Origin of the sequence: Intrasporangium zincisolvens, from assembly GCF_034724055.1 — a bacterium.
Taxonomy (GTDB): Bacteria; Actinomycetota; Actinomycetes; order Actinomycetales; family Dermatophilaceae; genus Monashia; species Monashia zincisolvens.
On sequence record NZ_JAWIIL010000003.1, the window covers coordinates 1 to 227,910 of the forward strand.

General features: G+C 72.5%; 205 protein-coding genes, 6 tRNA genes, 2 pseudogenes and 1 riboswitch (1 of these 214 only partly in view). Of the genes and pseudogenes, 110 read left to right on the top strand and 103 right to left on the bottom strand.

Annotated features, from left to right (window positions below; all coding sequences use genetic code 11):
- Positions 1-99: 99 nt before the first annotated feature.
- Complete coding sequence (locus RY076_RS08535; protein WP_323097214.1) at positions 100-1,098, bottom strand: oxidoreductase; 999 nt, start codon at positions 1,096-1,098, stop codon at positions 100-102.
- A 157-nt stretch (positions 1,099-1,255) separates the two neighbouring features.
- Here RY076_RS08535 and RY076_RS08540 point away from each other — a divergent pair, with 157 nt between their 5' ends.
- Positions 1,256-3,271: a phosphocholine-specific phospholipase C gene (locus tag RY076_RS08540; RefSeq protein ID WP_323097215.1), complete on the top strand. Its 2,016-nt coding sequence runs from the start codon at positions 1,256-1,258 to the stop codon at positions 3,269-3,271.
- A 115-nt stretch (positions 3,272-3,386) separates the two neighbouring features.
- Here the strand turns inward: RY076_RS08540 and RY076_RS08545 are convergent, their stop codons facing one another.
- The gene (locus RY076_RS08545) at positions 3,387-3,980 is read right to left on the bottom strand and encodes a hypothetical protein (RefSeq protein WP_323097216.1); all 594 of its coding nucleotides are present in this window, start codon (positions 3,978-3,980) and stop codon (positions 3,387-3,389) included.
- A gap of 193 nt (positions 3,981-4,173) precedes the next feature.
- On the opposite strand from RY076_RS08545, the gene RY076_RS08550 reads away from it, so the two are divergent.
- Positions 4,174-6,249 carry a M15 family metallopeptidase gene (locus tag RY076_RS08550; protein ID WP_323097217.1) on the top strand — a complete coding sequence of 692 codons (2,076 nt, stop codon included), beginning with the start codon at positions 4,174-4,176 and terminating at the stop codon, positions 6,247-6,249.
- A gap of 27 nt (positions 6,250-6,276) precedes the next feature.
- Here the strand turns inward: RY076_RS08550 and RY076_RS08555 are convergent, their stop codons facing one another.
- A complete protein-coding gene (locus RY076_RS08555) occupies positions 6,277-6,798 on the bottom strand; it encodes a MarR family winged helix-turn-helix transcriptional regulator (RefSeq protein WP_413785754.1) in 522 nt (173 codons plus the stop codon).
- Positions 6,799-6,839: 41 nt separating this feature from the next.
- Here RY076_RS08555 and RY076_RS08560 point away from each other — a divergent pair, with 41 nt between their 5' ends.
- The 8 genes from RY076_RS08560 to RY076_RS08595 all read left to right on the top strand — a co-directional run bounded on the left by RY076_RS08560 (position 6,840) and on the right by RY076_RS08595 (position 15,334).
- Positions 6,840-7,808: an EamA family transporter gene (locus RY076_RS08560; protein ID WP_323097219.1), complete on the top strand. Its 969-nt coding sequence runs from the start codon at positions 6,840-6,842 to the stop codon at positions 7,806-7,808.
- 9 nt (positions 7,809-7,817) lie between these two features.
- Positions 7,818-9,191, top strand: coding sequence for a dihydrolipoyl dehydrogenase family protein (locus RY076_RS08565; protein ID WP_323097220.1), 1,374 nt, complete (start codon positions 7,818-7,820; stop codon positions 9,189-9,191).
- Between the two features lie 151 nt (positions 9,192-9,342).
- On the top strand, positions 9,343-10,200 hold the full coding sequence (locus tag RY076_RS08570; RefSeq protein WP_323097221.1) for an HAD family hydrolase: 858 nt from the start codon (positions 9,343-9,345) through the stop codon (positions 10,198-10,200).
- A 139-nt stretch (positions 10,201-10,339) separates the two neighbouring features.
- Positions 10,340-10,771, top strand: a complete 432-nt coding sequence (locus RY076_RS08575; protein WP_323098233.1) for a YciI family protein — start codon at positions 10,340-10,342, stop codon at positions 10,769-10,771.
- Positions 10,772-10,986: 215 nt separating this feature from the next.
- On the top strand, positions 10,987-12,231 hold the full coding sequence (locus tag RY076_RS08580; RefSeq protein ID WP_323098235.1) for an RNA polymerase sigma factor: 1,245 nt from the start codon (positions 10,987-10,989) through the stop codon (positions 12,229-12,231).
- A 101-nt stretch (positions 12,232-12,332) separates the two neighbouring features.
- Positions 12,333-13,166: a uracil-DNA glycosylase family protein gene (locus RY076_RS08585; RefSeq protein WP_323097223.1), complete on the top strand. Its 834-nt coding sequence runs from the start codon at positions 12,333-12,335 to the stop codon at positions 13,164-13,166.
- A complete protein-coding gene (locus RY076_RS08590) occupies positions 13,151-14,602 on the top strand; it encodes an amidohydrolase family protein (protein ID WP_323097225.1) in 1,452 nt (483 codons plus the stop codon). Before RY076_RS08585 ends, RY076_RS08590 begins: the two co-directional genes overlap by 16 nt.
- A gap of 96 nt (positions 14,603-14,698) precedes the next feature.
- Positions 14,699-15,334 carry a hypothetical protein gene (locus tag RY076_RS08595; protein WP_323097226.1) on the top strand — a complete coding sequence of 212 codons (636 nt, stop codon included), beginning with the start codon at positions 14,699-14,701 and terminating at the stop codon, positions 15,332-15,334.
- 165 nt (positions 15,335-15,499) lie between these two features.
- Here RY076_RS08595 and RY076_RS08600 read toward each other — a convergent pair whose 3' ends face one another.
- The 6 genes from RY076_RS08600 to RY076_RS08625 form a co-directional block, all read right to left on the bottom strand.
- Entirely contained in the window at positions 15,500-16,585 is a 1,086-nt protein-coding gene (locus tag RY076_RS08600; RefSeq protein ID WP_323097228.1) for a TerC family protein, read from the bottom strand.
- 246 nt (positions 16,586-16,831) lie between these two features.
- Positions 16,832-17,545: an NADPH-dependent F420 reductase gene (locus RY076_RS08605; RefSeq protein WP_323097229.1), complete on the bottom strand. Its 714-nt coding sequence runs from the start codon at positions 17,543-17,545 to the stop codon at positions 16,832-16,834.
- 30 nt (positions 17,546-17,575) lie between these two features.
- Entirely contained in the window at positions 17,576-18,916 is a 1,341-nt protein-coding gene (locus RY076_RS08610; RefSeq protein ID WP_323097231.1) for a HAMP domain-containing sensor histidine kinase, read from the bottom strand.
- 47 nt (positions 18,917-18,963) lie between these two features.
- A complete protein-coding gene (locus RY076_RS08615; protein WP_323097232.1) occupies positions 18,964-19,710 on the bottom strand; it encodes a response regulator transcription factor in 747 nt (248 codons plus the stop codon).
- A gap of 56 nt (positions 19,711-19,766) precedes the next feature.
- Positions 19,767-20,309, bottom strand: a complete 543-nt coding sequence (locus RY076_RS08620; protein WP_323097234.1) for a DedA family protein — start codon at positions 20,307-20,309, stop codon at positions 19,767-19,769.
- Between the two features lie 21 nt (positions 20,310-20,330).
- Positions 20,331-20,954: an isochorismatase family protein gene (locus RY076_RS08625; RefSeq protein ID WP_323097235.1), complete on the bottom strand. Its 624-nt coding sequence runs from the start codon at positions 20,952-20,954 to the stop codon at positions 20,331-20,333.
- A 111-nt stretch (positions 20,955-21,065) separates the two neighbouring features.
- On the opposite strand from RY076_RS08625, the gene RY076_RS08630 reads away from it, so the two are divergent.
- The 4 genes from RY076_RS08630 to RY076_RS08645 all read left to right on the top strand — a co-directional run bounded on the left by RY076_RS08630 (position 21,066) and on the right by RY076_RS08645 (position 24,078).
- Positions 21,066-21,890, top strand: coding sequence for an AraC family transcriptional regulator (locus RY076_RS08630; RefSeq protein ID WP_323097236.1), 825 nt, complete (start codon positions 21,066-21,068; stop codon positions 21,888-21,890).
- A gap of 114 nt (positions 21,891-22,004) precedes the next feature.
- Complete coding sequence (locus tag RY076_RS08635; RefSeq protein ID WP_323097238.1) at positions 22,005-22,433, top strand: DUF2000 domain-containing protein; 429 nt, start codon at positions 22,005-22,007, stop codon at positions 22,431-22,433.
- A gap of 30 nt (positions 22,434-22,463) precedes the next feature.
- Positions 22,464-23,321, top strand: coding sequence for an RNA methyltransferase (locus RY076_RS08640; RefSeq protein ID WP_323097239.1), 858 nt, complete (start codon positions 22,464-22,466; stop codon positions 23,319-23,321).
- A gap of 121 nt (positions 23,322-23,442) precedes the next feature.
- Complete coding sequence (locus tag RY076_RS08645; protein WP_323097240.1) at positions 23,443-24,078, top strand: VOC family protein; 636 nt, start codon at positions 23,443-23,445, stop codon at positions 24,076-24,078.
- A gap of 121 nt (positions 24,079-24,199) precedes the next feature.
- On the opposite strand, the gene RY076_RS08650 is transcribed toward RY076_RS08645, so the two are convergent.
- The 4 genes from RY076_RS08650 to RY076_RS08665 form a co-directional block, all read right to left on the bottom strand.
- Entirely contained in the window at positions 24,200-26,659 is a 2,460-nt protein-coding gene (locus RY076_RS08650) for a heavy metal translocating P-type ATPase (RefSeq protein ID WP_323097242.1), read from the bottom strand.
- 57 nt (positions 26,660-26,716) lie between these two features.
- Positions 26,717-26,935 carry a heavy-metal-associated domain-containing protein gene (locus tag RY076_RS08655; protein WP_323097243.1) on the bottom strand — a complete coding sequence of 73 codons (219 nt, stop codon included), beginning with the start codon at positions 26,933-26,935 and terminating at the stop codon, positions 26,717-26,719.
- A 56-nt stretch (positions 26,936-26,991) separates the two neighbouring features.
- Entirely contained in the window at positions 26,992-27,273 is a 282-nt protein-coding gene (locus tag RY076_RS08660; protein WP_076262306.1) for a metal-sensitive transcriptional regulator, read from the bottom strand.
- Between the two features lie 67 nt (positions 27,274-27,340).
- Positions 27,341-27,751, bottom strand: coding sequence for an MmcQ/YjbR family DNA-binding protein (locus RY076_RS08665; protein ID WP_323097244.1), 411 nt, complete (start codon positions 27,749-27,751; stop codon positions 27,341-27,343).
- Positions 27,752-27,907: 156 nt separating this feature from the next.
- On the opposite strand from RY076_RS08665, the gene RY076_RS08670 reads away from it, so the two are divergent.
- The 3 genes from RY076_RS08670 to RY076_RS08680 are packed head-to-tail and all read left to right on the top strand — an operon-like array spanning position 27,908 to position 31,546.
- Positions 27,908-28,126 (top strand): heavy-metal-associated domain-containing protein, encoded by a 219-nt coding sequence (locus tag RY076_RS08670; RefSeq protein WP_323097246.1) that lies wholly within the window; start codon positions 27,908-27,910, stop codon positions 28,124-28,126.
- On the top strand, positions 28,123-29,193 hold the full coding sequence (locus RY076_RS08675; RefSeq protein ID WP_323097247.1) for a hypothetical protein: 1,071 nt from the start codon (positions 28,123-28,125) through the stop codon (positions 29,191-29,193). The genes RY076_RS08670 and RY076_RS08675 overlap by 4 nt, the downstream gene beginning before the upstream one ends.
- Positions 29,177-31,546 carry a heavy metal translocating P-type ATPase gene (locus RY076_RS08680; protein ID WP_323097248.1) on the top strand — a complete coding sequence of 790 codons (2,370 nt, stop codon included), beginning with the start codon at positions 29,177-29,179 and terminating at the stop codon, positions 31,544-31,546. Before RY076_RS08675 ends, RY076_RS08680 begins: the two co-directional genes overlap by 17 nt.
- Before the next feature lie 111 nt (positions 31,547-31,657).
- Here the strand turns inward: RY076_RS08680 and purB are convergent, their stop codons facing one another.
- The 4 genes from purB to RY076_RS08700 all read right to left on the bottom strand — a co-directional run bounded on the left by purB (position 31,658) and on the right by RY076_RS08700 (position 35,402).
- Entirely contained in the window at positions 31,658-33,070 is a 1,413-nt protein-coding gene (purB, locus tag RY076_RS08685) for an adenylosuccinate lyase (RefSeq protein ID WP_323097249.1), read from the bottom strand.
- Between the two features lie 66 nt (positions 33,071-33,136).
- Complete coding sequence (locus RY076_RS08690) at positions 33,137-34,033, bottom strand: VOC family protein (RefSeq protein ID WP_323097250.1); 897 nt, start codon at positions 34,031-34,033, stop codon at positions 33,137-33,139.
- A gap of 52 nt (positions 34,034-34,085) precedes the next feature.
- Complete coding sequence (locus RY076_RS08695) at positions 34,086-34,856, bottom strand: VOC family protein (RefSeq protein WP_323097251.1); 771 nt, start codon at positions 34,854-34,856, stop codon at positions 34,086-34,088.
- A 24-nt stretch (positions 34,857-34,880) separates the two neighbouring features.
- A complete protein-coding gene (locus RY076_RS08700; protein ID WP_323097253.1) occupies positions 34,881-35,402 on the bottom strand; it encodes a low molecular weight protein-tyrosine-phosphatase in 522 nt (173 codons plus the stop codon).
- A gap of 104 nt (positions 35,403-35,506) precedes the next feature.
- Between RY076_RS08700 and RY076_RS08705 the strand changes: the two genes are divergently transcribed.
- Complete coding sequence (locus RY076_RS08705) at positions 35,507-35,917, top strand: nuclear transport factor 2 family protein (RefSeq protein WP_323097254.1); 411 nt, start codon at positions 35,507-35,509, stop codon at positions 35,915-35,917.
- Positions 35,918-36,026: 109 nt separating this feature from the next.
- Positions 36,027-37,304 (top strand): MFS transporter, encoded by a 1,278-nt coding sequence (locus tag RY076_RS08710; RefSeq protein ID WP_323098237.1) that lies wholly within the window; start codon positions 36,027-36,029, stop codon positions 37,302-37,304.
- A 103-nt stretch (positions 37,305-37,407) separates the two neighbouring features.
- Here RY076_RS08710 and RY076_RS08715 read toward each other — a convergent pair whose 3' ends face one another.
- The 8 genes from RY076_RS08715 to RY076_RS08750 all read right to left on the bottom strand — a co-directional run bounded on the left by RY076_RS08715 (position 37,408) and on the right by RY076_RS08750 (position 47,503).
- Positions 37,408-38,775 carry a wax ester/triacylglycerol synthase domain-containing protein gene (locus tag RY076_RS08715; RefSeq protein WP_323097256.1) on the bottom strand — a complete coding sequence of 456 codons (1,368 nt, stop codon included), beginning with the start codon at positions 38,773-38,775 and terminating at the stop codon, positions 37,408-37,410.
- Positions 38,776-39,058: 283 nt separating this feature from the next.
- Entirely contained in the window at positions 39,059-40,081 is a 1,023-nt protein-coding gene (galE, locus tag RY076_RS08720) for a UDP-glucose 4-epimerase GalE (protein ID WP_323097258.1), read from the bottom strand.
- A 77-nt stretch (positions 40,082-40,158) separates the two neighbouring features.
- Entirely contained in the window at positions 40,159-41,055 is an 897-nt protein-coding gene (locus tag RY076_RS08725; RefSeq protein ID WP_323097259.1) for a M56 family metallopeptidase, read from the bottom strand.
- A gap of 3 nt (positions 41,056-41,058) precedes the next feature.
- A complete protein-coding gene (locus tag RY076_RS08730) occupies positions 41,059-41,481 on the bottom strand; it encodes a BlaI/MecI/CopY family transcriptional regulator (RefSeq protein WP_323097260.1) in 423 nt (140 codons plus the stop codon).
- Between the two features lie 12 nt (positions 41,482-41,493).
- Entirely contained in the window at positions 41,494-43,263 is a 1,770-nt protein-coding gene (cydC, locus tag RY076_RS08735) for a thiol reductant ABC exporter subunit CydC (protein WP_323097261.1), read from the bottom strand.
- Positions 43,260-44,918, bottom strand: coding sequence for a thiol reductant ABC exporter subunit CydD (gene cydD, locus RY076_RS08740; RefSeq protein ID WP_323097262.1), 1,659 nt, complete (start codon positions 44,916-44,918; stop codon positions 43,260-43,262). The genes cydC and cydD overlap by 4 nt, the downstream gene beginning before the upstream one ends.
- Positions 44,919-44,931: 13 nt before the next feature.
- Complete coding sequence (gene cydB, locus RY076_RS08745; RefSeq protein ID WP_323097263.1) at positions 44,932-45,981, bottom strand: cytochrome d ubiquinol oxidase subunit II; 1,050 nt, start codon at positions 45,979-45,981, stop codon at positions 44,932-44,934.
- 13 nt (positions 45,982-45,994) lie between these two features.
- Positions 45,995-47,503, bottom strand: a complete 1,509-nt coding sequence (locus RY076_RS08750; protein WP_323097264.1) for a cytochrome ubiquinol oxidase subunit I — start codon at positions 47,501-47,503, stop codon at positions 45,995-45,997.
- A gap of 137 nt (positions 47,504-47,640) precedes the next feature.
- Between RY076_RS08750 and RY076_RS08755 the strand changes: the two genes are divergently transcribed.
- Positions 47,641-48,039, top strand: a complete 399-nt coding sequence (locus RY076_RS08755) for a GntR family transcriptional regulator (RefSeq protein ID WP_323097266.1) — start codon at positions 47,641-47,643, stop codon at positions 48,037-48,039.
- A 58-nt stretch (positions 48,040-48,097) separates the two neighbouring features.
- Here the strand turns inward: RY076_RS08755 and RY076_RS08760 are convergent, their stop codons facing one another.
- The gene (locus tag RY076_RS08760) at positions 48,098-48,256 is read right to left on the bottom strand and encodes a hypothetical protein (protein ID WP_323097268.1); all 159 of its coding nucleotides are present in this window, start codon (positions 48,254-48,256) and stop codon (positions 48,098-48,100) included.
- Between the two features lie 163 nt (positions 48,257-48,419).
- On the opposite strand from RY076_RS08760, the gene RY076_RS08765 reads away from it, so the two are divergent.
- Both RY076_RS08765 and RY076_RS08770 read left to right on the top strand, forming a co-directional pair.
- The gene (locus tag RY076_RS08765; protein ID WP_323097269.1) at positions 48,420-48,971 is read left to right on the top strand and encodes a hypothetical protein; all 552 of its coding nucleotides are present in this window, start codon (positions 48,420-48,422) and stop codon (positions 48,969-48,971) included.
- Between the two features lie 84 nt (positions 48,972-49,055).
- Complete coding sequence (locus RY076_RS08770) at positions 49,056-51,116, top strand: discoidin domain-containing protein (protein WP_323097270.1); 2,061 nt, start codon at positions 49,056-49,058, stop codon at positions 51,114-51,116.
- 63 nt (positions 51,117-51,179) lie between these two features.
- Here RY076_RS08770 and RY076_RS08775 read toward each other — a convergent pair whose 3' ends face one another.
- The 8 genes from RY076_RS08775 to RY076_RS08810 all read right to left on the bottom strand — a co-directional run bounded on the left by RY076_RS08775 (position 51,180) and on the right by RY076_RS08810 (position 58,641).
- Complete coding sequence (locus tag RY076_RS08775; RefSeq protein ID WP_323097272.1) at positions 51,180-51,983, bottom strand: ribonuclease FAU-1 family protein; 804 nt, start codon at positions 51,981-51,983, stop codon at positions 51,180-51,182.
- A 62-nt stretch (positions 51,984-52,045) separates the two neighbouring features.
- Positions 52,046-52,600 (bottom strand): LURP-one-related/scramblase family protein, encoded by a 555-nt coding sequence (locus tag RY076_RS08780; protein ID WP_323097274.1) that lies wholly within the window; start codon positions 52,598-52,600, stop codon positions 52,046-52,048.
- Between the two features lie 111 nt (positions 52,601-52,711).
- Positions 52,712-53,146 carry a nitroreductase/quinone reductase family protein gene (locus tag RY076_RS08785; protein WP_323097275.1) on the bottom strand — a complete coding sequence of 145 codons (435 nt, stop codon included), beginning with the start codon at positions 53,144-53,146 and terminating at the stop codon, positions 52,712-52,714.
- 114 nt (positions 53,147-53,260) lie between these two features.
- Positions 53,261-54,580, bottom strand: coding sequence for a phenylacetate--CoA ligase PaaK (paaK, locus tag RY076_RS08790; RefSeq protein WP_323097277.1), 1,320 nt, complete (start codon positions 54,578-54,580; stop codon positions 53,261-53,263).
- A 183-nt stretch (positions 54,581-54,763) separates the two neighbouring features.
- Positions 54,764-55,654 (bottom strand): amino acid ABC transporter ATP-binding protein, encoded by an 891-nt coding sequence (locus RY076_RS08795; protein ID WP_323097278.1) that lies wholly within the window; start codon positions 55,652-55,654, stop codon positions 54,764-54,766.
- Positions 55,654-56,646 (bottom strand): amino acid ABC transporter permease, encoded by a 993-nt coding sequence (locus RY076_RS08800; RefSeq protein WP_323097279.1) that lies wholly within the window; start codon positions 56,644-56,646, stop codon positions 55,654-55,656. Before RY076_RS08800 ends, RY076_RS08795 begins: the two co-directional genes overlap by 1 nt.
- Before the next feature lie 10 nt (positions 56,647-56,656).
- The gene (locus RY076_RS08805; protein ID WP_323097281.1) at positions 56,657-57,562 is read right to left on the bottom strand and encodes an ABC transporter substrate-binding protein; all 906 of its coding nucleotides are present in this window, start codon (positions 57,560-57,562) and stop codon (positions 56,657-56,659) included.
- Between the two features lie 248 nt (positions 57,563-57,810).
- Positions 57,811-58,641, bottom strand: coding sequence for an RDD family protein (locus tag RY076_RS08810; protein WP_323097282.1), 831 nt, complete (start codon positions 58,639-58,641; stop codon positions 57,811-57,813).
- 101 nt (positions 58,642-58,742) lie between these two features.
- On the opposite strand from RY076_RS08810, the gene RY076_RS08815 reads away from it, so the two are divergent.
- Positions 58,743-59,738 (top strand): stage II sporulation protein M, encoded by a 996-nt coding sequence (locus RY076_RS08815; RefSeq protein ID WP_323097283.1) that lies wholly within the window; start codon positions 58,743-58,745, stop codon positions 59,736-59,738.
- Positions 59,739-59,809: 71 nt separating this feature from the next.
- Here RY076_RS08815 and RY076_RS08820 read toward each other — a convergent pair whose 3' ends face one another.
- From RY076_RS08820 to RY076_RS08855, 8 genes are all read right to left on the bottom strand, one after another.
- Positions 59,810-61,105 carry a DUF58 domain-containing protein gene (locus RY076_RS08820; RefSeq protein ID WP_323097284.1) on the bottom strand — a complete coding sequence of 432 codons (1,296 nt, stop codon included), beginning with the start codon at positions 61,103-61,105 and terminating at the stop codon, positions 59,810-59,812.
- A 13-nt stretch (positions 61,106-61,118) separates the two neighbouring features.
- Positions 61,119-62,258, bottom strand: coding sequence for an AAA family ATPase (locus RY076_RS08825; RefSeq protein ID WP_323097285.1), 1,140 nt, complete (start codon positions 62,256-62,258; stop codon positions 61,119-61,121).
- Positions 62,255-63,655, bottom strand: a complete 1,401-nt coding sequence (locus RY076_RS08830) for a DUF4350 domain-containing protein (RefSeq protein WP_323097286.1) — start codon at positions 63,653-63,655, stop codon at positions 62,255-62,257. The genes RY076_RS08825 and RY076_RS08830 overlap by 4 nt, the downstream gene beginning before the upstream one ends.
- On the bottom strand, positions 63,652-64,323 hold the full coding sequence (locus RY076_RS08835) for a DUF4129 domain-containing protein (protein ID WP_323097287.1): 672 nt from the start codon (positions 64,321-64,323) through the stop codon (positions 63,652-63,654). Before RY076_RS08835 ends, RY076_RS08830 begins: the two co-directional genes overlap by 4 nt.
- The gene (locus tag RY076_RS08840) at positions 64,320-65,798 is read right to left on the bottom strand and encodes a glycerophosphoryl diester phosphodiesterase membrane domain-containing protein (protein ID WP_323097288.1); all 1,479 of its coding nucleotides are present in this window, start codon (positions 65,796-65,798) and stop codon (positions 64,320-64,322) included. The genes RY076_RS08835 and RY076_RS08840 overlap by 4 nt, the downstream gene beginning before the upstream one ends.
- A gap of 184 nt (positions 65,799-65,982) precedes the next feature.
- Positions 65,983-67,089 (bottom strand): ScyD/ScyE family protein, encoded by a 1,107-nt coding sequence (locus RY076_RS08845; protein ID WP_323097289.1) that lies wholly within the window; start codon positions 67,087-67,089, stop codon positions 65,983-65,985.
- A 220-nt stretch (positions 67,090-67,309) separates the two neighbouring features.
- Positions 67,310-67,795 (bottom strand): hydroxyphenylacetyl-CoA thioesterase PaaI, encoded by a 486-nt coding sequence (paaI, locus tag RY076_RS08850; protein WP_323097290.1) that lies wholly within the window; start codon positions 67,793-67,795, stop codon positions 67,310-67,312.
- A complete protein-coding gene (locus RY076_RS08855) occupies positions 67,792-69,024 on the bottom strand; it encodes a 3-hydroxyacyl-CoA dehydrogenase NAD-binding domain-containing protein (protein ID WP_323097291.1) in 1,233 nt (410 codons plus the stop codon). Before RY076_RS08855 ends, paaI begins: the two co-directional genes overlap by 4 nt.
- A 407-nt stretch (positions 69,025-69,431) precedes the next feature.
- On the opposite strand from RY076_RS08855, the gene RY076_RS08860 reads away from it, so the two are divergent.
- Genes RY076_RS08860 through RY076_RS08870 form a run of 3 tightly spaced genes read left to right on the top strand, consistent with a single transcriptional unit; the run spans position 69,432 to position 73,502 of the window.
- Entirely contained in the window at positions 69,432-70,301 is an 870-nt protein-coding gene (locus tag RY076_RS08860) for a C40 family peptidase (RefSeq protein WP_323097293.1), read from the top strand.
- A 10-nt stretch (positions 70,302-70,311) separates the two neighbouring features.
- A complete protein-coding gene (gene paaN, locus RY076_RS08865; protein ID WP_323097294.1) occupies positions 70,312-72,039 on the top strand; it encodes a phenylacetic acid degradation protein PaaN in 1,728 nt (575 codons plus the stop codon).
- A complete protein-coding gene (locus tag RY076_RS08870; RefSeq protein WP_323097296.1) occupies positions 72,036-73,502 on the top strand; it encodes an MFS transporter in 1,467 nt (488 codons plus the stop codon). The genes paaN and RY076_RS08870 overlap by 4 nt, the downstream gene beginning before the upstream one ends.
- A gap of 22 nt (positions 73,503-73,524) precedes the next feature.
- Here the strand turns inward: RY076_RS08870 and RY076_RS08875 are convergent, their stop codons facing one another.
- The 5 genes from RY076_RS08875 to RY076_RS08895 form a co-directional block, all read right to left on the bottom strand.
- A complete protein-coding gene (locus RY076_RS08875; RefSeq protein ID WP_323097298.1) occupies positions 73,525-73,905 on the bottom strand; it encodes a DUF1304 domain-containing protein in 381 nt (126 codons plus the stop codon).
- A gap of 89 nt (positions 73,906-73,994) precedes the next feature.
- The gene (locus RY076_RS08880) at positions 73,995-76,988 is read right to left on the bottom strand and encodes an AAA family ATPase (RefSeq protein ID WP_323097299.1); all 2,994 of its coding nucleotides are present in this window, start codon (positions 76,986-76,988) and stop codon (positions 73,995-73,997) included.
- A gap of 1 nt (position 76,989) precedes the next feature.
- Entirely contained in the window at positions 76,990-78,186 is a 1,197-nt protein-coding gene (locus RY076_RS08885) for an exonuclease SbcCD subunit D (protein WP_323097300.1), read from the bottom strand.
- A 146-nt stretch (positions 78,187-78,332) separates the two neighbouring features.
- The gene (locus RY076_RS08890; RefSeq protein ID WP_323097301.1) at positions 78,333-78,710 is read right to left on the bottom strand and encodes a phage holin family protein; all 378 of its coding nucleotides are present in this window, start codon (positions 78,708-78,710) and stop codon (positions 78,333-78,335) included.
- Between the two features lie 4 nt (positions 78,711-78,714).
- Positions 78,715-79,860, bottom strand: coding sequence for a 6-phosphofructokinase (locus RY076_RS08895; RefSeq protein WP_323097303.1), 1,146 nt, complete (start codon positions 79,858-79,860; stop codon positions 78,715-78,717).
- A 161-nt stretch (positions 79,861-80,021) separates the two neighbouring features.
- On the opposite strand from RY076_RS08895, the gene hisC reads away from it, so the two are divergent.
- The 6 genes and pseudogenes from hisC to RY076_RS08925 all read left to right on the top strand — a co-directional run bounded on the left by hisC (position 80,022) and on the right by RY076_RS08925 (position 85,577).
- Positions 80,022-81,197 (top strand): histidinol-phosphate transaminase, encoded by a 1,176-nt coding sequence (hisC, locus tag RY076_RS08900; RefSeq protein ID WP_323097305.1) that lies wholly within the window; start codon positions 80,022-80,024, stop codon positions 81,195-81,197.
- A gap of 168 nt (positions 81,198-81,365) precedes the next feature.
- Positions 81,366-82,013, top strand: a complete 648-nt coding sequence (locus RY076_RS08905) for a hypothetical protein (RefSeq protein ID WP_323097306.1) — start codon at positions 81,366-81,368, stop codon at positions 82,011-82,013.
- Positions 82,010-82,918, top strand: a complete 909-nt coding sequence (locus tag RY076_RS08910; RefSeq protein ID WP_323097307.1) for a hypothetical protein — start codon at positions 82,010-82,012, stop codon at positions 82,916-82,918. The genes RY076_RS08905 and RY076_RS08910 overlap by 4 nt, the downstream gene beginning before the upstream one ends.
- A complete protein-coding gene (locus RY076_RS08915; protein ID WP_323097308.1) occupies positions 82,915-83,628 on the top strand; it encodes a hypothetical protein in 714 nt (237 codons plus the stop codon). Before RY076_RS08910 ends, RY076_RS08915 begins: the two co-directional genes overlap by 4 nt.
- 62 nt (positions 83,629-83,690) lie before the next feature.
- Positions 83,691-84,050: pseudogene (locus tag RY076_RS08920) on the top strand (glyoxalase superfamily protein); the annotation flags it as partial.
- Positions 84,051-84,167: 117 nt separating this feature from the next.
- Positions 84,168-85,577, top strand: coding sequence for an AAA family ATPase (locus RY076_RS08925; RefSeq protein ID WP_323097309.1), 1,410 nt, complete (start codon positions 84,168-84,170; stop codon positions 85,575-85,577).
- A gap of 45 nt (positions 85,578-85,622) precedes the next feature.
- On the opposite strand, the gene RY076_RS08930 is transcribed toward RY076_RS08925, so the two are convergent.
- Complete coding sequence (locus tag RY076_RS08930) at positions 85,623-86,147, bottom strand: SRPBCC family protein (RefSeq protein ID WP_323097310.1); 525 nt, start codon at positions 86,145-86,147, stop codon at positions 85,623-85,625.
- A 90-nt stretch (positions 86,148-86,237) separates the two neighbouring features.
- Here RY076_RS08930 and RY076_RS08935 point away from each other — a divergent pair, with 90 nt between their 5' ends.
- From RY076_RS08935 to RY076_RS08950, 4 genes are all read left to right on the top strand, one after another.
- Positions 86,238-86,735 (top strand): winged helix-turn-helix transcriptional regulator, encoded by a 498-nt coding sequence (locus RY076_RS08935; protein WP_323097311.1) that lies wholly within the window; start codon positions 86,238-86,240, stop codon positions 86,733-86,735.
- Positions 86,736-86,986: 251 nt separating this feature from the next.
- A complete protein-coding gene (gene pdhA, locus RY076_RS08940; RefSeq protein ID WP_323097312.1) occupies positions 86,987-88,141 on the top strand; it encodes a pyruvate dehydrogenase (acetyl-transferring) E1 component subunit alpha in 1,155 nt (384 codons plus the stop codon).
- Positions 88,141-89,127, top strand: a complete 987-nt coding sequence (locus tag RY076_RS08945; RefSeq protein WP_323097313.1) for an alpha-ketoacid dehydrogenase subunit beta — start codon at positions 88,141-88,143, stop codon at positions 89,125-89,127. Before pdhA ends, RY076_RS08945 begins: the two co-directional genes overlap by 1 nt.
- Positions 89,128-89,146: 19 nt before the next feature.
- Positions 89,147-90,601, top strand: a complete 1,455-nt coding sequence (locus tag RY076_RS08950; RefSeq protein WP_323097315.1) for a dihydrolipoamide acetyltransferase family protein — start codon at positions 89,147-89,149, stop codon at positions 90,599-90,601.
- A gap of 233 nt (positions 90,602-90,834) precedes the next feature.
- Here the strand turns inward: RY076_RS08950 and RY076_RS08955 are convergent, their stop codons facing one another.
- Positions 90,835-92,967: an MDR family MFS transporter gene (locus tag RY076_RS08955; protein WP_323097316.1), complete on the bottom strand. Its 2,133-nt coding sequence runs from the start codon at positions 92,965-92,967 to the stop codon at positions 90,835-90,837.
- Positions 92,968-93,041: 74 nt separating this feature from the next.
- On the opposite strand from RY076_RS08955, the gene RY076_RS08960 reads away from it, so the two are divergent.
- Complete coding sequence (locus RY076_RS08960) at positions 93,042-93,650, top strand: TetR family transcriptional regulator (RefSeq protein ID WP_323097317.1); 609 nt, start codon at positions 93,042-93,044, stop codon at positions 93,648-93,650.
- A gap of 66 nt (positions 93,651-93,716) precedes the next feature.
- Here the strand turns inward: RY076_RS08960 and RY076_RS08965 are convergent, their stop codons facing one another.
- Entirely contained in the window at positions 93,717-96,296 is a 2,580-nt protein-coding gene (locus RY076_RS08965; protein WP_323097318.1) for a hypothetical protein, read from the bottom strand.
- A gap of 88 nt (positions 96,297-96,384) precedes the next feature.
- Positions 96,385-96,747 (bottom strand): TraR/DksA family transcriptional regulator, encoded by a 363-nt coding sequence (locus RY076_RS08970; protein ID WP_323097319.1) that lies wholly within the window; start codon positions 96,745-96,747, stop codon positions 96,385-96,387.
- Between the two features lie 127 nt (positions 96,748-96,874).
- Between RY076_RS08970 and RY076_RS08975 the strand changes: the two genes are divergently transcribed.
- Positions 96,875-98,362: a hypothetical protein gene (locus RY076_RS08975; RefSeq protein ID WP_323097320.1), complete on the top strand. Its 1,488-nt coding sequence runs from the start codon at positions 96,875-96,877 to the stop codon at positions 98,360-98,362.
- Between the two features lie 4 nt (positions 98,363-98,366).
- On the opposite strand, the gene RY076_RS08980 is transcribed toward RY076_RS08975, so the two are convergent.
- The gene (locus RY076_RS08980) at positions 98,367-99,671 is read right to left on the bottom strand and encodes a M48 family metallopeptidase (protein WP_323097321.1); all 1,305 of its coding nucleotides are present in this window, start codon (positions 99,669-99,671) and stop codon (positions 98,367-98,369) included.
- A 117-nt stretch (positions 99,672-99,788) separates the two neighbouring features.
- Here RY076_RS08980 and RY076_RS08985 point away from each other — a divergent pair, with 117 nt between their 5' ends.
- The 5 genes from RY076_RS08985 to RY076_RS09005 all read left to right on the top strand — a co-directional run bounded on the left by RY076_RS08985 (position 99,789) and on the right by RY076_RS09005 (position 105,630).
- Positions 99,789-101,051: an Nramp family divalent metal transporter gene (locus RY076_RS08985; RefSeq protein WP_323097322.1), complete on the top strand. Its 1,263-nt coding sequence runs from the start codon at positions 99,789-99,791 to the stop codon at positions 101,049-101,051.
- A 248-nt stretch (positions 101,052-101,299) separates the two neighbouring features.
- Complete coding sequence (locus RY076_RS08990; protein ID WP_323097323.1) at positions 101,300-102,448, top strand: acyl-CoA dehydrogenase family protein; 1,149 nt, start codon at positions 101,300-101,302, stop codon at positions 102,446-102,448.
- The gene (locus RY076_RS08995) at positions 102,448-103,560 is read left to right on the top strand and encodes an acyl-CoA dehydrogenase family protein (RefSeq protein ID WP_323097324.1); all 1,113 of its coding nucleotides are present in this window, start codon (positions 102,448-102,450) and stop codon (positions 103,558-103,560) included. The genes RY076_RS08990 and RY076_RS08995 overlap by 1 nt, the downstream gene beginning before the upstream one ends.
- A gap of 29 nt (positions 103,561-103,589) precedes the next feature.
- Positions 103,590-104,327: an enoyl-CoA hydratase-related protein gene (locus RY076_RS09000; RefSeq protein ID WP_323097325.1), complete on the top strand. Its 738-nt coding sequence runs from the start codon at positions 103,590-103,592 to the stop codon at positions 104,325-104,327.
- A gap of 103 nt (positions 104,328-104,430) precedes the next feature.
- Positions 104,431-105,630 (top strand): MFS transporter, encoded by a 1,200-nt coding sequence (locus RY076_RS09005; RefSeq protein WP_323097326.1) that lies wholly within the window; start codon positions 104,431-104,433, stop codon positions 105,628-105,630.
- Between the two features lie 157 nt (positions 105,631-105,787).
- Here RY076_RS09005 and RY076_RS09010 read toward each other — a convergent pair whose 3' ends face one another.
- Both RY076_RS09010 and RY076_RS09015 read right to left on the bottom strand, forming a co-directional pair.
- On the bottom strand, positions 105,788-107,521 hold the full coding sequence (locus RY076_RS09010; RefSeq protein ID WP_323097327.1) for an MDR family MFS transporter: 1,734 nt from the start codon (positions 107,519-107,521) through the stop codon (positions 105,788-105,790).
- A gap of 1 nt (position 107,522) precedes the next feature.
- On the bottom strand, positions 107,523-108,071 hold the full coding sequence (locus RY076_RS09015; protein ID WP_323097328.1) for a MarR family winged helix-turn-helix transcriptional regulator: 549 nt from the start codon (positions 108,069-108,071) through the stop codon (positions 107,523-107,525).
- Positions 108,072-108,289: 218 nt separating this feature from the next.
- On the opposite strand from RY076_RS09015, the gene RY076_RS09020 reads away from it, so the two are divergent.
- Positions 108,290-109,105, top strand: a complete 816-nt coding sequence (locus RY076_RS09020; RefSeq protein ID WP_323097329.1) for a GAF and ANTAR domain-containing protein — start codon at positions 108,290-108,292, stop codon at positions 109,103-109,105.
- Positions 109,106-109,316: 211 nt separating this feature from the next.
- On the opposite strand, the gene RY076_RS09025 is transcribed toward RY076_RS09020, so the two are convergent.
- On the bottom strand, positions 109,317-110,105 hold the full coding sequence (locus tag RY076_RS09025; RefSeq protein ID WP_323097330.1) for a sigma-70 family RNA polymerase sigma factor: 789 nt from the start codon (positions 110,103-110,105) through the stop codon (positions 109,317-109,319).
- Positions 110,106-110,444: 339 nt separating this feature from the next.
- Positions 110,445-111,305 carry a maleylpyruvate isomerase family mycothiol-dependent enzyme gene (locus tag RY076_RS09030; RefSeq protein WP_323097331.1) on the bottom strand — a complete coding sequence of 287 codons (861 nt, stop codon included), beginning with the start codon at positions 111,303-111,305 and terminating at the stop codon, positions 110,445-110,447.
- Between the two features lie 26 nt (positions 111,306-111,331).
- Between RY076_RS09030 and RY076_RS09035 the strand changes: the two genes are divergently transcribed.
- Complete coding sequence (locus tag RY076_RS09035; RefSeq protein WP_323097332.1) at positions 111,332-113,404, top strand: cytochrome c oxidase assembly protein; 2,073 nt, start codon at positions 111,332-111,334, stop codon at positions 113,402-113,404.
- A 21-nt stretch (positions 113,405-113,425) separates the two neighbouring features.
- Here the strand turns inward: RY076_RS09035 and RY076_RS09040 are convergent, their stop codons facing one another.
- Positions 113,426-114,232: a MerR family transcriptional regulator gene (locus tag RY076_RS09040; protein ID WP_323097333.1), complete on the bottom strand. Its 807-nt coding sequence runs from the start codon at positions 114,230-114,232 to the stop codon at positions 113,426-113,428.
- Positions 114,233-114,345: 113 nt separating this feature from the next.
- On the opposite strand from RY076_RS09040, the gene RY076_RS09045 reads away from it, so the two are divergent.
- The 9 genes from RY076_RS09045 to RY076_RS09085 all read left to right on the top strand — a co-directional run bounded on the left by RY076_RS09045 (position 114,346) and on the right by RY076_RS09085 (position 122,555).
- Complete coding sequence (locus RY076_RS09045) at positions 114,346-114,546, top strand: DUF6767 domain-containing protein (RefSeq protein ID WP_323097334.1); 201 nt, start codon at positions 114,346-114,348, stop codon at positions 114,544-114,546.
- A gap of 129 nt (positions 114,547-114,675) precedes the next feature.
- Positions 114,676-115,479, top strand: a complete 804-nt coding sequence (locus RY076_RS09050; protein WP_323097335.1) for a carbon-nitrogen family hydrolase — start codon at positions 114,676-114,678, stop codon at positions 115,477-115,479.
- A gap of 55 nt (positions 115,480-115,534) precedes the next feature.
- A complete protein-coding gene (locus RY076_RS09055) occupies positions 115,535-117,406 on the top strand; it encodes an NHL domain-containing thioredoxin family protein (protein ID WP_323097336.1) in 1,872 nt (623 codons plus the stop codon).
- A gap of 114 nt (positions 117,407-117,520) precedes the next feature.
- On the top strand, positions 117,521-118,405 hold the full coding sequence (locus RY076_RS09060; RefSeq protein WP_323097337.1) for a hypothetical protein: 885 nt from the start codon (positions 117,521-117,523) through the stop codon (positions 118,403-118,405).
- A 99-nt stretch (positions 118,406-118,504) separates the two neighbouring features.
- Positions 118,505-118,792, top strand: coding sequence for a DUF6458 family protein (locus tag RY076_RS09065; protein ID WP_323097338.1), 288 nt, complete (start codon positions 118,505-118,507; stop codon positions 118,790-118,792).
- Positions 118,793-118,956: 164 nt separating this feature from the next.
- Positions 118,957-120,396: an acyltransferase family protein gene (locus RY076_RS09070; protein WP_323097339.1), complete on the top strand. Its 1,440-nt coding sequence runs from the start codon at positions 118,957-118,959 to the stop codon at positions 120,394-120,396.
- Between the two features lie 50 nt (positions 120,397-120,446).
- Positions 120,447-120,833 (top strand): VOC family protein, encoded by a 387-nt coding sequence (locus tag RY076_RS09075; protein ID WP_323097340.1) that lies wholly within the window; start codon positions 120,447-120,449, stop codon positions 120,831-120,833.
- Between the two features lie 54 nt (positions 120,834-120,887).
- The gene (locus RY076_RS09080; RefSeq protein ID WP_323097341.1) at positions 120,888-121,742 is read left to right on the top strand and encodes a hypothetical protein; all 855 of its coding nucleotides are present in this window, start codon (positions 120,888-120,890) and stop codon (positions 121,740-121,742) included.
- Positions 121,743-121,931: 189 nt separating this feature from the next.
- A complete protein-coding gene (locus RY076_RS09085) occupies positions 121,932-122,555 on the top strand; it encodes a CGNR zinc finger domain-containing protein (protein WP_323097342.1) in 624 nt (207 codons plus the stop codon).
- Positions 122,556-122,665: 110 nt separating this feature from the next.
- Here RY076_RS09085 and RY076_RS09090 read toward each other — a convergent pair whose 3' ends face one another.
- Both RY076_RS09090 and RY076_RS09095 read right to left on the bottom strand, forming a co-directional pair.
- Entirely contained in the window at positions 122,666-124,528 is a 1,863-nt protein-coding gene (locus RY076_RS09090; RefSeq protein WP_323097343.1) for an acyl-CoA dehydrogenase, read from the bottom strand.
- 199 nt (positions 124,529-124,727) lie between these two features.
- On the bottom strand, positions 124,728-125,468 hold the full coding sequence (locus tag RY076_RS09095) for a TetR/AcrR family transcriptional regulator (protein WP_323097344.1): 741 nt from the start codon (positions 125,466-125,468) through the stop codon (positions 124,728-124,730).
- Between the two features lie 70 nt (positions 125,469-125,538).
- Here RY076_RS09095 and RY076_RS09100 point away from each other — a divergent pair, with 70 nt between their 5' ends.
- Positions 125,539-127,737, top strand: coding sequence for an MMPL family transporter (locus tag RY076_RS09100; RefSeq protein ID WP_323097345.1), 2,199 nt, complete (start codon positions 125,539-125,541; stop codon positions 127,735-127,737).
- A 69-nt stretch (positions 127,738-127,806) separates the two neighbouring features.
- Here the strand turns inward: RY076_RS09100 and RY076_RS09105 are convergent.
- Positions 127,807-127,880 (bottom strand) — tRNA-Gly (locus RY076_RS09105).
- Between the two features lie 87 nt (positions 127,881-127,967).
- Positions 127,968-128,465 (bottom strand): FBP domain-containing protein, encoded by a 498-nt coding sequence (locus RY076_RS09110; RefSeq protein WP_323097346.1) that lies wholly within the window; start codon positions 128,463-128,465, stop codon positions 127,968-127,970.
- 451 nt (positions 128,466-128,916) lie between these two features.
- Positions 128,917-129,053: riboswitch (cyclic di-AMP (ydaO/yuaA leader) on the top strand.
- Between the two features lie 3 nt (positions 129,054-129,056).
- Here RY076_RS09110 and RY076_RS09115 point away from each other — a divergent pair.
- Complete coding sequence (locus RY076_RS09115) at positions 129,057-129,656, top strand: C40 family peptidase (protein WP_323097347.1); 600 nt, start codon at positions 129,057-129,059, stop codon at positions 129,654-129,656.
- Between the two features lie 37 nt (positions 129,657-129,693).
- Here RY076_RS09115 and RY076_RS09120 read toward each other — a convergent pair whose 3' ends face one another.
- The 6 genes from RY076_RS09120 to RY076_RS09145 all read right to left on the bottom strand — a co-directional run bounded on the left by RY076_RS09120 (position 129,694) and on the right by RY076_RS09145 (position 135,956).
- A complete protein-coding gene (locus tag RY076_RS09120; protein ID WP_323097348.1) occupies positions 129,694-131,397 on the bottom strand; it encodes a CapA family protein in 1,704 nt (567 codons plus the stop codon).
- Between the two features lie 175 nt (positions 131,398-131,572).
- Positions 131,573-132,565: a hypothetical protein gene (locus RY076_RS09125; RefSeq protein WP_323097349.1), complete on the bottom strand. Its 993-nt coding sequence runs from the start codon at positions 132,563-132,565 to the stop codon at positions 131,573-131,575.
- Positions 132,562-133,194 (bottom strand): cytochrome b N-terminal domain-containing protein, encoded by a 633-nt coding sequence (locus RY076_RS09130; RefSeq protein ID WP_323097350.1) that lies wholly within the window; start codon positions 133,192-133,194, stop codon positions 132,562-132,564. The genes RY076_RS09125 and RY076_RS09130 overlap by 4 nt, the downstream gene beginning before the upstream one ends.
- Complete coding sequence (locus tag RY076_RS09135) at positions 133,191-133,430, bottom strand: hypothetical protein (RefSeq protein WP_323097351.1); 240 nt, start codon at positions 133,428-133,430, stop codon at positions 133,191-133,193. Before RY076_RS09135 ends, RY076_RS09130 begins: the two co-directional genes overlap by 4 nt.
- Positions 133,431-133,639: 209 nt before the next feature.
- Positions 133,640-134,716 carry a peptidoglycan-binding domain-containing protein gene (locus tag RY076_RS09140; protein ID WP_323097352.1) on the bottom strand — a complete coding sequence of 359 codons (1,077 nt, stop codon included), beginning with the start codon at positions 134,714-134,716 and terminating at the stop codon, positions 133,640-133,642.
- Between the two features lie 616 nt (positions 134,717-135,332).
- On the bottom strand, positions 135,333-135,956 hold the full coding sequence (locus RY076_RS09145) for a hypothetical protein (RefSeq protein ID WP_323097353.1): 624 nt from the start codon (positions 135,954-135,956) through the stop codon (positions 135,333-135,335).
- 475 nt (positions 135,957-136,431) lie between these two features.
- On the opposite strand from RY076_RS09145, the gene RY076_RS09150 reads away from it, so the two are divergent.
- From RY076_RS09150 to RY076_RS09165, 4 genes are all read left to right on the top strand, one after another.
- Complete coding sequence (locus tag RY076_RS09150; RefSeq protein ID WP_323098239.1) at positions 136,432-137,175, top strand: FRG domain-containing protein; 744 nt, start codon at positions 136,432-136,434, stop codon at positions 137,173-137,175.
- Positions 137,172-138,320: a DUF262 domain-containing protein gene (locus RY076_RS09155; RefSeq protein ID WP_323097354.1), complete on the top strand. Its 1,149-nt coding sequence runs from the start codon at positions 137,172-137,174 to the stop codon at positions 138,318-138,320. Before RY076_RS09150 ends, RY076_RS09155 begins: the two co-directional genes overlap by 4 nt.
- A 175-nt stretch (positions 138,321-138,495) precedes the next feature.
- Complete coding sequence (locus tag RY076_RS09160) at positions 138,496-138,702, top strand: HD domain-containing protein (protein WP_323098242.1); 207 nt, start codon at positions 138,496-138,498, stop codon at positions 138,700-138,702.
- A 100-nt stretch (positions 138,703-138,802) separates the two neighbouring features.
- Positions 138,803-139,942: a tyrosine-type recombinase/integrase gene (locus tag RY076_RS09165; RefSeq protein ID WP_323097355.1), complete on the top strand. Its 1,140-nt coding sequence runs from the start codon at positions 138,803-138,805 to the stop codon at positions 139,940-139,942.
- A gap of 89 nt (positions 139,943-140,031) precedes the next feature.
- Here the strand turns inward: RY076_RS09165 and RY076_RS09170 are convergent.
- A tRNA-Gly gene (locus RY076_RS09170) sits at positions 140,032-140,105 on the bottom strand.
- Between the two features lie 109 nt (positions 140,106-140,214).
- On the opposite strand from RY076_RS09170, the gene RY076_RS09175 reads away from it, so the two are divergent.
- Both RY076_RS09175 and RY076_RS09180 read left to right on the top strand, forming a co-directional pair.
- Complete coding sequence (locus RY076_RS09175) at positions 140,215-140,646, top strand: hypothetical protein (RefSeq protein WP_323097356.1); 432 nt, start codon at positions 140,215-140,217, stop codon at positions 140,644-140,646.
- Complete coding sequence (locus RY076_RS09180) at positions 140,646-141,503, top strand: SMP-30/gluconolactonase/LRE family protein (RefSeq protein ID WP_323097357.1); 858 nt, start codon at positions 140,646-140,648, stop codon at positions 141,501-141,503. Before RY076_RS09175 ends, RY076_RS09180 begins: the two co-directional genes overlap by 1 nt.
- A 4-nt stretch (positions 141,504-141,507) precedes the next feature.
- Here the strand turns inward: RY076_RS09180 and RY076_RS09185 are convergent, their stop codons facing one another.
- On the bottom strand, positions 141,508-143,016 hold the full coding sequence (locus RY076_RS09185) for an AAA family ATPase (protein WP_323097358.1): 1,509 nt from the start codon (positions 143,014-143,016) through the stop codon (positions 141,508-141,510).
- An 82-nt stretch (positions 143,017-143,098) separates the two neighbouring features.
- On the opposite strand from RY076_RS09185, the gene dcd reads away from it, so the two are divergent.
- Both dcd and RY076_RS09195 read left to right on the top strand, forming a co-directional pair.
- Positions 143,099-143,677: a dCTP deaminase gene (dcd, locus tag RY076_RS09190; RefSeq protein ID WP_323097359.1), complete on the top strand. Its 579-nt coding sequence runs from the start codon at positions 143,099-143,101 to the stop codon at positions 143,675-143,677.
- Entirely contained in the window at positions 143,674-144,435 is a 762-nt protein-coding gene (locus tag RY076_RS09195; protein ID WP_323097360.1) for an alpha/beta hydrolase, read from the top strand. Before dcd ends, RY076_RS09195 begins: the two co-directional genes overlap by 4 nt.
- Positions 144,436-144,458: 23 nt before the next feature.
- On the opposite strand, the gene RY076_RS09200 is transcribed toward RY076_RS09195, so the two are convergent.
- Positions 144,459-145,907, bottom strand: a complete 1,449-nt coding sequence (locus RY076_RS09200; RefSeq protein WP_323097361.1) for an aromatic amino acid ammonia-lyase — start codon at positions 145,905-145,907, stop codon at positions 144,459-144,461.
- 188 nt (positions 145,908-146,095) lie between these two features.
- On the opposite strand from RY076_RS09200, the gene RY076_RS09205 reads away from it, so the two are divergent.
- The 6 genes from RY076_RS09205 (at position 146,096) to rpmG (ending at position 150,694) form a co-directional block, all read left to right on the top strand.
- Positions 146,096-146,866 carry an IclR family transcriptional regulator gene (locus RY076_RS09205; protein ID WP_323097362.1) on the top strand — a complete coding sequence of 257 codons (771 nt, stop codon included), beginning with the start codon at positions 146,096-146,098 and terminating at the stop codon, positions 146,864-146,866.
- Positions 146,863-148,047 carry an ABC transporter ATP-binding protein gene (locus tag RY076_RS09210; RefSeq protein WP_323097363.1) on the top strand — a complete coding sequence of 395 codons (1,185 nt, stop codon included), beginning with the start codon at positions 146,863-146,865 and terminating at the stop codon, positions 148,045-148,047. The genes RY076_RS09205 and RY076_RS09210 overlap by 4 nt, the downstream gene beginning before the upstream one ends.
- Positions 148,047-148,691 carry an ABC transporter permease gene (locus RY076_RS09215; protein WP_323097364.1) on the top strand — a complete coding sequence of 215 codons (645 nt, stop codon included), beginning with the start codon at positions 148,047-148,049 and terminating at the stop codon, positions 148,689-148,691. The genes RY076_RS09210 and RY076_RS09215 overlap by 1 nt, the downstream gene beginning before the upstream one ends.
- On the top strand, positions 148,688-149,467 hold the full coding sequence (locus RY076_RS09220) for an ABC transporter permease (RefSeq protein WP_323097366.1): 780 nt from the start codon (positions 148,688-148,690) through the stop codon (positions 149,465-149,467). Before RY076_RS09215 ends, RY076_RS09220 begins: the two co-directional genes overlap by 4 nt.
- A gap of 35 nt (positions 149,468-149,502) precedes the next feature.
- A complete protein-coding gene (locus RY076_RS09225; RefSeq protein WP_323097367.1) occupies positions 149,503-150,432 on the top strand; it encodes an ABC transporter substrate-binding protein in 930 nt (309 codons plus the stop codon).
- A 94-nt stretch (positions 150,433-150,526) separates the two neighbouring features.
- Positions 150,527-150,694 carry a 50S ribosomal protein L33 gene (gene rpmG, locus RY076_RS09230; protein WP_323097368.1) on the top strand — a complete coding sequence of 56 codons (168 nt, stop codon included), beginning with the start codon at positions 150,527-150,529 and terminating at the stop codon, positions 150,692-150,694.
- 135 nt (positions 150,695-150,829) lie between these two features.
- Here the strand turns inward: rpmG and RY076_RS09235 are convergent, their stop codons facing one another.
- Positions 150,830-151,483 carry a hypothetical protein gene (locus RY076_RS09235; protein ID WP_323097369.1) on the bottom strand — a complete coding sequence of 218 codons (654 nt, stop codon included), beginning with the start codon at positions 151,481-151,483 and terminating at the stop codon, positions 150,830-150,832.
- Between the two features lie 241 nt (positions 151,484-151,724).
- Between RY076_RS09235 and RY076_RS09240 the strand changes: the two genes are divergently transcribed.
- The 3 genes from RY076_RS09240 to RY076_RS09250 all read left to right on the top strand — a co-directional run bounded on the left by RY076_RS09240 (position 151,725) and on the right by RY076_RS09250 (position 155,196).
- Positions 151,725-152,990, top strand: a complete 1,266-nt coding sequence (locus RY076_RS09240) for a GAF domain-containing protein (protein WP_323097370.1) — start codon at positions 151,725-151,727, stop codon at positions 152,988-152,990.
- Between the two features lie 200 nt (positions 152,991-153,190).
- Complete coding sequence (gene exaC, locus RY076_RS09245) at positions 153,191-154,714, top strand: acetaldehyde dehydrogenase ExaC (RefSeq protein WP_323097371.1); 1,524 nt, start codon at positions 153,191-153,193, stop codon at positions 154,712-154,714.
- A gap of 35 nt (positions 154,715-154,749) precedes the next feature.
- Positions 154,750-155,196 carry a DUF779 domain-containing protein gene (locus RY076_RS09250; protein WP_323097372.1) on the top strand — a complete coding sequence of 149 codons (447 nt, stop codon included), beginning with the start codon at positions 154,750-154,752 and terminating at the stop codon, positions 155,194-155,196.
- Between the two features lie 21 nt (positions 155,197-155,217).
- On the opposite strand, the gene RY076_RS09255 is transcribed toward RY076_RS09250, so the two are convergent.
- Both RY076_RS09255 and RY076_RS09260 read right to left on the bottom strand, forming a co-directional pair.
- Positions 155,218-155,958 (bottom strand): transporter substrate-binding domain-containing protein, encoded by a 741-nt coding sequence (locus RY076_RS09255; protein WP_323097373.1) that lies wholly within the window; start codon positions 155,956-155,958, stop codon positions 155,218-155,220.
- Positions 155,959-156,053: 95 nt separating this feature from the next.
- Positions 156,054-158,117 carry a hypothetical protein gene (locus RY076_RS09260; RefSeq protein WP_323097374.1) on the bottom strand — a complete coding sequence of 688 codons (2,064 nt, stop codon included), beginning with the start codon at positions 158,115-158,117 and terminating at the stop codon, positions 156,054-156,056.
- 314 nt (positions 158,118-158,431) lie between these two features.
- Between RY076_RS09260 and RY076_RS09265 the strand changes: the two genes are divergently transcribed.
- Complete coding sequence (locus RY076_RS09265) at positions 158,432-159,481, top strand: M4 family metallopeptidase (protein ID WP_323097376.1); 1,050 nt, start codon at positions 158,432-158,434, stop codon at positions 159,479-159,481.
- 105 nt (positions 159,482-159,586) lie between these two features.
- Here RY076_RS09265 and RY076_RS09270 read toward each other — a convergent pair whose 3' ends face one another.
- Complete coding sequence (locus RY076_RS09270) at positions 159,587-161,950, bottom strand: (Fe-S)-binding protein (RefSeq protein WP_323097377.1); 2,364 nt, start codon at positions 161,948-161,950, stop codon at positions 159,587-159,589.
- A 280-nt stretch (positions 161,951-162,230) separates the two neighbouring features.
- Between RY076_RS09270 and cysK the strand changes: the two genes are divergently transcribed.
- The 3 genes from cysK to mobA all read left to right on the top strand — a co-directional run bounded on the left by cysK (position 162,231) and on the right by mobA (position 164,612).
- Entirely contained in the window at positions 162,231-163,160 is a 930-nt protein-coding gene (gene cysK / locus RY076_RS09275) for a cysteine synthase A (protein WP_323097378.1), read from the top strand.
- A 205-nt stretch (positions 163,161-163,365) separates the two neighbouring features.
- Positions 163,366-163,965 (top strand): serine O-acetyltransferase, encoded by a 600-nt coding sequence (cysE, locus tag RY076_RS09280; RefSeq protein WP_413785764.1) that lies wholly within the window; start codon positions 163,366-163,368, stop codon positions 163,963-163,965.
- Positions 163,966-164,006: 41 nt separating this feature from the next.
- Positions 164,007-164,612, top strand: a complete 606-nt coding sequence (gene mobA / locus RY076_RS09285) for a molybdenum cofactor guanylyltransferase (RefSeq protein ID WP_323097379.1) — start codon at positions 164,007-164,009, stop codon at positions 164,610-164,612.
- Positions 164,613-164,658: 46 nt separating this feature from the next.
- Here the strand turns inward: mobA and RY076_RS09290 are convergent.
- Positions 164,659-164,744 (bottom strand) — tRNA-Ser (locus RY076_RS09290).
- 545 nt (positions 164,745-165,289) lie between these two features.
- Between RY076_RS09290 and folP the strand changes: the two genes are divergently transcribed.
- Both folP and RY076_RS09300 read left to right on the top strand, forming a co-directional pair.
- Positions 165,290-166,216 carry a dihydropteroate synthase gene (gene folP, locus RY076_RS09295; protein ID WP_413785765.1) on the top strand — a complete coding sequence of 309 codons (927 nt, stop codon included), beginning with the start codon at positions 165,290-165,292 and terminating at the stop codon, positions 166,214-166,216.
- Positions 166,217-166,442: 226 nt separating this feature from the next.
- Entirely contained in the window at positions 166,443-166,646 is a 204-nt protein-coding gene (locus RY076_RS09300) for a cold-shock protein (RefSeq protein ID WP_013491183.1), read from the top strand.
- A gap of 204 nt (positions 166,647-166,850) precedes the next feature.
- Here the strand turns inward: RY076_RS09300 and RY076_RS09305 are convergent, their stop codons facing one another.
- Positions 166,851-168,383 (bottom strand): LCP family protein, encoded by a 1,533-nt coding sequence (locus RY076_RS09305; RefSeq protein WP_323097381.1) that lies wholly within the window; start codon positions 168,381-168,383, stop codon positions 166,851-166,853.
- A gap of 202 nt (positions 168,384-168,585) precedes the next feature.
- On the opposite strand from RY076_RS09305, the gene RY076_RS09310 reads away from it, so the two are divergent.
- A tRNA-Ser gene (locus tag RY076_RS09310) sits at positions 168,586-168,672 on the top strand.
- A gap of 248 nt (positions 168,673-168,920) precedes the next feature.
- On the opposite strand, the gene RY076_RS09315 is transcribed toward RY076_RS09310, so the two are convergent.
- Positions 168,921-169,412, bottom strand: coding sequence for a DUF6328 family protein (locus RY076_RS09315; protein ID WP_323097382.1), 492 nt, complete (start codon positions 169,410-169,412; stop codon positions 168,921-168,923).
- A 157-nt stretch (positions 169,413-169,569) separates the two neighbouring features.
- Positions 169,570-171,516, bottom strand: a complete 1,947-nt coding sequence (locus RY076_RS09320; RefSeq protein ID WP_413785755.1) for a phosphoenolpyruvate carboxykinase (GTP) — start codon at positions 171,514-171,516, stop codon at positions 169,570-169,572.
- Positions 171,517-171,838: 322 nt separating this feature from the next.
- On the opposite strand from RY076_RS09320, the gene RY076_RS09325 reads away from it, so the two are divergent.
- A tRNA-Arg gene (locus RY076_RS09325) sits at positions 171,839-171,911 on the top strand.
- Positions 171,912-171,965: 54 nt separating this feature from the next.
- Here RY076_RS09325 and RY076_RS09330 read toward each other — a convergent pair.
- Positions 171,966-172,511 (bottom strand): hypothetical protein, encoded by a 546-nt coding sequence (locus RY076_RS09330; RefSeq protein ID WP_323097384.1) that lies wholly within the window; start codon positions 172,509-172,511, stop codon positions 171,966-171,968.
- Between the two features lie 156 nt (positions 172,512-172,667).
- On the opposite strand from RY076_RS09330, the gene RY076_RS09335 reads away from it, so the two are divergent.
- The 5 genes from RY076_RS09335 to RY076_RS09355 all read left to right on the top strand — a co-directional run bounded on the left by RY076_RS09335 (position 172,668) and on the right by RY076_RS09355 (position 179,957).
- Complete coding sequence (locus RY076_RS09335) at positions 172,668-174,320, top strand: AMP-binding protein (protein ID WP_323097385.1); 1,653 nt, start codon at positions 172,668-172,670, stop codon at positions 174,318-174,320.
- A gap of 149 nt (positions 174,321-174,469) precedes the next feature.
- Entirely contained in the window at positions 174,470-176,392 is a 1,923-nt protein-coding gene (locus RY076_RS09340; RefSeq protein ID WP_323097386.1) for a sunset domain-containing protein, read from the top strand.
- Between the two features lie 133 nt (positions 176,393-176,525).
- Positions 176,526-178,286, top strand: coding sequence for an arginine--tRNA ligase (argS, locus tag RY076_RS09345; protein ID WP_323097387.1), 1,761 nt, complete (start codon positions 176,526-176,528; stop codon positions 178,284-178,286).
- A 127-nt stretch (positions 178,287-178,413) separates the two neighbouring features.
- Complete coding sequence (locus RY076_RS09350; RefSeq protein ID WP_323097388.1) at positions 178,414-179,175, top strand: DUF4328 domain-containing protein; 762 nt, start codon at positions 178,414-178,416, stop codon at positions 179,173-179,175.
- Between the two features lie 71 nt (positions 179,176-179,246).
- Positions 179,247-179,957, top strand: a complete 711-nt coding sequence (locus RY076_RS09355; RefSeq protein ID WP_323097389.1) for a flavodoxin family protein — start codon at positions 179,247-179,249, stop codon at positions 179,955-179,957.
- A gap of 8 nt (positions 179,958-179,965) precedes the next feature.
- On the opposite strand, the gene xylB is transcribed toward RY076_RS09355, so the two are convergent.
- The 5 genes from xylB to RY076_RS09380 all read right to left on the bottom strand — a co-directional run bounded on the left by xylB (position 179,966) and on the right by RY076_RS09380 (position 186,087).
- Positions 179,966-181,432, bottom strand: coding sequence for a xylulokinase (gene xylB / locus RY076_RS09360; RefSeq protein WP_323097390.1), 1,467 nt, complete (start codon positions 181,430-181,432; stop codon positions 179,966-179,968).
- Complete coding sequence (locus RY076_RS09365) at positions 181,408-182,919, bottom strand: mannitol dehydrogenase family protein (RefSeq protein WP_323097391.1); 1,512 nt, start codon at positions 182,917-182,919, stop codon at positions 181,408-181,410. The genes xylB and RY076_RS09365 overlap by 25 nt, the downstream gene beginning before the upstream one ends.
- Positions 182,916-183,830 (bottom strand): carbohydrate ABC transporter permease, encoded by a 915-nt coding sequence (locus RY076_RS09370; RefSeq protein ID WP_323097392.1) that lies wholly within the window; start codon positions 183,828-183,830, stop codon positions 182,916-182,918. Before RY076_RS09370 ends, RY076_RS09365 begins: the two co-directional genes overlap by 4 nt.
- The gene (locus RY076_RS09375) at positions 183,827-184,708 is read right to left on the bottom strand and encodes a carbohydrate ABC transporter permease (RefSeq protein ID WP_323098246.1); all 882 of its coding nucleotides are present in this window, start codon (positions 184,706-184,708) and stop codon (positions 183,827-183,829) included. The genes RY076_RS09370 and RY076_RS09375 overlap by 4 nt, the downstream gene beginning before the upstream one ends.
- A gap of 62 nt (positions 184,709-184,770) precedes the next feature.
- Positions 184,771-186,087 (bottom strand): ABC transporter substrate-binding protein, encoded by a 1,317-nt coding sequence (locus RY076_RS09380; RefSeq protein WP_413785756.1) that lies wholly within the window; start codon positions 186,085-186,087, stop codon positions 184,771-184,773.
- Positions 186,088-186,295: 208 nt separating this feature from the next.
- On the opposite strand from RY076_RS09380, the gene RY076_RS09385 reads away from it, so the two are divergent.
- From RY076_RS09385 to pntB, 3 genes are all read left to right on the top strand, one after another.
- Positions 186,296-187,249, top strand: a complete 954-nt coding sequence (locus RY076_RS09385) for a sugar-binding transcriptional regulator (protein ID WP_323097393.1) — start codon at positions 186,296-186,298, stop codon at positions 187,247-187,249.
- A gap of 188 nt (positions 187,250-187,437) precedes the next feature.
- Positions 187,438-188,994 carry a Re/Si-specific NAD(P)(+) transhydrogenase subunit alpha gene (locus RY076_RS09390; RefSeq protein ID WP_323097394.1) on the top strand — a complete coding sequence of 519 codons (1,557 nt, stop codon included), beginning with the start codon at positions 187,438-187,440 and terminating at the stop codon, positions 188,992-188,994.
- Positions 188,995-189,000: 6 nt separating this feature from the next.
- Positions 189,001-190,383, top strand: a complete 1,383-nt coding sequence (gene pntB / locus RY076_RS09395; RefSeq protein WP_323097395.1) for a Re/Si-specific NAD(P)(+) transhydrogenase subunit beta — start codon at positions 189,001-189,003, stop codon at positions 190,381-190,383.
- A 285-nt stretch (positions 190,384-190,668) separates the two neighbouring features.
- On the opposite strand, the gene RY076_RS09400 is transcribed toward pntB, so the two are convergent.
- From RY076_RS09400 to RY076_RS09410, 3 genes are all read right to left on the bottom strand, one after another.
- Positions 190,669-192,156 carry an amino acid permease gene (locus RY076_RS09400; protein WP_323097396.1) on the bottom strand — a complete coding sequence of 496 codons (1,488 nt, stop codon included), beginning with the start codon at positions 192,154-192,156 and terminating at the stop codon, positions 190,669-190,671.
- A gap of 191 nt (positions 192,157-192,347) precedes the next feature.
- Positions 192,348-193,178: a PH domain-containing protein gene (locus tag RY076_RS09405; RefSeq protein WP_323097397.1), complete on the bottom strand. Its 831-nt coding sequence runs from the start codon at positions 193,176-193,178 to the stop codon at positions 192,348-192,350.
- A gap of 24 nt (positions 193,179-193,202) precedes the next feature.
- Positions 193,203-193,373 carry a hypothetical protein gene (locus RY076_RS09410; RefSeq protein WP_323097398.1) on the bottom strand — a complete coding sequence of 57 codons (171 nt, stop codon included), beginning with the start codon at positions 193,371-193,373 and terminating at the stop codon, positions 193,203-193,205.
- Between the two features lie 142 nt (positions 193,374-193,515).
- Here RY076_RS09410 and RY076_RS09415 point away from each other — a divergent pair, with 142 nt between their 5' ends.
- On the top strand, positions 193,516-194,502 hold the full coding sequence (locus RY076_RS09415; RefSeq protein ID WP_323097399.1) for a small ribosomal subunit Rsm22 family protein: 987 nt from the start codon (positions 193,516-193,518) through the stop codon (positions 194,500-194,502).
- A gap of 58 nt (positions 194,503-194,560) precedes the next feature.
- Here the strand turns inward: RY076_RS09415 and upp are convergent, their stop codons facing one another.
- Positions 194,561-195,199: a uracil phosphoribosyltransferase gene (gene upp / locus RY076_RS09420; protein ID WP_323097400.1), complete on the bottom strand. Its 639-nt coding sequence runs from the start codon at positions 195,197-195,199 to the stop codon at positions 194,561-194,563.
- 17 nt (positions 195,200-195,216) lie between these two features.
- Between upp and RY076_RS09425 the strand changes: the two genes are divergently transcribed.
- The 4 genes from RY076_RS09425 (at position 195,217) to RY076_RS23645 (ending at position 198,936) form a co-directional block, all read left to right on the top strand.
- Positions 195,217-195,723 carry a nucleoside deaminase gene (locus tag RY076_RS09425; protein WP_323097401.1) on the top strand — a complete coding sequence of 169 codons (507 nt, stop codon included), beginning with the start codon at positions 195,217-195,219 and terminating at the stop codon, positions 195,721-195,723.
- Between the two features lie 11 nt (positions 195,724-195,734).
- Positions 195,735-195,824, top strand: a tRNA-Ser gene (locus tag RY076_RS09430).
- Positions 195,825-196,153: 329 nt separating this feature from the next.
- A complete protein-coding gene (locus tag RY076_RS09435) occupies positions 196,154-197,437 on the top strand; it encodes a COG4705 family protein (RefSeq protein ID WP_323097402.1) in 1,284 nt (427 codons plus the stop codon).
- A 608-nt stretch (positions 197,438-198,045) separates the two neighbouring features.
- Positions 198,046-198,936, top strand: a complete 891-nt coding sequence (locus RY076_RS23645) for a sensor histidine kinase (protein ID WP_413785766.1) — start codon at positions 198,046-198,048, stop codon at positions 198,934-198,936.
- Positions 198,937-198,950: 14 nt separating this feature from the next.
- Here the strand turns inward: RY076_RS23645 and RY076_RS09445 are convergent, their stop codons facing one another.
- Positions 198,951-199,631: a response regulator transcription factor gene (locus RY076_RS09445; protein WP_323097404.1), complete on the bottom strand. Its 681-nt coding sequence runs from the start codon at positions 199,629-199,631 to the stop codon at positions 198,951-198,953.
- 280 nt (positions 199,632-199,911) lie between these two features.
- On the opposite strand from RY076_RS09445, the gene RY076_RS09450 reads away from it, so the two are divergent.
- Both RY076_RS09450 and RY076_RS09455 read left to right on the top strand, forming a co-directional pair.
- Positions 199,912-200,190, top strand: a complete 279-nt coding sequence (locus RY076_RS09450) for a hypothetical protein (RefSeq protein WP_323097405.1) — start codon at positions 199,912-199,914, stop codon at positions 200,188-200,190.
- A gap of 3 nt (positions 200,191-200,193) precedes the next feature.
- Positions 200,194-201,000: a peptidoglycan DD-metalloendopeptidase family protein gene (locus tag RY076_RS09455; RefSeq protein ID WP_323097406.1), complete on the top strand. Its 807-nt coding sequence runs from the start codon at positions 200,194-200,196 to the stop codon at positions 200,998-201,000.
- A 34-nt stretch (positions 201,001-201,034) separates the two neighbouring features.
- On the opposite strand, the gene RY076_RS09460 is transcribed toward RY076_RS09455, so the two are convergent.
- The 3 genes from RY076_RS09460 to RY076_RS09470 all read right to left on the bottom strand — a co-directional run bounded on the left by RY076_RS09460 (position 201,035) and on the right by RY076_RS09470 (position 203,386).
- Positions 201,035-201,493, bottom strand: coding sequence for a methyltransferase family protein (locus RY076_RS09460; protein WP_323097407.1), 459 nt, complete (start codon positions 201,491-201,493; stop codon positions 201,035-201,037).
- 71 nt (positions 201,494-201,564) lie between these two features.
- Entirely contained in the window at positions 201,565-202,659 is a 1,095-nt protein-coding gene (locus RY076_RS09465; protein WP_323098252.1) for a sensor histidine kinase, read from the bottom strand.
- Positions 202,660-202,681: 22 nt separating this feature from the next.
- The gene (locus RY076_RS09470) at positions 202,682-203,386 is read right to left on the bottom strand and encodes a response regulator transcription factor (protein ID WP_323097408.1); all 705 of its coding nucleotides are present in this window, start codon (positions 203,384-203,386) and stop codon (positions 202,682-202,684) included.
- Between the two features lie 86 nt (positions 203,387-203,472).
- Here RY076_RS09470 and RY076_RS09475 point away from each other — a divergent pair, with 86 nt between their 5' ends.
- Together RY076_RS09475 and RY076_RS23650 are read left to right on the top strand one after the other, a co-directional pair.
- Positions 203,473-204,195 carry a M15 family metallopeptidase gene (locus RY076_RS09475; RefSeq protein WP_323097409.1) on the top strand — a complete coding sequence of 241 codons (723 nt, stop codon included), beginning with the start codon at positions 203,473-203,475 and terminating at the stop codon, positions 204,193-204,195.
- Between the two features lie 263 nt (positions 204,196-204,458).
- Positions 204,459-204,743, top strand: a pseudogene (locus tag RY076_RS23650) (VanZ family protein); the annotation flags it as partial.
- An 86-nt stretch (positions 204,744-204,829) separates the two neighbouring features.
- Here RY076_RS23650 and RY076_RS09480 read toward each other — a convergent pair.
- Together RY076_RS09480 and RY076_RS09485 are read right to left on the bottom strand one after the other, a co-directional pair.
- Positions 204,830-205,156 carry a VOC family protein gene (locus tag RY076_RS09480; RefSeq protein ID WP_323097410.1) on the bottom strand — a complete coding sequence of 109 codons (327 nt, stop codon included), beginning with the start codon at positions 205,154-205,156 and terminating at the stop codon, positions 204,830-204,832.
- Between the two features lie 61 nt (positions 205,157-205,217).
- Positions 205,218-205,820 (bottom strand): GNAT family N-acetyltransferase, encoded by a 603-nt coding sequence (locus RY076_RS09485; RefSeq protein ID WP_323097411.1) that lies wholly within the window; start codon positions 205,818-205,820, stop codon positions 205,218-205,220.
- Here RY076_RS09485 and RY076_RS09490 point away from each other — a divergent pair.
- Positions 205,819-206,262 carry a DUF1810 domain-containing protein gene (locus RY076_RS09490; protein WP_323097412.1) on the top strand — a complete coding sequence of 148 codons (444 nt, stop codon included), beginning with the start codon at positions 205,819-205,821 and terminating at the stop codon, positions 206,260-206,262. The genes RY076_RS09485 and RY076_RS09490 overlap by 2 nt on opposite strands.
- 293 nt (positions 206,263-206,555) lie before the next feature.
- Here RY076_RS09490 and RY076_RS09495 read toward each other — a convergent pair whose 3' ends face one another.
- The gene (locus RY076_RS09495) at positions 206,556-208,088 is read right to left on the bottom strand and encodes a CYTH and CHAD domain-containing protein (RefSeq protein ID WP_323097413.1); all 1,533 of its coding nucleotides are present in this window, start codon (positions 208,086-208,088) and stop codon (positions 206,556-206,558) included.
- A gap of 95 nt (positions 208,089-208,183) precedes the next feature.
- Between RY076_RS09495 and RY076_RS09500 the strand changes: the two genes are divergently transcribed.
- Positions 208,184-208,447, top strand: coding sequence for a DUF1905 domain-containing protein (locus tag RY076_RS09500; protein ID WP_323097414.1), 264 nt, complete (start codon positions 208,184-208,186; stop codon positions 208,445-208,447).
- A gap of 28 nt (positions 208,448-208,475) precedes the next feature.
- Here RY076_RS09500 and RY076_RS09505 read toward each other — a convergent pair whose 3' ends face one another.
- Positions 208,476-209,357: a helix-turn-helix transcriptional regulator gene (locus RY076_RS09505; protein WP_323097415.1), complete on the bottom strand. Its 882-nt coding sequence runs from the start codon at positions 209,355-209,357 to the stop codon at positions 208,476-208,478.
- Positions 209,358-209,459: 102 nt separating this feature from the next.
- Between RY076_RS09505 and RY076_RS09510 the strand changes: the two genes are divergently transcribed.
- The 5 genes from RY076_RS09510 (at position 209,460) to RY076_RS09530 (ending at position 215,024) form a co-directional block, all read left to right on the top strand.
- On the top strand, positions 209,460-210,935 hold the full coding sequence (locus tag RY076_RS09510; RefSeq protein WP_323097416.1) for an MFS transporter: 1,476 nt from the start codon (positions 209,460-209,462) through the stop codon (positions 210,933-210,935).
- A gap of 17 nt (positions 210,936-210,952) precedes the next feature.
- Positions 210,953-211,846 carry an aldo/keto reductase gene (locus RY076_RS09515; protein WP_323097417.1) on the top strand — a complete coding sequence of 298 codons (894 nt, stop codon included), beginning with the start codon at positions 210,953-210,955 and terminating at the stop codon, positions 211,844-211,846.
- 45 nt (positions 211,847-211,891) lie between these two features.
- Positions 211,892-212,644: an SDR family oxidoreductase gene (locus RY076_RS09520; protein WP_323097418.1), complete on the top strand. Its 753-nt coding sequence runs from the start codon at positions 211,892-211,894 to the stop codon at positions 212,642-212,644.
- Between the two features lie 28 nt (positions 212,645-212,672).
- Positions 212,673-213,671: an aldo/keto reductase gene (locus tag RY076_RS09525; RefSeq protein ID WP_323097419.1), complete on the top strand. Its 999-nt coding sequence runs from the start codon at positions 212,673-212,675 to the stop codon at positions 213,669-213,671.
- An 81-nt stretch (positions 213,672-213,752) separates the two neighbouring features.
- A complete protein-coding gene (locus RY076_RS09530) occupies positions 213,753-215,024 on the top strand; it encodes an MFS transporter (protein WP_323097420.1) in 1,272 nt (423 codons plus the stop codon).
- Here the strand turns inward: RY076_RS09530 and RY076_RS09535 are convergent.
- Entirely contained in the window at positions 214,994-215,377 is a 384-nt protein-coding gene (locus RY076_RS09535; protein ID WP_323097421.1) for a hypothetical protein, read from the bottom strand. The two genes, RY076_RS09530 and RY076_RS09535, sit on opposite strands and share 31 nt — an antisense overlap.
- A 190-nt stretch (positions 215,378-215,567) precedes the next feature.
- Between RY076_RS09535 and RY076_RS09540 the strand changes: the two genes are divergently transcribed.
- Entirely contained in the window at positions 215,568-216,527 is a 960-nt protein-coding gene (locus RY076_RS09540) for a hypothetical protein (protein ID WP_323097422.1), read from the top strand.
- A gap of 73 nt (positions 216,528-216,600) precedes the next feature.
- On the opposite strand, the gene RY076_RS09545 is transcribed toward RY076_RS09540, so the two are convergent.
- On the bottom strand, positions 216,601-217,578 hold the full coding sequence (locus tag RY076_RS09545) for a glycoside hydrolase family protein (protein ID WP_323097423.1): 978 nt from the start codon (positions 217,576-217,578) through the stop codon (positions 216,601-216,603).
- A gap of 44 nt (positions 217,579-217,622) precedes the next feature.
- Entirely contained in the window at positions 217,623-217,958 is a 336-nt protein-coding gene (locus RY076_RS09550) for a DUF4760 domain-containing protein (protein ID WP_323097424.1), read from the bottom strand.
- Positions 217,959-218,193: 235 nt separating this feature from the next.
- On the opposite strand from RY076_RS09550, the gene RY076_RS09555 reads away from it, so the two are divergent.
- Positions 218,194-219,087 carry a DMT family transporter gene (locus tag RY076_RS09555; RefSeq protein WP_323097425.1) on the top strand — a complete coding sequence of 298 codons (894 nt, stop codon included), beginning with the start codon at positions 218,194-218,196 and terminating at the stop codon, positions 219,085-219,087.
- A gap of 136 nt (positions 219,088-219,223) precedes the next feature.
- Here RY076_RS09555 and serA read toward each other — a convergent pair whose 3' ends face one another.
- Both serA and RY076_RS09565 read right to left on the bottom strand, forming a co-directional pair.
- Positions 219,224-220,435, bottom strand: coding sequence for a phosphoglycerate dehydrogenase (gene serA / locus RY076_RS09560; RefSeq protein WP_323097426.1), 1,212 nt, complete (start codon positions 220,433-220,435; stop codon positions 219,224-219,226).
- 131 nt (positions 220,436-220,566) lie between these two features.
- A complete protein-coding gene (locus tag RY076_RS09565; RefSeq protein WP_323097427.1) occupies positions 220,567-221,325 on the bottom strand; it encodes a GntR family transcriptional regulator in 759 nt (252 codons plus the stop codon).
- Positions 221,326-221,341: 16 nt separating this feature from the next.
- Here RY076_RS09565 and RY076_RS09570 point away from each other — a divergent pair, with 16 nt between their 5' ends.
- A complete protein-coding gene (locus tag RY076_RS09570; RefSeq protein WP_323097428.1) occupies positions 221,342-224,179 on the top strand; it encodes an FAD-binding and (Fe-S)-binding domain-containing protein in 2,838 nt (945 codons plus the stop codon).
- Between the two features lie 45 nt (positions 224,180-224,224).
- Positions 224,225-224,698, top strand: coding sequence for an ANTAR domain-containing protein (locus RY076_RS09575; protein WP_323097429.1), 474 nt, complete (start codon positions 224,225-224,227; stop codon positions 224,696-224,698).
- A gap of 16 nt (positions 224,699-224,714) precedes the next feature.
- Here the strand turns inward: RY076_RS09575 and RY076_RS09580 are convergent, their stop codons facing one another.
- Entirely contained in the window at positions 224,715-226,196 is a 1,482-nt protein-coding gene (locus RY076_RS09580) for an MFS transporter (RefSeq protein WP_323097430.1), read from the bottom strand.
- 140 nt (positions 226,197-226,336) lie between these two features.
- Here RY076_RS09580 and RY076_RS09585 point away from each other — a divergent pair, with 140 nt between their 5' ends.
- Positions 226,337-226,801, top strand: coding sequence for a MarR family winged helix-turn-helix transcriptional regulator (locus tag RY076_RS09585; RefSeq protein ID WP_323097431.1), 465 nt, complete (start codon positions 226,337-226,339; stop codon positions 226,799-226,801).
- A 15-nt stretch (positions 226,802-226,816) separates the two neighbouring features.
- On the opposite strand, the gene RY076_RS09590 is transcribed toward RY076_RS09585, so the two are convergent.
- Positions 226,817-227,910, bottom strand: the end of a protein-coding gene (locus RY076_RS09590; protein WP_323097432.1) for a discoidin domain-containing protein. 2,077 nt of this gene lie beyond the right edge of the window; the window shows 1,094 of its 3,171 coding nt (coding positions 2,078-3,171); its start codon lies off the right edge, out of view; the stop codon is at positions 226,817-226,819.

Sequence of the window (227,910 nt, forward strand, 5' to 3'; positions counted from 1 at the left end):
CCCGGGCAGCAATACCCGGGCCGGGCCTCTTTCGCATACCCGGGCTCTGTACACGTTCACCCGGCCCTTTTGCAGGGCCGGGTGAACGTCTGCCCAGGGCTATTCCTGTGTCGCGAAGGCCGCGACCGAGAGCTCGTCGAGATCCTCGTCGCTCAGGAGGAGGTCACCGACCGCGAGGTTGTCCTCGAGGTGGGCCACCGATGACGTGCCGGGGATGAGCAGGAGGTTCTCGGCCCGAGCGAGCAACCACGCGAGGCCCACCCGCGCTGCCGGCACGCCATACCGGGCAGCAACCGCCTGGACCGCCGGCTGGTCGACGACCTTCGGCAGGTGCGGGAAGGCCGAGCCCAGGGGGAAGTACGGCACGTAGGCGATGCCGGCAGCCGTGCACGCGTCGAGAACCTCGGCGTCCTTCTGGTCGACGAGGCTGAACGGGTTCTGCACGCAGACGATCTCGGTGATCGACCGAGCGGCAGCGAGCTGGGCCGCGGACACCGTCGACAGGCCGATGCCGGCGATCTTGCCCTCGTCGCGCAGGGCGACGAGCTCGGCCAGCTGGTCCTCGAGGGGGACGTCGGAGACCGGAGCGGCCTCGCCCTCGACCCCCTCGGTGTGCTCGTCCATCCGGCGCAGGTTGACGGCCGTCAGGTGGTCGACGCCGAGGGTGGGCAGGTTGTCCTCGATGTCGGCACGCAGCTGCTCGGGCCGCTGTGACGGCAGCCAGGCGCCGGTGTCGTCGCGGACGGCACCCACCTTCGACACGAGGGCGAGGTCGTCGCTGTACGGGTGCAGCGCCTCACGGATCAGCTCGTTGCTGACCCGGGGGCCGTAGAACTGGGCGGTGTCGATGTGGTTCACGCCCAGCTCGACGGCCCGGCGGAGCACCCGCAGGGCCTCGTCGCGGTCGCGGGGCGGGCCGAAGACGCCGGGGCCGGGCAGCTGCATCGCGCCGTAGCCCACGCGCCGGACCTCGCGGTCGGCGAGCCGGTACGTTCCCGCTTGGCCGGTGGGATTGCCGGTGGGATTGCCGGTGGGGTTGCCGGCGGGGTGGCCCACGGGGTCGGTGGATGGTGTGGTCGGTACGGAGGTGTCACTCACCCTTTCGACGCTAGGACTTCGAGCGCGCTCCAAGACAACCCCACCTGACCAACGGCTGACCGAGTCTTCGCGCGGCAGTCACTCCGGCGCCGGGGTGCGTTCGCCTCTGCGCGCGAGGGTGGTGCGACTGATCCACCACCCTCCAGGAGTGCACCCCATGGTCAACCTCGACCGTCGACGCTTCCTCCAGATCGCAGGCGGTGCAGCCGCGGCGGCGATGCTCGACCAGAGCATCGCGCGCGCCGCCTCGATCCCGGCCAACCGGGCGACCGGCTCCATCAAGGACGTCGAGCACGTCGTCGTCCTCATGCAGGAGAACCGGTCCTTCGAGCACTACCTCGGCACGCTGCGCGGCGTCCGCGGCTTCGGCGACCCGCACCCGGTGACGCTGCCGAGCGGCCGGTCGGTGTGGCACCAGTCCGACGGCACCCGCGACATCCTGCCGTTCCACCCGAGCACCGACGACCTCGGCGCCGCGTTCCTCGAGGGGCTGCCGCACAGCTGGACCGACGGCCAGGCCGCCGTCAACAAGGGTCACTACGACGGCTGGGTGCCGGCGAAGGGCACGACGACGATGGCCTACCTCATGCGTCAGGACGCCGCGTTCCACTACGCCCTCGCCGACGCTTTCACGGTGTGCGACGCCTACTACTGCTCCTTCATCGGCAACACCGACCCGAACCGCTACTACCTGTGGAGCGGCTGGACCGGCAACGACGGCAGGGGCGGCGGGCCCGTCCTCTACAACGACGAGCTCGGCTACGACTGGACCACGTACCCCGAACGCCTCGAGAAGGCCGGCGTCACGTGGAAGGTGTACCAGGACGAGGGCACCGGGCTCGACGGACCGGGCTCGTGGGGCTGGACCTCCGACCCGTACATCGGCAACTACGGCGACAACTCCCTGCTCTACTTCAACTCCTATCGCAACGCCGAGCCGGGAAACCCCTTGTACGAGAGAGCCCGTCGGGGCACCAAAGCACGCGACGGCGAGGACTACTTCGCCCAGCTGCGCCGCGACGTCGAGGCCGGCTCGCTCCCGAAGGTCAGCTGGATCGCCGCCCCGGAGGCGTTCAGCGAGCACTCGAACTGGCCGACCAACTACGGCGCCTGGTACATCAGCAAGGTCCTGGACACCCTGACGGCCAACCCGGAGGTGTGGGCCCGCACGGCGCTGTTCATCACCTACGACGAGAACGACGGCTTCTTCGACCACCTCGTGCCGCCCCACCCCAACAGCCGGGTCATCCCGGGCGCGTCCACGGTGCCGACCGACCACGAGTTCTACGACGGCGAGCACGGCCCCGGCGCCTACGGCCTCGGCCCCCGCGTGCCGATGTTCGTCGTGTCGCCGTGGAGCACCGGAGGCTGGGTCACGAGCGAGACCTTCGACCACACCTCGGTGATCCGCTTCCTCGAGCGACGCTTCGGGGTGCAGGAGCCGAACCTGACGCCGTGGCGTCGGGCCGTCTGCGGCGACCTCACCTCGGCGTTCGACTTCTCGCAGAAGGCCGCCGACGTACCGTCGCTGCCCGACACGACGCACTGGAAGCCCTTCGACGACCAGCGCCACCCGTCCTACCGGCCGACGCCGCCGGCGGAGGGCACCATGCCGCAGCAGGAGCGCGGCACGCGTCCGGCCCGGCCGGTCGGCTACGACGTGCGTGACCGTGAGCGCGCCACGTCGGGCGCCGTCACCGTCGAGCTGGAGAACCTCGGCCGCATCGGGGCGCACCTGCAGGCCCGGCTCCTCGAGCCCGTCGGCGCGCCGCACAGCTACACCATCGGGGCGGGCGACGCGCTGACCGCGACCTGGCCGGTCACCGGCGCCTACGACATCGAGGTGCACGGTCCGAACGGGTTCTTCCGGCGCTACGCCGGCGACACCTCCCGGCGGGACGGTGCGGTCCGCGTCGAGCTGGTCCGTGAGGGCCGCTCGCAGCGCCTCACGGTCAAGGCCGACGCACCCCGCGGCACGCGCGTCCTCGTGCAGGACGCCTACGGCCGGGAGCAGGACGCCGGACGCCGCGCTGTCGTCGTCGACACGACCCGCTCGGGCGGGTGGTACGACCTCACCGTCACGGTGCCGGGCACGCCGTGGCTGCGTGCCTTCGCCGGCCACCTCGAGAACGGCAAGCCGTCGGTCAGCGAGCCCGCCCTCGGACGCGCCTGACCCTCACCCGCGGCCCCGTCCCGGCGCCCGACAGGATCGTCGGCTCCACGCGCCGGGACGGGAGTCCAGGGTGAGGACGGGGCTGGGTCGGGCCGCGTCCGTGGGCACCCGTCCGTCAGGTCGTCGACGACGGCGTCGCCTCGCCCGTCGAGCCGCCCGAGCCGTTCGAGCCGCCCGGCTGGCCGTAGCCGTTCATGCCGTTCGGGCCGCCCATCCCCGTGCCGTGGGGTCCGTCGCCGTCCCCGTCGCCACGACTACCGGGACCACCCGAACCGCCCTGACCCATGACCTGGACGTTCGTCACCGCGTAGCTCTTGTCCACCTGCACGATGATGTGCGTCCCGTCCGTGCGCACCATGTGAGCCTCGTAGACGCCGTCCGAGTCCGTCTCGACCCGCTCGATCGTCGCGGTGGGCTCCTTGGCCTTGGCGGCCGCGGTGACCTTGGCGGCGACGTCGCCGGTGAGCAGCTGCTCGTCCGAGCGCATCGGCTTGCTCGGGTCGGTGTTGCCGTTGCCGTATCCGCCCCCGCCGGCGCCGGGCATGCCCTGTCCGCCCTCCCCGCCGACGGCGCCGTAGCCGGCGTTGGTCGCGAAACCGGTTGCGGCGTCCGAGCCACCGCTCGCACTCGCGAGCGAGGCCGCGCCGATCGCGATCCCTGCCGCGGCGACGATCCCGGCGCCGGTGAGGGCCATTCGCTTGCCATTCATGCGTTCTCCTTGCTCTCCACCTGGCGCTCTGCCATTGCCACCACGGTCCGCAGCCGACCTGTGCACCGCCCGTCATCCGCCCCAGCCGGACGTGTGGCTCCCTGTGACCGGCCACGTGAGTGGAAATCGGACAAATCGGGTATGTGCGGCCCAGCCCGGCGCCAGTCCGGCGCCGCGACGCGGAGGTCCGCCCGTGCCCGGTCCGCTCGACCAGCCCACGTCGCCGACGCGCCCAGCGCGTCACGCCCACCGGGCGCAGCGCCTCCGGCGCCCCCGGCGCAGCGTCACGATGCTCGTCGGGGTCGCCCTCGTCGGGTCGATGGCCCTCGCTCCCGACGCCGAGGCGGCGGGGACACCGAGCCCGCCACCGGCATCGGGGACCTCGAGCACCTCGAGCACCTCGAGCACCTCGAGCGCCTCGGACGCGTCGACGGCACAGCCCTCCACGCCGACGCCCGCCGCGACGAGCACCGACGCGTCCACCCCGCCACCGTCGGCGCCCGCAGCCCCGCCCGGCACCGTCACGGTCACCGGCACCCCCCGCGTCGGCGCCACCCTGACCGCCGAGACCGACGGCTGGGACCCCGACCTGACGCTGACCTACCAGTGGACCGTCGACGGCGCCCCGCTGGCCGGCGCCACGGACCCGACGCTCGTCGTGCCGGCGTCGGCGCTCGGCAAGAAGGTCGCGGCGGTCGTCACCTCGCACCGCGACGACACGACCGTCGACGAGGTGACGAGCGACCCCGTCGGGCCGGTCGCGCCGGGCCTCTTCACGGCCGCGCCGACCCCGACGATCTCCGGCACGCTGCGCGTCGGCCGGGTGCTCACCGCGGTGCCCGGCGCCTGGGCGCCGGCGGCGACGTTCACCTACCAGTGGCGGGTCAACGGGGTGGCCGTCAGCGGCGCCACCGGCCGCACGTACACGCCGGTCGCGGCCGACCGGACCAAGCGGATCAGCGTCACCGTCACGGGGTCGAGGGACGGCTTCACGCCGATGTCGCGCACCTCGGCGCCGTCGGCCGTCGTCGACTGGGGGGTGTTCGCCGCCGCCCCCGCACCGGTCGTCACCGGTACGCCGCAGATCGGCTCGGTCGTCGGCTCTCGTGTCGGCGCCTGGTCGCCGGGCCCGACGCTCAGCTACCAGTGGCGCATCGACGGACGGGCCGTCGCGGGCGCCACCAAGGGGTGGTTCTACCTCGACGCCACCCGGCTCGGTCACCGTGTCGACGTCGTCGTCACGGCCAGACGCGCCGGCTTCCTCGCGGCCGTTCGCACGAGCGCCGCGCGGGGGCCGATCACCCGGCCCTTCTCCACCGCGCCGACCCCACGCATCGGCGGCTTCTTCCGGCGGGTCGGCTGGCCGGTCACCGTGACGACCGGCCCGTGGGGGCCCACCGCGAGCGTCGCCGTGCAGTGGCGTCGCAACGGCATCGCGATCCCGGGAGCCACCGGCCGGGCCTACCGCCCCACCACGGCCGACCTCGGCAAGCGCCTCACCGTCACCGTGACGGGCCGGCGGTCCGGCTACACGACGACGGCCCGCACGAGCGCCGCCTCGCCTGCTGTCGGGGCGGCGCCGTACGGCTTCACGAACTCCGGCACGCCCGCCACGCCGGCCGTCGCCGCCTACGCGCCCGCCGCGATCACACTCATGACCGACGCGCAGTGGGCGAAGGTGCGCGCCAACGGCGTCTGGCGCGACGGGTGCCCCGGCTACCGGACGTCGTTCCGACGCGTCGAGGTGCCCTACTGGGGCCTCGACGGCAAGACCCACCGGGGCTGGGTCAACGTCAACGCCGACGTCGCCTCGAGCACGGCCAAGATCTTCAACACCCTGTATGCCAAGAAGTTCCGGATGCACCGCGTCGAGGGGATCGAGATGTTCGGCGGGTGGGAGTGGCTCGGCTCCAAGGGCAACGTGTCGACCGCGCTCAACTGCCGCAAGCCCTCCGAGCAGAACTCGGCCAACTCGTCGTCGCCGCACGCCTGGGGCCGCGCCCTCGACTTCAACCCGGTGCAGAACCCGTACATCAACCCGCGCACCGGCACCTGGGACCCCAACGCCCCGGCGTCGGCCAGCGCGCCGGGCGCGGTCCGCTCCGGCGGCCTCGCGTGGACGGTGCTGCGTTCCGACAACTGGACCTGGTCGGGCACCGACTCGTGGCGCGACTACATGCACTTCGACACCGGCTACCCGTCGCGGCCCAAGGCCGGCTATGTGGTGACGCCGGACGGTGACGTGCTCATGCACGGGGCGCTGGCCTGACGCCGGGCTGACTCCTGGCCTGACGCGTCAGGTGCCGAGCGACGCCCCGAGCCGGCCGAGCAGGTCGGCGAGGGCGCGTCGCTCGGACGCGTCGAGTGCCGACAGCAGGCGCGCCTCGTTCGCCAGGTGCTCGGGCACGGCCCGGTCCATGAGCTCCCGGCCGGCCTCGGTGAGTGCGACGATGCGGCTGCGGCGGTCGCCGGTCGCCACCCGTCGCTCGACGAGGCCGGCCCCCTCGAGTCGGTCGATGCGCTTGCTCACCGCCCCGGACGTCACCATCGTCTGCTCCATCAGCGCGGTCGGCGTCAGCTCGTAGGGCGCGCCGGTGCGGCGGAGGGTGGCGAGCACGTCGAAGTCCCCCTCGCCGAGGCCGAAGCCGTTGTAGACGCGGACGAGCTCGGTGGTCAGGGCGAGGGCGACCCGATGGAGCCTCCCGATGACGAGGATCGGGGAGGCGTCGAGGTCGGGGCGCTCGCGGGCCCACTGGTCGACGACGTGCTGGGCGTGATCCGGCGTCGGTGGCGTCGTGCGTCGGCTCATGGCGCTCATGGGACTGGACTATATCTTCCTCGGAAGGTAATTTACCTTCCATGGAAGGTACCAAGGGTTCGTGGAGCACGGTCGCCCTCACCGCGCTGCCCGCGGCGATCTGGGGCTCGACGTACGCAGTCACCCAGGAGTGGCTGCCGCCCGGTCGTCCGCTCTTCGCGGCCACGGTGCGGGCCCTGCCCGTCGGTCTGCTCATGCTGCTGTGGCTGCGCCGCCTGCCCCGCGGCGACTGGTGGTGGCGCGCGCTCGTCCTCGGCAGCCTCAACATCGGCGTCTTCTACGCCCTGCTCTTCGTCGCGGCCTACCGGCTGCCGAGCGGTCTCGGCGCGACGCTCGTGGCCACCGCGCCCGTCGTCACCATGGTCGTGGCGCGGATCCTGCTGGGGGAGCGGCCGACCCGCGTCGCCGTCGGTGCCGGCCTCGTCGGTCTCGTCGGCGTCGGGCTGCTCGTGCTGCGGGGCGGGCTCGACCGGCCCATCGACGCCGTCGGCCTCGTCGCCGGGGTGCTCGCCGTCGTCTCGGCCTCGACCGGCTTCGTCCTGACCCGGCGCTGGGCACCCCGCGACGACGTCGTCACCGTCACCGCCTGGCAGCTCGTGGCCGGCGGCCTCGTGCTGCTGCCCCTCGCCGCGGTCGTCGAGGGCGCGCCGCCCGCGCTCGACCTCCCGGCCCTCGGTGCCCTCGCCTACCTCGGCCTGCTGGGCAGCGGGCTCGCGTACGTGCTCTGGTTCCGGGGCCTGTCGCTGCTCGGCCCGACCAACGCCTCGATCATCGGCCTCGTCAACCCGGTCGTCGGCGTCCTGCTCGGCGTCCTGCTCCTCGGCGAGGAGTTCGGCGCGGTGCACCTGGCCGGGATGGTGCTCGTCGTCGGCAGCGTCCTCGTCGCGCAGCAGCCGGTCCGCGACGCGCTCGTCCGGGCGACCACCCCGGTCAGGCGGGTGGCCGTGCGAGACGCGACGGCCCGAGCGGGGGTCGACGCGGGGGTCGACGCGGGGGCCTGCCGCGGGTAAGGGTGGGGCATGAGCAGCGGCCTCGACGCAGACCACACCTTCGACGTCATCGTCATCGGGCTGGGTCCCGGTGGTGAGCACGTCGCCGGCACCCTCGCGGAGCGGGGCCTGCGGGTCCTCGGCGTCGACCGGCGCCTCGTCGGCGGCGAGTGCCCCTACTGGGGATGCATCCCGTCGAAGATGATGATCCGCGCGGCCGACGCGCTCGCCGAGGCCCGACGCGTCCCCGGCCTCGCCGGCAGCGTCGGCGACCTCACGCCCGACTGGAGCCTGGTCGCCCGGCGCATCCGCGACGAGGCCACCGACGGCTGGGACGACCGGGTGGCCGTCGACCGGCTCACCGGCAAGGGCGCGACCTTCGTCCGCGGCACCGGCGTCATCACCGGGCCCGGCCGCGTCGACGTCGACGGGACCGCCTACGCGGCGACCACCGGCATCGTCGTCAACACCGGCACCACCCCCGCGATCCCACCGATCGAGGGCCTCGCCGACGTCCCGTACTGGACCAACCACGAGATCATCGAGGCCACCGAGCTGCCCGCCTCGCTCGTCGTCCTCGGCGGGGGTGCCATCGGGTGCGAGCTGAGCCAGGCCGTGTCCCGGTTCGGCACCACCGTCACCGTCGTCGAGGCCGCCGACCGGCTGCTCGCGCTCGAGGAGCCCGAGGCGTCCGCGAAGGTGGCCGAGGTGTTCCGGGCCGAGGGCATCACGGTCCGCACCGGCGTCGGAGCCTCGAGGGTCGAGCAGCGTGACGGCGGCGTCCGGGTCACCCTCGCAGACGGCACCCACGTCGACGGCGACCGCCTCCTCGTCGCCACCGGGCGCCGTACCGACGTCAAGGGCGTCGGGCTGCACCACGTCGGCGTCGCCGAGGACGCCCGTGTCGCCCGCGTCGACGACGAGTGCCGTGTCACCGAGGGCGTCTGGGCCGTCGGCGACATCACCGGCAAGGGAGCCTTCACGCACGTGTCCATGTACCAGGCGGGCGTCGTCATCCGGGACGTGCTCGACGAGGACGGTCCGCCCGCCGAGTACGCCGCGCTGCCGCGGGTCACCTTCACCGACCCCGAGGTCGGCGCCGTCGGCCTCACCGAGGCCGCGGCTCGCGAGGAGCTCGACAACGTCACGGTCGGCGTCACGCCGCTCGGGGAGACGACCCGCGGCTGGATCGCGAAGGCCGACGGTCTCATCAAGGTCGTCGCCGACGCCGACAGCGGCCTGCTCGTCGGCGCCACCGTCGTCGGTCCCGCCGGCGGCGAGGTGCTCGGCGCGCTCGCCGTCGCCGTCCACGGCAAGGTGCCGGTCGAGCGTCTCCGCTCGATGATCTACGCCTACCCGACGCTGCACCGCGGGATCGAGGACGCGCTGGGTCGGCTCGCCTGAGAGGTACCTGGCGTGTCGGTGGCCTCGTGGTGGCCTCGTGGTGGCCTCGTGGTGGCCTCGGGGTGGACGCCACCGGTCGGGTGTGTGGCGGCACGGCGGATGCCGTGGGCGGCCGGCCAGGACCGTCCGGGGCGGGCGCTACGGTGAGGCCATGCTCCAGCGTCTGCTCGCTCTCGACCTCGACGGGACGACCCTCAACCACATGGGCGAGCTGTCGCCCCGCGTCCGTGACGCGATCCGCGCGCTGCCCGAGGAGATCCGCGTCGTCGTGTCCACCGGGCGCTCGATCATCGCGACGACGCCGGTGCTCGAGCAGCTCGGGCTGAGCCGCGGTTACGCCGTCTGCTCGAACGGGGCGGTCACCCTCGAGCTCGACCCCGCCGAGGACCTGGGTTACCGGATCATCGACACCGTCACCTTCGACCCGCGCGCGGTCCTGGAGAAGATGCGCGTGGCCCTGCCCGACGCGCTCATCGCCGTCGAGGAGCTCGGCGTCGGGTTCAAGGTGAGCCGGCACTTCCCCGACGGCGAGCTGATGGGTGCCTCGCGGGAGGTGTCGTGGGAGGAGCTCGTCGAGCACCCCGTCACGCGTGTGACGCTGCGCCAGCCCGAGGCCAGCGCCGAGGAGTTCATGGAGCTGGTCGAGCGGGCCGGCCTGCACGGCGTCTCGTACGCCGTCGGCTGGTCGGCGTGGCTCGACATCAACCCCGAGGGCGTCTCCAAGGCGTCGGCCCTCGAGCTCGTGCGGCGCCACCTCGGCGTCGAGCCCATCCACACCATCGCCTGCGGCGACCAGCGTAACGACCTCGAGATGCTGCACTGGGCCGCGTGGGGCGTCGCCATGGGCAACGCGCCGGACGAGGTCAAGGCCATCGCCGACGAGGTCACCGGGCATGTCGACGAGGACGGCCTCGTGCCGATCGTCGAGGCGGTCGCCGCCGCGGCGCGGGACGGCATCCCGTTCCGCGAGGGCGTCCCGTCGGCGGCCACCGCGCGCCTCGAGCTCTGAGCCGGCCGGCTCCCGGCGGTCTCCCCGTGGCCAGCGGGAAAGGAGTCGGCGGGGCGTGTCGAAGCCGGGCGGCGTCGTTCGACGCAAGGGTGAGAGCAGGGGTCACCTGCACCGACCAGAGGAGTGCATCGTGCGTTTCATGATCATCGTCCCGGCGAACGCCGACTCGGAGCAGGGCCGCCCCGGGACCACGCAGCAGTTCGCCGACATGCGGGCCTACAACGACCAGATGCTGCGGGCCGGCGTCTTCGTCGACGGGCAGGGGCTGCACCCGACGAGCAGGGGCGCCCGGGTCACGTGGGTCGACGGCGACTGGTCGGTGACCGACGGGCCGTTCGCCGAGGCCAAGGAGCTCATCGCCGGGTTCACGATCATCGAGGTGTCCTCACGGGAGGAGGCGCTCGAGTGGCTCAAGAAGTGGCCCGCCTCGTGCGCGCCCGACCCCGGCCAGCACCTCGAGCTGCGCCAGGTCTACGCGCCGGAGGACTTCGGCGAGGAGTTCACCGCCGAGCTGCGCGAGCGCGAGGAGCAGATGCGCGAGGAAGCCGCCCGCAACGCCGCCCGCGGCTGACCCAGCCGGCCCCGCCCGCTGCGTCACTGAACCCTCTGGCGGTTCAGTGACGCAGCGAACGAGACGGGAACGCTGCGTCACTGAACCCTCCTGCGGTTCAGTGACGCAGTCGGACACGGCAGGTGGTCGGTGCGGCGTGCGAGAGTGGCGCCGTGGCTGAGACGACCCAGACCGACCCCGACGAGGTGCGCCGGACGCTCGAGGCGGTGTGGCGCATGGAGGCGGCCAAGGTGACGGCCATCGTCGCCCGCGTCGTCGGCGACATCGGCCTCGCCGAGGACCTCGCCCAGGACGCCTTCGTCCAGGCGCTCGAGCAGTGGCCGCGCGACGGGGTGCCCGACAAGCCCGGCGCGTGGCTGACCCAGACCGCGCGTCGCCGGGCCGTCGACCGCATCCGCCGCGACGTCAACCTCGCACGCAAGCTGCAGCAGGTCGGACACATGGAGGAGCTGAGGGTGGCCGAGCTGGCCGAAGGCGACTTCGACGCCGCGCTCGAGGACATCGACGACGACGTCCTCGGCCTCATCTTCGCTGCCTGCCACCCGGCCCTCACGGCCCAGGCCCGGATCTCGTTGACGCTGAGGATGATCGGCGGCCTGACCACCCGCGAGATCGCCCGCGCGTTCCTCACGACGGAGACGACGATCGGCCAGCGCATCTCGCGGGCCAAGCGGACGCTGAGCCAGGACGGCATCACCGTCGAGGTGCCGTCCGGTGCCGACCTCGCGCCGCGGCTGGCGTCGGTGCTCGAGGTCGTCTACCTCGTCTTCAACGAGGGCTACGCCGCGACGTCCGGCCGCGACTGGGTGCGCGGCGACCTCATGGAGGAGGCGATCCGGCTCGGGCGGGTGCTCTCGGCCCTCGCGCCGCGCGAGGCGGAGGTGCACGGGCTGCTGGCCCTCATGGAGATCCAGGCCTCGCGCACGCGGGCTCGCATCGGCCGCGGCGGCGAACCGGTCCTGCTCCTCGACCAGGACCGCACCACCTGGGACTGGGCGCTGATCCGCCACGCCCTGGCCGCCCTGGACCGGGCCCTCGACCTCGCCGCGTCACCCGCCCTCGACGGTACGCCGCCGCCCGGACCCGGCCCCTACCTGCTCCAGGCCGCCATCGCCGCCTGTCATGCCCGGGCCCGCACGCCGGAGGACACCGACTGGGCGCAGATGGTCGGCCTCTACGAGCAGCTCGCCACCCTGCGTCCCTCGCCGGTCATCGACCTCAACCGCGCGGTCGCGCTGTCCTACGCCTCAGGTCCCGAGGCGGCGCTCGCCGTCGTCGACGGGCTCGTCGCAGAGGGTGCGCTCGCCGACTACCACCTGCTGCCGAGTGTCCGTGGTGACCTGCTGCTGCGCGTCGGCCGCGAGGACGAGGCGCGGGCCGAGTTCGCCCGCGCCGCCGACATGGCCCAGAACGAGGCCGAGCGGACGCTCCTGCAGCGCAGGGCCGTCGGCCAGGCCTGACGCCGCCCGAAACCGGCACCGGCGCCGGTGTATCAGGACTACCGTCGAGAGACCCTGCACAGACAGATCGTCGACCGAGTCCCGACTGTGGGGAGGCGTCCGTGGGGGCCGTCCACCGTTCGTGCACCGGGTACGCGTCCGAGCCGTTTGCGACGCTCGTGGCCGAGTACCCCGGCGACGACGTGTACCCCAGCGGCGACTTCCGCACCGAGTGGGGGCCGATCTTCCATCGCGGCCGCCTCGACGGCAGCGCGCGCGTCCTCGTGCTCGGGCAGGACCCGGCCGCCCACGAGTCGGTGACCCGCCGCATCCTCGTCGGCGTCGCCGGCCAGCGGGTGCAGGGGCTGCTCGGCAAGGTCGGTGTCACGACGAGCTACGCCATGGTCAACGTCTACGTGTACAGCGTCTTCGGCCAGTCTGCGGGCAACCGCCACGCCAAGGACCCGGCCATCGCCGCGTACCGGAACCGCTGGCTCGACGCCCTGCTCGTCGGGACCGACGTCACCGCCGTCATCGCCCTCGGCGACCTCGCGGCCCGCGCCTACCGCACCTGGGCGAAGACTCAGCCCGACGCGTCGGGGCGCCTGCACCTCGCGGCCGTCCGGCACCCGACCTACGCCGACGCCATCGCCCGCGCGACCGGTCGCCCGCTCGCCGAGACGACCGCCGAGCAGCTCGCGAACTGGAACGCCGCGCTTCCCGGGATTGCCGAGCACGTCGAGCCAGACACGGCGACGCCGCTCGTGCCCTACGGCGACGCGTGGGCCACCGGCGACCTCGCCGCGATCCCCGAGCAGGACCTGCCCGCAGGCACGCCCGCATGGTGGCGCGACGTCGACCCGTGGGCCGCCCGCACCGGCGACACCGCCCAGGCCAAGCGCGCCACCCTCACCGTCACCGTCCCGGAAGGAGCCCGCACGTGGCCAGCACTGTGAGCCGGAGCGCCGGTCGGCACGCGACCGGCACGAAGTCCGACCTCGAGCACTGGGAGTCCGGCCCGTCGCGCCCCCGCCGCGGCCGCGACCCGTTCGACACCGCCTACGCACGGGGCATCACCGAGGAGCTGCCCGAACCCGCCGTGCGCAGCCGGGCCCTGCCGCCGGCCCCCTTCGCCCTGCACGGCGCCGTCATCACGCCCGAGGGCGCGTGGTCGAGCGGCTACGTCACGGTCGCGAACGGCGTCGTGGCCCGGGTGTCGAAGCGCAAGCCCACCGACGTGCCGGTCCAGGACACCGACGGCGTCATCCTGCCCGGCCTGCTCGACCTGCACGGGCACCCGGAGTTCAACGTGTTCGCCGCGTGGGAGCCGCCGAAGCTCTACGCCAACCGGTACGCGTGGCGCCGGTCGACGCCCTACCAGCAGCTCGTCCGCGACCCCCAGAACACCCTCCTGACGCAGGTGCCGCCCAGGACGCAGACGCGGTACGCCGAGGTCCGCGCCCTCGTCGGCGGGGTCACCGGCATCCAGGGCGCGTCCGGCGCGAGCACGTCGACGTCCGAGCCGCTCGTGCGCAACCTCGACCAGTGGGCCTTCGGGGCGCACCGCGCCCGCTCGATGGTCGACCTGCCGTCGGGCTCGTTCGGGCTGCCGACCTTCCAGCGCGTCATGGAGCGCATCACCGCCGGCGACGTCACAGCGTTCTACCTGCACCTGGCCGAGGGCAAGCGGGGAGATGCGGTGAGCGCCAAGGAGTTCCAGCACTTCCTCGATCTCGGCGGTGCCACGCCGGCCACGAACGTCATCCACGGCAGCGCCCTGTCGGTCGACGACCTGCGCACCCTCGCGGGCGCCGGCTGCCGGCTCGTGTGGTCGCCGCAGTCGAACCTGCGCCTCTACGGCGAGACGACCCTCGCCGGCGAGGCGCTCACGGCCGGGATGCCGGTCGCGCTCGGGGCCGACTGGCTGCCCTCCGGCTCAACGAGCCTGCTCGCCGAGATGAAGGTCGCCCGGCGCGAGCTGGCCCGGCAGGGCTACCCGGTCGAAGCGGCCGACCTCGTCGCGATGGTGACGTCGGTGGCGGCGCGCGTCGCCAGCCTCGACGAGCACCTCGGCACGGTGGCGGAGGGGCGGCCGGCCGACCTCGTCGTGCTCGAGCGCCACCACCCGGACCCGTACGAGAACGTGTGCCTCGCCGACCCGTCGTGGGTCGAGCTCGTGTGCATCGGCGGCGACGTGACCTACGCCCGCGCCGACTGGTTCGCGACCCTGTCCGGTGCCGCACAGGGCACGACGATCGAGGACCTCACCGCGTGGGGCAAGCCGATGCGGCTCGACACCGGGTTCCAGGGCGGCGCCGACGTGCCGTCGCTGTCCACGGTCCGCGGCCTGCTGACGGGCGCCTACCCCGCGGTCGGGCCGATCTTCGCCTGAGCCCGGTGCGCGACCGGTGAAGGCCGGCGAACGCCCGAACACGACCCGAACACGACCCGGACCGACGCTTCACCTGCGCGCGGCACCGTGGGTGCCATGACGAACCAGACCCGCCGGACGACCGGCACCCTCCGCGCCGTCGCACGCCCCTCGACCGCGGTCGCCGCTGCGGTCCTCCTCGCCGGTGGCCTCGCCCTCGGCGGCTGCTCCAAGGACGTCTCCGCATCGAGCGGCGCACCCGTCGGTGCCGGCGTCGCTGCCCCGGCCGACGTGTCGGGCGGCGACGCGAGCACCGCCGACCTCGTCGACGCAGCCCTCGCGACCCCGGCCGTCGACACCGGCACCGCCGCCGACAACCCGCTCGGCGCCGGGGACCACCGCGGCCTGCGCGCCCGGCTCCTGCGCGCCCTGCACGCCACCTGGGTCACCGAGGGCAAGGCCGGCCCGGTCACCCACCAGGCGATCCGTGGCGAGGTCACCGCGGCGTCCGGCACGTCCGTGACGGTCAAGGCCAAGGACGGCGTCTCGATGACCTTCTCGGTCACCGGCGACACGCGTGTGCGCGCCCGCGCGAACGGCAAGGGCACTGACTCGACGGCGACGGCGATCCGCATCGGGGACAAGGCGTTCGTCGCCGGTGTCGGGGCGACGAACCCGCAGGCGCGCGTCGTCGTCTTCAGGAGCGGGACCGCGACCAAGCCCGCCACGCCCGCTCCGGGCGCGACGAGCTGACGGATCCTCCGCCGGCCGCCGACGGGGCGCCGGCGGGATCGGGGGGAGGCGCGTCACCCGCGGGGGGGGACGCGCCGCCCGCGGGGGGGGCGCGGGGGGTTGGGGGGGGGGGCGCGCCCCCGGGGGGGGGGCCGCCCCCTCCGGCGTGTGCTCCGCAGCGATGCGTCAGGAGGTGACGCTCTCGTCGGCGGACGCGTCGCTCGACGCGTCGGCCGTCGCCCCGGCGCGACGCTTCGCGACGAGGCTCGTCGCCGTGACGACGGCGAGGATGCCGACGATGACGCCGAGCGAGGCCAGTGTCGGGATCTCCGGCACCACCGACCACACGGTGTGCGCCCAGTGCAGCACGAGCTTGACGCCGATGAAGGCGAGGATGAGCGCCAGGCCGTGGCCGAGGTGCACGAGCGAGGACAGCGCGTTCTCGAGGACGAAGTAGAGGGCGCGCAGTCCGAGCAGCGCGAACGCGTTGGTCGCGAAGACGACGTACGGGTCGCCGGTGATGCCGTATACGGCCGGGACCGAGTCGATGGCGAAGACGATGTCGGTGCCGAGGATCGCGATCGCGACGACCGCGAGCGGCGTCAGCATCCGGCGCCCGTCGCGCTTCACCGACAGGTGCGTGCCGTCGTAGTCCTCGGTGACCGGGTGGAAGCGGCGGATCAGCTTGACGCTGCGGAGGTTCGCGACGTCGATGCCGTGGTCGGCGTGGCTCAGCGCGTCGCGACCGACCTTGATCGCGGTGACGAGCAGGATCGCGCCGAAGAGCAGGAAGGTCCACGAGAAGCTGGCGATCATCTGCGCGCCGAGGGCGATGAAGATGCCGCGCAGCACGAGGGCACCGGCGACACCGATGAGCAGCACCCGCTGGCGCAGCTCACGCGGCACGGCGAACGCCGACAGCAGGATGATGAAGACGAAGAGGTTGTCGACCGACAGCGACTTCTCGACGAGGTAGCCGGTGTAGTACTCGATGCCCTGCTGCGAGCCGTACTGCGACCACAGCCAGGCGCCGAAGGCGAGCGGGATCGCGATGTAGAAGGCCGACCAGCCGACGGCCTCGCGCATGCTCGGGTCGTGAGGTCGTCGCGTGATGACGAAGTCGATGGCGAACAGGGCCACGATGCCGAGGATCGTGGCGGTCCACAGGGTCGGCGTCCCGATGGACGCGAGCGACGCCGCGGACTCGGCGGCAGGCGCGGCAGAGGGCGCGAGCGGGGCCGCTGCGGTGAGCGGCGAGAGGGTCGTGAGCACGGTGGTCTCCTCAGAACGGACGCATGATGGTTCGTCTGAGGTCTCCTTCACCGGCTGACGCCGGCTCCCGTCCGGGGCGGGCTGGGCCGCCGTACTGACCGGATCGGGACGTGGGAAGTACTCCCCTCGTGGTCAAGGGTACGGGACGTCGCAGCCTGCCCCAAACGTGAGGTTCGGCCGCGACGTCCCGATGTGCGCGCCGGGCGTGTTCAGCCCGTGTGGTCAGTCCGTGCGGTCAGCCCGTGGTCAGACCTGCTCGCGGTAGCGCACCGACGCGCCGGCCGCGGCGCGGACGCCGTCGGCGTCGATCGGCCTGCCGCCGAGGCTCCAGTCGGCAGGGTCCTTCGTGTAGAGCGTCGCGTACGCGGCGGTGTCGCGCTGGGTGCGCCACCCCTCGGCGAGCGGCCCGAGGTCGAGGGTGTCGTAGCCGATCTCGTCGAAGAGGCGGGTCACGGTGGCCTTGGCGTCCGCGTCGTCGCCGGCGATGGCGAGGGCGCTGCGTTCGGGGCTGCCGGACGGTCGGCCGAGGGTCGCGAGGTGCTCGAAGTAGATGTTGTTGAAGCCCTTGACGACGTGCGACCCCGGCAGGTGGGCCTGGAGCAGCTCGCTCGTCGTCGTCGACTCGTCGTCGAGCTCGGCGACCTGCCCGTCGCGCTGCGGGTAGTAGTTCATGGTGTCGATGACGGTCTTGCCGCGGAGCGCCTCGGCCGGCACGTCGCGGTAGTGCCCGAGCGGGATCGTCACGACGACGACGTCCCCGGCCGCGGCGGCCTCCGCGGCGGTCGCGGCCCGGGCCCGTGGGCCGAGCTGCTCGACGAGGTCCGCGAGCGTCTCCGGCCCGCGGCTGTTGCTCAGGACGACGTCGTGGCCGGCGTCGACGGCGAGCCGCGCGACGGTGCTTCCGATGTGTCCGCTTCCGATGAATCCCCAGGTGGTCATGTCGGCGTCAACCGGAGGCATTCTCCGGTCATTCCCGAGTCGTCCCCGGGGTCAGGCGTGGCCGGGCGGGAGGCGGAGGGTGAAGCGGGCGCCGCCCTCGGGGGCGTGGCCCGCCTCGACGTCGCCGCCGAGGAGCTCGGCGAGGCGCCCGACGATCGCGAGGCCGAGGCCGGTGCCGACGGGGCGCAGGCCGCGGTAGCGCTCGTGCAGCACCGAGGGCTCGAAGGCGACGGCGAGGTCGTCGTCGGTGAGGCCGGGACCGCCGTCGCGCACCTCGACGACGGCCACCGGCGCTCTGCCGGCGACGGCCTCGGTGCGCACCTCGACGACGATCGGGCGGCCCGACGGGGTGACGCGCAGAGCGTTCTCGAGCAGCCCGTCGACGAGCTGGCGCAGCCGGGCCGGGTCGGTGACGACCGGTGCGTTGGCAGTGGCCGGGACGTAGGAGAACGGAACACCGACGGCGGCGCACCGGGCCGACCACACGGCCTCGACCTCACGGCCCAGGACGACGAGGTCGGTCGGTTGCGGGTGGATGCTCGGCGACTGCGCGCGCAAGCGGGCGAGGTCGAGCAGGTCGCCGACGAGCCGCTCGAGGCGCCGCGACTCCCCGAGCACCACCCCGCCGACCCGGGCCGCGTCCTCCGGCGGCACGACGCCGCTCGCGAGCGACTCCGCGTACCCGCTGATCCCGGTGAGCGGCGTCCGCAGGTCGTGCGATACCGACAGGAGGAAGTCGCGCTGCCGGCCCTCGGACCGCGACAGCGACGCCGACAGCGCGTTGAGGGCGCTCGCGACGTCGGCCACCTCGTCCGGGCCCTCGACGGGCACCGCGAGGTCGCGCTGCCCCGCGGCGAGGGCGTGTGCGGCGTCGGCCGTGCGACGCAGTGGTCGGGAGAGCCGGCGAGCCACCGCCGCGCTGACGACGACGGCGACGAGCGCCGCGATCCCGAGCGCGAGCAGCACCCGCCGCACGAACCGGTCGGAGTCGGCCGTCGCGTCGGAGCGCCGTTGGACCAGGACGATGCCGCCGGCGTCGGTCGGGCGGCCCTCGACGAGCACCGTCGTGCCGTCGAGCTCGTCGCGGCCGGACACCTCGCGGCCGGCGAGCAGGGCCTCGCGGCGGGCCGGCGTCAGGGCCTCGCGGGCCAGGCGGCTCGTCGACACGACGGCGCCGGCCCGGTTGACGCTCGCCGACTCGACGCCGAGTGCCCCGAGGGTGCGGACGGCGCGGTTCTGCGCCACCCGGGCCACCTCGCCCGAGTCGGCGCGGACGGCGGCGGCGTCGGCAATGCGGGCCAGGGTGCCGCGCGCCGACTCCTCCGCCGAGGACCGGGTCAGGCCGATGGCAAGGGCACCCGCGAGCACGGCCGTCAGCACCGCGATGCCCACGGCGAGGAGGGTGATCTGCCGCGACAGCGAACGACCCCGCGACGGGCTCACGACGCGGCGCCGGCGTCGGGGGCGTCGTCGACCGGCGGGCGCTCGGCGGCGTACCCGACCGAACGGACCGTACGGATCGGGCTCGCGTCGCCGAGCTTGGCGCGCACCTGCGCGACGTGCACGTCGACGGTGCGCCCGCCCGCCGTCGACGCGTAGCCCCACACGTCGCTGAGCAGCTGCTCACGGGTGAACACGACGCCGGGGCGGCGCAGCAGGTGGGTCAGGAGGTCGAACTCCGTTGCGGTGAGGGCGATCTGGCGTACGTCGACGGTGACCTCGTGGCTCGTCAGGTCGATCCGGAGCGGGCCGTGACGCAGCAGGGGTGAGCCACCGGCCGTGCCCCGGGTGCGCCGCAGTACGCCGCCGACGCGGGCGACGAGCTCGCGCGGCGAGAACGGCTTGGTCACGTAGTCGTCGGCGCCGAGCTCGAGGCCGAGCACGCGGTCCACCTCGTCGTCGCGGGCCGTGACGAACAGGACCGGCGTCCAGTCACCGTCGGCGCGCAGCCGGCGGCACACCTCGATGCCGTCCATCGTCGGCAGCCCGATGTCGAGGACGATCGCCGAAGGGCGCAGCTCGCGCACCGCCGCCAGGGCGCGGGCGCCGTCGGTGACCACCTCGACGCCGTAGCCCACCGCGCGCAGGTTGAGCCGCAACAGGTCGGCGATCGTGGCCTCGTCCTCGACGACGAGCACGAGGCCACGCGTCGGTGCGTCGCTGCTCGGGGGCGGGACGGTGGGCACGCTCGCAGCGTAGGGCGCGCGGGACGCGGCGACGTCACGCCGACGTCAGGATCGTGTCAGGGCGTGTCGGTGACGGGTGCCGCGCCGACTCCGTCGGTAGACGCAGGCTCGCCCGCTAGCGGTCCGACGACGGCCGGCTCCCCGGCCGCGCCCCGCCGACGGCGCACGACGAGCGTCGCCACCACGACCACGACGAACGCGCCGAGCCCGGCGGCGGCCCAGACCGACCCGGCCTCGGCCGCGATCCACGCATCGACGACGGCCAGCCCGACCGTGGCGTAGAGCGTGGCCCAGACGACCGACCCGACGACGGCCGCCGGCACGTACCAGCGCATCGGCATCCGCATGACGCCGGCGGTGAGGTGGACGGCGGTCTGGAACCCGACCGTGAGGTACGACAGCGTCACGGCGACCGGGCCGAGCCGCCGCAGCCACGCCTCTGCGCGCGAGGTCAGCTCGCGGTGCGTCCCGCGGTAGCGCCGCCAGCCGTTGACGGCGCCGCGCCCCACCCAGTACGTGCCGTTCGAGCGGACCATCGCGCTCGCGAACAGCGCGAGGAACGCCTGCCAGAAGGGCAGGGCGGCGATGGCGTCGAGCACGGCACCAACTCTAGGGGCGGACTACCCGGCGGTGCCGGCGGCCTCCTGCGGCGCCTCCTGCGGCGGATCCTGCGCCTGCTGGGACTCTGCCGGCCCGAAGCTGACGGCGGCGGTGTCGACGACGTCGGCCGTGCGCCCACGCACGCTCGACCACGGCCAGTACGCGTTGGTGAACCCGACGACGTCCTCCGGGCCGATGGGGTGGCCCCACTCGCGGAGGTCCTCGGTGGTGTGCGCGTCGCCCACGAGCGTCGCGTCGTATCCCCGGACGACAGCGCCGTGCAGCGTGGCCCGGATGCACGCGTCGGTCTGCGCGCCCGCGACGACGAGCCGGCCGACGCCCCGGGCGGCGAGAACCGACTCCAGATCGGTGTCCTCGAAGGAGTCGCCGAAGGTCTTGTGCACGACGGGCTCGCCGTCGGCGAACGGCAGCTCGGAGACGTACTGCCAGTCGGCGGAGTCGCGCGGCATGTTCTCGTCGGAGTGCTGCACCCACACGACGGGCACCTGCTCTGAGCGGGCGCGCTCGACGAGGGAGGCGATGTTGGCGACGACGCCGTCGCGGTTCCAGGCCTGTCCCACGACGCCGTTCTGGACGTCGACGACGAGCAGGGCGGTGTTGGGTCGGTCCTCGAGCGTGGTCATGGGCCCTCCGTGCGACGGTGCGACGACGATGTCGGTGGCCGGGCGAACCGGTCGGTCCCACGGTAGGTCGGTGCACCGACGGTCGGGGAGTTCGGGGGCTACCGTCATCGCGTGGGGGTCACGCCGGCGCCGGACCAGCGGCCACGCGACCGGGCCGTCGCGTGGCGTCCGGCCGTGCCCGGCGTCGCCGAGGTGTTCCACGCCGACTGGCACGACCACGCCTACCCGGCGCACACCCACGACACGTGGACGCTGCTCGTCGTCGACGACGGCGTCATCGGCTACGACCTCGACCGCCACGACCACACCGCGGTCCGGGCCGGCGTCACCCTGCTGCCGCCGCACGTCGTCCACGACGGCCACGCCGTCACCGACCGCGGCTTCCGCAAGCGCGTCGTCTACCTCGAGCAGGACGTGCTCGGTGCGCACCTCGTCGGCCGCGCCGTCGACCGCCCGCTCGTCGAGGACGCCGCCCTGCGCACGGCGGTCTCGCGACTGGACCGGTCGCTCGTCGACGGCGAGGACCTCGAGGCCGAGAGCCGGCTCGCCCTCGTCGTCGAGCGACTCACCGGCCACCTGACCACCGGTACGCCGACGCCGCCGGACGCGCCCGGCCCGACCCCGCGCATCGTGGCCCGCCGCGCCCGCGAGCTGCTCGACGCCGACCCCGTCGGCACCCCCGGCGTCGGGGCCGTCGCGTCGGCGCTCGGGGTCACGACGCCGCACCTCGTCCGCTCGTTCGCGGCCGCGTTCGGCCTGCCGCCGCACCGCTACCTCATCGGCCGGCGCCTCGACCTCGCGCGGCGGCTCCTGCTCGACGGCGTGCCCGCCGCGTCGGTCGCCGTCGCCACCGGCTTCCACGACCAGGCCCACCTGACGCGTCACTTCCGGGCCTTCCTCGGCACGACGCCGGGGCGCTACCAGCGCCGCCGCTGACCGACGCGTCGGTCGAGGGGCCGACGGGCCGACGGGCCGACGGGCCGACGAATGCGGCCCCGCGCGTCAACGACGTACAAGACCGGACGCGTCCGGTAGGTGCACGCTGGGGCCATGGAAGACCTGCTCACGCCGCCGTTCGCCACGAAGGTCGCGGTCCTCGTCCGCGACGACCTCGAGCCGTGGCAGCGCCTCAACGTCACGGCGTTCCTCGTCAGCGGCGTCACGGCGGCCAACCCCGACCTCGTGGGACAGCCGTACGCCGACGCCGACGGCCAGACCTACCTGCCGCTGCTCGGCATGCCGGTGCTCGTCTTCGAGGGCGCCGCCGAGACCCTCACCACCGCCCACGAGCGCGCGCTTCGACGCGGCACCCGCCTCGCCGTCTACACGCGCGACATGTTCGCGACCGGCCACGACGCCGCCAACCGGGCCGCCGTCGCAGCCGTGCCCACCGCGTCGCTCGACCTCGTCGGGCTCGCCCTGCACGGCCCGAAGAACGGCGTCGACCGCATCCTCAAGGGCGCCCGCCTGCACCACTGACCCGACGTGCGGTGGGATGCTGGGCCAGCCATGCCGAACCCCAGCGCCCACCCCAGTCACGACCTCGTCATCACTTCGCCGTCCAACCCGCGTCTCAAGTCCCTGCTCGGGCTGCGCCGCCGGCGGACCCGCGAGGAGACCGGCCGCACCCTCGTCGAGGGCTACGAGGAGATCGGCCTGGCGCTGTCGGCCGGTGTCCGGCCCGCGTCGGTCTACGTCTGCGAGGAGCTGTTCAGCCCCGCAGGGGTCGCCGGCTCGCAGCACATCGGCCACCAGTCCGAGCTGCTCGACCGGCTGCGCGACGACCGCGTCGAGGTCGTGCGGCTGAGCAGGGCGGCCTTCGAGAAGGTGTCCTACAGGGAGGGACCCGACGGGCTGCTCGCTGTCGTCGGCGCCGTCGCGCGGCCGCTCGCCGACCTGCGCGTCGAGGGCCCCGACCACCTGACGCTGCTGTCCCAGGGCGTCGAGAAGCCCGGCAACCTCGGCGCGATGCTGCGCACCGCCGACGCGGCCGGCGTCGACGCCGTCGTGGCCGCCGACCCCGTCACCGACTGGGGCAACCCCAACGTCGTGCGCGCGAGCAAGGGCACCGTCTTCGCCGTGCCGGTCGCGAGCGCCCCGACTGCCGACGTCGTCGGCTGGCTGCGCGCCAACGACGTGCGGCTCGTCGTCACGACGCCCGAGACCGACCTGCTGCACACCGACGCGGACTACACCGGACGCGTCGCCGTCGCCGTCGGCAGCGAGAAGCACGGGGCGGACGACGCCCTGCTCGAGGCTGCAGACGTGCGCGTCCGGATCCCGATGCACGGCCGGGCCAACAGCCTCAACGTCTCGGTCGCGGCCGCCGTCGTGCTGTACGAAGCCGTCCGCCAGCGCACCCGCTGACGTCCGGTCTGCGTACGCGTGTGACGGCCGTGTGAAACCTGCGTAACGGCTCGTCGGGCCCCTACCTGCCGAAGGAGGGGGTGGTCAAGAGCACCCCTTTGGGTGTGTCACGATGTTCTGTATGCGAGTTGACCACGTCTCTTACGCGGCCGAGGCGGGTGGCCTCAAGGCCACGGCCGAGCGGCTGAGCGCGCTCATCGGCGTCACGCCCGTCGACGGCGGCGTCCACCCCCGGTTCGGCACCCGCAACATCATCTTCCCGCTGGCCAAGGACCACTACCTCGAGGTCGTCGAGGTCCTGGACCACCCGGCGTCCGACAAGGCCCCGTTCGGCCAGGCCGTCCGCGCCGCGTCCGAGGCCGGCGGCGGCTGGCTCGGCTGGGTCGTCGCGGTCGACGACATCGCCGTCGTCGAGAAGCGCCTCGGCCGCGAGTCGGTCCCGGGCAACCGGCACCGCCCCGACGGCACCGAGCTCAAGTGGCGCCAGCTCGGCATCAAGGGCCTCATGGCCGACCCGCAGGTCCCCTACTTCATCGAGTGGGACGACATGACGGTGCACCCGTCCGCGGGCGCCGACACCTCGGTCTCCATCGACAACCTCCAGATCGCCGGCGACCCCAAGCGCGTGCGCGAGTGGCTCGGCCCGGAGGACACCTTCGACAAGGGCGGCATCGACTTCACCTTCGTCGCGCCGCACGGCACGCCGGGGCTGCTCTCGGTCACCTTCGACACCCCGAACGGCAAGGTCACCATCTGACCCGACGCGTTCGGCTCGCATCGCACGAGAGGCCACCATCCGCACGGCGGACGGTGGCCTCTCGTCATGCCCGGGCAGCCGAACGTGGCCTCTCGACGGGGTGCCCTCGGGTGGCGCGCGGTCAGCGGCCGAAGCGGCGCAGGCGCAGGGAGTTGCTGACGACGAGGACCGAGGACAGCGCCATGGCGGCGCCGGCGATCATCGGGTTCAGCAGCCCGAAGGCGGCGAGCGGGATCGCCGCGACGTTGTAGCCGAACGCCCACGCGAGGTTCTGCTTGACGACGCGCAGGGTGGCCCGGGAGAGCCCGATCGCGTCGCCGACGGCCGACAGGTCGGGCCGCACGAGGACGATGTCGGCCGAGTCCATGGCGACGTCGGTGCCGGTGCCCATGGCCAGGCCGAGGTCGGACTGCGCGAGGGCCGCCGCGTCGTTGATGCCGTCGCCGACCATCGCGACGACCTTGCCCTCGCGCTGGAGCGAGGTGACGACGTCGTGCTTGTCGGCGGGCAGCACGTCGGCGCGCACGTGCGAGGGGTCGATGCCGACCTGCTCGGCGACGCTGCGGGCGTTGGCGGCGCTGTCGCCCGTGAGCAGGTACGGGGTGAGGCCGAGCGCGCGGAGCCGGGCGACCGCGGCGGGTGAGGTGTCGCGGACGGTGTCCTCGACGGTGAGGGCGGCCTGCGCGACGCCGTCCCACCCGACGTAGACCGTCGTGCCCGCGTGCCGGGCGGCGTGCTCGACGAGGGCCGGGTCCACCTCCTCGAAGAGCAGCGCCTTGCCGACGGTCACCTCGGTGTCCTTGATGCGGGCCGTGGCGCCCTCGCCGGGGTTCGCGCCGAAGTCGGTGATGCGCGGCAGGTCGAGCTGGGCCAGCCGGGCGCCGGCGACGATCGCCTCGGCGATGGGGTGCTCGCTGCCCTGCTCGACGGCCGCGGCGGCGACGAGCGCGGCCTTCTTCGACAGCCGCCCGCGCACGGCGATGCTGCGCAGCCGCAGCCGGCCCGTCGTGACGGTGCCGGTCTTGTCGAGCACGACGGTGTCGACGCGTCGGGTGGACTCGAGCACCTCGGGGCCCTTGATGAGCGTGCCGAGCTGGGCGCCGCGGCCGGTGCCGACGAGCAGGGCCGTCGGCGTCGCGAGGCCGAGCGCGCACGGGCAGGCGATGATGAGGACCGTCACGGCGACCCCGAGCGAGCGCCCGACGTCGTGGCCGGTGAGCAGCCACCCGACGAGCGTCGCGAGGGCCACGACGAGCACGACCGGGACGAAGACCGCCGACACGCGGTCGGCGAGGTGCTGAACGCGCGCCTTGCCGGTCTGGGCGTCCTCGACGAGCCGCTGGATGCCGGCGAGCATCGTGTCGGCGCCGACGCGTCGGGCCTCCACGACGATGCGCCCGGTGGTGTTGACCGACCCGCCCGTCACCTCGCTGCCCGGGCCGACGTCGACCGGGGTCGACTCGCCGGTGACGAGGCTGGCGTCGACGGCGCTCGACCCGTCGAGCACGACGCCGTCGGTGGCGATCTTCTCGCCCGGCCGCACGATGATCTGGTCGCCGACGGCGAGCTGGTCGACGCGGACGCGGGTCTCGCTCGTCGTGCGGGTCGTCGGGTCGATGCGCAGGACGGACGCGTCACGCGCGCCGACGCGCAGCAGCGTCGTCAGCGCCTGCCGGCCGGAGTCCTTGGCGCGGGCCTCGAGGAAGCGCCCGGTGAGCAGGAACGTCGTGACGACGGCGGCGACCTCGAAGTAGAGGTTCTCTCCGCCGGCGAGGAGGGCGACGACGGAGTAGGACCACGCGGCGAGCACGCCGAGCGAGACGAGGGTGTCCATCGTCGAGGCCAGGTGGCGGGCGTTGACGGCGGCGGCGCGGTGGAACGGCCATGCGCTCCACAGGACGACGGGCGTCGACAGGAGCAGCTGCAGCCAGCGGCTCCATGCCGGCTCGGGTGCCAGCATCGCGAGGAGGAACACCGGCACGGTGAGCAGCGCGGCCCCGAGGAGGCGCGGGCGGATGGCGGCGGTCGCGGGCGCGTGGTCGAGGTGGTCGAGGTGCTCGGCGCCCGATGCGGCGTGGGCCTCGGGCGCGTGGCGCGCCTCCTCCCGGGAGCGCAGCTTCTCGAGCAGGGCGCCGGCGACCGGGCGGGGGATGTCGGGGGAGGAGGAGACGTCGGTCGCACCAGCCGCGCGGGATGGGGCCGACGCGTGGGGCGCGCGGGACGCGTCGGTGCGGGATGCGTCGGTGCGGGATGCGTCGGTGCGGGATGCGTCGGTGCGGGATGCGTCGGTGCGGGATGCGTCGGTGCGGTGAGCGCGCGACGCGTCGGGGCCGATGACGCGGGCGCCGTACCCCGTCTTCTCGACCTCCGCGACGATGTCGGCGACGGTGAGCGGGGCGGCGTAGGTGACGTACGCCTTCTCGGTGGCGAGGTTGACCGTGGCCGACTCGATGCCCTCGAGCCGACCCAGCTTGCGCTCGATGCGCGCCGAGCACGACGCGCACGTCATCCCGCTGATCGCGAGGCGGACCTGGTCGGGTCGCGGCGACCGCGAAGGCGACTGGCGCTCGTCGGTGCTCATCGGCTGCTCATCGGCTGCTCATCGGCTGCTCATCGGCTGGCTGTCTCCCTCACTGCCTCACCGCAGCGTGTACCCCGCCTCGGCGACGGCGGCCTCGACGGCGGCCGGGTCGAGGGGTGCCTCGCTCGTGATCGTGACGGGGGAGTCGGAGCCGGCGTGGAGGTCGACGTCGACGGCGCTGACGCCGGGCACCTCAGACAGCTCCTCGGTGACGCTGGCGACGCAGTGGCCGCACGTCATGCCCGACACGGTGATGGTCGTGACGGTCTGGCTCATCGTGGGTTCGTCTCCTGCTTCAGGGTTTTCAGGTCGTTCGGGTGGTTCGGGCGGGGTCAGCTGCGGACGAGGCGCGCGATGGCGTCGGCGGCCTCGCGGACCTTCTCCTGGGCGGCCTCGTCGGACTCGCGGGCGGCGTCGACGACGCAGTGGCCGACGTGGTCCTCGAGCAGGCCGAGGCTGACGGCCTGCAGCGCCTTGGTCACGGCGCTGACCTGGGTCAGGATGTCGATGCAGTACGTGTCGCTGTCGACCATCTTCTGGATGCCGCGCACCTGCCCCTCGATGCGGCGCAGCCGCTTCAGGTAGTCGTCCTTGCTTCCGGTGTATCCGGGCACGGGGTCACCTCCTCGCTCTCGAGAACATGGTACCCCGGAGGGGTATTTCCGGTCATCGGTCGCCGCGTCACGTCGCTCCGTCGAGGAAGGCGGCGGCGAGACGCTTGGGGGCGCGGCCGAGCCAGGCGTCGGTCAGCACCTCCCGCAGCTCGTCGACGGTGAGCCGGCCGAGGTCGCGCTCGAGCAGCAGGACGGCGTTGTAGCCGTTCCAGTGCGGCGTGGTGAACCACGGGGAGTCGACGTCGGCGACCATCGCCTCCTTGTCCTCGGCCGTGCAGCGGAAGGCGAGGACGTCGGTGTAGGGCTCGCCGGTGTCGGGGTCGAAGGCGTCCTTGCGGGGACCGCGGGCGAAGGCGAACGTCTTGCCGCCCACGGCGTACGCAGGGCGCTCGCCGTCGGAGGGCTCGCGCGTCACCTCGGGCAGGGCGAGGGCGATCGCGTCGATGTCGGCGAGGCGGGCCTTCCGCGGACGTGCCATGCCTCAGCACGGTAGCCCGCGCCGACGGTGCGGTGCAGGAGCCGCGCTGGGGCGGCCGTTGATACATACCCCTAGCGGGTATGGGATCCGATGGGTTATGGTGGCGATGAGATACCCCCCATGGGTATCGAACCATCGGACGAGAGAGGCACTCCCATGACCCGGACCACCACCTACACCGTCGTCGGCATGACCTGCGGCCACTGCGTCTCGTCCGTCTCCGAGGAGGTCGGGGCGATCGTCGGCGTCCAGATGGTCGACGTCGACCTCTCCACCGGCGCGCTCACCGTGACTGCCGACGCCTCCGTCGACGAGCCGGCCGTCCGGGCCGCCGTCGAGGAGGCGGGCTACACACTCGATGCGGTGGCGTCATGAGCGTCGTCGGGCTGTTCGACCGCGTCGGGACGGCCGGCCGCGTCGCCGGGTTCGTCCTGGGGCTCGCGGCAGTCTTCGCGGCGGCGCTCGGGGTCGGTGCGGTCGCCGGTCCGGACGCTCCGGTCGCAGCCGCCTCCGGGCACGACGGCGACGCCCATGCGGCTGACGGCCAAGGCGGGAAGGGCGGGCACGGCGGGCACGACGCGTCGGGTGACGACGGTGCGCCGGCGTCGGGTGCGGCCTCGCTGCCGGGCGGTCTCGCCGTGGCCCGGGACGGCTACGCCCTGCGGCTCACGTCCGCCACCTCCGCGGCGGGGCACGACGTGCCGGTGACGTTCACGATCGCCGGTCCGGGTGGTCGTGCCGTGACCGCCTACGACGTGCAGCACGAGAAGCAGCTGCACCTGATCGCGGTGCGCCGCGACCAGACGGGCTTCCAGCACGTGCACCCCACGCTGGCCGCCGACGGCACGTGGTCGACGCGCCTGGACCTGACCCCGGGCTCGTGGCGGCTCTTCGCCGACTTCAAGGCCACCGGCGGTGGGGCGCTGACCCTCGGGGCCGACCTCGCCGTCGCCGGTTCCTTCATCCCGGCCCCGGCATCCGGCGAGCTCCGCACGGCGCACGTCGACGGCTACACCGTGACGCTCTCCGGCGACCTCGTGGCCGGGCGCGACGCGCGTCTCGCGCTGCGCGTCAGCAAGGACGGGCGCCCCGTCACCGACCTCGACCCCTACCTCGGCGCCTACGGCCACCTCGTCGCCCTGCGCGACGGCGACCTCGCCTACCTCCACGTCCACCCCGACGGAGAGCCCGGCGACGGCCGCACCCCGGCCGGCCCGGACGTCGTCTTCCACGCCGCAGTGCCGAGCGCCGGCGGCTACCACCTCTACCTCGACTTCCGGCACGAGGGCGTCGTGCGCACCGCCGCGTTCGTCGTCACGGCGTCCGACGCGTCCGACGCGTCCGACGCGTCCGATGCCCCCGTCGCGACGTCGCCGCGTCCGTCCATGACCCCCACCATCACCACCACCGACGCAGGAGGCTCCGATGGCCACGGCCACTGACCCGCGCGGCCTGTCCAGCACGCCCGACGTGCTCGGCCTCGCCGACGCGTCCCGCACCGTCGAGCTCGACATCACCGGCATGACGTGCGCGTCGTGCGCGAACCGGATCGAGCGCAAGCTGGGCAAGCTCGCCGGCGTCACCGCCACGGTCAACTACGCCACCGAGAAGGCCCGCGTCACCGTGCCTGTCGGGCTCGGCGGTCTCGGCGACGACGACCTCGTCCGCACCGTCGAGCAGGCGGGCTACGGCGCCGCCGTGCCCGTGCCGCCGGCCGCCGACGCGCCGGTCGACGCGGTGCCGGCGGGTGGCGACCCGCAGGCCGAGCACCTGCGCTCGCTGCGGCAGCGCCTCGTCGGGGCGGTCGTGCTGACGGTGCCGGTCATCGCGCTGTCGATGGTGCCGGCCCTGCAGTTCACGTACTGGCAGTGGCTGACCCTGACGCTTGCCGCCCCCGTCGTCGTCTGGGGTGCATGGCCGTTCCACCGGGCCGCGTGGACCAACCTGCGCCACGGCACCACGACGATGGACACGCTCGTGTCGATGGGCACGCTCTCGGCCTTCGGCTGGTCGCTGTGGGCCTTGTTCCTCGGCGAGGCGGGCGTGCCCGGCATGGTGCACCCGTTCGAGCTGACCGTCGCCCGCACCGACGCGTCGGGCAACCTCTACCTCGAGGTGGCCGCCGGCGTCACGACCTTCCTGCTCGCCGGGCGGTTCGTCGAGGCGCGGTCGAAACGCCGGGCCGGGGCCGCGTTGCGGGCGCTGCTCGAGATGGGCGCCAAGGACGTCGCGGTCCTGCGCGCCGGGCCCGACGGGCGTGAGCTCGAGGAGCGGGTGCCGGTCGGATCCCTCACGGCGGGAACGCGGTTCGTCGTCCGGCCCGGCGAGAAGGTCGCCACCGACGGCGTCGTCGAGGACGGCACGTCGGCCGTCGACGCGTCGATGCTGACGGGTGAGTCGGTGCCGGTCGAGGTCGGCCCCGGCGACGCCGTCGTCGGTGCCACGGTCAACGCCGGCGGGCGGCTCGTCGTGCGGGCCACGCGCGTCGGCTCCGACACGCAGCTCGCGCAGATGGCGCGGCTCGTCGAGGACGCCCAGAACGGCAAGGCGCAGGTGCAGCGGCTCGCCGACCGCGTGTCCGGCATCTTCGTGCCGGTCGTCATCACGCTGGCCGTGGCCACCCTCGGGTTCTGGCTCGGCACGGGAGGTGGCGCGGTCGCGGCGTTCACGGCCGCCGTGGCGGTGCTCATCATCGCCTGCCCGTGCGCCCTCGGGCTCGCGACGCCGACGGCGCTCATGGTCGGCACCGGCCGCGGCGCCCAGCTCGGCATCCTCATCAAGGGCCCGGAGGTGCTCGAGTCCACCCGACGCGTCGACACCGTCGTGCTCGACAAGACAGGCACCGTCACGACCGGCCAGATGCGGCTGCGCGACGTCGTGCCGGCCACGGGCGAGTCGGCCGACGACGTGCTGCGGCTCGCGGGAGCGGTGGAGGACGCGTCGGAGCACCCGATCGCGCGGGCCGTCGCGTCAGGGGCCCGGGAGCGGCTCGGGACCGACGTGCTGCCGCCCGTCACGGGCTTCGCGAGCACGGACGGTCTCGGCGTCCAGGGCGTCGTCGCCGACGCAGCTGGCACCGACGGGCCGCGGGCCGTCGTCGTCGGACGCGCGTCGTTCGTCGCCGACTGGGCCGTCAGCGCGCCGGACGAGCTGACCGACGCGCTGCGCCGGGCCGAGGAGTCGGGCGGCACCGCCGTCGTCGTCGCGTGGGACGGTGCGGCGCGTGGCGTGGTCGTCGTGGCCGACGCGGTGAAACCGACGTCGGCAGAGGCGATCTCGCAGCTGCGCGGTCTCGGCCTGCGGCCCGTGCTGCTCACCGGTGACAACGCCGCGACGGCGAGGGCCGTGGCCGCCGAGGTCGGGATCGCCCCGGACGACGTCGTCGCCGAGGTGCTGCCTGCCGACAAGGTGGCGGTCGTGACCCGTCTGCAGGGCGAGGGACGCGTCGTCGCGATGGTCGGCGACGGCGTCAACGACGCGGCCGCGCTGGCCCGGGCCGACCTCGGCCTGGCGATGGGCACCGGCACCGATGTCGCGATCGAGGCGAGCGACCTCACCCTCGTGCGCGGCGACCTGCGGGTGGCGGCCGACGCGATCCGCCTGTCTCGGCGGACCCTCGCGACGATCCGGGGCAACCTCTTCTGGGCCTTCGCCTACAACGTCGCCGCCCTGCCGCTCGCGGCGGCGGGACTGCTCAACCCGATGCTCGCCGGTGCGGCGATGGCCTTCTCGTCGGTCTTCGTCGTGACGAACAGCCAGCGCCTGCGCACCTTCCGCGGCACCACCACCCCCTGAGCCCTGGGTCGGCCCGCCACCGAAGCCGCAACACACCGAGTAGTCGCCAACCCGTCCGGGATATTCCAACCGGACTTGGCAACTACTCGGTGTGTTGCGGGGTGGGGCGGGTCAGGGGAGGTAGTCGTCGACGAGGCGGCTCGCGAGGGCGGTGTAGGTCTGCGGGGTCAGGGCCACGAAGCGGGCCTCGACGTCGGCGGGCAGGCCGAGGCCGCGGACGAACTCGCGCACCTCGTCACCACCGATGCGACGTCCGCGGGTCAGCTCCTTGAGTCGTTCGTACGGCTCCTCCATGCCCGGAACCCCCTGTGCGCCAAGGGCCCTCATCGCCGACTGGATCGGCTCGCCGAGCACCTCCCAGTTGGCCTCGAGATCGGCGGCCATGCGCTCGGGCACGGCGTCGAGACCGGCCAGTCCTCGCGACACGTTGTCGATGGCGAGCAGGCTGTGCCCGAACGCCGTGCCGATGTTGCGCTGCATCGAGGAGTCGGTGAGGTCGCGCTGCAGGCGGCTCTGCACCAGGGTGCCGCCGAGCACGTCGAGCAGCGCGTTGCTCACCTCGAGGTTGGCCTCGGCGTTCTCGAAGCGGATCGGGTTGACCTTGTGCGGCATCGTCGAGCTGCCGACCGTGCCCTGGCCGCGGACCTGGGCGAAGTAGCCCATCGAGATGTAGGTCCACACATCGGTGCAGAGGTTGTGCAGGATGCGGTTGAAGCGGGCGACGTCGGCGTAGAGCTCGGCCTGCCAGTCGTGGCTCTCGATCTGGGTCGTCAGCGGGTTCCACGTGAGGCCGAGCCCCTCGACGAAGGAGCGCGAGACCGCCGGCCAGTCGACGTCGGGCAGGGCCAGCGCGTGCGCCCCGAACGTGCCCGTGGCGCCGTTGAACTTGCCGAGGTACTCCTGCCCGCCGATGCGGCGCAGCTGGCGGCCGAGGCGGTGAGCGAGGACGGCGAGCTCCTTGCCCATCGTCGTCGGCGTGGCCGGCTGGCCGTGCGTGTGCGCGAGGAGCGGCACGTCCTTGAGCTCGCGCGCCATCGTCGCCACCTGGTCGACGAGCGCCCGCGCCCTGGGCAGCCAGACCTGCTCGACGGCGCCCTTGACCATGAGGGCGTAGGAGAGGTTGTTGATGTCCTCGCTCGTGCAGCCGAAGTGGATCAGCTCGGCGAGGCCCTTGTCGGCCTCGGCCGGGGCGATCTCGGACAGGCGCTTCTTGAGGAAGTACTCGACGGCCTTGACGTCGTGCACCGTCACCCGCTCGATCTCGCCGAGCTCGGCCACCTCGTCGGTGCCGAAGTCGTCGACGACCTGGCGCAGCGCCGCCACCTCGTCGTCGGTCAGCGAGCGGACGCCCGGCACGACGCCCTGACGCGTCTGGTGGATGAGCCACTCGACCTCGACGTGGACGCGCTGACGGTTGAGCGCGGCCTCGGACAGGTGGTCGACGAGCGGTGCGACCGCGCCGCGGTAGCGGCCGTCGAGCGCGCCGAGGGCGATGGGCGGGGTCGCGTCAGCGAGGGAAGCCATGGCCCACATCCTCCCAGAGCCGCGGAGGTGCCCCGTCCGCCGTCTCAGGCGCCCCCGGACGCCGGCTCAGCCGACCGACGCGTCGGCGCCGGACGCGTCGGGCCCGGACGCGTCGGTGGTGGCGGACGCGTCAGTGGTGGCGGACGCGTCAGTGGTGGCGGACGCGTCAGTGGTGGCGGACGCGTCGGGCAGCTGCATGACCGAGAACGTCTCTCCCTGCGCGCCGGCCACGACGGCCATCCGGCCGTACGGGGTGTCGAACGGCGACTGGACGACCGTTCCGCCGAGGCTCGTGACGCGGTCGGCCGCGGCGTCGGCGTCGGGGACGGCGAAGTAGGTCATCCAGTGCGACGGCACGTCGGCTGGCGCCTCGGCCGGGATGGCGCCGATGCCGGCGACGGGTGCGCCGCCGTCGGCGAGCGTGGCCACCGAGTAGCTGAACCCGCCCTCGCCGATCTCCTCGAGGAGGAAGCCGAGCACGTCGGAGTAGAAGGCCTGGCTGGCCGTGTAGTCGCGGCTCATCGACTCGGCCCAGCACAGCGAGCCCGGCTCGCCGACGAGGTCGGTGCCGGTGTGCGACCGCGACTGCCACAGCCCGTAGGCCGCGCCCGCCGGGTCGGCACCGACGGCGATGCGCCCCACGTCGAGCACGTCCATGGGGCCGAGGAAGAAGACGCCCCCGGCGGTGCGGGCGGCCTCCACCGTGGCGTCGACGTCGTCGGCCGCGAGGTACACCGTCCACACGTCGCGCTGACCCGGGTCGCCCGCGTCGCGCTCCATGAGCCCGGCCACGACGTGGCCGTCCTTGCTGGCCATGACGTAGCCGCCGGCCTCGGGCGGGAGGTCCTCGAAGGTCCAGCCGAACAGCGCGCCGTAGAAGTCGCGGGCCCGGGGCAGGTCACCGACCATGACGTCGGCCCAGCAGGGCGTTCCGGGAGCGAACCTCTCCTCGTGGACGGGCACGGTGCTTCCTCCTGCGGTCGGTGGCCGGGTGGCAGGGAGTTCGTACCCGCGTTCAGTCGAGGTCGGGCACGAGGAGCGAGAAGACCTCGCCCTCCGGGCCCGCCAGCACCGCCCCGACGCCGTACGGACCGTCGAACGGGCCCTGCAGCAGCGTCGCACCCAGGTCGAGCGCGCGGGCCATGGACGACACGACGTTGTGGGTCGCGAACGAGGCCACCCAGTGCGGCGGGATCTCGGCCGGCCACTCGCCGTCGATCTCGGACAGGCCGTAGGCCGGGTTGCCGTCGCCGGTGTGGGCCGTGGCCCACCGGGGGCCGCCGGGCTCGGTCTCGTCGGTGAAGTCGTGGCCGAAGACGCCGAGCTGGAAGTGCTGCACGCGGTCGTAGTCGCGGGTCAGCAGCTCGTTCCACGTCAGCGAGCCGGGCTCGTCGAGGACGCCGGACCCGGGCAGGTCGCCGGGCTCCCAGACGCCGAAGTACGCGCCGCCCGGGTCGACGGCCACGAGCGTGCGGGCCAGGGCGCCGATGGACACCGGCCGGCCGAGGACGCGTCCGCCGTGGGCGCGCACGGCCGTCGCCGCGGCGTCGATGTCGCCGACGCGCAGGTAGGTCGTCCACTGGCTCGCCACGGGGGCGTTCGCCGGTTTGCGGCTCAGGCCGGCAACGGGATGGCCGCCGAGCAGCGCCATGGTGTAGCCGCCGGTGGCGGCGTCGCCGCTCAGCCACGTCCAGCCGAAGAGGTCGGCGTAGAACTGCTTGGCGCGGGGCACGTCGGTCGTCAGCAGGTCCAGCCAGCAGGGGGACCCGTAGGGGTAATCGGGCACGGTGGGGCTCAGGTCTCGCTCAGGTCAGGGGAGGGGAGGGGTGCGCTGGACGTCCAGCGCATCCCTGACGTGGTCGAGGATGCCATGACATGCGGCCTCGACCTCGCTGAAGCACCTGGCGAAGTGGTCCTCGCCCCCGTACCAGGGGTCGCTCGTCTCGAGGGTGCCCGCCTCGACGGCGGCCGGGTCGAACTCGCGCACGAGCCGGATCTTGCGGCGGTTGGACGGGGTGCGGGCCAGTCGCTGGAGCGTGCGAACGTGTCCTTCGTCGGAGGCCAGCACGAGGTCGATGTCGTCGAACTCCTCCGGGTCGAACTCCCGGGCGCGGTGGCGCGAGCCGTCGTAGCCGTGCTCGGCGAGCACCGAGACGGTGCGCGGGTCGGCGTGCTCGCCGACGTGCCAGTCGCCGGTGCCGCTCGATGTGACCCGGATGTCGTGCCCGAGGCCGGCGTCGCTGACGAGGGACTGGAGGATCACGTGCCCCATCGGCGACCTGCAGATGTTGCCACTGCACACGAAGGTGACGTGGAGGGGGCGATCAGGCATGGTGCCCATTGAACACCGCAGATCCGCGACCGGTGCCCGAAGTGCGCACATTCGCGAAGTTCGCGTGGAGACAGGCTGTCGGTGGTCGGTGCCACGGTGGTCCCATGACGACGACCCGCCCCGCAGCCCACGCGCCGGAGGACCTCGAGGCCCTTCTCGCCGCCGCCGTCGCGTCCGCCGACCTCGACGCCGTGGCGGCCCTGCACGCGCCTGACGCGGTCGTCAGCCTGCCGCACGGACGTGAGGCCGCAGGGCGCGACGCCGTCCGGTCCGCCTACGCGGCGGCGCTCGACGCCGGGGCCCTCGTCGACACCGCGCTCGGTGCCGCCTCGACCCGGGCCGTCGTGTCCGGGACGCTCGCGATGACGACCTCGACGTGGCCCGACGGCACGGTGCGCACCCAGGTGGCCCGGCGGGAGGCGGACGGCACGTGGGTGTGGACCCGTGACGGCTCGCGGCTGCGCGACGTCGACGCCTGCCTCCCGGTCGCGGGGCACGACGCGTCCGTGGCGTAGCGTCGGGCGGGTGAGGGCCGGACCGGGGGAGAACGACACCGACGAGCAGGGGACGCGCGCACCGGAGACGGGGGCATCTGCCCCGCAGCGTCGCTCGCACTTCGTCGACCTGACGCCATTGCGCGTCAGCCCGGCCTTCGCGCGGCTCTGGGCCGGCAACGCGCTCGCCGGCATCGGCACGTTCGTGACGAACACCGCTGTCGGCCTGCACATCTACGACCTGACGCGCTCGACCTTCATGGTCTCGCTCGTCGCGTGGTTCTCCCTCGTGCCGATGATCGCCGCGGGCCTCTACGGGGGTGCGATCGCCGACCGGTTCGACCGGCGCACCGTGGCGATCACGGCCTCGACGGTGGCCTGGCTCTCGACGGTGACCCTCGCCACCGTCGCCTGGCTGCACCTCGAGCACGTCTGGGTCTTCTACGTCATCACCACGGTCAACGCCGTCGCCGCGACCATCGCCTCGGCCACCCGCCAGGCCATCGTGCCGCGGCTGCTGCCGAAGGAGCTGCTGCCCAAGGCCGCCGCCCTCATGGGCATCTCGGCCGGGGTCATGGTCACGGTCGGGCCCGGCATCGCGGGCGTCCTCGTCGCGCGGGCCGGGTACGCGTGGACCTACACCGTCGACGTCCTCCTCTTCCTCGCCGGGTTCTTCGGCCTGTGGACGCTCCCGCGGATCCGGCCCGAGGGCGACCGGCCCGTCGCCGGCGGGCTGCGTTCCGTCGTCGAGGGGCTCACCCACCTGCGCCGTGCGCCCAACGTGCGCATGAGCTTCCTCGTCGACATCATCGCCATGACGTTCGGCCAGCCGATGGTGCTCTTCCCGGCCGTCGGAGCCGTCGTCATCGGGGGCGGCGCGGTCACCGCGGGCCTGCTGCTCGCGTCGTTCGCCGTCGGCGGCATCGTGTCGAGTCTCGGATCCGGGCGGGTCACCGGTCTGCGCTGGCAGGGACTGGCCATCCGCAACGCCATCGTCGTCTACGGGCTCGGCGTGCTCGGGCTGGGACTGGTGCTCGCCGTCACGACGCTCGGGGGCCACGCCGTCGCCTCGCGCGACTTCGCCGACGTCAACCGCCTCGCCCTCGGCCTGGCGATGCTGTGCCTCGCCGTGTCCGGCGGAGCCGACAACGTCAGTGCGATCTTCCGGCAGTCGATCCTCCAGTCGGCGGTTCCCGACCAGCTCCGCGGCCGCACCCAGGGCGTCTTCACCGTCGTCGTCACCGGTGGCCCGCGGCTCGGCCAGATGTTCGCCGGCACGCTCGCGACCCTGACGGCCACGTGGGTGCCGCCGGTCGTCGGCGGCGTCCTCGTCGTCGTTCTCGTCGTGCTCTCGGTGGCCCGGGTCCGCTCGTTCCGCGAGTACGACGCCCTCGACCCCAGGCCCTGACGGCGCGCGTCGCCTGGGGCGGGTGGGGCCAACTGCTCACTCGACGGCGGGGGCGCGGGGCCGTGCGCGGGGGTCCGGTCGTCGTGAGCGGGCGGCGTGCGGGTCACCCGGTCAGCTCGTCGAGCCGGGCCCCGACGCGGGTGGTCAGGTGCTCGCGGTCGGGCACCGCGGCCGGGTCGGCGACGACCGTGACGCAGAGCCGGCCCGCGTACGACAGCACGTCGAAGGTCACCGTCGTGTTGCCGGGGGTCACGGCCACCGGCACGACCTGTGACACCTCGCAGCCGCCGAGGCGGAGCCGCTCCGTCGGCCCGTGCACGTTGGTCACGAACGTCGTGACGAGGCGCTGGCGGTCGATGAACCACGCGAAGATGCCGAGCTGCGCGAGCCAGCGGAAGGCCAGGCCGAGGGGAGCGGCCGAGGCGGCCCGGGGCCGGTCGAGCTGGGCGGCCGACTGGGCGTGCACGCGTCGGAGGCGGTCACGCGCGTCGGCACCGGACCCCGGCACCCGGAACGGCACGACGCCGCTCGTGTTCCCGAGGTCGCGCGCCGTCGTCGCCCGGCGCGCGGAGTAGGGCACCGACACGACCAGCTCGCCGACGCGTTCGCCGCGCCGGTCGAGCACGTCCACCAGGGCGCCGCCCACCGCGGTCACGACGAGGTCGTTGACCGTGCACCCGAGGTGGTGCGCGGCCGCAGCAACCTCCTCGAGCGAGCGGTCCACGACGCCGATGCGACGCGTCGGGCCGGTCGGGCGGTTGAGCGAGGTGCGCGCGACGAGTCGCGGATGCCCGACGCCCAGGGCACGCAGGCCCGACACGGCGAGGACGACCTGACGCGGCAGCGCGCGGACCGACGCCGCCCGCTGCGCCCAGGCGTCGCGTGCGAGGTCGCGACGCGTCGGAGCCCGAGGCGTCGGCCGGATGACCCGCGAGCTCACGCCGGCGTCCGGTGGGACGGCATCCCGCGTGCTCGGGGCGGCATCTGGCGGTAAGGGATCCGGCGTGGGTGGGTCGGCGAGCGACCGGAGCACCGCGAGCCCGCCGATGCCGTCGGCGACGACGTGGTGGACCACGACGACGAGCGCGCATCGTCCGGAGCCGACCCCGGTCACCCAGTGCGCCGCCCACAGCGGGCGGTCGCGGGGCAGCGGTCGGCAGACGACCTCGGCCGCCAGCCCGAGCAGGCCCTCGAGACCCTCCGCCGCGTGCACGTGCAGGTGCCGGCCGACGTCGAAGCCGGTGTCGTCGACCCAGTACGGGCGTCCGAGTCCGACCGGGGCCCGGTGCAGCCGTTGTCGCAGACGGGGCACCTCGACGACCCGCCGCCCGAGCAGCCGGGCGACATCGGCGGCCTCGGGGCAGGGGCCGTGGGCCGGCGGGTCCACGACGAGCACCGCGGCGATGTGCATCGGGGCCGGGCCGCGGTCGGTGGCGAGCGTCGTCAGGTCGTTCGCGCTCAGCCGGTCCACGTGAACGGCGGCGCGATCACCGCGTCGGTGACGCCCACCCACGCCTTCACGTTAGGCGCGGACTGGCCCGCGGCGTCACGGTTCCGGGCGACGTGGCGGACGAGACACCGTGTGACGCGTGGGACGGAGTGCTCACTCGACGAGAGAGGGCGCGCCGGGAGAGCGCCGGGAGCGCGTCGACGCCGTGTGACGGGTGGGACGGAGTGCTCACTCGACCGGAGAGGGAGGGGCCGGGGAGGTCAGGGGAGAGAGCGGAGAGGGGCCGGCGACGTACGGCGGTGGGTCAGCCGTCGGCGTCGGGGTAGCCCGTGGGGTTGGCCTGCTGCCAGCGCCACGTGTCGACGCACATGTCGTCGACGGTGCGCGTCGCGCGCCAGCCGAGCTCGGCGTGCGCCTTGCTCGGGTCGGCGAAGGACACCGCGACGTCGCCGGCGCGGCGGGCCACGACGCGGTACGGCAGCTCGCGGCCGACGGCACGCTCGAACGCGTGGAGCATGTCCAGCACCGAGGTGCCCTGCCCGGTGCCGAGGTTCCAGACGCCGACCGGCTCGTCCATCGTGCCGAGCTTCGTCAGGGCGGCCAGGTGGCCGGCGGCGAGGTCCTCGACGTGGATGTAGTCGCGCTGGCCGGTGCCGTCGGGAGTCGGGTAGTCGTCGCCGTAGACCTGCAGGTACTCGCGGCGGCCGACCGCGACCTGGGCGATGTAGGGCACGAGGTTGTTCGGGATGCCCTGCGGGTCCTCGCCCATGGTGCCGCTGGCGTGGGCGCCGACCGGGTTGAAGTAGCGCAGCAGTCCGAACCGCATGCTCGGGTGGGCCGCGGCGATGTCGCGCAGGATCTGCTCCTGCATGACCTTGGTCCAGCCGTACGGGTTGGTGGCCGAGGTGGTGCGGTCCTCCGTGGCGGCCTCCTGGTCGAGCCCGTAGACGGTCGCCGAGGAGGAGAAGACGAGCTTGTCGACGCCGTGGCGGCGCATGGCCCGCACGAGCGAGAACGTCGAGCCGAGGTTGTTCTCGTAGTACTCCAGCGGCATCTCGACGCTCTCGCCGACGGCCTTGAGCCCGGCGAAGTGGATGACGGCGTCGATGTGCTCGTGGGCGAAGAGGTGCTCGGTCTTGTCGACGTCGGTGAGGTCGAAGGCGTGGACCGGCAGGTGGGTGTCGGTCAGGGCCTCGAGCCGGTTGACGACCGCGGGCTTGCTGTTGGCGAAGTTGTCGACGATGACGACCTCGTGCCCTGCGGCGATGAGCTGGACCACGGTGTGCGAGCCGATGTAGCCGGCGCCGCCGCTGACGAGTACGCGCATGCCGTCACCCTACCCACCGCGCTCGTGGCGGGTCGGACGCCCGGTCGGCACCGGGCGGGCACCGGATGGGGCCCGGGTCAGACGAGCGCGAACCCGGCGATGGCGAGCCCGTAGAGGGCCAGCGGTGCGGCGACGAGCAGCACCCCGGCCGCGTACATGCCGACGCCGACGACCCCGGCCGGCAGCCCGACGATGCGGTCGGCGTCGAGCAGCTCGATACGCGCCTTGGCCACGTGGGTGCTCTCGCGGATCGCCATGGCGCCCAGAGGTTTCGGCCCATCGGCCATGGCGACGATGGCGCGCCCGGTGGTGACGGGGTCGGTGCGACGCACGGCGGCCCGGTCGGCGAGCACCTCGATGAGCAGGTGCACCTCGTGGAGGGCGGCGTCCGAGCGCAGGAACCGCGGCACCGCCTCGTGGACCACGGTGAAGAACTCCATGACGAGGTCGTGGCGGGCGGCGAGGTGGGCGCGCTCGTGGGCGAGGACGGCGTCGAGCTCGTCGGGGGCCAGACGCGCGAGGGTGCCCTGGGTCAGCACGACCCGACGCCGGACGCCGGGCACGCAGTACGCGGTCGGTGTCGCGTGCTCGAGCACGCGCATGTCGCGGTCGCGGCCCTCGCCGGGGGCGCCGAGCAGGTCGACGAGGTCGCGGTGGCGGCGCCGGGCCGCGCGCAGCTGGCGCCCGACGCGGTCACCGGCCAGCAGGAGGCGCCCGGCGACGACGGCGCTCGTGGCCCCGGCGACCGCGACGACGGGCCACGTGTCGGCGAGCCGGGCCCGGTCACCGAGCAGCGCGGGCAGCGCCGCCGGGGCGGCGAGCAGCGCGGCGAGGACGGCCGCGACGGCCGTGGCCTGCCAGAGCACCAGCGCGGCACGGGGAGCCCGGCGCAGCACCGTGACCCGGGCCAGCAGGCGCGGCACCGGCCACGCGAGCAGCGCCGCGAGCACGACGAGCGCGCCGACGACGACCATCGGTCAGGCGCTTCGGGGGCGCGGCCCGGGACTACGCCGGGCCTCGAGCTCGGCGAGGGCGGCCTTGAGCTCGTCGAGCTCCTCGGGCGTCGACTCGTCGAGGAAGTGCAGCAGCGCGCTGCGGCGTGTCCCGCCGGCGAGCTCGCCGAGCGTGTGGTGCAGCGACTCGGAGGTCAGCTCCTCACGCGTCGAGGCGGGGGTGTACCGCCAGGCCCGGCCGTCGCGCTCGCGGCTGACGAGGTCCTTCTTGGCCATCCGGTCGAGGACGGTCATGAGCGTCGTGTAGGCGAGGCCGCGCCGGACGCCGATCTCGTCGTGCACCTCGCGGACCGTCAGGCCGTCCGGATGCGCCTCCGCGGTGCTCCACAGGTGCTCCATCACGGCGCGCTCGAGCTCGCCGAGGCGGTTGCGGGGAGTGTTCGGCATGGTGCGTCCAATCTACCGGCGTCGCGCGCCGGATCCGTGCCCGCGGCCGTCGTCGCCGGTCGTGGTGCTGGGTGGCATCGTGCCCGATGCCGGGTGGTGCAGGGTGACGACCCGGTCGAACAGGTCGGTCCCCTCGTCACGGTGGGTCACCATGACGAGCGTCTGGGCGCCGTCGGACGCGTGCGTGAGGTCGGCCAGGACGGCGCGGGCGGTCGGCGGGTCGAGGTGGGCGACGGGCTCGTCGAGCAGGACGAGCGGCCGCCGGCTCACGTGCGCCCGGGCGATGCCGAGACGGGCCCGCTCGCCCCCGGACAGGCCACGGCCGGACGCGCCGAGCGGAGTGTCGAGCCCGTCGGGCAGGTCGGCGAGGAGGTCGCCGAGCCCGGCGGCGCGCAGGGCGGCCTCGAGGTCGGCGTCGGACGCGTCGGGGCGGGCGAGGGTGAGGTTGCCGCGGAGCGTCGTGGCGAAGACGTGCGGCTCGTCGTCGACGACGGCGATGCGCGAGCGGGTGTCCTCGAGTGGCCGGGTGAGGGCATCGCGGCCGTCGAGCAGGTAGCGACCGCCGCTGGGGTCGAGGTGGCGGGCGAGGACGGCGAGCAGCGTCGACTTGCCGGTACCGTTCGGGCCGGTGACGACGGTTCGGCTGCCGGGGCGCAGGTCGAGGTCGACCGGGGCGAGGTCGGTGCGGGCCCCTGTCCACGACGCGGTGAGACCTGTGGTCATGACGGCGGCGCCGTGCCGCGGCTCGGCGTCGACCTCCCCGGCTTCGGTGTCGTCCACCGGTGCCCGGTCGACGACGGCGGGGTCGTGGTGGAGGAGCGCGTCGATGCGGTCCTCGCTGCCACGGGCCCGGGCCAGGGCGCGCATCGCGTCGACGAGGGGGGTGATCGCCTCCGACACCGCGACCGGCGTCAGCACGAGGAGGGCCTTGACGGGCGTGGCGACGTCGAGACCCTTGGCGATGGCGGCCGTCACCGCGACGGCCGTCCCGACGGCGACGAGGAAGAGCGCCGCCGCCGTGGACCGCCCGGCGCTGATCCGACGCGTCGTGTGCTCGAGGCTGCGGTGCGCGTCGTCGAGCCAGCCGAGCGCGGTGGGCCAGCCACCGACCGCTCGCAGCTCCCGCGCCTGCGTGGCGACGAGCTCGCTGACCCGCGACACCTCGGCGCGGGCCGCGAGCAGGTCTGGCAGGCAACGGGACTCGAGCGCGAGGGCGACCGCGCAGATGACGGCCACGACGAGCGCGAGCGCGAGCAGCACGAGCCCGACGGGCAGTGCGATGGCCGCGACGACGGCGATGACGATCCCGCCTGCGAGGGCTGTCGAGATGACGGGCACAGTGACGCGCACCTGGGCGTCGACGGCGTCGGTGAGGTCGTCGACGACGCCGGTGAGCACGTCTGCCCGGCGGCGTCGGCCGAGGCGCGCCGGTGTCAGCGGCACGAGGGCGGCGTAGGCGTCGGTGCGTCGCTCGGCGAGCAGCCGCAACGCGGCGTCGTGGCTGACGAGCCGCTCGGCGTACCGGAAGACCGGTCGGGCGATGCCGAAGGTGCGCACGAGGACGATCGCCGTGAGCAGGGTGAGGATGACGGGCCGCTCGGCGGCCCGCACGATGAGCCAGCCGGAGGTCGCCGTTAGGGCCATGCCGGACGCCGTGGCGAGCCCGCCGAGCAGGCCGCCGCGGACGGTGCCGGCCGACGGCCACGCGACGCCGCGTCGCCGGGTCGGGGTCACGGGGTGAGCGCCCGTCGCGGGCTGCGGGGAGGTGGTGGTCCTGGTCATCGCCGAGCCTCCCTCGCGAGATCGGTGGTGGGCGGGGCGGGAGTGGACACGCCGGCCTGGTCGCCCGCGCGCGCCGAGCCGGCCGGACGCGTCAGCACGACGTGCTGGTCGGCCCGCCGCACGAGCTCGTCACGGTGGGTGACCGCGACGACGACGCGTCGCTCGGCCAGCTCGGCGACGACGTCGGCGAGCGACTCGGCGCCCTCGGCGTCGACGTGGGCGGTGGGCTCGTCGAGGAGCAGGACGGTCTCGGGGGCGAGCCACGCCCGGGCCAGGGCGAGCCGCTGGCGCTGGCCGGCCGACAGGCCGAAACCGTCGTCGCCGAGGCCCGCCGACAGCCCGCCGGGGAGGGCGGCCACCGCGCCGTCGACGCCGACGGCACGCAGGGCCTCCCACAGGCGGTCGTCGGTGGCCGGGTGACCGATCGTCAGGGCGTCGCGGACCGAGCCGCCGGGCAGGAACGGCCGCTGGGTCACGTAGTGCGACGCGGGAGCCGACACCACTCCGCGCGTCGGGGTGCGCAGCCCGGCGAGGAGGTCGAGCAGCGTCGACTTGCCGACGCCGGAGGCGCCGGTGACGACGGTGAGCCCGGGGCCGGCGACGAGGTCGAGCCCGTCGAGGACCGGCGCGTGGTCGACCTCGTAGGCGTAGGCCAGCCCGGACGTGCGGATCTCGTCGACGCGTCGGTCGGCGTCGGCCGCGATCGCGAGGTCGCCTGTGGGAGTGGAGAGCTCGCCGAGGATGGCGTCGAGCGCGACCGCGCCGTCGGCGGCGGAGTGGTACTCGGCCCCGACGCGTCGGACCGGCCAGTACGCCTCCGGGGCGAGGAGGATCGCGACGAGCGCCGGACCGAGGGCCATCGAGCCGTGCGACAGGCGCAGGCCGACCGTGACGGCCACGATGGCCACCGAGAGCGTCGCGAGCAGCTCGAGCGCTGCCGACGAGAGGAACGCGATCCGGAGCGTCTCCATCGTCGCGCGACGGTGCCGGTCGCTGACCTCGCGGACCGTCTCGACCTGACGCCGTGCGCGGCCGTAGGAGACGAGCGTCGGCAGGCCGCGGACGACGTCGAGGAAGTGTCCGGCGAGCGAGTCGAGCGCCGCCCACCGGCGCTGCGTCGAGTCGGCGGTGGCGTGGCCGATGAGCGCCGCGAAGAGGGGGAGGAGCGGCAGCGTCAGCACGACGACGAGAGCGCTCGGCCAGTCGACGAGCGCGAGGGTCACGAGCGCGACGGCGGGCACGAACGAGGCCGTGACCAGCGTCGGGAGGAACCGGGACGCGTACGGCTCCACGGCGCTCGTGCCCGCCGTCGCGAGCGCCACCGCTCGCCCCGGCTCCGGCGCCGCGTCGGCGTCGACCCGCCCCCAGTGGCGCAGCAGGGCCGAGCGCAGCGCCGACGACACGGCGACCCCGGCCCAGGCGGACACCCACTCGTTGCCCGCGGCCAGCCCGGCGCGCACGGCGAAGAGCGCACCGAGCCAGGTGATCGGGCCGACGAGCGAGGAGCCGTCGACGACGGCCACGACGACGGCCGACAGGGCGAAGGCCGTGGCGATCGTCGCAGCGCCGCTCGCGACGCCCATGGCGCCGAGGGCGAGCACCGGCCTCCGGGCGGCGGGGACCGCCCGTAGCAGCCGCGGGTCGAAGGGCTTCACGTCGTCGATCCCTTCAGCTTCCGGTGCTGACGAGCTGGGCCTCGTCGGGAATGTGCTTGACGGTCAGGCGCTTCCGGAACACCCAGTAGGTCCAGCCCTGGTAGAGCAGGACGATCGGGGTGAAGACGAGCGCGACGATCGTCATGACCTTGAGCGTGTACTCGGTGCTCGACGCGTTGTCGATCGTCAGGTTGTATGCCGGGTTCGTCGTCGAGGGCATGACGTTCGGGAAGAGCACGAGGAAGTACGTCGCGACCGACATCGCGATCGTCGTCGCCGTGCCGATGAAGGCCCAGCCCTCACGGCCGGCGCGGTTGGCCGCCAGCGCCCCGAGCAGGGCCACCGCAGCCACGACGGTCGTGACCCACGAGGCGAGCTTGCCGTCGGTGAGCCCGAGCCACAGCAGCAGCACGACGGCGAGGACCGCGGCCACCGCGCCGACGCGCTCGGCGATGACGCGGGCCTCGTGGCGGATCTGCCCGTCGGTCTTGAGCGCCACGAAGATCGCGCCGTGCGTGACGAACAGGGCGACGAACACGAGGCCGCCGAGCAGGCTCATCGGGTTGAGCAGGGTGAGGACGTTGCCGGTGAACTCCATGTCGGCGTCGATCGGCACGCCGCGCACGATGTTCGTCAGGGCGACACCCCAGAGGAGGGCGGGCACGAGGGAGCCCCAGAAGATCGCCTGGTCCCAACGGGCCTTCCAGCGGGCGTCGTCGCGCTTGTGGCGGTACTCGAAGCCGAGGTTGCGCACGATGAGCGCGACGAGGATGACGAGCAGCGGCAGGTAGAAGCCGCTGAACAGCGTTGCGTACCAGTGCGGGAAGGCCGCGAAGGTCGCGCCGCCGGCGGTGAGCACCCACACCTCGTTGCCGTCCCAGACGGGGCCGATGGTGTTGAGCAGGACGCGGCGACGCTTCTGTGCGTCGGCCGCGTCGGTGGCGTACCGCTTGCCGCCGAGGACGGGCAGGAGCATGCCGACGCCGAAGTCGAAGCCCTCGAGCACGAGGTAGCCGGTCCAGAGGACGCCGAGGAGGACGAACCAGAAGGTTGCGAGGTCCATGGTCACGCGCCTTTCAGTAGGCGAAGACGAGGGGTGCGTCCTCGTCCCGCTCGCTCGGGTCCTGGGGCTGCTCGAAGGGCTCGGCCCCCTTGCGGACGTAGTGGAGGAAGAGCTTGATCTCGACGACGGCGAGGGCCCCGTAGAGGAGCGTGAAGACGACCATCGAGGTGACGACCTCGCCGACCGAGACGCTCGGGGACACGCCATGCGCAGTGGTCATCAGGCCGAAGACGAGCCACGGCTGGCGGCCGACCTCGGTGAAGATCCAGCCGAAGCTGTTGGCGAAGACCGGGAGCAACGGGGCGGCGACGGCGAGCCAGACGAGCCAGCGCTGCGTCGGCGCGCGGCCCTTGCGGGTCATCCAGAGCACGACGAGGGCGATGAGGGCCGTGGCCATGCCGAGCCCGATCATGAGCCGGAAGGTCCAGTACGTCGTCGGGATGTTCGGCGCGTAGCCGGTGGCCGAGGCGACGAGGGGGTCGCCGCTGGCGCCGTAGGTCTGGGCGTACTGGGCCTTGAGGTCGTTGATGCCCTTGACGGCGCCGTCGAACGACCCGGTGGCCAGGAAGCTGAGCAGGCCCGGGATCTCGATGATGGCGTTGGCGTGCGACCCGTCGAGCGAGCCGACCGACAGCACCGAGAAGGGCGCACCCTCGCCGGCCGGGACCGAGTCGTAGAGGGCCTCGGCGGCGGCCATCTTCATCGGCTGCACCTCGGTCATGATCTTGCCCTGTGCGTCGCCGCTGGCCGCCACGCCGACCGAGGCCACGAGGCAGAACACGGCGGCCAGCCGGGCCGCCCGACGGTACATCGGCGCGTCCGAGCTGCCCACGGCCGCAACGGTGCCCGATGCGTCGGGCGTGGTGCTGCTCGCCGGCTCGGCAGCGCGGCGGGCCTCGCGGCGCATGAGCCACAGGGCGACGCCCATGACGACGCCGGCGCCGGTCATGTAGGCGGCGAGGACGACGTGCGGGAACGTCACGAGCTGCACCTTGTTGGTCAGCACGGCGAAGAAGTCGGTCAGCTCGGCGCGGCCGCTCACCGGGTTGAACCGGTAGCCGACCGGGTGCTGCATGAAGGAGTTGGCAGCGAGGATGAAGTACGCCGAGAGCACGGTGCCGATGTGCACGAGCCACATCGTCGCGGCGTGCATCTTCTCGGGGATGCGGCCCCAGCCGAAGATCCACAGGCCGAGGAAGGTGGACTCGAGGAAGAAGGCGAGGAGGGCCTCGATGGCGAGCGGGGCACCGAAGATGTCGCCGACGAAGCGCGAGTAGTCGCTCCAGTTCATCCCGAACTGGAACTCCTGCACGATGCCCGTGACGAGCCCGAGCGCGAAGTTGATGAGGAAGAGCTTGCCGAAGAACTTCGCGAGCCGCAGCCACTGCTCGTTGCGGGTGCGGACCCACAGCGTGTGGAAGACGGCGACGATGAGGGACATGCCGATGGTGACCGGCACGAAGAGGAAGTGGTAGACGGTGGTGATGGCGAACTGCCATCTGGCCAGGTCTGTGGCATCCATGAAGGCTCCCGACGCGGTGGACTGGCGAACTACATGACGTAGTAGATGCTACGACCTCATGTAGTACTACAGCGCGTGGGGGTCGTGTGCGGGTTGTGAAGCGGGTCACGGCCCCGGCGAGACGGCAGGATGTCCACGTGGACGAGCGAACGGTGACGGTCGGCGGTTCCGGCGGTGGCGGGCTCCTGCGGGTCGACCACGACGCCGCGACCGCTCCCTTCGAGCAGGTGCGCGAGGGGCTGTCCGGGCTCATCACGACCGGCCGGCTGCTGCCCGGCGACCGGCTGCCCACCGTCCGCGGGCTCGCCACCGACCTCGGGGTCGCCGCGAACACCGTGGCCCGCGCGGTCAAGGAGCTCGAGGCCGCCGGGCTCGTCGTCACCGGCCGGCGCGCGGGCACGACGGTCGCGTCCGGGGCGCACGCGAGCGAGGTGGTCCTCGAGGCGCTCGCCGCGCGGTTCGTCGGGGGCGCGCGCGACGCCGGGTTCGGCGAGGTGGACGCGGTCGACGCGGTGCGACGCGCCTTCCGCGCCTGAGGGCTGCGCAGGGTCGCGCCGACGTGTCGGTCGGGTGACGCGTCGGTCGGGTGATGCGTCAGGCCGGGCGGGCGAAGGGGTGCGTGAGACGCGTCGACGCGTGCCGGCGGGTCGAACGGGACTGCGGCTCACGCGTCGCGCGTGCCGGGCGTGGCGGCGCGGCAGGGGTGTGCGTCCAGCTGCCGGCGATGCGGGCGGCCTGCGGAGGAAGGCCCATGGTGGTGCTCCTGTCGTGTCAAGCGATCTCGTGCGGCACAGGCGTTCGGCGTGCCCCACGGGTCAGAGGCCGCGACCGGGGCGCTGATACGCCGGACGGCGATGCCGCGCGGCGGTACGGTGCTCGGGTCGTCTACAGGGGGCGGCAGGTCGGGGAGGGCCCGATGGGCAGCAGGCAGTGGTGGCGCGTCGGCCGTGCCGCATCGACGATCGCGACCGCGCTGGCGCTCGCGGTCGGCGCGTCGGCGTGCACGAGTGGGCCCAGCCTGCGCGCTCCCGCCACCCCGCAGGGGCCTGACTTCACGTCCGTCGCCGAGGCGACTGCCCTGCCCCGACTCGACCCGCCGGCCAGGAAGGCCGGCGAGCTCACCCGGCTCACCGTGCGCGCCGGCGAGCGCGGGAGCTTCACCGGTATGAGCCTGCCCGGTGGGATGACCGTCGCCGACGGGCGCTACCGGCTCACCGGCCGCTGCCTGTCGGACGGGTCCGACGGCGTCCTGGCCGTGTATGTCGTAGGCCCCGGCCGTGGCGGGGCGGACGGAGCGCCGTCCCAGCCCCAGCCCGGCGACCCCGTCGCGACGGCCAGCTTCATGTGCGACCGACCCGTGTCGAGCGTCGACCTCCCACGGCTGCCCGCGGGGTCCTCGGAGGTCATGGTCTCGGCGGGGACGCAGTCGGTCGCGGTCGGCTGGGTGGTGCTCTCGGCCGTGTCCTGAGCCACGGTTGCTCAGCGCGCGACCTCGTCTTACCGCTGGTAACTTCCGGACCACACGGCACCCTCACCCCCCGGGGAGGCTTCGATGGCGAAGCGCTGGAACCGGTCCACCCGTCGGCCCCTGGCCGCGCTCGCGGCCGCGGTCGCCGTCGTCACGGCGGCGGGCCTCGCCCCGGCTGCGGCCTCTGGCGCGTGGTACGAGCCGGTCAACCCGCAGAGTCCCGACTCGCAGGTCGACATCACCGGCCCGCCGCTCTCCGGCACCCAGCCCGACGGCACGGTCCGCGGCTACGTCGACGCGCACACCCACCTCATGTCCGACGTCGGTTTCGGCGGCGACATCGTGTGCGGGGCGACCTACAGCCCCAACGGGATCGGAGACGCCCTCGAGGACTGCGACAACCACTACCCCAACGGGCAGGCCGCCCTCATCGAGAACCTCACGAACAAGGAGGGCAGCAACCCGCTGGCGACGCACGACCCCGTCGGCTGGCCGACCTTCCGCGACTGGCCGAAGTGGAGCAGCCTCACCCACCAGCAGATGTACTACCGGTGGGTCGAGCGGGCCTGGCGCGGCGGCGAGCGGATCATGGTCGCCGACGCCGTCAACAACAACGTCCTGTGCAGCCTGCCCACGCAGGTCAACCGCTACTCGTGCGACGACATGGACACCGTGCGGCGCCAGATCGCCGAGACGAAGAAGCTCGAGGCGTTCGTCGACGACCAGTACGGCGGCCCCGGCAAGGGCTGGTTCCGCATCGCCTACTCGGCCGACGAGGCCCGCCGGTACGTGGCCCAGGGCAAGCTCGCCGTCGTCCTCGGCGTCGAGGTGAGCAACCCGTTCGGCTGCAAGCTCACCCTCGGTGTCCCGGGCTGCACCACGGCGCAGATCGACGCCGGCCTCACCGAGCTGCACGACCTCGGCGTCCGCTCGATGTTCCTGTGCCACAAGTTCGACAACGCCCTCTGCGGCGTCCGGTTCGACGAGGGCACCCAGGGCGTCGTCGTCAACCTCGGCAACTTCCTGAACACGGGACAGTGGTGGCAGACCGAGCCGTGCCGCACCGAGCTGCACGACCACACCATCGCCACCGCCGTCATCCCGAAGGAGCTCGCGCCGTACCTGCCCGGCGGCCTCGTCGCGCCCGTCTACCCGCCGAGCCCGCACTGCAACCCCCGTGGCCTCTCCGCGCTCGGCGAGTACGCCCTCGCCGGGATGATGAAGCGCGGCATGGTCGTCGAGGTCGACCACATGAGCGTCAAGGCGGCCACCCGCACCCTCGACCTGCTCGAGGCGGCGAACTACCCCGGCGTCGTGTCGTCGCACTCGTGGATGGACACCCACCTGACCGAGCGCATCTACCGGCTCGGCGGGTTCATCGCCCAGTACGGCCACGACGCAGGCGAGTTCGTCGACACGATGCACACCGACGAGGCCCTCCGCGCGAAGTACGGCGTCGGCTACGGCTACGGCATGGACATGAACGGCTTCGGCGGGACTCCCGCACCGCGCGCCGGCTCGGGGGTGACCTACCCCTTCACGACGCTCGGGGGCGCGACCGCCGACCGGCAGGTCACCGGCCAGCGCACGTGGGACTACAACCGCGACGGCGTCCCGATGTACGGCCTCATCCCCGACTGGGTCGAGGACATGCGGCGCCTCGGCGGGCAGCAGGTCGTCGACGAGCTGGCCCGCGGCGCCGAGTCGTACCTGCGCACCGCGGCCGGCACCCGGTCGTGGACGCCGCCGGTCGACCTCGCCGCCGGGCGTCCGGCGACCGCCAGCAGCTACCAGTGGGACCTGCTCACCGACTACCGCGCGCCGCGGGCCGTCGACGGGCGGGGCGACACCCGGTGGGCCAGCCGTTGGAGCGACGACCAGTGGTGGCAGGTCGACCTCGGCTCGGCACGTCAGGTGGGGCGCGTCGTCCTCGACTGGGAGTCGGCCTACGCCCGCGCCTACCGCGTCGACGTGTCGGCCGACGGCACGACGTGGCGCACCGTCGCGAGCCGCACGGGCGCGGACGGCGGCCTCGACGCGGTCGTGTTCGCGCCGACGACGGCCCGGTTCGTGCGTGTCGTCGGCCTCCAGCGCGCGACGTCGTACGGGTACTCGCTGTGGCAGGTGGGCGTCCAGGCGACGTAGGCGCGCGGGGAGGGCGCGGGGAGGGTGCGGCGTCGGTGGTCCGCCCCCGACGCGCCGCCGGCGTCAGGCGTCGAGCAGGTCGACCTCCCAGTGCTCGTCGGCGCGCAGGTCGGGTGTCGTCCACGCGGCGTCCGGACGCCACCGCGTCCACGCGTCGTCGAACGGCCAGTCGCCGGCGCGGAACGACGCGCGCCCGTGCTCGGCGTTGAGCCGGATCGCGGCCGTCTCGTCGGCCGAGAGCAGCCCGACCTGCTCGGCCGCCTCGAGCTCGTCGGCGTCCTTGACGTGGACCGTCCCGTCGGGCTCGATCCAGAGGTCGAGCACGTGGTCACCGGTGAACGTGTCGTGCCCCGCGCGGTGGTGCGCCGTCTCGAGGTTGACGTACCACCCGGCGAACTCCCAGGTGTCGTGGGCGGCCGGGTCAGCCGGGTCGAGGCCGTCCGGCACGTCCCAGAACAGCCACACCGACCAGGGCGTCCCGGCCTGGGCCACGCGCAGGATCCCGGCGCCCCGCCACCGCGAACGCGCCTGCACCCGATGCGGAGCACGCACGTAGCGCTCGGCGAGCGCCACGTCCCGCAGGTCCGACCCGTCGGGATACCGCTTCGTCAGCTGCGGCGTGCCGGGCGCGAGCCAGGCGACGAGCCCGCGCGCGTCGTCGCGCACGACGCGCATCGGCGACACCGTCTCGGGCCGGCCCGGCGCCCAGGCGTAGTCGCGGTAGCGCCACATGACGACCTCGCCCGGGTCGAGGAAGGGTGGCGTCCCCAGCGGGTGCGCGCCGCCGGGGATGCGGACGGCGTACGGCGCCGGGACGGGCGCGTCGGTGGGCGGCGGAGCGTCGGGCATCGGCAGGACCTCGGGCATCCAGCCACCCTACGAGGGTCTGCCCGCTGCGTCGGGCACGCAGCGCAGGCCGCGACGGGCCGTCAGCCGACGTCGTGCGTCATGCTGTCGATGACCGCCGTGACGGCCAGAAGCAGCACGACGTCCCTGCCGTCCACGATCTCGACGCCGTAGGTGTCCGCGACCCGGAACCACTTCTTCGACACCTCGGCGACGTCCTCGCCACCCTGGGAGATGCGGTACTCGTGGTCGACGATGTTGCCCTGGACGTCCATGTCGTCGCCGTCCGCGACGTCGACGCTGAACCGCTCGCGCAGCGGGCTGATCATGGCCTTCTTGACCGTCGCCACGGTCCGTCCGGACGGGTCCTCGATGGTCATGGTGTCGCGCACCCGCAGCTTGCGCTCCTGCAGCTTGAGCAGCTCGTTGCCGCCCGCGTCCTCGAAGACGAGCGTGTCGCGGATCCGCATGGCCTTGCCGTTCACCTTGAACGCGCGCCTGCCCTGCTCGTCCTCGATCCAGGAGTCGTCACCGATCGCGACCAGCTTCTGCCGCATCCGGTACGTCGTCCTGCCGACCCCTCGCCGCTCGTCGCGACGTTCCTCACGGCGCTCCCGACGCCGATCTCCCAGTGCCATGACTGCCTCCTCGCCTCGTGCTTCGGACGCCCATCAGGACACCGGGCGAAGGGCGGGGTGTCACCCCTCGATGCGAGTGAGTTGCAGCCGGGTCACGGTGCGGTGCGGTGTTCAGGGTGCCGGCGTCAGCTTCGCGACGGCGATGGTGCGGCCGGCCTTCGTCTCGTAGGCGGCGAAGAACGGGGCCCTCGCCACGACGAGGTCGGTCCAGGCGACGTCGCGCTCGGCGCCGTGCAGCACGTCGACCGTCACCTCGTGGTGCTGACGGCCGACCTGGACCGACGCGTGGGTCGCGGCGCGCAGGTTGCGGATCCACTGGGGCTCCGCCGGCCGCCCGCCCGCCGAGGCCGCGAGGTAGTAGGAGCCGTCCCGCTCGAAGTAGCCGACCGGCGTCGTGTGCTGCGCGCCCGTCCGGCGGCCGGCGACGGTGAGGAGCAGCACCGGGACGCCCCGGACGCGCCCGCCGACCCTGCCGCCGGTGCGGCGGTACATCCAGACCGACGCCGTGTTGCCGGCCTTCCACACACGCTGGCCGATCGATGCCATGGGTCCCTCGCTCGCTCACTGGTGGGGCGTCCGGGCCGACCCGGACCCCGCTCGACCCGAGTCAAGCACCCCGACCTTGCGCTCACCCGAGAAAGCGATGCCGACGTGCCGGTTTCAGGTCTTGGGGCGCTCGTCGACGATCCGCCGGGCCTTGCCGATCGACCGCTCGATGGAGCCGGGGGAGCGCACCTGCACCCGGCACGTCACGCCGACGTGCGTCTTGACCGCGTGCTCGAGCCGGCGCGCGACCTCGCGGGACGCGTCGTCGGACAGGCGTTCGAGCGGCTCGACGAGCACGGTCAGCTCGACCATCCGACCCGGCTGGGTCAGGACGCACTGGAAGTACGGCGACAGCCCCGGCTCGGCGAGCACGTGCTCCTCGATCTGCGTCGGGAAGACGTTGACGCCGCGGATGATCATCATGTCGTCGGTGCGCCCGGTCACCTTCTGGATGCGCCGCATCGACGGGACCGCGGTGCCCGGCAGCAGACGCGTCAGGTCGCGGGTGCGGTAGCGCAGCACCGGCATCGCCTCCTTGGTCAGCGACGTGAAGACGAGCTCACCGAGCTCCCCGTCGGGCAGCACCTCCTCGGTGACCGGGTCGATGACCTCCGGGTAGAAGTGGTCCTCCCAGACGTGCAGGCCGTCCTTGGTCGTCGCCGCCTCCTGCGCGACGCCCGGGCCCATCACCTCGGACAGGCCGTAGATGTCGACGGCGTCCATGCCGGTGCGCCGCTCGATCTCCTGGCGCATCGACTCGGTCCACGGCTCGGCGCCGAAGATGCCGACCTGAAGGCTCGTCGCGGAGGGGTCGAGGCCCTCGCGCTCCATCTCGTCGAGCAGGGACAGGAAGTAGCTCGGCGTCACCATGATGACGCGCGGGCCGAAGTCCTGGATCAGCTGGACCTGGCGCTCGGTCATGCCGCCACTGACGGGAACGACCGTCGCTCCGAGTCGCTCGACGCCGTAGTGCGCGCCGAGGCCGCCGGTGAACAGGCCGTAGCCGTACGCGACGTGGACGATGTCGCCCGGGTGGCCGCCGGCGAGGCGGATCGAGCGGGCCACGAGGTCGGCCCACGTGTCGATGTCGCGACGCGTGTAGCCGACGACGGTGGGTCGGCCGGTCGTGCCGGAGCTGGCGTGGACGCGCACGACCTGCTCGCGCGGCACGGCGAACATCCCGAACGGGTAGTTGGCGCGCAGGTCGGCCTTGGCCGTGAACGGCAGGTGACGGAGGTCGTCGAGACCGCGGACGTCGTCGGGGTGGATCCCCTTGTCCTCGAACGCCTTCCGGTAGTGCGGGACGTTCTCGTACGCGTGCCGCACGGAGGCCCGCAGCCGCTCGAGCTGGAGCCCGCGCAGCTCGTCGACCGACAGCGTCGGGATCTCGTGGTCCGGCAGGGCAGGGCGGCGCTCGGCTGACTCCGTCGTCATGCCGCCCATTCTTACCGTTCGAGGGGCCACGTTTCGTCCCCTCCCAACCGTCGAGAGGCCAAGGGTGGCTGCCCCGGACAGGTCGAGAGGCCACCTCCCGGTCTGGGAAGTGGCCTCTCGACCGGCCGTCGGCCACCAAACGTGGCCTTTCGACGTTTCCGGCGTCGGCTGACGCGTCAGGCGTCAGGCGTCAGGCGTCCGGTCGGGTGGGGTGTCCGGCGCGGCGGCGGCGTCGATCGCGGTGCCGGCGCGGGCCTCCTCGAGCTCCTGCTCCTCCTGGCGCATCCGGCGCAGGAAGGACTTCGTCCGTTCGTGCTGCGGGTTGCTGATGACGTCGGCCGGCTTGCCCTCCTCGACGACGACCCCGCCGTCCATGAAGACCACGTGGTCGGCGACGTCGCGCGCGAAGCCCATCTCGTGGGTCACGACGATCATCGTCATGCCGCCCTCGGCGAGCTCGCGCATGACGCGGAGCACCTCGCCGACCAGCTCGGGGTCGAGGGCCGAGGTCGGCTCGTCGAAGAGCATGAGCTTGGGCTCCATGGCCAGCGCCCGCGCGATGGCGACCCGCTGCTGCTGGCCGCCCGAGAGGGCGCCCGGGTAGGCGTCGGGCTTGTCGCCGAGCCCGACCTGGGCGAGCAACGCGAGCGCACGCTCCCGGGCCTGCTTGCGGCCGACCCGCTTGACCTGCGTCGGCGCCTCCATGATGTTCTCGATCGCCGTCTTGTGCGGGAACAGGTTGAAGCGCTGGAACACCATGCCGATCTCGCGGCGCTGGGCCGCGACCTGCTTGTCGGTGAGGTGGTGCAGCTGGCCGCCGTGATCGCGGTAGCCGACGAGGTCGCCGTCGACCCAGATGCGCCCGCCGTCGATCGACTCGAGCTGGTTGATGCAGCGCAGGAACGTCGTCTTGCCCGAGCCCGAGGGCCCGAGCAGCACGACGACCTCGCCGCGGTGGACGTTGAGGTCGATGCCCTTGAGCACCTCGTTGCCGTGGAAGCTCTTCATGACGTTGAGGGCTCGGACGAGCGGCTGCTCCTCACCCGTGCGCGACCTGCTGGACACGTCGGTCATCAGGCACCTCCCATGCCGGCGGGGCGGGCGTTGCGCTGCTGCTGCGCCTTGCGGGACTGGCCACGGGACTGCCCGAAGCCGCGGCCGAAGTACCGCTCGAGGTAGAACTGGCCGACCATGAGCACGGAGCACACGATGAGGTACCAGGCCGTCGCGGCGACGTAGGACGCCATGATCTCGAGCGTGCGCGTGCCGATGATCCTCGTCTGGTAGAAGAGCTCGGTGATGACGGGGATGGCCGTGAGCAGCGAGGTGTCCTTGACCATGGCGATCGTCTCGTTGCCCGTCGGTGGCACGATGACCCGCATCGCCTGGGGCAGGACGATCCGGCGCATCGTCTGGCCGTTGTTCATGCCGAGCGCGGCTGCGGCCTCTCCCTGGCCCTGGTCGACCGAGATGATGCCGGCGCGGGCGATCTCGGCCATGTAGGCGGCCTCGGACAGTCCGAGACCGACGATGCCGGCGAGCAGCGTGCTCGAGAAGGCGTTGAGGTCGAGGCTGAAGAACGTGAACGAGCTCGACAGGCCGAGAGCCGAGGCGAGCTGCTGGCCGAACGGCACGCCGACGTCGAGGGTGTTGTAGAGGTACGGCACGCCGACGCCGATCATGCTGAGCAGCACGTAGCGCGGGATGGCGCGGAAGAACCACGTGTAGACGAACGAGACGCCGCGCAGCACGGGGTTGCTCGACAGGCGCATCACCGCGAGCACGATGCCGCCGAACACGCCGATGATCATGGCGCCGACCGTGCCGACGATGGTGCCCTTGATGAGCCCCTCGAGCACGGGGTTCTGGTTCATGATCTGCAGCGCGAACGGGAAGTTCCACCGCTCGTTGGTCACGAACGAGCTGATCATCATCGCCACGAGGATGGCGATGACGACGACGGCGACCCACCGCCAGGGATGCCGGACCGGCCGGGCCTGGATCAGGCCCGGCCGTTCGGATGAGGGGTCGCGAGCGACGGTCGCGGTGTCGGTGCTGGCGCTCATCGGCCGCGGCTCACGGGTTGAGCGCGAAGTCGGTGATCCCGCCCGACTCGACACCCCACTGCTTCAGCGCGGCGTCGTAGGTGCCGTCGGCCTTGGCGGCCTTGAGCGCGTCGACGAGGGCCTGGGCGAAGTCGGTCTCGGCCTTGGGCACGACGTAGCCGTAGGGCGCGGAGTCGTAGACCTGGCCGATCTCGGCCAGCTTGTCGCCGGTCTTCTTGATCGCGTAGAGGCCGATCGGGGAGTCGGCGAGCATGGCGTCGACCTTGCCGGAGACGACGTCGGCGGTGACCTCGTCCTGACCGTCGTGCGGGAGGATGTTGATCGCGGGCTTGCCGGCCGCCGTGCACTTCTTGCTGCGGGCGGTGATGTCGTCGAACTGCGTCGTGCCGTTCTGCACGCCGATGTTCTTGCCGCACGCGTCGTCGGGGTTGATGCCCTTCGGGTTGCCCTTCGGTCCGACCCACAGGGTGCCAGCCGTGTAGTAGCTGACCATGTTGACCTTGGCCTTGCGGTCGTTGTTGATCGAGAACGACGAGACGCCGACGTCGTACTTGCCGCTGTCGACGCCGAGGATGATGGCGTCGAACTTCGAGGGCTGGTAGTCGACGGTGACGCCGAACTTCGCTGCGACCGCGGTGAACAGGGCGGGGTCCCACCCGTCGACGGTCTTGCCGTCGGCGGCGAGCATCTCGTTGGGGGCGTAGGTGGGGTCGATGCCGACGACGATCTTGCCCGCGGACTTGATCTTGGCCGGCAGCTTGGCGACGAGCGCAGGGTCGGCCTTGCCGGTCGTGGCGGCCGGAGCCGGGGCGGACGACTCTCCGCCACCCGGCGAGAGCGAGTTGGAGCCGCATGCGGAGAGCGTGAGACCGAGGGCGATTCCGCCGGTGACGGCGATGAGGGACATGCGGCGCATGCTGGTGGGTCCTTCCGGGCGTGCAACGGTCGAGCCGGCGCGACGACGCACTGGCTGGGTCTGGCCGATCCTGCCACCTATCCCGTCAGGTGGACACCAGTTGTACCGAACCGTTAGGTGGCCCACGTCACGCCCTGGCGCGCGCGACGGTACGAGTCGGCGCAGGCCGGGCGAAGACCCCGTTCAGGTCCGGCGAGGCGTCCCGCCCGGGGTGTCGGTGCGGGCCACCGGCGGGGTCAGCGGCGGGGTCAGCGCTCGCGGGGTAGGACTGCGTCGCGCAGCCGCTGGTCGCGGGCGATGCGCGTCAGGTCGCGCCGGTAGCGCTCGGCGGCGACGGCGCGCAGGACGGTCTCGGGGTGGTGGCCCGGCGGAGGTGGGGGCGCGACCGAGGAGAGGACGCGCCCGAGCAGCTGGTGACCGTGAGCGTCGCGGGCGGCCGGCGCGAACGACGCTGCGCGGGGCAGGAACTGGCGCAGCGCGGTGGCGAGACCCGGGTCGAGCGGGGCGATGTCGGCGCGGGCCGCCCATGCCTCGAGCTCGGCCGGCATGCTCGGGGGCGCCGGCAGCCGGAGGCGGCTGCGCTCGGACACGACGTACGTGCCGGCCGCCTGGTCGCCGAGCCGCTTGACGCGTGAGCTCGACAGGGCGGCGATGGCCGCGGCGACGCCGGTGGTCAGGTAGATCTCGGGCCAGCCGACGAGCGCGCGGGTCAGCGTGTGCCGCGAGGACACCGGGCCGCCGTCGTCGCGGACGACCCGCAGGCCCATGACGAGCTTGCCGAGGGTCTTGCCACGGGTCAGTGCCTCGGTGGTGGCGGGGAACCCGACGAGGACGCCGACGAGCACGACGATGACGGCCGTGCGGGCCACGGCCTCGGAGGATCCCTGGGTGAGGCTGATCGCGACGACGATGAGCCCCCAGCACAGGAGGACGTTGACGACGAGGTCGATGAGCCCCGACACGATGCGCGAGCCGATGTTGGCGACCGGCAGCTCGAGGGCCACGCCCTCACCGGTCACCGACTCCTGGGCCGCGTACCCCCGGTAGGGCGCGGGCGCGCTGCGCGCATTGGCCGTCACGGGAGGCAGGGTAACCCCGCGGGCGACCCGCCGGAGGCCGGATGCGCGCGGCTGTGGACCGACTCGGCCCGCGGCCGCGTGCGCGCGGTTAGGGTGACGCCGTGAACGTCGACGCGCTCGTCACCGCGCACCATGAGCAGTGGGCGCGTCTCGACGCGCTGAGCAAGCGGCGTCGCCTCTCGGGTGCCGAGGCGGACGAGCTGCTCGACCTCTACGAGCGCGTGTCGACGCACCTGTCGCAGGTGCGCTCCACCGCGCCCGACCCGGCCCTCGTGCGTCACCTGTCGATGCTCCTGACGCGGGCCCGGCTCTCGCTCGCCGGGCGGCACGCGTCGACGTGGTCGGGCCTGCTCACCTTCTTCCGCAGCACGTTCCCGGCCGGTCTCTACGACCTCCGACGCTGGTGGGTCTCGACGCTCGTGGGCAGCGTCGTCCTCATGGCGCTCGTCACCGCGTGGACCCTGGCCCATCCCGAGCTCTACACCTCGCAGCTGTCGGCGGAGCAGGTCCGCGCCTACGTCGACACCGACTTCGCCGGGTACTACTCGGAGTTCGCGCACCACGAGTTCGCGACGGAGGTGTGGGTCAACAACGCGTGGGTCGCGGCCCAGTGCATCGCGTTCGGCGCCCTCGGCCTGCCGGTGCTCTACCTGCTGTGGCAGAACGTCGTCAACGTCGGCATCGTCGCGGCCCTCATGGTCAGCCACGACCGCGCCTCGCTCTTCTTCGGGTTGATCCTGCCGCACGGGCTGCTCGAGCTGACGGCCGTGTTCGTCGCGGGCGGTGCCGGGCTGCGGCTCTTCTGGTCCTGGGTCGACCCCGGGGCCCTGTCGCGGTCGGCGTCGTTCGCGCGCACCGGGCGCAAGGTCGTCGGCATCGCGCTGGGACTCGTCGTGGTGCTGCTCGTCAGCGGTGTCATCGAGGGCTTCGTCACGCCGTCGGGCCTGCCGACCGCGGCACGGATCGCCATCGGGCTGGTCGCCTGGGGTGCCTTCCTCGTCTACGTCTTCGTCGTCGGCCGGCGGGCCCACCGCGCCGGCGCCACCGGTGACGTCGCCGACCACGTGGCCGGCGACGCCGCGCCGGTCGCGGGCTGAGACGTCCAGAGCACCCGGAGCACTCGGAGCTTGTCGGAGCTTGTCGGAGCACTCAGAGCGTTCAGGGCACGTCAGAGCAGCCCCTCGCTCTTGAGCCGGAGGTAGTGGTCGGCGAGCCGCGGCGGGAGCGCGTCGGCGTCGGCGTCGATGACGTCGACCCCCATCCGCTCCAGGGCCTCGGCGACGCGCCGACGCTGGGCCGTCGTGCGCTCGGCGGCCGCGGCGCCGTACGCCTCCTGGGCGGAGTCGCGTGCGAGTCGCAGGGCGGTGACGGCGGGGTCGGACACGCTCGCCACGACGACGCGGTGGCGCGCCACGAGCGCGGGCAGCACGGGGAACAGGCCCTCCTCGACGGCGGCCGGCTCGAGCGGGGTCAGCAGCACGACGAGCGCGCGGTGGTGTCCTCGGCCGATGAGGACCGACACGAGGGCGGTCCAGTCGGCCTCGACGAGCGAGGCGTCGACCGGCGCCAGCGCCGACACGACGTCGGCGAGCAGGGTGCCGCGGTCGGCCGACCCGCCGACGCGGACCCGGACCACCTGGTCGCCGGCGACGACGTCGACGCGGTCGTGGGCCCGGCTGGCCAGGGCCGTCAGGAGCAGCGCGGCGTCCATCGCTGCGTCGAGGCGCGGCACGTCACCGACCCGCCCGGCGCTCGTGCGCGAGGTGTCGACGACGATGACGACGTGACGGTGCTGCTCGGGCTGCCACGTGCGCACCACGACCGAGCTCCGACGCGCCGTGGCGCGCCAGTCGATCGAGCGGACGTCGTCGCCCTCGACGTAGTCGCGCAGCGAGTCGAACTCGGTGCCCTGGCCGCGGCGGCGCACCGCGGAGCGGCCGTCGATCTCCCGCAGGCGCGCGAGCCGGCTCGGCAGGTGGCGGCGGGACGGGAACGGGTGCAGCACCCGGACGCGGCCGGGCACCACCGTCGAGTGCTGCCGGCCGGCGAGGCCGAGGGGGCCGAGGGCGCGCACGGTGACGCGGTCGGCGACCCGGTCGCCCCGACGCGTCGGGCGCAGGGGCGTGCGGACCCGGACGCGCTCACCGCCGGGCACGTGCAACGGGTGCCGGTCGGGCGACGCGCCGGCGGAGGGCGGCCACGCGTCGCGCAGGACGCCCCGGACGGTGCGGCGCCCGGGGTTGGTGACGAGCAGGTCGGTGGCCACGGTCTCGCCGAGCCGCACCTGCGTCGGGCCGGTGCGCTCCAGGCCGAGGCGGCGCGGCGACGGCGCGAGGGCGACGTCGGCGGCCGCGAGCACCGCCACCGCGAGGACCCACAGGGCCACGGTGCCGGTCGTCGGCCACCACACGAGCAGGACCGCGCCCGCGAGCAGCGCCCACGCCGCGCGCGTCGTCACCACCACCGGTCGGCTCCGGTCACCGGGGGACGGGGACGGACGAGAGCGCGCTGTCGAGGACGGCCGCGATGCTGACGCCCTCGAGCTCGGCCTCCGGGCGGAGGGCCAGGCGGTGCGCGAGGGTGGCGTGCGCGAGGGCCTTGACGTCGTCGGGAGTGACGAACCAGCGGCCGTTGAGCCAGGCCCAGGCACGGCTCGTGGCGAGCAGCGCGGTGGCACCGCGCGGGCTGACGCCGAGCGAGATCGAGGGCGACGTGCGGGTGGCCCGGGCGATGTCGACGATGTACGCAGCGATCTCCGGTGACACCTCGACGCGGCGGACGGCCGCGGCGCCGGCCTCGAGATCGGCCCGGCCCGCCACGGCCCGGATGCCGGCGGTCGACAGGTCGCGCGGGTCGAACCCCGAGGCGTGCCGCTGGAGCACGGCCACCTCGTCCTCGCGCGGCGGCAGCGGCAGCGTCACCTTGAGCAGGAACCGGTCGAGCTGCGCCTCGGGCAGCGGGTAGGTGCCCTCGTACTCGACGGGGTTCTGCGTGGCGGCGACGAGGAACGGCGTCGGCAGCGGTCGCGGGTGGCCCTCGACGCTGACCTGCCGCTCCTCCATCGCCTCGAGCATCGCCGACTGGGTCTTCGGCGGCGTCCGGTTGATCTCGTCGGCGAGGAGCAGGTTGGTGAAGACCGGACCCTCGCGGAAGGTGAAGTCGGACGTGCGCGGGTCGAGCACGAGCGATCCGGTGACGTCGCCGGGCATGAGGTCGGGGGTGAACTGGACCCGTTTGGTGGTGAGGTCGAGCGCGGCGGCGAGCGAGCGGACGAGGAGCGTCTTGGCGACGCCGGGCACGCCCTCGAGGAGCAGGTGGCCGCGGGCGAGGAGCGCGACGATGGCCGCGCTCACCGCGGCGTCCTGCCCGACGACGGCCTTGGCGACCTCGGCCCGGACGGCGTTGAGCGCCTGGCGCGCCGCATCCGAGGCGTCGTCGGAGGCGGCATCGGGCGACGCGTGGTGGGCGCGGGAGGGCACCGGGGCGTCATGCGTCGGGTCGGGCACCGGGGTGACGCCGTTGGTCGGCGTCGTCGGCGTCGTCGGCGTCGTCGGGTCCGGCTGGGCCACCGGGGCGCCGGGTGCCTCGCTGGTCTGGGGTTCGGGCGTCTGGCTCATGCGGTTCGCACGCTCTCCTCGAGGTCGGCCAGTCGCTGCGCGAGCAGCAGCAGGTCGCGGTCGGTGGTCGGGTCGGGCCCGTCGAGCAGGCGCTCGACGTCGGTTCGGGGGGTGCCGGACGCCCGGGCGGTGGCGTCGACGAGGGCGGTGACGGGGGTGGAGCGCGGCAGGCCGAGGCGGTCCGCGAGCCGGGTGTGGCTGCCGACGCGCAGGGCGCGCGCCGCGAGCGGCCGGTCGGCGGCCCGGTGGTAGAGCCGCCCCCGGGCCTCGGTGGTCTCGGCGGCGCGGACGACGACGGGCAGCGGCTCGACGACGAGGCGCCCGAGCCGCCGGCCCCGCGCCAGCGCGAAGGCGACGACGGCCGCCGCGAGCAGCCAGGCCGCCGGCCCGAGCCAGTCGGGCACGCCGCGGCCGGGGTCGGCGACGTGGTCACCGGACGGGTCGACCGCGTCGAGGTCGGAGAGGCCGGGCACGTACCAGAGCAGGTGCGAGGTGGGCCCGAGCGCGCGCAGGGTCATCGCGGCGTGGGCGTCGTCGAGCACCTGCCCGTTGCTCACGGCCCGCTTCGAGCCGAGGACGACCGTCTCGGGGGCCTGGCCCTCACGGGGCAGCACGACGAGGGCCCCGGACTCCCCGGACTCCCCGGAGTCCGACGCGTCCGAGCTCGTGTCCCCCGGGCGGAAGCACAGGGTCGCGCCGGCGCCCGAGCGGACGGCCGCGCCAGATCCACTGGCCGCGCCGGACCCACTGGACGCGCCGGACGTGCTGCCCTCGTCGAGGACGGCGTAGCTGCTCCAGCTCGCGGTGAGCCGGTCGGTGGGGTCGGCGACGTCGGACGTGCAGCCGGCGCTGCGTGCCGCAGCGCCGCGGTCGATGACGGTGAGCGGCAGACCGAGGTCTTCCAGCTCGACGTCGTCGGGCTCGACGACGACGAACCGGCGGGTCTGCTCGACCGCGCGGGTCAGGCGCTCCGCGGCGCCCTGGCCCAGGTAGCTGGCGTCGGTCAGCACGACGGTCCAGTCGGTCCGCGAGTCGGAGGAGTCGAGCGTCCGCTCGAGGTCGTCGATGCTCCGCGCGACCGACACGTCGACGTCGTGCCCGCGCAGCACCTCGGCGACGGCGTGGGCGCCGCCGTGGCCGGTGTCGTCTGGGTCGAGGGGCAGGCCGGAGACGCGCGGCCCGGTGACGACCATGACGAGCAGGCCGATCGCCACGGCGGCGGCCACGAGGAGGGCGAGGACACGGACGACCGTGCGACGCCCGCTGCGCGGCGCTCGCGGCGGCACCGTCGTGTTCCACGCGGGAAGCCCGGGCGTCGAGACCCCGGTCGGCTCCGGCGTCGGGGACTCCGTTGACGCGCTCGACGCGCTCGACGCGTCGCGGGTCGGGGTGCTCACCGGGCACCCCCGGCGCCCACGGCGGCGGCGCTTGCCGCGGCGAGCACGGGACGCGTCGCCCGCAGCCGGGCGTCGAGGTCGAGGACCCCGCGTGCGTCGGCGGCGCCCACCGGGACCCGGCCGTACACGACGCGGTCGAACAGGTCGGCCGCACCCCGGACCTCGCCGGCCTCGCCGGGGAAGACGCCCGAGAGTGCGGCCCCGATCTCGTGGGCGGTGCGGCCCGGCACGTCGTCGAGCAGGGTGCGCTCTGCCGCGGACGCCGCGACGGCCCGGAACGCGTCGGCCGTCGCCGCGGCGGCGTCGCCCCGCGCGAGCGCGGCCTCGGCGCGCGACCGGTAGTCGGCAGCCGTGAGGTGCGGTTCGTCGAGGACTCCGCCGCTCGCGCGGGCGCGCGAGGCCGCGGGGGAGCGCCGCACCGCGACGAGCAGGATCGCGGCGACGACGAGCGCGAGCACGACGAGCACGACGGGCAGCGCCCAGCCGGGTGCCGGGGCCTGGCCGCCGATCCCGGCCAGCTGCTCGTTGAGCCAGTCGAGGAACCGGTCGAGCGGGGTGCGGTCGTCGGCGTAGGCCGGCGAGGAGAGCTCCTCGGCCAGCCAGGCACGCGCCTGCTCGACGGTGGGGTCGAGGGGCGGGCTCTGGGGCAGCAGCGCAGCGGGCGTCACGGGACCTGCGCGTCGCGGCCCTGCTGCGACTGCTGGAGCAGCGCGACGTCGAGGCCCTCGTAGCGGATGCGCTGGTCGACGTAGAGCAGCGAGTCGACCCCCGCGGTGAACGGCGTCGTGAGGACGCTCTGCACGAGGACGGTGCCGGCCTGCACCAGCACGAGCACCCACGCGGTGCTCGTGGGCGAGTCGCTGGTCATGAAGCCGACGAGGAAGCCGAGCGGCGCCGTGATGACCGCGCCGGCGATGGCGGCGACGATACCCGTGAGCAACCGGATGCCGAAGATCCGCCAGAAGCCGCGCTTGCGGGTCAGCGTCCACGAGCGTCGCAGGGCGAGCGTCGGGCCGGCGCCCTCGAGCACGACGATCGTCATGGCGAAGCCCCACCGCACGCTGAAGAAGACGAAGAGGACGACGAACGCGACGAAGACGAGGAACGTCACGAAGGCCGCGGTGCCTCCGCCGCCGTCCCCGCTCCCGATCCAGGTGGCGACGACGATCCCGACGAGGGCGCCGAGGGCGAGGAAGGCGGCCAGGCCGATGAGCAGGACGACGCCGAGAGCCGGCAGGATGCGGCCGCGGGCGGCGCGGACCGTCTCGCCGAGGCCGATGCGCCGGCCCTGGACGCCCTGGCCGATGACGACGGCCATGAACAGCGGCAGCAGCAGCGCGGTGGCGTACATGGCGAGCTGGGGGACCAGGGAGGCGAGGGTGCCGCCGAGGAACGCGGAGGTGCTGCCGGAGGAGTCGGCGTAGCCCCCGAACGCGGGGTCGAACGACGAGTCGAAGCTCGCCGTGCGGGCCGTGACGGTCGAGGCGATCCAGATGCCCAGGAGGGTCAGCGGCACGAGGACGACCGCGGTCGTGACGAGTGCGAGCCCGATCGTGGCCGCCGGGTTGCCCCGGACCGCCGTCATGACGCCGCCCCAGATCTCGCCGAGGTTCAGCGGCCGGAGCGGGATGATGCCGGGCTTCGGGGCCAGCTGCGGCGGGACCCAGCCCGGCGGCTGGACGGGGGCGGGACGTCCCGGGCCGGACGCCTGGGGCAGCGGCGTGCCAGACGGCGGCGGGTAGGCGGGGCCGGGCGGCGGGGTGCCGACGCCACCGGGGGGAGGGTAGGCGCCGCCGGGCGCCGGGTGGCTCGCGTCGGCGGGCGGCACCGGGGCGGGGCCCGCCGTCGGCTGCTGGCCCCACCACGCCGGCGGCGGGTACGCGGAGCCTGAGGTGCCGGGCGCGTCGGACTGTGGGACGGGGCCGGTCGGCGCGGCACCGGCCGGCGGTCCCCAGCCGGCGTCGGACGTCGGGTCGCCGGCCGAACCGTCGGACGCGTCGGACACGTCGCCGAGGGCGTCGGGCACGGCGTCGCCGGAGGTGTCGCGTGACGTGTCCCCCCGCGCAGCGCCGGTCGCGTCACCGGTCGCGTCACCGGGCGGCGTCGACGCCCCCGGAGCGGTCCACCCCTGTTGGTCGCTCACTGTCTCCGAACCTCCCTGTCGGTCCGCGGCAATGTACCCCGCCGGGGCCGCCCGCCGTGGTGGGAGATCCACAATCGTCACGACTCCGTGTCCGGCCCCGCTCGCTGGAGGGCACGGACGGTGGACGACGCACCGGCCCGCGACCCGAGGAGGGTCGCGGGCCGGTCCCCGAAAGGGCAGGGCGTCAGCGCTTGAAGCGCATCACCGATCCGTCCGCGAGGACCTGTCCCGTCTCGAAGTCGACGTTCCCGAGCTGGCCGACGTAGAGATAACCGCCGTGCACCTCGACCGACACCGCGCCGTCGAGGGAGCGCGCGAGGCTGACCTTGCCGCCCGAGATCTTCGAGATCCTGCCGCCGAACAGCTCCGTCACGTAGACGGTTCCGTCGTCGGAGACGGCGAGGTTGGTGGCGCCGAGGAAGCCGCCGGCGACGCGCGTCGCAGCACCGGTGCTCGGGTTGACGCGGTACACGGCACCGCGGGCGCCGAGGCTCGGGTCCTCGGGGCCGCCCGGCAGGACCGACACCCAGAGCATCCCGTGGCTGTCGACCTCGACATCGGTCGGCACGGGCTCGAAGGCGTACGTGACACCGACGAGGCAGTCGAGCGAGCCGGCAGGAGCGCCCATGCCCGCTGCGAGGCCGTCGACCATCGCCTGGGTCAGCGTGACCGGCTGTGCCGGAAGGACGCTCACCGTCGAGACGTGTCCTCGGGCGTCGACGCGCAGGATCGCGTTGGCTCCCGCGTCGGCGACGAGCCAGCCCGAGCCGGACCGCGCCACGGAGTAGGGGTGGCTGTCGATGATCCCGTTGTACGTCGCAGCGCCGCCGGTCAGGCCGCCGAGGATCGCCTCCGCGCACGGGTTGCCACCGGCGACGATCCCGTAGGTCGACGACCCGTCCGGGTTGTGGGCGGCCTCGTAGCCGCTGATGTCTGCCGAGACGTCCGGCCGGCCCTGCGTGCGAACCGTGAGGCCCGTCGAGCTGTGGTCGTTGTTCGACCACGTCCACGCCAGGGACTTGCCATCGGCGGACAGGTCGACGCCGGAGACGTCCATGCCCGGCATGGACACGACCGTGCCCCCGCCGACCTGCGAGACGGAGCCGCTGAACCCGTCGGCGACGTAGACCTTCTGCTGGTTCACGGCCACGTTGAACGGCAGCACGGCCGAGCCCAGGTTCCGCTCCCAGTTGCGGCTTGCTCCGGACGCGGCCGGTGTGCCGGCGAGACCGGCGACGGTCACCGCGCACGCGACGACGGCGGCGGTGCGCAGGCGAGCGTTCATCCCCATGTGAGTCCCCTCGTTCAGTCGTAGGAAGGCGTCCCCCGAGCCCCCGCCGCCTCCCGCGGCGTCCCTCGACGTCGTGCCCCGACCGTAGGGGAGCGGTACTAGTCACCGACACCGATTCACGACGATCCGCCGAAAGTCGTCCGATGCGCCCGACTTTGTCACGAGTCCGCGAAATGCCTTGCGCTGCATGACTTTTCGCGAGATGTCCGGCGTGTCCGGCTCAGCGGGGTCGGGCGACCGACCTGCTCCGACCCCTGAACTCGGCGACGACCGCACCGTCGTCGGCGCGGGTCACCGTGACGTCGGTGAGGCCGCTGCGGCCGTACGCGGTGCGCACCCGCGCGTCGGCGACGAGCACGTCGCCGAGGCGTCCGGGCGTCGTGAAGGTGACGTCGGCGCCGGCCGCGACGGTGAGGGCGCCGCGCGAGTTGCAGGCCAGCGCGAACGCCGAGTCGGCGAGGGTGAAGATGAAGCCGCCGTGGCAGATGTCGTGGCCGTTGACCATGTCCTGGCGCACCGGCATCCGCACCACGGCGTGGTCGCGCTCGAGCAGCACCGCCTCCATGCCGAGCCGTCGGGAGGCCTCGTCGTCGGCCCACATCTGCCGGGCGAACGCGACGCCGTCGGCGGGGTCGTCCACGGAGGGGCCCGACGCGTCAACGGTGCCCGACGCGTCCGGGGCGCCGGACGCCTCGTCGGGCGTCACGCGAGGCTCCCGTCGGTGAGCGCGGGGCTCGGCCGGTACCGGCCGCCGGGGAACGCGGCGTCGAGCTCGGCGACCTGGTCGGCCACCACGTCGAACCCGATCTCGCGGCCCCACGTGATGGGGCCCTTCGGGTAGCGCGTGCCGAGGCGCATCGCGATGTCGACGTCCTCGGCGCTGGCCTCCCCGCGGTGCACGAGGTCGACGGCCTCGTTGACGAGCATCGCGAGCGTCCGGGCCAGGGGGTCGGTCTCGAGCGGGCCGCCGACGAGCCGCTCGGCCAGCTCGATGTCGGGCACGGCGTCGATCGGGTCGCCGTCGGCGTCGTAGGTGTAGACGCCGGCTCCGGTCTTGCGGCCCAGGCGACCCGAGGCCACGAGCTGCCGCTGGAGGTCGGTGGGGGTGTAGCGCTCGTCGTGGCCGGTCTGCTCCCACACCGACGTGCCGACCGCGAGGTTGACGTCCTGGCCGATGAAGTCGGTCAGCTCGAGCGGGCCCATCGGGAAGCCGCCCTCCTCGCGCAGGATCCAGTCGACGGTCGCGGCGTCGGCCACGCCCGCCTGGACGATGCGCTGGGCCTCGCCGTAGAACGGCCGCGCCACGCGGTTGACGATGAAGCCCGGCGTCGAGGCGCACCGCACCGGCGTCTTGCCCCACGCCTCCATGAGCGTCGTGGCGTGCTCGACGTAGGCGCGCGAGGTGGCCGAGCCGTGCACGACCTCGACGAGGCGCATGACCGGCGGCGGGTTGAAGAAGTGCAGGCCGAGGACGCGCTCGGGGTCGGTGACGTCGCGGGCGATGTCGTCGATGTCGATGCTGCTCGTGTTCGTCGCGAGGACCGTCGTCGAGGGCTGGTGCTCGGCGAGCTGGGCGAAGAGGCTGCGCTTGAGCTCGAGGTTCTCCGGCGCGGCCTCGATGACCAGCGCGCACTCGGGCAGGCCCTCGATGCCGTCCTGGGCGACGATGCGCCCCAGCGCCGCGGACGCCGACGCCTGCTGGACGCGGCCCTTCGCGACGAGGCGCTCGAGCGCGGCGCCGATCTTCTTCCGGGCGGACGCGGCGGCGCCCGGCACCACGTCGACGAGGACGGCCTCGTGCCCGGCGACGGCGGCGACCTGCGCGATGCCGGCTCCCATCGCGCCCGCGCCGATCACGGCGACGCGCCCGAAGGGGCTCGTCGGCACGTCGTCGGGGCCGTCGGTCCGGGTGCTCGTGTCGAGGTCGGGGTCCATGGCCCCATCCTGCCCACACCTCGGGAGTGACGGGACCTTGGGCCGTGCGGCCGCCGGTGCAGCAGGGCGAACCTGAAGGTGTGGGACGCCCCCGTCCGAGCCGGGTCTGGCTCGTGGGCACCTTCGCCCTCGTGGTGCTCGCGGGATGCGGAGCGCCGGGCGCCACCACCCCCGCCACGTCCCCGGGCGCTCCGACAGCGGCCACGGCTCCTCCCACGCCACCGGGCGCGTCGGGTCGCGCCTCGACGAGCCCGTCAACCGGCGCATCGCCCACGACCCGACCGACGGCGGCACCGACCACCTCGCGCACGCCCGGCGCGACGGCCCCGCCGCGGCCGACGCCCTCACCCACGTCGTCACCCCTCCCGACGTCGGGGCTGCGGGTCGGTCGCGCCGCATGGGTGTCGGTGTCCGTCGCCACGCTCTGGCGGTCACCAGCGTCGCCCCGGCCCGTCGACCTGCCGGCCCTGCAGGCTCCGGCAGGGATCCGCACCTGGCTGGCGGCGATGAGCCTGTCCGACCGCCGCGGGCTCAGCGGGCGAGCCGACACCCAGGCCCTGCTCGGTGAGCGCGTCGTCGTCACGGCACGCCGCGGCTCCTGGGTGGCCGTCGTGGTGCCCGACCAGCCCTCACCCCTCGACGCCCGCGGCTACCCGGGCTGGGTGCCGGCGGTACAGCTGACCGCGGTCGCTCCGCGCGCGTCGGTGCGGGAGGCGACCGTCACCGCGAGGACCGCATGGCTGCGGGAGGAATCGGCGGCGTCGGGGCGCGTCGTGGAGGTGAGCTTCGGCACCCGCCTGCCGAGCGTCGGGATCGCCGGCGCGTGGGTGCGGGTGGCTCTGCCCGGCGGCCGGGTGCTGCGCGTGCGCGCGGGCGACGTGTCGGTCGTCGCCGCCGGCGCGCCAGCCCTCTCGCCGGCGGGCACCGCACGCGTCACCTCCGCGAGGCAGTTCGTCGGGCTGCCCTATCTCTGGGCCGGCACGTCGGGCTTCGGGTTCGACTGCTCGGGCCTGACGCACCTCGTGCTGCGGGTGCACGGCGTGCGTATCCCGCGGGACGCGGGCCCGCAGTCGCGCTCCGGGCGTCGTGTCGGCCCGGGCGACCTGCGGCCCGGTGACCAGCTCTTCTACGCCGCGTCGGGCACGGTGCACCACGTGACGACGTACGCCGGTGCCGGCCTCGTCGTGCACGCGCCGCGCACCGGAGCCGTGGTCGAGGTCGTGCCTGCCTCGACGCCGTCCCTCGCCGCCGAGTTCACCGTCGCGCGGCGCTACTAGCATCGAGGGCGTGACTGCACCGGCAACGACGCCCGCCACCCACCCGCTGCTCGACCGCCACGCCGGCGTCCTCGACGAGATCCGTCAGGCGCTGGCCGGCCGCACCTACTATTCGCGCTACCCCGAGTCGCCGAGCCCCCGCGTCTACGGGGAGGACGCCGCGAAGGAGGGCCTCGCCGCCCACGAGGCGCACCTCGGCGCGCCGTTCGCGGCGCTGGCGAGCCAGCCGACCGACGGCACGTCCGTCGGCAGCGAGGTGTCGCCGTACGGCCCGGCCCTCGACGTCACCTACCCGGCGCTCGACCTCGACGCCGGCCTCGACGCGGCCCGGGCCGCCATGGCCGCCTGGCGCGACGCCGGCCCGCAGGTCCGCGCGGCCGTGTGCGTCGAGATCGTCGACCGCATCAACGCGCGGTCCTTCGAGATCGCCAATGCCGTCATGCACACCTCGGGCCAGCCGTTCGTCATGTCGTTCCAGGCCGGCGGCCCGCACGCCCAGGACCGCGCCCTCGAGGCGGTCGCGGCCGGGCTCGTCGAGCAGGAGCGCGTGCCGGCCTCGGTCCTGTGGGAGAAGCCGGGCAAGGACCGCGAAGGCAATCCCGCGCCGCTGCGGATGCAGAAGGACTACCGCATCGTGCCGCGCGGCGTGGCCCTCGTCATCGGCTGCAACACCTTCCCGACGTGGAACGCCTACCCGGGCATCTTCGCCTCGCTCGTCACCGGCAACGCCGTCGTCGTCAAGCCGCACCCTCGGGCCGTGCTGCCGCTCGCGATCACCGTGGCCGCTGCGCGCGAGGTGCTGACCGACGCCGGCTTCGACCCCGCGCTCGTGCAGCTCGCGCCCGAGGCCGACGGTCAGGGCCTGGCGAAGGTGCTCGCCGAGCGGCCCGAGGTCGCGATCATCGACTACACCGGCGGCCCGACGTTCGGCGCGTGGCTCGAGGAGCACGGCGCCGCGCTCGGCAAGCTCGTCTACACCGAGAAGGCCGGCCTCAACACCGTCGTCGTCGACTCCACCGACAACCTGCGCGGCACCCTCGGCAACCTCGCCTTCAGCCTGACGCTCTACTCCGGCCAGATGTGCACGGCCCCGCAGAACCTCTACGTGCCCGCCGGCGGCGTCGACACCGACGAGGGCCACCTGTCCTTCGAGGAGTTCGGCGAGAAGCTCGCCGGTGCCGTGTCGCGCCTCACCGGCGACGACGCCAAGGCCGTCGAGCTGCTCGGCGCGACCGTCAACGACCAGGTGCGCACCAACGCCGACTCGCTCGACGACCTCGCCGGTGACGCGGAGGGACGCGTCGTGCTCGAGTCCCGACGCATCGTGCACCCCGCGTGGCCCGACGCCGTCGTGCGCGCGCCCGGGCTCGTCGCCGTCGACGTCGCCCGCGAGGACGTCTACACCCAGGAGTGCTTCGGGCCGGTCGGCTTCCTCATCCGCACCGCCTCCACCGAGCAGTCGCTGGCCCAGCTCGCCGACACCGTCCGTGAGCACGGCGCCATGACCGCCGCGGTGTACTCGACCTCCGAGGACGTGCTCGACCGTGCCCGCGAGGCCGCGGCCGACGGCGGCGTCGCCCTGTCGGAGAACCTCACCGGCCAGGTGTTCGTCAACCAGACCGCCGCGTTCTCCGACTTCCACGGCACCGGCGCCAACCCCGCCGCCAACGCCGCGTACACCGACGCGGCGTTCGTCGCGAACCGGTTCCGCGTCATCACCTCGCGCAGGCACGTGTGACCACTGACGAGGGCGTGCGGCACTCCGACGCGGCGGGTGTGTCGGAGGCGTCGGGCATCGCGGGTGTGCCGGTCGTGCCCGTAGACCGGGCTGCCTTGCAGCGCAAGGTGGTCCGCACGCTCGTGGGGTCGCAGGTGCTCGGCGGCGTGGGCATGGCGTGCGGCATCGCCGTCGGGGCCCTCATCGCCGAGGACCTCAGCGGCACCGAGGCGCTCGCCGGCGTCGGCACCACATCGCAGGTGCTCGGCACGGCGCTGCTCACCATCCCGGTCGCCCGCGCGACGGCCGCGCGGGGTCGACGCGTCGGCCTGCGGCTCGGCCTGTCGGTGGCGTTCGTCGGGGCCGCGCTCGTGCTCGTCGCCGCCGTGCTGCGCTCGTTCCCGCTCTTCGTCGTCGGCATGTTCCTCTTCGGCGGCGGCACGACGGCCAACAACCAGACGCGCTACGCCGCGGCCGACCTCGCCGAGCCGGCGCGTCGCGGCCGCGACCTGTCGATCGTCGTGTGGGCCACGACGATCGGCTCGGTCGCCGGGCCGAACCTCGTCGGCCCGGGCAAGGCCGTCGCGCACGCGCTCGGGCTGCCCGAGCTGGCCGGCGTCTTCACGTTCTCGCTCGTCGGCTTCGTCCTCGCCTGGCTCGTCGTCGACCGCCTCCTGCTGCCCGACCCGCTGCTCACCGCCCGCCGTCTCGACGCCGAGGCCCGCATCGCGGACGCCGAGTCCCGACGCGTGGACGCCGCAGCGTCCGGCGCGACGGGCGCGACCGGCGTCGACGGTGGAGAGGCGGCGGCAGCGGGTGCTGCGGCGACCGCCGACCCGGCGGCGGCGTCGGTGGCCGACGTGCCGAACCACGACGGCTCGATGCGTCGCGGGCTGGCTGTCGTGCGGGCCAACCCCCGCGCCCTGCTCGGCATGCTCGTCATGGCGCTCGGGCACCTCGTCATGGTCAGCGTCATGGTGATGACCCCGATCCACATGAAGCACGGCCACGCCGAGCTCGAGGTGATCGGGTTCGTCATCTCCATCCACATCCTCGGCATGTTCGCCCTGTCGCCGCTCGTCGGGATGGCCGTGGACCGGTGGGGCAGCCAATGGGTCGCGACCGTCGGCGGTGCGGTGCTCATGGTGGCGGCCGTGCTGGCCTCGTGGACCCAGGCCGGTTGGTCGGGCCTGCTCCTCGCCGCGCTCTTCCTGCTCGGCGTCGGCTGGTCGTGCACCCTCGTGTCCGGCTCGACGCTGCTCACCGCCGCGGTCTCGACCGACGAGCGGCCGGCCACCCAGGGCCTGGCCGACGTCGTCATGGGCCTGGCCGGTGCCACCGGGGGTGTGGCGGCGGGCATCGTCGTCGGGTCGCTCGGCTACGGCGCGCTCGCGTCGGGCTCGGCCGTCGTCGGCGTCGTCATCCTCGTGCTCGGAGCCGCGTCGGTCGTGCGCACCGGCGGCCCGGCCCCGGCCTCCGCCTGAGGCGTCCGGGAGAGCCCGGTCGTCAGGCGAGGAGCGTCAGCACGAAGCCGACGAGCGGGATCGTGCCCTGGGTCAGGGCTGCGCGCAGGTAGCCGGGCCCGGTCGTCGTCAGGACGAGGGCGGCGGCGACCATCGAGCCGGTGCAGAAGAGCATGAGGGTCGTGCCGGCCGCGTCGTGGCCCGTTGCGAGGAGCACGATGCCGAGGATCGCGCCGACGCCGAGGAACAGGTTGTAGAAGCCTTGGTTGTAGGCCATCGGGCGGGTCGTGTCGGCGGCGGCCTGGTCGGCGACGCCGAACCGTCGCCACACCTCGGGCCGGGTCCAGCCGACCGACTCCATCCAGAAGATGTAGACGTGCAGCAGGGCGGCCAGGCCCACGACGACGCTCGCGACGACGCTCATGTCCGCAGCGTAGGCCCGCGGGTGCGTCAGGGCCCGGTAGGCGCTCGGGGCCGTCGGCGGCGTCGGGCGCCGGCGACCGTCAGGCGTGCTCAGGCGGTGACGCGCAGGGTCGAGGTGCGGTCGGGCCGGACGAGCACCTCGATGCGGTCGGCGACGCGCGACTTCAGCTCGGTGACGTGACTGATGATGCCGACGGTGCGCCCGCCCTCACGCAGCCCCTCGAGGGTGTGCATGACGTCGTCGAGGACGTCGGGGTCGAGCGTGCCGAACCCCTCGTCGACGAAGAGCGTGCCGAGGTCGACGCCGCCGGACTCGGCCCGCACGACCTCGGCCAGCGCGAGGGCGAGCGCGAGCGACACGTAGAAGGTCTCGCCGCCCGAGAGCGTGCCGACCTCGCGGACCTGGTTGGTGTGCATGTCGTGGACGCGCACGCCGAGGCCCGACTTGGCGTTGCCCTTCTTGGCGTCCGAGTGCTCGAGCGTGTACCGGCCGCCGGAGAACCGCGCGAGCTCGGTGTTGGCCGCCGACAGCACCTCAGTGAACCGGCGGATGAGGACGTACTTGGCGAGGTCGAGGTTGAGCTGGTTGTCGCCGTTGCCCGACACGAGCAGCCCGACACGGACGGCGTCGGCGGTCTCGGCGATGACGGCGGCGTTGCGTTCGAGGGCCGCCGTGATGTGGACGACACGCTGCTTGGTGCGGGTCACCTGGCCGCGGAGGGCACCGTGGTCGCGCGCGGCCTCCTCCATCTCCTTCTTCGCGGTCTTCTCCAGGGCGACCATCGGCTCGAGGTCGTCGAAGAGGGCGCCGAGCTGGACGTCGGCGAGCTCGGGCCCGGACAGCCCAGCCTTGACCCGCGTGCAGGCGGTCTCGAAGTCGGCGATCTCCTTCTCCTGCGCGGCGATCCACTCCATCGGGCGGTCGGCCTCGAGCCACTGCCCGACGTCGGTGAACCCGGCCGCGTGCAGGTCGGCGTCGCGGGCGGCCTCGTCCTCGGCGACGCTCGCCCGTGCGACGTCGCGGGCCCCGAGGGCGTCGACCAGCGCGTCGACCCGCGACGCCTCGCCGCTCAGCGCCTCGCGCCGGGCCGCGACGCTCGGGTGGCCGTCGCGAGCCACCTCCACCTCGGCTGTCTCGGTGTCGACGCGTTCGGCGAGCTGCTCGACGCCGTGCTCGAGCCGTGCGACCTCTGCGGTCAGCGTGGTCGACGCGTCGGCGAGCTCGGTGTGGCGGGCGCGCAGGGCGGTGACGCGCTCGGTGCCCCGGGCGACGTCGTCGCGGGCGGATAGGGAGGCGGTGAGGTCGGCAGCCGCCTGCTCCGCGGCCGCGCGGGCTGCGTCGAGGTCGAGTCCGCCGGCGGCGGCGGCTAGCTCGCGCACCTCCGCCCGAAGACTGCCGAGGGCCTCGGCGCGGTTAGTGGCCGCCTCGCGGAGCCCGGTCACGGCGTCCTCCCGCTCGGCGACCTGCTCGGCAGTGACGGCGTCGGCGGTGGGCCGGGCCGGCGCAGGGTGCTCGACGGAGCCGCACACCGGGCACGCCTCGCCCTCGCGCAACGCGAGCCCGAGCTCGCCGGCGATGTCGTCGATGCGGGCCCGACGCAGGTGCGCGAGGTCGGCCTCGCCCGCGCGCAGCGCCTCGAGGGCGCCGGTGGCTGCGGCCTCGGCAGCCGGCACCCGGGCGAGCGCGGCGGCGTGGGCCGTGGCCGACTCGAGACGGCGGTGCGCCGACTCGGCGGCGTGGGCCCGCACGTCGAGGAGCGACACGAGGTCGCGGGCGGCGGCGAGGGCGGTCTCGTGATGCTCGAGCGTGGCCGGCAGCCCGGCGAGCTCGGCTCCGACGGCGTCGAGCCGGCGGCGAGCGGCGCCGACGGACCGACGCGCCTCGTCGAGCCGGTCGCGGCGGGTCGCGACGGCCCGCTCGAGCTCGAGGGCAGAGGCGAGGCCGCCGATGACCTCGCGCAACGACGCTGCGGCCACCCGCAGCTCGGCCACGGACCCGTCGCGCACCGACGGGTGGACCTTGACGCGCGCCGCACCCAGCAGCGACTCGGCCCGCTTGAGCGCGGCCTCGCTCTGCGCGAGGGTGCGCACCGCCCCGGCCACCGGACGGGCCTGGCGTGCCAGCGACACGGCCCGGCGCAGCTGGTCGAACTCGACCGCCCGGGCCCCGAGGCTCTCGTCCTGCCGCTGGAGCTCGAGGAGGCGCTCGCGGCGCTGCATCCGCAGGCGCGCGTCGCCGACCATCGAGGCCATCTGCTGGTGCGACTCGATGGCCTCACGGCTGCGCTTGGCGGCGTGTCGCTCGCGGGTGACGAGGTCGTCGAGCACTTCGGCGAGCTCGGCGGCCAGCAGGTCGGGCGCCGACCGGCTCGTCTCCAGGAGGGTGTCGCGGGCGTCGTCGTCGAGCCCGGCCGACACGGCGAAGGCGTGGACGGCGTCGCGGATCTCGGCGACGGCACCGGCGCGGCGGGCCTGTGCCGCGCGCCCGGTCTCGACGACCTCGTCCTGCACGCGTCGGAAGAACGCGGTGCCGAAGACCTTCTCGAGCAGCTTCCCCTTGTCCTCGGACCGCGCCCGCAGGAACGTCGCGAACTCGCCCTGCGGCAGGATCACGGTCTGCACGAACTGGTCGCGGGTCAGCCCGACGGCGCGGGTGATCTCGTCGTCGCAGTCGCCGAGGTTGCTCGACAGCAGCTCGCCGCCGAGCAGGTCGTCGGGGGTCTGGACCCGCCACAGCTTGACCGACGGGTTCTGCACCGTCGTGCCCTCGCCGCGGGACTTGGGTCGCTCGAAGCGAGGCGTGCGCTGCACCCGGTAGATGCCGCTCTGCGTCTCGAACACGAGCGTGACGACCGGCACCGTGCGCGGGTCGGCGTGGTGGGAGTGGATGCGTTCGACGTCGGCCGACGCCTGGGCCACCTTGCCGTAGACGGCGAAGGTGACGGCGTCGATGATCGTCGACTTGCCCGAGCCGGTGGGCCCCTCGAGGAGGAAGAGCCCGGCGCGCCCGACGGCGGCGAAGTCGATGGTCTCGGTGCCGGCGTACGGTCCGATCGCCGTCATCGACAGGTGGTGCAGCTGCACGTCACCCCACCTCCTGCGCCTCGGCGAGGTGCTGGGCTTTGACCGCAGCCTCGTAGCCGGCCGCGAAGACGTCGACCTCGCCGCTGCTCGCCTCGGTCTTGGTGACGTAGGCGATGAAGTCGGAGCCGAGCTCGCGCGGGTCGCGCTCGCTGACGACGGTCGTGCTCGCCCTCGCCCGCTGGACGGTGCCGTCGGGCTCGTGGAAGACCTGCAGGGCGTGCGGGAAGCGCGACTTGACGCGGTCCATGAGCGAGTCGGGGCGGACGCGGTCGGTGACGGTGACGCGCACCCACGCCGCTTCGGCAGACGCGTGCGTGGGCGACTCGAGGAGCTCCTCGAGGGTGCCCCGCAGCGTCGCCATCGCCCGCGGCTGCGCGATCTCGACGGGGGCGACGCGGGCCGGGCCCGACGCATCGAGGTCGACGAGGAGCGCCACCTTGGTGTGGTCCTGCTCGGAGAAGGAGTAGCGCAGCGGCGAGCCCGAGTAGCGCACCACCGAGCCCTCGGCCGACTCGGGCGCCTGCGGGCCGTGCAGGTGCCCGAGCGCCGCGTAGTCGATGCCGTGGAACGCGGTCCCGGCGACGCGGTCGACGCCGCCGACCATGATCGAGCGCTCTGAGTCGCTCGGCTCGGCGCCCGCGACGAAGGCGTGCGCGAGGACGACGGAGCGAACGCCGGGCCGGTCGGCGAGGTCGGCGCGGATGCGGTCGCAGGCGGCGCTGACGACGGCCTGGTGCGATCGCGGCAGCGGGTCGCCACCACCGGCCAGGGCCACGCGGGCGTGGTCGGGGTCGAGGTAGGGGATGCCGTAGATCGCCGCGCGCACCCCGTCGCTGCCCTCGAGCAGGACTGGCAGGTCGAGCTGGCCGAGGTCGGTGACCATGCGGATGCTCTCGCGGAACAGGCCCGCGCCGTAGCCGAGCCGGATCGCGGAGTCGTGGTTGCCGGAGGTGACGACGACCGTGGTGACGGCCGACAGGCGCGAGAGGGTCCACTCGAGCAGCTGCACCGACTCGACGGGCGGCACGCCGCGGTCGTAGACGTCGCCGGCCACGAGCACGGCGTCGACCGGGATGCCGTCGGGAGGCGACTCGACGAGCTCGCAGAGGCGCTCCAGGACGGCCGTCTGCGCCTCGTGGAGGTTGACGCCGTGGAGCGTCCGCCCGAGGTGCCAGTCGGAGGTGTGGAGCAACCGCATGCCACGACGGTAGGACCCGCCGCCGACACGGCCGAAGCCGACACCCCGGACGGACGCGCGACACCCCGGATGGATGCGCGACGACACCACCGGACGCCGAGAGCCCGCCCCCGCGTCGGGGACGGGCTCTCGGCGTCGGTGAGGCGTCAGTCGCTCTTGACGAAGCTGAGGATCATCGAGACGAACGTGATGATGAGCGAGCCGAGGATGGCGTCCCAGAAGAAGTGCTCGACGTGGAAGGACAGGTCGAGCTTGCCCGAGATCCACGACGTCAGCTGGAGCATCAGGGCGTTGACGATGAAGACGAACAGCCCGAGCGTCAGGATGATGAACGGCAGCGACAGCAGCTTGGCGATGGGCCGGACGAACGCGTTGATGATGCCGAAGATCAGCGCGACGATGACGACCGTCTTGACGATCTCGCCCGTCGAGCCCTCACCGAACGTGATGCCGGGGATGAGCCACGCGGCGACCCAGAGGGCGACGGCGTTGATGACCGTCTGGAGCGCGAAGTTGATGAGCATGCGCTCAGTGTTCCACGGGCACGTCCGGGATGTGGTGGTCCGTCACGACACCGCCCCGGATGTCGCCGTGCTGGTCCCCCGGCGCGTAGCCGGGCAGCCCCGGGTGCTCGTCGCCGGGGATCCGCGGCTGGAACATCGAGTTGAGCCGCAGCAGCTCGGGCTCGACCATCTTGAGGTGGCTGATGGCCTCGGCCACGGGGACGCGCTCGATGCGGCCCTGCTGGAGGGCGACCATCTGGCCCCATGCGCCCTCCATCGCGGCCTCGACGGCGGCGACGCCGAAGCGGGTGCCGAGCACACGGTCGAAGGCGACGGGCGAGCCGCCGCGCTGGATGTGGCCGAGGGCCGTCATGCGGCTCTCGATGCCGGTGCGGCCCTGGATCTCGCGGGCGAGGATCGAGCCGATGCCGCCGAGGATCTGGTGGCCGTACTTGTCGACCTCGGGCGGCGGGATCTCGATGGTGCCCTCCTTGGGCACCGCGCCCTCGGCGACGACGACGATCGTGGCGAACCGGCCCTTCTTGTGCCGGTGGACGATCCGCTCGCACACCTCGTCGATGTCGAAGGCCTCCTCCGGCGTCAGGATGATCGCCGCGCCGCCGGCCAGGCCCGACCACACGGCGATGTGGCCGACGTGCCGGCCCATCACCTCGACGACGAGGACACGGTGGTGCGACTCGGCGGTCGTGTGGAGCCGGTCGATGGCGTCGGTGCAGATCTGCACGGCGGTCTGGAAGCCGAACGTCATCTCGGTCAGGGAGATGTCGTTGTCGATGGTCTTCGGGACGCCGATGACCGGGAAGCCGTGCTCGTGCAGCCGGTTGACGACGCCCATCGAGCCCTCGCCGCCGATGCCGATGATGGCGTCGAGGCCGTGGCGGTCGTAGGCCTTGCGGACCCGCTTGAGGCCGTCCTCCTGGGCGAAGGGCTGGTCGCGGCTCGTGCCGAGGATCGTGCCGCCGAGGGGCAGGATGCCGCGGCACCGGTCGACGTCGAGGATCTCGTAGTCGTTGTCCATGACGCCGCGCCACGCGTTGCGGAAGCCGATGACGGTGCTGTCGTAGGTGACCTCCGCGGCGCGGGTGGCGCCGCGGATGACGGCGTTGAGGCCGGGACAGTCTCCGCCTCCGGTGAGGATGCCGATGCGCATGAGCTGGACTTTCGCTGTGTGGGCACGATGAAGGATGTCGAGGCGGCTCTGACGCGACGATGTGAGCCTAGCCACACGCGGCCCACCACGTCAGTGGAGCGTCCAGAGGCCGGGCACCACGCTGAGACGGGCGGTGGGGCCCACCCTCTAGAGTGCGCCGTATGAGCGACGCGGTCGACCGTCCCGAGAGCCCCGAGCCCACCGACGCCACGGGCGCCGGCTCCGCCGACGCGTCGGGCCCGGACGCGTCGAGCCCCGACGCGTCGAGCCCGGTGCGTCTGCGCGACGTGCTCTCCCGGATGCCCGACTACAAGCCGGGCAAGCCGGCCAGCGCCCCGGCCGGCGTCACGGCCTACAAGCTGTCCTCGAACGAGAACCCGTACGGCCCGCTGCCCTCGGTGCTCGCCGCGATCGGCGACGCCGCCACCACCGTCAACCGCTACCCCGACATGGCGGTCACGGCCCTGACGCAGCGGCTCGCCTCCGCCCTCGACGTGCCGGCCGAGTGCCTGGCCACCGGCACCGGCTCGGTCGCGGTGCTCGCGCAGGTCGTCAACGCGGCCTGCGACGCCGGCGACGAGGTCGTCTTCGCGTGGCGGTCCTTCGAGGCCTACCCGATCGTGGCCCAGCTGGCCGGCGCCGAGCCGGTCATGGTCGGCCTCGACGCCGATGCCCGGCACCGCCTCGACGCCATGGCCGCGGCGATCACCGACCGCACCCGCGTCGTCCTCGTCTGCACGCCGAACAACCCCACCGGCCCGTGCGTCCACGAGAAGGAGCTCGAGGCGTTCCTCGCGAAGGTGCCGAGCGACGTCATCGTCGTCGTCGACGAGGCGTACGTCGAGTTCGTCCGCGACCCCGACGCCGTCCGCGGCCTGGAGGTGTGGCACCGGCACCCGAACGTCGTCGTCCTGCGCACCTTCTCCAAGGCGTACGGCCTGGCCGGCCTGCGCGTCGGGTACGCCGTCGCCCACCCGCCGGTCGCGGCCGCGATCCGCAAGACGGCCACGCCGTTCGGCGTCAACTCCCTCGCACAGGTGGCGGCGATCGCCTCGCTCGACGCGTTCGACGAGCTGGCCGAGCGCGTCGAGACGATCGTCGCCGAGCGCGACCGCGTCACGCAGGCCCTCGCCGACCAGGGCTGGAACCTGCCGCGCACCGACGCCAACTTCGTGTGGTTCCCGCTCGGCGCCGACGCCACCGCGTTCGCGCGCACGTGCGAGGAGGCCGGGCTCATGGTGCGCCAGTACGGCGACGACGGCGTGCGCGTCACGATCGGCGAGGTCGAGGCCAACAGCCGTCTCGTGGAGGTGGCGCAACGGTTCGGCCCGCGCTGACCCGGCCCGTCATTCGTCGGGCCACCTCTCTCTGCCCCCCGCGTCCGTCGCGCGCCGCGACCCGGTGACGTGGCGGCCCCGCGGGCCGACAATGGGGTGACGTCGCGGTCGACGCCGGGTCGACGCCGGGTCGACGCTCGGGAGTCGCCGCGGCAGGCGGGAGACGGCATGCGACTCGAGCAGGGGCGCTGGCCGGCAGGGCTCGTGGCCCTGGCCGGGGTGGCGCTCGTCGTGCCGTCGCTGGGGAGCCCGACCTGGCAGCAGACCGTGTCCGCCCCCGAACGTGGGGAGATCCTCTCCCGCCAGCAGCAGTTCAGCTGGGGCCGGCAGGTCGTCGAGGGGTTCGCCGGGTCGCTCTTCGGCATCGTCGAGAACCCGGCCGGACGCGTCGTGCTCACCGCCCTCGTGGTCGTCGCCGGGGGGGCGGCGCTGGCCTGGCTCGTGGTGCCCGGGCGCGTCGCGGTGGTCGCCCCGATCGCCGTGGCCCTGCTGCTCGGCCACGTCGCATCCAGCGCCACGCAGCGCCTCGGGCGCTCGCTCGCCGACCGGGCGCCGGCCGCTCCCGGCCTCGAGTACGTCGGGGGCAGCACCGACGCCGGGTCCGCCGAGACGGCGGCAGCGGTCGTCCTCCTCGCGGCGCTCGCGGCCATGCTCGTGACGCTGCTGCGCGGTGCCCGCCGCGACGCGTCGCACCGGACCGCGATGGACGAGGATGCGGTGCTCGAGCCCGTGGGGCGCCACCTCGAGGGCCCGGCGGTCGATCTCGTCGACACCGAACGCCCGACTGCCCCTCGGCCCGGGGGAGGGCCGTCATGAGCGCCGACGACGCCGAGCGCGTCGGCGCGGGTGACGCGCAGGAGCCCGTCCCCGACGCGTCGGGGGACCCGGTCCGCGGGCGTCCGCAGGTCGTGCGCGGGCGTGAGCTCGTCGCGGTGCTCGGCGCTGCCGGTGCGCTGCTCGCGGTGCCGCAGCTGTTCTGGCCGACCCACTCCGTCGGCGTCCGCGGCGAGGGCCCGACCGGCGGCTACGACTTCAGGCAGTCGATCTGGAGCTGGGGCCGGTACGCCGACACGACGACCGTCGACGCGGGCCAGTTCGACGTCTCCAACCCCTTCACCCTGACGCTCTTCGCCGCGTCGATCGTCGTGGGCCTCGCGGCGTGCGCCGCCTACGCCCTGCGGGCCGGCACCGACGGGCGGGTGCTCGGGGCGGCGGGCCTCGGCTGGGCGCTGCTCGGCCTCGGCGCGCCCCTCGCGCAGCGCGTCGGCGACACCGTCACCGGCCTCTACGGCGACAACCCCAACATGGAGGTCGACACCCACGTGACCGGTTGGCTCCAGTGGCTGTCGGTGGCGCTGCTCGTCGGGGCCTTCGGCCTCGTCGTCGCCGGTCCGACCGTGTCGACGGTGCGCGCGGCGTGGCCGGGACTTGTCGCGGGGGTCGTCCGGCTGCGGGAGTCGCGCGAGGTCGACGACGAACCGGACGCGCTCGCCGACGCGTTCGGCGACACGGGCCCGGCGCCGGGCGCCGACGCGTCGTCCGGTGAGCCGGGACCGGCGTCCGGCGGGTCGGGACCGCGCATCGGCATCGCGACGCTGCGCGACCTCCCCGCCGGCGACCGCCCGGGACGTGGGGCACGCGTCGTCGGCTTCAGCGACGACGACGACGGTGACCCCGGGTACGGCACCGGCGGCCTGGGCCGCGGTCCGGACGCGTCGTGACACCGTCGGGAGGGTCGTGGCGCGGCCCGTCGGGCTGGTCGTCGCCGTTGCGTGCGGCGCGACTCGTGCCGGGGCGCGCGCCGGCCGGAGCGCTCGCGGCCGTCGGCCTGCTCCTCGCGGCCACGCCGGCCGTCTGGCCGACCCGCGCGCTCGTCCTCACGACGGCCGAGGTCGGCGAGTTCCACCGCGTCCTGACCACCGAGCAGTGGTCGTGGGGGCGCGAGCTCAGCGTCGCCGAGAACGGGTCCGCCTACGACGCCGCGAGCGGCCCGCCGAACCACGTCGCCCTCGCCGTTCTCTGCGCCGTGCTGACGCTCGCCCTGGCCGGCGTCGTCGCGTGGCTCGTGGTGCCCGGCCGCACCGGCGAGGTCGCCGGTGCCGCGGGGATGGCCGCGGGGCTCGCGACCGTGGCGCAGTCGTGGGCGGCGCGGGTCGGCAGCACCGACGCGTCCGGTGGCCTGCTGCCCGGGCTGACCACGCAGACGCTCCCCGCCGGCCACCTCGAGTCGGTCGCCGGCGTGCTGCTCGGCATCGCGCTCCTCCTGGCGGTGCGCCCGGCGCTCGCCGAGGCCGCCGCTCGGGCCTGGCGCCACGTCCTCGGGGCGGTCGAGCGCGACCGGGCCGCCGAACGACGGCGTGACGTCGAGCGGGATGTCGAGCGGGACGTCGAGCGGGATGGCGCAGCCGACCCGGCCGAGCCGCAGCGCTGACGGCGAGGACTGACTGCGCGGCGTCCGGCCCCGGCGTCGGTGGTCGGCCCTAGCGTGGGTGCATGGACATGAGGCTTGAGCTCGTCATGGTGCCGGTGACCGACGTCGACCGCGCCCGCGACTTCTACGTCGACCACGTCGGTTTCGTGCTCGACCACGACCAGACCGTCAGCGAGGAGGTGCGCTTCGTGCAGCTGACGCCGCCCGGGTCGGCCTGCTCCATCGCCTTCGGCAAGGGCCTCACCGAGATGGTGCCCGGCGCGCTCGACAACCTCCAGGTCGTCATCGCCGACGCCGACGCGGCCCGTGCCGAGCTCCTCGCCCGCGGCGTCGAGGCCTCCGAGGTCGACGACCAGCCGTGGGGCCGGTTCGTCCGCTTCGCCGATCCTGACGGCAACCGTTGGACGCTGCAGCAGCTGCCCGCGTGGGCGCGCGGCGCCGGGGGAGAGGGCACGAACCCCGGAGAGTGGAGCCAGGAGGGCGGCACGGGCACCGGCACCGAGCCCGACGGCGCTGCCGCCGACGCCTGAGGCGCGCGGGTGCTGACGGCCGTCGCGGTCTCGGGCTACCGCTCGCTGCGCGACGTCGTCGTGCCGCTGCACGGGCTCGACGTCGTCACCGGCGCCAACGGCAGCGGCAAGTCGAGCCTCTACCGGGCCCTCCGGCTGCTCGCCGGCTGCGGGCGCGGCGACGTCGTCGGCACGCTCGCCCGTGAGGGTGGGCTGCAGTCGGCGCTCTGGGCCGGGCCGGCGACGCTCGGCGGGGCGCGCCGGGGTCACGCGGTGCAGGGCACGATGCGCAGGGGGCCGATCAGCCTCCAGCTCGGCTTCGCCTCCGACGACTTCGGCTACCTCGTCGACCTCGGGCTGCCCCAGCAGGCGTCGGGCTTCGACGGCTCGAGCGGCTCGAGCGGCTCGACCGGGTCGGCGTTCCTGCGCGATCCGGAGATCAAGCGCGAGGTGGTGTGGGCGGGGCCGGTCATGCGGCCGGGCTCGGTCCTCGTGCGCCGGCGCTGGGGCGTCGTCGAGACCCGCGGCACCGGGGCCGCCGACGACGACTGGGGCTCCGACTGGGGCGACTCGTCCGACGGCGACGAGTGGGAGTCCGACCCGGTGGCGCGCTCGGGTGGTCGTTCGGGCGCCCGCTCCGGTGGCGGCCGCACGTCGGGAACGGGCGGGCGGCCCGCGAGGGGGTGGACCGAGCTGACCCGCTCGCTGCGCCCGTGGGAGAGCATGCTCACCGAGCTCGCCGACCCCGACCGGGCGCCCGAGCTGCTCCGCGTCCGGCGGCTCGTGCGCGGGTGGCGCTTCTACGACGGCTTCCGCGCCGACGCCGACGCCCCGGCCCGCCAGTCGCAGGTCGGCACCCGCACACCGGTGCTCGCCGACGACGGCCGCGACCTCGCCGCCGCCATCCAGACCATCCGCGAGGACGGCCGCGGCGAGCTCGACCGTGCGGTCGCCGACGCCTTCGACGGCGCGATCCTCGACGTCACGGTCGACGCCGGGCGGTTCGACCTGGCGCTGCACCAGCCCGGCATGCTGCGGTCCCTCGGGGTGGCCGAGCTGTCCGACGGCACCCTGCGCTACCTGCTCCTCGTCGCGGCCCTGCTCACCGTCGACCCACCACCGCTGCTCGTGCTCAACGAGCCCGAGACCTCCCTGCACCCCGACCTCGTGCCACCTCTCGCGCGGCTCGTGCGACGCGCGGCCGAGCGCACCCAGGTCATGGTCGTGTCGCACTCGGCCGCGCTGGTGCGCGAGCTGGGAGCCGACCCCGACGGCGGCGGCGAGGACGACGACGCTGACGACGACGAGGACGACGATCGGCCGGCGGGGCTCGGGTCGCCGGCCCGGGTCGTCACCCTGACCAAGGACCTCGGCGAGACCGCCGTCGTCGGCCAGGGCCTGCTGTCGACGCCCCCGTGGGCCTGGGGCACGCGTCGCTGATCCCACCCGTCCGGCCGAATCGGCCGGACGGGACAGGCCCCGGCATCAGGACACGACGGGGACCTCGGCCGTGCCGGCGAGGGCGGCCTCGAGCGACTCCTGGTTGCTGAAGGCGTCGGGCACCCCGGCCCCGGTGAGCACGCGGTCGCGGAGGCTGCCGAGCACGTACTGGCTCCACGCGGTGCGGCAGACGTCGAAGCACTCGTGCCCGGCGTGCAGCCCGACGTGCGTGAAGGTGAGCCGGGTGCGGGCGGGGTCACCGGCGGCGGCGTCGGCCGGTTCCCGCGCGATGTCGAAGCGCACGGTCGTGCCGGTCCACTCCTGCTTGTCCTCGGGGAAGGTGAGGTGGCTGTCGAGGACGAGCCACTCGACGCGCGAGCCGGCGTCGAGGCGCGTCGTGCGGAACTTGCTGAAGTGGATGTCGGGGACGGTGTAGACCCACTCGGCGCCGAGGGTCGTGGTGTCGCCGACGATGCTGCCGGACCACCAGCTGCGCACGTCGGTGACGGCGTCGAAGACCTCCTGCGGGGTCTGCTCGACGGTGAAGCTCATCGTGAGGTCGGTGCCCATGGCTGTGCCCTTTCCGAAGTGACTTGCATGATGCAAGTCACGGTAACGACATCGACTTTCATGATGCAAGCACTTTGCTAGGCTGGTCCCGTGCTCGGCCGGACCTACGACTCCCAGGTGTGCTCCATCGCGCGGGCCCTCGAGCTCGTCGGCGAACGGTGGAGCCTGCTCATCGTCCGCGACGCCCTCTTCGCCGGCGTCACGCGCTTCACCGACTTCCAGCACAACCTCGGCATCGCGACGAACGTGCTGCAGAGCCGCCTCGACGCCTTCGTCGAGGCCGGCGTCATGGAGCGCCGCGAGGTGGCCGGCTCGGCGGCGCAGCGCGAGTACGTCCTGACCGACAAGGGCCGCGACCTCGCCCCGACGCTCGTCGCGCTGACCGAGTGGGGCGACCGGTGGGCGGCGCCCGGCGAGCCGCCGATCCTGTACGAGCACGCCGACTGCGGCGAGGCCGTGTCGGTGGCGACGGCGTGCGCGACGCACGGCCCGGTCCCTGCGGGCGAGGTCGCCGTGGCCATCGGCCCGGGCATGCCGGCCGACTACCTCGCGGCGCGTCGCCCGCGGCGCGACGCGTCGGGCAGCTGACGCGTCGGGCAGCTGACGCGCGTCGGTGCCGGTGCCCGCCGTGGTGTCCGCCGGACGCGCCCGCCGACCACGGACGGCGGCCGGTCGTCCCGCATTGTGAGATTCGCAGGGCCCTCCGGTACGGTTCGAATCGGAGACCCGCATGTGTTCGCCGTCACCCTCGGCGGGCGTGTGTGACACAGCCGTCGGGCGGGTGACCCCCGTACGCGGCCCGATTCGAAGCCGGACCCTGCTCCGGCGAAGGAGCCCCAGTGAGCGACAAGGTTGTCGCCGAGCTGCAGGAGCCGACCCCCGCGGTCGGCGACGGCGGCCCGGACATGATCCAGCTGCTGACCCCGGAGGGTCAGCGTGTGTCCCACCCCGACTACGACAAGTACGTCGCGGACCTGACAGCCGAGGACCTGCGGAGCTTCTACCGCGACCTCGTCCTCATCCGTCGTCTCGACGCGGAGGGCTACGCGCTCCAGCGCCAGGGTGAGCTCGGCCTGTGGCCGAGCCTGCTGGGGCAGGAGGCCGCCCAGGTCGGCTCCGGCCGTGCGCTCAGGCCGCACGACTTCGTCTTCCCCACCTACCGCGAGCACGGCGTCGGCTTCGTGCGCGGCATGGACCCGCAGAGCTCGCTGCAGCTCTTCCGCGGCGTCAGCCAGGGCGGGTGGGACCCCAAGGAGAACAACTTCCACCTCTACACGATCGTCATCGGAGCCCAGGCGCTGCACGCCACCGGCTACGCGATGGGCGTGAAGATGGACGGCAACGTCGGCACCGGCGACCCCGACCGCGACACCGCCGTCATCTGCTACTTCGGCGACGGCGCGTCCTCGCAGGGCGACGTCAACGAGGCGTTCGTCTACGCGGCGTCCTTCGATGCCCCCGTCGTGTTCTTCTGCCAGAACAACCAGTGGGCGATCTCCGAGCCGGTCACGAAGCAGACGCGCATCCCGCTGTTCCAGCGTGCCCGCGGCTTCGGCTTCCCCGGCGTCCGCGTCGACGGCAACGACATCCTCGCGACGTACGCCGTCACGCAGCACTGCCTCGACGAGGCCCGCAACGGCAACGGCCCGCTGCTCATCGAGGCCTTCACCTACCGCATGGGCGCGCACACCACGGCCGACGACCCGACGAAGTACCGCGTGTCGGCCGAGGTCGAGGAGTGGAAGTTCCGCGACCCGATCCTGCGCCTCAAGACCTACCTGGCCCACGAGGGCATGGCCGACGACGAGTTCTTCGCCCGCGTCGACACCGAGGCCGACCAGTTCGCCGCCGAGCTGCGCGAGGGCTGCATCACGATGGAGACGATGGCCGGCAGCACGATGTGGGACCACGTCTACGCCGAGGACCACCCCGTCATGGAGGCGGAGCGTGCCGCCTACCTCGCCTACAAGGCGAGCTTCGAGGAGGCGAACTGATGGCACTCGAGAAGGTCACCCTCGGCAAGAGCATCACCAACGGCCTGCGCAAGGCCATGGAGGCCGACCCCAAGGTCGTGCTCATCGGTGAGGACATCGGCAAGCTCGGTGGCGTCTTCCGCATCACCGAGGGCCTGCAGAAGGACTTCGGCGAGGAGCGCGTCATCGACTCCCCGCTCGCCGAGTCCGGCATCGTCGGCACGGCGATCGGCATGGCGCTGCGCGGCTACCGCCCCGTCTGCGAGATCCAGTTCGACGGCTTCGTCTACCCGGCGTTCGACCAGATCGTCTGCCAGGTCGCCAAGATGCACGCCCGCGCCCTCGGTGCGGTCAAGATCCCCATGGTCATCCGCATCCCGTTCGGCGGCGGCATCGGCAGCCCCGAGCACCACTCGGAGAGCCCCGAGGCCTACTTCGCCCACACGGCCGGCCTGCGCACCGTCGCGTGCAGCAACCCCGAGGACGCCCACTGGATGATCCAGCAGGCCATCGAGTGCGACGACCCGGTCATCTTCTTCGAGCCGAAGCGCCGCTACCACGACCGCGCCGAGTACGACACGGCCGCCGCGTCCGCGCCGCGCAGCCTCTTCGAGGCCAACGTGCTGCGTGAGGGCACCGACGTGACGCTCGTGGGCTATGGCCCGGTCGTCAAGACGATGCTCGAGTCGGCCGCCGCGGCCGAGGCCGAGGGCACGAGCATCGAGGTCATCGACCTGCGCTCGCTCTCGCCGCTGCCCATCGACGCCGTCGTCGCGTCGGTGAAGAAGACGGGCCGTCTCGTCGTCGTCCACGAGGCGAGCACGTTCCTCGGCATGGCGTCGGAGATCTCCGCCCAGGTCACCGAGCAGTGCTTCTACGAGCTCGAGGCGCCGGTCGTGCGCGTCGGCGGTGCGAACATCCCGTATCCGCCGAGCCGGATGGAGGAGGAGTTCCTCCCCGACCTCGACCGCATCCTCGACGGCGTCGACCGCGCTCTCGCGTACTGACCGAAAGAGACTGTCACACATGGCAATCCGTACGTTCAAGCTTCCCGACCCCGGTGAGGGGCTCGTCGAGGCCGAGATCGTCGAGTGGCGGGTCAAGCCCGGCGACACGGTCAAGGTCAACGACATGGTCCTTGAGATCGAGACCGCCAAGTCGCTCGTCGAGCTGCCGATCCCGTGGGCCGGCACCGTCAAGGACCTCCTCGTCGAGGTCGGCCAGACCATCGACGTCGGCACCCCGATCATCACGATCGAGGACGGCACGGCCGAGGAGCCGGCGCCGGTCGCTCCGGCCATCCCCGGCGAGACGGCCGAGCCGGCCGGCGGCGAGGCGATCCTCGTCGGCTACGGCGCGAAGGCCGGCGCCACGGCCCGTCGTCCGCGCAAGGCCGCGGCTGCCCCGGGTGCTCCGGCGCCGGTCGCGCGCACTGCGGCCCCCACCGAGACCGAGCAGGTCGCGGCGGCGGCTCCCGTCGCCGAGCCGACGGTCCCGGCGGCCCGCGTCGAGTCCCCGGCGCCGGCGCCGGCGCCCGCCGCCCCGGTGGCGCGTGAGGGCCGGCCGAAGGCCAAGCCCCCGGTGCGCAAGCTCGCCAAGGACCTCGGCGTCGACCTCTGGTCGGTGGCCGGTTCCGGGCCCGAGGGCGTCATCACCCGCGACGACGTCAACGCGCACGCGTCCGGTGCGGTCAACGGCGCCGTGGCGCAGGAGGTCCCGGCGGCTGCCGGTGCCGCCGCGCCGGCGCTGCCGTTCGGCGCGGGCGAGCGCGAGACGCGCATCCCGATCAAGGGCGTGCGCAAGATGACGGCTCAGGCGATGGTCGGCTCCGCGTTCACGGCGCCGCACGTCACCGAGTGGATCACCATCGACGTCACCAAGACGATGGAGCTGGTCGACCGCCTCAAGGGCCACCGCGAGTTCCGCGACGTCAAGGTGACGCCGCTGCTCGTCCTGGCCAGGGCGCTGACGCTCGCGATCCGGCGCAACCCGGGCATGAACGCCGCGTGGGACGAGGCCGCCCAGGAGATCGTCCAGAAGAACTACGTCAACCTCGGCATCGCGGCCGCCACGCCGCGCGGGCTCATCGTGCCGAACATCAAGGACGCGCACGCGCTGACGATGCTCGAGCTCGCCCGCGCCATCGGCGAGCTGACGGCGACGGCCCGCGAGGGTCGCACGCAGCCGGCCGAGATGTCGGGCGGCACCATCACGATCACCAATGTCGGCGTCTTCGGCGTCGACAGCGGCACGCCGATCATCAACCCCGGCGAGTCGGCGATCGTATGCTTCGGCGCGATCCGCAAGCAGCCGTGGGTCGTCACCGACGCCGACGGCAACGACGAGATCGCGGTGCGCCACGTGACGCAGCTGGCCGTGAGCTTCGACCACCGCCTCATCGACGGTGAGCTCGGCTCGCGGTTCCTGTCCGACCTCGCGGCGATCCTGCAGGACCCGGCCCAGGCCCTCGTCTGGGGCTGACCGACACCACCACGCTCAACCGTCGAGTGGTCACGTCTGGTGGCCTCCCAACCGTCGAGAGGCCACGTCTGGTGGCCTCCTGACCGTCGACAGGCCACGAATGGTGGCCTGTCGACGGTCGAGAGGCCACGAATGGTGGCCGGGCGACGCACGAGAGGCCAGATCTCCGACTGAGATCTGGCCTCTCGACGTGCTGGGGCCAGCCGAACGTGGCCTTTCGACGTTTGACGGAGTCAGCGGGCCGAGGCGGCCTCGTGCTCGACGCGCCGGGCCTGCTGGCGGTCCACGAGGTAGGCGGCCGTCAGGTCGTCGCCGACCCGCTCGAGCATCCGCACGTCGACGGCCTCGTACCGCTCGTCGACGGTCGGCTCGACAGTCGTCATGACCTCGTGGGCGTCACGCTCGGCGATCGCCGTGGCGAGCTCGCGCTTGAGAGCCTCGTCGAGCACGCCGCCCTCGGCCTTGGCCCGCGCCGCGACCTCGACGGCGAACCGCTCGGTGTCGGCCGCGATCGACGGGTCCTCGGTCGTGAGCATCCGCGCCGTCCGGTGCAGCAGCGCCGCCCCCGCGTCTAGGTCGCCCTCACCGATCCGGACCACGGCCCGCGTCAGCAGCGGCCGGTCGCCGCGCAGTGCGGTGTCGGCGAGCAGGGCGAGGCGGAGACCGAGCAGGCGCTCGTGGGTGCGGCTGTTGCCGGCCTCGCGGCCGAGCGGAACCTTGAGCTCGGCGTCGGGCGCCGACTGGGACAGGGTGTCGAGCATCTCGATGCCGGCCTCGTCGGGCGTGTGCACGGTGTCGCGCAGCGGCAGCTCCTTGATGAAGAGGGCGGCCAGCAGTGCCAGGGCGAAGGGGACCAGGCCCCAGACGAACACGCTGTGCAGCGAGTCGGCCAGACCCTGCTGGACGCCGTGCACGATCTGCGGCGGCAGCTTCGACAGGGCCGACGGGTCGAGCACCGAGCCGGCGCTGATCTGCTGGCCCGAGGCCTTCATCTGCTCGACGACCTGCGTCGGCAGGTGCGAGGCGATGTTCGCCGCCAAGCCGCCGGTCATGATCGTGCCGAACACGGCGGTGCCGACGGTCGAGCCGACGTTGCGGAAGAACTGCGTGGACGCCGTGGCGACGCCGAGGTCCTTGCGCTGGGCGGAGTTCTGGATGATGAGCGTGAAGACCTGCAGGGCCATGCCGAGCCCGACGCCGAAGACGATCATCGACAGCGTCAGCTCGACCTGGCTCGAGCCGTAGTGCAGCTGGGTCAGCAGCCAGAAGCCGACGCCCATGATGAGGATGCCGAGGATCGTCTGCAGCTTGTAGCGGCCCGTCTTGGTGATGACGAGCCCGGACACGATCGACAGGCCGATCATGGCCACCGACATCGGCATGAGGATGAGGCCGGAGTTGGTGGCCGAGGCCCCGAGGACGCCCTGCGCGTACACCGGCAGGTAGATCATCGCGCCGAACATCATGACCGAGACCATGAAGGCCGCGATGTTGGACAGCGTGAAGAGCGGGCTGCGGAAGAGGCGCAGCGGCAGGACCGGCTCGACGGCCCTGCGCTCGATGGCGATGAAGGCGCCGAGGGCGATGATGCCGGCGACGTACATGCCGATGATGGCGGGGGAGCCCCAGTCGAGCGTCGTGCCGCCGAGGGAGGTGGGCACGAGCAGGAGGATGAGGGTCAGCGACAGGACGCCGATGCCGGCCTTGTCGACGACGGAATCGCGCGGCGTGTGCTCGAGGTGCAGGAAGCGGCTGATGCCGAAGAAGGCGAAGACGCCGACGGGTAGCGTGATGAAGAAGAGGTAGCGCCAGCCCCAGTGGTCGGTGACGAAGCCGCCGACGAGCGGGCCGAGGATCGAGGCGAGGCCGAAGACGCCGCCCATCAGGCCCTGGTACTTGCCGCGCTGACGCGGCGGGATGATGTCGCCGATGATGGTCTGGGACAGCGGCATCAGGGTGCCCATGCCGGCGCCCTGGATGGCACGGGCGGCGATGAGCCACCAGAAGTTCTGCGCGAACCCGGACAGGATCGAGCCGGCCATGAAGACGACGAGCCCGCCGAGGTAGAAGCCGCGACGACCGTAGAGGTCGCTCATCTTGCCGACGATGGGCACGGTGATGGCACTGACGAGCATCGCCGCGGTCGCGAGCCACGAGTAGTGGTCGATGCCGCCGAGCTCGGCGACGATGCGCGGCATCGCGGGGCCGACGATCGTCTGGCTGATCGACGCGACGAGCATGCCGAGCATGAGCGCGATGAAGATGTTGCGGGTCGAGCGGTCGAGTCCGGGCGCCTTCGTGGCGGTCGTCGTGCCGGTTGGTGCGGTCGCGGTGTCCGTGGCTACCCCCTGGGTCTTCTGTGGCATGAGCGCTACGGTACGCCGATTATGCAGTGACTGCAAAATTGCAGTCCATGCAGTGATCGTGACACCATGAGGCCATGAGCACGAGCACGCTGACCGACGACGGCTGCGGCCTGAGGGAGCGCAAGAAGCGCGAGACCCGCCGCGCCATCAACCTCGCGGCCCTCGAGCTCGTCGAGGAGAAGGGGTTCGCCGCGGTCACCACCGAGGAGATCGCCACGCGCGCCGGCGTCAGCGCTCGCACCTTCTTCAACTACTTCCCCTCCAAGGAGGCCGCCGTCATCGGCACGACGGCCGAGGAGCTCGAGTCCTACGCCGAGCAGCTCGAGGAGGTCACCGACGGCGAGACGCCGCTCGACTCGTTGCGCCGCATCCTCGCCGGCATGCTCGCCCCGGCCTCGGTGGACCGCGAGCTGCGCGCCAAGCGTCGACGCATCCTGCTCGGCGAGCCCTCGCTCGCCCCCGCCCTCGTCGGCAACAACATCCGCATCGAGAACGCCCTCACTGCGGCGCTCGAGCGCCGGCTCGGCCTCACGCCCGGCGAGTCCCTCCAGCCGCGCGTCACGGTGGCGGTCGCCATCGCCGCCGTGCGGGCCTGCATCGAGCACCAGCAGGCCGGGGGAGGCGGCCGTCTCGAGCGCAACATCGACGCCGCCTTCGACCTCATCGGGGCCGGGATCGCCTGAGCACCAGCAGGACCCGACGCCTCCGGTGAAGACGCTTCGGGTGGCGACGCGTCGGGCGGCGGCGCGTCAGGACAGGCCGCTGCGGACCGCGACGGCGGCCGCCTCCGCACGACCGTGCAGCCCCAGCCGCGCGTAGAGCGCGGCGGCGTCGTCGGTCAGCGCGGCGAGCTCGATCCCCGACGCCTCGGAGACCTCCGACAGGGGGTGTCCCGAGCCGAGGTCGGTGAGCAGGCGCACCTCGCTCGCCGAGAGCGGCACCTCGCCGCCCGGGCGGTCCGGCGGTGACGCGGGTGGGCCGGCGGGGGAGCCGGGTTGCTCGCCCACGATGGCCGTGACGTAGGCCAGCACCTCGGTGCGGGCGGTCGCCGCGTCGAGGAGGGAACCCTCGAACGCCTGACGGTCGAACACGTCGGCACCGAGCCGCTCACGCAACGCGGCAACCGACCGCTCGTAGGCCGCCGCCTTGCCCGGCGGGAGCCCCGCCAACAGGACCGGCAGCACCGGCGTGGCGATGCCGTGGAAGCGTGCCGCGGACACGAGGTCGCCCTGCGCCGCGGCCATGCGTGAGGCGACGAGGTAGGAGTAGGCGACCGTCGTCCACGCGGACAGGCGCCACACCAGCTCGAGCCGGGTCTGCGTCCACCGGGCCGACGCCACGATGTCGCCGTCGAGCAGGGCGCGGCTCGCCAGCTGGCCGAGGATGAGCGAGCGTGACGCCGCGTCGCCCGCCTCGGTGGCCACGGTGAGCAGCTCGGGCAGCGTCGGCACCTCAGGGCTCGGTCGGCCCGCCGCGTCGCGCGCCCCCAGGATGCCGATGCCCGGGGGCACTGTGTGCAGGAGGATGCCGGCGGCCACGACCGACTGCCGGTCCCCCGAGGCGCGCCCGCGCCGCAGGGCCGACAGGCCGACCTCGGCCGCGCCGGCTGCGTCTCCGCCCTGGATCAGGAGCGCGGCGCGCCAGGCCTCGAAGCGCGCGACCCACCGCTCGTGGTGCAGGTGCGTGGCCACCTCGAGGCCCTCGACGACGCAGCGGTGGGCGAGGATCGCGTTGCGGTGCAGCGGCGCCGTCCGGGCCACGGCGTCCAGCCCGCGGAGCAGTCGCAGCCGGTCGGGCGTGTGCCGAGCGCGGTCGATCCCGGCCAGCATGTGCGGAAGGGCCTCGTCGACGCGCTCGAGGGCGTCGGCGCCCTCCAGGGCCAGGGTGCCCGACCAGATCTCGGCGTCGGCCAGCAGGCCCTCGTCGACGGGTTGCGTCGCGAGCTCGCCGAGCAGCTCGTCGAGGACGCCGCGCAGGTTGCCGCGCTCGCCGACGGTGCGGCTCAGCAGCCCGAGGTCGACGGCCAGCCGCAGGGCCGTGGCGTGGTCCGGGCCGGCGCGCAGCCAGGTCAGGGCTGCGCTGAGGTCGGCGGACACGGGCTCGAGGAGCGCCAGGGCCTCGGGCTCGCGGGCGTCCGCCGCGATGAGGGCCGCCCGGCGGGCCAGGGCGGAATGGTGGGTGGCGTGACGGTCGAGCACGGCGCCCCCCTCACCCGTCTGGTCGAGCAGCTCGGCCGCGAGCTCGGCGGCGACCGGGTCGAGTGCGAACCGGGCGCGGTGGGCCGGCCTGGCGCCGCCGGAGGCCACGGCGGCCGGGGCCGCCGGCGCGGCCGAGAGGGCCGCGTCGTCACTGGTCACGTAGGAGGCGAGGTGCAGGTCGACGAGGGTGTCGAGGGCATCGACGAGGCGCGCCAGCGGCAGGTCGGACACGGCGCACGCGGCGTCGAGGTCGAAGGGCCCGCGCAGCGTCGACGCGTCGCGCAGCAGCTCCTGGGCGTCCGGCGACAGCGTGGCGTAGGACAGCTCGAGGGCGGTGCGCACCCCGCGCGGCTCGGTGCGCCTCATCGACAGCAGCGAGACGCGGGAGGACCCGCCGCGCAGCAGCCCCGCGACGCCGTCGATGCCGATCGCCCCGGCGCGCGCGGCGGCGAGCTCGAGGGCGAGCGGCAGCCCGCCGACGCCACGGCACACCTCCGCGGCGTCGCGGACGACGTCGTCGGTCGGTTCGAGGTGCGCGTCGACGAGGGCGACGCGGTCGAGCAGGAGCTCGACGGCCGGGTGGCGGCGCAGCGCGTCCGGGTCGTCCCCCTGACGTGGCGGGTCGAAAGCCCGCACCGCGACCTGCTCGGCCCCGGGCCACGAGGCCGGGCGGCGGCCGATGATGACGACGGCGAGGCCGGGGCAGGTGTCGACGAGCCGGTCGGCGTCGTGGACGAGCTGGCGCTCGGCGAGCAGGGCGTGCGGCCCCGCGCCGTCGGGCGGGTCCACGACGACGAGCAGCCGGCGCTCGCCGATCGCGGCCGCGAGCCGGTCCACGTCGTAGGGCTCGAGCACGCCGAGGTGGCTGGCGAGCCCGCGTCGCAGGCCGGGCCCGCCCCGCACGGCCAGCGTGACCGACGCGTCGTAGGCGTCGCGCAGCCGCTCGGCAGCGACCGCGACGAGCGTCGACGTGCCGACGCCGAGTGGGCCGTGGACGACGACGCGGCGCGCGCCCCCCGGGTCGAGCGCCGTGACGAGGGCCTCGACCTCCTGGACCCGGCCGTGGATCCCGTGTCCGGGGTGCACGACGAGGCGCGCGGCATCTCGCCGCGACCGTCCCGGCTCGCTCATCCGACCTCCGCGGACCAGCGTCGCAGAAGCCGGCCCCCGGCGGGGCCGTTTCGCCGAGAGCGAGAGCCCGTCCGGATCGTCGCGCCGTTCAGGCCGGCCGGCGGGCCGCGACGTGCTCGACGCACCGCGTCGCGGTCGGCCGGGCCTCGAGCCGGGCCGCCGGGATCGGCCGGTCGCACACCTCGCAGCGCCCGTACGTGCCCTGCGCCACCCGGGCGAGGGCGGCGTCGATGTCGGCCAGGTGCCCTTGGGCCTGCTCGACGAGGGCGCCGAGCTGGGTGCGTTCGTAGGCGATCGTCGAGCCCTCCGGGTCGTGCTCGTCGTCGGGGTTCGTGCCCTCCGCGCCGTCGACGACGCGGGTGAACTCGCTGCGCAGGTCGGCGAGGCGCTGCTCGGTAGCCTCGCGGTCCCCGGCGAGCAGCTGCTGCGGCGTGGTGGTGAGCTCGTCCACTCCATCATTGTCCGCCGCCGGTCCCGGCCCGTCCGCGCAATGTCGTGACATCGTCACGTCGCCATCGTCACGTCCCCGTCGACAGTCCCGGGCGGACACCTGGCCCGGGCACCGGCAGGATGGCCGCATGAGCGACTCCGACACCCAGCGCGGTGTGGTCTTCCCGTCCGACCCGGCCACCGGCCGGCGCAGCACGACGCTGGTCGGGCGGGCCGTCGTCGCCGATGCCCTTCGGGCGCACGACCCCGTCGGCGCGGCGTCGGCCGAGCGCGAGACGAGCTGGCGCCAGGGGTACCTGCCGCACTTCCGCCGGCTCGTCGAGGCGGGGCTGGTGTCCGACGCCGCGGCCGTCGGGATCGCCCGCGACGGGCTCGCCTCGCTGCACGGGCGGATGCGCTGGGCCGGTGCCGAGGGAGACGTGCCGCTGCCCGATGCGTTCGCCCCTCGTGACGCGGAGGGAGCCGCGCCGCCGCTCGGGTCGGAGACCCTGCGCGGCGAGGGGGAGCCCGAGCGTGCCCTCTCGCTGCCCTACGGCGGGGAGCGCCTCACCGGCGACGCGCTGCGGCGCCGGCTCGACGCGTGGGTGGAGGCGGGCACGGTCGAGCCGTCGTGCGCCGAGGCCGTCGGACGCGTCGTCGACCACCCGGAGTGGCTCGACCTGCGCGACCACACCGTCGTCGTCCTCGGAGCCGCGGCCGAGATGGGCCCGCTGCGATCCCTGCTGCGGTGGGGCGCGAACGTCGCAGCCGTCGACCTCCCGCGGAACGACCTGTGGGACAGGCTGATCGGCGACACGCGTCGACTAGCCGGCTCGCTGACGGTGCCCGTCCGCAGCGGCAGCGGCCCGCTGGCGGCCCGGGCCGGCGGCGATCTCGTGCACGACCTCGCCGCCGTCACCGAGTGGGTCTCCGGGCTCGACGCGTCGGAGCGGCTCGTCATCGGCAACTACGTCTACGCCGACGGCGCCACGAACGTGCGCGTCTCGACCGCCGTCGACGCGCTGACCGAACGCGTCGTCGCGGAGCGTGGGCGCGAGGCCGTCGCTCTCGCCTTCCTCGCCACGCCGACCGACGTGTTCGCGGTCCCGGCGGAGGCCGTCGAGAGGTCGGTGCGCAGCTACGCCGAGCGACGCACCTCGAAGCTTTTCCGCGTGCCGCTGCGCACCGTCAGCGGCGGGCGGCTGCTGCGTCGCAACTACGTGCCGGGCCAGGACCCCGGCATCAACGACAGCGTCGTGCTGCAGCAGGGGCCGAACTACCTCCTGGCCAAACGACTCCAGCGCTGGCGGGCCATGACCCACCGCGCCGACGGCGGGCTCGTGTCGTTCAAGGTGGCACCGCCGACGCGCACCCGGTCGGTCGTCAAGAACCGCGCGCTCGCCGCCGCGTACGCCGGGGCCCACCGGTTCGGCATCGAGGTGTTCGAGCCCGGCACGGCCAACACCCTGATGGCGGCGCTGCTCGTCCACGACCTGCGCACCGGGGCGCCGAGCCACGGCCACCCCTGGCAGGACGAGGCCTACGCCGCGGCGCACGGAGGGCTCTGGACCTCGGCCTACGACCCGCGCAGCGCCCTCGGCATCGCCGCACTCCTCGGCTTCGCCTCCGCCCGCTGACGGTTCAGCCGAGGAACTCGCGGGCGCCGAGGATGGCCCGGTGCGACTCGTCGTACCAGAGGCTCAGCTCTGTGTCGATGCGCGCGAACAGCTCGGCGTCGACCTCGAGGCGACCCGGCACCTCCGGAAGCAACTCGACGAGTGAGGCGCGCATCCCGCTCGGCGGGTGCGTCGCCCAGAGGTCGACGCGTCGCCGGGTCGCCTGACGCACCACCTCTCGACCGTCCGCGAGCAGGGCCTCCCGCCGGTCCGCGAGCGCCAGCCAGTCGGTAGGGCCTCGCGTCACCACGTCGTGCACGAGGCCGTCGGTGAGCTCGCCGAGCACGTTGAGCCGGTCGAGGGCGGCCACGGTCGCGGCCGTACCCGCCACGTCGCGGGCCACGAGGTCGGCGGCGTACTCGGCTCGACGGTGGTCCGGCATGATGACGGCGTCGATGGCCAGCTGGACGGTCGCGAACACGGTGTTGACGAGCGCGAGCAGCAGCCGGACGAGCATGACGCCGAGGCCGGGCTGCGCCGCGCGGTCGAGATCGTCCCCGAGGCGTCGCCACGGGTTCTGGCCGCCCGTCCACGTCACGGCGTTGGCGAAGATCCGTTGGGCGGGCCCGGTGAGCGCGCTGCGCAGCGGGTCGCGGTTGACGAGGTGCCCGAGCTCGTGGGCGAGCAGGGCCTGACGCATCGCCGGGGAGAGCAGCAGCCAGAGTGGCAGGCCGATGACGAGGACGGGTCGCCCCCTCAGCCCGCTCCGGCCGACGGCGAGGTTGAGGGTGTGGGGCGAGACGATGACGAGCTCGGGCGAAGGCGTGCCGACCTCGGCAGCGACCCGGCGCAGGAGCTCGCGCAGGTTGGGTGCGCCTTCGGCGCGGAGCAGCTCACGTCTCGGGACGCGGTCGAACCGAGGTCGGAGGAACATCCCGAGGAGCACCAGTCCCACGGAGACGCCGAACCGGACCGGGATGAGCCACTCCGTGCGCCAGACGAGCACGGCGCCGACGAAGCACGCGAGACTCGCGAGCACGATGAGGGCGGAGATCGCGACGAGGACCAGCTCCGCGCGCGAGCGTCGTGCGGCAGCGGTGGGGTCTGCGACGAGGGCACGTCGTAGCCCGTCGTCGAGCCGGAACGCCGTGGTGTAGCCGAGGCGGCCGAGCCAGCGACTCCCGCGCCACGGAACCGTCACCGGGTCGTACCGATCCAGCCCCCATCGGCAGGCCGGGCACCACGGCGTGTCCGAGTGCTCCAGTGCGACGGTCGTCGTCGCGCACGTGGGGCAGGGCTCGCCGGTCGGCGCCGGAGCGGTCGTCGTCACGCGCGGCAGCGTAGGTGCTCACGAGCTCCTGTGGTGGGTTGACGCGTCGTGTGGTGTCGGTCTCCGGGCCGCCCGGGGAGTTGGCGTGGCGGCGCGGGAGGCCCGATGCTGTCCTTCATGAACGAGCGGGTGGCGCAGGAGTCGCGCCGGGTCGCGGAGCGGACCCCTGGGCCGGGGCTCGGCGGCACGCTGCGCTCGCCCCGCACGCTCGTGCCCGCGCTGCTCGCCGCGATCGCCTACGTCGACCCGGGCAACTTCGGCGTCAACATCACCTCGGGCGCCGAGCACGACTACGGCCTCGTCTGGGTCGTCGTCTTCGCCAGCTGCTCGGCGATGGTCATCCAGTACCTCGCCGCCAAGCTCGGCATGGTCACCGGCAAGAGCCTGGCCGAGCACAGCGCCGAACGGTTCCCCGGCGTCGGGCGGCTGCTGCTCTGGGCCCAGGCCGAGCTCGTCGTCATCATGACCGACCTCGCCGAGATCGTCGGCGGGGCCATCGCGCTGCGGCTGCTCTTCGGGATGCCGCTCGTGGCCGGCGCCGTCTGCGTCACGCTCTTCAGCCTCGTCGTGCTCGCCCTCAAGGTCCGCGGCCGCAGCCACTTCGACTCGGTCGTGCTCGTGCTGCTCGTCGTCATCATCGGCTCGCTCGTGTGGCAGGTGACCGTCGCCGACGTCGACAGCGCCGGCCTGCTGCGCTCGCTCGTGCCCGGGCCGCTCGACGGGTCGGCGGCGCTGCTCGCGGTCGGCATCGTCGGCGCCACCGTCATGCCGCACGCCCTCCACTTCCACTCGGCCGCCTCCCGCGGGCACGACGACGGAGCGCCGGCGCCCTCGCAGGCCGAGCGCCTTCGGTCCGGGCGCCGCACCGTGCACAGCGTCGTCATCGCCATGACGATCGCGGGGGTCGCCAACGTCAGCCTCGTCGTCTTCGCCGCCGCCCTGCCGACCACGGCGGGCGCCAGCATCGAGTCGGCCTACGCCGCGCTCGGTGCGAGCGCCGGAGACATCGCCGCGACGATGCTCGCGGTGGCGCTGCTCGCCTCGGGTCTCGCCTCCACGCTCGTCGGCGTGCAGACCGGTGACGTCGTAATGCAGGGTTTCGGACGCCGCCCCATCTCCCCGTTGCTGCGCCGCCTCCTCGCGGTCGTGCCGGCCCTCGTCATCCTCGGCCTCGGCGTCGAGCCGACCGACGCGCTCGTGTGGAGCCAGGTGATCCTGTCGTTCGCCCTCCCCGGCACCCTCGTGCCACTGCTCCTCTTCACCCGCGACCGACGCCTCATGGGCGTCCTCGTCAACCACCGCGTCACCACCGCCGTGGCCACCCTCATCACGGCCGTCATCGTCGGCCTCTGCGCGTACCTCGTCGTCAGCGGCCTGTGACGCCTGGGGCCCCGTGCTCACTCGATGCGGGGGGAGGGGCCCTCTCTTCGTCGAGTGAGCACTGCGTCACTCCTGCCCCACGCGTCTGGGACCGCGCGGCTGATGCGTCCGCCTCCCCTTTCGCGTCGAGTGAGCACTGCGTCACTCCTGCCCCACGCGTCCCCACGTGCCTCGACCGACCGGGCCCGGCGGGCCCACGAGCGTGTGGGAGAGTGACCCCTGACCCGGCCCGACCGACGGAGGTGAGCATGGCGACCCGACTCGTGCCACCCGGTGTGCGTGAGCTGCCCGCGCTCACCGACCTGCGTCTCGAGGTGCGCGCGTTCCTCGCCGAGCAGGTGCGCGCCGGTGTGTTCGTGCCGCACGTCGACACATGGCTGACGCGCTGGGACCGCGAGTTCACCCGCGAGCTCGGTCGACGCGGCTGGCTCGGCATGGTCGTCCCCACCGAGTACGGCGGCCAGGGCCGCACCTACCTCGAGCGGTTCGTCGTCACCGAGGAGCTGCTCGTCGTCGGCGCGCCCGTCGCGGCCCACTGGATCGCCGAGCGGCAGATCGGCCCGTCGCTGCTGCGCTATGGCACCGAGGAGCAGAAGCAGGCGTTCCTGCCGCGGATCAGCAGCGGCGACGTCGTCTTCGGCATCGGCATGAGCGAGCCCGACTCCGGATCCGACCTCGCCAGCGTCCGCACCCGCGCCGAGAAGGTCGAGGGCGGCTGGCGCGTCACCGGCACGAAGGTGTGGACCTCTGGCGCGCACGAGGCCGACGCGTTCTTCGCCCTGTGCCGCACGGCCCCCCTCGACCCCGAGCACCGGCACGCCGGCCTGAGCCAGGTCATCGTCGACCTGCACGACCCCGACGTCCACATCCGGCCGATCCTGTCGATGGGCGGCGACCACCACTTCAACGAGGTGCACCTCGACGGCGTCTTCATCCCTGACGACCGCGTCCTCGGCGAGGTCGGCGACGGCTGGCGGCAGGTCAGCTCCGAGCTCGCCTACGAGCGCAGTGGACCCGAGCGCATCCTGTCCACCTTCCAGCTGCTCGCGGCTGCAGCCCAGGCAATGGGAGACGGCGGCCTGCCGACCGACGCCGGTCTCGGCCGCCACGTCGCGCGCGTGGCCGGGCTGCACCACCTCTCGTTCTCGGTGTCCACGGCCCTGGATGCGCACGAGCCGGCCGACGTGCCGGCCGCGCTCGTCAAGCTGCTCGGCACGACGACCGAGGGCGACATCGCCGACTTCGTCGACCTGCTGACAGCCACCGGATGGGTCGAGGACGAGGAGCTCTACACGCTCCTGCACGCCGCGATCCTCCAGCGCCCGGGCTTCACGCTGCGCGGCGGGACCAACGAGATCCTGCGCGGCGTCGTCGCCCGAGGGCTGGGGATGCGCTGATGGCCGACACCACCGGGAACGACCGGCGCACAGCAGGATTCGCGCACCTGGCCGCGGCGTCCAGCGCCGACCCCGACGTCGTCGCGATGCTGACGGAGCTCTTCGACGACTACCGCGCGACGCGTCCGGCCCCGGGCGCCACCGTCGACCTCGACCGCGGCCTGTGGGCCCGTCTCGAGGACCTCGGCCTGACGCGCCTGACCGGCGACGAGTCCTCCGGCGGCAGCGGCGCCGGCTGGCTCGAGGCGGCCGCGCTCCTCGGTCTGTCCGCCGCCGCGGGCGCCCCGGTGCCGGTGGCCGAGCACGACGTCCTCGGCGGCTGGCTGCTCGAAGCGGCGCAGCTGCCCAACGACGGCGGCATCCGCACGGTCTGTCGCCCCGACCCCTCCGGCGTCGCCCTCAACGTCACGTGGGCGCGCGACGCGTCGCGGATCGTGGCCCTGTGGGAGGACCGTGACGAGTGGCGGGTCGCCGACGTGCCGCTCGACCGGGTCGGGCTCGAGGAGGGCCGCAACCTCGCAGGCGAGCCGAGCGACACCGTCGAGTTCGACCTGCTCGACCTCGAGGACGGCATCGTCGTGGCCCACGAGATCGGCGAGCAGTTCCACTACCGCGGCGCGCTTGCGCGGTCGGCCCAGGTGGTCGGCGCCATGGAGCGCGTCCTCGACATCGTGCTCGCCCACGTGCGCGACCGCGTCCAGTTCGGCCGCCCGATCGGGCGCTTCCAGGCCGTGCAGCACCTCGTGTCCGACATCGCCGCCGAGACCGCCCTGGCCCGGGCCGCCACCGACGCCGCCGTGGCCCGGGCCGCCGCGTCGGACTGGCAGGACCGCGGCATGCTCTTCGCCGTCGGCGTCGCCAAGTCGTGCGTCGGCCACGGCGCGTCGGTCGTCGTGCGGAATGCCCACCAGGTGCTCGGTGCCATCGGCACCACCCTGGAGCACGAGCTGCACACGCTGACCAAGCCGATGCTCGCGCGGCGCAGCGAGTACGGCTCGGTGCACGAGTGGGACGAGACGCTCACGACGCTTGCGACCTCGGCCGGCCGCGACCGGCTCTGGACCCTCGTCACGACCGGTCGGGCCAAGAGCGCCGACCGAACACACCGTTGAACCGCCCTGGTGCCGAAGGAGATCCGCCGATGACTGAGATCCGCTACGAGGTGTCCGAGGGCGTCGCCCTCATCACCCTCGACGCGCCGGAACGCCGCAACGCGCTGTCGGTCGAGATGTCCGTCGAGCTCGCCGACGCCGCCCGCACGGCCGAGGCCGACGCGTCGGTCGGGGCCGTCGTCATCACCGGTGGCGAGCACTTCTGTGCGGGGGCCGTGCGCAGCGTCCTCGCGGACACCGGCGCCGACCCCGTCGCCGACGACGCCTACCGCAACCTCGAGACCGTCTACGCGGCGTTCACGACCGTCGGCGGCATCGGCGTCCCCACTGTGGCCGCGGTGCGCGGCGCGGCGGTCGGTGCGGGCCTCAACCTCGCGCTCGCCACCGACCTGCGCATCGTGTCGCGCACGGCCCGCCTGCTGCCGGGCTTCGCCCAGATCGGCATCCACCCCGGCGGTGGGCACTTCACGCTGCTCAACCGGGTCGCGGGCCGTGAGGCGGCCGCGGCCCTCGGTCTCTTCGGCGCGGAGGTCGACGGGCAGCGCGCCGTCGACCTCGGCCTGGCCTGGGCGGCCCACGACGACGCCGACGTCGAGCAGGAGGCCGTCGCCATGGCCCGACGCGTCGCCCGCGACCCCGCCCTGGCACGCCGCACGGTGGCCAGCTTCCGGCGCGAGACCGCCCCGGGCGGCCTGCCCTGGGACGTCTCGGTCGAGCTCGAGCGCTCGCCGCAGATGTGGTCATTGCGGCGTCGCCACGGCCGCTGATCCTCGCCCGACCACGCGCCGGCAGCCCACCGGGTTTCGGCACCGCGGTCCGCTTGGTGGCAGGATGGCGAGGTTGCCGTTCGCCCCACCGAGGAGAAGTTCCGTGCTCGCGTCCTACCGACCTCTCTTCGAGGTACCGGGCGCTCGCACCTTCATCACCGGGGGGATGATCGCCCGTACCGCGGGCTCGATGTTCGGTGTCGCCGTCGTGGCGATGGTCGCCGCGCGGACCGGCTCCTACGAGCTGGCCGGTGCCGTCGTCGCGGTCGGCATGGTGGCCCTCGCGCTCTTCGCACCCTTCCTCGGCCGCCTCGTCGACCGGTACGGGCAGCGTCGGATCGCCATCCCGTTCTTCCTCTTCTCCGGGTTCTGGGCGGTCATGACCATCGTGGCCTCGATGAAGGGCTGGCCCTCGTGGGTGCTCTTCATCACCTTCCCGCTGTGCGGCGCCATCCCCAACATGGGCACCATGGCCCGGGCGCGGTGGACGCACATCTTCGCCCACGACCCCCGGTCCCTGCACTCGGCGATGTCGTTCGAGCAGGTCATGGAGGAGCTTACGTTCGTCATCGGGCCGGTCGTCGCGATCTGGCTGGCATCGGCGTGGTTCCCGGAGGCCGGGTTCGTCGTCGCCACCATCGCCTACGGCGTCGGGGTGCTCATCTTCATCTCGGCGCGCTCCACCGAGCCTCCGGTCGTCCCGCACCACCAGCGTCCGGAGGGGCACGCCCACCACAACCCGGGCCTCATCCCGCTCGCCTTCATCATGGTCATGACCGGCGCGATCTTCGGCGTCAACGAGGTCGTCACGCTCGCAGTCGCCCAGGACCACGGCGCCAAGGGCGCGGCCGGCGCCATCCTCGCCCTCTACGCGGTGGGCTCGGGACTGGCCGGCCTCGTCTTCGGGCACGTGTCGCACGGGCGCAACCTCGTCAAGCTGCTCATCCTCGGCACGCTCGGCATGGGGGTGCTCGAGGCGCCGTTGCTCTTCGCGCCGAACCTGTGGGTGCTCGCGGGCCTCATGGTCATCGCCGGCATGGCCACCGCCCCGACCCTCATCACGACGATGAACCTCATCGAGCGGATCGTGCCCAAGGCCCAGCTCAACGAGGGCATGACGATCGTGCTGACCGGCCTCATCATCGGCATCGCCGCGGGGTCGGCCCTCTCCGGAGCGGTCGTCGACCGCGTGGGCGCGCAGCACGGGTACTGGGTCGCGGTCATCGCCGGCGGCTTCGCCTTCGTCATGGCGGTCGGCACGCGCGCCTTCCTCAGCCGTCGCGAGCTGCACAACCTTCGCTGACGCGTCACCCCGCCCGACGCGTCACCCCGCCCGACGCGTCCAGCACTCAACCGTCGAGAGGCCACGATGGGCTGCCCCGGGCACGTCGAAAGGCCACCTCTGGACGAGAGGTGGCCTTTCGAGGGTCACGCGACGGCCACTCGTGGCCTTTCGACGGTCAGTGGCCGGCGGCGGCCACCGGAGCGGACTCGGCGTCGCCCTGCTGGGCACCCTGCTGACCCGGGCCGGGACCGAGGTCGACGTGCGGCAGGAACAGTGAGGCGACGAAGGCGAGCACGAGCACGCCCGAGGCGACGAGGAACACGACCGACATGGCGTCGGAGAAGCCGACGAGGAACGGGTGGGCGAGCCGCGGGTCGAGCTGGTTGATGAACGAGCTGTCCTGCAGGGCCGAGGCGCCCGCACCGCCGCCGCCACCCTTCTGCACGCCGGCGACGAAGGCCGCATTGGCCTGCGGGTCGCCGCCCGTCGGGTTGCGCACCGCCGCGATGAACTCCGGCGACCTGGCCGCGGACTGGAACGCCTCGGCGATCTTCGTGCCGGCCTGCGAGAACAGGATGGACAGGAAGACGGCGGTGCCGAGCGTGCCACCGATCTGCCGGGTGAACGTGGCCGACGACGTCGCCACGCCGATGTCGCGCCGCGGGACGGCGTTCTGCACGGCGAGCGTCAACGGCTGGAAGTTGAAGCCGAGGCCGATGCCGAAGAAGAACATCCCGATCATCGTCTTCCACAGCGGGGTGTCGGCCCCGATGTAGTGGAAGCCGAAGAGCGCCGCGACGAGAATTGCCGAGCCCACGATCGGGAAGATGCGGTAGCGCCCGGTGCGGGAGATGGTCTGGCCGGAGAAGATCGAGCCGAACATGATGCCGCCGGTCATCGGCAGCAGCATGAGGCCCGCCTCGGTCGGCGTCGCGCCCTTGACGATCTGCAGGTAGAGCGGGAGTGCGGCGAGGCCACCGAACATGCCCATGCCGATGAAGACCGAGCTGACCGACGCGGCCGCGATGGTCCGATTGCTGAAGAGCCGCAGCGGGATCAGCGCCTCGTCGCCCATGTTCCGCTCGATGAAGAAGAACGCGACAGCACCGACGAGGCCGATGGCGTAGCAGAGGATCGAGGTGGCCGATCCCCAGCCCCAGCCGCGACCCTGCTCGGCGACGATGAGCAGCGGCACGAGTGCGATCGACAGCGTGGCCGCGCCCCAGTAGTCGATGCGGTGGTCGAGGCGGTGGTGGCGCAGGTGCAGCGTGCGGCTGACCACGACGAGCGCGATGATGGCGATCGGCACGTTGACGAGGAAGACCCAGCGCCAGCCGGTGATGCCGAGGATCGTGGCCTGGCCCGCGAGGAGGCCGCCGACGACGGGGCCGATGACGCTCGAGGTGCCGAAGACGGCGAGGAAGTAGCCCTGGTACCGGGCCCGCTCGCGGGGCGGCACGATGTCGCCGATGATCGCGAGGGCCAGCGAGAAGAGGCCGCCGGCGCCGATGCCCTGGACGGCGCGGAACGCTGCGAGGGCCGGGATCGACCAGGCGAGCGTGCAGAGCATCGAGCCGATCGTGAAGATCGAGATGGCGAAGAGGAAGAGCTTCTTGCGCCCGTAGATGTCGCCGAGCTTGCCGTAGAGCGGCGTCGCGATGGTGGCCGTGATGAGGTACGCGGTGGTCACCCAGGCCTGGCCGGCGAGGTCATTGAGGTCGTCGGCTATGACGCGCATGGCGCTCGCGACGATCGTCTGGTCGAGGGCCGCGAGGAACATCCCCAGCATCAGACCGATGAGGATCGTGATGATCTCCCGGTGTGACAGCGGCGGGTGGTCGGCGGTCCCCGCCGACGTGCTCGCCGGGGTGCTCGCCGCGCGTCCCGGCTCGGCGGTGGTGTCGGACATGTCAGTCCTTCCTGGACATCTGGTCGGTGGCGCCGGCCGCCCTGGGGGCGGCGGCGTAGGGCATCGGCGGCAGGGAGGCGCCCCGCGCGCGGAGGTTGGCGTCGAGCGCGTCGGCGAGCTCGTGCAGATCGGTGACGAACGAGTCCGCCCGGGCGCCGTCCCAGGACTCGAGGAGCCCCTGGAACCACGTGGACCGGGTGGACTGGATGTGGTCGAGCACGGCGTGCCCCTCGTCGGTGAGGGACACGACCAGGGCGCGCCCGTCGTGCGGGTCGGCCGTCTTGACGAGCAGACCGCCGGCGACGAGCGTGCTGACCTGGCGGCTCACGGTCGACACGTCGTTGTGCAGCGTCGTGGCGAGGTCGGAGATCCGCACGGGTTCTGCGGACCCGGCCACGACGAAGAGGGCCGGGTAGGCGGTGGTGTCGACGGCCTCGTGGACGCGTGGCGCGGCGTTGCGGGCCGCGAGGAGCAGCTTCTGCACCCGCAGCAGCGCGACGAAGACCTGGTTCGCCTCGTCCTTGCCGACGGTCACCGCGACCGCCCCCATTTGCTTGTTTGCACCAAGCAAGTATTCGCCGCAGTGATGCCGGTGTCAAACCACTGCCTCGCGGGCGCAGACATGCAGGCCGCTCCGAGGGTCCGGACGGGCGCGTCGTGTGGTTGTCTGTGCGCACACGCCTCGGGGGAGGTGTCAAAATATCTGCGCCGCCTCAGTGTTCGGAAGGGAGCATGCCGCGGCGAAAGTCCGACCCCTCAGGGAGAGCCATGGCAGCCGACGTCCCCGCCGACGTCCCCGTCGACCTACCGACCCCGGATGCGTCCGTCACCGACCTGCCCGAGCCGGACCCTGCCATCGCCGAGGCGACGAGGCAGGACGAATCCGTGCAGGAGGCGTTCCGCCAGCTGTCCGCGCTCATCTACTCGGGCGCCGACGCGGGGTCGATCCACCACGCGCTCGTCGACGCCGCGGTGCGTCTCATCGACGGCTGCGACCGGGCCTCGCTGCTCATGCGCTCCCACGACCGGTACCTCACGGCGGCCTCCACCGACGACATCGCCCGGCGCATCGACCAGATCGAGCTCGAGGTCGGCGAGGGCCCCTGCGTCGACGCCATCCTCGACGAGGCCTACCAGCACGACCCGGACCTCACCGACGCCGTGACGCCGTGGCCCCGCTTCACCGAACGGATCGTCGCCGAGACCCCGGTGCGCTCGGCCGTCGGCTACCGGTTGCTCCTCGAGGGCGACAAGGTCGGCGCGCTCAACCTCTTCTCCGACACCCCGGGCGGCCTCACCGGCGCCTCGGCCGACGTCGGCGCCGTCATCGCGTCCTTCGCGACCGTCGCCCTCATGGCGATCCGGGCGCGCGAGGAGGCCGCGACGCTGCGCCAGGGCCTGCAGAGCAACCGCGAGATCGGCAAGGCCGTCGGCCTGCTCATGGCCGCGCACCACATCAGCGGCGACGACGCGTTCGCGCTGCTTCGCCGCACGTCGCAGGAGCTCAACATGAAGCTCGCGCATGTCGCGACACAGGTCATCCAGGGCCAGGAGTCGCAGTTCCCGGTGCCGCCGCGGGCCTGAGCGGGCGTCGCCCGGAGAGGCGGCGACGCGTCAGGGGGTGACGCGTCGGGCGGCCGCGCGCGTCGGGCCCGGGACACGCATCGGTCGACGCGTCCGCACGAACCGGACGCGTCGACCGTGGTGGACGGGGGTGGGGCAAGGGCCCGCCCCCGTGCGCGGGAAGCCGCGGGACAGCCGAGGTGTCAGGGCACGAACTCCGTGCCCGGGTGCCTCAGGCGCTCGCGACGCCCTCGGCGTCGAGCTGGCGACGCAGGGACTCGAGGATCCGGCGCAGCAGGCGGCTGACCTGCATGGCCGACAGGCCCATCGACTCGGCGATCTCGGCCTGGGTCATGTCGTCGACGAAGCGGCGCTCGATGATCTCCTGGTCGCGGGCGGGCAGTCGCTCGATGGCGGAGCGCACGACGATGGAGTCGTCGAGCGCCGGGTCGGCGCCGGTGTCACCACGGGCGTCGATGAGGTCGAGGACGGGCCGGCCGCCCTCGTTCGTCGTGACGTCGAGCGAGGCCGGGCGCAGGTTCGACGCAGCGACCTGCGCCTCCTTGACCGACTCGACAGGAATGGCGAGCTCCGCGGCGAGCTCGTCGACGTCCGGGTCGTGACCGAGGACCTGCTCGAGGCGCGAGCGGGTGTCGGTGACGAGCTGGCGGCGCTCCTGCAGCTCGCGCGGCGGCCGGACGAGCCAGCCGTAGTCGCGGAAGTACCGGCGCAGCTCGCCGGTGATGGTCGGCGTCGCGTAGGCGCCGAACTCGGTGGGCTTGTCGAGATCGAAGCGCTGCAACGCCTTGAGCAGGGCCAGGAAGGCCACCTGCTCGAGATCCTCGCGGTCCAGCCCCTTGCCCGAGTAACGGTGGGCGAGCGACCGCGCGAGCGGCATGTGCAGTCGTGTGACGACCTCGAGAGCCTCGTTCCGTTCGGACGCGGAGTCCGAGGTGCGGAAGGTGGTGATCAGCTCTCGCGTGCGTGCGTCCTTGCGCGGACCAACCGATGCGTCGGTCATGGCAATCCTCCATGGGATGTCCCCGATGCGGCGCTGGCTTGACCGACTGCCTCGACGTTAAACCCTTGTCCAAGGTTTGGCAAGGTCGGGTCTGGGTCGCTTCGACCGTTCCGCGCGGGGCCCGGATGCCGTTCTTCGTGCTCAAAACGGGCGAATTCGACCGCATGGCAGAGGGATTCGACGGCGGCGCCGCTCGGGTCGGTACGTCCAAGGATTGTCGAGAGTTTGCGCAGGTTCTGCGTCAGTTCCAGCGCTGTTCACGCTTGCGCGTCGGGCCCCTGTCCAAGGTTGGGCGGCACCCGCGGTGGCGCGCCGTCCAGGGTTGGGTGGTCCGGACGTTCAGTGCGTCAGGACGAGCGCCTCGAGGACGCGTCGGGCGATGGCCTCGTCGCCGTGCGTGGTGAAGTGGAGGTCGTCGACCTCGCGTCGGCCGGCGGCGCGCCGGGTCAGGGCGTCGGTCGTCAGCTGGATCGTCGTGACGTCGAGCTGCTCGTCGCCGTCGGGGCGGTCCTGGCCGCTGAAGAGCGCCTCGCCGAACGGGCGCCCGTCCTCGCCCGTGCACACCCGGACCCCGCCCCGCGCCTGGACCGGGCCGGTCACGTCGAGCACCACCGCGTGGCCCGGCTCGACGTCGGCCACCCGCGCCGCGACCCGGGGGAGGGCGTCGAGGATCTCCTGGGTGAAGACCGCGGCCGAGGCGGAGTCGAGGTCGCCGGGGCGGTCGAGGGCGCCCCGGATGTCCTGCTCGTGGCACCAGAGGTCGATGATCCGACGCCGCAGCTGGAGGCCGAAGGTGGCCTCGGGTCCGAAGAAACCGCCGATGACCGTGTCGAGGTCGGTGTCCGCGGACCGCAGCGCCGCCATGCGCTCGGGGTGGAACTCGGCGAGCTCGGCGACGACCTCACGGCCCGAGACGGCCCGGCGGCTCTCGACGTCCTGCTCGGTGAGGCGCCCGAGGTCGTTGCGGATGTGCGGGTAGTCGGGCACGTCGATGCGCGAGCGCCGCACTCCCGCAAAGGACTTCTCCGCTCCGACGACGTGCGAGAACTGGTCCTTCACGGTCCAGCCCGGGCACTCGGTGTCGCGGTCGAAGTCCTCGTCGCGGCAGGCGTACCCGAGGTCGATGATCGACAGGACGGTCTGGTCGAAGGCGTCGAGGAGGCCATCACGGTCGACGGGAGCGGCCGGGTGCATGGGCATGTGTCCACACTACTTACCCTTGGAACATGCCCACCCCTGTACGAGAGCGCTCGTCGACCGCCCCGGTGGACCGGCTCTCGCGCCCGGCGTGGGCCGTCGCCGCGACCGTCGTCGTCGGCCTCGTCGCCTCCGTCCTCGCGGCCCGCTCGACCGGTGCCGCGGCCCCCCTGCCGGGTGGGCTCGTCGACGCCGGCCCGGGCGTGCGCTGGGCGCTCCCGCTCGTCCGCGTCGTCCACGACGTGGCCGCAGCGCTGACCGTCGGGTGCCTCCTGCTCGCCGCGACGATGGTGCCCGGCCGCACCCGGAAGGCCAGCGCCGCGCCGGACGAGCCGCGCCGGGCCGCTGCGCTGCGCGTCGTCGTGCCGGCCGCCTTCGTGTGGGCCGCGGCGGGGGTCACGGGCGCCGTGCTCGGCCTGGCCGACGCTGCGGGCATGCCGCTGTCCGACCCCGCCTTCGGCGGCCTGCTGCCCGAGCTGTGGACGATCGAGACGCTGCGCGTCGGCGTCATCAGCGCCTGGTGCGCCTTCGTCGTCGCGTCCGTGGCGGCCGTCGCCCGGTCGCGGGCCGTCGCGCTGGCGCTGCTCGTCGTCGCGACGGTCGGCGTGCTCGTGCTCGGCCTCGCCGGGCACGCGGGTGGGTCGGCCGACCACGAGACGGCCGTCAACTCCATCGCCACCCACCTGCTCAGCGCGGCCCTGTGGGTGGGGGGCCTGCTCGCGCTCCTCGTCCTGTGGCGCTCGCTCGGTGATGCCGTCGGCGTCGTGGCGCGGCGCTACTCGAGCGTCGCCCTCTGGTGCTTCGTGGCCCTCGGGGTCTCGGGCGTCATGAACGCCTCGGTCCGGCTGGGCTCGCTCGCCGACCTCACGACGCCCTACGGCGTCCTCCTCGTCGTCAAGACCCTCGCGTTCGTGACCCTCGGCCTCGCCGGCGCCTGGCACCGACGCGTCACCCTCGACCGGCTCGACGCCGACGTCGCGTCCCGAGGTGTCGACGCGTCGGCCGGGATGCCGCGCGGCCGGCTCTTCGTGCGCCTCGCGGTGGGGGAGACGCTCGTCATGGGCCTCGCGTTCGGCGTCGCCACCGCGCTGGCCCGCAGCCAGCCGCCGGTGCCCGAGACCGAGCCGAACCCGAGCCTGACGATGGCCCTGACCGGCTACCCGCCGCCGCCGGCGCCCACGGCACTGTCGTGGGTCACCGCGTGGCGCGTCGAGTGGCTCTTCCTCGCCACGGCGCTGATGGCCGTCGGCCTGTACGTCGCCGGCGTCGTCCGGCTGCGCCGGCGCGGCGACGCGTGGCCGGTGCTGCGCGCCGTGTCATGGGTGGTCGGCTGGGCCCTGTTCGCCTACGCCACCAACGGTGCCCTCGGCATCTACGGCCGGGTCGCCTTCTCGTGGCACATGACGCTGCACATGATCGAGGCGATGGTCGTGCCCATCTTCCTCGTGCTCGGGGCGCCGGTGACGCTCGCGCTGCGGACGCTCCGGCCGCGGCGCGACGGCACGCTGGGCCCGCGCGAGCTCGTCCTCGGGCTCGTCCACTCGCCGGTGCTCAAGGTCGTCGGCAACCCGGTCTTCGCAGCGGCGTTCTTCTTCTTCAGCCTCGTCGTCTTCTACTGGACCGGCCTGTTCGAGCTGGCCCTGACCACCCACACCGGCCACCTGCTCATGACGGCCCACTTCGTCCTGGCCGGCTACCTCTTTGCGTGGGTCCTCATCGGCGTCGACCCGGGCCCGAAGCGCTGGAGCCCGGCGTTCCGGCTCATCGTGCTGTTCGCGACGATCGCGGCGCACGCGTTCTTCGGTGTCGCCATGATCACCGGCACGACGCTGCTCGGCGGCGACTTCTTCACCTCGATCGCGCTGCCGTGGGTGCCCGACCCGCTTGCGGACCAGCGATTCGGCGGCGGCGTCGCGTGGGCCATCGGAGAGCTGCCGAGCCTCGTGCTCGCCCTCGTGGTCGCGGCCCAGTGGTTCCGCTCCGACAAGGCGGAGTCGACGCGTCGGGACCGGCGCGCCGACCGCGACGGCGACGCCGAGCTGGTCGCGTACAACGAGCGCCTCGCCGCCCTCTCACGCCGCGACGAGCGCACCCCGCACTGACCCCGGGCGGCCGTCACGCCGTCAGCGCACCGGCTGCTGCAGCTCGGTCACCCAGCGGTCCTGGTCGTCCATCGGCGCCTCGATGTAGACCTCGCGGCACCTGCCGTAGGTGGTCAGCCCGCGAGAGTCCGCCGCCGTGGCGAGCGCCTGCCACGTGTCGCCGATCGTCGCCATCGACCCGCGGTGGATGACGGTCAGGGCCCGGTCGCACCCCGGCAGCTCGGAGACCTCCGCCCCCTCGACCTCGACCGCCTCGCGGCTCGTCGTGTAGCCGACGCCCCACGTCGTCCCCTCGGCGTCCCCGGAGTACCACGCGAACGACGGCAGCCCCGTGGGGACGCCGGCCGCCGTCAGCCCGCGCGTCAGCCGGTCGAAGGCCGGGCCGACCTGCCCGCCCAGCTCGCTCACGTCGGCGACCCGGCCCGTGATCTGCGCCAGCCGCAGGGGCGGCAGTGCCTTCTCCACGAACTCCAGCTCCGACATGGTGCCCTCCTTCTCGATCGTCCGGAGCCGCGCCTCGATCGCGGCCAGACGAGCCCGGTCGGACTCCATCTGGACCTCGATCTGCGCCCGCCGCAGGGTGAGCATGCCGCGCAGCTCCTCCGGCCCCACCTGCGCGTCGAGCACCGGACCCACCTGGGCCAGCGTGAGGCCGAGGTCCTTGAGTGCGACTAGCCGGTTGAGCCGCGGCAGCTGGGCGGCCGCGTACCAGCGGTAGCCGGTCGCCGGGTCGACGTGCTCGGGCTGCAGGAGCCCGAGGGCGTCGTAGTGGTGCAGCATGCGCACCGTGACTCCGGCGAGCCTGGCGAACTCTCCGATGTTCAACATGACACCCATGGTCTAGGCCCTGACACCGTGTGAGGGTCAACTCTGCGGCACTGGAGGCGACGATTTCCCGTTCTACTACTACGTCACGTAGTATGTGTGGCGGAGGAGGAGCGATGGCCCAGCGAATTCCGACCCCCAGGTGCCCCGTCCGGGTCGGCGAACCCTGCACCCTGTGCTTCCCCGGAGCCAGTGGCCCGCAGGACTGCGGTCTCGTCTACCTCGTCCAGAGCGACCCGGAGCTGCGTGACGAGCTCGCGGCACACCGCCGTGCGCACCACCAGCGAGTCCCGGGTCAGCGGCCGGCCACGACCTGAGGCGAACCCCTGCGCCTCGGGCGGGACCACCGGTCGGCGGCGGTCGTGGTGTTCCCCTGCGCCACGGCCGCCGTCTTGCGCGCCGTCCCTCACGGGCGTCGCCCGGCCCCGGCGTGTGAGAGTTGGACCATGAAGGTCGCCCTCATCCAGCTCGCCTACGGCGACGACGAGTCCGTCGCCGACCGTACCGCCCGCGTCACGCGTCTCGTCCGTGAGCAGGAGGGTCACGACTTCGTGGTGCTGCCCGAGCTGTGGCCGGCCGGCGGGTTCGACTACCGCCGCTGGGGCGAGCGTGCCGAGGCGGTCGACGGACCGGTCGCCACGGCCCTCGCCGAGGCCGCCCGCGACGCCGGGGTGACGTTGCATGGCGGGTCGATCGTCGAGCGCGGCGAGCCCGCGGCCGAGGGCGACCACGGCGTCTGGAACACGAGCCTCGTCTTCTCCCCACAGGGCCAGCTCGTCGCGACGTACCGCAAGATCCACCGGTTCGGCTTCGGCGACGGCGAGCCCCGGCTCATGGACGCCGGCGAGGAGGTCGTCGTCGTGGCCGTTCCCGTCGCCGGCGGCGACACCGTGCCGGTGGGCCTGTCCACGTGCTACGACCTGCGCTTCCCCGAGCTGTACCGCCACCTCGTCGACGCCGGTGCGCTCGCCCTCGTCGTGCCGGCCGCCTGGCCCATGCGACGCGTCGAGCACTGGACGCTGCTCGGCCGCGCCCGCGCCGTCGAGGATCAGTGCGTCGTGCTCCAGTGCAACACCGCCGGGACGCACGCGGGGCACGAGATGGGCGGCCACTCGCAGGCGGTCGACGCCACCGGACGCGTCCTCGCCGAGGCTGGCGAGGGCGAGGAGGTGCTCAGCGTCGAGGTCGACGTCGACGCCGTACGGCAGTGGCGCGAGGACTTCCCGGTCCTGGCCGACCGCCGCCTCTGACCCGGCCCGCGGACCGCTCGGAAATGCCCCGGTCGGCGGACGTATTGTCGCTGGGGTGAGCACCGCCCCCACCTCCTCCGCAGCACCCCGGGCCCGCGTCAAGGTCCGGGCACCCGAGCTCGTCGGCCGCGGCTGGCTCAACACCGGCGGCCGCAGCCTCTCGCTCGCCGACCTGCGCGGCCGTGTCGTCGTCCTCGACTTCTGGACCTTCTGCTGCGTCAACTGCCTCCACGTCCTCGACGAGCTGCGGCCCGTCGAGGAGCAGTACCCGGACGCCCTGACGATCGTCGGCGTGCACTCGCCGAAGTTCGAGCACGAGGCCGACCCGGACGCCCTCGCGGCAGCCGTCGAGCGGTACGCCGTGCACCACCCGGTGCTCGACGACCCCGAGCTGACGACGTGGAACGCCTACACGGCCCGCGCGTGGCCGACGCTCGTGGTCATCGACCCCGAGGGCTTCGTCGTCGCCTCGATGTCGGGAGAGGGGCACGGCCCGGGCCTCGCCGCGCTCGTCGGCGAGCTCGTCGAGGAGCACCGGGCCAAGGGCACGCTCCAGCCCGGTGACGACCCGTACGTCGCCCCGCCCGCGCCCGACACCGCGCTGCGCTTCCCCGGCAAGGCGCTCGCCCTGCCCGACGGGTCGTTCGTCGTGTCCGACACCGCGAACCACGCCGTCGTGCACCTCGAGGCCGACCTCGAGACCGAGCGGGCCCGCTGGGGTGGCCCTGGCGTGTTCACCGAGCCGCAGGGTGTCCTGTTAGCCACCCCCGAGGTGGCCGAGCGGCTCGGCGTCGACATCCTCGTCGCCGACTCGGTCGGCCACGCGCTCAAGGGGATTCGCGTGTCCGACGGCTCGGTCACGACGCTCGCAGGCACCGGCGCGCAGCTGCGTGAGCGCAGCGGCGGCGGCCCCGCCCTCGAGCAGGCCCTGTCGACGCCGTGGGACCTCGCCTGGCTCGACGGGCGGGTCGTCATCGCCATGGCGGGCACGCACCAGCTGTGGGCGTGGACGCCGGGCGAGACCGTCGAGAGCGGCGTCGTCGAGGTCGTCGGTGGCACGTCGAACGAAGGGCTCGTCGACGGTCGCGCCCCGGAGGCCTGGTTCGCCCAGCCGTCCGGTCTCGCGACCTCCGTCGACGGCACTCGCGTCTGGGTCGCCGACTCCGAGACCTCAGCGCTGCGTTCGTTGACCCGAGCGGTCGACGGCTCGCTCACCGTCGAGACCCACGTCGGCACCGGCCTGTTCGACTTCGGGCACCGCGACGGCGACGCCGCAGATGCCCTGCTGCAGCACCCGCTCGGCGTCACCGAGCTGCCCGACGGCTCGGTCGCCGTCAGCGACACGTACAACGGCGCGCTCCGGCGCTTCGACCCGGCCACGGGCCAGGTGTCGACGCTCGCCCAGGGCCTCGCCGAGCCGAGCGACGCGGTCGTCGAGACCGACGCCGACACGGGCGAGACGCGTCTGGTCGTCGTGGAGTCGGCCGCGCACCGCCTCGTCCGCGTCCCGCTGCCGGCCGAGGCCCAGCGCGTCGACGGCCCGGCCCACCGCACCCAGCGGCCGCCGACGGCACTGCCGGCCGGTGAGGTGCGCCTCGAGGTGACCTTCGTGCCGCCCGCCGGGCAGAAGCTCGACCACCGGTGGGGCGATCCCACGCGTCTCGACGTGTCGGCGACGCCCGACGCGCTGCTCGTAGAGGGGGCCGGCCGCGCCCAGGGCCTGACCCGCACGCTCGTGCTCCGCGACGGCATCGGATCGGGCACCCTGCACGTGTCGGTCCAGGCCGCCGCGTGCGACGGTGACCCGGTCACCGGCGAGGTGCCCGAGCACGCCGCCTGCCACCTCTTCCAGCAGGACTGGGGCATTCCGGTGGTGCTCGACCCTGAGGCACCTGCAAGACTGCAGCTGGACCTCCGGGGGGCGTAGCCGGGCCGAGCAGGCGCGGCCGACGGGGTCGACCGCGGGCCGAGTCCATGGCGCGGTCACGACACACCTTCTACCCGGCGACCGGTGAGTTGCCCTATGACACAAGGCGGTTCCGTGCCCACATCCTCCTCCGGCGGCTTCTTCCGCTCGCTCGTCGCGACGCTGCTCGGGCTGCTCGCCGTCGTCCTGCTGCCCGTCGGCCTCGTCGCCTTCTGGGCCTCGACGACGCTGACCGACACCGACGCCTTCGCCCAGGAGCTCGGCCCGGTCGTCACCCAGCCGAAGGTGCAGGACGCCCTCGCCGACTCGGTGACGACCGGCGTCCTCGGTGCCATCGACCTGCGTCCGGCCGCGGAGACCGCCCTCGAGCCGATCATCCGTACCGAGGCGACGAAGATCGTCGCGAGCCAGGCCGTCGAACGCGCGTGGACGGCGTCGGTGCGCAGCGCCCACGAGCAGTTCGTCTCCGCCATGCAGGGGCGGGGCAACACGACGGTGGGCTCCGACGGGCGTGTCTCGCTCGTGCTGCAGGTGCCGCTGCCCGGCGTCACCGAGGCCCTGCAGCAGGCCGGTGTCCCGAACATCGCGGCGGCGCTCAAGCCGACCGTGCGCGTCCCGCTCGTCGACGCGTCGCAGATGTCGACGGTCCAGCGCGTCTACCGCGCCACCTCGGCGTGGGGCATGTGGGGGCCGGTCGCCGTCGCAGTGCTCGGCCTGCTCGCCGTCCTCGTGGCGGTGCGGCACGCCCGGGCGCTCGGATGGCTCGCCGTCGGCTGGGGTGTCGTGTCGGTGCTCGGCATCGTCGCGCTCATGATGGCCCGCGGGCCCGTGGTGGACCGCGTCGGGTCGCCCGTGGCCCGCACCGTCGCCGATGCGGCCTACGGGGTCGCGGCCCGGGGGCTCTACGTCGAGCTGGCCGTGGCCCTCGGCGTCAGTGTCGTGCTGCTCGTGGTCGCCGGCGTGGCCGGGCACATCGGCCGCGCACGTTCGGCGTACTGACGCGTTCCGAGCCCCGCCGACGCGTCCGGGGCCCTGCCCCGCTGGGTATGGGATGGCGAGAGGCGCGTCAGGAGGGCACGCCCCGAACAAGGAGAGCACATGGGTATCGGACTCGGGATCTTCCTTCTCGTGGTCGGTGCGATCTTCTACTTCACCAACCTCGACTCCAGCGTCCTCAACCTCAGCAGCGGGACGGGCAACACGATCGGGATCATCCTCATGGTCGCGGGAGCCCTCGCGATCATCCTCGGGCTCGTCATGAACGCCCAGCGCACCCGCACGCAGCACACCGTCGTCCAGGAGCGGCGCGGTGGTCCGGACGTCGTCGAGCGTCGCGACGGAGACGTCGTCGAGCGCCGGGTCGAACACCGCGACGACGCCTACTGAGCGAGGGCTGACCGCACCAGACCACCCACGGACGCCGACGCCGCCCCCCCGGCGCCGGGTCCACGAAGCCGGACCCCCCCTCCCACGTCCGGCACGTCACGCGACCGGCGACCTGAGCACCAGAACCCATCCCCTCAGGTCGCCGGTCGTGCTGTCATGAGGGGGTGACGACGACCTCGCCGCGGCCCTCGCGCGCCCCGCGCCCGCGCACCAGCGGTTCACGCCCGCCGCGTCCCACCGCCGCCGAGATCGACGCCGCGACGCCGTCCGGCCGCGACCGCTGGGCCGACACGCTGCGCGCCGGCTCGCTCGTCGTCGTCATGCTCGGGCACTGGCTGATGGTCGACATCACGGCCGACGGCCACATCTCCAACGCGCTCGTCGCAGTGCCGGCGCTCCAGCCGCTCACCTGGGTGCTCCAGGTCATGCCGCTGTTCTTCCTCGTCGGAGGCGTGGCCCACGCGCACGCCCTCGAGTCGCTCGACCGGCGGTGGCCGACGCCGCGGGGCCGGTACGCCGCGTTCGTGCGTTCCCGCGCGACGCGCCTGCTGCGTCCGACGGCCGCGTTCCTCGCCGTCTGGGTCGCCGCCGGGGTCGTGGCCCACCTGTCGGGCGTGACGTCCGGCTCCTCCGACCGCGCCCGCCTCGCACGCGACGCGCTCGTCCTCGTGCCGCAGCTGTTGTGGTTCGTCGGCATCTACCTCGGGGCCTGCGCGTTCGCGCCGCTGATGCGGCGGCTGCACCTGCGCTTCGGGGCGTGGGTCGTCCTCGCCCTCGTCGCGGCCGCCTGCGTCGTCGACGCCGTGCGGTTCGGTGGTGGGCCCGGCCTCGTCGGCAACCTGAACTTCCTGCTCGTGTGGTTGGCCCTGCACCAGCTCGGGTTCCTCTGGCGCGACGGGCAGCTCACGCCGCGCGTCGGAGCGGTGATGGCTGTCGGCGGCTACGCGGCAATGGGGCTGCTCGTGCGGTTCGGGCCTTATCCGGTGTCGATGGTGGGCCTGCCTGGGGAGACCGTGTCGAACATGGCGCCGCCGACCGTGGCACTCCTGGCGCAGGGCATCGGCATCTGCGGCCTCGCGGCGGCCCTCCGGCCGGTCGCCACGCGCGTGCTGTCGCGGCCCCGCGTGTGGAAGGGCGTCGTCGTCGCCAGTCCCTTCGCCATGACGGCGTTCCTCTGGCACCTCACCGCCCTCATGGTGACCCTGCTCGCGCTCCGCGCCGTCGGCATCACGCAGCCGGCGGTCGCGTCGGTGTGGTGGTGGCTCACGCGTCCGGTGCTGTTCGTCGTGCTGGCTGCCGCCACGGCCGTGCTCGTCGCCGCCTTCGTGCGCTTCGACCGAGGTCCCCGGTCGGCCGGCGAGGCCGTCGCGGCTGACGCGGAGACGCGTCGGTGCCCCGACCCCCTCGCCGCCGTCGCCGCGCTCGTCATCTTCTTCGGCATCCTCATGGTGTCGATCGTCGGCGTCGACGTCCTCGGCAACCGGCCCGTCTTCTTCCTCGTCGGCGACGTCACACCTGCCATCGCGTTCGCGGTGCTCCTCTGCGGCACAGGTCTCCTCGCCGCCACGAGGCCCGTGGGTGGTGCGCGCCGCCGTCTGCCGTGACACGATCGCCGGGACAACCACCGCCCGACCGGAGGACGACCCTGATGCGGATGAAGCTCGAGCTGGTCCCGGTGCCGGTGTCTGACGTCGACCGCGCCATCGCGTTCTACGTCGACGCGCTGGGCTTCACCAAGGACGTCGACGTCCAGCCCGCCGAGGGCGTCCGGGTCGTCCAGGTGACGCCGGAGGGCTCCGCGTGTTCGATCGGCTTCGGCACCGGACTCGACGTGTACCGGGCCGAGCCCGGCAGCGTGCGCGGTCTGCACCTCGTGGTCGAGGACGTCGACGCCGCCCGCGCCGAGCTGGTCGCGCGAGGCGTCGAGGTCGGCGAGGTCCACGACTTCGGCGGGGGCGTCAGGGGCGCGAGCTTCTCCGACCCGGACGGCAACACCGTCGAGCTGCAGGAGATGGCCTGGCGCAGGGGCGACACCTTCTGACGGGCCGGCCAAACGGGAGGCGGCTGGCGAGCCCGTGCTGGCACAGTGGCGCCCATGGACGGAGCGGACCTCCCGATGAGCGCGCTGGCGGCGGCGATGCGCGGGCTGCTGCCGCCCGGCTCGGGTCTCAGGGGCGTCGGTGAGGCCGACGCCACGGTCGTCGACGTGCTGGCCCGAGACGACGACGTGCTCGTGCGCTTCCGTTGGATGGCGTACCCGCACGACCTCGCCTACGCCCTGCACCGCGACAGCGCCTACGCGCCGTTCGAGACTGCCGAGGACTGGGCGGGCCAGGCGACGGTCGAGCTCGAGGAGGAGCTTGGCACCGGCGTCGTGGCGCGGGCCCTTCGCGACCAGTGCGACGGCTTCATCGAGCTGACGTCGCCCGACGTGCCGAGCGACCGACGCTTCACCGTTGACTCCGTGCGGCCGGGCGACGACCTCGGCTGGAAGGCGGTCCGGTACGTCCGGCGGGACGGGCTCGATCCCTCGGTGGCCACGTCGCGACGGCGCGACGGCACGCTGCTCTCGTGGCATCGGGCAAGCGTCGACGACGCGGTCAGGTCGCCGTACGTGGGCCAGTGCGTCGTCGTCGGTCTCGACGCCGAGACGGCCCTGCTCGAGCAGTGCGTCGCGACGCCGGGGACCCCGGGATCGGTGGTGCTCGACCTCTGCCGGCTCGCCGCCCACTCCGCCTCGTGGCACGGGGCCCGGAGCGTCGTGACCGACCTCGAGCACCCGGCCCTCGAGATCCTGGGCTTCGAGCACCAGGGCGGTCGCCGCGTGCTCGACACCCGGTTCCTGTCGGTCGACCACGCGGCGGCGGCCCGGCTCGTCGCCTCCGAGCCGGACTGGCGGCCACCCCGAGCCCGTCGTCGATGGGGACGCCCGCACATCATGTCCTCATGACCCCGACTGACGGGTGCGGGTTCGCGTCAGGAGTGCGGCCTTCCGCCAAGGGCGCGTCGTGCAACGCCCGCTCGTGCGGGGAGCGCGCACCTCTGGAGTCGGGGCGCACCTGACCGGAAAGTCACCATTAACCGGTCGTTACCGTGAGACCGGTTGGCGCACCGGGCCCCGACGCGTCACACTGCCGTCGTGTTCAAGTACGTCGTCGACGACCGGGAGATGCCGACGCAGGTCGCCGGCCACCCGGCCCTCGAGCTGTGCAACACCAGCGCCGGCTGGGACCTGCCGACCGCCCGCCGAGGTGAGTACCTCACGTCGTACGACGACCTCGCCGTGTGGGCCCGCGAGGCCGGGCTGGTCGACGAGGTGGCCACGGTGCGCCTGCGCCGGGCTGCGGCCGCGCACCCGAGCCGCGCGCGGGCCATCCTGCGCGAGGTGCACCGGCTGCGCACCGACGTCCACGACCTCGTCCTGGGCGGCGCCGGCCCTGCGGCCCTCGGGCGCGTGGGCAGCCTTGCGGCAGAAGCGCGTCAGTCCCAGGCGCTCGAGCGGACCGCCGGCGTCACGCGCTGGGTGTTCACCCGCGACGCGGGGCTGCACGAACCGCTGTACGCGGCAGCGCTGAGCGCCGCCGACCTGCTCACCTCGGGGGCGACCGTTACCGTTTCGGCGTGCCCCGGAGACGCCTGTGGGTGGGTCTTCCTCAACCCGACCGGTCGGCGTCGCTGGTGCATCATGGCCGTCTGCGGCAACCGGGCCAAGGCCCGCGCGTACGCCGAGCGCCACGCGTCGGCGACGCCCGCCACCCCCTGACGACCGAAAGAGTGCTTCGTTCCACCGCGGAATCGACAGAGCAGCTCGTTCGTGTCGGACGAGCTGCTCTGTCGATCGGGCCGGGCGCGGGAGGCGCTTCTCCGTGAAGGTCAGAAGGCGGACTCGGGAACGTCCATGAGGTCGTTGTCGATCGACTCGGCGATGGTGCGCTCGGCGGCGATCTTCGGCAGGACGTTCTTGGCGTAGAACGACGCCGCGGCGACCTTGCCCGTGTAGAAGTCGGCCTCCTTGCCGGAGGCGCCGGCGTCGAGAGCCTTCTGCGCGACCTCGGCCTGGCGCAGCAGCAGCCAGCCGACGACGAGGTCTCCGGCCGAGAGCAGCAGGCGGCTCGTGTTCTGGCCGACCTTGTAGAGGTTGGACACCTCGCCGCCCATGCGCGGGTCGCTCTTCATGAGGGTGTCGATCATGTGGCCGAGGATGCCCTGGACGTCTTCGAGGGCCCGGCCGAGCAGCTCGCGCTCGGTGTCGAGCGAGCCGCCGAGGTCCTTGGCGAACTCCTGGATCTGGCCGGCGACGTGCTGCAGGGCCTGGCCCTTGTCGCGGACGATCTTGCGGAAGAAGAAGTCGAGGCCCTGGATCGCCGTCGTGCCCTCGTAGAGGGTGTCGATCTTGGCGTCGCGGACGTACTGCTCGATCGGGTAGTCCTGCAGGAAGCCGGAGCCGCCCAGCGTCTGCAGCGACTCCGTGCCGAGCAGCACCCAGGCGCGCTCGGAGCCGAGGCCCTTGACGATCGGCAGGAGCAGGTCGCTGACGCGGTTGGCGAGGTCGGCCTCCGAGCCCTTCTCGACCGCTGCGGCCGGGTTGCCCGCCTGGGCCTGGTTGACCGTGTCCTGCTGGCTCGCCGTGTAGAGGACGAGCGCGCGCAGGCCCTCGGCGTAGGCCTTCTGGAGCATGAGCGAGCGACGCACATCGGGGTGGTGGGTGATGGTGACGCGCGGGGCCGACTTGTCGGTCATCTGCGTCAGGTCGGCGCCCTGGACGCGCTCCTTGGCGTACTCGAGCGCGTTGAGGTAGCCGGTCGACAGCGTGGCGATCGCCTTGGTGCCGACGAACATCCGCGCGTTCTCGATGACCTTGAACATCTGCGCGATGCCGTCGTGGACGTCGCCGAGCAGGGTGCCGACCGCCGGCTCGTTCTCGCCGAAGGTCACCTCGCACGTCGTGCTGACCTTGAGGCCCATCTTGTGCTCGACGTTGGTGACGTAGGCGCCGTTGCGCTCGCCGAGCTCGCCGGTCTCGAGGTCGACGTGGAACTTCGGGACGATGAAGAGCGACAGGCCCTTGGTGCCCGGGCCGGCGCCCTGGGGGCGGGCGAGCACGAAGTGCACGACGTTGTCGACGAGGTCGCTCTCGGCGCTCGTGATGAAGCGCTTGACGCCCTCGATGTGCCACGTGCCGTCGGGCTGCTGGATCGCCTTGGTGCGGCCGGCGCCGACGTCGGAGCCGGCGTCGGGCTCGGTGAGGACCATCGTCGTGTGCCAGGCCTGCTCGACGATGTGCTTGGCCATCTTCTTCTGGTCGTCGGTGCCGAGGTGCCAGAGCAGGTTCGCGAAGGAGTAGCTGGCCGTGTACATGTGGACGGCCGGGTTGGCGCCGCAGACCATCTCGGCCACCGACCAGCGCAGCGACGCCGGCACGACCATGCCGCCGAGCTCGGCCGGCACGTCGAGGTTGCCCCAGTCGCCGTCGACGTACGCGCGGAAGCTCTTGCGGAACGAGTCCGGCATCGTGACGCTCTTGGTGGCCGGGTCGTAGACCGGCGGGTTGCGGTCGGAGTCGAGGAGGCTGTCGGCCAGCTCGTGCTCGGCGAGGCGCGAGACCTCGCGCAGGATGTCCTTGGCGGCGTCGACGTCGAGGTCGCCGTAGATGCCCTGACCGAGGATGTCGCCCCGGCCGAAGACCTCGAAGAGGTTGAACTCGAGGTCGCGCACGTTGCTCTTGTAGTGGCCCATGGGGTCCTCCACCGTTCTGTCGCTGGGACCGTCGGTCGGTCGCGGGAGTCTGTGGACGGTCGCTCGGTCGCCACGCGCACTGCAGCGGGCGCACCAAGTTACTGGCCGGTCACATCCATGATGCTACCGACCGGTAATCAACGCAAGAGGGACCTTCGACACGTCGGGTCGAAGGTCTGGCGTCGTGGTGCGCGCCGGACTAGGGGGCGCCGGCCTCATCGCGGTCGGCGAGGCCGAGCATGACGAGCAGCTCGGCCAGGCGACCCTCGAAGAGCTCCTCGGCGTCGTCGATGGCCCACCGGAGATGGCCGAACACCTCGGTGGCCACGGCCCCGTAGAGGCTCTGCCAGCAGTACACGTAGAGCATGGCCGCGGTGATGTCGATGGGCAGGCCCACGCCCTTGACGAACTCGTCCAGCTGTGCGCGGACCCGCTTGGGGATCGGGCGGTTCCACCGCATCCCGTGCCCCTCGCGGTCGATCTCGGCGAAGACCTCGAGCCACACGAGGGCGAAGCCCTGGCCGCCGTCGGCGGAGCCGTGCTTGTCGTCGTGGTCGACGACGACGCCGGGGATCGGGGCACCGAAGAGGAGCGAGAACTCGGGAACGTGCGACAGGGCCCAGTGGCGGAACGCACGGGCCGTGTGGCACAGCCGCTCGGCGGCGCTCGCACCCGTCCGCTCGTCGCGGGCGGCGTAGAGGTGGGCGCCGAGCTCGCCGTAGAGGTCGACGCAGACCCGTCCGAGGAGGGTCTCGCGCGAGTCGAAGTAGCGGTAGATCGCCGGGGCCGTCATGCCGACCCGCTCTGCGACGGCGCGGACGGTGACCGCTTCGACGCCGCCCTCGACGAGCAGCTCGCGCGCGGCGTGGCTCAGCTCGGCCTGGGTCGCGGCGAAGAGTCGCTCGCGGCGGGTGGATTCGGTCTTGACGGCGTCCGGCACAGGAGAACTATAGTTGATCGCGCTAGTTAACGTTGTTCACCAACACGAGCAAGAGTCATCGGAGAGAACCATGTTCCAAACCTTGGGTCGCGTCGTCACCGACGGCCGACGCGTCGTCGTCGCCCTCGCCGTGCTCGTCGCCGTCGCCGCCGGCGCGTACGGCCTCGGTGTCTTCGGCTCCCTGACCAACGGTGGCTTCGACGACCCGAACAGCGAGAGCGGCCGAGCCGCGACGCTGCTGGAGTCGCGCGTCGCCCGCACCTCACCCGACCTCGTCGTCCTCGTCGACAGCCCGCAGCGCACCGTCGCCGACCCTGCCTACCGATCCGCCGTCGAGTCCGCGCTGGCCGCGCTCCCGGCGTCCGACGTCGTGGCCACCCACACGTACTGGAGCACCCGCAGCGACGCGTTCGTCGCGCCCGGCGGCCGCACGACCTACGCGGCCGTGACGTTGCGCGACCCGCAGGTCCTCACGGGGGACGCCGCGGCCGTCGACACGCTGCGCGCCCGACTCGCCGACGCCGGCTACGGCGTCCGGCTCGGCGGCCCGGCCGCCGCCAACCTCGACATCTCCGACCGCGTCGCCGCCGACATCGGCCGGGCCGAGTCGCTGTCGATGCCGATCCTGCTCGTGCTGCTCGTCGTCATCTTCGGCAGCGTCGTGGCCGCCTCGCTGCCGCTGCTCGTCGGCGGCCTGTCTATCGTCGGTGCCTTCGCGGCGATCCGTGCCGTCACCTCGTTCACCGACGTCAGCATCTTCGCCATCAACCTCGTGACGATCCTCGGTCTCGGACTCGCCATCGACTACGGCCTGCTCATGGTCGGGCGCTTCCGCGAGGAGCTCGCCGCGGGTCACGACCGCTTCGCCGCCACCCGTCGCACCGTGGCCACTGCCGGGCGGACCGTCGCGGTGTCGGCCGCCACCGTCGCCGTGGCGCTGTCCGGCCTGCTGCTGTTCCCGCAGACCTTCCTGCGCTCCATGGGGATCGGCGGGATCGCGGCGGTGCTCATCGCCGCGGTGGCGGCCGTGGTCGTCCTGCCCGCCGTCCTCGCGATGCTCGGCAGCCGCGTCGACCGGTGGTCGCTGCGCCGGTCGCACCGGGTCGAGCGCGGCACCGGGTTCTGGTCGCGCCTCGCCGAGCTCGTCATGCGGCGCCCGGTCGTCTTCCTCGCGTCGGGCCTCGCGGTCCTGGCCGTGCTGGCCGCGCCCTTCCTCGGGGTGCGCTTCGGCGGCGTCGACGAGCGGGTGCTGCCGGCCGAGGCCGAGACGCGCGTGGTGAGCCAGGTCCTCGCGCGGGACTTCGGCGTCACGACGACCGACCCGGTGGTCGTCGCCGCGACGCTCGACGCGCCCGTCGCGTCCGCCGAGGGGCAGGCTGCCCTCGGCCGGTACCTGGCCGACCTGCGCCGCCTCGACGGCGTCACCGGAGCGCAGGTCGTCGGCGCCGACGGTGACCTCGCGGCCGTGTCGGTCACGTACCGCGGGGAGTCGCTCGACCAGCAGGCCAAGGACGTCGTGGCCGGTATCCGCGGGCTGCACAGCGACGGCGTCCGGCAGGCTCTTGTCACCGGCCCGACGGCCCAGCTCATCGACCGGCTCGACTCCATCGGCGCCACCCTGCCGCTCATGGGTCTCGTCGTGGCCGGCGCGACGTTCCTGCTGCTCTTCCTCGCCTTCGGCTCGCTGCTCATGCCGCTCAAGGCGATCCTGCTCAACCTCGCCACGCTCGCGGCCACCCTCGGCGTCGTCACGTGGGTCTTCCAGGAGGGCCACCTGTCCTCGTGGCTCGGCTTCGAGTCCACCGGGTTCGTCGAGGCCACCCAGCCGATCCTCGTCATGACGCTCGTCTTCGGCCTGTCGATGGACTACGAGGTGTTCCTCCTGTCGCGGATCCGCGAGCAGTACGACCGCACCGGCGACAACCGGGCCGCCGTCGCGACCGGCATGCAGCGCACCGGCCGGATCATCACGTCCGCGGCCCTGCTCATCCTCGTCGTCATCGGCTTCTTCTCGGCATCGTCGATCACCTTCATCAAGCTCATCGGCGTCGCGATGATCGTCGCGATCGTCCTCGACGCGCTCCTCGTGCGCATGGTCGTCGTGCCGGCGACGATGCGGTTGCTCGGCGATGCGAACTGGTGGCTGCCCGGCCCCCTGGCACGCGTCTACGCCCGGTTCGGCATCCGCGAGGAGGGCGGCACGCCAAGCGAGCCGGGCGCGTCGGGGTCCGAGTCGACGCCGCGCCCCGACCCCGTTCCGGTGGGCTGAGCCGACCCACCGCGCGAGCGGCCGCAGACGCACGAAGGGCCCGGTCACGAGACCGGGCCCTTCGTCTACTGGAGCAGGCGGCACGAATTGCACGTGCGTCTTCCTTCTGGAAGAAGGCTGTTCTGCTACTGAACTACACCTGCGAGGGCGTCGGCCCACCGTAGCGGACGTCCGCCCCGACCGTCCAACCCGCCACGCCCCGACGTGCGGATGCCGGGCGGGCTGGGAGGTCAGCCGTGCCGGACGCGCCGCGCGAAGGCCGCGGACCGCGTCCGCAGCTCCTCGACGCGCCGGTCGACGAGGGCGTGCGGGTCGAGGCCGCCCTCGAGGGCGTTGGGCAGGCGCCGCACGTGGGTGGAGCAGCTGAAGTCGGCGTGCACGAGCGTGCCGAGACTGTTGCCGTCACGGCCGGCGGCGCCAGCGCGGCGGGCGACGAACAGTGACACGTCGCTCGTGGCGAAGACGTCCTCGCACCACGCGCACATGGCGCTGCGGCCGCCCTTCTTGTCGCTCGCGCGGAGCACGAAGCCGATCGGTTCGTCGTCGACGGGGACGACGACGTAGGCCCGCTGCGGGTTGCTGCGGTCGGTCCAACCCAGGTAGTCGAGGGCGTCCCAGTGGTCGATGGTCAATGACTCGAAACGGTTCGGCAGCGGAGCCTGCTTCGCCTCCCGGCGCGAGCAGTTCACGAGCGATGCGCGGATCTCGTTCTCGGACAGTGGTTTCACGGTGGTTCCTTCATCGTGCGCGTGCGGGCACGACCGGATGACCCGGCCGGCCGGGTGGATGGGGGAGAGGTTCAGCGGTGGAACCGGTCCGCTGAGCAGGCCATGCGGCCACCCACCTCTCCGCGGGGGTCTCCCGCTCACGACGACACGACAACACGACGGCCCCGCATCCGCGTTGCGAGGCGTCGTCCATGGTGCGACGGATGCCTGCGTCGGGTCCACCGGGTTTCCCGCTGTGGCGTTTCCCGCACGGAGGCCGACTCGCCGTAAAGGCGACGAATCGGGCTGTCGTTCTGTCGACTTCGCACCGAATTGGGCTGGCAACTGTTGACCAAGGTGGGGACCTGCCATTCTCCCGGCTCCGAGTGTCTGTCACCGTCGACTGGAGTTCATCGCCCGGGGTCTTCCCCGGGCGGCCCGCCGGGCGCCGAATCCTGTCCGCCGGTGGGGCAGTCGGGCAAGACCGCGGACAGGAACGGGGGACCCACTTCCGGGCCGCACAGCCGGCCCTTGGGGTGAAGCCGCAGCAGCGGCCGGGCATCTTCCGTCCGAACCCGACAGCTCACCTCGTAGGCGTGGAAGGGATCCCCCATGTCCACCACCCCTGCACGTCGCATCTCCCTGTCCTCGCTCGCCCTCACGCCCCTGCTCGCCGGCGCCCTCCTCGTCGGCACGGGCGGGGCGCCACCGGCCTCCACGACGGCCCCGCCCTCCGCGGCCGGGGCTGCCACGACACCGGCCACCGGAGCCGCGCCCGGAACGGGCGCCACCGGTCGGTCCGCCACCGCGGTGCGCACCGTCTCGGTCGCCTACCTCACCCCGACCGCGGTCTCCATCGCCCGTGGCCAGAGCGCGGTGCGGATCGCCGCCGCCCAGCGCGGCAAGCCCTACCGGTGGGGCGGCGCCGGGCCACGGTCGTTCGACTGCTCCGGGCTCGTCTACTACGTGTACAAGAAGCGGTTGCACGTGCAGCTGCCGCGCACGGCGAACGCCCAGCGGCTCAAGACGATTCGCATCGCCAAGTCCAGCGTCCGGCCGGGAGATCTCATCTTCTTCATGTCCCACGGCCGGGCCTACCACGTCGGCATCTACGCCGGACACGGCAAGATCTGGCACTCGCCGCGGCCGGGTCAGCGTGTCAAGCTCCAGAAGATCTGGACGTCGCAGTGGCGGGCAGGCCGCATCCGCTGATGACCGCTCGTCGGTCGACATCCCCCTCACCGACGCGTCAGCGACGGTAGTCGACCGACGAGTACTTCAGGACGCGCTGGAGCACGTACCGGCCATCGCCCTGCGGGTCCAGGAGCGCCGGGCGCGCCTGGCGGATCATCACCGTGGGGCGCATCCGGACGTTGACGAGCGTGGTGCCTCGGAACGAGAGGTCGAGGATGATGCCCTCCTGCGTCTCCTGCCACCAGCCCTGGCCGAACAGGTAGTTGCCGGGGCTGGACAGGACGACGCCGACGCCGCCGGCCGCACGCCTGCCGAGCAGCAGTGGCCCGGCGACGTGGGTGCCGGAGCCGATGACGTGGTCGCAGCCGGCCTGGGCGAACCAACGAACCTGCTTCTGCTGCAGGGGCCAGAGGTCGTCGTGGTACTCGGCGCCGCCCCACCACTGCGGGTTGCACACGACGAGGTGGGCACCCCCGGCCCTCGCGCGCTTGACGCCCTCGACGATGTTCGCCCGGGTGATCCAGGGGACTCCGGGCGTGGTGCGGTCGGCGCGGGCGACGCCGGCGACGTCGTTGACGGCGACGAACCCCACGCGGAGGCCGGCGACGTCGACGAAGGCCGGGCGCAGCGCCTCGTCGAGGTCCATCCCGAGCCCGGTGCGGGGGATGTGGTACTGGTCCATGAGCCGGAGCGTCGAGCGAATGCCGCGAACTCCCTTGTCGCTCATGTGGTTCGCAGCGAGGTACACGACATCGAGGCCGAGCGTGTCGCGCCAGCGGGGGAGGACCGCCTCGGGCACGCTGAAGACGGTCGTCGTCCCGAGCTGCGGCGTGTAGTCGCGGTCGGCGACGATCGGGCACTCGTGGTCGGCGATCGCGACGTCGGACTGGCGCACCACCCGTGGTGTCGCGCCCCGGTTGCCGGTGTCGACGGGCTGCACAGTCCGGTAAGGCCGCTCGTAGGGCGGGTCGACGACGGCCGGACGCGCGTACCGCGCGGTGCCGCCCTCGAAGACCCAGTCCCAGCCGCGGCCGCGGGCGACGGCCTGCGTCGCGGCCCCGCGGTCGGAGCACAGGCTGCCGAGGTTGGTCATCGTCCAGACCGTCGAGGCGTCATAGGCCGTCCAGCGCGGGTCGAGCGCGCCCGACGCCGAGGAGGCGCCGGTCGTCGCGGAGCCCGAGACGGGGTAGCGCAGCGCGCGGGCAGCCTTGTCGCCGAAGAGGTCCGGGCCGAACATCCCGTACGGCCCGGGGCCTGCGATCGAGAGCACCTTCGTCGCTGGTTCGACGAGCCCGGGTGGCAGCAGGGCGACGCGTCCGGGGGCGGCACGCACGACGTCGACGATCCGGGCGGCGTCGGTGCACGGGCCGCGCGGGCTCATCACCGGGCGCGACACGGTGACCCCGCACGGCACGACGAGCGAGCCGCGAGCGGCGAGCGAGCGCAGCTCGTCGAGCGTCACGGTCGCCTTGAGGTTCTGCAGGCCGGTGACGACCGCGAGCGGGAACGACGCGGGAACGCCGCCGGGGCCCGTCGTGACCGGAGGCTCTGGCGCGGAGGGCAGCCCGGGGCCCGTCGTGGGCGTCAGCGGCGTCCTGCCCGTAGCCGCTGGGCGCGTCGGAGCGGACGGCGTTGCGGCCCCACTCTCAGGCGGGACGCTGCCCGGGGCGGGTCGGCCGGACGGGGTCTGGCCGGAGCAGGCCGCGAGGGCCGCCACGAACGCGACGGCCGCGGTGCGGAGCGCCCCTGCCCTTCCCACGAGCCCAGCGTAGGCGCGGACCCGGGCGACCCCGGTGACAACACGCGCTGCCGTAGGCGGCCGTCACCGGGGCGGCAGCGGTCAAGGCGCCCGAGCAGCGGCTCGGGCGCCCCTCTCCGCCTGGGCCGCCGACCGGACGGCCACCGGGTCCAGGTGGTCCAGGCGAGCTTCTCGGCTAGGGCCGCGGCGCGCCGCCGCCACGTCGCCCGCGCCCGTACCAGTCGCGCCAGATGACCCGGTGCAGCGGCACGAGCCGTGGGATGTCACGCAGCCCGGGGATGAACGGCAGGAGCACGAGCAGCAGCGAGAGCACCATCATCAGGCCCCAGACCAGCGCGTCGGCGTTGTCGGACGTGCTGAACGGGGGCACCTGGTACCAGAAGGTGTAGAGCCACAGCCACGGTTGGCCGGGGTAGTTGCCGGTCTCGTTCATCATCCCCCACTGGTCGCCGCCGAGGCTGCGCGCTCGCGCCTGGTCCTCGAGGTAGGTGCCGTCGGCGAGCAGCAGCAGCCGGCGCGTCGGGTCGTTGCCGTAGAAGGAGCCGTTGCTCACCATCTGCTCGAGGCCACCGGCCGCGGCGACCTTCGCGTAGGCGGTCGCGAGCGTCGGCACCGGTCCGTAACTCCCGGCCGCCACCTGGGCCGGGTCGCCGTTCGGGGCGGCGCCGAGGGCGGTGGCGTAGGCGCTCGCCCAGGCGGCGCGCTGCTCGTCGCCGGCCGTCCGCCAGCGACGGAGGGCCAGGCTGAGGGCTGGATCGCCCGTGACCGACTGGAGCGGCGTGATGACGAAGTCCTGTGCGGCGTCGATCGGGTAGGTGACGCCCGCCAGCTTCTGCAGCGGCAGCCCGAGCAGCGTCTGTCCGTCGGACGCGGTGTTGTACGGCGGTCCGTAGCCCGCCGTGGTGCTGTCACCGGACAGCTCGGCAGCGGCGGTCGCGACGATGTCGTTCGGCGCGCTCCGGGCCCAGTCCTGCAGGCTGATCGCCCGCTCGTCGGGAGACCCGAAGGCGATCGCGAGCGCGATCGTCAGGACGATGACGCCGACCAGCGCGAGGACGAACTCCTTGACGAGGTCGTAGCGGCGCGTCGGGAACGAGTGTGCGTCGGGCGTGCGGCGTCGGCCTCGGGGGGCCGCCCCGGTGGGTGGACGCGTCCTGGTCGTGGTCATGGTGCCGACACCTCCTCCGTGGACGGCTCGTCGAGCTCCTCGCCGAGCGGGGGTACGACGCCGTGTCGACGTACGAGGACGACGTGGACGACGGCGATGGCGCCGACGGTGAGCGGCAGGAGCGTCACGTGGAACAGGAGCATCTGTCCGCTGTCGAGGACGTTGAAGAAGGCCCCGACGCCGACGGAGTTGAGCCCGTCCTTGGCCTGGGTGCTGATCCACTGGCTGTCGAAGTTGCCCTGCACGAGGTAGCCGGTGAACGCCGTGCCGATCGAGACGAGGAAGGCGACGACGCCGGTGATCCATGTCAGCGCGCGACCGCCGCGCCAGGCGGCCATCCAGAACTTGCCCCACAGGTGGATGACCATGAAGAAGAAGAGCAGCTCGACCGACCACAGGTGCAGGCTGTTGACGAAGTGGCCCGTGGACGAGGTGTGCCACCAGTCGACCCCACCGAGGGCGAGGAGGCAGCCGGTGGCGACGACGACGAACAGCGAGGCCAGGGTCAGCACGCCGAAGACGTAGATCCACGACGACACGTAGGCCGGCTGCCGGTCGGGCAGGGCCTGACCGGGTGGCACGGTGTGCTCGATGCGCGTGCGGAGGCGCGCGGTCCAGGTGTCGCTCATGGCCGGCCCTCCGTTCGGCCCTCCGGTTCGACGAGCGGGTCGATCCCAGACTCGACTCCCGGCTCGGCTCCCGGCCCGCGGTCGGGCTCCGGGCGTGGTCTGGGGAACGGGATGACGATGGCCGCCACGAAGACGACGACCATCAGTCCGATGATGATGGCGTTGGTGAGGGAGACGTGGACGACGCCCCAGTCGAGGTAGGTCCCGGCCCCGCTGTCCGATGCGAGCACATGCATGGCGCGCCTCCTTGGTAGAGGAGCAGTGGAGGTGTCCTCCCCGGCACGCGCTGCGTCGTTCTGACCTTCCGATCATCCACTACTACGCCATGTAGCAGTGGATGATCGGAGAAATGTCACAGGCCACTGCCCGGAGGAGCGGTCAGGGTCCTCACCCGCTCGGGACGAGGCGCGCGCCGGTTTCCTCCGTCCGGCGTCAACCGGAACCGTCAGGGTGGCGTCGAGCCGTGCGACGACGGTGTCGAGGTCACCGTCGCGGTGACCGTCGTGGTCTGGGTGACGGTCGGGGTCTGAGCCGCCTTGGTGAGAGCCTTCTCGAACGCGGCGACGGTCGCCGCGTCCACCGCGCCGGTCGCGGGGACGTCGAGCTCGGTCTGGAACGTCTTCAGGGACTCAGTGAGTGCCGGGGACCACTGCCCGTCCACCGGGCCGTCCCAGTAGCCGGCGAGCGCCAGTGTCTGCTGGAGCGCCGCCGTCGAGGCCACCTCCGCCTGCGCCGCCACCCCTCCCTTGGCCGCCAGATCGGTCTGGAGGGCCGCCTCGGTCGCCTTGTCCACCGCTCCGGTCACCGGCAGGCCGTGCGCCTTCTGGAGAGCCTCGACGGAAGCCACGGTCGACGGGCCGTAGACCCCATCGCTCGCGCCGCTGAAGTAGCCCGCCTTCGCGAGGTCCTCCTGCAATGCACTCGTGTAGTCGTGCACCGCCTTCGCGGCCTTCTCCTGCTGGTCGTCGGTCAAGCAGCCCGCCTCCGAGAAGAGCTGCAGCCACGCCATCTCGAGGGCCACCGCCGCACTGTTGAACTGCATCGACGCCTGCTTCAAGGGGGTGGCGTCGGAGATGCCCGCCTGCGCCGTCTCGAGGTCGGTCTGCGCCTGCTGGACTCGCGCAACCGTCTCGCTGGACGCGGCTGCGGTCGCCGACGTGGTGGCGGGAGGCGTCGCCGCGGGTGCAGTCGCGGTGCCCCCGGTCGCCGAGGCCTGAGCCGCGACGAGGTCGGCCTGCGCGGCTGCCAGCTCCTGCTCGGCGTGCGCCACGGCCCGGTGCGCTGCGACGGCGGCCTCACCTGCGGACGTGGCCTCCTGCCCGGGCCGTTTCAGGTCGCCTCCCCCGGTCTTGACGTCCCCGACCGTCACCGCCGTCTGGTTGAGGATGTCGCCGTAGCGGTCCAGGGTCGTGATGTAGCTCGCGCTCGCCGAGCAGAACGCCGTGCTCGCCTTGGCGGCTTCGGCGTTCGCCTCGTCGAGGGCCTTCTGGGCCGAGTCCACCTTCGCCTGTGCGGCGCTCACGACCGTCTCGCCCCCGCTGCTGCTGCAGCCGACGAGCACGCAGGCAGCCGCCGCGATCACGACGGCCCGGGCGCTCTTCTGTCGGACACGGCCGTTCAGGGCGTGCGCAGTCGCCTGACGATTCCTCGAGTACGCCGGCGCCATGACGATCCTCCCGATCGACGACAACTGCCCACCATCGGAACGTACTGAGGGCTCGGGGCGGACGCTTCACTCCTTGCGGGCGATTCCGCCCGCCGGTGGAGGGGCGAGATCGCGCCACCTAGCCCGGACCGGCGGCCGGAAAGGGGTCGTGCAACGACGAAGCCGCAGGTCGGGAGAGGTGTCCTGACCTGCGGCTTCGGTGCTGGAGCGAGCGACGGGAATCGAACCCGCGTATCCAGCTTGGGAAGTCCGCCGACCATGCGGACACGTGCTTTCTGCGTGCTTGGACCGGCGACCGCTGACGACCGTGGCTGCCCGTGCTTCGCGGTTGGCTGTTGCAGACTGGTAGCACGCGGCGACGACTTCAGCGTCTTCGTCGTGTAGCAGGCCAAGTGCACCGCGCTCCCTTGGCCCTGAGCGCGATTCCCATCCGGGACTGGCCGGGCCCTAGCAACCGCGTGCGGACCGACTGTCACTCAGGATGGTTGCCCTCTGCGACGGGACCCTCGCTCTCGAGGATCGTTGATGAGGGGACGACGTACGGGGGCCACTTTGGCCATTTGAGCATCGTCGTTGTCGCGACATTGCCCTGGGGAACGACTTGAACTCGCCAGGTGAGGTTGTCGCTGACCAGTTCCACGATGAGGGAGCCCTCGACGTCGCCTCGCTCAAAGCTTGTTGGCCAGAGCTGCTCCGCCAGAATGTCTGTCCAGCGCTTGGCAATCGCCTGCACGGCGGCCGACACGGCCTCGTCCTCGCCAATCTGCCTCGGTGATCCGGCCAACAGTTCTGGGGCGCGCTTCAGTTGGTCGTAGATGAATGCCGATACCAGCCCCGAGGCGAGGGGGTCGCTCAGCACCGTGTGGACGACCTGCCACATGCCGCCCGCTTGCTCGTCGCCCCAGTGATCAGGGCGCAACTCCTCGCCGTTCGCCCGGGCTACGTCGATTTCCTCAGACGCCGATACGTCGATCTCCCATTCCACCCCGCACGTGCACGTGCGCACGGCGTGATCGGCCCCGTCCGTGCGAGGGGCAAAGGCATAGACGTTGCAGCGCTGACATGTCGGGCCGTTGCCCCCGAAGATCATCCCCATCCGAGGAGCATGCCGTGCTCGTTGCGCACATGGGATGTTGCGCCACGTAATTTCGACTGGGGATGCCCGGCACTCTTGGCTCCCGGTTGGCCAGAGGAGAGCCACCGAACCGGTAGCGGAGCACAAGAGACTGGCGGAGTGGCCGGGTCAACGGTGGCCGTAGGTCATCACGGAGTGACGCGTAGCGCCGTTGATGCGGTCCGGAGTCGGGCGGATGCTCAAGCGTCGGGCCGGCGGCTCGTAGGTCAGATGGCTCTGGAGTGACGCTGGCGACGTGCCGGTTGGCGCGGCGGAGCCGCGCCCTTGATCTCATAGAGCCCGTACCAGCAATGTGCAGCATGGCCGCCGAGGGAGCTCGCAGCCTGGAGAAGTGAGTAGGCCCGTGATGACCTAAGGTCTGCGTAAGGCGCACGTTGAGGCCAGTCTGAGGCCACAGGAGCAGGGGCGGGGAGGCCACGTGGAACCCATTGAGACTGTGTCGTCAGTTTCGGAGTATGTCTCGGCGTTGAAAGGCTTGGGTGCGTCCGGAGAAGCGCCTCCCCTGTGGTTCCGGGGTCATGCCCGCAGCTCGTACAGCCTGACCCCCTCTTCGTTCAGGCCGCCAGGATATGACCAGCACGAGGGGGCCATGCTCAAGCGTTTCATGCAGGATGCGCAGAGCTTCTTGGTCGAAGGTCCCGCCGACCGCTGGGAGTGGCTGTTTCTCGCTCAGCATCACGGTGTGCCAACGCGACTTCTAGACTGGTCGGAGAACGCCCTGATTGCCCTCTATTTCGCCACCGAACTAGGGACATCCCTAGAGGGCATGGATCCTCCGGATGGCCGGGTTTGGATCCTTCTTCCGACGAATCTCAATGATTTGGGCACTTGGAGAGGTCAGCATCGGGAAGACCTTCCCCTGCTTGGTGTTGATGAGCACTTAGAGCAGTATCACCCATTTGAAATGGTGCCTCCCCAGTCTGTTTTGCGTCCCGTTGCGTGCCTGGCGACGCGGAACTTCCGCCGAATTCAGCATCAGTGGGGCACCTTCACGATCACTCCTGAGGCTAGGCCCTTGGAGTCTGGAGATGGGGCTGACCAATACCTTCGGTGTTTAGATATTCCGGCAACCGCAAAGCATGACCTGCGGGACGAACTCGTTCACCTGGGTATCCAAGAGCGCTTTGTCTACCCCGACCTCCATAGGCTGGGCGCTCGCGTTAAGGAGTTGTTCTCATGACGGGCATACGGATAAAGAGGCAGATGCTGCCCGTCGCGGAACTGCTTCGCATGCATCGACAACTCCTCCTTGATCCTGAGTATCAGCGGGAAGGGGGAATTTGGACGAAGGGCCGGCAGCAACTCTTCATCGACAGTGTGTTGAATCGCCTTGATGTCCCCTCGGTCTATCTGCATGAGCTCAGCCCCCCGCGATTTCAAGGAGAGCAGGCGATTCGCTTCGCAGTGGTCGACGGACGCCAACGCCTCGAGGCGTTAGTTTCCTTTGCGTCGGGCGATTTCGGTCTTGCGCCCGACTTCCGTTTGCTGGAGGAAGAGTTGCTGAACGAGGGCATGCTCGACCTCGACGCGGAGTTCCCGCAGGCTAACCTCCGTTTCGCCAACCTGCGCCTGAGTGACCTGCAGGGCATGGGTTCCACTCTCTATTACCGTTTCATGGAGTACGAAGTTCCCGTCTCGATCATTCAGACAGATGATCAGGCGCTCATTGAGGAACTTTTCTTCAGGCTTAATGAGGGCGTGCCTTTGACCCCCGCGGAGAAGCGCGCGCGTGGAGCCCTTCTTCGGGAGAAGGTGCTGCCGCTTGTGAAGGAAGATGAAATCTTCCGGGCGGCAAAGTTTACTAATCGGCGGAGGAGTCTGGAGGATCTTCTTCTTCGGCTGCTGTACCTCATGGATCGGGGGGCGTCTCCCGAGTCGGTGCCGGATATCAAGAAGAAGGCCCTTGACGACTTCGCTAGCTCCTTCCGCCCAGAGCTCGGGCAGCGATGGTCTGCCGGCGAGGAGCAAGACGCCAGGACGCGTCTGGAGGGACTTGTGAACCGCGTGACTCCTGCGGCGGAGGCGATCAATTCCACGTTCTTCGAAAATGATCCACTTCTGTCCTCGGTCAGCACTTACGTGGTCTACTTCCTGGTCTTCAGGAAATTGCTTGACGACGGTGGCGGAATGCCAGCACGCGACCAATTTGAAGCCTTTACTGCAAACCTCATGGCGTTGAGGGGGCGGTCTGAGGAAGACTTGACGCCTGACCAAAACGAGGCTTTAGAGTTCGCGCAGCCCCTACAGGGGTCCACCACTGGCTCATACTTCGCTCGGAGAGCTCAGATCGTGATGCGGTACCTAGACAGGACGCTCACGTTGTAGTTCGAAGCCCGTTGTGGAGAATCAGGGCCACCAGATGGATTCTGCTTGCTGATGGTTGCCGCCAGTGACTCTGGTGGGTCCCGCGACTGGTGCAGGACGGTGTGGATGAGCACTCTGACGGCTTCGAGGTTGGCGGCAGACCGCCTTGGCGGGTCTCGGTCGTCGCTGGGCGCATGTGCAGGCTGTTGGACAACTGGCGGAGGTCCTTGCGCTTCGCAGGCTGGTCTCGGCCGAAGTTGCAGCGGCGGCGTGGCTCCACGATGTGGGTTACGCGCCGTCGGTTGCGCAGACGGAGTTCCACCCACTAGACGGCGCGCGATTTCTCCAGAAGTACGGCGTCGCCTCCGAAGTAGCATTGCCCAGCGGCGCATCCGCTTCGTGAAGGTGGGCCAGCACGTGAGGATCCCTGAGTCGGCGCTCGTCGAGTTCGTGGCCGCTGGGATGGTCGAGCCCGTCGACCGTGCGAACCGGCAGGCGTCCTGATGGCAACCCGGAGGAAGCGGCGCGAGTTCGGTGCCGTCCGCCAACTGCCCTCGGGCCGCTGGCAGGCGAGCTACTTGGCCGCCGACGGCCTACGCCGGACCGCGCCCAACACGTTCCGCACCAAGGCCGATGCTCACGCCTGGCTGACGGTGCGGCAGTCCGAGCTCCTCCGCGGCGACTGGCTCGACCCTGACTTGGGCCGTGTCATCCTCGACGACTACGCAACCAAGTGGATCGTCGAGCACCGCATCAGCGCCCGAACTCGGGACCTGTACGAGGGCCTGAACCGCCTGCACATCCGGCCAATCCTCGGCCACGTGCAGCTCGGCTCGCTCACCACTGAACGTGTCCGCGCTTGGCGCGCCGAGCTTCTCCGCTCGGGCCGCTCGGAGGTCACGACCGCCAAGGCGTACCGGCTGCTGCGTGCGGTGCTCAACACGGCCGTGGATGACGGACGAATCGCCCGCAACCCTTGCCGTATCAAGGGCGCCGACCAAGAGAAGGCTCCCGAGCGACCGGTCGCGTCGGTCGCCCAGGTGTTCGCTCTTGCCGACGCCGTCGGCCCGCAGTTCCGAGCCTTCGTCCTGACCGCCGCCCTCACGAGCATGCGATGGGGCGAGTTGATCGCCCTCCGTCGCCGCGACCTCGACCTCGAGGAGGGGTTGGCCTTCGTCCACCGGAGCCTGATCGAACGAGGCGGAGTCCTCGAGGAGGGACCGCCCAAGAACAACAGCGTCCGCGTGGTCACGCTGCCCGCCCTCCTGGTCGACGAGTTGCGCAAGCACATGGCCCGAGTAGCCGACGGCGACGACGCCCTGGTGTTCACGGGGGAGCGGGGCGCCACCCCACGCCGGGGCAAGCGGCGCGCCAACGTCGGGTGGGCACAGGCTCTCGTTGCTGCCGGGCTGCCGGAGGGCTTCCACTTCCACGACCTGCGCCACACGGGCAACCACCTCGTCGCCCAGTCGGGCGCGTCGACGCGAGAGCTGATGCACCGGATGGGCCACTCGACCATGCGGGCCGCGCTGATCTACCAGCACGCCACAGAGTCCCGGTCGCGCGCCCTCGCCGACCGTCTCAACGATCTGGTCGCCGCGCACCGTGGACCCGCCTCGGAGGCCGTGGACGAGGGCACGTAATTGCACGTTCGTTGCGCGCGGCACCAAGGGCACCGCCCCAAAGACGAAGCCGCAGGCCGGGAGACGTGTCCTGACCTGCGGCTTTCGTGTGGAGCGAGCGACGGGAATCGAACCCGCGTATCCAGCTTGGGAAGCTGGCGCTCTACCATTGAGCTACGCTCGCACGGGCCGCCGGCAGGTGCCCCACGCGGGGTGTGAGGCGGCACGCGGCGTCAGTGTAGCCGACGCCCCACCACCTCCACGCACCGTCTCCCCAAGGCCCCGACACCACCATGGACCTCGCCAAGCAGACCGCCCTCGTCGAGCACGCGCGGGCCCGCGGCGGTGACTCCACCCAGGTCGCCGTCACCCTCGAGCAGTTCTTCGACGGCAACGACTGCGAGTGGTGCATCGCGCCCAACCGCGACGAGGCCATGCCCCTCGAGACCGTCCGGCGCGTCCTCTTCGACCTGCGCGAACGTCCCGAGGTGCACGACGTCCGCGTGGAGCTCGACGTGCTGGAGTTCCAGAGCTACCCCGATGACGAATGGCCCTACGCGAGTGGGGTGGCCGTCATCACGACCCTCATGCCGGAGGAGGTCGACGCCATGACCGTGGACGCAGAGACCGAGCCGAGCGGCGGTCCGGCGGCGAGCGTCGACTGGCTCGTCGACGCGCCCCCGGTGCCCGACGGCCACCACTACGTCGGCGTGTGGTGGGACTGATGACCGGCCTCGTTCAGTCGCGTCCCGAGCAGGTCACCGCGCCGCTCTGCTACCACGCCGAGGGTCCCGTCTGGTCGCCGTCGTGGGGCGGCCTGCGCTGGGTCGACATGCTCGCCGGTGACGTCCTGACCCTGCACGCGGACGGCTCGGTCGCCTCGCTGCACGTCGGCGAGGTCGCCGCGTTCGTCCGCCCGCGGACACGGGGCGGCTACGTCGTCGGCACCGAGCGTGGCCTCGCCCTCGCCGACGACCCGGGCGCCGACCCGACGCCGTGGCTGACGCTCTGGGACGACCCGTCGGTGCGGATGAACGAGGGCGGCTGCGACCCCCAGGGCCGGCTCCTCTGCGGCTCGATGCCCTACGACCGCACGCCGGGCGGCGCACGCCTCTACCGCGTCGAGCCCGACGGCCGCGTCACGACGGTCCTGCCTGACGTCACCATCTCCAACGGCATCGACTTCTCGCCCGACGGCACCCGCGCCTACTACGACGACACCCCGACCGGGCGCACCGACGTGTTCGACGTCGTCGACGGCGAGCTGACCGGCCGCCGGCCCTTCCACACCCCCGACGCCGGCCACCCCGACGGCCTGGCCGTCGACTCCGCCGGCAACGTGTGGGTCGCGCTGAACGGGGCCGGACGCGTCCGCTGCGTGTCGCCGACGGGCGAGGTACTCGCCGAGGTCGAGGTGCCGGCACGGCTCACGACGGCCTGCGCCTTCGGCGGCGAGGACCTGCGCGACCTCTACGTCACGACGTCGCGCGAGAACCTCAGCGACCCTGAGCCCGAGGCCGGTTCGGTCTTCCGGGTCCGGGTCGCCGTGCCCGGGCGTCCCGTGCTGCCCTTCGCCGGCTGACGCGTCAGCCTCGGTACACCGCGCCGCTCCCCGGCGCGTAGGCGTGGAAGCCGCTGCGGCGCGGTCGTCCCGCGTGTGGGAACGGCGCAGGGCCGGGCTCCGCGTCGTCCCCCGCGGCAGGGTCGACGCCGAGCAGGCTGCGTGTCAGCCGCTCGCCGTCGGCCAGCAGCTCGTCGAGGGCGATCCCGAGGTGGTCGTCGGCCGGCGGCTCGTCGGCGATGGCCGCGGCGAGGACGGCCCGGCGCACCAGCTCCTTGGTGAACGAGGCCGTCGTGCCCTCCGAGCGCGCGGCCGCCGCCGACATCGCCTCGGCGCTGAAGAGGTGCCCGCCGTAGAGGCGCAGCAGCTCGAACCGGCCGTCGCCGTCCGGCAGCGGGATCTCGGCGGCGAGGTCGACCCGGCCGGGTCGCTGGGCGAGCGCGACCTCGAGGTCCTCGACCCGATTCGTCGTCAGGACGAACGCGACGTCGGCGTCCGCGTCGAGGCCGTCGAGCGCGTCGAGCACCTCGAAGAGCAGGGGAGAGGCCCCCATCGGGGCGAACGAGCGGTCCTCGGCCACGAGGTCGCAGTCCTCGAGCACGACGATCGCCGGCTGGTGGGCGCGGGCCACCTTCGCGGCGTCGTGGATGAAGCGGAGCGAGCCGCCGCTCAGCAGGACGGCCGTGGTGCCCGGGGTGGCGGAGAGCAGGTAGCGCACCGTGTGCGTCTTGCCGGTCCCGGGCGGCCCGTAGAGCAGGACGCCCCGCTTGAGGTGCTGGCCGTGGGCGCGGAGGCGCTCGCGCTGCTCGCCCATGCCGATGACGTGGTGCCCGACGCGGTCGAGCAGCCCGTCGGGCAGGACGACGGCCGCGGCGTCGATGCGGGGACGTTCGACGAACGTCACCCCGGCGAGGCCGGGGCCGTACGGGTCGGCCCCGAAGGTCAGGACCTGTCCGCGGAGGATGCTGCGGGCGTCCATGAGCTCCTGGACCCGCGCCATGAGCGCGTCGGAGGTGTCGCGGTCGTGCGAGATCACCTCGATGGAGCCGGTCTCGCGGCCGAACTGCCGGTTCATGCCCTGCTGCCGCACGGCCACCGGCTCGCCCTCGAACCGGAACAGCCGGATGCCCGACGTGACGACCTGGCGGTAGTCCTCCTTGCCGGGGCCGGTGGGCATGCGGTCGTAGTCGACCTGCCCGACCGGCATCCCCGAGCCGTGGATGCTCTGCACGAGGTCGCCGAGGGACATGTGGTGCCGGGCGTCGCCGGCGATGCCGACGATGCTGCGCTCCGCGTCGGCCTCCCAGACCTCGGCCAGGGCGATGTCGGCGTCGACGAGCCGGTGCGGCAGGACCGGCTCCGACACGACGGCCAGGCCCTGCGGCGACACCCCGAGATGCTCCCGGAGCACGTCGACGAGCCGGGGCCCGCCGTCGTCGTCGGGCAGCTGCTCGAGCATCCGCCGGACGAGCCGCTGGAACTGGGCCGTGAACTCGCGGGTCTGCTCGACCGCGCCCCCTGACTGCTCCGTCATGAACCAACGGTAGGTGGTGGCGGCGCCGCGCGGGGCTGAGCGGCGCCCGGACCCTGCCGGGCCCGCCCTGTAGCCTCGACCCGTGCTGCTCTCCGACAAGGACATCCGGGCCGAGGTCGACGCCGGTCGCGTCGTCCTCGACCCGTGGGACGAGATCATGGTCCAGCCGTCGAGCGTCGACGTCCGGCTCGACAAGTTCTTCCGGCTCTTCGACAACCACAAGTACCCCTACATCGACCCGGCGGCCGAGCAGCCCGAGCTGACGCGCCTCGTCGAGGTGGGCCCGGAGGAGGAGGGGTTCGTCCTGCACCCGGGCGAGTTCGTCCTCGGCTCGACGCTCGAGACGGTCACCCTGCCCGACGACCTCGCCGCGCGCGTCGAGGGCAAGAGCTCCCTCGGGCGCCTCGGCCTGCTGACGCACGCCACGGCCGGCTTCGTCGACCCCGGGTTCTCCGGTCACGTCACGCTCGAGCTGTCGAACGTCGCGACGCTGCCGATCATGCTCTACCCGGGCATGAAGATCGGACAGCTCTGCTTCTTCAGGCTCACCAGTCCGAGCGAGAACCCTTACGGGTCAGGCAAGTACGGCTCGCACTACCAGGGCCAGCGAGGCCCCACCGCGAGTCGGTCGTTCCAGAACTTCCACCGGACGCAGGTGTGAGCGCGACGCTCGACGGACCGGCCCGCGTCGACGCCCCGCCCACCGACGACGGGCTCCCGCTGGCGACGCTCGTGTGGCACGCGCGTCCGTCGGACGCGCGCGTCGTCGTGCTCGTCCTGCACGGCGGCGCCGTCGACGGCTTCGAGCCGAACCGGCCGTGGTCGCACAACGTCGCCCGCCTCGTGCCCTTCGCCCGGGCCCTCGCCCACCGCGTCCCCGGGCCGGTCGCCGTGGCGCGCCTGCGCTTCCGCGTGCGGGGCTGGAACGGCGCCGACGCGATGCCGGTGCTCGATGCCGAGTGGGCCCTGCGGCAGCTGCGCGAGGCCTACCCCGGCGTGCCGATCGCGGTGGTCGGCCACTCGATGGGCGGGCGCACCGCCCTGCACGTCGGCAGCGGTCCCGACGTGCGCCTCGTCGTCGGCCTCGCTCCCTGGATCGAGAAGGGCGACCCGCGTCCGGGGCCCGCGCAGCGCACCGTCATCATCCACGGCGACCGCGACGTCATCTGCGGGCTGAGCCGCTCGCGCTCCCTCGTGGAGCGGATGCAGGCCGACGGGCTCGACGCCTCCCTCGTTCGCGTCGAGCGGGGCGACCACGCGATGCTCGTGCGCTGGCCGCTCTGGACGCGTCTGGTCACCGGCGTCGTCACGGAGACCTTCGCCGCCGAGCTCGGCCACGACGAGGAGCCGCCGACCGGCCCCGAGGGCGCCGCCGTGGCGCAGGTCGTCCACTCGGGCGGCGTCGTCCTCGACATCTGAGCCCCCGACGCGTCCGCCCCGCCTCAGGGGAACGGCAGCGGCGTCGCGGCGACCCAGTGGTCGACGACGTCGACGGCCGCCGCGACGCTCGGGGCGAGATCGTGGTCGTCGACCTCCGCGATGAGGTGGGCGCACCGGGCCATCAGCTCGGCCAGCTCGCCCGACACCGGCCGACCGCTCAGCTCGACGGCGCGGACCGCGGCGACGAGCTCGAGGGCGATGAGCTGGCGGTAGGCGTCGGCGGCCTCGGCGAGGCGCGCCGTCGACACGGAGGCGTGGCTCGCGCCGTCCTCGACGCCGGCGGAGACCGAGACCCACTGGATGGAGCGCGCCGCCGACGCGGCCTCGCGGATCAGGGCCATGGCCGACGCGGCGCCGTACTCGAGGATGAGCAGGCCCGAGGAGCCTGCCTCCGGGCCGGCGAGGAACCGGGGGAGCCCGCTCGCCGGGTCGGTCAGCAGGTGGGAGATGCGGGAGGCGATCGTGTGGGCGGAACCGACGAGGGCGAGCAGGGAGGCGTCGACCGCGAGGGCGAGGTAGGCCTGGTGGAAGCCGCCGTGGTGGGCGACGGTGGGCGGATCGAGCTGCAGGACGGCGGGGTTCTCGCCGCCGGTGTTGACGAGGGCCTCGACGACGTGGCGCAGGTCGTGGAGCTGGTCGAGGAACGGGCCGTGCACCTGCGGGAACGTGCGCAGCCCGAAGAAGTCCTGGATCTGCGCGGGCTCCACCATGTCGGCCTGCACGAGGCGGGTCACCGTGGCCGCCGCCGTGACGGCACCCTCGAACGGGGTCACCGACGCGACGGACGGCCCGAACGCCTCGGGGTTGCCGCGCAGCGCGAGGAACGACAGGGCGCAGACGGCCATGGCGACCTCGGCGAGGCGGGCCAGGTCGGCGCAGCCGAGGGCCGCCTCGGCGAGGGTGAAGGCGCTGCTCGACATCAGGGGGAGTGCGTCGGCGTCGTCGAGGTGGGCCGGCGAGCGCAGCGTCCCGTCGCCGCGGGGGCGCTCGCCGAGGAGCGTCAGGCCCACCTCCGCCAGCGCGGTGAGGTCGCCGGTGCCGATGGCGCCGCGCCGGTGGACGACGGGAAGCTGCCCGTCCTCGGCCCGGACGGTGTCGACGAGCGCCTCCAGCAGGGCGCTGCTCGCGCCGGACGCCCCGGCGAGCAGCTGGTTGACGCGGATCGCCAGGGCGCTGCGCACGGTCGGCTCGGGGAACGGCTCACCCCACCCCGCGCTGTGGCTGCGCAGCAGCGCGCGCCCCGGACGTGGTGAGGCGCTGATCCGGTCGCGGTTGGCGCCGACGCCGGAGGTCCTGCCGTACACCGGTCGGACCGAGGCCACCGCCTGCGCGGCGCGAGCGGCCCGGTCGACCCCCGCGGCCGCCTCGGCGTCGACGGCGAAGTCCTCGCGCCGGCCGAGGGCCTCGATGGCCGCGACCGTCAGCTGCTGTCCCGTCAGGGTGATGGTCATGGGCGGTCCTCAGGTCCTCGGGTCCTCGGGTTTCCCGTCGAGACGGGTGGCCGAGCGTGAGATTCCTCGGGCAACGGGGGTGTTGCTCTGACTTCGCAGTGTGCCAGACTGCCACTGTGTAGCAAAGGCATGCCACTGAATGAAATGCCGACCTGCCCCCGACCCGATCGCCCGACGAGGTGTCACGCATGACACGACCCGCTCGCCCCACTGTGGTCCGGACCAGCGCCGCCCGGACCGCCGGACATGCCGCGGCCGGTGCCGGTCGAGGGCGCCCGGCGCCCGGCGCCGCGGCCACCCGCTCCGTCGAGCGCGCACTCGGACTGCTCGCGCACGTCTGCGAGGCGGCCCCGACGAGCCTCTCCGAGTGCGCGAAGGCGCTCGACCTGTCCCCGACGACGGCCCTGCGCCTGCTGCGCACCCTCGAGGGCCTCGACTTCGTCAGCCGCGACGAGGGCGGAGACTTCCACCCCGGGTCGCTGGCCTTCCGGTTCGGGGCCGTCGCGCTCGGTCGCAACCAGATGGTCAAGGTGGCCGAGCCGGCACTGCGTCGGCTCAGCGTCCACTGCGGGGAGTCCGCCTACCTCGGCATCGCGGGCCGGCCGGAGGAGGCTGTCTACATCGCGATGGCCGAGGGGACCTTCTCGATCCGCCACGCGGGCTGGGTCGGGCGCACCGTCCCGGTCGACCGCACCGCCATCGGCGCCGCCCTGCAGGGGCGGACCCCCGAATGTGGGTATGTCGTGGTCCGCTCGAAGGTCGAGGAGGACGTCACGGCCATCGCGGCCCCCATCGCGTGGCTGGGCGGCATCGCGGGTGCCCTCAACGTCGTCGGGCCCTCGTATCGTCTGGACCTGAAACGAAGTCGTGACGTCGGCGAAGCCGTCGCCGCGGAGGCTCGAACGATCGCGCGAACCCTGTTCCCGACCCACCACACGAATGAGGTGACGAGCCGATGATCCGGTTCGAGTCCGTGACCAAGGAGTACCCCGACGGCACCCTCGCCGTCGACGCGCTCAGCCTGACCGCCCCCACCGGCAAGATCACGGTGCTCGTCGGCCCGTCCGGCTGCGGCAAGACCACGTCGCTGCGCATGATCAACCGGATGATCGAGCCGACCGGTGGCCGCATCCTCATCGACGACCGCGACACCTCCACCATCGACGCCGCCGAGCTGCGCCGCGGGATCGGCTACGTCATCCAGCACGCCGGGCTCTTCCCGCACCGCACCATCCTCGCCAACATCACGACCGTCCCGCTCCTGCTCGGGTCGGACAAGGCCAAGGCCAAGAGCCGCGCGCTCGAGCTCATGGACCGCGTCGGGCTGCCCCAGTCGTTCGCCAAGCGCTACCCCTCGCAGCTCTCGGGTGGCCAGCAGCAGCGCGTCGGTGTCGCCCGCGCCCTCGCGGCCGACCCGCCGGTCATGCTCATGGACGAGCCGTTCAGTGCCGTCGACCCCATCGTGCGCGAGCAGCTGCAGGACGAGTTCCTGCGGCTGCAGAGCGAGATCGGCAAGACGATCGTCTTCGTCACCCACGACATCGACGAGGCGATCAAGCTCGGCGACCAGGTCGCCGTGCTCCGGGTCGGTGGCCATCTCGCCCAGCTCGCCACCCCGGAAGAGCTGCTGTCGCAGCCGGTCGACGACTTCGTCGCCGACTTCGTCGGGCGCGACCGCGGCTACCGCACGCTCGGGTTCCGCAGCGCGCCCTTCCCGACGCACGCCGAGCCGACCGCCCGCATCGGTGCGACCGTCGACGAGCTGCGGGCGCTCACCGACGACCGGTGGGTCCTCGTCCTCGACGACGACGACCACCCCGTCGGGTGGGTCGAGCCGGACCGCGTCGACGGCTCGGTGTCGCGCGACGCGCTCCACCGGGGCGGCACCGTGGCCTCCACCGACGGACCACTGCGGCAGGCCCTCGACGCCGCACTGTCGGCGCCGTCGGGGCGTGGCGTCATCGTGGGGCCCGACGGGGTCTTCGTCGGCACGGTCCGGGCCCGCGACCTCATCGCGCCCATCGAGGCGAGCGCGGCCCGTGAGCGGGCAGCCGCCGACGCCGAGCGCAACGAGTCGGGCGCATCCGGCGAGCCCGGCGAGACCGGCGAGCCCGTCGCGACGGAGCCGAAGGCCCGCTGATGGACTGGTTCACCTCGCACCTCGACGACGTGTGGCGCCTGTTCGTCATCCACGCCTACCTCGCAGGCCTCCCGCTCCTGCTGGGCCTGCTCGTCGCGCTTCCGCTGGGGTGGCTCGCCCGCCGCTTCTCGTGGGCCTACCCGCCGCTCATCATCGGCACCGGGCTGCTCTACACGCTGCCCTCGCTGGCCGTGTTCATCCTGCTCCCCGGCATCCTGCACACGAGGATCCTCGACCCCGTCAACGTGGTCGTCGCCATGACGGTCTACACGGTCGCCCTTCTCGTCCGCACGGTCGCCGACGGCCTGGGCGCGATCTCCGACGACGTGCGGCTCTCGGCCGACGCCATGGGCTACCGGCCCGTCCGCCGGCTGCTCGGGGTCGAGCTGCCCCTCGCCATCCCCGTCATCTCGGCGGGCCTGCGCGTCGCCGCGGTCAGCAACGTCAGCATCGTCAGCGTCGCGGCCATCATCGGCGTCGAACAGCTCGGCTCACTGTTCACCGACGGTTTCAACCGTGACTTCTTCGCGCCGATCGTCACCGGCATCATCGCCTGCGGCGTGCTGTCGCTGCTCTTCGACGTCATCATCGTCGTCGTCACCCGGCTGCTCACGCCCTGGACCCGAGCGAGGGCCGCCTCATGATCAACGACATCATCAGCTGGCTGACCGACCCCGCGAACCGTGACGACATCGTCCAGCGCCTGCTCGAGCACCTCCAGTACGTGTTCCTCGCGACGGTCATCGCGGCGGTCATCGCGATCCCCGCAGGCATGTGGGTCGGCCACACCGGCCGCGGCAAGTTCGCCGTCGTCAACCTCTCCGGCTTCGCCCGTGCCATCCCGACCCTCGGTCTGCTCTTCTTCATCGTGCTGTGGCTCGGACCCAGCCTCTCGGGCGACATCGCGTTCCTGCTGCCGAGCCTCATCGTGCTCGTCGTGCTGGCGATCCCGCCGATCCTCGCGGGGACCTACGCCGGCATCGACGAGGTCGACCCCGCGGCCCGTGACGCCGCGCGGGGCATGGGAATGCGTGGTTGGCAGGTGCTGTTCAAGGTTGAGGTGCCGTGTGCTCTCCCGCTGATCTTCTCGGGCCTGCGCTCGGCGCTGCTGCAGGTCGTGGCCACCGCGACCATCGCGGCGACGGTCGGGCTCGGCGGCCTCGGTCGTTTCCTCATCGATGGTCTGGCGGTTCGCGACTACCCCCAGATGGCCTCCGGCGCCGTCCTGGTCGCAGCCCTGGCCCTCGTCATCGACCTCATCGCCGCCGTCGTCCAGCGTTTCGCCGTCTCGCGCGGCATCACCGGACGGTTCCGCACCAGCAGCGGACGCCCCGCAGCGCGATCCTCCGCCGAGTCCACTCCAGAGTCCCCTGCAGAGTCACCGACCAGTACGACCACGACGGTCGGCACCGTCAGCTGATCCCCAGGCCCAGCGCCCACAGGAAAGAGAAGAGCATGACGCACAGCAAGACCATCCTCACGGCGGTCTCCGCCCTGGCTCTGGCCGGCCTCGCGGCTTGCGGGTCGAGCAGCGGAGGCAGCCCCCTCGACCAGCCGACCGGCGCGGGCTCGAAGGCCCCGAGCGGCACCATCGTCGTCGGGTCGGCCAACTTCCCGGAGTCCGAGCTGCTCATGGACATCTACGCCGGAGCGCTCAAGGCCAAGGGCGTCACCGTCGACACCAAGCCGAACATCGGCAGCCGCGAGACCTACATCCCGGCCCTGCAGGACGGCTCGATCGACCTCGTCCCCGAGTACACCGGTGTCCTCGACCAGTACTTCAACAAGTCCGCCAAGGCGACCGACTCCCAGGCCGTGTACGACGAGCTCAAGGCCTCCCTGCCCTCGGGGCTCCAGGTGCTCGACAAGTCGGCGGCCGAGGACAAGGACGCCGTCGTCGTCACCAAGGACACCGCGGCGAAGTACAACCTCAAGACCATCGCCGACCTCGGGCCCGTGGCCAAGGACCTCGTCCTCGGCGGCCCGCCCGAGTGGAAGACCCGCGAGTCCGGCGTGCCGGGCCTGAAGAAGGTGTACGGCCTGACCTTCAAGGAGTTCAAGCCGCTCGACGCCGGTGGCCCGCTCACCGTCCAGGCCCTGAAGAACGGGCAGGTCCAGGCGGCCAACCTCTTCACGACCGACCCGAACGTCCCCGCCAACGGGTTCGTCGTGCTCCAGGACCCGAAGTCGTTCTTCGCGGCCCAGAACGTCGTCCCGCTCATCACGAAGTCGAAGGTCAACGACAACGTCTCCACGGCGCTCAACGCGGTGTCCGCCAAGCTCGACACCTCGACGCTGGCGGGCCTCGTCAAGCAGGTCGTCATCGACAAGAAGGACGCCGAGCAGGTGGCCTCGGACTTCCTGAAGTCGGCCGGCCTCGGCTGAGCCATCGTCGAGTCGCGGGAATGACGTCGGGTCGAGAATGGTTCTCATCGGTGGCGGATGGACGTCCGCCACCGATAGCAGAGGAGCAGTTCCCTTGGCCAAGCGCACCGACCTTCGCCCCGTCGTCACCCTGCGGTCCACGGCGGGCACCGGCTACAGCTACGTGACGCGCAAGAACCGTCGCACCAGCCCCGACCGGCTCGTGCTGCGCAAGTTCGACCCGGTCGCCCGGGAGCACGTCGACTTCCGCGAGACCCGCTGATCGGCTGATCCGCTGATCCGCTGATCCGCTGATCCGCGGCGCCGGCCCGGCGCCCGTTCGGCACGACGACACAGCACGACGCGGCCGCGTCCCCACCTCGGGGACGCGGCCGCGTCGTGTCTGCGGGTCCGACCCTCAGGATCTGGTGACGGTGCGGTCCGACGTCGGCGCCGGGGCCGGCCGCACGGCCGGCTGCGGCGGTGCGGCGGGCTGGGGCCACGGCACGGCGACCGTCGGCGTCGGGACGGGCACGAAGGCCTTGGCCGCGTCGATGCCGCCGCGCAGCATCTGCACGAGCCGCTCCTCCGGGTCGTCGATGCAGGCACGGGCCACGCCGTCGACGCCGAGAGCGACGATGCGCGCAGCGTTCGAGGGGCGCAGGGCGGCGGAGTTGAACCCCATGCGGGCCAGGGTGATCCGGGCCCAGCGCTCGGCAGCGGGCGCCGTCTTCAGTGCGGCCCGCGAGGCGGCCGACAGGCGTCCGGGCTCACGGCCGTCCTGCTCGGCGAGGATGCCCTCGGCGTTGAGGATCGCGATCGCCATGGCGTTCTGACGCTCTTCCGCGGCCACCGGCAGCGCGGCGCGCGCCGTGCTGAGCACGATCGCCGTCGTCGCGCGCGGGTCGCTCGGGTTGAGGCCGACGACCTCGGGGACCATCGTCACGAGGCGCTGGCGGTTCGGCTCGTCGAGCATGTCGTTGACGCAGCGGGCGAGCGTGGCGAGCACCGGATGGGTGCAGGCCGGGTGGTCGCTCCACCGTTCGCCGGCCAGGAACGAGGCCATCTCCATGAAGCAGGCACCCTTGCGTGGGTTCCTGTGTCGGCCGCGGGACAGTACCGGCACTCCGTCGGGCACGAATGGGGCTCGTCGTGACATGGGTCGCTCCTCGGCTTGCTCCTGACGATTCTTCGGTCGGACCTCTTCATGGTGCGCCTGATCCGGCGCGTTGACCACCCTTTCGCAAACCCTCGGCGCCCCGGTCTGCGGACGATCCCTGTCGGGCCGGCCCATCCGTGTGCACAATCGGGCCATGGCCGACCGTGAGATCGAGGGTGACGCCGGGGGTGACGCCGGGGGTGACAGGGAGGGCGCGGGCGTCCGGGCGCACGTCGCCGACTCCTGGGTGCGTTCGGCGGCCGCAGGCGTGCACGTCGACACCGTCGACGCCCCGATCACGCTGCCGGCGGACGCGTTGCGCGACCATCGCGAGGCCCATCCGCTGGCCCGGGTCTTCCCGCTGCTCGACGACGTCCTCGGCCAGGCCGCGCGCGACTGCGACGCCGTCATGGCGGTGGCCGACGCCGCGGGCCAGCTGCTCTGGGTGTGTGGCTCGCCGAGCACGCTGCGGCGCACCGAGAGCATCGGCTTCGTCGAGGGCAGCAACTGGGACGAGCGGCTGGCAGGCACCAACGCCCCGGGCATGGCCCTGCGCCTCGACCGCCCCGTCAACGTCATCGGCGCCGAGCACTTCCGCCGGTCGGTCCAGCGGTGGAGCTGCGCGGCGACCACGATCCACGACCCGAGTGACCAGAGCGTCCTCGGCGTCCTCGACATCACCGGTGGCGACGACATCGTCGCCCCGCAGACGATGGCCATGGTCCGGGCCGCGGCCCGGATGGCCGAGTCCGAGCTGGCCCGCGAGCTGCTCGTCAGCGCCCGGCACGCGTCGGCCCAGCCGGCGGCTCCGGGAGCGCTCGCCGTGCTCCTCGAGGCCCTCGGACGCAACGACGCGCTGCTCACCGTCGACGACGGCCGCGGCCACCGGCGCACGTTGAGGCTCAGCCCACGGCACAGCGAGATCCTGCTGCTGCTCGCCTCGGCCCCGCGCGGCCTCTCCGGCGACGAGCTCGCGGTGCTGCTCTACGAGGAGGACAGCAGCGCCTCGACCCTCCGGGTCGAGATGGGCCGGCTGCGGGCCCTGCTCGGGGAGGACCTGCTCGCCTCGCGGCCCTACCGGCTCGTCGCAGAGCTGTCGGGCGACTGGCTCGCAGTCGAGGCGCACCTGGCCGCCGGTGACGTCGCGAGCGCGATGCGGACCTACCGGGGGTCGCTGCTACCGCGCTCGGCGGCGCCGGGCGTCGTCCGGCTGCGCGAGAGCGTCGAGGGCGACGTGCGCCGGGCCGTCCTCACGAGCGGGCGCCCCGACCTCATGTCGGCGTGGACGCGCTCGGCGACCGGCTCCGACGACTACGAGATGTGGCAGGCCCAGGCCGCCCTGCTCGGCCCGACCTCCCCGCTGCTGCCGCTCGTGCTGAACCAGCTGAACCGGCTCGACCGCGAGCTCGGCACCCCCTGAGGAACCGCCCACTCGACGTACGGGACGCAGCCACTCGTGGCCTCTCGACGGTCGACTGAACCGTCGAGAGGCCACGTTCGGCTGCTGGTGAACGGTCGAGTGGGCATTTCGCCGCGACGCAACGTGGTTGCAACGTTCGGTTGCCTAGCGTCCTGCCAACCCCGTTTCGGGGACACCACCAAGGACGTTGGGAGAACCACATGACCACCTACGCCCCGCCCGGATCGGCAGACTCGCTCGTCTCGCTCCAGGACAGGTACGGCCACTTCATCGGCGGCAACTGGGTCGACCCGAAGAAGGGCCTCTGGTTCGAGAACATCTCGCCGGTCAACGGCAAGCCGTTCTGCGAGGTCGCCCGCGGCACCGAGGAGGACATCGTGTCGGCCCTCGACGCCGCCCACGCCGCCGCACCCGCCTGGGGCCGTACGAGCCTCGGCGAGCGCTCGCTCATCCTCAACCGGATCGCCGACCGCATCGAGGAGAACCTCGAGATGCTCGCCGTCGCCGAGACGTGGGAGAACGGCAAGGCCGTCCGCGAGACCCTCGCCGCCGACCTGCCGCTGGCCGTCGACCACTTCCGCTACTTCGCGGGCGTCCTTCGGGGGCAAGAGGGTTCGAGCAGCGAGATCGACGCGGACACCGTCGCCTACCACTTCCACGAGCCGCTCGGCGTCGTCGGCCAGATCATCCCGTGGAACTTCCCGATCCTCATGGCCGTCTGGAAGCTCGCCCCGGCCCTCGCCGCGGGCAACTGCGTCGTGCTCAAGCCCGCGGAGCAGACGCCGTGGTCGATCCTCAAGGTCGTCGAGCTCGTCGGTGACCTGCTGCCCCCGGGCGTCGTCAACGTCGTCAACGGCTTCGGCGTCGAGGCCGGCAAGCCCCTCGCGAGCAGCCCGCGCATCGCCAAGATCGCGTTCACCGGCGAGACGACGACCGGCCGCCTCATCATGCAGTACGCCTCGCAGAACATCATCCCGGTGACCCTCGAGCTCGGCGGCAAGAGCCCGAACGTCTTCTTCGAGGACGTCGCGCAGGAGCGGGACGCCTTCTACGACAAGGCGCTCGAGGGCTTCACGATGTTCGCCCTCAACCAGGGCGAGGTCTGCACCTGCCCGTCGCGCGCCCTCGTGCAGAGCTCGATCTACGCCGACTTCGTGCCCGACGCCGTGGCCCGGGTCGAGAAGATCAAGCAGGGCAACCCGCTCGACACCGAGACGACGATGGGCGCCCAGGCGAGCAACGACCAGCTCGAGAAGATCCTGTCCTACCTCGACATCGGCCGGCAGGAGGGCGCCAAGGTCCTCACCGGCGGTGACCGCAACGTGCTCGAGGGCGACCTCGCCGAGGGGTACTACGTCGCGCCGACCGTCTTCGAGGGGAACAACTCGATGCGGATCTTCCAGGAGGAGATCTTCGGCCCGGTCGTCTCGCTGACGAGCTTCGACGACGAGGCCGCAGCGCTCTCGATCGCCAACGACACGCTCTACGGCCTCGGCGCCGGGGTGTGGACCCGCGACGGCTCGCGCGCCTACCGGATGGGCCGTGGCATCAAGGCCGGTCGCGTGTGGACGAACTGCTACCACCAGTACCCGGCGCACGCCGCCTTCGGTGGCTACAAGCAGTCGGGCATCGGCCGAGAGAACCACAAGATGATGCTCGACCACTACCAGCAGACGAAGAACCTCCTCGTCTCGTACTCGCCCGACGCGCTCGGCTTCTTCTGACAGGCCGGCACGACGACCGGAAGGACTGCGTGCCCATGCCCCCCGAGACGGTCGCACCCGGTGAGCCCTCGGCTTCCCCAACCCGGGTCGACCTCACCGGTGAGGCGGCGGATCTCCTCCGCCGCCTCACCGGGATCCACGGTCCGTTGATGTTCCACCAGTCCGGCGGCTGCTGCGACGGCAGCTCGCCCATGTGCTTCCCCGTCGGCGACTTCATCACGAGCGAGGCCGACGTCCACCTCGGCGACCTCGCGGTCCACGGTCTCGATGCCGCGGTGGAGTTCTGGATGTCGGCGTCGCAGTACGCCTACTGGAAGCACACCCACCTCACCGTCGACGTCGTCAAGGGTCGCGGCAGCGGCTTCAGCGTCGAGGCGCCCGAGGGGGTGCGGTTCCTCATCCGCTCGCGCCTGTTCACCGACGCCGAGAGCGCGGCCCTCGGTCTCGGGCGACCAACGCTGCTCGTCGACGGGAGCGCCTGAGCCGCAAGCCAGCCCGACGCGTCAGGCGGGTGGCGCCACGGCGGCGGTCTGGCCGGAGCGGGTGAGCGAGGCGGCGACGAACCCACTCGCCTTGAGCTCCTCGACGAGGTCGTGGAGGAAGCGCTGCGTCGCCTCGCTCCGCCCGGCCGGCGTGCCGACGGCCTGCCGGATCTGCATGAACGCGTCGTCGACGACCCGGCTGCCGGGATGGCTCGCGACCCACTCCGTCGCCGGCTCGCGGATGCCAGCGCCGGCCTCGAGCCCCTCGGCGGCGAAGACCTCGACGCCCTCGGCGCCGCGCACGACCTCGGCGTGAGTCAGGACGCGCGCCAGGTGCAGGTCGTACGCCGATCCGGTCTTCACACCGACGCGCACGCCAGCCCGGTCCACGTCGGCCGCGACCCGCACCGGTGAAGCGTCCGGCACGACGTAGACGCCCTCGATGAGGACGTACGGCGCCGTGAAGGCCACCTCGGTGGCCCGGGCCGGGTCGACGGCGAGGAAGCAGAGGTCGGCGCGACCGTCGGCCATCGCCTCGAAGGAGAGCCGGGCCGCGTCGAAGCACAGCAGCTCGAGCGGTACCCCGAGCCGCGCCGCGACCTCCCGGGCCAGGTCGACCGTGACTCCACGTGGGGCATCCGGAGTGCCTTGCGCCAGAACGGGGTTGCCCAGGTTGATCGACGCGCGAAGGGCGCCGGTCGGGGCGAGGTCGTGAACCACGTCGGCGGGTGCGCTGGCGTCGGGCGTCGGGGAGGTCGTCACCCGCGTCACCCTACGTCGCCGCGGGCAGGCGTGGACGGGGCCGGCTCCGAGGGAGCCGGCCCCGCCATGAGTCGTCCTGTCAGGGAGGTGAGGTCCTACGGGGTGAAGGCGCTCACCCGCGTCGACCAGTTGGCGAGCGCCGTGCGGCTGCCGGGACCGTGGCCGGCCCCTGCGCAGGTGCCGAGCAGGTTGTCGCCGGAGCCGCCCGCGAAGAACGGACCGCCCCACGTGGTGTAGTCGCACGCGACGGCCACGTACTCGCTCGAGACCCACACGGTGTCGCCGTCGACCGACGCGGCGCCGTAGTCACCCCACCGGGTACGGGGCGGGTTGCCGACCTGCGCCTTGTAGCTCGTGAAGCCGTCGTCGACCGCCTTGCCGGCCCCACCGGGTGTGACGCTCCAGGCGCCGACGCCGCTCAGGGCGTCGATTGAGGCGTACGCGGCGCTCGGGAAGGTGTCGTCACCCGTGGCGGTGAAGGCCATGACGCCGCGCCCGCTCGGCGTGACGCCGATGGCGGGGTAGGTGAAGTCCTTCCCGGTCGCGGCGAGGTAGCCCGCGAGACCGACCTTGGGTGCCAGCGTGGAGCCGCCCGGCTTGACCACGTACCAGGCGATCCCGGCACGGTTGGAGCCGCCGACCGTGACCGCGCTGTCGAGGGCGCCCCACAGCTTGCCGTTGGCGTAGGTCACCTGCTGCATGCGGGTGTCGTTGGAGTCCGGCGTCGAGATCTTCTCGGCCGACGGTGCGCCGACGAGCAGGCGGTAGCAGCCGTTCTGGCCGTTGAAGAGCGGCTGCGTCGTGTCACCGAGGCAGTGCCCCTGGGGCGCGTCGGTACCCGGTGTCGTGCCCGAACCGGGCTGCTGCTGCTTCGGCGGCAGCGCGTAGGTGCCGACGTCGACGAGCCGGCTGGCCAGGCTGACGTTCGGGCTGCCCGTGCTGAGCGACGCGGTGTTCGTCATCGACCACACGACGATCTGGTTCGACACGTAGTCACCGCCGGTGCCGGTGACCGGGTGGGTCGCCTCGTCCGCGGCGTTCGAGCTGAGGAAGTACTCCGTGCCGTTGTTGGCGAGGTTGAACGACGACGTGCCGGGCGACTGCGCAGGCCACACCGTGAAGCCGGGCTGGGTGGACCCGGCCTGGCTCGGGGCGGCGACCATGCCCGACGTGTCGAGGTGCTGGATCGTCACGTTGGTCGCCCCGGCCGCGAGCTGGGCCTTGGACAGGGCGTAGACCTGGGCACCGGCGAACCCGTTGGAGTTCCAGGGGTAGGCGTTCGTCGTCAGGTAGACGCCGTTGGCGTCGGCGCCGATGTGCGGGTAGTCACCGAGGTACGGACCGGGGTTGACCCCGCCGGCGTTCGTGCCGTCGTGGGTCACGTCGATCTTGTAGATGTTCCACGCGCCGGTCGGGTTCGACGTCCGGGAGACCGCCAGGTCGAGGTGGTTGACCTGGTTGAGGCTGTTGTCCGGGTTGCGGTCCAGGGTCAGCACCACGAGGAAGAAGCGCTGCGTGGCGGCGTCGTAGATGCACGTCGGGTCCGTGATGTCCGGCCCGGCGACACCGGTCGCGCGGTTGATCGCGGGCGGGTACCCGTAGAAGGAGTTGAGGTCGACCGTGTGGTGGACGTCGCGCGGGAAGCCGGACACGACGTTGCTCGCCGTGTTGTCCGGCAGCTGCGAGGCGCCGCTCGAGTCGTAGACGTTGAGCACGTCGTTGACGGCCTCGACGACGTGTCCGCCGCCGACGCACAGTCCCTGGTCGGGGGGCTCGACGGTGAACTGGTTGCCGCCCCTCGCGTAGCGCTGCTGGTAGATGTTGAGGCCCTCGAACCCGGTGCGGAAGGTCGGGTTCGACTTGGCGCGTGTCGCGTTGCCGACCGCGACGCCGTGCCCGGCGGCGTGGCCCTGCGAGAGGGTCCGGTCGGTGACGGTGCCGGTGAAGGCGTCGGGCGAGTTCTCGTCCTCGGGGGCCTGGAACTCGGGGCCCGTCGAGCCGGAGTCGAAGGAGCCGGTGACGGGGGTTGCGGTGCCCGCGAGGGCGACCGACTGGGAGGCCGCCTGGGCCGTGGTGCTGGCGAGCGAGAGTGCTGCCAGGACGAGTGCCGGTGCCGCTACTGCACCGACGCGCGCGAGATGGGCGCGGGACAGGGACATGCGTGTCCTTTCGAGGTGGGGCCAGCCCCGGGTGCGGCCACCGTGCTCGGCGCGCACTCGAGCCTGGCCGGGCCAGACCGGAGCGGGGCCGACCGACCTCGGGTATCGGCGTCGCCGTGTGCCGGGTCGTCCTCAGGGGCCACTGTGCCACCGGCAGAATCCTCGTGAGACCGAAATGCCGCGACAGGATCTTCGGAAGGGGACGAACGAGGACCAAGGGGGCAGCCGACGCACTTCTGCCCGGCACAACGGCCCGTGGCAGGTCCGGAAGGCCTACTGTCGCGGTCACCACCGTCGAGGAGAAGGGCCGCGTCATGGCACCCAACCGCAGGCTGTCCCGCACCGTCACCGCCGCCGTCGCCGGGGCACTGGCGGCGGCTGCCGCCACGAGCGTCGCCCCTGCACAGGCGACGTCGGACCCGTACACCTACACCGCCGCCGGAACGGTCTTCTCTCCCAACCCCGTCCAGGACCTCGGCATCGAGACGCTGACCGACCAGAAGGACGCCGACTACGCGGCTCTCGCGCCCGCCTACCACCGCGTCACCCTGACCCACCTCGACGCGTCGGGCACCCTCACCGGCGCGTACGTGCGCGTCAAGAGCTCGACCGGGTCCCCGGCCCGCACGGTGAACGGAGCCTTCCCGGCCTTCCACCGCGACGTCGACCAGTTCGAGCAGGTCATGGGCTACTACTGGGTGACCACCGCCCAGGAGTACCTCCAGCACCTCGGCTTCGGTGGGGCGCTGCGCCCGGTCAACCAGCGCCAGATCGAGCTGCGCGTCGGTCAGTACGGCGGCGACAACTCGTTCTTCAAGGACACCAAGGCGAACATCACCCTCGGCAAGGGCGGCGTCGACGACGGCGAGGACGCCGAGGTCGTCGTGCACGAGTACGGCCACTCGGTGCAGGACGGGCAGGTACCCGGGTTCGGCACGACGCTCGAGTCCGGCGCCATCGGGGAGGCGTTCGGCGACTACCTCGCCGTCGTCGTCACGAGCTGGCGCTCCGGGGTGCCGACGAAGGCTCCCGAGGCGTGCGTCGCCGACTGGGACTCCACGTCCTACACGAGCACGGTCCCGCACTGCCTGCGCCGGCTCGACGGCACGAAGACCTACCCGGCCGACGTCGTCGGCGAGGTCCACGCCGACGGCGAGATCTGGTCGCGGGCCCTGTGGGACATCCGCACTGCGCTCGGCGACACCAGGGCCTCGACGCTCATCGTCGAGGCGCAGTTCGCCTTCGCTCCCGACACGACCTTCCGGGCGGCCGCGCTCGACACCGTCGCCGCCGCCCAGCGGCTCTACGGGTCCGCGGCCGCCAACGCCGTGACGAAGGCCTTCCAGGCCCGCGGCATCCTCTGACCCGCACACGCCCTGTCGAGACGGCAGGTCGTCGCGCCGCCGGAAACGTGAACGGCCCCCTCCCGCGTGCGGGAGGGGGCCGTTCGACGTGTGGTGCCGGACGCGTCAGGCGATCGGGGCGGGCTCCGGGTCGGGCTGGGGCTCCTCGACGGCCTCGGGCTCACCGCCGCCGTCGCCCCGGCGCACCGCCGCGAGCAGCATCTGGGCGACGTCGACGACCTCGACCTCCTCGCGGGCGTTGCCGTCCTGCTTGGCGGCGTTGAGGCCGTCGCTGAGCATGACCTTGCAGAACGGGCAGCCGATGGCGATGCGGTCGGCGCCGGTGGCGAGGGCCTCCTCGGTGCGGTTGCCGTTGATCCGCGTGCCGAGCTTCTCCTCCATCCACATCCGCGCGCCGCCGGCGCCGCAGCAGAACGACGTCTCGCGGCTGCGCGGCATCTCGGCGTACTCGACGCCGGGCAGCGCGCCGATGAGCTCGCGCGGCGGGGCGTACACGCCGTTGTGCCGGCCGAGGTAGCACGGGTCGTGGTAGGTGACCTTGGCGCCGGTCGACGCGGCGCCGGACTCCTCGTTCTCTCCGGGGCGGGCCACCGGCGTCAGGCGCTTCTCGCGGACGAGCCGGTTGAGCAGCTGCGTGTGGTGCAGCACCTCGTACTGCCCGCCGAGCTGTGGGTACTCGTTCTTGATCGTGTTGAAGCAGTGCGCGCAGGTGACGACGATCTTCGTCGCGCCGACCTCGTTGAGCACCTCGACGTTCTGCTGGGCGAGCATCTGGAAGAGGAACTCGTTGCCGGCGCGTCGGGCGGAGTCGCCGGTGCAGGCCTCGCCGTCACCGAGGACGGCGAACTCGACGCCGGCGGTGTGCAGCAGCTCGGCCACGGCGCGCGTCGTCTTCTTGGCGCGGTCCTCGTAGGCGCCGGCGCAGCCGACCCAGAAGAGGTACTCGACCTCGGAGAGGTCCTCGACGTCCTGGCCGACCTGCTTGACCTCGAAGGGGAGGTCCTTGGCCCAGTCCATCCGCAGCCGCGGCGCGAGGCCCCACGGGTTGGAGTTCTTCTCGAGGTTCTTGAAGAGGTTGTTGAGCTCGGCGGGGAAGGCCGACTCGATGAGGTTCTTGTACCGACGCATGTCGACGATGGCGTCGACGTGCTCGATGTCGACGGGGCACTGCTCGACACAGGCGCCGCACGTCGTGCACGACCAGAGGACGTCCTCGTCGATGACGGCGTCGGGCCCGTGCGGGTTGTAGGCACCGAGAGGGTTCGTGATGTCGTAGCCGGTCTGCCCGACGAGCTGCTCGGTGGCGACCGCGCCCTTCGTGGCGTCGGTGAAGTCGCCGTCCGCACCGTTCGTCGCGGCGTCGATGCCGGCGGCGCGGACCTCCTCGGAGGCGAGCAGCCACGGCGCCTTCGCGTGCGCGTGGTCGCGCAGCGTCATGACGAGCAGCTTGGGGGAGAGCGGCTTGTCGGTGTTCCAGGCCGGGCACTGGCTCTGGCAGCGGCCGCACTCGGTGCACGTCGTGAAGTCGAGCAGGCCCTTCCACGTGAAGTCCTCGACCTTGCCGACGCCGAGCGCGGCGTCCTCGTCGAGGTCCTCGACCTTCTCGAAGTCGAGCACCTCGCCGCCGACCCTGATCGGCTGCAGCTCGCCGAGGCTGGTGCGGCCGTCGGCGTGCCGCTTGAAGAAGATGTTGAAGAAGGCGAGGAAGCGGTGCCAGGCGACGCCCATCGTCGGGTTGAGCGCGATGGTGATCATCCAGGCGAAGCTGATGAGGATCTTGACCGCCGCGACGACGACGATCGCGTTCTCGAGTGTGTCGACGCTCGCGCCCTTGAAGAGCTCGCCCAGCCACCCCGTGAGCGGGTAGTGCAGCGCGTTGGCGTCGCCGACCGCGGTTGTGCCAGTGGTGCCGCCCCAGAACTCGAGGGCGTACTCGAGGCCGCGCAGCGTGAGGATGCAGAGAGTGACGCCGAGGATCGTGAGCTCGACGTAGTAGGCCTGCCAGAACGTCGAGCCGAAGAAGCGGCTGCGCCGGCCGTGCTCGCCGGCGGCCGAGCGCGGGTGGTTCTTCTGGCGGATCGCCATGAGAACGAGGATGCCCACGAGCCCCGTCCACGCGAAGAACTCGGTGACCCACTCGTAGAGGAAGAAGTGGCCGATGAGCGGCAGCGCGAAGTCCGCCTTGAACAGCTGCCCGAACGCGTTCAGGAGCGTGAAGAACAGGACGCCGAAGCTGATCATCGTGAACCAGTGCGCCGCGGCCACGACCGGCAGGCGCGACATCCTCGTGTGGCCGAGAAACTCGCGCAGCAGGGTGCGGGTGCGGGCGCCCTTGGCATCGCCCCGGTCCTCGGGCTGGCCGAGGCGGAACGTCGCCAGGAAGCGGTTGACCGTCTTGACGAGCAGGGCCACCGCGACTGCGGTGACGCCGAGGCACACGACGGCGGCGACGATCTGGAGCGCACTCATGCCGGGGAGTCTACTGACGAGTGAGCAGGCGCTTAGTGAATGTGACGGGCGCCTCGGCGTGACGCTCGTCCCGGTTTCGGTCGGGTCTTGAGTGGGTCGGGCCAACCGGACGGCGACCTGATCGCGACCCGATGACGACGGGGTTTGAGACCGGATCCTGAGCCAGTGGGTTGGCAAACGATAACGGAGTGTTGGAATATGCATAACGAAGGCCCGGTTGTCTCGGATGACCGAGCCACCGAGCCGCACCATCACGCCGACTGCCGAAGGGGCCACACGCATGCCGATCCACGACGACGTCACGAAGCTGATCGGGAACACCCCGCTCGTCCGACTCAACCGGGTCACCGACGGCGCGCCGGCCACGGTGGCGGCCAAGCTCGAGTTCTACAACCCGGCCAGCTCCGTCAAGGACCGCATCGGCGTCTCGATCATCGACGCCGCCGAGGCCAGCGGTGAGCTCAAGCCCGGCGGCACCATCGTCGAGGCCACGTCGGGCAACACCGGCATCGCCCTCGCGATGGTCGGCGCTGCCCGCGGCTACACCGTCGTCCTGACGATGCCCGAGTCGATGAGCAAGGAGCGCCGTGCGCTGCTGCGGGCCTTCGGTGCCGAGCTCGTCCTCACCGACCCGGCCACCGGCATGAAGGGCGCCGTGGCCAAGGCCGACGAGATCGCGGCCGAGCGCGGTGGTGTCCTCGCCCGCCAGTTCGCCAACGAGGCCAACCCCGAGATCCACCGCAAGACCACCGCGGAGGAGATCTGGAAGGACACCGACGGCGCGGTCGACATCGTCGTGGCCGGCATCGGCACCGGCGGCACCATCACCGGCGTCGGCCAGGTGCTCAAGGCGCGCAAGCCCGACGTCAAGATCATCGCCGTCGAGCCCGAGGAGTCGGCGATCCTCAACGGCGGCCAGCCGGGCCCCCACAAGATCCAGGGCATCGGTGCCAACTTCGTGCCCGAGATCCTCGACACCTCCGTCTACGACGAGGTCATCGACATCAACGCCGACACCGCCGTGAAGTACGCGCGTCGGGCCGCCACGGAGGAGGGTCTTCTCGTCGGCATCAGCTCGGGTGCCGCGATCGCCGCCGCCGCGCAGGTCGCCCAGCGCCCCGAGAACGAGGGCAAGACGATCGTCGTCATCATCCCGTCGTTCGGCGAGCGCTACCTGTCCACCGTCCTCTTCGAGGGCCTCGTCGACTGAGGACCACACCGGTCCTCGAGGAGTCGGTCACATGAGCACCGCAGCCACCAGGGACGCGGACGAGGCGATGACCTCGTCCCGTCGTGCGGCCGAGCCCGCGCTGTCGATCGTCCGTGGCGTGCGCGACGCATCCTCTCCCGTCACGCACGTCGCGGATCTACGCGCCGGCGTCGGCGACGCGTCCCCCGAGGCCCCGACGGGCGACGTGCCCGGCCCCGGCGGCCCGCTGGGCTGGGTCCGTCGCGTCGTCGAGCGCGCTCGCGAGGACGTCGACGGCGCGCTGGCCCGCGACCCCGCGGCCAACTCGCGCCTCGAGGTCGTGCTGACCTCGCCCGGCCTGCACGCGATCTGGGCGCACCGTGGCCTGCACGAACTGTGGAAGCACCCCGCGGGACGGCTGCCGGCACGCGTCCTCGCCACGGTCACCCGTTCGGTGACCGGCGTCGAGATCCATCCGGCCGCGCGCATCGGGCGCCGATTCTTCATCGACCACGGGATGGGCGTCGTCATCGGCGAGACCGCGGAGGTCGGCGACGACGTCATGCTCTACCACGGGGTTACCCTCGGCGGCCGCTCGCTCGAGCACGTCAAGCGCCACCCGACCGTCGGCAACCGCGTCACGATCGGCGCCGGCGCGCGCGTGCTCGGGCCGGTCCTCGTCGGGGACGACGTGCAGGTCGGCGCCAACTCTGTCGTCGTCAAGGACGTGCCGGCGGGTGCCGTCGCCACCGGCATCCCGGCCGTTCTCCGCTTCCCGAAGCGCGACGCCACCAACCAGTGGGTCGACCCCGCCATCTACATCTGAGCCGGCATCCGACCAGCGCACCCGGCTGCGACACTTGCCCGGTGAGCGACACCGAGCCCGATGACGCACGCGTCGACCGACGCGTCACCGTCGTCGTGCTCGCCGGCGGCACGTCGCGCCGCTTCGGCGCCGACAAGCTCGCGGCCCCCTTGGGCGCCTCGACCGTCCTCGACCGGCTCCTGGACACGCTGCCCGTCGGGTGGCCAGTCATCCTCGTCGGACCGGCCCGGGAGACTGTCCGCTCCGACGCCGTGTGGGTTCGCGAGCACCCTTCCGGCGGAGGGCCGCTCGCGGGCGTCGCAGCCGCGGCGGCCATGGTCGCCACCGAGCTCGTCGCGGTGGTGGCCGGAGACATGCCCTTCGCGGCGCCGGCCCTGGCGACGCTCGTCGCCGCGCTCGACGTGTCAGGACCCGACGTCGGGGGAGCGGTGGCAAGGGTCGACGGCCGGAGCAATGCTCTCCTCGCCGCCTATCGGGCGGACGCGCTGCGAGCGGTGCTTCCGGCATCGCCGCACGGGCTCCCGGCCCGGACCCTGCTCGCCGTGCCGCACGTCGCGGTGGCCGTGCCGGTCGCACTGGCCCGCGACGTCGACACCACGGACGACCTCGAGACGGCGCGCGCCCACCTCGGTCGACCGCCCCGGTGAGGGCCGGCCGCCGCAGCGGGTGTCACCTCGCTGCGCGCGGGCCGGTTGGCGGAGGGTGTGGGATTTGAACCCACGGAGGTTTCCCTCGGGCGCTTTCAAGGCGCCTGCACTCGGCCACTATGCGAACCCTCCAGCGGCGCCGTGACGACGCCGGGCCCCATCATGCCGCACCCGGCAGGATCCCTCCCAACCGTCGTGACCCCGGACATGGAAAAAGGGCCTCCGGCAAGCCGGAGTCCCTTTGTTCTCATGCTGATCCGCGAGCGGATCGATGCCTGGCACTCCTCAGAGGAGACCGAGCATCTCCTCGTAGGTGGTGTGTGCCTTGTACTGTCCGACCGGCTGACGGCGGGGCGGACGGTTCAGCGCCGCGAAGAACGACACGAAGTGCGACATCTCGGTATTCAGTTTCCTTGGGTGGTGAACCCCGACCGATCCCTCGTCCGGGGTCCGGGTGGTCGACCGTCGTTGCGGGACGGTCGGGACCGGCAGACCATCCGCCCGCCCGGACGGGAGCGGTGCCGGGAGGGCGGACGACGTCTGCAGGACAATGGTAACAGTTCGACAACCATGCTTTGACCAAGGGTTGACCCGCCGGAACGTGCGTGAGATACGCAAGTGTGACGCGACATCAGAGCCCGGATCCGACGCCCTCGACCGCAGAGATCCTCGCCCGACTGGCACCCCTCGACCTGCCCCGCCCGGCCCCGCTCGTCCTGCGCGGCAGGCGATTCGACGCGTCGGTCCCGGCGGTCATGGCGATCGTCAACCGCACCCGTGACTCGTTCTTCAGCGGCAACCGGCACGACGACCTCGACTCGGCCAAGGCCGCCGTCGACTCGGCTCTCGAGCTCGGCGCCGACATCGTCGACGTCGGCGGGGTGCGGGCCGGCCAGGAGGGCGAAGCCGTCGACGCCGACGAGGAGATCCGCCGCGTCGTGCCCTTCCTCCAGTGGGCCCGCGAGGCCCACCCGACCGCGGTCCTCAGCCTCGACACGTGGCGCTCGGAGGTCGCGCGGGAGGCGACCGGCGCCGTCGACCTCGTCAACGACACGTGGGCCGGCCACGACCGCGACCTCGTCCACGTCGCCGCCCAGGTCGGCGCCGGCTACGTCATCTCACATACCGGAGGGCTCCCGCCACGGACCGACCCCGTCGACGTGACGTACGGCCCCGACCCGCTCGACGTCGTGCGCGACGTCGTCGACACCCTCGCCCACGGTGCGCGCACCGCCGTCGAGGCGGGGATCCCACCCGAACGGGTCCTCGTCGACCCCACCCTCGACTTCGGCAAGACCACGGCCCACTCCCTGGAGGTGCTGCGTCACACGTCCGACGTGGTGGCGCTCGGCTTCCCTGTGCTGCAAGCGATGTCGCGCAAGGACTTCGTCGGCGAGAGCCTCGACCTGCCCGCCGAGGAGCGGCTCGAGGGCTCGCTCGCCGCGACCGCCGTGGCCGCGTGGCTCGGGGCCACGGTGTTCCGGGCGCACGACGTCCGAGCCACCCGGCGGGTCCTCGACATGGTTGCCACGATCCGCGGCGACCGACCCCAGGCGGTGGCGCTGCGCGGGGTGCCTCGCGGCACCGCGACGGACGACGCGTGAACACCCGGAAAATCAGTGAACTCCGACAGGTCCGCGGCGCGGTATTCTGCTAGGTTCGTTGCCGGTTGCAGTTGCAGTTCCTCGCTGTCGAGCAGGTGCCCGTCCCCAACCGGTGGCGGGTCTTCTCTTCGGCGCGGCGAGTTCGCTCGTCCGGTGGGTTCAGAGCGGCAGCTCGGGAGGCACGAGGTGTGCCGTCCCGCACGCAGAAGAAGGAAGAGTTACCCGTATGGCACAGGGCACCGTCAAGTGGTTCAACGCCGAGAAGGGCTTTGGTTTCATCGCCCAGGACGGCGGCGGCCCCGACGTCTTCGTCCACTACTCGGCCATCCAGTCGAACGGCTACCGTTCGCTGGACGAGGCTCAGCGCGTCGAGTTCGAGGTCACGCAGGGCCCCAAGGGTCCGCAGGCCGACGCAGTTCGTCCGCTCTGATACACCGGAGAACACCGCAACGAGCGACACCTACGTCGTGTGTGCAGAGCCCCCGACCGCATGGTCGGGGGCTCTGTTCTGTCTGAGGGTCCGTGCGCGACGCGCTGCTCCTGACGCGCTGACCGAACGCCCCCTGAGACGCGCCGAGAGCGCCGAGGGCGCTGGGCGAGTGGGGCGGCCTGGATGTGCGACCGCCCCACCGCCTCAGCACTGCTCGTAGGGCGTCGTGGTCGGGGACGGCGTCGAGGTCTTCGTCTTCGTCGGGGTGCCCGTCGAGGAGCTGCCGCTCGAGGACGGCTTCGGCTTCGGCGCCGCGATGCCCTTGCGGACGAGCTCGCGGACGAGCTCGTAGTCGGGGTTGCTCGAGAAGACGCCCACCGACGAGGTGAGGGCGACGCTGTTGATCTTCGCCTTCTGGACCCGCTCGACGAGGTCGACGAACGCCGGCAGGTTCTGCGCCGGGATGTCGGTGAAGATGTTGTCCTTGAGGATCTTGGCGATCTCGGGGTACTTGCCGACCATCGCGGCCGGGTTGACCTGCTTGACGATCGCCTGGACGACGCAGCGCTGGCGCATCTGGCGGTGGGTGTCGTCGTCGGCGGCGCGGGTGCGGGCGTACCAGAGGGAGTGCCAGCCGTCGAGGTGCTGGAAGCCCGGCTCGAAGTAGCCCTTGACGCCGAAGAGGTGGCCGTCCGGGGCGTGCTCGCCGCCGATGGTCAGCTTCGTGCCGTAGCCGGACAGCTTGACGTTGATGTCGAGCCCGCCCATGGCGTCGATGAGCTGGGAGAAGCCCTTGAGGTCGATGACGACCATCTGGTCGACCTTCAGTCCGGTGATCTCCTGGACGGTGCCACGGATCTCGGTGCGGCCCGGGGACTCGCCCGCGGGGTATGCGTGCGGGTGGTTCTTCGCGTAGTTCTCGGCGTCGACGTAGAGGTTGGTCAGCATGCACTGGCCGGCGCCCTGGTCGCACGTGCTGTCGGGGTCGCCGAAGCTGCCGGACGGGTAGATCGCGCGCAGCGGCGACTTGGCGGCGAGCGGCGCGTTGAGCAGGTTGCGCGGCATCGAGATGAGCGCGGTGCGGCCGGTCTTGGTGTCGATGCTGGCCAGGATCATCGAGTCGGTGCGGATGCCGACGCGGTCGGCCCCGGCGTCGGAGCCGATGAGCAGGATGTTGACGCGGGCCTGCTTGGCCCACGGGTCCTCGCCCTCGGCCACCTGCGCGCCCTGCCCGGGCTTGACCGGGCTGTTGCCGAAGACCTGGGCGACGGTCGACTGGGTGATCGTCGCGTACTCGGCCACCTTGAAGGAGGAGGCGGCGACGAGGAAGACCATGACGGTCGTGAAGGCGGCGAGGAAACGGGTGCGGGTGCGGTCGAGGCGGGTCGGCCGCGACTGGATCGCGGTGAGGATGATGGAGCCGCACCAGAGGATGCCGCCGAGGATGAAGAGCCCGGCCATGGCCATGAGCAGGTTGGGTCGGGCGACCAGCGAGAGTGCCGCGTTCGTCACACCGGTGGTGAGGACGTAGTAGGCGAGCAGGGCAGCGCTGGCGATGGCCACGACGAGAAGGACCCAGCCGATCTTGCGGCTGCGGGTCTGGGTCAGGCCGGCGCCCGGGACGACGGTGCCGAGGACGGTGAGCCCCAGGGCGCGTCGGAAGCCCGACCTCAGTTCACGACGCAGCGTCTCGCGGGTCTGGGACGTGCCCGGACCGCGCACTGTCGGGTAGGTCATGGGATCCTCTCTGCTCGGCACGGGCGCTCGGCCGCCTCGACATTGTGCCCTGACTTGCTGTCAGATACCTCATCGGGATCTGGGACGAGACAGGGGGTCGTAGACCCCGGTTTGGGTGACACGGTCCGGGGCCGGTACCCTGACACCCGCCCGTGCATCCGTCGCCGCGTCGCTCCGCGTCGCGCTGCCGGTCGACGGGCACGGAGGCGTCGCATAGTGGCCTAGTGCGCCCGCCTGCTAAGCGGGTTGAGGATAAAACCTCTCGCGGGTTCAAATCCCGCCGCCTCCGCTCCAGAACGTCGAACGCCCCCGAGCGAGCTCGGGGGCGTTCGACGTTCTTCCACGGAGGCGGCGCGATGCCGGGAGGAGCGGCTGGTCGAGGCGAGGAACGAGCTGCGACCAACGCGACGGCGTCCCGCCGCCTCCGCGTCGCGCGAAGCGCGACCCGTCGTGGCCTTTCGACGATGAAAGGGCAGCCGATCGTGGCCTCTCGACGGTGTCAGCGCGACCCGTCGTGGCCTCTCGACGGTGGGGAGGTCAGCCGGCGTCGGTGCGTCGGCGGCGGCGCCGCTGCGACAGCGGCAGTGCCACCCACAGTGCGGCCGCCAGCACGGCGAGCCCGCCGCCGATCCAGAACGCCGTCGAGTGCGACAGCAGGACGTCGAGGACGAGGACCACGCCACCGACGATGCCGACGGCGAGGAGGAACAGCCCGGTGCCGATGAGGTGGTCGGTGTGGCGGACCACGTAGTCCTTGAGGCCCTCCCGGAACAGCACCCGGTGCATCGCGACGGGTGCCATGAACACGAGCGTGGCGACCGCGACGGACAGCAAAGTGGCGACGTAGATGGTCCGCTGCAGGCCGGTCAGCTGGGAGAAGCGCTGCTGGAAGGGGATCGTCAGCAGGAAGGCGAACAGGATCTGCACGCCCGCCTGGACGATCCGCACCTCCTGCAGCTGCTCGTTGAAGTTGCGGTCGAGCCGCTGGGCCTCGCTCTCGTCCCGCTCGTAGGCGTGTGGGTCGCTCATGCCTCAGGTGTACCCGCAGAGGGACCGGCGTGCGGACCGTCCGCGCGGAACTCCACAGGGGCAACGGCGGCGACGGCAAGGGCCCGGCACCCCGTGGGGTGCCGGGCCCTGCATCACGTCGTCCGCCGTCGCCGGCACGCGCCGGCGGACCGACGCGTCAGCCTGCGCTGACGCGCGCGCGCAGCGTGTCGAGCTCGGTGCGCAGCTCGGCGGGCAGCTGCTCGCCGAACTTGTCGAACCACTCCTCGATGAGGGGCAGCTCGGCCTCCCAGTCGGACGCGTTGACGGCGAGGGCCTTGGCGACCTGCTCGGGCGTCATGTCGAGGCCGTCGACGTCGAGGGCCTCGGCGGTCGGCACGAGCCCGATCGGCGTCTCGACCGCTTCGGCGTCGTCGTCGAGGCGCTCGACGACCCACTTGAGGACACGGCTGTTCTCGCCGAAGCCGGGCCACAGGAAGGAGCCGTCCTCCTCGTCGCGGCGGAACCAGTTGACGCCGAAGATGCGCGGCAGCTTGGACGCGTCGGCGCGCTTGCCGATCTCGAGCCAGTGGTTCATGTAGTCGCCGGCGTGGTAGCCGATGAAGGGCAGCATGGCCATGGGGTCGCGGCGCACGACGCCGACGGCACCGACGGCTGCGGCCGTGGTCTCGGAGGAGAGCGTCGCGCCGATGAAGGTGCCGTGGTTCCAGTCGCGCGACTCGTAGACGAGCGGCACGGTCGTCTTGCGGCGCCCTCCGAAGAGGATGGCGTCGATCGGCACGCCGTTCGGGTTGTCGTACTCCGGCGCGATCATCGGGCACTGCTTGGCAGGCGTGCAGAAGCGGCTGTTCGGGTGGCTCGAGAGCGTGCCCGTCTTGCCGTCCTCGGGGGTCCAGGAGTTGCCGTGCCAGTCGGTGAGGTGGGCCGGCGGCTCGTCGGTCATGCCCTCCCACCAGACGTCGCCGTCGTCGGTCAGGGCGACGTTGGTGAACACCGAGTTGCCCTTGTCGATGGTCGCCATCGCGTTGGGGTTGGTCGAGGCGCCGGTGCCCGGCGCCACGCCGAACAGCCCGAACTCCGGGTTGACGGCGTAGAGCCGGCCGTCCTCGCCGAACCGCATCCAGGCGATGTCGTCGCCGACCATCTCGGCCTTCCAGCCGGGAACCGTCGGGGTGATCATCGCGAGGTTCGTCTTGCCGCAGGCCGACGGGAACGCGGCGGCGACGTAGTGGACGGACCCCTTGGGCGAGGTGAGCTTGAGGATGAGCATGTGCTCGGCCATCCAGCCCTCGTCGCGGGCGATGGCGCTCGCGATGCGCAGCGAGTAGCACTTCTTGCCGAGCAGGGCGTTGCCGCCGTAGCCGGAGCCGTAGCTCCAGATGGCGCGCTCCTCGGGGAAGTGGACGATGTACTTGGTGTCCGAGCACGGCCACGCGACGTCGGCCGAGCCCTCGGCGAGCGGGGCGCCGACCGAGTGCAGGGCGGGCACGTAGGAGGCGTCGGTGTCCTCGATGCGGCGCAGGACCTCGTCGCCGCAGCGGGCCATGACGAGCATCGAGACGACGACGTAGGCGGAGTCGGTGATCTCGACGCCGAACATCGGGACCGTCGCGTCGAGGTGGCCCATGACGAACGGGATGACGTACATGGTGCGGCCCTGCATCGAGCCGCGGTACAGCTCGGTCATCCGAGCCTTCATCTCGTCGGGCGCCATCCAGTTGTTCGTCGGACCGGCGTCCTTCTCCTCGACGGAGCAGATGTAGGTGCGGTCCTCGACGCGGGCGACGTCGGACGGGTCGCTCTTGCAGTAGAAGGAGTTCGGCTTCTTGTCCTCGTTCAGACGGACGAAGGTGCCGGCGTCGACGAGCTGGTCGGTCAGCTCGGTCCACTCCTCGGGAGTGCCGGTGATCCAGCGGATGTCGCGCGGCTGCGTCAGCGCGGCGACCTCGTCGACCCAGGCGGCCAGGCCGGCATGCGTCGTGTGCGTACTCGGTTTCTCTTGGGTCGTGGTCACTTGCGGGCCATCCCTTCGCGCGGTGCACTGCCGGCACCACGTCGTGCCGGTTCTGCTGCTCGCTCGCGGGCCCTCGTCAGGCGCGGGTGGCGCCTCGCCGGGTGTCCACATAGTGAGCAGATGACGTGATGGACTCACCGTACGCCCGGCCCGGAGCGCCGATGACCGGTCTGTCCTCCGGGCCCGGTGAAACGGCTCACACCCGTTCGGCGTTGCAAGCCGTGCGACCGGATCATGTCGGTTTCTTGCAGGAATTGCAGTGGGATTGCCGGTCGGTGGACAGGCGCTGTCGTCCGGTCGCGACGCACCGCGCGAGACGCGTCCCGCGACGTCGCCGACGCGCGTCGGAGGAGCCGCGTCACCTCGATTTCGTGGTTCGCGACCCGGGGCGCTAAGGTAACTTCTCGTCCCGCCCGGAAGGGCGAAAGACACTGCACCCGTAGCTCAACGGATAGAGCATCTGACTACGGATCAGAAGGTTAGGGGTTCGAATCCCTTCGGGTGCACTCTGTGTTGAGACAGAAGGCGAAGGCCCCGACCGGATGCGGTCGGGGCCTTCGTCATGTCCGTGGCCGCCGTGTCTGCCCGTCAGGTCTGGGTCTCCACGCCGAAGAGCAGCAGCAGGAATCCGAGCCCGGCCAGGCCGCACAGCACGATGGCCGGCAGGGACCGCTCGCCCTGGCGCCACGACGCGAGCAGGACCGCGAGGCCCGACAGCCCGCGAGGACGAAGCCGCCCTGGACGGCGAGGTTCTGCACGGCGCTCCCGTGTCGCGACCCGACCTCGACGAGCGGCGCGACGGCGGAGGCCACGACGCCGACCACGAGCATCGCCACCGCCACCCAGCCGAGGTGGCTCGTCGGCAGGACCGTGACCGGCCCGCCGCCGGTCCGCAGGTGGTGAACCACGGCGAGCACGCCGCCCGCGACGACGAGGGTGAAACCGACGTAGAACACGACGGCGAGGTCCTGCCCCTGGAAACCGAGCGCCACGACGACGAGGACGGCACCGACCAGCAGCAGCCCGGCGCCGAACCGCCGCGTGCGTGGGGAGAGCGCATCCGTGGTCGAGGTCGTTGGGGGCGGGGTGTCGGTGCGCGGGCTCATGGCGGCTCCTTCGACACCTTCATCGTCCCGCCGCGAGCCGGCCGCGGTCCGCGGGCGTGACGAGGCCGACAGCCGGACGTGGACGAATCCCTTGCGCGGCGCCGGGCCCCGGGGTTGGGTGTGCTGAGGAACCGTCCACGACGTCCGGAGGCCCCGATGACCGCTGCGCAGACCGACTCGTCCACCGGGCTGGACCCCGCCCTGTCGCACACCCGCGGTGAGACCGAGCCCCCTCTCATCGAGCAGACGATCGGCGACAACTTCGACGCCACGGTCGCCCGCTTTCCCGACCGGGAGGCCCTCGTCGACGTCAACCAGGGCAAGCGGTGGACGTATGCCGAGCTGCAGCGCGACGTCGACCGGCTGGCCCGGGCCCTGCTCGCGGTCGGCGTGCGCACCGGCGACCGCGTCGGGATCTGGGCCCCGAACTGCTCGGAGTGGACGCTCGTGCAGTACGCGACGGCGAAGATGGGCGCGGTCCTCGTCAACATCAACCCGGCCTACCGTGCCCACGAGCTGCAGTACGTCCTCGGGCAGGCCGGCATCTCGACGCTCGTCGCGGCGGAGTCGTTCAGGACGAGCGACTACCGGGGCATGGTCGAGGAGGTCCGCGAGGAGGCGCCCGGCCTTCAGCGCGTGGTGTACATCGGCACGTCCGACTGGGACGAGCTCGTGGCGCGGGCCGGCGAGGTGTCGGCCGAGGAGCTGGCCCGGGTCCAGGGCGGCCTGAGCAATACCGACGCCATCAACATCCAGTACACCTCCGGCACCACGGGATTCCCCAAGGGCGCGACGCTCAGCCACCGCAACATCCTCAACAACGGCTACTTCGTCGGCGAGCTCTGCGACTACACCGAGGCCGACCGGGTCTGCATCCCGGTGCCCTTCTACCACTGCTTCGGCATGGTCATGGGCAACCTCGCCTGCACGACGCACGGGGCGTGCATGGTCATCCCGGCGCCCGGTTTCGACCCCGCTGCGACGCTGCGGGCGACGCAGGACGAGAAGGTCACCTCGCTGTATGGCGTACCGACGATGTTCATCGCCGAGTGGAACCTGCCCGACTTCGCCTCCTACGACCTCTCAAGCGTGCGCACCGGCATCATGGCCGGCTCGCCGTGCCCCGCCGAGCTGATGAAGAAGCTCATCGCCTCGGGGATCGAGGAGATGACGATCTGTTACGGCATGACCGAGACCTCCCCGGTGTCGACGCAGAACCGCACCGACGACACGTTCGAGCAGAAGGTCGGCACGGTCGGCCGGGTCGGGCCGCACCTGGAGATCAAGATCGTCGACCCGGTGTCGGGCGAGACGCTGCCGCGCGGGCAGGCCGGGGAGTTCCTGACCAAGGGCTACTCGGTGATGCTCGGGTACTGGGAGCAGCCCGACAAGACCGCCGAGGCGGTCGAGGACGGGTGGATGCACACCGGCGACATCGGCGTCATGCACGACGACGGCTACGTCGAGATCACCGGCCGGATCAAGGACATGGTGATCCGCGGTGGCGAGAACGTGTACCCGCGGGAGATCGAGGAGTTCCTCTACACCCACCCGGACATCCTCGACGCGCAGGTCATCGGGGTCCCGGACGAGAAGTACGGCGAGGAGCTGTGCGCCTGGATCCGGATGAAGGACGGCGCCACCCCGTTGACGGCCGAGTCGCTGCGCGAGTTCTGCGCCGGTCAGCTCGCGCACTACAAGATCCCGCGCTACGTCGAGATCGTCGAGGAGTTCCCGATGACGGTCACCGGCAAGATCCGCAAGGTCGAGATGCGCGAGGTGACGGCCAGGAAGCTCGGCCTCGGCTGAGCGCGGTGCGAGCCCTACGGGACGCGGAGCAGGCGTCGGATCGGGTGCGGATCGCGGAAAGGACGCGTGGCAGGGGCGCGAACCGGCTTGTGGCGCAGTAGGTTGCCGGTGGAGTGGTCGTCCTGGACCCGTGACCCGAGAGGGATGGAATGTCCGACACCAACAAGATGATCCTGTGGGTGGTCGTCGGCGTCGTCGTCGTCGCGTTGATCATCTGGTTCTTCGTCTCGGCGAGCCGGCGCAAGGAGATCGAGGCCCGTCGGGCCGAGGCCGACCGCATGCGGGCCAGCCTCGACGCCCGGCTCGCAGAGGTCCGGCAGCAGCAGGACCGCGCGTCCGTCACCGGCGAGATGGCCACCGAGGCGCGTGCCGAGGCCGAGGCCAAGGCCCGGGAGGCCCGGCACCTCGAGGAGCAGGCCGCCCAGGCGGCCGCCGTGGCCGAGCGTGCCCAGGCCCAGCACGACGAGCTCGCGCGTGAGGCCGACCGCATCGACCCGGACGTCCGGACCGACGAGGAGGAGGCCCCCGGTGCCGGAGCCGCGGTGGGCAGCGCCGCCTTCACCCAGGAGGAGGACGACGAGGACCTCGCCGATGCCGAGAACCCGTTCGGATACTCCACGGGTTCGGCTGACTCACAGACGAGTTCGCACGACCCGGACGACGTTTCACGCGCCGACGACGGCGGGCGCTGGGCACGGGCCACCGACGCCGCCTCGTCGACGACCGCGTCGCCCACCGAGCAGGCGGGCGAGCACACGTCGGACACCGGGTCGGGCACTGCGTCGGCCAGCGTGTCGGGCACCGCGTCGGACAGCGAGTCGGGCACCGGGTCGGGCACCGCGACGGGCACCGCGTCGGGCGATGACGCGTCGACGGACGCCGGAGTGGGTACAGGTGCAGTGCCGTCGTGGCACGACGACGCCGAGTCGGAGTCCGGCTCGACGCCGGCCGCCGCGGCCGACACCGACGAGGACGTCACGGGCTCGAGCAGCGCGGCCGCGGACGCCGCGTCCGACGATGCCGGGCAGCCCGGGGTCGTCGCCGAGCGCAACGGAGCCGACGACATGACTGACACGACCCAGCTTCACGAGGCGGCGGACGACGCCGACGCGACAAGCCCCACCGCTGCCACCGAGCGCACGGACGAGCGGACGTCCGGCGCCGAGGAGGGGGCGGCTGGGCTCTCGGGCGCAGCAGCCGGGGCGACCGCCGCCACGTCGGGTGAGCCCGTCGCGACGGGGGACGAGGAGCCCGAGCCGCGCGAGACGCCCGCCGAGGCGACCGCGTCGTCCGACGACACGGACACGACCGGCGTGACCTCCTCGACGGACTCGACGGACACCGTGCACTCGACGGACACCGCGCACTCGACCGACTCGACGGACTCGACCGCCTCGACCGCCTCGACCGAGGGCCACGCCTGGGAGCCGGAGGACGCCGCCGACGCCGACGAGGTCAGGGTGCCGGCGCTCGAGGACCGCGACGAGGTCGTCGCCGAGGGCGGTACTCCGTCCGATGACCCGGGTGACCACCGCGGCCAGCCGTGGGCGACGACGTCCGGCCAGCGTCCGCCGGAGCCCGAGGAGCCCGCCCACCCCGACGCCAGTGACGCCGCCCTCGGCGAGCGTGACGATCCCGCCAAGGCGCCCGAGGGCGAGCAGAGCGCGGCCGACGCCGCGCCGGCTGACGAGGCCCACGACACCCACGAGGCCCACGACGAGGCCCGCGACGAAACCGCCACCGCAGCCGTCGACGCGTCCGACGTCAGTGTGCACGACGCGTCCGGCGAGCCGGAGGTGTCCGCTGAGTCCGAGGCATCTGAGGCATCCGAGGCGGCGTCCGGGCGACGGGTCTCCGAGTACGACGAGGTCGTCGACGGCGGCTACGGCATGGGCTCGGCCGCGACGATCTCCGACGGCGCGCAGCCTCTCGGCCACGCCGTCAAGGGCGTCCGCGCCGGCCACCGCTTCGTCGCGCCCGGCGAGGACGGCTACGACGACGTCGAGCCCGACGTCTGGTTCTACGACGAGGACGCGGCGCGCCGCTCCGGCTTCTCCGGCCGCGGCGACTGATCCCGCAGCGACTCCACGACGGGGCCGGGCCGCCGCAGGGCGCCCCGGCCCCGTCGTCGTGCCGCACCCGCCTCGCCGTCCGGCCGGAAAACCCCGGCGAGGGCACCTCGCGTGCGCACCTAGACTGGCCCGCATGGTCTCCCCGCTCGTCGCGCTCACGCCGAAGGTCCAGTCCGCGATCGCCACAGCCCTCGGTGACGACTTCCGCGATGCCGACCCGGTGCTGCGTCCGTCGCAGTTCGCCGACGTGCAGGTCAACGCCGCGCTCGCCCTCGCCAAGAAGGTGGGCGCCCCGCCGCGTGACGTCGCGGCGAAGATCGTCGCGGCCCTCGACCTCGACGGCGTCTGCGACTCGGTCGAGGTCAGCGGCCCCGGCTTCATCAACCTCACGTTCTGCAGCGCCTGGATCGCCTCACTGCTCCAAGACGTCGACGCCGACGAGCGCTGCGGCGTGCCCCTGCAGGAGGCGCAGAACATCCCGATCGACTACTCCGCGCCGAACGTCGCCAAGGAGATGCACGTCGGTCACCTGCGCACCACGGTCGTCGGCGACAGCCTGGCCCGCACCCTCGAGCACCTGGGCCACCACGTCATCCGGCAGAACCACATCGGCGACTGGGGCACGCCCTTCGGCATGCTCATCGAGCACCTGCTCGAGGTGGGCGAGGGCTCTGACGAGGCCGGTGTGCTCGTCACCGACCCCAACGCCTTTTACCAGGCTGCCCGAGTCAAGTTCGACGCCGCCGAGAAGGCCGAACCCGCTGGCAGCGCAGGCGACTTCAACGTGCGCGCCCGGTCGCGCGTCGTGCTGCTGCAGGCCGGCGACACCGAGACGCTGCGGCTCTGGAACGAGCTCGTCGACCTCTCAAAGGTCTACTTCAACAAGCTCTACTCGACGCTCGGCGTCACGTTGACCGACCTCAACCTCGCCGGCGAGTCGACGTACAACGACGCCCTCCCCGGCATCTGCGAGGAGCTCGAGTCGCGGGGCATCGCCGAGATCTCCGACGGCGCCCTGTGCGTCTTCCTCGACGGCTACACCGGCCGCGAGGGCAAGCCGGTGCCGCTCATCATCCGCAAGTCCGACGGCGGGTACGGCTATGCCACAACGGATCTCGCGACGATCAAGTACCGCGTCCACGACCTCGACGCGCACCGGGTGCTCTACGTCATCGGCGCGCCGCAGGCGCTGCACCTCAACATGGTGTGGGACACCGCGCGCAAGGCCGGCTGGCTCCCGGACGACGTCACGCCCATCCACGTCCAGATCGGCAACGTGCTCGGCGAGGACCGCAAGATCCTCAAGACCCGCTCGGGCCAGCCGCTGCGGCTCATGGCGATGCTCGAGGAAGCCGTCGACAAGGCCGGTCAGGTGCTCGAGGAGGCGCGCCCCGACCTCGACGCGTCGACCCGCGCCACGATCGCCCGCCAGGTCGGCATCGGCGCGGTCAAGTACGCCGACCTGTCGGTGGCGCACGACAGCGAGTACGTCTTCGACCTCGACCGGATGGTCTCGCTCACCGGCAACACCGGCCCGTACCTGCAGTACGTCGTGGCCCGCATCCGCTCGATCTTCCGGCAGATCGGCACCGACCCGTCGGTGCAGCACGGCACGATCCTGCTCGGCGAGCCGCACGAGCGCGCCCTCGCCACGCACCTGCTCGGCTTCGGCGACGTCGTGGCCGAGGTCGGTGCGACGTACGAGCCGCACCGTCTCGCCGGCTACCTTTTCGAGCTGGCGCAGGCGTTCTCGGCGTTCTACGAGAACTGCCCCGTGCTCAAGGCCGACCTCGACGAGGTGCGCTCCTCGCGACTCACCCTGTGCGCGTTGGTGTTCCGTGTCATGACGACGGGCCTGGACGTGCTCGGCCTCGAGGCGCCCGAGCAGATGTGACGCGTCGCCGCTCGCCCCACCCCGTCCGGGGTCGGGGCGGGTGGCGCACCCTGTGGATGACGACGGACGCCGGTCGCGCGGCGTCACTAGCGTCGAGGGCACCAGTCCACAGGGGAAGGGACCACCGATGTCCGAGCAGACCGCGTTGCCCACCGTGCCACCGCCGCCCCCGGCCGGCTTGCCGGCACCCGAATCGGTACCCGCCGGGTACGCCGCTCCGTCGCCGACGGCCGTCCCCGGGCGCCCGTGGCGTGTCGAGACCGACCGGTGGGGCGTGGTCGCGGCAGCGTTGCTGCTGCTGCAGGTCCCGCTCCTCATCGCCCAGATCGTCACTGCGGGCTCGCTCCTCGACGCCTGGGAGGCGCAGGATGCCGCCGCGATCCAGGCCGCGAGCGAGCATCGTGCGGGCCTCGCCGTGGTCGGCTTCGTGGCGCTCGTCGTGTGCGCGGTCGTACTCGTCACGTGGCTGCACCGCGTGCGCACCTCCGACCGGTGCGAGGGGCTCGGGCTCGCGCTGGGGCCGCGGCTGGCGGTCTGGGGCTGGTTCATCCCGGTCGTGTCCGTCGTCCTCGGCCCGCTCGCCGTGCGTGACGTGTGCATCGGCGTCGATGCGGCCGCGGAGCGTGACCGGGGACGGCCGGTCCAGGGGGCCGACACGATGTCGGTGGCTCTCACGGTCTGGACGCTCGGATGGGTCGGCGCGCAGGTCGCCGACGTCCTGCAGCGCATCGGTGCGCCGGTGATCGCCGTGGCCGTCCCTGACCTCGTCGGCATCAGGGTCGCCACGTGGACCCACCACCTCGAGGTCGCCTCCACCGTCGGCTACGTCCTTGCGGCGCTCGCCCTCGTCGTGCTCATCCGCAGGGTCGGGCTCACGGTCCGCCGCTGAGGCGGCGGGTCCGGCTCACCGGGTGCTCGATTCGGCTGCCTCCGGCTCCGGCTCGGAGGAGAGTCGGGTGCATGAGCGATTGGGACTTCACCGGCCTCAAGGCCACCTACGTCAACTGCACGCTGAAGAAGAGCCCCGAGCCGAGCAACACCCAGGGCCTCGTCGACGCGAGCGCGGCGATCATGCGCGAGCACGGCGTCGACGTCGACGTCATCCGGTTCGTCGACCACGACGTCGCGACCGGCGTCTATCCCGACATGCGCGAGCACGGCTGGGAGAGCGACGCCTGGCCCGACCTCTACCCGGGCATCCTGGCGAGCCAGATCCTCGTCGTGGCCGGCCCGATCTGGCTCGGCGACAACTCGAGCATCACGAAGCAGCTCATCGAACGCATCTACTCGCTGTCCGGGATGCTCAACGACAAGGGCCAGTACCTGTTCTACGGGCGCGTGGCCGGGTGCCTCATCACCGGCAACGAGGACGGCATCAAGCACTGTGCCCAGAACATCCTCTACAGCCTCCAGCACGTCGGCTACACGATCCCGCCCAACGCCGACGCCGGCTGGATCGGCGAGGCGGGGCCGGGTCCGAGCTACCTCGACCCCGGCAGCGGCGGCCCCGACAACGACTTCACCAACCGCAACACGACCTTCATGACGTGGAACCTCATGCACCTGGCGCGGATGCTGACCGACGCGGGTGGCGTGCCGGGGTACGGCAACCAGCGGTCGGAGTGGAACTCCGGCGAGCACTTCGGCTGGCACAACCCCGAGTACCGCTGAGGCGTCGGTCAGCGGGTCGGCGACGGGCTGACCTGGCGGATGCCGTGTACCCGGTCGAGCAGGTCGGCGTACCGCCCGACGACGTCGGCCGACGCCCCCGTCGCGTCGTCGGGCACGTCGTACTCGGAGTCGATCCCGAGCCGCCACGTCGGCGGCTCGTCGGCGCCCGACAGCGCCCACGCCGCCTGGCGGGCGGCCCCGACGCCGACGTACTCGGCCGGCGACGGCACGACGACCGGGGCCCGGAACAGTCCCGGTGCGATCTCGCGGACGGCCCTCGAGGCAGACGCGCCGCCGATGAGCAGCACGCGACCGACGCGGACGCCGTTGTCGCGCAGGGCGTCGACGCCGGCGACGAGGTTGCAGAGCATCCCCTCCACCGTGGCGCGGGCCAGGTTCTCCGCCGTGGCGTTGGTCCGCGTCAGTCCGCTCAGCGTGCCGGTGGCGTCGGGGAGGTCGGGCGTGCGCTCCCCGTCGAGGTAGGGCAGCAGCGTCAGCCCGTCGGCCCCGGGGGTGGCGGCGAGGGCCAACCGGTCGAGCTCGGCGAGGTCGACACCGAGCATCGCTGCCGACGCCGTCAGCACGCGCGCCGCGTTGAGGGTGCACATGAGCGGCAGGTGGCGTCCGGTGGCGTCGGCGAAGCCGGCGATGGCGCCGGACTCGTCGCGGATCGCCGAGCCGTGGGGCGTGAAGACCGTGCCGCTCGTGCCGAGCGACACGACGACGTCGCCGGGCTCGAGCGTCAGGCCGAGGGCAGCGCCCATGTTGTCTCCGGTGCCGGCCGCGACGAGCATGCCCGACTCCGTGTGCCCGGCGGCCTCGGCCGGGGCGAGCACGTCAGGCACCTCGAGCCCGCGTCCGAAGGCCAGCTCGAGCAGGTCAGGTCGGTAGTCGCCCTTGGCAGCCGACCAGTAGCCCGTGCCCGACGCGTCGCCGCGGTCGGTGGTCCAGCGCCGAAAGCCGTTGCCCTGCTTGAGGATCCGCCCGGTGAGCCAGTCGTGCGGGAGGACGACTCGGGCGACGCGGGCGGCGTTCTCCGGCTCGTGCTGGGCCAGCCAGCGCAGCTTCGTCACGGTGAAGCTCGGTACGAGGACGAGGCCCACGGCGTCGACCCACGCCGAGGCGCCGCCGAGCTCGGTGGTGAGGTCGTGGGCGGCGCCGGCGCTGCGGGTGTCGTTCCACAGCAGCGCGTCGCGGACGACGGTGTCGGTGTCGTCCATGGCGACCATGCCGTGCTGCTGGCCGCCGACGGCGATGGCGGCGACGCCGTCGAGGATGCCGTCGCTCGCCTGCTCGAAGGCCTCCCACCACCGGTCGGGGTGCACCTCCGTGCCGTCGGGGTGCGGCGCCCGGGCCGTGCGCACGACGGCGCCGGTCTCGGCGTCGCAGACGACGATCTTCGTCGACTGCGTCGAGCTGTCGACGCCGGCGACGAGGGTCGGGGCGTCGGTCACGTGGTCACCCGGGTGCTCCATGACCGAAGCGTCTCCCGGGCGCCCTTGTCGTGCAAGGCCGCGAGCGCGTCCGTGAACACCGTGGTGAACCGCTCGTCCTCGGCGAGGCCGCCGAACAGGTCGCGGTCGCGCAGGAAAGCGAGAGGGTCCTCACCGTGCCGGGCCGCGGCCGCCATGACCCGGTCCCTGATGCGGTCGACCACGTCGATCGGCTCACCCGCCTCGTCGACGCCCTCGGCGTACCGCGCCCACGAGGCCACGACGAGGGCGGAGCGGTCGATCGGGCCGCCCGTCTCGAGGTTGCGGTTGATGACCGGCACGAGCCACTTCGGGATGCGGTCGGACGACTCGGCGCACAGCCGGGCCAGGGTGTCGCGCACCTCCGGGTTGGCGAACCGCTCGATGAGCTGGTGGCGGTAGGCGTCGAGGTCGACGCCGGGCACCTCGGGCAGCGTCGGGCTGCCCTCGTGCTCCATGTAGCCGAGGAGGAAGTCGACGAAGAGCGGGTCCTGGCACACCTCGTGCGCGTGCCGGTAGCCGGAGAGGTAGCCGAGGTAGCACAGCGCCTGGTGGCTCGCGTTGAGCAGGCGCAGCTTCATCAGCTCGTACGGCACGACGTCGTCGACGAGCTGCACGCCCGCGTCCTCGAACGGTGGCCGGCCGTCGGTGAAGTGGTTCTCGAGCACCCACTGGGTGAACGGCTCGCACACGACCGGCCAGCCGTCGGCGACGCCGTACTCGCTCGCCAGCCGGTCGATGTCGTCCTGGGTCGTCACCGGCGTGATGCGGTCGACCATGCAGTTGGGGAACTGCACGTGCTCGTCCATCCAGTCGGCGAGGTCGGGGTCCTTGAGCCGGGTGAACGCCGTCATCATCTTCCGCGCGACGTCGCCGTTGCCCGGCAGGTTGTCGCACGACATGACGGTGAACGGGGGCGTGCCGGCCGCGCGTCGGGCCGCGAGCCCGGCCACGACGAACCCGAACACGGTGCTCGGAGTCGCGCCCGGCTGGAGGTCGGCCCGGATCGAGGGGTCGGACGCGTCGAACTCGCCGGTGACCTGGTTGACGAGGTAGCCGCCCTCGGTGATCGTCAGGCTGACGACCCGCGTGGCGGGGTCGGCGAGCTTGTCGACGACGGCCTGCGGGTCCTCGGGCGCGAACAGCATCTCGACGATGCTGCCGACGACCCGGGGCTCGCGGCGCCCGTCCGGGTGCTTGACGACGAGCGTGTACAGGCCGTCCTGGGCGGTCAGCGTGTCGACGATCCGCCGGTCGTGGGGGAGTGCGCCGACGCCGCAGATGCCCCAGTCGAGCGCCTCGCCCTCGTTCATCAGCGCGTCGACGTACATCGCCTGGTGTGCGCGGTGGAAGCCGCCGACGCCGAAGTGGACGATGCCGGTGGTCACCGCGCTGCGGTCGTAGGTGGGCCGGGCGACCTGCGGGTCGAGGTCGTCCAGAGTGGGCGACGACAGGGGCGTGGCCGTCTGGTCGGTGGGGTCTGCGCTCATCGGACGGCGCCCATCGACAGGCCCTGCACGAGCTTGTCCTGCGCGGCGAACCCGGCGGCCAGCACCGGCAGCGACACGATGAACGAGGCCGCACAGACCTTCGCGAGGAAGAGGCCCTGGCTCGTGACGAACCCGGTGAGGAAGACCGGCGCCGTGCCGGCGACCGTACCCGTCAGCACCCGGGCGAGGAGCAGCTCGTTCCAGCTGAAGATGAAGCAGATCAGCGCAGCGGCAGCGATCCCGGGCATGACGACGGGCGCGATGACGTCGCGCAGCGTCCGGGTGAGGCTCGCGCCGTCGACCTGGGCGGCCTCGAGCATCTCGACCGGAACCTCCGCGAGGAAGGACCGGAGCATCCAGATCGCGATCGGCAGGTTCATAGCCGTGTAGAGGATGATCAGGTACCAGATGTTGTCGAGCAGGTGGACCTTCTGGGCGATGAGGTAGAGCGGCAGGATGCCGGCCACGATCGGCAGCATCTTCGTGGACAGGAAGAAGAACAGCACGTCGGTCCACTTGCGCACCGGGCGGATCGACAGTGCGTACGCCGCGGGGAACGCGAGGAGCAGCACGAGGACCGTCGACACGACGCTCGCCGTCAGCGAGTTGAGCAGCGCCGGCCACGGGCCCGCCGCGAAGAAGGTCTGGTAGCCCTCGAGGCTGAGCGGTGCGAAGACGCTCGGTGGGTTCGTCGCCGCGTCGGTCTCCTTGTGGAACGACGTCAGGATCATCCAGAGCACCGGCAGGGCGAAGAGGATGCCGATGACCCACGCGAGGAGGCCGAGGAGGGCCGCCTTCTTCGGAGGCTTGCGGTGGACGACGGGGGCCGGGGCCGACGAGCGGCGTTGCGGCGTCTCGGCCGAGGTGCCGGCCTCGGTGCCAGTCTGCGTGGTCTGGGAAGCGGCGCTCATCGGGACTCCTCCTTGAACAGGCTGAACACGGTGCGCAGGGCGAGCGTGGCGATGACGATCGTCGCGATCACCACGACGACGCCTGCGGCAGAGGCGCGCCCGTAGTCCTGGGCGGTGTAGAAGGTCTGGTAGATGAAGTAGGGCAGGTTCGCCGTGCCGAGGCCGCCGGACGTGATGGTGAAGACGGCGTCGAAGTTCGCCACGACGTAGATGGCGCCGAGCAGGGCGGACAGCTCGATGTACTGGCGCAGGTGCGGCAGCGTCATGTTGACGAAGATCTGCCAGCTGCTCGCGCCGTCGATGCGCGCGGCCTCGACGACGTCGAGCGGCCGGCTCTGCAGGCCCGCGAGGAGGATGAGCATCATGAACGGCGTCCACTGCCACACGAGCGAGGCGATGATCGCCCACAGCGGGTTGTTCGTGATCCAGTCGGGCTGGGGTGCGTCGGGGCCGAAGACCCACTTGAGCAGGCCGTTGAAGAGGCCGTACTCCGGGTTGTAGAGGGCGTGCTTCCAGAGCAGCGCCGCGGCCACCGGCACGATGAGGAACGGCACGATCATCAGCGTGCGCACGATGCTGCGGCCACGGAACTTGCGGTCGAGCAGCAGCGCGATGGCCAGGCCCAGCACGAGGCTGATCCCGACGACGCCGACGGTGAGCAGGACGGTGACGACGACGGCCTGGCGGGCGTTCTCGTCGGTGAAGACGCGCCTGTAGTTGTCGAAGCCGGCGAACCCGCGCTCGTCCGGGTAGTACGCGTTCCAGTTCATGAAGGAGATGACGAGGGTGCCGATGAACGGCAGCTGCGTCAGGACGATGACGAAGATCAGGGCCGGCAGCAACGGTGCGCGTCGGGCCCAGTCACCCGCCTTGGCCAGGGTTGTCGCCCGGCCGGTGTCGTCGACCGACGACCGGGTCTGCGGGGTCTGCGTGGCGGTACTCACTGGTTGGCCTCCCTCGACTGGTAGCGCTCGGCGACGTCCTGGGCGAGGCGCTGCCCCTTGTCCAGGGCCTCGTCGACGGTGGTCTTGCCGGCGATCGCCGAGCTGACGTCCTGACTGACCTGCGTCCCGAGATCGGGGAACTCGGGGATGTCGACGAACTGGATGCCGAGGGCGGGCCGCGGCTGGACACCGGGGTTGGCCGGGTCGGCGGACTCGATCGCGGCCTTCGTCGGCGCGGCGAACGCGCCGGCCTCCTGGAGGTAGGACGGGTTGTCGTACGTCGAGGCGCGCTTGCCCGCGGGCACCCGTGACCAGCCGAGCTTCTCGCCGACGAGCTGCTCGTACTCCTTGCTCGAGGCCCAGGAGACGAACTTCCAGGCGTTCTCCTGCTTCGTGCTCGCCGCCTGGATGCCCCACGACCACGCGTAGAGCCAGCCGGAGCTCTTCGTCTTGACGACGGGCGCGGGGGCGTAGCCGAGCTTGCCGCGGACGGGGGAGTCCTTGGCCTCGAGCGACCCGGCGGCCGACGTGGCGTCGTACCACATGGCCACCGAGCCCTGGGTGAGGTTGTTGAGGCACTCGGTGAAGCCGGCCTGCGGGGCGCCCTTCTCGCCGTGCTCGCGCACGAGGTTGACGTAGAAGTTCGTCGCCTCCTTGAACTCGGGGGCGTTGACCTTCGGTGTCCAGTCCTTCTCGAACCACGTGCCGCCGAAGGTGTTGACGAGCGTGGTCAGGGGGGCGAAGAGCTGGCCCCATCCGGGCTGGCCGCGCAGGCAGATGCCGGCCATGCCGGGCTCGGCGCCGTCGACCTTGGCCGCGATGTCGGCGACCTGCTGCCACGTCGGCTGCGCGGGCATCGTGATGCCCTTCTGCGCCAGCACGTCCTTGCGGTACATGAGGAAGGACGACTCGCCGTAGAAGGGCTCGCCGTAGACCTTGCCGTCGGACGACAGCGACACCTTCATCGGCCCCAGGATGTCGGCCTGGTCGAACGTCGGGTCCTTGGCGATGAAGCCGTCGAGGGGGCTGATCCACTTCGCCTTGGCGTAGATCGGGATCTCGAAGTTGCTGAGCGACGCGACGTCGTACTGGCCGGCCTGGCTCGAGAACTCCTGGCTGATCTTGTCGCGCACGTCGTTCTCGGGGAGCACCGTGAAGTTCACCTTGATGCCGGTCCTCGCGGTGAAGTTGTCGGCCGTCAGCTGCTGCAGGTCGACCATCTGCGGGTTGTTGACCATGAGGACGTTGATGGCGTCGTCGCCGCCGCCCTGGCCCACGGCGCCCCAGCCCGCGCACGCCGAAAGGCTCGCCACGAGTCCGGTCGTCAGGGCAGCGGCCGCGGCCGTCCGACTGCGGCGGCCTCTCCGGTGTCCGATCCGTTGCACGTCTCCTCCTTGAGTCCGCTCATTTGAGCGCTAGGCTGCACATATGAGTAAAGTGACTCAGGTCACGGGTGTCAACAGGTCGCCCGAAAACCGGGGTCCTGTCACGCCGGCTGCACGCAGGCGCAAGACTTCAGGCGTGAGGGAGACGGGGATGGAGCGACGCGGTCCGGCCGAGCTCGTGCTCGCGGCGGCGGTGGCCCGCCGTCACTACCTCGAGGGCCAGTCCAAGGTCGAGATCGCCGACGAGCTCGGTCTGAGCCGGTTCAAGGTGGCCCGGCTCATCGACTTCGCCCGCGAGGCCGGCATCGTGCGCATCGAGATCGTCGCCGACGGCGAGCTCGACCTCGACCGCTCCGCGCGCCTGCAGGAGCGTTTCGGGCTGCGTCACGCCGTCGTCGTCGACGGCTCGCGGATCGAGCCCGCAGCCCTCGCCGACCACCTCGGACGCGCCGCGGCCGGGCTGCTCACCGACGTCGTCCACACCGGGGACGTGCTCGGCCTGCCGTGGTCGCGGTCGGTCGATGTCATGACGCGGTCCCTGCGCGACCTGCCGGCCGTCGACGTCGTGCAGCTGAGCGGCGCGATGGAGGTCGAGGGCCACGACAGCAGCGCCGTCGACATCGTCCGCCGCGCCGCCCGCGCCACCGGTGGCGGGTCCTCGATCTTCTACGCGCCGCTGCTGCTCGACGACGCCGCCGGCGCGGCCACGCTGCGTCGCGAGCCGCAGGTGGCCCGCGTCCTCGCGCAGGCCTCCCGGGTCACCGTCGCCGTCATGGGCATCGGCGCCTGGGCGCCCGGCCTGTCGACGATCCACGACGCGGTCTCTCCCGCCGACCGTGAGGCGCTCGCCGGCCTCGGCGTCGTCGGCGAGATCGCCGGCGTCCTCTTCGACGCGTCGGGCACCGTCGTCGAGCCCCCGCTGTCCGAGCGTGTCGTGACGATCAGCCCCGACGCGCTGCGCGGCATCGGCGAGGTCGTCGCCATCGCGTCCGGCGCCGACAAGGGCGTGGCCGTGCGCGCCGCCCTCGCCGGTGGGCTCGTCAACGCCGTCGTCGCCGACGCCACCCTCGCCGACGCGCTCCTCGGCTGAGCGGTTCTCGCGCCGGCTGCGGCGTCGGGGCCACCCGTGTCGGCGGGGCCATCGGGACACGCCCACGATCAGAGACGGCCCGGCCGAACGGGTCGATCCGGTGTGTGATGTGACCGGCAGTCCCCCCGAGCGCGGTGGTCCGTGCTCTAGGTTCGGGAGCCAGTGCCGTCGTGAGCGAAGGAGCCAGCGTGCAGATCGGTGTACCCCGAGAGACGCGAGCCCGCGAGACGCGGGTCGCCGCCACGCCCAAGACCGTCGGACAGCTCGTCGGCCTCGGCTACGACGTCGTCGTCGAGCGAGGTGCGGGTGTGCTCGCGAGCTTCTCCGACGACGCGTACGCCGATGCCGGTGCCCGGATCGTCGACCGCGAGGAGGCTTGGGGCTCCGACGTCGTGCACCAGGTCAACGCGCCGGCCGACGCCGACATCTTCCTGCTGCGGCCCGGCGCCGTCCTCGTCTCGATCATGGCGCCCGCGCTGAGCCCCGAGCTGGTCGAGAAGCTGCGTGCCGCCCGCGTCACAGCCATGGCGATGGACGCCGTGCCACGCATCAGCCGGGCCCAGTCGCTCGACGTGCTCTCCTCGATGGCCAACATCGCCGGGTACCGGGCCGTCGTCGAGGCGGCCCACGAGTTCGGGTCGTTCTTCACCGGGCAGGTCACCGCCGCGGGCAAGGTGCCGCCGGCCAAGGTGCTGGTCGCCGGCGCCGGCGTCGCGGGTCTCGCCGCGATCGGCACGGCACGCTCGCTCGGCGCGATCGTGCGGGCCACCGACGCGCGCCCCGAGGTGGCCGAGCAGGTCGAGTCGATGGGGGCGGACTTCCTCGCCGTGCAGATGCCGGAGGTCGACGAGGACACCGCGTCCTCCGACGGCTACGCGAAGGAGATGGGCGAGGAGTACAACCGTCGGGCGGCCGAGCTCTACGCGGCGCAGGCCCCGGACGTCGACATCGTCGTCACCACGGCGCTGATCCCTGGTCGCCCCGCCCCGCGGCTCATCACGGCCGAGCTGGTCGCGACGATGAAGCCGGGGTCCGTGGTCGTCGACATGGCGGCGTCCAACGGCGGCAACGTCGAGGGGTCGGTCGCCGACGAGCTCGTCGTCACCGCCAACGGCGTCAAGATCATCGGCTACACCGACCTCGCAGCCCGGCTGCCCACGCAGGCCTCCCAGCTCTACGGCACCAACCTCGTCAACCTCATGAAGCTCCTGACGCCGGGCAAGGACGGCCAGGTCGTCCTCGACTTCGACGACGTCGTGCAGCGCAACATGACCGTCGCGCGCGACGGCGAGCTGCTCTGGCCCCCGCCCGCGATCCAGGTGAGCGCCGCGCCCGTGCCAGCTGCCGCGTCCGGCAAGCAGGTGGTGAAAGAGCCTGAGCCACCGAAGGACCCACGACGCAAGTACGTCGGGATGGCCATCGGGGCGGTGCTGTTCGCGCTCGTCGCGGCCTTCTCGCCGACCAGCTTCCTCGGGCACTTCACGGTGTTCGCCCTCGCCGTCGTCGTCGGCTACTACGTCATCGGGCACGTGCACCACGCGCTGCACACCCCGCTGATGTCGGTGACCAACGCGATCAGCGGCATCATCGTCGTCGGGGCGCTGATCCAGCTGGGACAGTGGCGAGCCGGGGCATCCGGAGTCATCGTCGTCCTGGCCTTCCTCGCCACGCTCATCGCGAGCATCAACATCTTCGGTGGGTTCCTCGTGACGCGCCGCATGCTGACGATGTTCCGGAAGGGCTGAGCACCAATGGATCTCGCACTCATCCAGGCCGCCTACATCGTCGCGGCGCTGCTGTTCATCCTGTCCCTCGCGGGGCTCTCGAAGCACGAGACCGCCAAGGACGGCAACATCCTCGGGATGGTCGGCATGGCGCTCGCGCTCGTCGCGACGCTGTGGCTCGCGCTGCGCGGGGCGCCGGCCGCCAACTGGCTGCTCATCGCCGTCGCCATGGCGATCGGTGCGGCCATCGGCATCTGGCGGGCGCGCCGCGTCGAGATGACCGGCATGCCCGAGCTCATCGCCATGCTCCACTCGTTCGTCGGTGCGGCCGCGGTGCTCGTCGGCATCAACACGTTCCTCGCCTCGGGGTCCTCGACCGCCGCTGACGGCGTGCACCTCGTCGAGATCTTCCTCGGCGTCTTCATCGGCGCGGTCACGTTCACCGGGTCGATCGTCGCGTTCCTCAAGCTGTCAGCGCGCATCTCGTCCAAGCCGCTGATGCTGCCGGCGCGGCACTGGCTCAACCTCGCCGCGCTCGTCGTGTCGGCGGGGCTGCTCGTGTGGTTCGTCGCGTCGCACTCGATCGTGCCGCTCCTCGTCATGACCGCCATCGCGCTGGCGTTCGGCTGGCACCTCGTGGCCTCCATCGGTGGCGGCGACATGCCGGTGGTCGTGTCGATGCTCAACAGCTACTCGGGCTGGGCCGCAGCGGCCGCGGGCTTCATGCTCGGCAACGACCTGCTCATCGTCACCGGTGCCCTCGTCGGCTCCTCGGGTGCGTACCTGTCGTACATCATGTGCACCGCGATGAACCGCTCTTTCGTGTCGGTCATCGCCGGAGGCTTCGGCTCCGACGGCGCGGTGACGAGCGGCGACGTCGACTACGGCGACCACCGCGAGACGAACGCCGAGGAGGTCGCCGACCTGCTGACCCACGCGTCGTCGGTCGTGATCACCCCCGGCTACGGCATGGCGGTGGCGCAGGCGCAGTACCCGGTCGCCGACCTCACCGCGAAGCTGCGCGAGCGGGGCGTCGACGTGCGCTTCGGCATCCACCCGGTCGCCGGACGCCTGCCGGGCCACATGAACGTCCTGCTCGCCGAGGCGAAGGTGCCCTACGACATCGTCCTGGAGATGGACGAGATCAACGACGACTTCCCCGAGACCGACGTCGTGCTCGTCATCGGCGCCAACGACACGGTCAACCCGTCCGCGGCCGAGGACCCTGGCTCGCCGATCGCCGGCATGCCGGTGCTGCAGGTGTGGAACGCCAAGGACGTCGTCGTGTTCAAGCGCTCGATGAACGCCGGGTACGCCGGCGTGCAGAACCCGCTCTTCTTCCGCGACAACAGCGCCATGCTCTTCGGCGACGCCAAGGAGCGCGTCGAGGACATCATCAAGGCCCTCTGACCCCACCCACGGGGATCCTCGGTCCCTGCGCTCGAGTGAGCCGCAAGAGCAACGACGCCTGGACCTACTCACTCTGCTCTGCGTCGAGTGAGCACGTCGTCACTCTGGTCGCACGCGTGTGACGGGTGGGACGGAGTGCTCACTCGATGCGCGGTGGTGGGGGCGGGTCCGGTCGCACCATCTGTTGGCGAGTGCTCCGAAACCGAACGACTCCCACGGCGTGCCGTGGGAGTCGTTCGGTGGGTTGGGAGTCGGCCGAGGCGTTGACGGCCCCGGTCTGACGCGTCAGGCGTTGGCGGGGACCTTGGTGCCCTCTTCGTACTCACCCGTTGCGAGCCGGCTGTGGCTGCGCGAGTACCAGAAGTAGATGCCGAAGCCCACGGCCATCCAGACGAGGAACCGGAGCCACGTCACGAGCGACAGGTTGAGCACGAGGTAGAAGCAGGCCGCGGCGGAGATCCACGGCACCACCGGGTTGCCCGGCACCTTGAAGGACCGCTTGAGGTCGGGGCGACGCTTGCGCAGGATCGGGATGGCGATCGAGACGAGCATGAACGCCGTCAGCGTGCCGATGTTGACCATCTCCTCGAGCTGGCCCAGCGGCATCAGCGACGCGATGGCGGCGACCGCGGTGCCGATGATGAGCGTCAGGCGCACCGGCGTGCCGGTGCGCTCGCTCGTGCGGCCGAGCCCGGGCGGGATGAGGCGGTCGCGGCTCATCGCGAACGTCACGCGGGTGGCGCCGATCATCAGGGTCATGACGACGGTCGTGAGCCCGGCCACGGCGCCCGCCGAGATGAGCGTCGCGTAGCCCTCCTTGCCGACGGCGGAGAACGCGGAGGCCAGGGCGGCGTCTGGGTCGATCTTGTCGTACTTGACCATGCCGGTGATGACGAGCGAGACAGCCATGTAGAGGATCGTGCAGATGACGAGCGAGCCGATGATGCCGCGCGGCAGGTCGCGCTGCGGGTTCTTGGCCTCCTCGGCGGTCGTCGCCACGACGTCGAAGCCGATGTAGGCGAAGAAGACGACCGCCGCACCCGCCATGATGCCGAGCACGCCGAAGGTGACCGGCTGCATTCCCGTCACCCACTGGAGGAGGGGCTGCTCGAGCCCGCTCTTCGACGAGCCCGGCTGCGACGGTGGGATGAACGGTGACCAGTTGGCGCGGTTGATGAACCCGATGCCCGCGATGATGACGAAGAGCACGATGAACAGCTTGACGGCGACGAGGACGAGGTTGACCCGCAGCGACTCCTTGATGCCGACCGCGATGAGGACGGTGAGCAGGGCGACAAGCAGGAAGGCCGGCAGGTCGAAGTGCGATCCCGGCGCCACGGCATCCGGCCAGCCGATGCCCAGCTGTTCCAGCAGCTTGACGAAGTAGGTCGACCACCCCTGGGCCACCACACTGGCGCCGAGCATGAGCTCGAGGAGCAGGTCCCAGCCGATGATCCACGCGACGATCTCGCCGAGCGTCGCGTAGGAGAACGTGTACGCCGAGCCGGAGATCGGCACCGTCGAGGCGAACTCGGCGTAGCAGAGAGCGGCGAGCCCACAGACGATCGCGCCGATGACGAAGGACAGCGAGATCGAGGGGCCGGCGTACTCCTTGGCTGCCTTGCCGGTCAGCGTGAAGATACCGGCGCCGATGATGACGCCGATGCCGAAGACCGTGAGGTCGAGGGCGGTCAGGCGCTTCTTCAGGTGGTGCTCGGCCTCGTCGGCCGCGGCCATCGTGGACTCGATCGACTTGGTGCGGAAGATGCTCATGTGGGCCTCCCGGGCTGGAGTGCGTTCGTCAGCATCTGCCCAAGGTAGACCTCATGGGTGCCCACGGCGAGCCCTGCTGTGCGGGAGTCCAACCCGCGATCCGAGGCGTCGGAAGGCCGTGTTCGCGGTGTAGTGCGGACGGGTATGTGACAGGTTTCCGCGACGCGCTGACGGTCCGTCGGGCGCAGCCCTCAGGCGTCGCGTGAGCCGTTGTCGCCGACCGGCCAGATGGGTCCGGTGTCGGCGCCGCGACGGCGTTGCTTCAGGTCGTTGCTCTCGTAGACCGTCTCGGGCCGCGGGCCCCGCTGCACCGGGACGGCGCGCGAGTAGGAGTCGAGCCGCTCCTGGATCGGGTTGTGCGTGCGGTGGACGTCGGGGTAGGTCCCCGACTCGCTGGGGCTGATGGGGCTCGAGGGCGACGTCGGGCCACCGGGACCTCCGGGGCCGCCGGGACCCCGGGGGCCGTCGTCGGGGAAGTCGGGCATCTCGACGTAGTCCTCGTCGCCGGGCGGCGGGGTGATGTGGAAGATCTCGGCGCAGATGATGCGGTAGGTGCGGTCAGGGTCGGGCACCCACTTGACCTCGCGCAGGGCCTGGTCCTGGCCGGCGCTCTCGAGGACGAACTTGCCGAATCCGAGGAGCCGGCCCGGCGGCGTGCGCACGTAGCTCATGTCGGTGACCTTGAGCAGGGGCATCATCGCGACCTTCTTCGTGATGATCCCGTAGCGCAGCAGCAGCCGCTTGTCCGTGGCGAGGAACCAGTGGTTGCCGTAGTCGAAGAGGATCCACAGCAGTCGCAGCAGGACCGCGATGAAGACCCACCAGAAGATGGTGCCGAACGCCTGCGTCTGGCGGGTGACGTTGGAGTCGATCCAGATCGCGAGGGCGAGGGCCGCCACCGTGGAGGCGACGGGCTCGATGAGCACCGCCCAGTGGGAGTGCACTGCGACGACGAGCTTCTCGCCGGGCAGCAGGACCCGGTCGAGCCCCTTGGGGGTGTCGCGCGTCAGTCGCAGCTGCACGGTGTCCTCCTCACCCGGTTCGGGTCACCGGTTCAGGAGCGAGTTGAAGAACGCGAGGATCGCGTTGAAGCCGTCGACGATGACGCCCCAGATGCTGCTGACGATGTCGGCGGCCTTCGTCGGCGACGTGAAGATGGCGTAGACGAAGAACGCCAGCACGACGATCAGGATGACTTTCTTGGCCTTGGGGCCCATCGTGTGTCGCTCCTTGGAGGGTTGGCCGTGGCTGCCCTGACAGTCACAACGGCACAGGAATGGAACCAGTGTGCCGCAAGTGGTTGCTGTGGCGAGCCACCGGAGCCCGCGTGTTGGGCGCGGGCGTCGATATCCTCGGCGGGTGCCGCGCCCGACCCCGACGTTCGCCGACGAGCTGCGAGACGCCCTGACGCGGGCGGTCCGAGGCGTCGACGAGCGGCAGCTCGCGCGCGCCACCGAGGCGCTCGTGGAACGCTACCGCGCCGTGGCCCCTGCCGGCGCGCCGATCCTCGCCTCGGCGGTCCACGTCCTCGCCTACGCGGCCTACCGGATGCCGGCCACGCACGCCGCCCTGGCGCGGCTTCTCGCCGAGGTGGCGGCCTCGGGTTTCGCGCCGACCACCCAGCTCGACCTCGGCGGCGGCACGGGGGCGGCGGCATGGGCCGCCGCGGCGGCCTTCCCGACGCTCGAGCGCATCACCGTGCTCGACCAGGTGGACGAGGCGCTGCGGCTGGGCCGCACGCTGGCGGCCGACGCGTCAGCAGCGTCGCTCCGGTCCGCGCGGTTCGACCGTGCCGTGGCCGGGCGCTGGCCCGACGAGCGCGTCGACCTGGTCACCGTCTCGTACGTGCTGAGCGAGCTCGACGCGTCGCAGCAGGGGGCGCTCGTCGCCGACGCCATGGCGCGTGGTCGTGTCGTCGTCGTGGCCGAGCCCGGGACGCCGGACGGCTATGCCCGTGTGCTGCAGGTGCGCGACGCCTTCCGGGACGCGGGCTGGACCCTGCTCGGCCCCTGCCCCCATGCCGCGGACTGCCCTCTGGTGCAGCCGGACTGGTGTCATTTCTCCGCGCGCGTCAACCGCTCGGCCGAGCACCGGCGCCTCAAGGGTGCTGAGCTGTCCTACGAGGACGAGAAGTTCTCGTGGGTGGCCGCAGCCGCTCCGGGCGTCGTTGCCACACAGCCTGACTCGCCTCGCATCCTGCGGCATCCCTTGAAACGCAAGGGCTTCGTCGAGTTCCAGGCCTGTCGACCCGACGGCTCTGCCGGACGGGAGGTCGTGTCGAAGAAGAGCGGGGACCGCTACCGCGCGGCGCGGGACGCCGAGTGGGGCGACCCGCTGCCGCGCTGAGGCGTCGGGAGGCGTCGGGAGGCGTCGGGGCGCTTCGGAAACGCGCCCGACGCGTCGGTCAGACGACGCCGTAGAGGCGGTCTCCGGCGTCACCGAGGCCCGGGACGATGTAGCCCTTCTCGTTGAGCCTCTCGTCGATGGTGCCGAGGACGACCTTGACCGGGACGCCGAGCGTCGCGGTCTCCTGGCGCAGGTGGTCGACGCCCTCGGGGGCCGCGAGAAGGCACACGGCGGTGATGTCGTCGGCGCCGCGCTGGACGAGGTACTTGATGGCGTCGGCCATCGACCCACCGGTGGCGAGCATCGGGTCGAGGACGAAGACCTGACGGCCGGTGAGGTCGTCGGGCAGGCGGTTGGCGTAGGTGACCGGCTCGAGGGTCTCCTCGTTGCGCTGCATGCCGAGGAAGCCGACCTCGGCGCTGGGCAGCAGCGCCACCATGCCCTCCAGCATGCCGAGGCCCGCCCGGAGGATCGGGACGATGAGCGGCTTGGGGTTGGACAGCTTGATGCCCGTCGTCGCCGCCACCGGCGTCTCGATCTCGAACGGCTCGACGCGGACGTCGCGGGTGGCCTCGTAGGCGAGCAGCGTCATGAGCTCCTCGGCGAGGCGGCGGAACGTCGGGGAGTCGGTCCGCTTGTCGCGCAGATAGGTGAGCTTGTGGGCGATGAGCGGGTGGTCTGCGACGTGGACGTCCATGGGTGGAAACTTATCGCGTGGCCAAGCGATCCGAGACCCCCGCCGGCGAGGCCGTTGCCTCGACCGCCGACACGTACGACGCCTGGGTGGGGGAGGCGCTCGAGCTGGCGGCCGCCACCGCGTCCTCCGAGGACGTGCCGGTGGGCGCGATCGTCGTCGACGAGGAGGGTGCCGTCATCGGGCGCGGGCGCAACGTCCGCGAGGCCACCGGCGACCCGACGGGCCACGCCGAGGTCGTCGCCCTGCGTGAGGCGGCGGCGTCGCGCGGCACCTGGCGGCTCGACGGCTGCACGCTCGTCGTGACCCTCGAACCGTGCGTCATGTGTGCCGGTGCGGCGATCCAGGCGCGGGTCGAGCGCGTCGTTTTCGGTGCCTGGGACCCCAAGGCGGGCGCGTGCGGGTCGGTCTGGGACCTGACGCGCGACCCCCTCGCCACGCACAACGTCGACGTCGTCGGAGGCGTCCGCGCGGGCGCGTCGGCCGAGCTCCTCGTCGATTTCTTCGAGGGCCGCAGGCTCGGGTAAGGTCTCCTCTCGGTGGCGTGTCCGAGCGGCCTAAGGAGCACGCCTCGAAAGCGTGTGTGGGGGTAACTCCACCGTGGGTTCAAATCCCACCGCCACCGCCAAATATGAGAAGGACCGCCCCACGAAGCGCAAGCGGAGTGGGGCGGTCCTTCTTATATCCGGCGGTTGATGATGCGCGGGATTTGGGAGGAGTCCACGAGACGCCGAGGAACGAGGCGCCTCGTGGACGACGGCGTCCCACCGCCACGTCCCACCGCCACGCGCCACCGCCACGGGCCACCGCCACGGGCCACCGCCACGCGCCACCGCCACGCTCCACCGCTACCGACGCACTCTGCTGCGCGGATGGCCCGATTTCTCAGCGTGGCCTCAGCACGGGTCGGACAACCTCTGGTCGGAAAAGTCCGACACCACCGCAGAGGGATGCCACATGACTGACACCGTCAGCGCCGTTCTCGACCGGCGCAGTCGACCGACGCCGAGCTCGTCGTTGCTCAACAAGGTCCCGGCCATCACGGCCACGTTCTGGTTGATCAAGATCCTGTCCACGACGATCGGGGAGACCTTCGCCGACTACCTGGCGGTGCAGGTCGGACTCGGGACCGCCGTCACGGACGGGGCCATGATGACGCTTCTCGCGGTCGCGCTCGTCGCCCAGCTGCGGGCCCGGCGTCTCATCCCGTGGCTCTACTGGCTCACGGTCGTGCTCGTGAGCATCGTGGGCACCCAGATCACCGACTTCTTCACCGACACCCTCGGGGTGAGCCTGTACCTCAGCACCGCGGTGTTCACCGTCATCCTCGCCGTGGTCTTCACGGTGTGGTGGCGCCAGGAGCGCACCCTCGCGATCACGGCGATCGACACCCCGCGGCGCGAGCGTTACTACTGGGGCGCGATCCTCACGACGTTCGCCCTCGGCACGGCCGGCGGCGACCTCGCCACCGAGGCCCTCTCGCTCGGGTTCCGCAACGGAGCCCTCATCTTCGGCGGCCTCATCCTCGCCGTCTGGTTGGGCCGACGCCTCGGCCTCGGCGCCGTGTTCGCCTTCTGGGTCGCGTACGTGCTGACGCGGCCGCTCGGTGCCTCGCTGGGCGACCTGCTGACCCAGAGCCGCGACTTCGGTGGCCTGGGCCTCGGCGCGAGCCTGACGAGCCTCGTCTTCCTCGCCGTCATCGTCGCCCTCGTGGCCCGTGAGCAGGTCAACGCGACCCGGCACGGCATCCGGGCCAAGGGCGAGGCACCCGCAGTCAGCCCGCACCGCGACCTCGCCTGGGCCGCCGCGGGGGCCGTCGCGGTCGTGGCCGCGGCCGTCGTGCTCGCGCCGGCACCGACGCCCGCCGTGGCCGCCCCGGCCGCGGCCGGAACCGGGGCCGGGACCGCGGGGAAGCACGCGCACGTCAACCCGCTCGAGGCCGACCCGACCTCGCCGATCGGTGACCTGCGCCCGTTCGCCGTCATCGTCGATGACGTGGCGGCCAAGACGAAGAAGGGCGACCTGTCGGCGGCGACGGCCCGGATCAAGGACCTCGAGGTCGCGTGGGACGACGGTGAGGCGGCCATGAAGCCCGCCTCGCCGGACGACTGGCACACCATGGACTCGGCGATCGACGACGCCCTGACCGCTCTGCGGGCCACGCCGCCCACGAAGGCGGCGAGCCTGTCCGCGCTGACGTCCCTGCAGTCCACCATCGGCATGCTGGAGAAGAAGCAGTAGCACCCGTTCGGGCACAATCGAGTCCGCGGCGCGCACGCGCCGCAGAGGACCCGGGGCGCGCGCTCCGGGCGGGACCGGAAGGAGTCGATCCGTTGGCTCGTCTCCGGTCCCGTCCGGGAGTGCGCCGCCAGGCCACGGTCGCCGCCGCGGTGGTGGTGGCCGTCGCCCTCCTGGTGGGCGGCTCCCTCCTCGTGCTGGTGCTGCAGCGTGCCCTGACCCAGACGCTGCAGGACAGCATCACGGGAATCGTCAACGAGGACGCCAGCGTGCTCGCCGCCAAGGGCACGGCGGGGCTCGAGCGCAGCGAGCGCGACGAGGGGCCGGACAACGTTCTCGTGCAAGTGATCTCACGGCAGGGTGGCTCCGACACCGTCGTCTACACCTCGAGGCCGACCCGCACCACTCCGGTCACGGACCTGGCGCCGCAGGACGGGCAGACGCTGGTCAGCGGCCGCTCCCTGCTGCCGCCGCCGCCGTCCCTGCAGGCCCCCCTCGTGGTGGCGCGCGGCGTCGACCACGGGGACGCGCCGTACGTGCTCGTGGCGTCCGCCTCGCAGAGCACCCGCAAGCAGGCCGTGCTCACCACCGCGACGCTGCTGTCGGCCGCCGTGCCGTTGCTCGTCGTTCTCACGGCGCTGGTCACGTGGTGGCGGGTCGGCCGGGCACTCGACTCCGTCGAGGCGATCCGGGCCCAGGTCGAGCGCACGGGCGCCTCGCACCTTCACGACCGCGTACCGGTCCCACCGACCGACGACGAGGTCGCGCACCTCGCCGAGACGATGAACTCCATGCTCGGGCGCCTCGAGTCCGCCCAGCGGGCGCAGCGGCGGTTCGTCGCCGATGCGAGCCACGAGCTGCGCTCGCCGATCGCGACGATCCGGACGTCGCTGGAGGTGGTCGGTCCTGCGGGCGCGGAGACGTCGTGGGAGCAGATGGAGCCCATCGTGCGGGGCGAGGCGGAGCGGATGGGCCGACTCGTCGACAACCTGCTGCTCCTGTCGCGCGCCGACGACGCGTCGTTGGCCGAGGTCCGGCGCGAGGTCGACCTCGACGACCTCCTCGACGCCGAGGCCCGACGACTGCGCGGCCTCGGCGGGGTCACCGTCCGGCTCGACAACGCCCCGGTACGCGTCCTCGGCGATGAGCACCAGCTCCAGCAGGTGCTGCGGAACCTGCTCGACAACGCCGCCAGGCACGCCCGTTCGACCGTGGAGGTCACCGTCGAGGCCGACGGTCGGCGTGCGCTCGTGTGCGTCGACGACGACGGGCCCGGGATCCCGGTCGAGGACCGGGACCGCGTCTTCGAGCGCTTCGTGCGCCTCGACGCGAGCCGGTCCCGCAGCTCAGGTGGCGCGGGCCTCGGCCTCGCCATCGCGAGGGAGCTCGCGCTCGCGCACGGCGGGACGCTGGTCGTGACCGACTCGCCGCTCGGTGGAGCCCGGTTCGAGCTCATGGTGCCGCTCGGCGCGGCCGACGTGCCCGCCATGCCCCCGCGCTGACCCGGAGGTGCCGCTCAACCGGCGTCGGTCTCGAGGAGCCGGTAGCCCGCGCCCCGGACCGTCTCGATGCTCGTCAGGGAGAACGGCGCGTCGATCTTCCGGCGCAGGTACCCGACGTAGACCTCGACGATGTTGACGTCGCCGTCGTAGGCCGGGTCCCACACGGCGTCGAGGATCGCGGCCTTCGTGACGACCTCTCCGACGTGCATCATGAAGAAGGTCAGCAGTGCGAACTCCTTGGTGGTCAAAGGGATCTCGGTGTCGCCACGGCGCACGCGACGGCGTGCGGGATCGAGTGAGAGCGAACCCGCCGTCAGCACGACCGGCCGCTCCGGGGCGCCCCGGCGGATCAGGGCGCGCAGCCGGGCGACGAGCACGACGAAGCTGAACGGCTTGGTCAGGTAGTCGTCGGCCCCGAGGTTGAACGCCTCGGCCTGGTCGTGCTCGCCGTCGACGGCCGTCAGCATGAGCGTGGGGGTCCACACACCGGCGTCGCGGAGGCGCTCGATGACCTCGTACCCGTTGAGCTCGGGCAGCATGATGTCGAGCACGATCGCGTCGTACGCCGACTCGGTCGCGGCCCACAGGCCGTCCTGGCCGTCGTGGTGGACGTCGACGACGAAGCCCTCGCGTGACAGGCCGCGGCGGATCACTTCGGCGAGGGGTCGCTCGTCCTCGACCAGCAGGATGCGCACCGGTCAGGCCCTCCGGCGCCGCGCTCGAGTGGGGTCGTGGTTCATGCCTGCGACCCTACGGGCCGGACCCTGAGTCCCTGCTGAGCGAGCGCCCGGGCGCGGGGCCCTGCAACACGTCGCGGAGCGGCCGTCCCGGGACTGCCACCGCACCCGGGCCCGGTTGTGGCGTTTCCCCGTGCCCGAGGGGAAGTGGGGAGATGCTGGAGGGTGACGCGACGCACGACCGCCGCGCACGGTCCCCGGCTTGATCCGAGCAGTCGCCACGGGGAAGGAGCACATCATGACCATGTCGTCAGAGCCGACACCATCGGGCGCTCCCGAGCTGGAGAACGCGTCGGTCGACGCGTCGCTGTCCCAGCTGCGGCATCGCACGCCCGAGGTCGGGCCACCGCCGGAGGACTACGTCGAGAACGACGACGTGTTCGACCCGCTGCCGACGCCCGAGGACGGTGATGTCGAGGACCACGTGTGGGTCGAGGAGTTCGGTGAGTCCTTCGCCATCGAGGTGGGGCGGGCTCCGTCGCAGGCGCGCGTGCCGAACGAAGAGATGGAGGGCTGAGCGATGGTGCGGCCGCTCAAGACGTTCACGCTCGGATTCGGGTTCGGTGCGCGCGGCACCTTGTGGTCCTGCGACAAGAACGCCGCGGGGAAGGGGATTCACACCGGCGTCGACCTGCTCACCGACATCGGCGTCGCCGTCTTCGCCGCGCGACCCGGTGTCGCCCGGCACGTCGACTTCGGCAACGCCCTCGGCGAGCACCAGGTGGCGGTCGAGGTCGCCGGCGGGACCGTGGACTTCTACGCCCACATGCGGACGCGCATCGCCGACGGCGTCCAGGTGAAGGCGGGGGACAAGATCGGCGAGGTCGGGCTGGAGGGCAACACCAACACCCCGCACCTGCACCTCGAGCGCCACAAGGACACCAGTGGCTGGCACTGCGGCGTCCACGTCAACCCGCAGCCGAGCATCGACTTCCAGGTCGCACCCGTGCTCGCCGCCTCGCATCCCGCGCAGGCGCCACGCGTCGACTACTCGCTGCCCATGCAGTGGATCCCGGACTGGTGGCCCGAGCCGGGGCAGGCGGGCAGCTACTACGGGCCGAGCACCCCGGGCAAGGCGTTCTACTCGGGCCGCAAGGCCGCGGGCACGGGCCGGGGCTGGAAGGCGTCGGGCTTCCTGGACCAGCAGAGCATCCAGACGCACATCCGCCAGATCCAGAAGGCCGCCGGGGCCAGCATCACGGGCCTCTACGACCTCGCGACCCGGGACAAGGTCAAGCGGTGGCAGGAGGACCACGACGTCTCTCCTGCGAAGGGTCTCGTGGGACAGATGACCTGGGTGGCGATGGCGCGAGCGCACCACCAGTAGCACCACGCTTCCTCTCGCGCAGGAGCCCGAACCGCTAGAGCCACCGACGCACCCGGGCACGGTAGGCGTCGTAGTCCGCGCCGAACTTGTCCGACAGGTACCGCTCCTCCGGCCGGATCGCGCCCCAGAACAGCACGGCGACGCCGACGGGTACGAGCACCAACGCCCAGGCCGAGGGCGCCAGCAGCGAGAGCGCGACGTCCAGCGCGATCAGGCCCAGGTAGAGGGGGTTCCGGCTGACGCGGAAGGGGCCCGACCGGAGCAGCTGCGTCGTGGCGCCTCCCGGCAGGACGGAGGTGCCCCGCGCGGCCATGACCCACAGCGTCCACCCGTTCCAGAGGACGAACGCCCCGGCCAGCAGCCAGCCGAGGCGGCGCGCCGGGTCGGCGGGGATCGTGAACGGGTCGCCGATCGTGTTCGTGAGGGCGACGCCGAGCAGCAGCGGCACGCCCAAGGCCACGGGCGGCCACACCCGGAACGACGGGGCATCCACGCAGCGATCGTCCCACTCGCGACCCGCGTCGAGCGCCGGGCAGCGCGGCGGGGGTCTGCTCGCGCCCGGCGTCAGGCGGCGGGCAGCCGGACCGTGACGCGGAGACCGCCGCCACGGCGCGGCTCGAGCGTGAGGGTGCCGTCGTGCGCCTGGACGATGCGGTCGACGATGGCCAGGCCCAGCCCGACCCGCGAGTGGTCCGGGTGGTCGGAGTGGTCGGAGGGGTCGGAGTGATCGGCGCGGAGGCGGTCGGCACCCCGCCTGAACGGCTCGACGAGCGTCGACACCAGCTGCGGGCTGAGCTCCTCGCCGGTGTTCTCCACGGCGAGCACCGCGGCCCCGGGCTCGGCCCTCGTGCTGACCCACACCGTGCCGTGGTCGGGAAGGTTGTGGACGATCGCGTTGTGCACGAGGTTCGTCGCCATCTGCAGCAGGAGCGTCGGGGAACCGGCGGTGGCGGCCGGGTCGCCGGAGGGCTCGAGCGTGACGCCGTACCGCACCGCCAGGGGGAGCAGCGTCTCGGTGGCGTCCTCGGCGAGGAGGGACAGGTCGACGGGTTCGGGGCTGAAGGACCGCTGGTCGGCGCGGCTGAGCAGGAGCAGGGCCTCGGTGAGGTCGATGGCCCTGGTGTTGACGACCTGCAGGCGGTCGAGGAGCTCGCCGACGTCGCGGTCCGGGTCCCGGCGGGCGACGTCGAGGAGTGTCTGGGTGATCGCCAGGGGTGTGCGCAGCTCGTGGGAGGCGTTGGCGGCGAAGCGCTGCTGCTCGGCGACGTGCGCCTCGAGGCGGGCCAGCATGGCGTCGAAGCTGTCGGCGAGCTCACGGAACTCGTCCCGGCGGCCCTCCAGCTCGATGCGGTGGGACAGCGACCCCGTCGCGGCCCGACGTGTGGCGCGCGTGATGCGCGTCAGGGGAGCGAGCATCCGGCCGGAGAGGAACCATCCACCGACGAGACCCAGGACCAGCAGGAACGCGAGGGCCTGGACCGCCCGGGGCGTGAACGCGTCCGCGAGGTCCGAACGCGTCGGGTTGAACGGCCCGGGGCCGAAGCTCGACCGGTCGGGCACGTACCGCAGGAGGAAGACCCACACCGTGGCGAGCAGCAGGCCGCCGGCGACCATGAGGAACCCGGCGTAGCTGAGGGTGAGCTTGAGACGGACGCTCATCCCCGGGGTCCGGTCCACGTCCCTATCCACGGGTCGCTCCCCGGCCTGTCGCACCCGACGCGCCCGGCTCGCCATCGATCCGATAGCCGACGCCCGGCACGGTGGCGATCACCCACGGTTCGCCGAGCCGTTTGCGCAGGGCCGAGACGGTGATGCGCACCGCGTTGGTGAACGGGTCGGCGTTCTCGTCCCAGGCCCGCTCGAGCAGCTGCTCGGCGCTGACGACCCCTCCCTCGGCCGCGACGAGCACCTCGAGCACGGCGAACTGCTTGCGGGTCAGCGCGACGTAGCGGCCGTCGCGGTAGACCTCCCGGCGGAACGGGTCGAGCCGAAGGCCGGCGATCTCGCGGACGGGAGGCCGATGGTGGGCCCGCCTGCGGTCCAACGCCCTGGGCCGCAGCACGAGCTCCTGGAACTCGAAGGGCTTGGTGAGGTAGTCGTCCGCGCCGAGCTCGAACCCGGAGGCCTTGTCGTCGAGCCGGTCGGCGGCGGTGAGCATGAGGATGGGCATCCCGGAGCCGGAGGCGACGATGCGCCTGGCGATCTCGTCGCCCGAGGGGCCGGGGACGTCGCGGTCGAGGACGGCGATGTCGTAGGTGTTGGTGCTGAGGAGCTCGAGCGCGGTCTTCCCGTCGCCGGCGACGTCGGCCGCGATCGCCTCCAGTCGCAGCCCGGTGCGGACGGCGTCCGCCAGGTACGGCTCGTCCTCCACCACCAGCACGCGCATGACCCGATGCTAGAGAGCCGCACCTGTCGTGGGCGTATCGAAAACCGCGTACGGCCCGGCAACACGCCGCTGCCTTGACTGGTCGCATGCCCCATGAACAGCACCCCGTCCCGACTCGCCGACGCGCCCGATCGGCCCTTCTCGCAGTCCTCCTCATAACCCTGGCGCTGCCCGGCGTCGCCGGCTGCGGCGCTGGTGACGACCCGGCCGGCCCGCAGACGTCGGGGGCGCTCGCAGGCCCGGCCGACGCGTCGCCGGTCGACGCGTCGCCGCACCGCGCGTCGCAGGTGGCCCGCCGAACTGCCCAACCACCAGACGTGCCCCCCGGCCGACTCGGTGGTGAGGGACACGGCGACGTCGGCGCGGAGGACGGGGAGCTGCCGGGTGGCGTGACGGCCTTCGACGACCACCCCGGCGTCGCCAACCTCGACCCGGAGCTGCTCCGCGCGCTCCGGGACGCGTCGACGGACGCCGACGCCGACCGGGTCGAGATCTACGTCTCCAGCGGCTGGCGGTCCGGGGCGTACCAGGAGAAGCTGCTCGACGACGCCGTCGCACAGTACGGCTCGCGGGCGGAGGCAGCCCGATGGGTCTCCACTCCCGCGACGTCGGCCCACGTGTCCGGCCACGCCGTCGACGTGGGGAAGGCGGACGCCGCGACATGGCTGGCCTCGCACGGCGCCCGGTTCGGTCTGTGCCAGGTCTACGACAACGAGCCGTGGCACTACGAGCTTCGGCCCGACGCGGTGCACGACGGCTGTCCCTCCCGGTACGCCGACCCCACCCAGGACCCGAGGACGCAGCGGTGACCGACCGTGTCCCTGCCGCCGGGCCCGGCCCCGTCACAAACCCGCCCCGGGCGTTGCTGCCGAACGACGCGTGGCACGGGTGGTTCGGCATGTACGACCACCTGGCCGCGGTCACCATCGCCGTACTGCCGGTGGTCGCACTGGCGGTCTGGGTGCTGGCACGGAGGCGGAGGAGCGCCGGCGTCGCACCCGCGTGGGCGACGCGTACCGCAGCGACCGAGGTCGGCCTGGTCTACGCGATGCTGCCGGCGCTGTGGCTGACCATGGATCCCGGCGCCCGCGCGGGCTCCGTCAGCGGCGCCGTGAGCCTCGTGCCGCTGCAGGACCTGCCCCACATGGGGACCTTCCAGGCCGTCGGCAACCTCCTCCTCCTGGCAGTGCCGGGGTTGCTGGCGCCCCTGCGGTTCGCGGCCGTGGCGTCCTTGCCGCGGATACTCGTGGCCGCGGCGGTCGTGTCGGCGTCGATCGAGACCGCCCAGTACGTCCTGATGCTCGACCGGGTGTCGTCGATCGACGACGTGCTGCTCAACACCATCGGCGCCGGGCTGGCGGCCCTCGCCTCGCGACGCTGGTGGCGCGACGCGCGCGTCCGTGGTGTCGCGAGGTCAGGGCGCTCCACGGGCCACGGCGGGCCTCAGGGTTCCACGCAGAACTCGTTCCCCTCGGGGTCGGCCATGACGACCAGCTCGCCGTCGGCACGGATGACGCGACCGCCGAGCGCGACGAGCCTCTCGACTTCGGCGTCGACCGGTCCCATGGCCCGGAGGTCGAAGTGCTGGCGGTTCTTGGCGGTCTTCGGCTCCGGGACGCGTCGGAACCACAGGTTGGGGCCACCCCAGCCGGCGGGCTCGACCCAGGCGCGGTCGGCGGTGCTGTCCTCGTCGACGTTCGAGCCGAGGGCGGCGGCCCAGAACGCAGCGAGCGCCAGGGCGTCGGTGCAGTCGAACGTCACTGACTTCACGTGAGACACCATGCTCAGGAACCTAGGCGGTCCGACGGTGCGGGTGCTCGACGGCGGAGCATTACGGGGCCAGATGGGCCAGGGTGCAGTCGTCGAGCCAGCGGCCGTCCCTGCCGAGGACGGCGAGGCGCTCGGTGGCCTCGAGCGCGAACCCGTTCTTCACGAGGACGCGGATGGATGCGGCGTTCTCCGCGAACGTCTTCGCGACGATCCGGCGGATCCCGGCTCGGTGCAGGGCGATGACGACGAGACCGGTCGCTGCGCTGGCGACGCCGCGGTTCCAGTGGTCGGGGTTGATCGAGTAGCCGAGGTAGAAGTCGCTGACGTCCGGCTGGGGTCCCAGTGTCTCGGGCAGGTACCGACGCCCGCCGATGTCGCCGACGACCTGACCGTCGAGCAGGACGGCGCACAGGAGTGCGTCGGGGTCGGCGCGCCGCTCGGCGATCAGGGACTTCGACTGCTCGAGGGTGTCGACGGTGCGAGTGACGTAGGCCTGGCACTCCGCCCGACGCTTGTAGTCGAGAAAGGCCTCCGCATCGGCGTCTTCGGCTGGTCGCACCGTGATCCGGTCGTGGGCCAAGGGCCAGGACAGCTCCATGTCGACCGGACAGTAGCCCATCCGCTGCGCTCCGATGCCCGTCTCGGTGAGGCACGATCGACGCATGGTCGACGACGCTTTCAGCCTGGCTCGCTTCGTGACGGCGCAGGACGCCGGTGGGACCTACGAGCGGGCGCTCGCCGAGCTGCGCGCCGGGCGCAAGCAGTCGCACTGGATGTGGTTCGTCTTCCCGCAGGTGGCCGGACTGGGCCAGAGCCCGACGGCCCGCACCTACGCGGTCAGTGGCCTCGACGAGGGCCGCGCCTACCTGGCCCACCCGGTGCTCGGGGCCCGGCTCCGCGAGGCGGCGCTCGCCGTGGCCGACGCCGGCTCGCGCGACCCGGTCGACGTGATGGGCTCGAGCATCGACGCGATGAAGCTGCGCTCCTCCATGACCCTCTTCGTCGCCGCGGCGCAGGACGAGGACGACGAGCGGCTCTTCCAGCGAGTGCTCGACCGGTACTTCGCCGGTGAGCATGACCCGAGGACCACGGCCCTCCTTGCCTGAGCCGGGTGCTCGGCCGGCGGCCGGCCGATCGCACGGCGTTCACGGACTGTTCGGCGAACCGTCCATCGGGGCGGCGCTGTTCGGGGCTGTCGACGGATAGCGTCCTGGGTGCAGGCAGCCGCGACCGCCAGTGCGGTCGCGCCGGACGCCGTGACGACCGAGTTGGTGCTCATGACGTCCAGTCCTCGATGCCGAGGACGACCTGCGACTCATCGTCATCGCACGACGCGGACGGCTCGGACGGGACTCGACAGCGACCGCCCGCCGGGCGGCGTCGGGGAGGCGCCCTGCCCTCAGCGCACCCAGCGGCGGACCTGCTTGCGACAGAACGTCGCCCAGACTTCCTCGAACTCCGCCTCGGCCCGCTCGGCGCGCGCCTGCTCGAGGGCGTGCAGCCGGCCGTAGGTGAAGCTGTTCTCGCCGGCGAGGTGCGCCTGGACGCCGAGCTCGCGCAGCCGAACGCGCGCGGTCACCGCGTCCTGATGGGTGCCGAGGATCTTCTGCACCCGCTTGGCGTCCTTGCCGAGCGCGCGGGCCCGCTTGCCCAGCGTCGGGCCTGCGGCCTCGGCCGCATAGCGGAGGCGCTTCGCCTTCTTGCGGGCCTCGTGATGGGCCGCGTCGCGCTCGGCTTGGCCGGAGGCGTCCGCGATGTCACCCACCGCCTGTCGGAGCCGCTGGAGGTCCCGGGTCAGCAGTCGACGCGCCACCGTGCGTGCCGGCGTCGCGGCGCCCGGCCGCAGCGGCGGATCGGCCAGGAGGTCGTCGAGAGCGTCGAGCAGGCGCAGGTAGCGCTCGCCGTTGATCGCTTCGGCGGCCTTCGCGAGCCCGGACTCGTGGTCCGCGCCCAACTCGTCGTCGATGCGGGTCGCGACGGGCCCCATGACCAGCTCGGGGGGCTCGGCGTCGATGAGCTCGATGAGGTGCTCGCGCAGCACCTGGGCATCGCGCGCGGGGGCGAGCTCCTGACCGAGCCACCGCAGCTCCTCGCGCACGGGATCCGTGACGCGTCGGTCGAGGACGGGGCGGAAGGTCGTGAGTGCGGAGCGCATCGTCCGGGCGGCGATGCGCAGGCGGTGGACCGACTCGGGCAGCTCTGCTCGGAGGCGGGCGTCCTGCTCGTGCAGCCGGTCGACCTGCTCTGCCAGGTGCGTCGCCCACAGCGCGCCGGCGGTCCCGTCCGGAAGCGTCCCGCGGGTCGCTCGGTCCGCCTCGGCGGCGAGGGTGTCACCCAGCGCGCGAGCCAGCTTCGACGCGACGGCCGCGGGGGTCGCGCCCGCCTCGAGCAGGACGTCGGCGAGGGCATCGAGCACCGGTGCCGGCCCCTGGTCGAGCTCGACCTCCCACTCGCGCCACGTCTGCTCGGGACCCTCGGTCGCGAGGAGTCGCGCACGCACCGAGTCGTCGGTGACCCGGGCGAGGACGCCGCCGTCGGCGTCGCAGACGGCGTACTCCCGCCGGGACGTGCTCAGCGCGACGACGGGGGAGAGGGGCCGGTTCCGGGTGACACCACGGGCGCGGGCGCGCAGCTCCTCGGGCAGCCCGTCGTCGTCGGCGGTCCCGAGCGGCACGCGCACCTCGGTCCGGGTGTCCGGCCCGGCGGGCAGCTTGAGGGTCCACCCGTCATCGGTGCCACCGGAGCGCCGGCGCAGCGTCATCCCGTGGCGTGCGAGGTCGTGGTGCGGCGTGTCGTAGTACACGGCCTCGAGACGGAGGTCTTCGGGCTGCTCGACCGAGACCACGCCCTCGGCCGCGGTGAGGTTCGGGAAGACGGTCTCCGTCCCCACGTCGAACTTGAGCTCGGTCTCGTCCACCTGCGAAGCGCCCATGCTCTGATCTTGGTCCGCCGGAGCCTTCCGGCACAGGCCAATGGCCCCCTTCCGTTCGCCAGGAGGAGCCCTTCTGCGTGGCTATCGTGGTCCGCATGGCGACCTTCCGTACCGTGCTCGAGGCGACCGGCGGCAACAACGTCGGCATCGTCGTGCCCGAGGCGACGGTGCTCGCCTTCGACCGCGGCAAGCGGGTGCCCGTCATCGTCACGATCGACGGCGGCTACACGTACAGGACCACGATCGGCGTCATGGGCGGTCGCTACCTCGTCTCGTTCAACGCGGAGACCCGCAAGCAGACGGGCCGCGGCGCGGGTGACGAGGTCGAGGTCGAGCTCGTGGCCGATCCCGAGCGCTGACGGCCGGTCACGCCTAACGCGTCGCCTCTCACGTCGGCTCGTGGTCGACGGGCGCGTCGAGCGGGCGTCCGACCGGCGTCGTGGCCCAGCTGGCGAGCAGTGCGAGTGCGTCGGCGGCCGGACTGTCGGGGGCGGCCGTGTAGACGTTGAGCCGCTGCCCCTCGTCGCCCGGCAGGGTGAACGCCTCGAAGTCGAGGGTGAGCTCGCCCACCAGCGGGTGGTGGAAGCTCTTGGTGCCGGAGCGGTGGTAGCGGACGTCGTGGGCGGCCCACAGCTGCCGGAATCGCTCACTGCGCGTGGACAGCTCGCCGATGAGGTCCTGCAGCTCCTTGTCGTACGGGTCGCGGCCGGCCTCGGCCCGCAGGTAGGCGACGGCGTCGGTCTGGATCCGGTCGAAGTGGGTGAAGAACTCGGGCGCGTCGGGGCTGAGGAACACGAAGCGCGCGGTGTTGGGGTGGTCCGACTCCTCGAAGATCGGGCTGTAGAGAGCGCGTCCGAGGTCGTTGGTCGCGAGGATGTCGAAGCGCCCGTTGCGCAGGTAGGCCGGCGTCGGCATGAGGTCGAGCATCCGTTGGATCGTGGGCCGGACGCGGCGTCGGGACGGGGCCCGGCGCGCGGGCTTGCGGGTGGAGACGGCGCGCACGAGCCGGTAGAGGTGGTCACGCTCGGCGTCGTCGAGCTGGAGGGCGTGCGCGACGCCGTCGAGGACACCCTCGGACACCGAGCCGACGTTGCCGCGCTCGAGCTTGGTGAAGTACTCGACGCTGATCCCGGCGAGCAGCGCCGCCTCCTCGCGGCGCAGGCCGGCGACGCGGCGGTTGGACCCGTAGACGGGCAGGCCGGCCTGCTCCGGTGTCAGTCGCGCGCGGCGGGTCACCAGGAAGTCGCGCAGCTCGTCCTTGGCGTTCACGGTCTCCACGGTAGGTACCCGACGGGTGGCGTGGCAGTCCCTGCCGGTACCTCTCTCGACAGGGGCTCCCTTGCGCGTCCTCGACGCGGTTCTCTGGAACACGTGACCACACAGACCACCCTTGCCGACTCGCCGCCGGCGGCACCGGCAGCCCCGACGCGTCGCCCGGTGCGCACCCGCGGGATCCTCGCGATCATCCTCGTCAGCTACTTCCTCATCCTGCTCGACAACTCCGTCGTGTTCACCGGCGTGCCCTCGATCCGCGCCGACCTGCACCTGCCGCAGACGCAGCTGTCGTGGGTGCAGGACGCGTACACCCTCGTCTTCGGCGGCCTGCTGCTGCTCGGCGCACGGCTCGGCGACCTGCTCGGCCGACGCCGCGTGTTCGTCGCGGGCCTGCTCGTCTTCGTCATCGCCTCAGCCCTCGTCGGGTCGGCCCCCAACGGCACGTGGCTCGTGGTGGCCCGGGCCGTCCAGGGCATCGGGGCCGCGATCGTCGCCCCCTCTTCGCTGTCCCTGCTGACCGCGAGCTTCCCTGAAGGACAGAGCCGCTCGCGCGCCGTCGCGCTGTACGGCGCGACGGCCGGCATCGGGGCGAGCCTCGGCCTCGTCGTCGGTGGAGCGGCCGCCGACTGGATCTCCTGGCGCGCCGGCTTCTTCGTCAACCTGCCCATCGGGATCGCCATGGTGCTGCTCGCGCCGAAGTACCTGCCCGAGACCGAGACGCGCAGCGGCGCCTTCGACCTGCCGGGTGCGGTCCTCGCGACGCTGGGGACCGGCGCGCTCGCGTTCTCGGTCATCGACTCCGCCGACCACGGCTGGACCAGCTCCACGGTGCTGGTCGCGCTCGTCAGCGGCGTGACGCTGCTCGTCCTCCTCGTGGCGCGAGAGCGCCGGGCGTCCCAGCCGATCATGCCGCTGCGCCTCTTCGCCGACCGCCGCCGCGTCGCGGCCTACCTGACCCGTGCGGCCTACCTCGGCGCCATGATCGGGTTCTTCTTCTTCACCAGCCAGCTGATGCAGGACACGCTCGGCTTCACGGCGCTGCAGGCCGGCCTCGGGTTCCTGCCCATGACGGTCGTCAACTTCGCCGTCGCCTCGGCCGTGCCACGCCTGGCCCGGCGCTGGGACGCCGCCTCGATGCTCGCCACCGGCGTCGGGCTGACGCTGGCCGGCATGGCGTGGCTCAGCCTCGCCGGCCCGGACCACGGCTACCTCGCCGCGATCGCCGCCCCGATGCTCCTCGTCGGCGCCGGCCAGGGCCTGGCCTTCGCGCCGCTCACCTCGTTCGGCATCGTCGACGCGCCGATGGAGGACGCAGGTGCCGCGTCGGGCCTCGTCAACACCTTCCACCAGTTCGGCACGACGATGGGCCTCGCCGTCCTCGTGGCCGTCTCGGCCGGCGCGCCCGACGCCGGTGCCCGCTTCACCGTGGCCCTGCGGGGTAGCAGCATCCTGCTCGCCCTGGGCCTGCTCGTCGTCCTCGCCCTGCTCGTGCCCGCCCACCGCCGCAGCCGTACCGCGACCCGACGCGCGGGGTGCGTCGCCGGCCCCCACCACCCACCCGTCACCACCTGAAGACAGGAAGCCCCACCATGACCCCCACCCCCGAGAACACGCTGACGCTGAACAACGACGTCGAGATGCCCGCCATCGGGCTCGGCGTCTTCCAGACCCCGCCCGAGGAGACCCGCGCGGCCGTCGAGGCCGCGCTCGCCTCCGGTTACCGCCACATCGACACCGCCGCTGCCTACGGCAACGAGCGTGAGGTCGGCGACGCCGTCCGCTCGTCCGGCATCGACCGCGACGACATCTTCCTCGAGACGAAGATCTGGATCAGTGACTACGGCTACGACCAGACCCTGCACGGCTTCGACAAGAGTGCGGCCAAGCTCGGCGTCGAGCAGATCGACCTGCTCATCCTGCACCAGGCCCTCCCGTCCGCCTTCGACAGGACACTTGAGGCCTACCGGGCGCTCGAGACGCTGCTCGCGGACGGCAGGGTCCGCGCCATCGGCGTCAGCAACTTCATGGTCGAGCACCTCACCGCCCTGCTGGACCGGGCGAAGGTCGTGCCTGCGGTCAACCAGATCGAGGTCCACCCCTACTTCCAGCAGCGTGAGGTGCAGCAGCTCGGCGCCCGGCACGGGATCCTCACCCAGGCCTGGTCACCCATCGGCGGCATCACGTTCTACCGCGACGGCAGCCACGGCAGCACCCTGCAGGACCCCGTCATCGGCGGCATCGCCACCGCCCACGGCAAGACCCCCGCGCAGGTGATGCTGCGCTGGCACCTGCAGCAGGGCCGCTCCGCCATCCCCAAGTCCACCAAGGCACACCGCATCGCCGAGAACGTCGACGTCTTCGACTTCGCCCTCACCGATGCCGAGCTCGCCGCGATCGACGCCCTGGACACCGACCAGCGGGGAGGCCCGGAGCCGGCCGACATCACCCTCGAGGCCTTCGGCCGCCCCATCCCCGAAGCCTGACCTGCACGCCGGGTCCCCGGCCTCCTGAACGAGAGGACACCACCCATGACCACCACCACTGGAACCAGCAGGCCGAACCGGGTCGCCGTCGTCACCGGCGCCTCTTCGGGGATCGGCGCCGCCACCGCGCGCGCCCTTGCCGCAGCCGGCCATCGCGTCGCGCTGCTGGCCCGACGCGCCGACCGGATCGCCGCCCTCGCAGAGGAGCTCGGCAACGGAGCCCTCGCCCTCGAAGCCGACGTCACCGACCGGGCGAGCCTGGTGGCGGCGGCCGAGCGGGTGCAGTCCGAGCTCGGCCCGGCGTCGGTGCTCGTCAACAACGCCGGCGTCATGCTGCTCGGCCCCTTCGGCGCCGACCGGCGTGACGACTACCGACACATGGTGGAGGTGAACCTGCTCGGCGCGATCACCGTCACGGAGGTCTTCCTCGACCAGCTGAAGGCCGCCGCCCCCGACGGAGGCAGCGACATCATCAACATCTCCTCCGTCGCCGGCCGCACCGCCCGCGCCGGCAACGGTGTCTACGCGGCCACCAAGTGGGGCATGAACGGATGGTCCGAGTCGCTCCGCCAGGAGCTGCTGCCCGACGTGCGTGTCACGCTCATCGAGCCCGGCGTCGTCGCCACCGAGCTGCCCACGCACATCACGCACGCCGAGACCCGCGAGGGCGTCGGCCGGCTCTACGACCAGGCCCAGGTCACGGCGGAGGACGTCGCCGAGGTCATCGCCTTCACCCTCAGCCGGCCACGCCGCCTGGCCATCAACGAGATCCTGCTACGCCCCGCCGGGCAGCTGTGACCGCTCCCACCACGAAGGAGAACCGCACATGAAGACACGCACCCTCGGCACCCCCGGCACGTCAGCCCTGGAGGTCTCCGCCCTCGGCCTCGGCTGCATGGGCATGAGCCAGTCGTTCGGTCCGCGGCCCCCGCGCGAGGAGATGATCACCTTCCTGCGCGCCGCGGTCGAGCGAGGGGTGACCTTCTTCGACACCGCGGAGGTCTACGGCCCCTTCCACAACGAGGACCTCGTCGGCGAGGCGCTGCAGCCGGTCCGCGAGAACGTCGTCATCGCAACGAAGTTCGGCTTCGCCTTTGACGAGAACGGCACGCAGACCGGCGTCACCAGCCGACCCGAGAACATCCGCACCGCTGTCGAGGGCTCGCTGCGCCGGCTGCGCACCGACGCCATCGACCTGCTCTACCAGCACCGCGTCGATCCCGACGTCCCCATCGAGGAGGTCGCCGGCGCCGTCAAGGAGCTCATCGACGCCGGAAAGGTGCGCCACTTCGGCCTGTCGGAGGCCGGTGTCGCCACGATCCGCCGCGCCCACGCGGTACAGCCCGTGACGGCGCTGCAGAGCGAGTACTCGCTGTTCTGGCGCGAGCCGGAGGAAGCGATCCTGCCCGCGCTCGAGGAGCTCGGCATCGGGTTCGTGCCGTTCAGCCCGCTCGGGCGCGGGTTCCTGACCGGGCAGGTCACCGCCGACTCGCGCTTCGGGGAGGGCGACATCCGGGCCACGCTGCCGCGCTTCGAGCAGGAGGCCCTGCAGGCCAACCTGGCACTCGTCGACCAGGTCAAGAGCGTCGCCCGTCGCAAGGGCGCGACGGTCGGGCAGGTCGCGCTCGCATGGCTGCTGGCGCAGAAGCCCTGGATCGCCCCGATCCCCGGGACCCGGCGTCCGGCACGTCTGGAGGAGAACCTCGGCGCCGTGGACCTCCAGCTCACGGCCGAGGACCTGGACGAGCTGGACCGGGCGTCGGCCGGCATCGAGGTCCAGGGCGCCCGGTACCCGGAGGCCATGCAGCGCATGATCGACCGCTGACGCGGGCGGCCGCGACGGCCGCGGATGGCCCCGGCGAGGCGGTGAGGGCGGTCGTGGGTGCGGTGGTCTACGTTCGGGCGCGTGCTGCCAGCCTCCGTGGACGTCCGACCGGACGAGAGGCTGCCACCGGACTTCCATCGGCTCTGGGCCGCCTACTCGGCGAGCGAGCTGGGCAGCGCCATCGGGGCCGGGGCCCTGCCGTTCGTCGCGCTCGTGGTGCTCGACGCGGGGGCGGCGCAGGTCAGCCTCCTGGCCGCGCTGTCTGCCGTCTCCAGCGCGGTCATCGCGCTGCCGATCGGGTCCGTCGTCGAGTTCCGTCGCAAGCGGCCGATCATGGTCGCCGCCGACCTCGTGCGCTTCGGTGCGCTGGGCAGCGTCCCGCTGGCGGTCGCCTTCGACGCGCTGACCTACCTGCAGCTGTGCCTCGTCGGCGTCGTCTGCACGTCCGGGAGCATCGTCTTCGGGGCGGCGAGCGGGGCGCACCTGAAGGGGCTGGTGCCACCCGCGCTGCGCCTCGAGGCCAACAGCCGCTTCGAGAGCACGTTCTGGACCGCGACCAGTGCCGGCCCGCCACTGGGCGGTCTGCTCATCACGTGGCTCGGCGCCACGACCACCCTGGTCATCGACTCCGTCAGCTTCCTTCTCTCCGCGATCGGGATCCGCTCACTGCGGTCGAGCGAACCTGCACCTCCCGAACGCCCTGCGGGCCAACGGCACTGGCGAGAGGACGTCACTGCGGGCTGGCGTCACATCTTCGGCCACCCGGGTCTTCGAGCGCTCTTCTGGAACGCCATGGTCTTCGGCGGCTGCATCATGATGGCGTCCCCGCTCCTCGCCGTCCTGATGCTTCGCGACCTCGCCTTCACCCCGTGGCAGTACGGGCTCGCACTGGGCGTTCCCGGTCTCGGCGGCGTTGTCGGGTCGCTGTGCACGAAGCGGCTCACGGCCCGTTTCGGCGCGCGACGGATCCTTTTGACGTTCGGGGTGGGCCGGACCCTGTGGCTCGGCCTGGTGCCCTGGGCGCCTTCCGGCGCAGGGGGACTGGCCCTGATCGTCGCCTCGGAGTTCCTGCTGCTGTTCTGCGCCGGGGTGTTCAACCCGACGTTCGTCACCTACCGGATGGAAGCGACTGCCGACTCGCACCTGTCCCGGGTCGCCACTGCGTGGTCGGTCAGCTCCAGGACCGCCCAGCCGGTCTTCATCCTGGCCGGTGGCCTGCTCGCTGCCGTGACCAGCACGCGCACCAGCCTCGTCGTCGGGTCCGTCGTCCTGCTCACGAGCGCGGCTCTGCTGCCGTGGCGCACCGTGGCGCACCAGGGCGCTCAGGACCGGCAGTCGACCGCGACCACCTGAGGTCCGGAGCCGAACTGCCCCTCGTCGACCGGCACGGTGGCGAACCTGATCGGCACGTCCTGAGGGCGGTTCGGGTGCTGTTCGGTGGGAGGCAGCAGGCACTCGGGCCACCCGCCGTGGTGGCTCTCGCCGCGGGCGTCGACCCACCGAGACACCGAACCGCTGGCGCCGTAGGTCCAGTCGTCGCCCGTGCCCGACCTGGCCGAGAACTGTGGCGACCACTCGTCGCCCCCGAGCGTCGCCGTGCCCGTGAGCCAGGTGACGTCGTCGCCCGTGGCGCGCCCGAGCGCGAAGGAGCCGGCGGCCAAGAAGGCTGCGGCTGCTACGGCCACAGCGGCTACGCGTGTATTCATGGGTCCCCCTGGGCTGCTGCGTCAGCACGTCCTACCGTGCCGTGACCGTCGACGCCTGCTCAGGGGAGCATGGCACGGCAGCGGTCGCTCCGACCCGCATCGGAGGGAAACGAGGCGGAGCAGCCGTATCCGACGACGTCACTCCGGGAGGGTGACGCGCCGGGGTGGTCGTCTGACGGCACAATCGCTCATGGGAGGACACGTCCGCAGGTTGAGCGCCGTGGCCGCGCTCGTCGTCGTCGCGACCGCCGGATGCACCGGCGGCGGTTCGGTCACACTGCCGACGGCGGTGTCGCGGACCAGCCCGACGAGCGCCGCAGCGCCCAGCCTGACGCTGCCCACCCTCACGCGCTCCAGCGAGAGCCCGAGCCAGACCCCGGCCGAGACACCGGCGGCCTCTCCGAGCCCGACGAGCAGCGAGGCGTCCGAGAGGCCCACGGCCACACGGCCGGGTGTCACGCAGACGGCGACCGTGACCCAGACCAACACCGCCACGGTGACCCAGACGAACACGGCGACGGTGACCCAGACGAACACAGCGACCGTGACCCAGACGAACACGGCGACCGTGACCGCGACGCCCACGACCGCGACGCCCACCCCGTCCGAGAGCACGACACCGCCTTCTGGAGAGGTGGCCGCGACGCCGATCTCCGACGAGGGGACGGTCTGGTGGCCGTGGCTGCTCCTCGCCCTGGTCGTGCTCGGCCTCCTCGCGTGGCTGCTCCTGGCTCGCCGCCGCGCCAACCAGGTGCTCGCGGCGTGGGACGCCCGGCTCGACGCCGCGAGGGCCGAGGCCTCGTGGGTCGAGGACGCGCTGACCGCCCAGGTGCTCTCGACGCCGACGACCGGAGAGGCACAGGCGATCTGGAGCGCGGCGCAACCGCGGCTCCTCGCGATCGACGAGAGCCTGCACGCGCTCGTGGCCGACGCCCCGGACGAGCAGCGTGCCGCGGCTGCGACGAACCTTCGCGACCAGCTGGCCCGCCTCGTCGAGGCCGTCGGCACCGACGTCGCCGGCGGGTCGGGAGGCAGCGCCGACGACTTCCGGACGCGTCGGGCTGCGATCGACGCCGCTCGCCACGAGCTGCGTCAGACCCTCGGCCCGGTGGGGCCGCCACCGCCGGCCCCGGGGGCCGAGCTCCCCTGAGCCGGGTGCGTGCAGGGGGCCGGGTGGATGTCGATGACGCGGCGGTCCAACCGCCAGCGAGGCGGGGACTGCGCTACGACGCGTCGGCGGGGACGAGGTAGCCTCCGGCGTCGACCGTCACGGGCATCGGGTCGCCGATCCACAGGGAGCCGTCCTCGCCGTCGTGGTGGAAGCCGAAGATCACCGTGCTGCCATCGGCGCGCGTCACGACCGGGGCCGCGAAGAGCGTCGGGTCGGCCCGGAACGGCCGGGCGCGCGTCAGGTCCCAGGGCCCGAGCAGCCCGGGGGAGGGCACCGACCACGTGCAGCACCCGTCGGCGTCGCGCCGGCGTTCGGGCGTCATCTCGTCGGGGTGGCAGGTGAAGACGAGAATCGGCACGCCGTCGACGACCTGGCTGCGCAGCACCTCGAGCTGGCCGAACCCCGCGCCGGGGGCGCTGAGCGGCGGGCGCACCTCCCACGCATCGAGGTCCGCACTCCACGCGTGGGCGATGACGCCGTCGTCGTGCGAGGCCGCGTCGCGGGCGCGGGCGGTCACCAGCAGGTGCCAGCCGTCTCCGTCGGGGTCCGGCAGCACGAGGGGGTCGCGCCACGTCTCGCTGCTGCCCTCGAGGTCGGGGCCCTCGGTGAGGCCGGGATGCGACGAGAGCGTCTTGTAGTGGTGGGGGTCGACGCGCAGGGCCGGCTCGGCGGACACGCGCGTCCAGTGGTGCAGGTCCTCGGACACGGCCGAGCCGATGCGCTGGTCGTAGATGTGGTGCCCCGCCGTGGAGATGGCGGTGTAGAACATCCGCCAGCGGTCACCCTCCCGGATGGTCGAGCCCGTCCAGATCGCAAGGTCGTCGAAGCCCTCCTCGGAGGGCGCGAAGGTCTCGCCGAGCACCTCCCAGTCGACGCAGTCCGTCGACACGGCGTGCCCGACGCTCGCGTTGACGTGGCGCAGGCCCGGGTCGCCGAGCGACCTCGGGGCGTGCAGGTAGAACAGGTGGACCCGGTCGCCGTCGGTGACGGTCCAGGCGTCCCAGACCCAGTGGTCCTCGAGGCGCAGCATGGGCCGAGTCTGGCACCGGGCGCCTCCCGAGAGGGAGTGGCGGATCAGTCCTGCCGTCCCGCCAGTGCCTCGAAGTTCTCGTACAGCTCGGGCACGCCGAGCTTGTCGCGCAGCTTCGTCGCCGCCGGCCCGACGCGTCCCCAGAGCCCTGACACCCAGAGCCAGTCCAGCACGAGATCGGTGTCGAGCAGCCCGTTCTTCGTGAGCGTCCCGATCGTCTCGCCCCAGGTCAGGATCCGCGACACGAGAAGGTCGTCGACCGACGCCGTCTCGGGGTCGAACGTGTCGGCCCACACCGCGTGCTGTGCTTCCTCGATGCCCATCGCCGAGCCCCACTGCGCGAGCTGCACGAGCAGGGCTGCGTCCTCACGGTTGGCCACGTGACCTTCTCCTGTCCGGCCTCGGTCCCCGCCCCTCGGTCCTCGATGCTGACGCCATCGACGCTACTCGCGGACCCGCGTCCTGGAGGCTGTTTGCGCCACGGGTCAGCCCTGTGAACGCCGAGCCGCGGGCAGCCGCGCGGGCTAGCGTGGACACGGAGTCTCCGTGTGTGGAGGTCCCGTCGAGTCGTCGCTCGACGCAGCGTGAAGGCGAACCCGTGTGACGACGCGTCGGATGTCCCGGACCCTCCCGGCAACCGCGGCCCTGCTGGCGGCGACTGCCGTGTGGGGCTCCACGTTCATCATCACCAAGGACTCCCTCGACGAGCTGGACCCCGCCTCGTTCCTGACCTGGCGCTTCGGCATCGGCGCTGCCGCGCTCCTGCTCGTCCGTGGGGCCACGGTGGCACGGCTGACCCGGTCCGAGCTGCGGCGCTCCGGCTTGTTGGGGGTGGCACTGGCCGGCGGCTTCCTCCTCCAGACCAGCGGCCTGCAGCACACCCTCGCAGGGGTGTCGGGCTTCCTCACCGGTGCCGCCGTCATCCTGACGCCCGTCGTCGCGGCACTCGTCTTCACGGAGCAGGTCGGTCGTGCCGGATGGGTCGCCGTGGCGCTCTCCACCGTCGGCATCGCGGCCCTCGCCGGAGGCGTCGGCACGCCCTCGGTCCTGGGCGCCGCGCTCACCCTGGGCGGCGCCGCGTGCTTCGCCGTGCACATCACCGGCCTGAGCCAGTGGGCCACCCGGGAGAACGCGTACGGCATGACCGCCGTCAGCGTGACCGTCGCAGCGGTGCTCTGCGCTGCCTGCGCCATGGCGACCGAACGGGGGATCACGGTCCCGGCCACCCCCGACGCGTGGGAGGCGGTCCTCTACCTGGGCATCGTCGCCACCTGCATCGGCTTCGTCGTGCAGGCCTGGGCGCAGTCCGCCCTCACGGCCACCGCCGCGGCGGTCGTCATGACCATGGAACCCGTGTTCGCAGCCGTCCTCGCTGCCGCCGTGGGTGAGGCCGGCCTCGGCTGGGCCGGCTGGGCCGGGGGGCTGCTGGTCATCGCGGGCATGACCCTTGCCGAGCTCGGGCCGCGCGACTGCTGCGACGCCATGGCACCACGCGTCGAGTGCTGCTGAGCTCGCTGGTCCCTCCCGCACCGCCGTGGGCCGGGGGGGCGGGCACGGNCGAGTGCTGCTGAGCTCGCTGGTCCCTCCCGCACCGCCGTCGACCTGGCTTCCTGCCAGGTCGACGGCGCCGTGGCGTCGGGTCGGGCTACTGCGCCGACTCGCTGGGCCAGGACTCGAGGTGCAGCGCCTCGTGCCCGTCGCGCAGCGCGGTGAGGGTCTCGTCGGCCAGTGGTACGTCGGTGTCGGTGACGACGTAGCCGAGCTGGCCGCGGGTCGCGAGCGACTGGCCGACGACGTTGACCCCGGCCGCGGCCAGCGTGTTGTTGATCGAGGCGAGGACGCCGGGGATGTTGTGGTGCAGCAGCGCCATCCGGAAGGAGCCGTCGCGCGGCGTGGGGAGGACCTCGGGCAGGTTGACCGACAGGGACGTCGCGCCCTCGGCGATGTAGCCGCCGAGCTTGCCCGCAACGAACGAGCCGATCTCCTCCTGCGCCTCGGCGGTGGACCCGCCGACGTGAGGGGTGAGGATGACGTTCTCGAGGCCGCGCAGTGGCGACTCGAACGGGTCGCCCTGGGCCTTCGGCTCGGTGGGGAAGACGTCGATCGCCGCACCGGAGAGGTGGCCGGACAGGATGTGGTCGCGCAGGGCCTCGTCGTCGACGACCATGCCGCGCGAGGCGTTGATGAACACCGAGCCGGGCTTCATCATGGCGAACTGCTCGGCGCCGAAGAGGCCCGCGTTGCCCGGACGACCGTCGACGTGGAGGCTGACGACGTCCGACTGCTCGAGCAGCTCGTCGAGCGAGCCCATGCGGCGGGCGTTGCCGTGCGCCGGCCGGTCGGCCGTGTCGAAGAAGACGACGCGCAGGCCGATCGCCTCGGCCACGTTCGACAGCTGCGTGCCGATGTTGCCGTAGCCGACGATGCCGAGCGTGCGGCCGCGGGTCTCGTAGGCGCCCTTGGCCGACTTGTCCCAGATGCCGTCGTGCATCTTCTGGGTCTTCTCCGGCAGGCGGCGAGCGAGGGCGATGACCTCGCCGAGGACGAGCTCGACGACGCTGCGGGTGTTCGAGAACGGGGCGTTGAAGACGCCGACGCCGAGCTCGGTGGCGCGGCCGAGGTCGACCTGGTTGGTGCCGATGCAGAAGCAGCCGACCGCGCGCAGGTCGGGGGCGGCGTCGAGGACGGCCGCGGTGACCTTCGTGTTGGAGCGGATGCCGAGCACCGTGACGCCCTCGAGGGCCTCGATGAGCTCGTGCTCGCTCAGCGATCCGGAGCGGGTCTCGACCTCGAAGCCGTTGCGACGGAACGCCTCGGGTGCGACGGGGTGGACGTTCTCCAGCAGCAGTACCTTCACGCGTGTCTCCCTCGGGGTGTCCCGCTCGGTGCGGGACGCCCGAAATCTTGGTGGGTCTCGGTATCAGGGTGCCCCAGCCGGCGGCCGGGGCGCGATCTCGTGCGCGGGCTGAGACGCGCGGGTCGGGGTCGTCAGGGCTCCGCGGCCACGGCCGTCCCCTCGAGCGAGCGGCCGAGCGTGCGGTCGAGCGTGCGGTCCAGCGTGCGGTCGAGGGTCCCGGCGAGCGTCCTGGCGAGCAGCTCACCGGTGTGCTCGAGGTGGTGGCGCATCGCCCGCTCGGCATCGGCGCCGCGGCGCTGCAGCACAGCCGTGACGATCGGCTCGTGCTCGTCGCGGATCTCGGCGAGGGTCCGCCCGGCGGTCGTCGTCGGTGGCCCGAGCAGCGCGGTCGTCGCACGCAGCCGGTCGATGATGGCGGCGGCGCGCTGGTTGCCGCCGGCGCGCATCAGGGTGTCGTGCACGGCGTGGTCGGCGACCCAGAACCGCTGCTCGTCGGCGGGGGCGGTGCTGCCCTCGCCCAGGGCGGTGCCCATGGCCTCGAAGGCCTCGCGGATCTCGGCGTGCTGGGCGTCGGTGGCCTGCTCGGCGGCGCGGCGGGCGGCGGCCGGCTCGAGGGCGAGGCGGATGTCGATGATCTCCTCGATGTCGCGCGCCTGCGGCGTCAGGACGCGGAAGCCGCGGTTGCGGTCGATCCGCACGAGGCCCGCCTCGGCGAGGCGTAGCAGCCCCTCGCGCACGGGGCTGCGCGAGACGCCGAGCAGGTCGGCGAGCTGGTAGACGGAGTAGGTGGCGTCCGGGACGAGCTCGCCGGCCGTGATGCCCGTGCGCACGGCGTCGACGACCGCATCTGCGAGGGACGGGGCATCGTGGGGGAGGGCGAGCCGGACCATGCGTAACATGTTACGCATGGATGAGCTCGACGCGCAGGTGGTGCAGGCGCTGGGACGTGCCGGCCTCGACGCGCACGCGGACGCCGGCACCCGCAGCATGTACGCCTCGGACGCGTCGCTGTACCGGATCCCGCCCCTCGCGGTCGTGCGCCCGCGCGACGTCGGTGAGGTCGAGGCGACCCTCGCCGTGGCGCGCGAGACCGGCGTTCCGGTCACCTCGCGCGGCGCCGGCACCTCGGTGGCCGGCAACGCCGTCGGGCGTGGCGTCGTGCTCGACTTCTCCCGCCACCTGAACCGCGTCCTGTCGGTCGACCCGGACACCCGCACCGCGGTCGTCGAGCCCGGCACCGTCCACGCCGTGCTCCAGAAGGCGGCCGCGCCCCACGGCGTCCGGTTCGGGCCCGACCCGTCGACGCACCCGCGCTGCACCATCGGCGGCATGATCGGCAACAACGCGTGCGGCTCCCGGTCATTGGCCTACGGCCGCACCTCGGACAACGTCGCCGGCCTCGAGCTGCTCACCGCTGCCGGCGACCACCTCGCCACCGGCTACGACGACGCCGGGGCGCCGTTCGCGCGCGGCGCCGACGACGTCGTGGCGGGCGTCCGCGCCGTCATGGGACGCCACCTGTCCACGGCGCGCACCGAGTTCGACCGCTTCGGCCGGCAGGTCTCCGGCTACGCGGCGCACCACCTGCTGCCCGAGCGGTTCGACCTCACCCAGGCCCTCGTGGGCTCGGAGGGGACGCTCGGTGTCATCACGCAGGCCACGGTCCGGCTCGTCGTCGATGCCCCCGTGCGGGTGGTGGTCGCGCTCGGCTTCAGCGACATCGTCGCGGCCGGGCACGCGGCACCTGCCGTCGTGGCCCACGCCCCGACGTCGTGCGAGGGGCTCGACTCCCGGCTCATCGACGTGCTCCGCGCCCGACGCGGCCCCGACGCCATCCCGCCCCTGCCGCGCGGGCGCGCCTGGCTGTTCGTCGAGTTCGCCGGCGACGACCTCGGCGAGGTGACGTCACGGGCCCGACGCCTCGTCGACGAAGGTCTCGCCGACGACGCGGTGGTCGTCGTCGACCCCGCCGTGCAGGCCCGGCTGTGGCGGATCCGCGAGGACGGCGCCGGTCTCGCCGGCCGGGCGCCGTCGGGCAAGCCGGCCTGGCCCGGGTGGGAGGACGCCGCCGTGCCGCCGGCCCGACTGGGGGAGTACCTCGCGGCCTTCGACGAGCTCGTCGGCTCGTACGGCATGACGTCCGCACCTTTCGGCCACTTCGGCGACGGTTGCATGCACGTGCGTCTCGACCTGCCGCTCGACCAGCCCGACGGCACGAAGGTGATGCGCGAGTTCCTCACCGAATCCGCCCGCCTGGTGGGCGGATTCGGCGGATCGCTGTCCGGCGAGCACGGCGACGGCCGGGCCCGCTCCGAGCTGCTGCCGCACATGTACTCCGCTGACGCCATCGCCCTCTTCGGCGGCATCAAGCACGCCTTCGACCCGGACAACCTGCTCAACCCCGGGGTGCTCGTCGACCCCGACCCCGTCGACCAGGACGTTGGCCCCGCGGGCCACTTCCCGGTCCGCAACCTGGCGATGGCCTACCCTCACGACGGCGGCGACCTCGCCCAGGCCGTGCACCGCTGCACCGGCGTCGGCAAGTGCCGCGCCGACAACTCGGCCGCCGGCGGCGTCATGTGCCCCTCCTACCTCGCCACCCGCGAGGAGAAGGACTCGACCCGAGGCCGCGCCCGCATCCTGCAGGACGTCGTCCGCGGCGAGCTGCCGTGGTCGCACCCGTCGGTGCACGATGCGATGGACCTGTGCCTGTCGTGCAAGGGGTGCGCGTCCGACTGCCCCACCGGCATCGACATGGCCACCTACAAGTCGGAGGTGCTGCACCAGACGTACCGCCGCCGGCTCCGACCCCGCTCGCACTACACGTTGGGCAGGCTGCCGATGTGGGCGCGGCTCGCCGGGCGCGTGCCGGCCCTCGCCAACCGGTCGCTGACGCTGCCGCTCGTGGCCCCGTTGGCGCTGTGGCTCGCCGGCGTCGACCGACGCCGCTCGATCCCGGCGTTCGCCAGGCGTCCGTTCCGGCGGAGTTTCACACCGCGTACCTCCGAGCTGAAACCCGTTGTGCTGTTCGCCGACTCGTTCTCCGACTCCTTCTCACCCGAGGTCGCCGAGGCGACGGTCCGCGTGCTGCGGGACGCAGGCTACGAGCCGCGGCTGCCGAGCGGTTCGGTCTGCTGCGGCCTGACGTGGATCACGACCGGGCAGCTCGACTCAGCACGGAACATCCTGCGCCGCACGGTCGCGGCGCTCGCGGAGGACGCCCGGGCCGGCCTGCCGATCGTCGGCATCGAGCCGTCGTGCACCGCAGTGCTGCGCTCCGACGTGCACGAGCTGCTGCCGGGCGACGAGGACGCCGCGCTCGTCTCCTCACGGGTGCGCACGCTCGCAGAGCTGCTCGCCGAGACGCCCGGCTGGACGGCCCCCGACCTCACCGGCACGCAGGTCGTCGCCCAGCCGCACTGCCACCACCACGCCGTGCTCGGGTGGAAGGCCGACGCCGACCTGCTCGCCGACACCGGCGCGTCGGTGCAGACCCTCGCCGGCTGCTGCGGGCTCGCCGGCAACTTCGGCGTGGAGATCGGCCACCACGACGTCTCGCTCGCCGTCGCCGGCCAGAACCTGCTCCCGGCGATCGACGCGGCCCCCGACGCCGTCGTGCTCGCGGACGGGTTCTCCTGCCGCACCCAGGTGGCCGACCTGCGCGAGCGCCCCGCCGTGCACCTCGCCCAGCTCCTCGACCCCGAGGCCGGCGGGCGTCGGGCCGGGCAGGGGCACACTGCCTGAGCCCGCCACGTTGTCCGAGGCGGCCTCATTGTCGATACTGACGGCATGGGTCCCCAGACGTCGGATTCGGAAGAGGAGTTGCACCGCCTCGAGCAGCTCGAGGAGCAGGTCGAGGTCAACCGTGCCGACCTCGATGCCTTGCTGGCCAAGAACGACAGCGACGATCGTCGTGCCGATGCCAGTGAGGCTCGTGCCGACGAGACCCGTCTGCGCGTCGACGAGGACCGGCGCAGGCTCGCCGACCTCGAGGTGCGCGTGGACGTCGACCGTGAGCTGATCCTCGAGCTGCAGGGAGAGGGCGTGCTGAGCCGCGAGCAGGTCGCGCAGCTGGAGGAGGCCCTGCGCACCTCGCGCCAGATCGGCGCCGCGATCGGCATCGTCATGGCGAACCGCCGCGTCGACGAGCAGGGCGCGTTCGACGTGCTCCGCAAGGCCAGCAGCCTCACCAACCGCAAGCTGCGGCTCGTCGCCGAGGACGTCGTGCTCACCGGAGCGGTGGACAACCTCCCCGTCCTCTAGCGACGAGCCGCCGGGCTCAGGCCCCGGACGGCACGAGCGCGTCGTCCTCCGTGGCCACGGCAGGGTGCTCGATGCGCTCCTCGGCGGCCCGGGACGCGCCGCGCGGGATGGACAGGGCGATGACGGCTGCGAGAGCGGCCACCCCCGCGCCGATGAGCAGGCCGACGCGGAAGCCCGCCTCGCTCGGGAGCGCGATGCCGCCACCGACGTCGGTGGACAGGTTCGCGAGAACGACGCCGACGACGGCGGCCGACACCGACGTGCCGATCGAGCGCATCAGCGTGTTGAAGCTGTTGGCGGAGCCGGTCTCGGACAGCGGCACCGAGCCCATGATGAGCGCCGGCATGGCGCCGTAGGCGAACCCGACACCGGTGTTGGTGACGCAGACCGCGACGAGCAGCCCCCACGTCGAGCCCATGAGCGCCACGGCCGAGAGGTAGCCGAGGGCGACGACAGCGGCGCCGACGGCGAGGGTGGTCCTCGGCCCGCGGGCGTGCGACAGGCGGGCGCCGAGCGGCGAGACGAGCATCATCATGAGTCCGCCGGGGGCCATCCACAGGCCCATCCGGAGCATGTCCTGACCGAGGCCGTACCCGGTGGTGGTCGGCAGCTGCAGCAGCTGCGGCACGATGAGCGACTGCGCGTACATGGCGAACCCGATGACGACGGACGCGAGGTTGGTCAGCAGCACGACGGGGCGGGCCGTGACGCGGAGGTCGACGAGCGGGTCGGAGGTCCGCAGCTCGAACCAGCCCCAGGCGAGGAGCACGACGACCGCACCGACGAGCAGGCCGAGGGTGGCGCCGCTCGTCCAGCCCCAGTCGGCGCCCTTGGACACGCCGAGCAGCAGGCAGACGAGCCCGACGCCGAGGCCGACGGCGCCCACGGGGTCGAACCGGCCGTGGGCGGTGACCGGGGTGGCCGGGATGACGAGGAAGATGAGCACGGCGATGGCGACGGCCAGGGCGGTGGCGCCCCAGAACAGCATCCGCCAGTTCGCGTACTCCGCGACGGCGGCGGCCACGGGCAGGCCGAGCGCGCCGCCGATGCCCATCGAGGCGCTCATGAGCGCGATCGAGGTGCCGAGCCGCTCCGGCGGGAGCAGGTCGCGCATCGCGCTGATGCCGAGCGGGACGAGGCCCATCGCGGCGCCCTGCAGGGCTCGGCCGGCGATCATCGGGACGACCGAGGTGGCGAGGGCGCACACGAGCGACCCGGCCACGAGCAGCACCGAGCACGCGAGCATGACGCGACGCTTGCCGTAGAGGTCGCCGAGGCGGCCGCTGATCGGCGTCGCGACGGCGGCCGCGAGCAGCGTCGCCGTGATGACCCACGTCGCGTTCGACGAGGTGGTGTCGAGCAGGCGCGGCAGCTCGCCGATGAGGGGGACGACGAGCGTCTGCATCACCGCGGCGACGATGCCCGCGAAGGCGAGCACGGCCACGACGGCCTCGGTGCGGACGGCGGGCCGCCGGGTGGGAAGGGATGTCTCAGTCACGAGTGTGCACTGTACATATAACATGCATGATGCACAACTCGTGTAGCCTGCACGCGGGTAGCTGTCCCGATATCGTGGGGCCGCGACCCCGACGACACCGCACGACACTGCACGACACCAACGACACGCCAGAGGACGACATGGCCAGGGCACGACGACGCACCGAGGCGCTCGAGCTCGAGACGATGCTGCTGTCGCGCTACCTCATCCCGAACCGACGGTTCTCCGGCCAGCACTCCAGGCGTCTGGAGCGCAGCTGGTACACGCTGCTCAGCCGCATCGTCGCGCAGGGGCCGATGTCGCTGAACGAGCTGAGCGACGCGCTCGGCCTCGACGTCTCGACGCTCAACCGCCAGACCGCCGCCCTGACCAGGGCAGGTCACCTCGAGCGCGTCGCCGACCCCGACGGCGGGATGGCGCGCAAGTTCCGGGCGACGCCCTCGGGCGTCGACGACCTCGAGGCGGACCGACGCGCGAACGCCGAGGGGCTGGGAAAGGTGGTCGCAGACTGGAGCGACGAGGACGTCGCCGCCCTCGTCGCCCTCCTGCGGCGCTTCAACACCGACCTCGAGAGCCTCGACGGGCGGCCCTGGCCGCGCGCCTGACCCGCGAGCCGCGCCTCACCCGCCCGTGACGGTGAGCGAGACGACGGTGACGCGTCGCCCGGAGCTGCCCGGTGACTCGACGGCCAGCCCCACGTAGCGGGCCGTCGTGCCGAGGGCGAGTGAGCCGAGCTGCGTCCCCGGTCCGATGCGACCGACGCGTCGGAAGCCGAGCCCGTCGTCGGACACCTCGACCGTGCCGAAGCCGGGTGCGGTGCCCCAGTCGACCACGGCCTTGCCGAGGGCACGGGCCTCGCCGAGGTCGACGACCATGCGACCCGACCCGGTGACGGCCCAGGCCGTCGAGTCCGACCCGTCGACCGCCGCCGCGGGTGAGGTCATCGTCGGGGGGAGCGGCGAGGTCGGGAAGGTCTGCCGGGCGAGAGCGAGGTCGTCCAGCGGGTAGGCCCGTCCGCCGACGCGGACCGTCGCGGTCCGGGCGCGCGACACGGTCGCCCGACGGCGCTGACCGTCGGCGAACACGACGTCCACCTGCGCGTCGATTCCCTTGAGCCGCAGCGTGACCGCGTCATCGACGGTCACGACGAGCCCCGACGGAGGGCGACCGCCACCGACGACCGACACGGATGCGCGCGGCGCCAGCACGACGCCCGACGCGGCGGCGACCGACGCGTGCAGCACCGTGCCGTCGGCCGAGACCTCCTGCGTCCCCTCGAAGCAGGGAACCGGACCGTCGGCCGCCATCGCGACGTCGGTGTCGACGGCGTCACCGGTGAGGTTGACGACGCTGAGCAGGCCTCCGGCGAGCGACGCGGTGACCCCCGGTGCGCTCGGTCGCGGAGCGGACGCGTCGGCGGCGTCCGCGAGGCGCGCGAGGTCGGCCGAGCGCACCTCGGGAAGCCCCTCGACGACGATGCCGGCGCTCCCGGCGGCGGGGCCGGCCGACAGGGTCAGGATGCTGTCGCCGACCTCGATCGGGTTCGAGCCACCGCGTACGAGGAAGCCGACGCGGTCGTCGATCCCGACCCAGCGCGAGCTGCGCAGCATCCGCGGGTAGGGGGCGCGCGTCGTCCACGACGACCCGTCGTCGGAGGTCTGCACGACGTAGGCCCGTCCGGCTGCGGCCTCCCAGTCGATCGTCACCTGGCCGA

Coding starts and splice junctions, on each gene's coding strand:
- RY076_RS08855 (WP_323097291.1), bottom strand. CDS start 69,024: ATGGACCCCGACCTCGACACGAGCACCCGGACCGACGGCCCCGACGAC.
- RY076_RS09400 (WP_323097396.1), bottom strand. CDS start 192,156: ATGAGCATCTTCCGCACCAAGTCGATCGAGTCCACGATGGCCGCGGCC.
- RY076_RS09175 (WP_323097356.1), top strand. CDS start 140,215: ATGGACCTCGCCAAGCAGACCGCCCTCGTCGAGCACGCGCGGGCCCGC.
- RY076_RS08595 (WP_323097226.1), top strand. CDS start 14,699: ATGACGAACCAGACCCGCCGGACGACCGGCACCCTCCGCGCCGTCGCA.
- RY076_RS09050 (WP_323097335.1), top strand. CDS start 114,676: ATGAAGGTCGCCCTCATCCAGCTCGCCTACGGCGACGACGAGTCCGTC.
- hisC (WP_323097305.1), top strand. CDS start 80,022: ATGAGCGACGCGGTCGACCGTCCCGAGAGCCCCGAGCCCACCGACGCC.
- RY076_RS08780 (WP_323097274.1), bottom strand. CDS start 52,600: ATGGCACTGGGAGATCGGCGTCGGGAGCGCCGTGAGGAACGTCGCGAC.
- pntB (WP_323097395.1), top strand. CDS start 189,001: ATGGATCTCGCACTCATCCAGGCCGCCTACATCGTCGCGGCGCTGCTG.
- RY076_RS09485 (WP_323097411.1), bottom strand. CDS start 205,820: ATGCGTCGATCGTGCCTCACCGAGACGGGCATCGGAGCGCAGCGGATG.
- RY076_RS09015 (WP_323097328.1), bottom strand. CDS start 108,071: ATGGGGGCGGTCGCGGTGACCGTCGGCAAGGACGAGGCGAACCAGGTC.
- RY076_RS09520 (WP_323097418.1), top strand. CDS start 211,892: ATGACCACCACCACTGGAACCAGCAGGCCGAACCGGGTCGCCGTCGTC.
- RY076_RS09475 (WP_323097409.1), top strand. CDS start 203,473: ATGCCCCATGAACAGCACCCCGTCCCGACTCGCCGACGCGCCCGATCG.
- RY076_RS09215 (WP_323097364.1), top strand. CDS start 148,047: ATGGACTGGTTCACCTCGCACCTCGACGACGTGTGGCGCCTGTTCGTC.
- RY076_RS09010 (WP_323097327.1), bottom strand. CDS start 107,521: ATGTCCGACACCACCGCCGAGCCGGGACGCGCGGCGAGCACCCCGGCG.
- RY076_RS09240 (WP_323097370.1), top strand. CDS start 151,725: ATGGCCGACCGTGAGATCGAGGGTGACGCCGGGGGTGACGCCGGGGGT.
- RY076_RS09545 (WP_323097423.1), bottom strand. CDS start 217,578: ATGCTGCGCCTCGAGGACCACTGGGTCTGGGACGCCTGGACCGTCACC.
- RY076_RS08555 (WP_413785754.1), bottom strand. CDS start 6,798: ATGAGCGCCATGAGCCGACGCACGACGCCACCGACGCCGGATCACGCC.
- RY076_RS09365 (WP_323097391.1), bottom strand. CDS start 182,919: ATGAGCGCAGACCCCACCGACCAGACGGCCACGCCCCTGTCGTCGCCC.
- RY076_RS09355 (WP_323097389.1), top strand. CDS start 179,247: ATGAGCGATTGGGACTTCACCGGCCTCAAGGCCACCTACGTCAACTGC.
- RY076_RS09370 (WP_323097392.1), bottom strand. CDS start 183,830: ATGAGCGCCGCTTCCCAGACCACGCAGACTGGCACCGAGGCCGGCACC.
- cysK (WP_323097378.1), top strand. CDS start 162,231: ATGCCGATCCACGACGACGTCACGAAGCTGATCGGGAACACCCCGCTC.
- cydC (WP_323097261.1), bottom strand. CDS start 43,263: ATGACCAGGACCACCACCTCCCCGCAGCCCGCGACGGGCGCTCACCCC.
- RY076_RS08750 (WP_323097264.1), bottom strand. CDS start 47,503: ATGGATGCCACAGACCTGGCCAGATGGCAGTTCGCCATCACCACCGTC.
- RY076_RS08770 (WP_323097270.1), top strand. CDS start 49,056: ATGGCGAAGCGCTGGAACCGGTCCACCCGTCGGCCCCTGGCCGCGCTC.
- RY076_RS09270 (WP_323097377.1), bottom strand. CDS start 161,950: ATGAGTGCGCTCCAGATCGTCGCCGCCGTCGTGTGCCTCGGCGTCACC.
- RY076_RS09435 (WP_323097402.1), top strand. CDS start 196,154: ATGACTGACACCGTCAGCGCCGTTCTCGACCGGCGCAGTCGACCGACG.
- RY076_RS09130 (WP_323097350.1), bottom strand. CDS start 133,194: ATGAGCGACACCTGGACCGCGCGCCTCCGCACGCGCATCGAGCACACC.
- RY076_RS09455 (WP_323097406.1), top strand. CDS start 200,194: ATGGTGCGGCCGCTCAAGACGTTCACGCTCGGATTCGGGTTCGGTGCG.
- RY076_RS08670 (WP_323097246.1), top strand. CDS start 27,908: ATGACCCGGACCACCACCTACACCGTCGTCGGCATGACCTGCGGCCAC.
- RY076_RS08845 (WP_323097289.1), bottom strand. CDS start 67,089: ATGGGGATGAACGCTCGCCTGCGCACCGCCGCCGTCGTCGCGTGCGCG.
- RY076_RS08760 (WP_323097268.1), bottom strand. CDS start 48,256: ATGGGCCTTCCTCCGCAGGCCGCCCGCATCGCCGGCAGCTGGACGCAC.
- RY076_RS09500 (WP_323097414.1), top strand. CDS start 208,184: ATGGCGACCTTCCGTACCGTGCTCGAGGCGACCGGCGGCAACAACGTC.
- RY076_RS09300 (WP_013491183.1), top strand. CDS start 166,443: ATGGCACAGGGCACCGTCAAGTGGTTCAACGCCGAGAAGGGCTTTGGT.
- RY076_RS09200 (WP_323097361.1), bottom strand. CDS start 145,907: ATGACCATCACCCTGACGGGACAGCAGCTGACGGTCGCGGCCATCGAG.
- RY076_RS09040 (WP_323097333.1), bottom strand. CDS start 114,232: ATGTTGAACATCGGAGAGTTCGCCAGGCTCGCCGGAGTCACGGTGCGC.
- RY076_RS09180 (WP_323097357.1), top strand. CDS start 140,646: ATGACCGGCCTCGTTCAGTCGCGTCCCGAGCAGGTCACCGCGCCGCTC.
- RY076_RS08725 (WP_323097259.1), bottom strand. CDS start 41,055: ATGGTCGTCGTCGGCGCGCTCGTCGTGCTCGCGGCGCTGCTCGCGTGG.
- RY076_RS08885 (WP_323097300.1), bottom strand. CDS start 78,186: ATGCGGTTGCTCCACACCTCCGACTGGCACCTCGGGCGGACGCTCCAC.
- RY076_RS08545 (WP_323097216.1), bottom strand. CDS start 3,980: ATGAATGGCAAGCGAATGGCCCTCACCGGCGCCGGGATCGTCGCCGCG.
- RY076_RS09320 (WP_413785755.1), bottom strand. CDS start 171,516: ATGTGGACACCCGGCGAGGCGCCACCCGCGCCTGACGAGGGCCCGCGA.
- RY076_RS09135 (WP_323097351.1), bottom strand. CDS start 133,430: ATGCATGTGCTCGCATCGGACAGCGGGGCCGGGACCTACCTCGACTGG.
- RY076_RS09185 (WP_323097358.1), bottom strand. CDS start 143,016: ATGACGGAGCAGTCAGGGGGCGCGGTCGAGCAGACCCGCGAGTTCACG.
- RY076_RS09525 (WP_323097419.1), top strand. CDS start 212,673: ATGAAGACACGCACCCTCGGCACCCCCGGCACGTCAGCCCTGGAGGTC.
- RY076_RS08995 (WP_323097324.1), top strand. CDS start 102,448: ATGGCCGACACCACCGGGAACGACCGGCGCACAGCAGGATTCGCGCAC.
- RY076_RS08605 (WP_323097229.1), bottom strand. CDS start 17,545: ATGCCTCCGGTTGACGCCGACATGACCACCTGGGGATTCATCGGAAGC.
- RY076_RS08645 (WP_323097240.1), top strand. CDS start 23,443: ATGCGAGTTGACCACGTCTCTTACGCGGCCGAGGCGGGTGGCCTCAAG.
- RY076_RS09565 (WP_323097427.1), bottom strand. CDS start 221,325: ATGGTCCGGCTCGCCCTCCCCCACGATGCCCCGTCCCTCGCAGATGCG.
- RY076_RS09045 (WP_323097334.1), top strand. CDS start 114,346: ATGGCCCAGCGAATTCCGACCCCCAGGTGCCCCGTCCGGGTCGGCGAA.
- RY076_RS08990 (WP_323097323.1), top strand. CDS start 101,300: ATGGCGACCCGACTCGTGCCACCCGGTGTGCGTGAGCTGCCCGCGCTC.
- RY076_RS08675 (WP_323097247.1), top strand. CDS start 28,123: ATGAGCGTCGTCGGGCTGTTCGACCGCGTCGGGACGGCCGGCCGCGTC.
- RY076_RS09450 (WP_323097405.1), top strand. CDS start 199,912: ATGACCATGTCGTCAGAGCCGACACCATCGGGCGCTCCCGAGCTGGAG.
- RY076_RS09465 (WP_323098252.1), bottom strand. CDS start 202,659: ATGAGCGTCCGTCTCAAGCTCACCCTCAGCTACGCCGGGTTCCTCATG.
- RY076_RS08985 (WP_323097322.1), top strand. CDS start 99,789: ATGAACGAGCGGGTGGCGCAGGAGTCGCGCCGGGTCGCGGAGCGGACC.
- RY076_RS09410 (WP_323097398.1), bottom strand. CDS start 193,373: ATGGGCCCCAAGGCCAAGAAAGTCATCCTGATCGTCGTGCTGGCGTTC.
- RY076_RS08765 (WP_323097269.1), top strand. CDS start 48,420: ATGGGCAGCAGGCAGTGGTGGCGCGTCGGCCGTGCCGCATCGACGATC.
- RY076_RS09025 (WP_323097330.1), bottom strand. CDS start 110,105: ATGACCGACGCATCGGTTGGTCCGCGCAAGGACGCACGCACGCGAGAG.
- RY076_RS08890 (WP_323097301.1), bottom strand. CDS start 78,710: ATGCTCATCAACTTCGCGCTCCAGACGGTCATCAACGCCGTCGCCCTC.
- RY076_RS08565 (WP_323097220.1), top strand. CDS start 7,818: ATGAGCAGCGGCCTCGACGCAGACCACACCTTCGACGTCATCGTCATC.
- RY076_RS08730 (WP_323097260.1), bottom strand. CDS start 41,481: ATGCCGAACACTCCCCGCAACCGCCTCGGCGAGCTCGAGCGCGCCGTG.
- RY076_RS08775 (WP_323097272.1), bottom strand. CDS start 51,983: ATGCCCGAGGTCCTGCCGATGCCCGACGCTCCGCCGCCCACCGACGCG.
- RY076_RS08650 (WP_323097242.1), bottom strand. CDS start 26,659: ATGAGCACCGACGAGCGCCAGTCGCCTTCGCGGTCGCCGCGACCCGAC.
- RY076_RS09540 (WP_323097422.1), top strand. CDS start 215,568: ATGGGAGGACACGTCCGCAGGTTGAGCGCCGTGGCCGCGCTCGTCGTC.
- RY076_RS09080 (WP_323097341.1), top strand. CDS start 120,888: ATGGACGGAGCGGACCTCCCGATGAGCGCGCTGGCGGCGGCGATGCGC.
- RY076_RS08560 (WP_323097219.1), top strand. CDS start 6,840: ATGGAAGGTACCAAGGGTTCGTGGAGCACGGTCGCCCTCACCGCGCTG.
- RY076_RS09020 (WP_323097329.1), top strand. CDS start 108,290: ATGGCAGCCGACGTCCCCGCCGACGTCCCCGTCGACCTACCGACCCCG.
- RY076_RS09585 (WP_323097431.1), top strand. CDS start 226,337: ATGGCCAGGGCACGACGACGCACCGAGGCGCTCGAGCTCGAGACGATG.
- RY076_RS08895 (WP_323097303.1), bottom strand. CDS start 79,860: ATGCGCATCGGCATCCTCACCGGAGGCGGAGACTGTCCCGGCCTCAAC.
- RY076_RS08825 (WP_323097285.1), bottom strand. CDS start 62,258: ATGAGCCAGACGCCCGAACCCCAGACCAGCGAGGCACCCGGCGCCCCG.
- RY076_RS09155 (WP_323097354.1), top strand. CDS start 137,172: ATGACGGGCATACGGATAAAGAGGCAGATGCTGCCCGTCGCGGAACTG.
- RY076_RS08665 (WP_323097244.1), bottom strand. CDS start 27,751: ATGGCACGTCCGCGGAAGGCCCGCCTCGCCGACATCGACGCGATCGCC.
- RY076_RS08805 (WP_323097281.1), bottom strand. CDS start 57,562: ATGCGCCGCATGTCCCTCATCGCCGTCACCGGCGGAATCGCCCTCGGT.
- RY076_RS09235 (WP_323097369.1), bottom strand. CDS start 151,483: ATGGAGATGGCCTCGTTCCTGGCCGGCGAACGGTGGAGCGACCACCCG.
- RY076_RS08960 (WP_323097317.1), top strand. CDS start 93,042: ATGAGCACGAGCACGCTGACCGACGACGGCTGCGGCCTGAGGGAGCGC.
- RY076_RS09090 (WP_323097343.1), bottom strand. CDS start 124,528: ATGGGCCACTACAAGAGCAACGTGCGCGACCTCGAGTTCAACCTCTTC.
- upp (WP_323097400.1), bottom strand. CDS start 195,199: ATGGACGTCCACGTCGCAGACCACCCGCTCATCGCCCACAAGCTCACC.
- RY076_RS09125 (WP_323097349.1), bottom strand. CDS start 132,565: ATGACCACGACCAGGACGCGTCCACCCACCGGGGCGGCCCCCCGAGGC.
- RY076_RS09335 (WP_323097385.1), top strand. CDS start 172,668: ATGACCGCTGCGCAGACCGACTCGTCCACCGGGCTGGACCCCGCCCTG.
- RY076_RS09000 (WP_323097325.1), top strand. CDS start 103,590: ATGACTGAGATCCGCTACGAGGTGTCCGAGGGCGTCGCCCTCATCACC.
- RY076_RS09205 (WP_323097362.1), top strand. CDS start 146,096: ATGACACGACCCGCTCGCCCCACTGTGGTCCGGACCAGCGCCGCCCGG.
- RY076_RS09330 (WP_323097384.1), bottom strand. CDS start 172,511: ATGAGCCCGCGCACCGACACCCCGCCCCCAACGACCTCGACCACGGAT.
- RY076_RS09305 (WP_323097381.1), bottom strand. CDS start 168,383: ATGACCTACCCGACAGTGCGCGGTCCGGGCACGTCCCAGACCCGCGAG.
- RY076_RS09535 (WP_323097421.1), bottom strand. CDS start 215,377: ATGAATACACGCGTAGCCGCTGTGGCCGTAGCAGCCGCAGCCTTCTTG.
- RY076_RS09350 (WP_323097388.1), top strand. CDS start 178,414: ATGTCCGAGCAGACCGCGTTGCCCACCGTGCCACCGCCGCCCCCGGCC.
- RY076_RS08910 (WP_323097307.1), top strand. CDS start 82,010: ATGAGCGCCGACGACGCCGAGCGCGTCGGCGCGGGTGACGCGCAGGAG.
- xylB (WP_323097390.1), bottom strand. CDS start 181,432: ATGGAGCACCCGGGTGACCACGTGACCGACGCCCCGACCCTCGTCGCC.
- RY076_RS08795 (WP_323097278.1), bottom strand. CDS start 55,654: ATGACCGACGTGTCCAGCAGGTCGCGCACGGGTGAGGAGCAGCCGCTC.
- RY076_RS08700 (WP_323097253.1), bottom strand. CDS start 35,402: ATGCCTGATCGCCCCCTCCACGTCACCTTCGTGTGCAGTGGCAACATC.
- RY076_RS08635 (WP_323097238.1), top strand. CDS start 22,005: ATGGAAGACCTGCTCACGCCGCCGTTCGCCACGAAGGTCGCGGTCCTC.
- RY076_RS08945 (WP_323097313.1), top strand. CDS start 88,141: ATGGCACTCGAGAAGGTCACCCTCGGCAAGAGCATCACCAACGGCCTG.
- RY076_RS09210 (WP_323097363.1), top strand. CDS start 146,863: ATGATCCGGTTCGAGTCCGTGACCAAGGAGTACCCCGACGGCACCCTC.
- RY076_RS09075 (WP_323097340.1), top strand. CDS start 120,447: ATGAAGCTCGAGCTGGTCCCGGTGCCGGTGTCTGACGTCGACCGCGCC.
- RY076_RS09250 (WP_323097372.1), top strand. CDS start 154,750: ATGCCCCCCGAGACGGTCGCACCCGGTGAGCCCTCGGCTTCCCCAACC.
- RY076_RS08950 (WP_323097315.1), top strand. CDS start 89,147: ATGGCAATCCGTACGTTCAAGCTTCCCGACCCCGGTGAGGGGCTCGTC.
- exaC (WP_323097371.1), top strand. CDS start 153,191: ATGACCACCTACGCCCCGCCCGGATCGGCAGACTCGCTCGTCTCGCTC.
- RY076_RS09570 (WP_323097428.1), top strand. CDS start 221,342: ATGGATGAGCTCGACGCGCAGGTGGTGCAGGCGCTGGGACGTGCCGGC.
- RY076_RS09315 (WP_323097382.1), bottom strand. CDS start 169,412: ATGAGCGACCCACACGCCTACGAGCGGGACGAGAGCGAGGCCCAGCGG.
- RY076_RS08655 (WP_323097243.1), bottom strand. CDS start 26,935: ATGAGCCAGACCGTCACGACCATCACCGTGTCGGGCATGACGTGCGGC.
- RY076_RS09220 (WP_323097366.1), top strand. CDS start 148,688: ATGATCAACGACATCATCAGCTGGCTGACCGACCCCGCGAACCGTGAC.
- RY076_RS09340 (WP_323097386.1), top strand. CDS start 174,470: ATGTCCGACACCAACAAGATGATCCTGTGGGTGGTCGTCGGCGTCGTC.
- RY076_RS09575 (WP_323097429.1), top strand. CDS start 224,225: ATGGGTCCCCAGACGTCGGATTCGGAAGAGGAGTTGCACCGCCTCGAG.
- RY076_RS09265 (WP_323097376.1), top strand. CDS start 158,432: ATGGCACCCAACCGCAGGCTGTCCCGCACCGTCACCGCCGCCGTCGCC.
- RY076_RS08905 (WP_323097306.1), top strand. CDS start 81,366: ATGCGACTCGAGCAGGGGCGCTGGCCGGCAGGGCTCGTGGCCCTGGCC.
- RY076_RS08680 (WP_323097248.1), top strand. CDS start 29,177: ATGGCCACGGCCACTGACCCGCGCGGCCTGTCCAGCACGCCCGACGTG.
- galE (WP_323097258.1), bottom strand. CDS start 40,081: ATGCGCGTACTCGTCAGCGGCGGCGCCGGCTACATCGGCTCGCACACC.
- RY076_RS08625 (WP_323097235.1), bottom strand. CDS start 20,954: ATGACCACGCTCGAGGACCGACCCAACACCGCCCTGCTCGTCGTCGAC.
- RY076_RS09030 (WP_323097331.1), bottom strand. CDS start 111,305: ATGCCCATGCACCCGGCCGCTCCCGTCGACCGTGATGGCCTCCTCGAC.
- RY076_RS09555 (WP_323097425.1), top strand. CDS start 218,194: ATGTCCCGGACCCTCCCGGCAACCGCGGCCCTGCTGGCGGCGACTGCC.
- RY076_RS09065 (WP_323097338.1), top strand. CDS start 118,505: ATGGGTATCGGACTCGGGATCTTCCTTCTCGTGGTCGGTGCGATCTTC.
- RY076_RS08570 (WP_323097221.1), top strand. CDS start 9,343: ATGCTCCAGCGTCTGCTCGCTCTCGACCTCGACGGGACGACCCTCAAC.
- RY076_RS08785 (WP_323097275.1), bottom strand. CDS start 53,146: ATGGCATCGATCGGCCAGCGTGTGTGGAAGGCCGGCAACACGGCGTCG.
- RY076_RS08930 (WP_323097310.1), bottom strand. CDS start 86,147: ATGGGCACCGACCTCACGATGAGCTTCACCGTCGAGCAGACCCCGCAG.
- paaK (WP_323097277.1), bottom strand. CDS start 54,580: ATGACGACGGAGTCAGCCGAGCGCCGCCCTGCCCTGCCGGACCACGAG.
- RY076_RS08800 (WP_323097279.1), bottom strand. CDS start 56,646: ATGAGCGCCAGCACCGACACCGCGACCGTCGCTCGCGACCCCTCATCC.
- RY076_RS09490 (WP_323097412.1), top strand. CDS start 205,819: ATGGTCGACGACGCTTTCAGCCTGGCTCGCTTCGTGACGGCGCAGGAC.
- RY076_RS08965 (WP_323097318.1), bottom strand. CDS start 96,296: ATGAGCGAGCCGGGACGGTCGCGGCGAGATGCCGCGCGCCTCGTCGTG.
- RY076_RS09515 (WP_323097417.1), top strand. CDS start 210,953: ATGACCCCCACCCCCGAGAACACGCTGACGCTGAACAACGACGTCGAG.
- RY076_RS09470 (WP_323097408.1), bottom strand. CDS start 203,386: ATGCGCGTGCTGGTGGTGGAGGACGAGCCGTACCTGGCGGACGCCGTC.
- RY076_RS09165 (WP_323097355.1), top strand. CDS start 138,803: ATGGCAACCCGGAGGAAGCGGCGCGAGTTCGGTGCCGTCCGCCAACTG.
- RY076_RS08875 (WP_323097298.1), bottom strand. CDS start 73,905: ATGAGCGTCGTCGCGAGCGTCGTCGTGGGCCTGGCCGCCCTGCTGCAC.
- purB (WP_323097249.1), bottom strand. CDS start 33,070: ATGGCTTCCCTCGCTGACGCGACCCCGCCCATCGCCCTCGGCGCGCTC.
- argS (WP_323097387.1), top strand. CDS start 176,526: ATGGTCTCCCCGCTCGTCGCGCTCACGCCGAAGGTCCAGTCCGCGATC.
- RY076_RS09225 (WP_323097367.1), top strand. CDS start 149,503: ATGACGCACAGCAAGACCATCCTCACGGCGGTCTCCGCCCTGGCTCTG.
- cydB (WP_323097263.1), bottom strand. CDS start 45,981: ATGGACCTCGCAACCTTCTGGTTCGTCCTCCTCGGCGTCCTCTGGACC.
- RY076_RS09115 (WP_323097347.1), top strand. CDS start 129,057: ATGTCCACCACCCCTGCACGTCGCATCTCCCTGTCCTCGCTCGCCCTC.
- RY076_RS08575 (WP_323098233.1), top strand. CDS start 10,340: ATGATCATCGTCCCGGCGAACGCCGACTCGGAGCAGGGCCGCCCCGGG.
- RY076_RS09145 (WP_323097353.1), bottom strand. CDS start 135,956: ATGGGGATGATCTTCGGGGGCAACGGCCCGACATGTCAGCGCTGCAAC.
- RY076_RS09495 (WP_323097413.1), bottom strand. CDS start 208,088: ATGGGCGCTTCGCAGGTGGACGAGACCGAGCTCAAGTTCGACGTGGGG.
- RY076_RS09100 (WP_323097345.1), top strand. CDS start 125,539: ATGTTCCAAACCTTGGGTCGCGTCGTCACCGACGGCCGACGCGTCGTC.
- RY076_RS08640 (WP_323097239.1), top strand. CDS start 22,464: ATGCCGAACCCCAGCGCCCACCCCAGTCACGACCTCGTCATCACTTCG.
- RY076_RS08705 (WP_323097254.1), top strand. CDS start 35,507: ATGACGACGACCCGCCCCGCAGCCCACGCGCCGGAGGACCTCGAGGCC.
- RY076_RS09260 (WP_323097374.1), bottom strand. CDS start 158,117: ATGTCCCTGTCCCGCGCCCATCTCGCGCGCGTCGGTGCAGTAGCGGCA.
- RY076_RS08975 (WP_323097320.1), top strand. CDS start 96,875: ATGAGCGACTCCGACACCCAGCGCGGTGTGGTCTTCCCGTCCGACCCG.
- RY076_RS09035 (WP_323097332.1), top strand. CDS start 111,332: ATGCCCACCCCTGTACGAGAGCGCTCGTCGACCGCCCCGGTGGACCGG.
- RY076_RS08540 (WP_323097215.1), top strand. CDS start 1,256: ATGGTCAACCTCGACCGTCGACGCTTCCTCCAGATCGCAGGCGGTGCA.
- RY076_RS08955 (WP_323097316.1), bottom strand. CDS start 92,967: ATGCCACAGAAGACCCAGGGGGTAGCCACGGACACCGCGACCGCACCA.
- RY076_RS08580 (WP_323098235.1), top strand. CDS start 10,987: ATGGAGGCGGCCAAGGTGACGGCCATCGTCGCCCGCGTCGTCGGCGAC.